This is a genomic window from Streptomyces sp. NPDC028298 (assembly GCF_055565895.1).
On the sequence record NZ_JBVHTL010000002.1, the window covers coordinates 760,750 to 988,938 of the forward strand.

Consider the following 228,189-nt stretch of genomic DNA (forward strand, 5'->3'; position numbering starts at 1 on the left):
TGCTGAGCGAGTTGCGGCGGCGGTTCTCGGCGGCGTGCTGGCAGGACCTCCAGCACGTGCCGGAGCAGGCCGCGGAGAACGTACGGCAGGCCGAGGCGAAGCTGAACGAGGCTCGGGCAGCGCGTGAGGCGCAGCGCTGGCCGGACGCGACCTCGCTGCTGGCGACGGTGCGCGCGCTGCTGAACGGCACCGACGAGGCGGTGTCGGCGGCGGGTGACCGGCTGCGGCGGCTGAACGCCGTGCAGAAGGATCCGCAGCAGGAGATCGACCGCACCCGGTTCGCGATCCGGGACGCGCAGCGGCTGGCGATGGCGGGCCGTTCGACGCCCGACCCCCGGCAGGCCCGCCCGCTCGACGACTCCGTCGCCCGGCTCGACCGTGCCGTGGCCACGCTGGAGGGCCGGCACCCCGACTACTGGCACTTCCTCACCGAGACGGAGGCGGTGCGGCAGACGGTGGCCCGTGTCGTCACGCAGATCCGCGAGGAGCGCGGCGGCGTCTGAGAGCGCGGCGGCGCCTGAGAAAGTACCGGGGATCCGAATCAGGGATCCGAACCGGGGATCCGAACCAGAGGTCCGCACCAGAGGTCCGCACCAGGGATCCCAACCGGCGAATCCCCCCGACCGGCTCGCCCCGAGGCCGCCGCCCGCCTGCTCACCCGCTCACCCGCCGAGGAGCCCCCAGGGCATCCCCGCGGGAGGAGCCTCCCCCCGGCTACCTCGCCGGGGAGAGGACCCTGGCCGCCGATCAGGTGCGGTACGCGTAGTACGCCGCGTTCGGGTACGCCGCGAGCAGGCTCGACAGCGAGCGGCGGTAGGTGTCGGTGTCGTGGTAGGTCAGGTACGGCACCCCGCCGCTGCTGCGGTACGACGTGATCATGGAGTGGTCCTTGGACCCGTCCTTGTCGAAGTCCATCTGCATCACGTCGCCGACGTCCATCTGGTAGACGTTCGCGAGGGGCGTGGAGCGGTGGGCGGTCTGGGTGAACCAGGACCACTCGTTGACGCCGACCCAGGTGTCGGTCTGGGTGGACGCCGTGTAGTTCCAGGTGCCGTACTCCTCGGCGGAGCTCGCGACCGTCGCCCAGCCGCCCGCCATCAGGGACTGGCTGAGGTAGTTCGTGCAGTCGCCGCCGACGGAGTTGAAGCTGCGGTAGGCGGGGTTGTAGTTCTTCCAGTACTTCTCGGCGTACGTCGCCATGCCCGCGTAGTCGTACGGGCCGCCGGTGAGGTTCTTGGGGTTGGCGGGCGCGGGGTACGTGGTCGCTGCCCGGGGGGCGTCGACAGCGGCCATCGTGGTTCTGGTGGGCTTCGTCGTGACGGGCTGGTTGATCTGCCGGGGGCCCTTGTCCGTCGAGCGTTCGCCGGTCAGTTTCCAGGTTCCGTCGGGCCGGGCGGCGAAGGTCAGGACGTGGTGGGCCCGGAAGCCGGTGGTGGCGGGCTCGTCCCCGCGGATCTTCCGGTAGGTGAGGGTGGTGGTCTCGGTGACCCAGGCGGTGGCGTGACGGCCGGTGAGCCGGGTCCGGTCCACGGTGACCTGGGTGTCGGCGGCGCTGTAGGCCTCGCCGAGGGCGGCGAGGCGGGACCGGGTGCCGTGCAGCGCGGTGACGGCGGTGGTCTCGGTCTGCGCGAGGGTGCCGGAGACCCGGATGCCGGACGTGGTCGCCTTCAGGGCCGTACGGGCCTTCGGGGCCGTGTCCAGCAGGGCGGCCGTGCGGTCGGTGAAGACGGCGTCGGCCACGCGGCCGAAGGCATCGGCCGTCGCCGCGGTCACGCGGGGGGCGGGGGCCGCCGCGTGGGCGGTGGACAGGGGCAGCAGGAGGGCGGAGAGGGTGAGCGCTCCCACGACGGAACAACTGCGGCTTAAGTTCTTCGGTGTCACTGAAGATTCTCCTTGATCCCCGGTAGGACTCCAGGGAAGGGAATCTTTACATGTCCCACTCAACTGTGGTGACTCCGGGGGGAGTTCGCGTCGACTACAACCAAGTCCCTTATGTCGGAGGTAAGTTGATCTCGACGTACGGGGCGGGGTCACCACACGGAAGCGGGGTCACCGTCCCGGCGGCGGGCCCTACTTCACCACGGTCGACCAGTCGGGCGACTGGGCGGGGTCCAGGCCGCGCAGGCGTTCCAGGGTCTCGGGCTTCTGCACGTCGAGCCAGTTGGACAGCTCCTGGAAGGACACGCATTTCACGCCCTTCTTCGTGCACACGTTCTTGATGACCTGGTCGATGGACTTCATGTAGATGCCGCCGTTCCAGTCCTCGAAGTGGTTGCCGATGAACAGCGGTGCCCGGCTGCCGTAGTAGACGCGGTTGAATCCGGCCATGTAGGAGTTGACCGTCTCCTGTTCCCACTGCGGGTACTGGGCCGGGTTCCCCTCGGTCTCACCGTCGGACTGGTTGTAGAGGAAGTTGAAGTCCATGGACAGGCCTTGGTACTTGCCGTTCTCGTAGGGGAGCATCTGGAGCGGGAAGTCCCACACGCCCTCCTTCTTCCTGGGCCATATCTGGAAGTCGCCCGCGGAGCTGGCGTCGTAGCGCCAGTTGTACTCCTTCGACGTGGCCTTCATGGCCTTGAGCAGGTTCTTCTGTCCTTCGAGACACGGCGCGCGCCCGCCGCTGATGGCCTTCGACGGGTCGAAGGGGAGCGACGGAAGGTCCGTGTAGCCGGTGTTGGTCCTCCACTTCTCCACGAAGTCGAAGAACTGGTTGATCTCGCTCTCCCACTCCTCGACGCTCCAGTCCCCGCCACCCTTGTCGCCGCAGAAGTGGCCGTTGAAGTGGGTGCCGATCTCGTTGCCGCCCTTCCACGCCTTGCCGAGCTCCTCCAGCGTGGTGCGTATGTGGTCGTCGGTGGCGTAGCTGATGGCCGCCGATCCGGGCGAGTGCATCGGCGGTTCGTAGAGCGTCTTCTTGTCCTTGGGCAGCAGGTAGATGCCGGTCAGGAAGAACGTCATGTGGGCGTTGTACTGCTCGGCCATCTGCCGGTAGTGCGAGAAGAGTTCGTCGTCGCCCTGGAGGGCGCCGTCCCAGGAGAAGACGACGAACTGGGGAGGCTTCTCACCGGGCTTGAGCGGTACGGCCTTCAACTCGCCTTTCTGCGGGCCGGTGTAGGACGTGGAGCCGTCGCCCAGCACATGGATCTTGCCGTCCCACGGCGGTTCCTTCTTCACCTTGGTGGCCGGGCCGTGCGCGCGGGCGGACGCGGCCGGGGTGGTGTGGTCGGTGTTGAGGGCCAGGTAGGTGGCCGCCGTGGAGGTGACGACGAGGAAGGCCGTCATGGCCGCGAAGCCCTGGCGGGCGGAGGCGGCTGCGGAAGCGGGATCGGACTCACGGCGCCGGCGCCGGCTGTGCTTCGAGTTCATACGGGGCACATTCTGCGAGGGGGACGGAAGGTGTGTGGCGCGGCCACCGGGTGGCCGTCGGCGGGGGCCGAGCCGGACGGTCGGCCGACGGGATCAGCGGAGCGGGCTCATGGCGCCGGACCAGATGCCGTACGGCACGTCGGCGACGGGTGCGCCGGCGATCCCCTTGAGCGGCAGCGGTTCGAGGCTCTTGGTCAGGTCGATGCGGTAGAGGACCACGGCCGTCGACACGGAGGCGTTCGAGCCCACGTACCAGGCGGACTTGTCGTCGAGCGTGGCGCCCCGCTTGCCGGCCACCCTCACCGAGAGGGGGGCCGCGCCCGGGTGGCCGAGGCGGAAGGAGTCCGCGAGCGCGTCGGTGACCTGGCGGGCCACCTCGGCGCGCATCGCGCGGTGGGGCGCGGGCATGTCCAGCCGGACGCGGGAGCCGTTGCGGGTGATGCGCTTGACCGAGTACGGCTCGTAGTGCGTTCCGTCGGCGGCGAAGGTGGCGTAGGCGCTGGCCATGCGGATCGCGCTGGGGGTGGCGGCGCCGAGGGACATGGCCGGCACCTGGGGTCCGATGCTGGAGGGCAGCAGACCCGAGGCCTCGGCGGTCTCGCGCACCTTGTCCAGGCCGGCGTCCATGCCGAGCTGCATGAACGGGGTGTTCACGTTCTGGGCGAGCGCCGAACGCAGGGAGATCCGGCCGTAGTTCTTGTTGCCCTCGTTGTGGGCGGCGACCTTCTTGCCGCCGCGGTCCCAGTAGGGGCCCTCGGGGGTGCTGACCGGGACGCCGTCGTTGCCGTCGTACAGGGTCTCGGGGGTGACCGGAGTGGCCGCGCCCTCGCGGGTCTTGTGGACGCCGTTCTCCAGCGCGGCGGCGTAGACGAAGGGCAGGAAGGCCGAACCGGCGGGGACCGTGGTCGCGTTGGACTCGTTGTAGCCCTGCTTGCGGTGGTCGGGGCCGCCGTAGACGGCGAGGATCCGGCCGTCGTCGCCGATCGAGGCGGCGCCGTAGTGGGCGGCCTTCGCGTTGTCCGGGTCGTCCTTCTTCGTCTGCTTGCGGGCCTTGGCCACGGCGTCGGTGAGCGCGGTCTCGCGCTTGCGGTCGAAGGTCGTGTAGATCTGGTAGCCGCCGAGGTCGAAGTCCCGGTCGGAGATGTGCCCGGCCTTCTTGGCGTACTGGGTCGCCAGCTCGACCAGGTAGTCGCTCTGCTTGCCGGTGTCGTAGCTCCCGCTCTGCTTGATCGGCTCGGGGAACTTCGTGTACGTGGCCCGCTCGGCGGCCGAGAGCTTGCCGGTCTTGACCATGCGGTCGAGGATCCAGGACCAGCGTTCGACGGCGCGCTCGTGGTTGGCCTTGCTCAGGGTGGGGTCGTAGAGGCCCGCGCCCTTGAGGAGCGAGGCGAGGAACGCTCCCTCGCTGGCGTTGAGGTGGCTCACGTCCTTGCCGTAGTAGGCCTGCGAGGCCCGCTGGAGGCCGTAGGTGCCGCGTCCGAACCAGCTCGTGTTGAGGTAACCCTCGAGGATCTTGTCCTTGCTCATCTTGTTGTCGAGCTTGAGGGCGATCATGGCCTCGGTGAACTTGCGGGTCACCGAACGGTTCTGGGTCAGGTAGACGTTCTTGACGTACTGCTGGGTGATGGTGGAGCCGCCCTGGGTGTCCCCCTGGCCGACCGTCTTGACCAGGGCGCGGGCCAGGCCCTTGGCGGAGATGCCGGGGTCGCTGTAGAAGCTCTCGTTCTCCGCCGCGAGGACGGCGGAGCGCACGTCCTTCGGTATGTCCTTCAGCGGCATGGCCTGGCGGCGCACCCAGCCGGTCCGGGCCATCGGCGTGCCGTCCGACCAGAAGTAGACATTGTCCTGCTGGGTGGCATATGTGTTCAGGTTCTGGGGTATGTCCGTTGCCGCGTAGGCGATGACGAGCAGCGAACCGCTCAGGCCCACGGACAGCGCGAAGGCGCAGAGCCACTGCCGCCAGGAGGGCAGCCAGCGGCGCAGTCCGGTGCGGCCCGGGCGCGGGTAGGCGGGTTTGAGGCGCCGCGTGTACGGCTTGAGGCGTGCGGCCAGCCGGGCCGCGGCGGAGGGCCCCGAGGGCTTGCGGCGGCTGCCGCGGCCGCGCTGCGGTACGGATGTGTCAGCCATGGCGCACCCCTGCGCCTCGGCGGCCCAAAGACAGGGGATTCGAGGCATCGTTGTGATGCCATGTCCTGGTCACGACTGCGTCTCCCTCCGCACTCCGGATCTGCGCGCGCGGGTAGTTGCAGCGGCCGCTTTCGCGGCTGCGAGCCCCCCTCCCCGACCTTGCGGCTCGTCGCGGCCCTATTAAATTATCAGCGACCAATCCAATCCCTTCGATCAGCAACGAGACAAAAAAGCTCAGAGCTCAACGAGTTCCCCTGGTTCACCCAGCGCGAGCAGTCGTAACTCCCGTCCCGGACGGCATGTTCCGCCACGCGCGACGAGCGCCGCCGAGCCCTCCGAACGACGCCCCCTTCCGGCTAACCTGTGGGCATGCCTCGCTACGAGTACCGCTGCCGGACCTGCGGCGACACCTTCGAACTGAGCCGTCCCATGGCCGAGTCGGCCGCCCCCACGGCCTGCCCCGCCGGGCACGACGACACCGTCAAACTGCTGTCGGCGGTCGCCGTCGCGCGGGGCGGCTCGGCGTCCGCGCCGGCGCCCCAGCCGCCTTCGGGCGGCGGCGGAGGCGGGTGCTGCGGCGGAGGCTGCTGCGGCTGAGCGCGGGGATTTCTTACCAACTCTTCAGCCTCGTCCCATTCGAACCCCCGGCGTGCCGCGACGGCATGGCGTCGGTCACACCAACGCGTCCGCGCCAGGGGCAAGTTCGACACATCCCCCAGGACGCCCCGAACCGGGCGTGTCGCGGACCGGAGCCCTACGGCCTCCCGACCCGGCGGAAAGAGCGCCGGAGTTGGGCAGTCCGGGCACTCCACCGCGAACACGGTTCGGAATGCCGGTCGAAACGACAGCGGTCCCGTGGGGAGGGTGCGCCGAGGACGATCACCCTCGGTACGCCCGTCCCCACGGGACCGCGACAGGAAACGGAATTACCTATTCCGAATTCCGGGAGTAGTTGAAATTCAGACGAGTCCCCGGCCGGCCTCGACACAGGCGCCCATGAACTCGCGCAGGATGCGCTCCCCCGCCACCACACCCCGCTCCGGCAGCGTGGCGATCGCCGGAGCCGTCCAGTCGGCCTCGGCAAGTTCGCCGTGGCCCGGACGCCAGCCGCGGTCGGCGGCGAGCAGCAGGTCGGCGTCGAGCAGCGAGTCGCCGGCGGCGAGGGTGAGCGGGGCTCCGGTGCGGCGGGCGACCTCGCGCACGGCCGCGCTCTTGGTGAGCGGCCCGGGGACGGCGTAGATCTTGCGTCCCTGCAACGAGACCGTCCAGCCGCGGCTCTCGGCCCACGCGGTGAGGTCCTTGACCCACTGCTCGGGCAGCAGTTCCCGCTCGACCACCAGGTAGACGAACAGGTCCTCGGCGACGCGGTGTTTGCGCACCCACTCCGGGTCCGCGGTCGCCTCCAGGTGCTCGCGGACCTCCTCCAGCGGCGCGCACTCGGAGGCGAGCCGCTCCTGCACGCTGCGGCGCCAGTCGGGGTCGGAGACACCGTCGACGAGCAGATGTCCGCCGTTGGCGCAGATCGCGTACTCGGGCTCCGGGCCCGGCAGGTTGATGCGCTGGTACTGCTTGCGGGTGCGGGTCGTGGTGGGCACGAAGTGCGCGATGTCGCCGAGTTCGGTGAGCAGCCCGGCGGCCGTCTCCGTCATGTAGGAGAGGGGCTTGCTCTCGTGCACCTCGACGCAGAGCAGCCGGGGCGCGCGGGCGTCCGGCATGGTGAGCGCGAGCGCGGCGGAGGAGTAGATGAGTGTGCGGTCGAGGTCGCTGGCGACGAGCACCTTGGGCGTGGACATCAGAGGGTCACCGCCTTGCCGTCGGCACCGGTCGCGCCGCGCGTGTACTTCGGGTGGATCAACCCCACACAGGTGTACGGGAGTTCGTCGACCTCCTCGACGGGCACCCCGCGCTGCTCGGCGAGCAGCCGGACGTGGTCGAGGTCGGCGCCCGCTCCGGCGCGCGCGAGGATCTTCCAGGGGACCCGGCGCAGCAGTACCCGGGTGGTCTCGCCGACGCCCGGCTTGACGAGGTTCACGTCGTGGATGCCGTACTCCTCACTGATCCGTTCGACCGCCGCCCAGCCCTCCCAGGTGGGTTCGCGGTCGGCGGCGAGGAGTTCCTTCGCCCGGTCGCGGGCGGATTCGGCGACGTCGGGGAAATGGGCGGCGACGGCGTCGAGGAACTCGACGGAGACGTCGGAGCCGGCGAGCTCGCGGTAGAACTTCGCGCCGTGGAAGTCGTGTTCGCCGACCAGGTCGGAGCGCAGGACGGTGCGCGAGATCAGCCCGGAGACGGTCGAGTTGAGGCACGCGGAGGGGATGAGGAAGTCCTCGCGGGTGCCGTACGTGCGCACGCAGGAGCCCGGGTCGGCGAGGACCGCTATCTCCGGGTCGAAGCCGGTGATGCCCTCGGCCTCCTCGAACTCCTCGATGGCGTCGGCGAGTTCGCGGGTGATGGCGCCCTTGCCGGTCCAGCCGTCGACGAAGACGACGTCGGCGGGGTCGTGGTGGGCGGCGAGCCAGCGCAGCGCGTTGGCGTCGATGCCGCGGCCGCGGACGATGGAGACGGCGTAGTGCGGCAGGTCGAGGCCGTGCTGGTGGTGGGCCCAGCGGCGCATCAGGACGCCGACGGGGGTGCCGGCGCGGGCCAGGGACACCAGGACGGGGCGCGGGGAGCGGTCGGCGAGCACGAGTTCGGTCACGGCGCCCACGGCCTCGGCGATCCGGGCGGCGGAGGCGTCGAGGGCGGCGTGGAAGAGCTCCTGGTACGCGGCGCTCGGCTGGTACTCGACCGGCAGCGACTCGGCGTAGTGGGCGCCGCCGCTCTGGATGGCCTCCTCGCGCTCCTCGGTCGGCGCCTCCAGCGTCACGTCCGACAGGTCCTGCAGCAGCCAGCCGACCTCGTCGGGGGCGTACGAGGAGAAGGCGGGGCCGCGGAGGGGCTCGGGCAGCATGGAGGGCCTTTCGGTGGACGGCCGTACGGGCGTGTACGAGGGCACGACGGCGAGCATGACGTGCGGGGTGTGCGCCGCCAACTGTGCCAACAGCCCGTCGGGTGCGTGCAGTTCGGGGGTGTCGGCGGTGGAGTCGACGACCGCGACGACGGCGTCGAAGCCGGCGCCCGCGACGTTGTAGGCGTAGCGCTCGCCGGGGCCGTCGTCCGGGTCGTCGTGGGCCGGGAAGGCGATGCGGCTGCGGATGGCGTAGCCGGGGTCGTCGAGGGCGAGCACCGGGGAGCGGGTCGTGGTGGAGAAGTACACCTCGGCGGGGGCGGAGCGCTCCAGTTCGTGGGCCAGGCGCAGCGGCGCGTACATCAGTTCCTCGAAGCCGAGGACCAGGACGCGGCCCGCGTCGGCGGGCAGGGCGTCGGCGAGCCGGGCCGCCATGGCGGGCAGGGCCGCTTCCATGCGTATTCGGTGTCCGGGGGTGAATCCGTGCCGTCCGCCGTCGGGGAGGCCGTGGGGCCAGCCGAGGTCGACGCGGACGGCCGGGCCGGCGTCCGGGGCGGCGGGGTGGGCGGGCGCCGCCGTCTCGTGGCGGGCGACCAGGGCGGTGCCCTTGGCCAGGACGTCCTCGGGCAGGCGCACCGTGCCGGAGGCGGCCGCGATCAGGTCCACGCGGGCGCCGATGTCGCCGGCGAACTTCTCGAAGCGCGCGTGGTCGGCGGCCGAGCGCATGTCGACGAGCGCGACGACGACGTACCGCTCGCGCGGGTAGCGCCGGTGCAGGTCGCGGATGGTGTTGAGGACGGTGTTGCCGGTGGAGAACTCGTCGTCGACGAGGACGAGCGGGCCGGAGCCGGCGAGCAGGCCCGGGTCCTCGGGCAGGAGGAGGTGCGAGGTGGCGTGCGAGTGGGACTCCTCGAAGCCGCCCGCCGGCCGGACTCCGCGGACCGGGCGGCGGGTGGAGTGGAGGTAGGGGGCGACGCCGATCCCGTCGGCGACGGAGTGGCCGAGCCCGGTGGCCGTCTCGGCGTATCCGAGGACGACGGCCGCGCGGGCGTCCTCGGGGCCCAGCAGCTCGCGCACGCGCCGGCCGAGCTCGACGCCGTACCCGTGGACCACGGCCGGTGACTGCGGCACGTGCTTGCCGAGGATGTTCGAGACGAGCAGGTGGGCGCGCTTGGGGTTGCGTCGCAGGGCGAGCCCCAGCAGGCCGCTCAGCCCCTCGTCGCCGACGAGCTCGACGCCGAGCCGCTCGGCGACCCAGGTCCCGGTCCACACCGCGTCGTCCGCGTCGTGCCCGGGGTCCGTGGCGTGCGCGGGGTCCGGGCCGCGCACGCCGTCCGGGCCGCTGCCGCCGTCGGGGTGGTTCGGGTCGTGCGCTGGGGTGTTCATCTGTTCCTTGCTGTCGGGGGTGCTCTTCGCTCGGCCGGACCGGCTCACGCCGGCAGTCCGGCGGTGAGCAGCTCGACGAAGCCGATGTCCTCGCGGGCGACGCCGAAGACCTCCGCGCGCAGCAGGGTGCGCTCGGCCCAGGCGCGATGCGGCTTCACCTCGTTCATTTTGTTCGTGTACGCCGATCTCAGTACACCGCCGCCGCCGCGCTCCGGCCTGAGGATGTCCTGGGCGTCACTGAATTCCTCGTGGCTGACCACGGACAGTGCGTGGACGGGCGGTACGTGCGAGGGGTGGATGCAGGTCTTGCCCATGAGGCCGTTGGCCTGGTCGAGGGCGATCTCGCGCAGCAGTCCGTCCATGGCGTGTTCGAGCAGCCGCTCGCGCAGTTCCTCCGCCTCTCCCTCCAGGAAGGGGCTGCGGCGGAGCTGCGGCTTGAACATGCGTTCCGGGACGCGGAAGTACTCCCAGACGGGCCCGGTGACGGTGAAGCCGCTGCCGTCGGCCCGGCCCAGCATGTTCACCACGTCGGCGATCACGGAGGCGACGACCTGGACGTCGTACGCGGTCATGTCGGGGGCGCGGCGCAGCCCGTAGGAGGAGCAGAAGTCGGTGACGCCGAGGCGCAGGGCGAGCACCCGGTCGCGGTACTTGTCGACGGCTCGGAAGATGCCTTCCAGCGTCTCGACGCGCGATTCGCGGTAGAGCAGTTCGGGCGACTCCAGGACGGGCATGGCGAAGAGCCGCCTGCCGCTCTCCGCCTCGGCGGCGGCGAGGGCCTCCAGGAAGGGGGTGCCGCGTTCCTCGGTGAATTTCGGCATCACGAAGCCGGAGAGCAGCGAGACGGCGGGGCCGAGGCGCCGTACGAGGTCGGGGATCTGCTCGGGGAAGCGGACACGGACGAAGAGCAGGGGCAGCTCTCCGGTGCCGGGGCGGGCGGCGAGGTCGGTGAACTGGCGGACCAGGTTCTGCTCGGCGCCCACGACCTCGGAGTCGTCGATCGAGTCCTCCAGGCACAGGACCATCGAGACGACGCCGCGTGCGGCCTGCTTGACGATGTCGTCGGCGAGGGTCGTCCGGGTCGCCGGGCTGTACAGCGTCGCGCCGAGGGCGGCGGCGAGCACTCTGGCCGGGGACTCGGACGTGAAGACGCCGGGTTCCTGGTGGAAGAGCCGCTGCCGCTCCTCCGGGGTGACGTGACCGAAATGACGCATGGGACTCCCCCGCGGCGGCTAGGTGGCCGAATGTGATGTGGCCGGTAATGGTACGTACGTTTCCATGTCAGAGATTCCCACCGGGCGTGAAGTTCAGGTAACTCCACCATGTCGAACACCGGCCGGTTCCGGAACGACCCCACATTGTCGTGACCAGGACCGACAGGGCAGGATGACCGCATGACGCACGCGATGCTGAAAGGGTCGAACGTCCCGCTGGACTCCACAGCGGTGCGCGCCGTCCTGCGCTGGACGCCCGGCCAGGGTGTCCCCGATGTCGATGCCTCCGCGCTGCTCCTCGGCCCCGACGGTCGTGTGCGATCCGACGAGGACTTCGTCTTCTACAACCAGCCCCGCCATCCGTCGGGCAAGGTCTGGCGGCTCGGCAAGAAGCGCGGCGCCGAGGGCCTCACCGACACGATCCAGACGGATCTGACGGGTGTCGAGCCCGGCGTCGGACAGATTCTCCTGGTCGCATCGGCGGACGACGTCACCTTCGACCACGTACGCGATCTGCGCATTCTGCTGTACGACGCGGGCGTCGCGGACGGTGAACCTCTGGCGTACTTCGACATCAAGCCGGAGACCGGGGCGGAGACCGCGCTGATCTGCGGCGAGCTGTACCGGCGCGGTGACGGGTGGAAGTTCCGGGCGCTCGGCGAGGGCTACTCCAACGGTCTGGTGGGGCTCGCGACGGATTTCGGGATCTCGGTGGACGAGTCGGAGGCCGCGGCCGGGTCCGCGCCGGAGACGGCCGCCTGGGCCGCGCCCGCGGCGGCTCCGGAGACCTCGCAGCCGCTGCCGCCCGAGCACGCGGCCCCGGTCCCGCAGCAGCCGGCCCCGGTGCCGCAGCAGCCCGCCTACGGCTATCCCGGGCCCGCGGCCGCTGCCTCGACCGGCCCCGCGTACGGCTACCCGCAGCCGGCGGGACGGCAGGAGGATCCTTCCGCCTACGGCTACCCGCAGCCGCAGAGCGCCCCGGCCACGCAGCCCGCGTACGGGTTCCCGCAGGCGGTGGGATCGGGCCCTGACCCCGACTTCCGGCTGCCGCCGCAGGGGCCCCAGTTCCTCTCCCGCTGAGTCCGGCGGGGGCGGATGCCGTCGGCCGGCCGTGCGCGAGCACCGCGGGCCGGCGGGAGACGCCCTAACGGTCGGCCTTCGACTTGTAGCCGCGGCCCCACTGGAGCCCCCAGCCGTAGAGGCGGTCGAGTTCGGCCTGGAAGCCGTACACGAACCGGACCTCGCGGCGCACGGTCACCTCGCCCTTGTTGCACTCGATCATGACGACGGCGCAGGAGCGGGCCTGCGGATGGCGCTCCTCCAGGCCGATCTCGATGCGCGGGCCGTTGCTCGGGTAGAGCGTGATGATGGCGTGCGTACGATCGAAGGCCGGGGTCTGGTCGTAGATGTAGACGAAGACCAGCAGGCGCTTGATGTCGTCGCGGTGGTCGAGGTTGACGTAGGCCGTCTCGCCCGAGCCGGAACCGAAACGGTCGTCGCCGCTGAGCTTCACGAACGGCGGGGCGTTGAGTTCGCCGAAGAAGCTGCCGAGCGGCTGGACGACGCCCTTGGTGCCGTCGGTCAGCTCGTACATGACGCCGAGGTCGAGGTCGACGTTGACCATGCTCTGGGTGTGGGCCTGCACCACTTCCGGCTTGAAGGTGCGGAAGGGGTGGCGCAGCAGACTTCCGCGCTGGGGCCCGCCGATGTCGGACGTGCGCATCCGCCAGGACAGGTTGATGCGGAGGTTGCCGCTGGCCGCGCCCTGTTTGGTGAGCGAGACCGTGTGGTTGCGCTTGGTCATCTCGATGGAGTTGGAGGCCGCGCTGCCGGAGTCGAAGTCCGCCGAGCGGCCGCGCCACAGGTCCTGCCAGATTCCCATTCGGCCCCCCACGTGTCTGGTGTGCGGCGGGGCGGCCGACGAGTCCTCGTCGACCGCCCCGCTCAGAGCGTTCCTCAGCCGGAGGGGTGTCACACCCCGGACGAGACCTCAGCCTTCTCGTCCGAGGTCGGGCCTTTTCCCTCGGCCTCGGCGAGCGCCTTGTTGCGGCGCACGGAGGACCAGAAGGACCAGCCGATCAGGACGACGCCGACGAGACCGGTGATGACCTCGTTGATCTCGTACTGGATGGTGACCAGGAGGATCGCGGCGAGGGCGCCGATGGCGTAGTGCGCGCCGTGCTCCAGGTAGACGTAGTCGTCGAGGGTGCCCTGGCGGACGAGGTAGACGGTGAGCGACCGGACGTACATGGCGCCGATGCCGAGGCCGAGCGCCATGAGCACGATGTCGTTGGTGATGGCGAAGGCGCCGATGACACCGTCGAAGGAGAAGGAGGCGTCCAGCACTTCCAGGTAGAGGAACATGAAGAACGCGGCCTGGCCGGCGAGGACGATGGCCGGCTTCTTCTTGCCGGTCCGTTCGGCCTCCTCCTCTTCCTCGTGTTCGCGCTCCTCCTCCTCTTCGAGCTTGTCCTCGAAGTAGCCGGAGAGACCGCCGACGATCATGTACGTGATCAGGCCGGCGATGCCGGAGATCAGTACCGTCTGTGCCTTGTCGACGTGGCCGCCGCCGTGCTGGTGGGCGTGGACCGCGAAGGTCATGGAGGTGATCAGCAGGACGATCAGGGCGATGCAGACCGACAGCATGTCGACCTTGCCGAGCTTGGCCAGCGGGCGCTCGATCCAGCGCAGCCACTGGATGTCCCGGTCCTCGAAGATGAAGTCGAGGAAGATCATGAGCAGGAACATGCCGCCGAAGGCCGCGATCGACGGGTGGGCGTCGGTGACGAGCTGCTGGTACTGGTCCTTGTCGTTCAGCGCGAGATCGACCGCGTCGATCGGGCCGATCTTGGCGCTGATCGCGACGATCACGACGGGGAAGACCAGGCGCATGCCGAAGACGGCGATCAGAACGCCGACCGTGAGGAAGATCTTCTGCCAGAAGGCATTCATCTTCTTCAGGATCCCGGCGTTGACCACCGCGTTGTCGAAGGACAGCGAGATCTCCAGGACGGCCAGGATCGCCACGATCCCGAAGGCGGTCCACCCCCCGTAGACGGCCGCCGCGGCCAGACCGAGCGCGGTGATCGCGAACGACCAGCCGAAGGTTTTCAGAAGCACTGGCTACCCAATCATCGTGTGGTGGGGGCACCCCCAAGCGGTGGCTCAGGGAGTGCGCAACCCCCGTGCCGTACTCGGCTTTACCTACTGTTGACCACGAAGTCTAAGGGGCCGCCTTCGGCTGATACAGGTGGGTCTAGGAAACATTGACCCCGAAGTCGAGTGCGATGCCCCGCAGCCCCGACGCGTACCCCTGACCGACGGCACGGAACTTCCATTCCGCGTTGTAGCGGTAGACCTCGCCGAAGATCATCGCCGTTTCGGTGGAGGCGTCCTCGGAGAGGTCGTAGCGGGCGAGCTCCTGGCCGTCCGCCTGGTTGACGACCCGGATGAACGCGTTGCTGACCTGGCCGAAGGTCTGGCCGCGGTTGTCCGCGTCATGGATGGACACCGGGAAGACGATCTTGTCGACCACGGCGGGGACCTTGGCGAGGTCGATCAGGATCGACTCGTCGTCGCCCTCGCCCTCACCCGTGAGGTTGTCGCCGGTGTGCTCGACGGAGCCGTCCGGGCTCTTGAGCTGGTTGTAGAAGATGAACCACTCGTCCCCGAGCACACGGCCGCCGCTGCACAGCAGCGCGCTCGCGTCGAGGTCGAAATCGGCTCCGGTGGTGGAGCGCGCGTCCCAGCCGAGCCCGATCATCACATGTGTGAGGTTCGGTGCGGCCTTCGAGAGGGAGACATTGCCCCCCTTGGCGAGCGTGACGCCCATGATGCTGGTCCTCCCGAGGTGCGATCTTCTGTTGGTACGGCCGGTCCGGTGCCGCACCGAGCGGTGCGGCACCGGACCGGGATGCCCGAGGGCCGGCGGACTCAGACGTTGACGCCGAAGTCCTGCGCGATGCCGCGCAGGCCCGAGGCGTAGCCCTGGCCGATGGCCCGGAACTTCCACTCGGCGCCGTTGCGGTAGAGCTCGCCGAAGACCATCGCGGTCTCCGTCGAGGCGTCCTCGGAGAGGTCGTAGCGCGCGATCTCCGCTTCGCCGGCCTGGTTCACGACGCGGATGAACGCGTTGCGGACCTGGCCGAAGGACTGCTGGCGGTTCTCGGCGTCGTAGATGGAGACCGGGAACACGATCTTCGTGACGTCGGCGGGAACGGCGGCGAGGTTGACCTTGATCTGCTCGTCGTCGCCCTCACCCTCACCGGTGATGTTGTCGCCGGTGTGCTCCACCGAGCCGTCCGGGCTCTTCAGGTTGTTGAAGAACACGAAGTTCTGGTCGGTGCTGACCTTGCCGTCCGCGTTCGTGAGGATGGCGCTGGCATCGAGGTCGAAGTCCACGCCGGTGGTGGTCCGGGCGTCCCATCCCAGACCGACGATGACCGCGGTCAGTCCCGGGGCCTCCTTCGACAGCGATACGTTGCCGCCCTTGCTGAGGCTGACTCCCACGAGTCCTCCCAATGGTGTTCAGGGGCGGGGAGCCCCGTAGGTGCGTTGGTATCGGATCAACGGTTCGATCCTAGTGAGGGGTTCCCGTGCCTTGCAGGGCTTGGAACCGAAGAATCACAGGGTGTCGAGCGCCTTGACGTACTCGTTCAGGTCACGCGCGTCCGGCAGCGCGTTGACGACGGTCCAGCGGACGACGCCCTCCTTGTCGATGATGAACGTGCCGCGCACGGCGCAGCCCTTGTCCTCGTCGAAGACGCCGTACGCGCGCGAAATGTTGCCGTGCGGCCAGAAGTCGGAGAGCAGCGGGTACTCCAGGCCCTCCTGCTCGGCGAAGACGCGCAGGGTGTGGATGGAGTCGTTCGAGACCGCGAGGAGCTGGGTGTCGCGGTCCGTGAACTGCGGCAGGTTGTCGCGCAGGGAGCACAGCTCGCCGGTGCACACACCGGTGAAGGCGAAGGGGTAGAAGAGCAGTACGACGTTCTTCTCGCCACGGAAGTCGGACAGCTTCACGGTGGCGCCGTGATTGTCCTTGAGCTCGAAGTCCGGGGCCTTGGTGCCGACCTCGACGGCCATAGTCACTCGCTTCCCTTCCAAGGGTCTGTTCGGGTGACGCCCAGCGTACGCAGTGATCGGCTCGCGGCGGCGGCGCGACCCCGGCCGGGTCCCCCGGGTGCCGGTTCCGGGCATGCGTGAGGCCCCCGCCGAGGTGGCTCGGCGGGGGCCTCACGGATGCTCTGCGTGCAGACGGGGCTGCAGCTCAGCGCTTCGACTTGGGAGTGGCCAGGCGGGTGCCCGACCATTCCTTGCCGACGGAGATGCTCTTCGTCTGGGAGAGGCCGGCTGTCTGTGCGGCATCGCTGATGTCGCTGGGCTCGACGTAACCGTCCCTGCCGGTCTTCGGGGTCAGCAGCCAGATGTTGCCGCCGTCCTCGAGGAAACTGATGACGTCCACCAGTGCGTCCGTGAGATCGCCGTCCTCGTCCCGGAACCACAACAGCACCACATCGGCGACGTCGTCGTAGTCCTCGTCGACCAGATCCTGGCCGATCAGCGATTCGATGCCTTCACGGAGCTCGTGGTCAACGTCGTCGTCGAAGCCGATCTCCTGGACCACCTGTCCGGGCTCGAACCCCAGCCTGGCGGCCGGGTTGGTCCGCTCCTCCGCGTGGTCCGCGGTCGCGCTCACGGCTTGCCTCCTGATCATGTTTCGGAATGGGGGTCTCCCTCTGCTCGTCCAGAGCGGGGGGATCTCAGCCACGCGCGTACGCGAAGCGTTGGCCGTAGTCCACACGGGCGGAGCGGATCGCGCAAGTACCCGGCCGCCGAGACCGCCGAAACGGTGACGATCCTGGCAGTGCCGACGCAACTCCCGACGGGCCTTCATGACGCCGCGTGACGGGCACCACACACTTCTGCCCCATTTATTCCCTTCGGAACCCTCGGGGCGTGCGAAAGCCGAACTGCTTTGCGGAACGCGTCACCCCCTGAGCGTATCGTTACGTTTTGGTCGAGACCGCCCCAACGGTCCGCACGAGCGACTCGGTTACCCCCTGGTAGAGATGACGTACGCGTTCGCGGGGTACACGATGGGGATCGGTGCAGATGCAGGGAAAACCCACGAAGACAGCCCTCTGACAGCGAAGGAACAGCGTGGCTTCCGGATCCGATCGCAACCCGATCATCATTGGCGGCCTTCCCAGCCAGGTCCCGGACTTCGACCCTGAGGAGACTCAGGAGTGGCTCGACTCCCTCGACGCCGCCGTCGACGAGCGCGGCCGCGAGCGGGCCCGCTATCTGATGCTGCGGCTGATCGAGCGAGCCCGCGAGAAGCGCGTGGCCGTGCCCGAGATGCGCAGCACGGACTACGTCAACACGATCGCGACCAAGGACGAGCCGTTCTTCCCGGGCAACGAGGAGATCGAGCGCAAGATCCTCAACGCGACCCGCTGGAACGCCGCCGTGATGGTCTCCAGGGCGCAGCGCCCCGGCATCGGCGTGGGCGGCCACATCGCGACCTTCGCCTCCTCCGCCTCGCTCTACGACGTCGGCTTCAACCACTTCTTCCGCGGCAAGGACGAGGGCGACGGCGGCGACCAGATCTTCTTCCAGGGGCACGCCTCCCCCGGCATCTACGCCCGCGCCTTCCTTCTCGACCGGCTCTCCGAGCAGCAGCTCGACGCGTTCCGCCAGGAGAAGTCGAAGGCGCCCTACGGACTGTCCTCGTACCCGCACCCGCGGCTGATGCCGGACTTCTGGGAGTTCCCGACCGTCTCGATGGGCCTCGGCCCGCTCGGCGCGATCTTCCAGGCGCGGATGAACCGCTACATGGAGGCGCGCGGCATCGCGGACACCTCCAGGTCCCATGTCTGGGCGTTCCTCGGCGACGGCGAGATGGACGAGCCCGAGTCGCTGGGCCAGCTCTCCATCGCCGCGCGCGAGGGCCTGGACAACCTGACCTTCGTCGTGAACTGCAACCTCCAGCGCCTCGACGGCCCGGTGCGCGGCAACGGCAAGATCATCCAGGAGCTGGAGTCGCAGTTCCGGGGCGCCGGCTGGAACGTCGTGAAGCTGGTCTGGGACCGCACCTGGGACCCGCTGCTCGCGCAGGACCGCGACGGGGTGCTCGTCAACCGGCTGAACACGACGCCGGACGGCCAGTTCCAGACGTACGCCACGGAGACGGGCGCGTACATCCGCGACCACTTCTTCGGTGACGACCACCGGCTGCGCGCGATGGTCGAGAACATGACCGACGACCAGATCCTGCACCTGGGGCGCGGCGGCCACGACCACAAGAAGATCTTCGCGGCGTTCTCGGCGGCCAAGGCGCACGCGGGCCAGCCGACGGTGATCCTGGCGCAGACGGTCAAGGGCTGGACGCTCGGCCCGAACTTCGAGGGCCGCAACGCCACGCACCAGATGAAGAAGCTGACGGTCTCCGACCTCAAGGGCTTCCGCGACCGGCTGCACCTGCCGATCTCCGACAAGGAGCTGGAGGACGGCGCCCCGCCGTACTACCACCCGGGCCGGGACTCGGAGGAGATCCAGTACATGCACGACCGCCGCAAGGGCCTCGGCGGTTACGTGCCCACGCGTGTCGTGCGGTCGAAGCCGCTGGTCCTGCCCGAGGACAAGACGTACGCGAGCGTGAAGAAGGGTTCGGGTCAGCAGTCCATCGCCACGACCATGGCGTTCGTCCGGCTGCTCAAGGACCTCATGCGGGACAAGGAGATCGGCAAGCGGTTCGTGCTGATCGCGCCCGACGAGTACCGCACGTTCGGCATGGACTCGTTCTTCCCGAGCGCGAAGATCTACAACCCGCTCGGCCAGCAGTACGAGTCGGTGGACCGCGAGCTGCTGCTCGCCTACAAGGAGTCGCCGACCGGCCAGATGCTGCACGACGGCATCTCGGAGGCGGGCTGCACGGCCTCGCTGATCGCCGCGGGTTCGGCGTACGCCACGCACGGCGAGCCGCTCATCCCGGTCTACGTCTTCTACTCGATGTTCGGTTTCCAGCGCACGGGCGACCAGTTCTGGCAGATGGCGGACCAGTTGGCGCGCGGTTTCGTCCTGGGCGCGACCGCCGGGCGGACGACGCTGACCGGTGAGGGGCTCCAGCACGCGGACGGCCACTCGCAGCTCCTCGCCTCGACGAACCCGGGCTGTGTCGCCTACGACCCGGCGTTCGGCTTCGAGATCGCGCACATCGTCCAGGACGGTCTGCGCCGCATGTACGGCTCGTCCGACGAGCACCCGCACGGCGAGGACGTCTTCTACTACCTCACCGTCTACAACGAGCCGCTCCAGCACCCGGCGGAGCCGGAGAACGTGGACGCCGAGGGCATCCTGAAGGGCCTGTACCGCTTCAGCGAGGGCACCTCGGGCACGATCCCCGCGCAGATCATGGCGTCCGGCATCGGCGTCACCTGGGCGATGGAGGCGCAGCGGATCCTCGCCGAGGAGTGGAACGTCAGGGCCGACGTGTGGTCGGCGACGTCCTGGAACGAGCTGCGGCGCGAGGCGGTCGACGTCGAGCGGCACAACCTGCTGCACCCCGAGGAGGAGCAGCGCGTCCCGTACGTGACGCGGAAGCTGTCCTCCGCGCAGGGTCCGTTCGTGGCCGTCTCCGACTGGATGCGATCGGTTCCCGACCAGATCGCGCGGTGGGTGCCGGGCACCTACCAGTCCCTCGGCGCGGACGGTTTCGGCTTCGCGGACACGCGCGGCGCGGCCCGGCGCTTCTTCCACATCGACGCGCAGTCGATCGTGGTCGCCGTGCTGACCGAGCTGGCCCGTGAGGGCAAGGTGGACCGGTCGGTGCTGAAGCAGGCCGTCGACCGCTATCAGCTTCTCGACGTGCGGGCGGCCGACCCGGGCGCGGCGGGCGGCGACGCGTAGGGCGTGAGCCCGGCAGGACCGACGAGGGGCGGCGGGCCGTGGGCCCGCCGCCCCTCACCCGTTTTCTTTCTACGATGCGGGCATGAATGCGGCCATGGATGCGGGCATGAACGAACAATCGGCGCAGGCCCGCTGGGAGCTGCGCACCCAGCGGCCCCTGCTCGTGCTCGCGGTGGCGTTCGCCCTCGCCTACGCCGTGCCGATCGTGGACAGCGACGCCGGCCGCTCCGTCACGTTCACCTGCACGGTCGTGGAGTGGGTGGTGTGGGGGGCCTTCGCGGCCGACTACCTCGTCCGGCTCGCCCTCGCCCCGCGACGGCGGGTCTTCGTCCGCGGTCACTGGATGGACCTGTGCGCCGTGATCCTGCCGATCCTGCAGCCGCTGCGGCTGCTGCGGCTCGTCTCCACGCTGACGCTGGTGGGGCGGCGCGCCCGGATGGCCTCGCAGATACGGCTGACGACGTACGTCGGGGGCGCGGTCGTCGGGCTGCTGATGTTCGGCTCGCTGGCGGTGCTGTCGGTGGAACGGGACTCGCCGAACGGGAACATCAAGACGCTGGGTGACGCGGTGTGGTGGTCGTTCACGACGATGACGACCGTCGGATACGGCGATCACGCCCCGACGACGGGGATGGGCCGTGTCCTCGCGGTCGGTCTGATGCTCTCCGGGATCGCGCTCCTCGGTGTGGTCACCGCGAACATCGCGGCCTGGTTCATCTCGCGGTTCGAGAAGGACGACGTGGAGGAGCGGCGGCAGACGGCGGCGATCGAGGCGCTCACGGCCGAGGTGCGCGCGCTGCGGGCCGAGGTCGCCGCCCTGACCGAGGGCCCGGGAATCCTGCCGCATCCCCTGGCGGCGGGGTCGGAGGAGCACTCACCCACGTAACGGACGGGATCGAAGGAGCGCTCGCCCACGTAACCGGCGGGGTCGGAGGAGCACTCGCCCACATAGCCGGCAGGGTCGGAGGAACACTCGCCCACGTAACCGGCGGGCCCGCGTGCCGCTCGAAGCGGTGCGCGGGCCCGTGTCCGGTCCGGTCCCCGGAGGCGTCAGAGCAGGCCGTTGCCCGGTCCGCCGCCCAGCCAGATGACCGCCAGGAGTGTGTCGATCGCTCCCAGCACCAGGGCGATCAGCGCCGGCACCGGCCCCGAGCCGGTCCAGCGGCGGCCCATCGCGAGCCAGCCGCAGACCATCGCGGCCGGTCCGAGGACGATCCCCAGCGTGAAGAAGCCCGCCACCGCGCACACGGTGCCGACGATCCCCAGGGTCGCGCTGTCCGGCCCGGTCCGTGATCCTGTACGGCCACGTGAACGGGGGTACCTGCGCGTACCGTTTCCGAAGCCCGCCATCATCAACTCCTGAACTCCCGTGACCTGTCGGTCGGTTCGGGTCGATGGACCGGGTACCCCCGTTTCACGCCGGCAGACCCGCCCGCGCCCGGGCGGGTCTGCCGGAGGCGGACGGGTCAGATGTGACCGACGCCCGCACCGGCTTCGGCGTTCTCGCCGCGCTTGGTGAACAGCGCGACGAAGACGGCCACGACGGCGACCACGGCGGCGACGAGGCAGGCGAGGCTCATGCCGGAGATGAACGTGTCGTGCGCGACCACCGAGATCTTCGCCGCGATGGCCTCCGGCATGCCCTTGGCCACCGGCGCCATGCCCTGCTGAACGGCCTGCGAGGCCAGGGCCTCCTGCGCGTCGGTGAGCTTGGGCAGCCCGGCCCCGACCCAGTTGCCCGCGAGGTCGTTGTCGACCTTCGACGCCATCACGGCACCGAGCACGGCCGTACCGAGGCTGCCGCCGATCTGCATGGCCGCCTGCTGGAGACCGCCGGCGACGCCGGAGAGCTCCATCGGGGCGTTGCCGACGATGACCTCGGTGGCGCCGACCATGACCGGCGCGAGACCGAAGCCGAGCAGGGCGAACCAGATGGACATCAGGCCGCTGGAGGTGTCCGCCTCCAGCGTCGACATGCCGTACATGGCGATCGCGGTCGCCGCCATGCCGCCGGCGAGCGGGATGCGCGGGCCGAGCTTGGTGATGGCCAGACCCGCGAGCGGGGAGCCGACGATCATCATGCCGGTGAGCGGCAGCAGGTGCAGGCCCGCGTCGACCGGGCTCATGCCGTGCACGTTCTGGAGGTAGAACGTCACGAAGAACAGGCCGCCCATGAACGCGATGGCCATGAGCACCATCAGCACCACACCCGCCGAGAGCGGGACGGAGCGGAAGAGGCCGAGCGGGATCAGCGGTTCCGCGACGCGCTTCTCCCACAGGGCGAAGCACACGAAGCCGAGGACCGAGGCACCGAGGAAGGACCAGGTCTTGACGTCGCCCCAGCCCCAGGCCGGGGCCTTGATGAGGGCCCAGACCAGGCAGAACATGGCGCCGGAGAGCAGCGCGATGCCGAGCAGGTCGAAGGAGCGCGGGGCGTTCTCGGCGCGGTGGTCCTTGAGGATCAGCACACCGAGGACGAGCGCGAGGGCGCCGACGGGCACGTTGATGAAGAACACCGACTGCCAGCTCACGTGCTGGACGAGCAGACCGCCGAGGATCGGACCGCCCGCGGTGGAGGCGCCGATGACCATGCCCCAGATGCCGATCGCCATGTTCAGCTTCTCGGCCGGGAAGGTCGCGCGGAGCAGGCCGAGCGCGGCGGGCATGAGCAGCGCGCCGAACAGACCCTGGAAGACGCGGAAGGTGACCACGAAGGCGATGCTGTGCGACAGGCCGATCGCGCCGGACGCGGCGGCGAAGCCGGTCACGCCGATCAGGAAGGTCTGCCGGTGGCCGAAGCGGTCGCCGAGCTTGCCCGCGGTGATGAGGGAGACCGCGAGGGCGAGGAAGTAGGCGTTGGTGATCCACTGGACGTCGGCGAAGGTCGCGCCGAGGTCCTGGGCGATCGCCGGGTTGGCGATGGCCACGATGGTGCCGTCGAGGGCCACCATCATGACCCCGACGGCCACGGTGATGAGGGTGAACCACGGATGGCCGCGCAGGCCCGTGGACGGGGCCTGGTCCAACGGCGGGACCGGAGTCTTGTCCTCCGGGCCCGTCTTGTCGATGGTGGTCTGACTAGTCATTTTTCGAGGCTAGTGACAGTCGCTGACAATTGACAAACCGATTCACAAGTCGGTAACTGTCACGTCACTCACAGATAGGCTGAACTGGGCGAACTGTTGGCGAAGGAGAGAGCGCGGCACCATGACGGACACGGTCCCCCCTGCGCAGGTGACGCGCCCCGGGCTGCGGGAGCGCAAGAAGCAGCGCACCCGGGACGCGCTGCTGCGGGCCGCCCTCGAACTGTTCACGACCCAGGGTTACGAGGAGACCACGGTCGACGAGATCGCCGAGGCCGTCGACGTCTCCCAGCGCACCTTCTTCCGCTACTTCGCGGGCAAGGAGGACGCGGCCCTGTTCCTGCAGCGGCTCTCGGAGTCGCATTTCATCGCCGCGGTGCGCGAACGGCCGCCCCACGAGGCACCGTTGGAGGCGCTGCGGCGCGCCGTGCTGGAGAGCTGGGACACCATCGGCGAGGCGATCGAGGCGGTGGTGCCCATCGAACTGCACATGCGCACCTACCAATTGATCGAATCGACCCCGGCGCTGCTCGCGGTGCACCTGCGCCGCTCGGAGGAGATCGAGGAGGAGATCGCGCGGCTCATCGCCGAACGCGAGGGCCTCGACGTGGACAGGGACCCGCGTCCGCGCATCGCGGTCGCGGTGTTCGGCGGGGTGATGCGCGTCACGGGCCGGCTGTGGGGGGCCGGCGAGGACACCAGCGTCGAGGCGATCCGTGAGCTGACCGCGGCCTATCTCGACCATGTGGGGCCCGCGTTGGCGGAGAAGTGGGGCCCCGCCCCGCGGTGACGCCGGGCCCTGCCCCGCGGTGACGCCCGCCCGCGCGATCCGGCACCTCTCACCCAGGCCGATCGACGCATGCCCGTGTACGGAACCTCACGTACGCCCGCGCTCGTTGTAGAGGTGACGTGCGCGCGAGATGTGCCGCGTAGGCCTCCGGGTCTTCACAACACCCCCGTACGGAGCGTCACATATCGCACACGCATAGCAGGAAAGCACGTACAGAGTGTCACCATTTAACTCAAACTGAACCCGGTTTGCCCCAATCACCCCATCAGAAACGTGATCCCAGTCACTCGTTTAACGGGAGGCTCTTCACTTCTCCTAGGGTGTCCTCTCAGTGACTTCCTTCGACACCACCCCCCAACTCAACGTCTGGCGCGCTCTGCTCGCGCTGGCCGTGGTGTTCGTGATGCTGGCCACCAGTGGCTGGACCGCGCTCCACAGCCACCGGGCAGCCTCACCGCTCCAGGCGTCCCGCTCCGCGTGGGAACGCGGCAGCATCGCCGGGCACAAGCTGCCCGACCCGGACTCCGCTCCGGGGCTGCTGACGCATTTCTTCACCACGCTCGACACGCAGGAGCGTGCGGAGCTCGCTCACCGCTACCCGCTCGCGGTCGGCAACATGAACGGGGCGCCGGTGACCCTGCGCTACGCGGCGAACCGTCTCGCGCTCAAGCACGAGCGCACGGTCGAGCGCGGGCGCATGCACGACAACCGGCTGTCCTCGGTCGGCCAGTACGACGCCGGCCGCCGCATGCACCGCTACGAGGCGCTCCTGCACAAGGGCCGCAAGATCCTCGCCTTCGACCCCAACGGCTCGGGCCGCGTCGCCGAGGTCTTCGGCGACCTCGACAGGGCCGACCGCGTCTCGGTCGTGGTGCCCGGCGTGGACACCGACCTGCTCACCTTCCAGCGCACGTACAAGCAGTACGCGGCGCCGGTCGGCATGGCGGGCTCGCTGTACGCGGCGGAGCGCGCGGCCGACCCCGGCACGCGTACGGCCGTGATCGCGTGGGCCGACTACACGACGCCCAGCGGACTGGGCATCGACTCGGCCACCGCCATGCGGGCCGAGGACGGCGCGGTGCGGCTGAACGCGCTGCTGCGGGCACTGCCGGGCAGCTCCGAGGTGGCGCTGTACTGCCACAGCTACGGCTCGGTGCTGTGCGGGGTGGCGGCCTCGAAGCTGCCCGCCAGGGTCTCCGACATAGCGGTGGCCGGCAGCCCCGGCATGCGGGCGGCGAAGGCGGCGAACCTGCGCACGACCGCGCGGGTCTGGGCGATGCGCGACACGGACGACTGGATCCAGGACGTGCCGCACATGGAGGTCGGCGGCCTCGGGCATGGCGCGGACCCGGTCTCCAAGGGGTTCGGGGCGCGGGTGCTGTCGGCCGAGGGGGCGAAGGGGCACGCCGGCTACTTCGAGCCGGGCACGGAGAGTCTCCGCAACTTCGCGGAGATCGGGATCGGTGCGTACCGCGCCGTCCGCTGTGCGCACGATGATGACGCCTGCCGGACGGGTTTGTCCGCCGGTGCGTCGGTCTGACGCGCGTAGAGGACGAAAAACTGCGGTCCGCCCAGAGAGGCGACGGAGGCTTGCGTGCCGCATACGATGGCCCGCATGGGTGACGTACTGGCCGGTTTTCATGCCGCCTGGGAGTTCGAGTCCGACTCCGTGCTCATCCGCTTCGAACGGGGGATCCGCACACCGAAGCTGTTCCAGGCGCTCGGCGAACGCCGTGTCCCCCTGGAGGCGATCGCTGCGGTGACGCTGACGCCCGGGAAGCGAGGCACGGTCGTTCTGCGTGCGGTGCCGAGGCCCGGCGCCGATCCGCTGATGGAAGCGGCCGCGGGACAGCTCAAGGAGGGGTGCGACCCCTATCGGCTGGTGCTGCCCGCCGACCGCGAGACGCTCGCCGAGTACTACGCGGACGAACTGCGCGGACAGCTCACCGGGGACGAGGAGCCGGCCGAGCGCTTCCTCGTGAAGCCGCCCGAGGGGCCGCTGACCTTCAAGGCCTACGACGGGAAGGCCACCTTCGACGGCAAGACGGTGTCCTTCCGGTGGTTCTGGACGGGCGCGTCCTCGGCGAAGTGGAAGGCCGGAGACCAGACGTTCCCGGTCTCCTCGCTGTGCGGGGTCGAATGGCGCTCGCCCGAGGTGTTCGAGGGGCATCTGCGGCTGCTGCGCCGGGACCCCGCCCCGGCACATCCCGCGCAGGCGGACCAGGACCCGGCGGCCGTCGTCTTCGGACTCGGGTACGGGCCCGTCCACGAGTCGCTGCCGTTCGCGGCGGCCGTGCTCGCCGCCGCGCGCTCCGCGAGTCCCGCTCCGGTGGACGCGGTCCCGGCGCCGCACCGCGACCCGGCCGACATCGCCGACCGGATCCGGCATCTCGGGGAGCTCCACGAGGCGGGGCTCGTCACGGACGAGGAGTTCTCCGTGAAGAAGGCGGAACTGCTCGCCCAGCTCTGAGGCACGGGTGCCCCGAAGGGGGCCCTCGCCTCAGGAGCGCTCGGCGGCGAGGGCCTGGCCCGCGTCGCCGTAGAAGCCGATCTTCCGGTCGAGCACGGCCAGGGTGTCCTGGAGCTCGGCGATCCGGGCCCGGACGTCCCGGCGGGTGGCTTCCAGGAGTTCGTAGCGCTCCCTGTACGTGTGGTCGCCGGCACGCACCATCTCCGCGTAGCGGACCATGTCGGCGACCGGCATCCCGGTGAGCCGGAGCTTGCCGACGAGGCCCAGCCAGTCCAGGTCGCGGTTGCTGTAGCGGCGCTGGCCGGTGTGCGAGCGGTCGATGTGCGGCATCAGCCCGATGCGCTCGTACCAGCGCAGGGTGTGCGCGCTGAGGCCGGTGAAGGCGACGACTTCGCTGATCGTGTAGTTGTCCCGGCCGTCCGGGCGCCGCGGCTCCTGCTCGGGGGGCTCGGCGCAGGTGTCGGTCCCGGTGGCCTCGGCTGTGGTCTCCATCACCGTCATGCCCCCACGCTAAAACCTTGGAGTGCACTCCAGGCAACCCGAACCGGCCGAAAACCCCAGGACATGGCCGGGAGACGCCGGTGACCGTGCTGATCGACCCCGGCGGGCAGCCCGCCCCCTCCATGCGGCCGGTCCTCCGGGGCACTTAGGGTCGGGGTATGTCCTTGCAGAGCCTGGCGCTGATCTCGAACTGGCCCGTTCCCACCGCCGCCGCAGCGGTCGTCCGGGCGGACGGCACCGTGGCCGGCACGCACGGTCCCGGCGGGCACCGGTTCGCGCTGGCGTCCGTGACCAAGCCGCTCGCCGCGTACGCCGCTCTCGTCGCGTACGAGGAGGGTGCCATCGAGCTCGACGAACCCGCGGGGCCCGCCGGTTCGACGGTCCGCCACCTGCTCGCGCACACCTCGGGTCTGGCCTTCGACGAGCACCGGGCGACCTTCACGCCCGGTGAGCGGCGGCTGTACTCCAACGCCGGCTTCGAGGTGCTCGGGGACCACATCGCCAAGGCGGCCGACATGCCCTTCGCGGAGTACGCGCGCCAGGCGGTCCTCGAACCGCTCGGCATGACCGCGACGACGCTGGACGGTTCGCCCGCCAAGGACGGCGTCTCGACGGTGGACGACCTCGTCCGCTTCGCCGCCGAGCTCCAGGCGCCCCGGCTGCTGGACCCGCGCACGGTCGCGGAGGCGATGACCGTCCAGTACCCCGGCACCAAGGGCGTCCTTCCGGGGTACGGCCACCAGAACCCCAACGACTGGGGGCTCGGCTTCGAGATCCGCGACTCCAAGTCGCCGCACTGGACGGGGAACGCGTCCTCGGCGCGCACCTTCGGCCACTTCGGGCAGGCCGGTACGTTCCTGTGGGTCGACCCGGCCGTGGGCGCCGCCTGCGTCGCGCTGACCGACCGGACCTTCGGCCCCTGGGCGGTCGAGGCGTGGACCCCGTTCACGGACGCGGTCTTGGCCGACCTCGCGGCCTCCTGACGCGGGCCGGCGTCAGCCGACCGTCATCTCCCACACCAGCAGCTCCGCCGGCGCGCCCGCGACCAGTTCCAGGTCCTTCGCGTCCGTGACCCGGGCCGCGTCCCCCTCCCCCAGTTCCACGCCGTCCAGCCGGACCTCACCGCGCACGACGTGGACGTACACGTAGGACCCGTCCGGGACCGCCGTGCGCTCGCCCGCCGTCAGCCGGCGGACATGGAGCATGGCGCCCGCCTCGGGGACGGCGTACGGGGTGGAGTCGGCGATGCCGCGGACGGTCTCGTAGGCGGGGTCGCCGCCCGGCTCCAGCGGGGCCAGCCACATCTGGACGAAGACCAGCGGCAGCTCGCCGTCGTTGCGCTCGACGTGACGGACTCCGCCCGCCGAGCTCAGCCGCTGGACGTCGCCGTGCCGCAGCACCGACACGTTCCCCGCCGAGTCGCGGTGGGTCAGTTCGCCCTCCACCACCCAGGTGACGATCTCGGTGTGGCTGTGCGGGTGCTCGTCGAAGCCCGCGCCGGGGGCGAGCCGCTCCTCGTTGCAGGCGATGACCGCGCCGAAGCGGAGGTTGTCGGGGTCGTAGTGCGGGCCGAAGGAAAAGGCGTGGAGCGAGGAGATCCCGGCCGCCGGGTCCCCTCCGCGGTAGCGCTCGTCGGCGCGGCGGACGTCCATCACCCCACCACGGTAGCCGTGGCCGGGCGGCGGCTCCTCGCTTACTTGCGACCCGCCGCCGCACGGCTCCGTCCGGATAAGGCAGTCTTGTCCCGTGCCCGAACCCGAAGCCAGCAACACCGAGCGCCCAGCGCACGACGTCGACTCGCACACCGCGACCCTCAAGCGGCTGGAGAAGTCGGCCGGCAGTCTCGCCGCCCAGGCCATCACGCGCATGGACGAGACGCTGCCGTGGTACCGGGCCATGCCACCGGAGAACCGGTCGTGGATCGGGCTGGTCGCCCAGGCCGGTATCGCGGCCTTCACGGAGTGGTTCCGGCACCCGGACGCCCCGCAGGCCATCTCCACGGACGTCTTCGGCACCGCGCCACGCGAGCTGACCAGGGCCATCACGCTGCGCCAGACGGTGGAGATGGTGCGGACGACAATCGAGGTCATGGAATCGGCCATCGACGAGGTGGCGGCGCCCGGCGACGAGTCCGTGCTGCGCGAGGCGCTCCTCGTGTACGCCCGCGAGATCGCCTTCGCCACCGCCCAGGTGTACGCGCAGGCCGCGGAGGCGCGCGGCGCCTGGGACGCCCGGCTCGAGTCGCTCGTGGTGAACGCGGTGCTCTCCGGCGAGGCCGACGAGGGCGCCGTCTCCCGGGCCGCCGCGCTCGGCTGGAACTCGCCCGAACATGTCTGCGTGGTGCTGGGCACGGCACCCGACGGTGACAGCGAGCTGACCGTCGAGGCGATCCGGCGGGCGGCACGGCACGCCAAGCTGCAGGTGCTGACGGGAGTGCTCGGGGACCGGCTGGTCGTCATCGCGGGCGGCAGCGACAACCCGCTGGCCGTCGCCAAGTCGCTGATCGGTCCGTACGCCGCCGGATCGGTGGTCGCGGGCCCGATCGTGCCCGATCTGCTGGCCGCGACCCGGTCCGCGCAGGCCGCGGCGGCCGGGCTCAAGGCGTGTTTCGCCTGGCAGGACGCCCCTCGCCCGGTGCTGGCGGACGATCTGCTGCCGGAGCGCGCGATCGCCGGAGACCCGTCGGCCCGCGAGCAGTTGGTGGAGGAGATCTACAGACCGCTGGAGGAGGCGGGCTCGGCGCTCCTGGAGACGCTCAGCGTCTATCTGGAACAGGCGAGCAGCCTCGAAGGCGCGGCCCGCATGCTGTTCGTCCATCCCAACACCGTGCGCTACCGGCTCCGACGTGTGACTGACGTCACCGGCTGGTCGCCCTCGGATGTTCGATCGGCGTTCACGCTGCGGATCGCGCTGATCCTGGGGCGTCTGGCCGATGGAGATCCACAAACCTAGGCTTTTGTCGGGCCCCTACAATTCCCCCTCGTGTTCTTCGTCCCTGTCCCCACGGGCGGCCGTGGCCGTCCACAAGAGAGAGTGTGAGAGTGCTCGTACTCGTCGCTCCCGGCCAGGGCGCTCAGACGCCCGGCTTCCTGACTCCTTGGCTCGACCTCCCCGGCGCCGCCGAACGCCTCGCCGCGTGGTCGGACGCCATCGGGCTGGACCTTGCCCACTACGGCACCCAGGCCGACGCGGACGCGATCCGTGACACGGCCGTCGCGCAGCCGCTCCTGGTCGCCGCCGGTCTCCTGTCCGCCGCCGCCCTCGGTGACGTCACCCCCGGTGCCGTCGCCGGCCACAGCGTCGGCGAGATCACCGCGGCCGCGTTCGCGGGAGTGCTCGACGACACCGCCGCGCTGGACCTCGTACGCAAGCGCGGCCTCGCGATGGCCGACGCCGCCGCCATCACGCAGACCGGTATGTCGGCGCTGCTCGGCGGTGACCCCGACACGACGGTCGCGCACCTGGAGAAGCTCGGGCTGACCCCGGCGAACGTGAACGGCGCCGGCCAGATCGTGGCCGCCGGCACGCTGGAGCAGCTCGCCGCCCTGGAGGCGGACAAGCCCGAGGGTGTCCGGCGGGTCGTGGCCCTGAAGGTGGCGGGCGCGTTCCACACCCACCACATGGCCCCCGCGGTCGACGCGCTGGCGAAGGCCGCCGAGGAGCTGACCCCGGGCGACCCGCGGGTCACGTACGTCTCGAACCGTGACGGCCAGGCGGTGGCCTCCGGTGCCGAGGTCCTCTCCCGCCTGGTCGGCCAGGTCGCCAACCCGGTCCGCTGGGACCTGTGCATGGAGACCTTCCGGGAGCTCGGCGCGACCGCGCTGATCGAGGTGTGCCCCGGCGGCACGCTGACCGGTCTGGCCAAGCGCGCGCTGCCCGGTGTCACGACGCTGGCCCTGAAGACCCCCGACGACCTGGACGCGGCTCGCGAACTCATCGCCGAGCACGGCGCAGCCTGAGGAGCCCGAGAGCATGACGAAGATCAAGGCACCCAAGGGCGCTCCGTTCGCGCGCATCCTCGGCGTCGGCGGCTACCGTCCCGTCCGGGTGGTGCCCAACGAGGTGATCCTGGAGACGATCGACTCGTCCGACGAGTGGATCCGTTCGCGCTCCGGCATCGAGACCCGGCACTGGGCCTCCGACGAGGAGACGGTGGCCGCGATGTCGGTCGAGGCGTCCGGCAAGGCCATCGCCGACGCCGGGATCGACGCCGACCAGATCGGCGCCGTGGTGGTCTCCACCGTGTCGCACTTCGCGCAGACCCCCGCCATCGCCACCGAGATCGCCGACAAGCTCGGCACGAACAAGGCCGCGGCCTTCGACATCTCGGCCGGCTGCGCGGGCTTCGGCTACGGCCTGACCCTCGCCAAGGGCATGATCGTCGAGGGTTCGGCGGAGTACGTCCTCGTCATCGGCGTGGAGCGGCTGTCCGACCTCACCGACCTGGAGGACCGCGCGACGGCCTTCCTGTTCGGCGACGGCGCGGGCGCGGTCGTCGTGGGTCCCTCGCAGGAGCCCCACATCGGCCCGACCGTCTGGGGCAGCGAGGGCGACAAGGCCGGCACGATCAAGCAGACCGTGCCGTGGGACCGTTTCCGGGTCGGCGACGTCTCCAATCTCCCGCTCGACTCCAAGGGCGAGATCAAGTTCCCTGCCATCACGCAGGAGGGCCAGGCGGTGTTCCGCTGGGCCGTGTTCGAGATGGCGAAGGTCGCGCAGCAGGCGCTGGACGCGGCCGGGATCAGCCCGGACGACCTGGATGTCTTCATTCCCCACCAGGCCAACGAGCGGATCATCGACTCGATGGTGAAGACGCTGAAACTGCCGGGACACGTCACGGTCGCGCGTGACGTGCGCACCACCGGCAACACCTCGGCCGCCTCGATCCCGCTCGCGATGGAGCGGCTTCTGGCGACCGGTGAGGCGAAGAGCGGCGACACCGCGCTCGTCATCGGCTTCGGGGCGGGTCTCGTGTACGCCGCGACGGTCGTTACCCTCCCCTAGGCACTCCGTACCGGATCATCCGGTCCGTACGGAATATCGCCACCCCTCTGGAAACACACCGAAGGAGCGCCTGACATGGCCGCCACTCAGGAAGAGATCGTCGAAGGTCTCGCCGAGATCGTCAACGAGATCGCCGGGATCCCCACCGAGGACGTCCAGCTGGACAAGTCCTTCACCGACGACCTGGACGTCGACTCGCTGTCCATGGTCGAGGTCGTCGTCGCCGCCGAAGAGCGCTTCGACGTCAAGATCCCGGACGACGACGTCAAGAACCTCAAGACGGTCGGCGACGCGACCGACTACATCCTCAAGCACCAGGCCTGATCTTCCGGTCACCTGGGCCGACCGTCCGGGGCCGCCGGGGCCGTGTGCCCTGGTTCCCCCGGGCTGATGCCCCGCCACCCGGCGGTGGCGCCGCTGAATCCTCGTATCCGTTGGAGAAAGAATTCCCGTGAGCCCGACCAATCGCACCGTGGTCGTCACCGGTATCGGCGCAACCACACCGCTGGGTGGCGACGCAGCCTCTACCTGGGAGGGCCTGATCGCCGGACGTTCCGGCGTCCGCCCTCTCGAGCAGGAGTGGGCCGCCGACCAGGCTGTCCGTATCGCGGCGCAGATCGCCGTGGAGCCGGGCGAGGTCATTCCCCGCCCGCAGGCCCGCCGTCTCGACCGCTCGGCGCAGTTCGCGCTGATCGCGGCCAAGGAGGCCTGGGCAGACGCCGGTTTCACCGACAAGGCGGGCGAGGACCAGAGCGTCGACCCCGACCGGCTGGGCGCGGTCATCGCCTCCGGCATCGGTGGTGTCACGACCCTGCTCGACCAGTACGACGTGCTGAAGGAGAAGGGCGTACGCCGCGTCTCCCCGCACACCGTTCCGATGCTGATGCCGAACGGCCCGTCCGCCAACGTGGGCCTCGCCGTGGGCGCCCGCGCCGGTGTGCACACCCCGGTCTCCGCCTGCGCCTCCGGCGCCGAGGCCATCGGCTACGCCATCGAGATGATCCGCACGGGCCGCGCCGACGTCGTCGTCGCCGGTGGCACCGAGGCGGCCATCCACCCGCTTCCCATCGCCGCGTTCGGCAACATGATGGCGATGTCCAAGAACAACGACGACCCCGAGGGTGCCTCGCGCCCGTACGACGTGGCCCGTGACGGCTTCGTCCTCGGCGAGGGCGCCGGTGTGCTCGTCCTGGAGTCCGCCGAGCACGCCGCCAAGCGTGGTGCCCGGGTGTACGCCGAGGCGGTCGGCCAGGGCATCTCGGCCGACGCGCACGACATCGTGCAGCCGGAGCCCGAGGGCCGCGGCATCTCGCACGCCCTGCAGAACCTGCTCGACAACACCGACCTGGACCCGGCCGAGATCGTGCACGTGAACGCGCACGCCACCTCGACGCCCGCCGGTGACGTGGCCGAGCTGAAGGCGCTGCGCAAGGTGTTCGGCGACGACGCCGACCACTTCGCGGTCTCGGCGACGAAGTCGATGACCGGTCACCTCCTCGGTGGCGCCGGTGGCATCGAGTCGGTCGCGGCCGTGCTCGCGCTGTACCACCGTCTCGCGCCGCCGACCATCAACGTGGAGAACCTCGACCCCGAGGCCGAGGCCGCCGCGGACATCGTGCGCGGCGAGGCCCGCAAGCTGCCCGTCGAGGGCCGTATCGCCGCGCTGAACGACTCGTTCGGCTTCGGCGGGCACAACGTGGTGCTGGCGTTCCGTTCGGTCTGACGCCGGTTTCCTCCTCCGTACGGCGTGTGGCCCGTACCCCTGGTCCCAGGGGTACGGGCCACACGCCGTTCGAAGTCCGGTGACGTCGGGGTCCCTGACGGAGCCTCACGCCTCCGTGCGTCACACCACCTGGTGCAGCCAGCGGACCGGGGCGCCCTCGCCCGCGTAGCGGAAGGGTTCCAGCTCGTCGTCCCAGGGCTTGCCGAGGAGTTTGGCGAGGTCGGCCTCCAGGTCGCTCTCGCCGCGCTGGGAGCGCAGGAGCGCGGCGCGCAGCCGGTCCTCGGGGATGAGGATGTCGCCGTGGATGCCGGTGACGGCGTGGAAGATGCCGAGTTCGGGGGTGCAGCTGTAGCGCTCGCCCTCGGCGGTGGGGCAGGGTTCGGCGGTGACCTCGAAGCGCAGCAGGTGCCAGCCGCGCAGCGCGGAGGCGAGCTTGGAGGCGGTGCCGGCCTCGCCCTTCCAGGAGAACTCGGATCTCCAGGTGCCCGGCGCGGCGGGCTGCCGGATCCAGTCGAGGTTGACGCGTGTGCCGAGCACCCCCGCGACCGCCCACTCGACATGCGGACACAACGCGCGGGGCGCGGAGTGCACGTAGAGAACTCCACGTGTCGTCACTGGGGCCTCCGGACAGAGCGAGACATCTTGTAACTTAGCGGAACGGCAGTGGCAGGGCGGCCACGTGGCGAGGCTACCCTGCGGCGGCGCAAGGAGTGTGACGTACCGTCGGTCCAAGCGCCGTGAACCTCCGAGGTTTCACCCGGCGGGACGTGTCCGGACTCCCCTGCCGGGACTCCGGGCCCGCCTTCCGGGCGGAGCCGGTCACACCGAGGAACCGTGGCGCGACCGACCGTGTACGACGTGGTGCGACCGACCGCGCGGAGCGGATGCCGACCAACCCTGTACAACGAACGAGGAGACCAGGGGATGCGGAATCGCAGCCACCGTTCGCGGGCCGTCCTCGCCGCCGCCGCCGCGGCGGCGCTCCTGGGCACCGCCGCCTGCGACTCCTCGGCGCCCGGCGGGACCGGGAGGATGCGGCCGTCGGCGAGGCCCACACCGGTGTGGGACCGCAGTCCGGACTCCATGGCCGCGGTCGGCGACTCGATCACCCGCGGTTTCGACGCGTGCAGCGTGCTCTCCGACTGCCCCGAGGTGTCGTGGGCGACGGGCAGCGATCCGCGGGTCGACTCGCTCGCCGTACGGCTGCTCGGCACGACGGGGGCGGCCGAGCGGAGCTGGAACTACGCGGTGACCGGAGCGCGGATGGCGGACCTTCCCGGCCAGATGGCCGAGGCGGTGACCCGCAGGCCGGAGCTGGTCACGGTGATGGCGGGCGCCAACGACGCGTGCCGGTCCTCCACCTCCGCGATGACGCCCGTGGCCGACTTCCGTACCGGGTTCCAGGACGCGCTGCGGACGCTGCGCCGGACCCTGCCCAGGACACAGGTGTACGTGTCGAGCGTGCCGGATCTGAAGCGGCTCTGGTCGGAGGGGCGGGGCAGCGCGCTGGGCAAGCAGGTGTGGAAGCTGGGCATCTGCCCCTCGATGCTCGGGGACGCCGACTCGCTGAACGCGGCGGCGACCCTGCGGCGTGGGCAGGTGCAGGACCGGGTGAAGGCGTACAACCAGGTGCTGCGCGAGGTGTGCGCCAAGGACCGGCGCTGCCGCTTCGACGGGAACGCCGTCTTCGACTTCCGCTTCGGCACGGATCAGTTGAGCCACTGGGACTGGTTCCATCCGAGCAGGGACGGTCAGGCGCGACTCGCGGAGATCGCCTACCGGACCGTCACGGCACGCGAGCCCGTGACCTAGGGTTTCCCTCATGAGTGAACTTTTCGGCACACTTTCCGACGGCACCCCGGTCCATCGCTGGACGCTGGAGCGCGCCGGGGTCCGGGTGCGTGTGCTCACGTACGGCGGGATCGTGCAGTCGGCCGAGGTGCCGGACCGGGACGGGCGGGCCGTGGACGTGACCCTGGGCTTCTCCGGCCTGGAGGGGTACACGGCCCATCCCGAGCCGTATCTCGGCGCGCTGGTCGGGCGGTACGCGAACCGGATCGGGGGCGCCCGTTTCACCCTGGAGGGGGTGACCCACCGCCTGGAGCCGAACAACGGGCCCAACTCCCTGCACGGCGGCGACGGCGGTTTCGACAAGCGCGTGTGGGACGCGGAGCCGGTCGAACACGGGGTCCGGCTCTCCCGGGTCAGCCCGGACGGCGAGGAGGGCTTCCCGGGGCGCCTGGAGGTCTCGGCGACGTACACGCTGGACGAGCGGGGGGCGCTGCGGATCGCCTACGAGGCGGTCACCGACGCGCCGACGGTGGTGAACCTGACGAACCACACGTACTGGAACCTCGCCGGCTCCGGCAGCGCGCTCGGGCACGAACTCCGGCTCGACGCGTCCCGGTTGACCAGGGTGGACGACACCCTCATCCCGACCGGGGAACTCGACCCGGTCGAGGGCACCCGCTTCGACTTCCGCGAGTCCCGCAAGACCGGCGCGGGATACGACCACAACTACGTGCTCGACAAGGGGCTCACGGCCGATCCGGTGGAGGTGGCCGAACTGTACGACCCGGCGTCCGGGCGGGTGCTCACGGTCGCGACCACCGAACCCGGGCTCCAGCTCTACACCGCGGACCACCTGGGCGAGCCCTTCGCCCCGAACGACGGCATCGCGCTGGAGACCCAGCACTTCCCCGACTCCCCCAACCGGCCGGACTTCCCGAGCACCGAGCTGCGGCCGGGCGCGGTGTACCGCTCGCAGACGGTGTACGGGTTCTCCGTACGGCCCTAGGGCCGCCCCGAGGACGTGGTCCCGGAGGGCGCCGGGGGAGAAAACGGCGGGCCCCGGTCCGGATGTCAGGTTCCGGGCCGGGGCCGGCCGAAGGGGGGCGCGACGTCTACGCCTCGACGATCGTGCTCAGACGGCGGTCCAGAAGGGAACGACCTGCCTGAACCTCGTACAAACCCTTCACGAACGCCCACGTGTCCGCCGCGGTGTCCCAGACCTCGAAGGCGCGGCGCGGGAGCTCCACGACGGCCTCGGCGCTCTCGCCGGGGGCGGCCTCGACTCCGGCGAATCCGGCGAGCGCCCGCGCGGGCCGGTCGGCGCCGGGTTCCACCGGGGCGAGGTAGACCTGCACGACCTCGCGCCCGGCCCGCCGGCCGGAGTTGCGGACCCGGACGGTGACGGTGGTGCCCTCGACCTCGATGGACTCGTACGTCCAGTCGGTGTAGCCGAGACCGTGCCCGAACGGGTACGAGGGGGTCCTGCCCTCCTTCTCCCAGGCGCGGTAGCCGATGAAGACGTCCTCGGTGTACGGGAGTTCGCCGCCGGCCGGGGTGACCCGGGTGACCGGGGCGTCGGCCAGGGCGCCCCAGGTGGTGGGGAGGCGGCCGCCCGGCTCGTGGGCGCCGGTGAGGACGTCGGCGAGGGCGGCGCCGCCCTCCTGGCCCGGGAACCAGCTCAGGAGCACGGCGGCGGCCTCCTCGCGCCACGGGAGTTCCACCGGGGAGCCGGAGTTCACGACGACGACGGTGTTGGGGTTGGCGGCGGCCACGGCGTGGACCAGTTCGTCCTGGCGGCCGGGGAGCCCGAGGTCCGCGCGGTCGAAGCCCTCGGACTCGACGCGGTCGGTGGTGGCGACCACGACGACGGCGGTGTCGGCGGCGCGGGCCGCCTCGACCGCCTCGGCGATCAGTTCGTCGGCGTCGCGCACGGGCTCCTGGTGGGCGAGGGAGAAGCCGACGACCTTCATCGGGACGCCCTCGGGGACCGTGACGACATGGGTGAGGGAGACCTCCACCGGCTCGCCCGCGGCGAGTTCGGCCCGGCCGCGCGGGACGGGGGCGCCGAAGAACGTCACGAACGGGTCGTCCTTCTCGGCGCCCTGGACGCCGTCGAAGTACGTCGTGCCGCCGACGGTGAGGGTGAACGCGCCGAGGCCCTTGATGCCGAACGTGTGCGGGCCGGAGTCGCGCGGGGTGAGGGTGCCGGTGAGTTCGACGCTGTGCAGGTTCGCGTGAGTGACCCCTTCGGGCAGGTCGTCGCCCATCCACTGGATCTGGCCGTTCGGGGCGGAGGCGGAGGCGATGATCACGCCGGCGGCGTCGCGGCACACAGCGCGCAGCTCGAACCCCTTGTCGGCGACGGGGAGTTCGACGGCGAGGTCGGCGCCGACGGCGTAGGTCACCGTGCCCTCGGGGAGCGCGGCGGTGAGGCCGTCGAGGGGCGAGACGATCCGGGCGGGGAAGACGGTGGCCGAGCCGCCGCCGAGGACGCGTGCGTCGCGGGCGGCGGCACCGACGAGGGCGACCCGGTGGCCCGCGGGGAGCGGCAGGGCGCCTTCGTTGCGGACGAGGACGAAGCCGCGGCGGGCCACCTCGCGGGCCAGCGCCGGCCCGTCCACGGCCGCGGGCGCCTCGGTCACGACGGGTTCGGCGCCCTCCAGGGCGCCGACGCGGGCGGCGAGCCGGAGCACGTTGCGCACGGCGGCGTCGAGCGTGGCCTCCGCCACGTCCCCGGCGCGCACGGCGGCGGCGAGCGGTTCCCCGTAGACGGTGAGGGGGCCGGGCATGGCGACGTCGAGGCCGCCCTCGATCGCGGCCCTGGTGTCGCGGGCGGCCATCCAGTCGGAGACGTTGAATCCGTCGAAGCCCCATTCGCCGCGCAGGACGTCGTTCACGAGACGGCGGTGCTCGCTCATGGTCGTGCCGTTGACCGAGTTGTAGGCGGTCATCACGCCCCACGGGCGGGCCTTCTCGACGATGGTCTCGAAGGGCGCCAGGTACAGCTCGCGCAGGGCGCGTTCGGAGACGAGGTTGTCCACGGTGAAGCGGTCGGTCTCGGCGTCGTTGGCGACGAAGTGCTTGACCGTGGTGGCGACCCCGCCGGACTGCACGCCGCGGACGTAGCCGGCGCCGATCGCGCCGGTCAGGAGCGGGTCCTCGCTGTAGGCCTCGAAGTGGCGGCCGCCGAGCGGCGAGCGGTGGAGGTTGACGGTGGGGGCGAGCAGGACGTGGACGCCCTTGCGGCGCGCCTCCTGGGCGAGCAGCGTGCCGGCGCGGCGGGCCAGCTCCGGGTCCCAGGAGGCGGCGAGCGCGGTGGGCGAGGGGAGCGCGACGGAGGGGTCGTCGGCGGTCCAGCGGACACCGCGGACGCCGATCGGGCCGTCGGACATGACGAGGGACCTGAGTCCGATCTCGGGGAGTCCGGGCAGCGTCCACATGTTCCGCCCGGACAGCAGCCGGGCCTTCGCGTCCAGGCCGAGCCGGGCGAGCGCCGCCTCGACGACGGCCTCACGGGCCGCGTCCGCCTCCGCGCCGTCCGCCCCCGCGCCGTTCGGGTCCTTCGCCGTCTCCACCGCAGCGTCCGCCATGCCGGCACCTCCTCGTCGAAAACCGTCGGTCCCCAACATCGCGCATTCGGCCCCGACGGGCGAGAGCCTGACGGCGGGACAGCAGGCCCGGGGGCCGGGCGGGTCCGGGCGGTCCGAGGGTCCGGGGGGCGACGGGAGGCGGTCTAGAGGGCGAGGGGGAGCGTCCCGGTCACGGGGTGGCGCTCTGCTCCTCGGAGGCGGTGTCGGCGTCCGGTTCGGCGTCGCCCTCCTGGATCTCCTCGCCGAGCAGGTCCCGGGCCATCAGGGTGGCGCCCGCGACCGCTCCCGGCATCAGGAACACCGCGACGAACGGGACGAGGAAGGCCAGGCCCAGCGGGGTGCCGAAGCCCCAGACCAGCGTCTTGCGGGAGCGGAGCAACGCGAGGCGCGCCCGCAGGTCGACGTCACGGCGCTGCAGGGCGACGGCGACGAGTTCCTCGGTGAGGAAGAAGCCGGTCACGAAGAAGCCGAGCACCGGGACGACGGTCTGGCCGATGAACGGGACGAAGCCGAGCGCGAAGAGCAGGGTCGCCCACACCAGGGCCCGCGCGAGGACACGAAGGCTGTCGCGCGCGGAGATCCACAGCTCGCGCCAGAGCGGCAGCCCGGACTCGGGGGCCGTGCCGTCCGGGGAGACGTCACGGTCGACCTTCTCCGAGAGGCTCTCGTAGAAGGGCTGGCCTATGAGCAGGGTGACCGCGGTGAAGGTGAGGACGGCGAGGAGGAGGGCCAGGGCGAACAGGACGGCGGTGAGGAAGCCGCGGAAGAGACCGTCCCAGGGGCTGCTCCAGTCGTCCGCGAACGGCGTCGCCCAGGTGACGAAGTCCTCCCCGTACACGCCGAGGGCGACCAGCGCCGCCGCGTAGAGGACGAGCGTGACGAGTCCGGGCAGCAGCCCGAACCCGAAACTCTTCCCGTGCCGGGCCACCCACCGCTGGCCGCGCAGCAGATAGCCGAAACCCACCCCAAGATCGCGCATGGGGAGACCCTATCGGGGCGCAGCGCCGGGCCACAGCCCGTGGTGGCGGCGGCCGTGGCCGCCCGGTCCGCCGCCCTCCCGGAAGCGGGTGCCACCCGGTCCGCCGCCCTCCCGGGGGCGGCGCCGCGCGGCGGTCCGCCGTCGCCCGCCGCCGCCCCGCCGGGTCAGAGCTTGACGATCATCTTTCCGATGTTGTCGCCGCGCAGGACGCCGAAGAACGCCTCCACGTTGTTCTCGATGCCCTCGACGACCGTCTCGGCGTACTTCAGCTCGCCGGAGCGGATCCAGGCGCCGACCTCGCGCACGAACTCCGGCTGGAGGTCGTACTGGTCGCCGACGAGGAAGCCCTGGATGCGGCCGCGGGTCTGGATCAGCCGAGCCAGGTTCCGCGGGCCCGGGGCGGGCTCGGTGCTGTTGTAGACGGAGATCATGCCGCAGATGGCGATGCGGCCGTCCCGGTTCAGGGAGCCGATGGCGGCCTCCAGGTGGTCGCCTCCCACGTTGTCGAAGTAGACGTCGACGCCGTCGGGCGCGGCCTCGCGGAGCTGCTGGGAGACCGGGCCGTTCTTGTAGTTGAAGGCCGCGTCGAAGCCGTACTCCTCGACGAGCAGCTTGACCTTCTCGTCGGAGCCGGCCGAGCCGATGACGCGCGAGGCGCCCTTGAGCTTGGCGATCTGGCCGACCTGGCTGCCTACGGCACCGGCCGCGCCCGACACGAAGACGGAGTCGCCCTCCTTGAAGGAGGCGGTGCGCAGGAGCCCGGCGTAGGCGGTGAGGCCGGTCATGCCGAGGACGCCGAGGTACGTCGACAGCGGCGCGGCCTCCGGGTCCACCTTGACGGCCTGCTTGGCGTCCACGACGGCGTACTCGCGCCAGCCGAGGAAGTGCAGCACGTGGTCGCCGACCTCGATGCCCTCGGCGTTCGAGGCGACGACCTCGCCGACCGCGCCGCCCTGCATGGTCTTGCCGAGCTCGAAGGGGGCGACGTAGGACTTGGCGGCGCTCATACGGCCGCGCATGTACGGGTCGACGGAGACGTAGGCGTTGCGGACCAGGACCTCGCCGGGACCCGGCTGCCGGACCTCGGCCTCGACCAGGGCGAAGTCGGCGGGCTCGGGCCAGCCGACCGGACGGCTGACCAGGTGCCATTCACGGCCGGTGGAGGGAAGCTGGGGGGTCTCGGACATGAGGGGTGCGCCTTTCGCGGTGACCGGCGGGGGGAATTACTTAAGTACCTCAAACAATGAGTACCTGAAACAACGATGCTCATGAATATTTCATGATGTCAAGTAACGCGGTACGATCGAGGGCATGGCCACCCCCAAGAGACCACGGATCGACCCCTTGACCCTGGAGGTCGTCGAACTGATCGGCACGGTGGTGGCCCGCTACCACGAGGAGTACGAGCACGCGGCCGCCGAACACGCCCTCACCGGCGCGCAGGCGCGGCTGCTGAGCCTGCTCTCGCTGGAGCCGCTGCCGATGCGCCGTCTGGCGCGGCAACTGCGGTGCGAGCCGTCCAACGTCACGGGCATCGTGGACCGGCTGGAGACGCGGGGGCTGGTGGAGCGCCGCCCCGACCCGGCGGACCGCCGGGTGAAGCTGGCGGCGGCGACGGCCGAGGGCCGCAGAATCGCCGGCGGGCTGCGCGACTCTCTCGACTTCGCCCGCGAACCCCTGGCGGAGCTCTCGGACCGGGAACGGCTGGCCCTGCGCGACCTGCTGCGCCGCATGCTGGGCGAGACCCCGGAGGGCGCGGGCGGCGGCGCCTGAGGGCGCGAGCGCCGAGAGGGGCACCTGGCCGGACGGAGGCAGGGCCAGGACACGGGAGGACCCGGAGACGGAACGGACGACCCCGAGACGGGACGGACGACCCCGAGACGCGACGGACGGCCCGGAGACGAGACGCCCCGTAAGCCGGAGAACCGGAGGAAGGTCAGCCCGTGCCGGGCGGCACCCTCACGTGCACCACCACAGGAAGCGGTTGCAGTCACCCGAGGACGAGGGCGCGGGCGTGGGCGCCGACGTGGTCGGTCCGGTCGTGGCCGGGGCCGACGTACCCGGGGCCGCGGGAGTGGCCGCCGGGGCCGACGTGGACCGGCCCGGGAGGGTGCCCGCGGTCGCGGACCCGCCGCTCCCGGCGCTCTTCTCGCTCGTCGCCGACGCGGAGGCGGAGGACGAGGCGGAGGCGGATCCGGAGGCCGACGGCGAGGAGGTGGACGTACGTCCGGCCGAGGGGGACTTGGAGGGCGAGCCCTTCTTGAGCACGGACGCGGCCGGCGAGGCCGAGCCGTCGGGCGACTCCGCCGCGGCGGGGCTGGGGCCGAGCCCGGGCGCGTCGACGCCGAGTTCGGCGAGGCTCAGACCGCCGGCCGCCAGGACGAAGCCGACGGCTATGTACAGGGTGCGGCGGCGCCGGCGGCGGTGCGCGGCGGCCTTGCGGTCGCGGCGGCTGGCACCGGCCGGACCCCTCGCCCCCCGCGGGTCGCCCTCACTCCCGGCCTCGGTGTCCACGACAGGGCCACGTCGGCGCGCGGCACGCCGGGAGCGCCACTCGACGTCACGGTCGCCACCGTCGTCGCCGTGGTGCGCGTCGGTGTCCGCGTCTGCCGGCGGGCGCGCGCCGGCGTCCTCGGCGTCCGCGCCGAGTTCGTCGACCGGGGTGCCGCACCCGGGACAGGCGAGGGCGCCGTTGAGGTGCCTGCGGCACACGTGGCAGTAGTCCATGACGCGGGAAGACTAGGGTCACCGCCGGTAACGTTCCTAGGCGCAGTTGTGAAGATGTTGTGCGGAATCGATTATTCCGGTCCGTCGGACCCGGGCACCCCCGAACATTCCCCGCCATCCTGCGCCCATCGCGTCGAAACCGATATGCGCGCGACCCATTGACACTCCCCGGGCAGCGTCCTTACTGTCACGCCAGCATTTCGAACGTGTGACGAAATTTCGAACAGAGCTGAAAGCACAGGGGGCAACTGCCGTGCGCATCACGGGAATCACCACACACGTGGTCGGGACACCCTGGCGGAACCTGACCTACGTCCAGGTGCACACCGACGAGGGCATCACCGGGGTCGGCGAGACCCGCATGCTGGGCCACACCGACGCGCTGATCGGCTATCTGCACGAGGCGCAGGCCAACCATATTCTCGGCTCCGACCCGTTCGCGGTCGAGGACCTGGTCCGCCGCATGAAGTACGGCGACTACGGGCGCGCCGGAGAGATCGCGATGTCCGGCATCGCCGTCATCGAGATGGCCTGCTGGGACATCAAGGGCAAGGCGCTCGGGGTGCCGGTCTGGCAGCTTCTCGGCGGCAAGGTCACCGACAGGGTCAAGGCCTACGCCAACGGCTGGTACACCACCGAACGCACCCCGGAGGCCTACCACAAGGCCGCCCAGGAGGTCGTGGCCCGGGGTTACAAGGCCCTCAAGATCGACCCCTTCGGCACCGGGCACTTCGAGCTGGACCACGAGGCCACGCTGTACTCGGTGTCGCTCATCGAGGCGGTGCGGGACGCGATCGGGCCCGAGACCGAGCTGATGCTGGAGATGCACGGCCGTTTCTCACCGTCCACCGCCGTCCGGCTGGCCCACGAGCTCGCCCCCTTCAAGCCCGCGTGGCTGGAGGAGCCGGTGCCGCCGGAGAACCTCAAGGCGCTGGAGAAGGTGGCCGCCAAGGTCGACATGCCCCTCGCCACGGGCGAGCGGATCCACGACCGCATCGAGTTCCGCGAGCTCTTCGAGAGCCAGGCGGTCGACATCATCCAGCCCGACGTCGGCCACATCGGCGGCATCTGGGAGACCCGGAAACTGGCCGCGACCGCCGAGACCCACTACATGCTGGTCGCGCCGCACAACGTCGGCGGGCCGGTCCTGACCGCCGCGTCCCTCCAGGTCGGCTTCACCTCGCCGAACTTCAAGATCCTGGAGCACTTCAACGACTTCGCCGACGCGGAGATCAAGAAGGTCGTCAAGGGCGCCCCGCAGGTCGTGGACGGCTACTTCGAGCTGTCCCACGAGCCGGGACTCGGCGTGGAGCTGGACGTCGACGCGGCGGCCGAGTTCCCCCAGCAGCAGGCCCGGTTCGACCTGTGGGCCGACGGCTGGGAGCAGCGCAAGCCCAAGGGGTCGAAGTGAGCACCGCGGTCCTCGTCGAGGGTCCCGGCGAGCACCGGCTGGTCCCGCACGAGCCGGTCCGGCCCGCGGCGGGCGAGGCACTCGTGCGGGTGCACGCGGTCGGCATCTGCGGCAGCGACCGCGAGGTCTACCAGGGCAACCGGCCCGAGGGCTACGTCCGCTATCCCCTGACGCCGGGTCACGAGTGGTCCGGGACCGTCGAGGAGGTCGGCGCCGGTGTCCCGGCGACGCTCGTCGGCCGCAAGGTCGTCGGCGAGGGCTTCCGCAACTGCCAGGTCTGCGACCGCTGCCACGCGGGCGAGACGACGTTGTGCACGGCCGGGTACGAGGAGACGGGCTTCACCGTTCCCGGGGCGATGGCGAGCACGCTGACACTGCCGGCCAGGCTGCTGCACGTCCTGCCCGACAACGCCGATCTGAGCGCCGCCGCCCTGCTGGAGCCGGCCGCCTGCATCGCGGCCGCCGCGCTCAAGGCGAACGCCCGGCCCGGCGAGCGGGTGGCCGTGGTCGGCACCGGAACGCTCGGGATGTTCGCCGTGCAGTTCCTGAAGGCGGGCTCCCCGGCCGAACTGCTCGTGGTGGGCACCCGCCCCGACCGGGCGGCGCTGTCGCGGGAGTTCGGCGCCACCGGGTTCCGCACCAGGGACCAGGAACTCCCCGACGACTTCGACGTCGTGATCGAAACCGCCGGGTCCGCGTCCGCCGCGCGCACCGCCGCCTCCCTGCTGCGGCGCGGCGGGCGCCTGGTCCTCACGGGGATCCCGGCGCCGGGTGCCGAGGGTCTCGACCCGACCGATCTCGTCGTACGGCAGTTGGAGGTGCACACCGTGTTCGGGGCTCCGCCGGAGGCCTGGGCGCACACGGTACGCGTCTTCGGCGCGGGTCTGCTGGACCCGTCCCCGCTGGTGACCCACGAGTTGCCGCTCGCCGCGTTCCCGGAGGCCATCGAACTGGTGGGTTCCGGTGACCCCAAGGTCGGCAAGGTCCTGCTGAAGCCGTGACCACCCGAGCCGTACGCCGGTACGGGGTTCCCTGACGGTCCCGTACCGGCGTACACCAGGCCTCGCGCGCCCGACGTCGCGAACCATGCCCGAAATATCGAACGATGAAGGACAGCTTGTGACCGACGCCTCTCCCACGGCGCCCCGTCGCCCCGGCGAGCCGGCCCTGGCCGCGCTCGGCCTGGCCGCGCCCGCCCTCGCCCCCGACGACGCCTCGCCGCACACCTTCCCCGGAGGCGGCCGCTGGCGCACCGAGGTCCCCTCCGTGGAGGGGCCCGAGGCGCTCGCCGTGGTCCTCAAGGAGGCCTCGCGGCTCGATGTGCCGATCCACCGGATCAGCCAGGGCAGCGGCATCTGGATGCTGACCGACGCCGAGATCACCGAGATGGTCGAGGCCACCGGTGAACGCGACATAGAGCTCTGCCTGTTCACCGGACCGCGCGGCATCTGGGACATCGGCGGCTCGACCCGCTCCGACTCGCGCGGCGGCGGGCTGCGCGCCCGCGGCCACGACGCGGTGGCCGGCTGTGTCGAGGACGCCGTCCGGGCGACGGAACTGGGCGTCAAGTGCCTGCTCGTCGCCGACGAGGGCGTGCTGTGGACGCTGCACCGGGCGCGCGTCGCCGGGATCCTGCCGGCCGACACGACGTTCAAGGTCTCGGCGCTGATCGGTCCGGTGAACCCGGCCTCGTACGCCGTGTACGAGAACCTCGGCGCCGACTCGCTGAACGTGCCGAGCGACCTGACCCTCGATCACCTCACCGAGATCCGGCGGGTCTCCGCCGCCCCCATGGACATGTACATCGAGGCCCCCGACGATCTCGGCGGGTACATCCGGATGTACGAGGTCGCCGAGCTGATCCGGCGCGGCGCACCGCTCTACCTGAAGTTCGGGCTGTCCAAGACCCCCGGGCTCTACCCGTACGGACACCATCTGCGGGACCTGACCCTGAGCACGGCCAAGGAGCGGGTGCGGCGCGGCCGCCTCGCCCTTGACCTGCTGGCACGGCACGGCGCGGGCGGCGACATGGCCCCGCTCGGCACCCGTCTGCCCGGGACTCTCTCGCGGTTCGACACTCCCTCATAACGTTCGCACAAACCCCCTTCACACAAGCAGACACAGTCGCGCACAATCCAACACACCTTCTCGGCCTCACCTGTAACACTCCCGGAACATCCCAGCTCCGTGAGACTCCGCCCGGTCCAAGACATCAAGGATGATGATCATGCGTAACCGCAGAGCCGCACTCGCCGCCATAGCCGGAGCCGCCTCCCTCGCCCTGACCCTCACCGCCTGTGGCCAGAGCGGCGAAGGCGGCAGCAAGGAGGACAAGGGCAGCAGCAAGGGCGGGACGATCGGCATCGCGATGCCGACCAAGTCGTCCGAGCGCTGGATCGCCGACGGCAACAACGTCGTCAAGAACCTCCAGGCCAAGGGCTACAAGACCAAGCTGGTCTACGGCGAGGACGACCCGGACCAGCAGGTCTCGCAGATCGAGAACCTGATCACGCAGGGTGTCAAGGCGCTGATCGTGGCCGCCATCGACAACAAGTCCCTGAACAACGTGCTCCAGCAGGCCGCCGACGCCCACATCCCGGTCATCGCCTACGACCGTCTGATCCTCGGCTCGAAGAACGTCGACTACTACGCGTCCTTCGACAACTCGAAGGTCGGCGAGCTCCAGGGCAACTACATCCTGCAGAAGCTCGGCCTCGCGGACGGCTCCAAGAAGGGCCCGTTCAACCTCGAGCTCTTCGCCGGCTCGAACGACGACAACAACACGAAGTACTTCTTCGGCGGCGCGATGAAGGTGCTGCAGCCCTACATCGACAAGAAGCAGCTCGTCGTCCAGTCCGGCCAGACCGCGCTCAACCAGGTCACCACCCTGCGCTGGGACGGCGCGACCGCCCAGAAGCGCATGGACGACATCCTCACCAAGTCGTACTCCAGCAAGAAGGTCGACGCGGTCCTCTCCCCGTACGACGGCATCTCCATCGGCATCCTGTCGGCGCTGAAGTCGGACGACTACGGCTCCAAGAGCAAGCCGCTGCCGATCCTCACGGGCCAGGACGCCGAGCTGGCGTCGGTGAAGTCGATCATCGCGGGCGAGCAGACGCAGACGGTCTACAAGGACACCCGCGAGCTCGCCAAGATCGCTTCGACGATGGTCGACTCGGCCCTCAACGGCAAGAAGCCGGAGACCAACGACACCAAGACGTACGACAACGGCGCCAAGGTCGTTCCCGCCTACCTGCTCCAGCCGGTGAGCGTCGACAAGTCCAACTACCAGTCGGTCCTGGTCGACGGCGGCTACTACACGGCGGACCAGCTCAAGTAAGCGTCGAACCTTACGGATTGGAAGGCACGACCATGGCGGGACCCGTCCTGGACATGCGCTCGATCGTCAAGACCTTTCCCGGCGTCAAGGCGCTCTCGGACGTCAATCTGACCGTCCGGCAGGGCGAGGTCCACGCCATCTGCGGTGAGAACGGCGCCGGCAAGTCCACCTTGATGAAGGTGCTCTCCGGCGTTCACCCTCACGGCAGTTACGAGGGCGAGATCCTCTTCGAGGGAGAGGTCTGCCGCTTCAAGGACATCCGGGCGAGCGAGCACCACGGCATCGTCATCATCCACCAGGAACTGGCGCTGTCGCCCTACCTCTCCCTCGCGGAGAACATCTTCCTCGGCAACGAGCACGCCAAGCGCGGTTTCATCGACTGGAGCCTGACGCTGCGTCACGCCACCGAGCTGCTGCGGCGGGTGGGTCTGAACGACCACCCCGAGACCCGCGTCGCCGACATCGGCGTGGGCAAGCAGCAGCTCGTGGAGATCGCCAAGGCCCTCTCGAAGAAGGTGAAGCTGCTGATCCTCGACGAGCCGACCGCGGCGCTCAACGACGAGGACAGCGAGAAGCTCCTGGACCTGATCCTGGAGCTGAAGAAGCAGGGCATCACCTCGATCATCATCTCCCACAAGCTCAACGAGATCCGCAGGGTCGCCGACTCGGTGACGATCCTGCGGGACGGCCGGACCATCGAGACGCTCGACGTGAAGGCGCCGGAGACGACCGAGGACCGGATCATCAGCGGCATGGTCGGCCGCGACCTGGAACACCGCTTCCCCGAGCGCACCCCGCACCACGCCGAGGTGGGGGCGGCTCCCGCGCTGGAGATCCGCGACTGGACCGTCCACCACCCGATCGACCAGCAGCGCAAGGTCGTCGACGACGTGTCGATCCAGGCGCGGCGCGGGGAGATCGTCGGCATCGCCGGCCTGATGGGCGCGGGCCGCACCGAGCTCGCGATGAGCGTCTTCGGGCGGACCTACGGCCGGCACGCGGGCGGCACGGTCCTCAAGGACGGCGAGGAGATCCGTACGAAGACGGTCGCGGAGGCCGTCGACCACGGCATCGCGTACGTCACCGAGGACCGCAAGCACTACGGCCTCAACCTCATCGACACGATCAACCGCAACATCTCGTTGTCCGCGCTCGGCAAGGTGTCCAGGCGCGGGATCGTCGACGAGCACGCGGAACGCCAGGTCGCCGAGGGCTACCGCACCTCGATGAACATCAAGGCGCCGACCGTCTTCGAGCCGGTGGGCAAGCTGTCCGGCGGCAACCAGCAGAAGGTCGTCCTCAGCAAGTGGATCTTCGCGGGTCCGGACGTGCTCATCCTGGACGAGCCGACCCGCGGCATCGACGTGGGCGCCAAGTTCGAGATCTACACGGTCATCGACAAACTGGCGGCCGAGGGCAAGGCGATCATCTTCATCTCCTCCGAGCTGCCCGAACTGCTCGGCATGTGCGACCGCATCTACACGATGGCCGCGGGGCGGCTGACCGGTGAGTTCTCGCGGGCCGAGGCCACTCAGGAAGTGCTGATGCGTCAGATGACGAAGGACAAAGAGGTAACGCGATGAGCACCGATGTGACCAACATCCCGGCCGAGGCGCCACCGGGCAAGGGCGGGAGCGGCGACGCCGGCGAGAACCTGCTGCGGGTGATGCTCGACGGCCTGCGCCAGAACATGCGCCAGTACGGCATGCTGCTCGCGCTCGGCCTGATCGTCGTCCTCTTCGCGGTCTGGACCGACGGCCAGCTCCTGCTGCCGCGCAACGTCTCCAACCTCGTCCTGCAGAACAGCTACATCCTGATCCTGGCGATCGGCATGATGCTGGTGATCATCGCGGGCCACATCGACCTGTCGGTCGGCTCGCTGACGGCGTTCGTCGGCGCGTTCGCGGCCGTGCTGATGGTGGAACACCGGATGGCGTGGCCACTCGCCCTGCTGCTGTGCCTGGTGGTGGGCGCCGTGGCGGGCTCGGTCCAGGGATTCCTGATCGCCTATCTCGGCATACCCTCCTTCATCGTCACCCTCGCCGGCATGCTGCTCTTCCGCGGTCTGACGGAGATCCTGCTCAAGGGGCAGACCCTCGGCCCGTTCCCGGACGGCCTGCAGAAGGTGGGCAACGGCTTCCTCCCCGAGGTAGGCCCGACCACGAACTACCACAACATCACCCTGCTGCTCGGCCTCGCGGTGATCGCCTTCGTGGTCGCCCAGGAGGTCCGCGACCGCAAGCGCCAGCAGGAGTTCACCCTGGACGTGCTGCCGGCCAAGCTGTTCCTGCTCAAGCTGGTGGCGCTGGTCGCCGCGGTGCTCACCGTCACGATGCTGCTCGCCAGCTACAAGGGCGCGCCGGTCGTGCTGCTGGTCCTCGGCGCGCTGGTCGTCGGCTACGGCTACGTCATGCGCAACGCCGTCTTCGGCCGGCACATCTACGCGATCGGCGGCAACCTCCCGGCGGCGAAGCTGTCGGGCGTGAAGGACAAGAAGGTCACCTTCTACGTCTTCCTGAACATGGGCATGCTCGCGGCCCTGGCGGGTCTGGTGGTAGCCGCCCGCCTGAACGCGGCCTCTCCGAAGGCCGGCCTGAACTTCGAGCTGGAAGCCATCGCCTCGTCGTTCATCGGCGGCGCGTCCATGAGCGGCGGTGTCGGTACCGTCCTCGGCGCGATCATCGGCGGTCTGGTCCTCGGCGTGCTGAACAACGGTATGAACCTCCTCAGTGTCGGCACCGACTGGCAACAGGTCATCAAGGGCCTGGCCCTGCTGGCCGCGGTCGGGTTCGACGTGTGGAACAAGCGCAAGGTCGGTTCGTAAGTCAGCCGGGGCCCCGCCAAGAGGCGGGGCCCCCTCCATTGGGCAGGAGCCGCGAAATGGAAACGAGCAGACGTACGGTCATCGCAGCGGCGGCAGCGGGCTTAACCGCGGCCGGCATCGGCACGGCGCACGCGGCGGGCGAGAAGAAGCCCGTGAGGGAACTGTTCGGCAGGCTCGCCGACGGGACGAAGGTCCACCGGTGGTCGCTGGAGAACGGCGGGACACGGCTCAAGGTCCTGTCCTACGGCGGAATCGTCCAGTCCCTGGAGATCCCCGACCGGCACGGCAGGTACCGCAACGTCGCACTGGGCTTCGGCGACCTCGACTCCTACGTCGCCTCCAGCCCGTACTTCGGCGCCCTGATCGGCCGGTACGGCAACCGCATCGGCAAGGGGCGGTTCACCCTCGACGGCACGACCTACCAGCTCTCCGTCAACGACGGCGTCAACAGCCTGCACGGCGGCGCCAAGGGCTTCGACAAGCGGGTCTGGGACGTGGAGGGCTTCGCCTCCGGCTCCGACGTCGGACTCGTCCTGCACTACACCGGCATCGACGGCGAGATGGGCTACCCCGGCACGCTCCGGGCGAAGGTCACCTACACCCTGACCCGGCACGGCGACTGGCGCATCGACTACGAGGCCACCACGGACAAGGCCACCGTCGTCAACCTCACCAGCCATGTGTACTGGAACCTCGCCGGTGAGGGCAGCGGCTCGATCTACGACCACGAGCTCGAGATCGCCGCCTCCCGCTACACCCCCGTCGACTCGGGCCTGATCCCCACCGGGGAACGCGCGAAGGTCGCCGGCACCCCCTTCGACTTCCGCCGGACCAAGACCGTCGGCCGGGACATCCGGGTGGCCCACCAGCAGCTCCTGTACGGCAAGGGCATCGACCACAACTGGGTCCTCGACAAGGGGATCACGGCGCGGCCCGAGCATGTCGCGACCCTCCGCGACCCGTCCTCCGGCCGCACCCTGACCATCGCGTCGAACGAGCCCGGCCTGCAGTTCTACTCGGGCAACTTCCTGGACGGCACCCTGGTCGGCACCGGCGGCCACATCTACCGCCAGGGCGACGCGCTGTGCCTGGAGACCCAGCACTTCCCGGACTCCCCGAACCAGCCGTCGTTCCCCTCGACGGTGCTGCGGCCCGGGCAGACCTACCGGACCAGCACGGTCCACTCGTTCGGGGTGTGACCGGATTTCTCAGCCGGTTCACAGGATCCGCACGACCTCACGACGATTGAACAGCGCCCCGTCCGTATCCGTATGAGAGGGCGGCCCGTGCTCCCCCGCGCGGGCCACCCAAAGAACGGGGGCCCGTCCTCCCCAACGGGCTCGCCCTATACGGAGGTTCCATGGCCGGCAATGTCACCTCGCTCTTTCGCGGCACCGCGGCGCACAGCCCGTCGATGGCCGCACTGACGCGGGAGGGCGACGGAGCCGGCCCGGTTGACTTCTGCATCCCCTGCAACCCGTACTTCCCCACCCCGGCGATGTTCGACGAACTCGCCGGCCGTCTGCGCGAGATCATCACCTACTACCCGAGCAGCGCCGACACGATCACCAGCGAGCTGTGCTCGCTGCTCCAGCTTCCGCCGCAGTGCGTCGCGATGGGCAACGGCTCGACCGAACTGATCACCTGGATCGATCACCTGCTGGTCCGTGAGTCCCTCGCGATCCCCGTCCCCACGTTCGGCCGCTGGACCGACCAGCCGATGGAGACCGGCAAGCGGGTCGACATGTTCCCGCTCCAGGAGTCCAACGGCTTCGCGCTCGACCTGGCCGCCTACGCCAAGTTCATCCGCTCGCGCGGCACCAAGGTCGCCGTCATCTGCAACCCGAACAACCCCGACGGCGGTTTCCTGCCGCGCCAGTCGGTCATCCAGTTCATGGACGCGATGGCCGACCTTGACCTGGTCGTCATCGACGAGTCCTTCCTGGAGTTCGCCGACGCCGAGTCGGAGCCCAGCGTGGTGGAGGACGCGGTCATGAGACCCAACGTCATCGTGCTGCGCAGCCTCGGCAAGAACTTCGGCCTGCACGGCATCCGCTTCGGCTACATGGTCGCCAACCCCTCGCTCGCCGGCAAGGTCCGCTCCATGCTGCCGAAGTGGAACCTCAACTCCTTCGCGGAGACCGTGGTGTTCATGCTCAAGAACCACGGCAAGGAGTACATGGAGAGCCTGCACATGGTCCGCCGCGACCGGCTCGACATGGCCCGCCAGCTCTCGGCGCTGCCCGGCCTGACGATCTATCCCTCGCAGGGCAACTTCCTGTTCGTCCGTCTTCCCGTCGGCGCCGAGGGCACCGTGGTGCGGGACCGGCTGCTCACCGAGCACCGCATCCTGGTCCGCGAGTGCGGCAACAAGGTCGGTTCCTCCAGCCGCTTCCTGAGACTCGTCGTACGTCCTCAGACGGATGTGCGCCGCCTGGTGGCCGGTCTGGAGCAGGTGCTCTACGGGGCCAGGAAGGAAGCCGCCGTACCCGAGCTGAGCAACGGGACCGGCTACGGCTCGGGTACGGCCATGGTCGACCGTCTCGTCGGCTCGACCAACGGGGCGGGCATGCAGGGGCTGGCCGCGCAGGCCAACGCGTGGCCCGGACAGCCCGCCCCGGCGCCCCAGCCGGTGGCCGCCGCGGCCCCGCAGCCCGTCCTGCCGGCCGCCCCGCAGCCGCGGCCCGCCGCCGCGTCGCCCTACCCGGCCCAGCAGCCCGCCGCCGCCCCCGTCTATCCGGCCCCGCAGCAGCCCGCGGCGGCCCAGTACCCCGCCCCGGGGCCGTCCAACTGGCCGGCCGCGGCCCAGGGCCCGGGCGCGATGCCGGCCCAGATGCCGCCCGCAGCCATGCAGGCCCCGTCGCCCGCCCTCCAGCCCGCCGGCCAGACCGGGATGCCCGGCATGGCGGGCGCCGCCTCCATGGGCGCTCAGGGCGGTCTGACGGCGGCCCAGGTCCGCGGCAGGACGCAGCCGGAACCACCCCCACCCCAGTCGCCGAGCAACGGCAGCGGCTGGGGCGCCGTGGGCGCCATGCTGTACAACCAGGCCGGTTAGGCCACTCGTACCGCCGCGCGCCTACCCCGCGCGGCCGGCCTCCCCACAGGCCGGGCGGGACCCCCGCGGAATCGGCCTCCCCACGGGCCGGCCGCGGGGATCCGCCCACGACCCGAAGCCCGATCTCCAGGCGCCCGGTGCCGGTGGCGCACCACGGCGGACCGGCAGCGTGTCCGACAAGGAGCTTGACGGGCGGTCACTTTGCGGAATGCACAGCCCTCCGACAGCATCCCTCCCTACGGTGCCGTGTCCATGACAGACACCCCCACGAACGACACGTCAGCGGCCCCCGTCGGGCGCCGCACCGTACTGATCGCCGCGGGCGCCTCGGCCGCGGCCCTCGCCGTGGCCGCCGCGGCACCCGTCGCCCCCACCGCCACCCCCGCCCCGGTCACGGACCCGGCGGACGCGGCCCCCGCGGCGGCGGCCGTCTGCACCCTCACCAAGGAGATGACCGAAGGCCCCTACTACCTCGACGGCCAGCTCGTCCGCTCCGACGTCACCGAAGGCAAGGCGGGCGCCCCCCTCAAGCTGGTCCTGACCGTCGTCGACGACTCCACCTGCGCGCCGATCGGCAACGCCCTCGTGGAGATCTGGCACTGCGACGCACTCGGCGAGTACTCCGGCTTCGTCGGCAACAACGGCCACAGCGAGCCGGACGACGGCACGTTCCTGCGCGGCGGCGTCCTGACGAACGCCTCCGGCGTCGCGAACATCACCAGCGTCTACCCCGGCTGGTACCGCGGCCGCTGCGTGCACATCCACGTCAAGGTGCACACCGGCGTCACCCTCACCTCCGACGGCTCCTTCACCGGCGGCAGGGAACTCCACACCGGTCAGCTCTTCTTCGACGAGAAGATCACCACGGCGATGGCCAAGGTGTCCCCGTACTCCACCAACAAGGTCACCCGCACCACCCTCGCCCAGGACTCCGTCTACGACGACGGGGGCGCCGCCTCCGGCCTCCTGACCCTGACGGCCCTCGGCAGCACCACCTCCGCCGGCTACACCGGCACGCTGACGCTCGGCGTCGAGACGAGCTGACCCGTACCCTCCCCCCACGGAGAGGCCGGGGGCGGTCCGCGAAACCGCGGGCCGCCCCCGGCCACGGCCATACCGGGTAATCCCCTCGCGCCGGGATCGTCATACGACCATCGAATGACCTGCTCCTGTGGACAATGGCCGCACCTCCCCGGCTCCCGGCCCCCCACCGGAGGGCGGGGAACCCCCGTCGCCGTCCCCCGGGAGTACCCGCATGGTGTTGAGCAGACGTACCTTCAGCGCACTCGCCGGCACCGCCGCCCTCGGCCTCTCACTGAGCGGCAGCGGGAGCGACGAGGCGTGCGCCGCCGGAAGGACGCCCCTCGCACCCACCGGACCCGCGCCCGCGCCGCCCTCGGCCGACGGCAGGAGACACACGGTCGGCTTCGACCGCTACTCGATGCTGATCGACGGCAGGCGCCTGGTCATCTGGTCGGGCGAGTTCCACCCCTTCCGGCTGCCCAGCCCGTCCCTGTGGCGGGACGTCCTGCAGAAGATGCGCGCCCACGGCTACAACGCGGTCAGCATCTACGTCGCGTGGAACTACCACTCCCCCGCGCCCGGGAAGCACGACTTCACCGGGGTCCGCGACCTCGACCTGTTCCTGCGCACCGCCGCCGAGACCGGGCTGTACGTCATCCTGCGCCCCGGCCCGTACATCAACGCCGAGGTCGACGCGGGCGGTTTCCCCGGCTGGCTGACGGCCACCCCCGGCGTCGCCCGCACCTCCGACCCCACCTATCTGGGGCACGTCGACGCCTGGCTGACCGCCGTCGACCGCATCGCCGCCCGCCACCTCCACACCGACGGCGGCGGCACGATCATCCTGTACCAGCTCGAGAACGAGTACGACAACCATGTGACCGAGCCCGCGGGCCGCGACTACATGGCCCACCTGTACGCCAAGGTGCGGGCCGACGGCATCGACGTCCCCCTCTTCCACAACGACAAGGGCAGGAACGGCCACTGGGCCCCCGGCACCTTCGGCACGGGCGGCGAACGCGGGCGTTACCTGTACGGCTTCGACGGCTACCCCTCCCCCTTCAAGACCCCGCCGGACTGGGGACACTTCGGCCCCGGCGGTACGACGGGCGGCTCCACCGCCAGCCCGGACACCCCCGGCTTCATCCCGGAGTTCGGCGGCGGCTGGTTCGACCCGTGGGGCGGCGCCGAGTTCGACGGCCGCGGATACGCCGAGTCCCGCCGCACCCGCGACGCGGCCTACGAACGGCGCTTCTACCTCACCAACCTCGCCAACGGCATCACGCTCCACAACGTCTACATGACCTTCGGCGGCACCTCCTGGGGCTGGCTGCCCGCGCCGATCGTCTACACGTCGTACGACTACGGGGCCGCCATCGACGAGGCGCGGCAGCCGACCGACAAGCTCGTCCCGATGCACCAGATCGGCCGGCTGCTGCAGTCGGTGCCCGATCTGGCGAAGCTCGACCGCGCCGACCCGCTCCCCGGCGACGACATGGGGGCGGGCCCCGGCATCAAGGCCTACCACCTGGTCAATCCCGACACGAAGGCACGCTTCCACGTGCTGCGGAACGACTCCTCCAGCGACGCCGTCGCCACCGTGGCGCTCCCCGGAGCGAGTGTCGAGGTGCCGGTGCCCGGCCTCGACGCCCGGCTGCTCGCCGCCGGGATCGCCCTGGGGCGGCGGAAGCTGAGCTGGTCCACCGCCCAGCCGATGCTGTGGCTGGCCGCGGGACGGCAGGACATCGCCGTGTTCACGGGCCGGGCGGGCGAGTCCACGCGCACCTGCCTGGAGGCCTCGGGCGAGCCGAAGGTCACCGTGCTGGACGGGGACGCCCGGTACCGCTACGAGGACGGGGTCCTGCGGATCGACGCCGTGCTCGACGGCCTCACCCGGGTCCGGGTGGAGGGCGGCGGGGTGAAGGCCCCGCTCCTGCTGCTGCTCGCCGACGACGAGAGCTCCCGCCTGCTGTGGCGCCACGACACCCCGTCGGGTCCGGTGCTGGTGCGCGGCCCGGCGCTGCTGCGCACGGCCGTCCTGCGCGGTACGGCCGCGCGACTCACCGGCGACACGACGAAGACGGCGGACCTGGAGGTGTGGGGGCCGCGCGGGGTGACCGAACTCGTCTGGAACGAGCGCCCGTTGAAGGCCCACGCCACCTCCTCCGGGAGCCTGCTGGCCGAGCGGGCGCTGGCCGGACCGGGCCGGGTGCGGCTGCCCGCGCTCACCGACTGGCGCCGGGCCGTGGAGAACCCCGAGGCGGCACCCGGTCACGACGACGCGGCGTGGCGGCGGGCGGACCGGACGGCCTCGTCCAGCGTCACGCCGGTACCCGCCGGGCAGCCCGTGCTGTTCGCCGACGACTACGGCTTCCACTACGGAGACGTCTGGTACCGGGGGCACTTCACGGACGCGGGCGACGCGGACTCCGTCTCCCTGTCGTATGTCGCCGGTACCCAGGGGCTGTTGATGGCCTGGCTGGACGGTGAACCGCTCGGCACGCACCGGATGCCGGTGCCGGACAAGAAGACCGTGCGCAAGGGGACCTGGGCGGCCACCGCCACCTTCCCCGTGCGGCCGAAGGAGCGGCGTTCCCATGTGCTGTCCGTCCTGGTCCGGCGAATGCAGCACGACGAGGACGGCCGGGCCGACGACACGCACAAGGCGGCCCGGGGCCTGACAGCCGTCACCTTCACCGGGGCCTCCCCCGCGGTCCGCTGGCGCATCCAGGGCGAGGCGGCCCCCGACCCGGTGCGCGGGCCGCTCAACACCGGCGGTCTGCACGGGGAACGGCACGGCTGGCATCTGCCGGGCTTCGCCGACGGCGGCTGGAAGGCCGCCGGCTTCCCGCGCGCCGAGCGGCGCCAGGGCGTCACCTGGTACCGCACCGGCTTCCGGCTCGGCGTGGACAGCGGGGTGGACGCGTCGATCGGGCTCACCCTCACGGACGATCCGGGCCGCGCCTATCGCGTCCAGATCTTCCTGAACGGCTGGAACATGGGCCAGTACATCAACGACGTGGGCCCGCAGCACACGTTCGTCCTCCCCAACGGGGTGCTGCGCACCCGGGGGCACAACACGCTGGCCCTCGCGGTGCTGTCCGACGGGACCACGCCCGCGGGACCCGGCCGGGTCGAACTGACCCTGCTGGGCAGCGCGGCCGGAGGAGTGCCGGTGACACCGGTCGCCTCCCCCGGCCCCGGGAGCGCGTGAGGAAACCCGGGAGTGCGGGGGAACGGAGCCTTAGGCGAGCCTGATCATGTTCCAGGACAGCGGCTCCAGGACGGCGCTGAGCGTGCCGCCTTGGAGCGTGGTCCCCTCGACCTGGTGGGGAGTGACCCGCTCCGGGTCGTGGAGGCTGTTGACGGCGTCCGGATCGGCGTCGGCGAGCGCGCTGTGCTCGACGACGGTGGTCAGCCCCGTCCGCGTCAGGGCGACCTCCAGCGGCAGCGGCTCGGTCCGGCCGCGGTTGACGGCGAAGACGGTGACCGAGCCGTCCTCGGCGCGTACCGCGGTGGCGTGCAGCAGGTCCACCTCGCCGTACTTGCGGGTCTCGTACGTCGGCGAGTCCACCCGGACGTCGAGGACCCGGCCGCGCCCGTGGGCCGAGGCCTGCGCGAAGGGGTGGAACGTCGTCTGCCGCCAGGCCGGGCCGCCCGGTTCGGTCATGATCGGCGCGATGACGTTGACGAGCTGGGCGAGGCAGGCGACCGCCACCCGGTCCGCGTGCCGCAGCAGCGCCACGAGCAGCGAGCCGAGGACGACCGCGTCGGTGACGGTGTAGACGTCCTCCAGCAGGCGCGGGGCCTCCTGCCAGTCCTCGGCCGGGTGTAGGTCGGTCCGGCTCTGGTACCAGACGTTCCACTCGTCGAAGGACAGGTTGATCTTCTTCTCGGACTTCAGCCGGGCGCCCACGTGGTCGCAGGTCGCGATCACGTTCTCGATGAACGACTCGGTGTCGACGGCGGAGGCGAGGAAGGAGTCCCGGTCGCCGTCGGTCTCCTCGTAGTAGGCGTGCAGGGAGATGTGGTCGACGAGGTCGTACGTCTCGGCGAGGACCGCCGCCTCCCACGCGGCGAAGGTGGGCATGCCCTGGCCGGACGAGCCGCAGGCGACGAGCTCGACGCCGGGATCGATCTGGCGCATCGCGCGGGCCGTCTCGGCGGCGAGCCGGCCGTATTCCTCCGCGGTCTTGTGGCCGGTCTGCCAGGGGCCGTCCATCTCGTTGCCGAGGCACCAGAGCCGGACGCCGAAGGGATCCTTGTCGCCGTGGGCGATCCGCAGGTCGGAACGGGCGGTCCCCGAGGGGTGGTTGGCGTACTCCTGGAGTGCCAGGGCCTCGGCGACCCCGCGGGTGCCGAGGTTGACGGCCATCATCGGCTCGGCCCGCGGGCCGATCTTGCGTACGAAGCCGATGAACTCGCTGAGCCCGAAGCGGTTGGTCTCGGTGGAGCGCCAGGCGAGGTCGAGCCGGCGGGGCCGCTCCTCGGCGGGGCCCACCGAGTCCTCCCACTCGTAGCCGGAGACGAAGTTGCCGCCGGGGTAGCGGACGGCCGTGACGCCGAGCTCGCGGACGAGTTCCAGCACGTCGGTGCGCAGGCCGTCGGCGTCGGCCGCCGGATGGTCCGGTTCGAAGACCCCGGTGTAGACGCAGCGGCCGAGGTGCTCGACGAAGGAACCGAAGAGACGGGGGTCGACCTCGCCGACGGTGAAGGCGGGGTCGAGGACGAAGCGGGCAGGGCGCATGGTGTCCTTTCGGGGCGCCTGTTCGACATGCCGGAGAACGATCGCGACTTCGGACAGGACCGTAGGAAGGAAGCGCTTACCCGTCAATGGTGCGCGCACGGAGCGCCGGCCGGGACGCGACGACGCGCGTCCTCGCCCGGTCGGCTGCCGACCGGGCGACTATCCGGCGAACTCCGGCTGCAAAAGGCCCTTGCCGGCGCCCGGGACGACGAGCAGGGAGCCGGACATCGGGTGCGGTGCGTCGAGGCCCGTACGCGCGGTGGTGATGTACAGGTCGGTGAGGTCGGCGCCGCCGAACGCGCAGGCGGTGGGGCGCCGGACGGGCAGTTCGAGCACCCGGTCCAGCGTGCCGTCCGGCGTGTAGCGGCGGACCGCGCCGCCGTCCCAGAGGGCCACCCAGACGCAGCCCTCGGCGTCCACCGTCAGACCGTCGGGGAAGCCGTCCTCCACGGTGACGAACGGACGCCTGCCGACGGGCAGTCCGTCGTCCCCGGTGTCGAACACGTCGACGCGGCGGGTCGGCGAGTCGACGTAGTAGACACGGCGGCCGTCGGGACTCCAGCCCGTGCCGTTGCTGACGCTCACGTCGTCGAGGATCGGGCGGACCGTGCCGTCGGGGGCGATCCGTGACAGCGTGCCCCCGCCGGGCGCCTCGTCGTAGCGCATGGTGCCGCACCACAGCGAGCCGTCGGGCGCGACCGCGGCGTCGTTGGCGCGCCGGCCGGGCACCGGCTCCCGGTGCAGCCAGCGGAACGAGTCGCCGTCGGGCCCGTAGAGGCCCACGCCGTCGCGGAGGTTGACGACCAGGCCGCCGCCCGCGCGGGGCTTGGCCGCGCCCACGTGCTGCTCGGTGGCCAGCACCGTGCGGCGGCCGGAGACGGGGTCGTAGGTGTGGATGCGGGAGCCGAGGATGTCGACCCAGACGAGCCGCCCCGCCCGGGCGTCCCAGGTCGGGCCCTCGCCGAGCGCCGCGTGCGCGCGGACCGCGACCTCGACGGCGGTCACCGCGCGTTCCGGTGGCCGAGCCGCTCGGACAGCTCCTCGGCACCCTTGACCGCGAGCTGCTCCAGCTCGGCGCGGCGCTCGTCGCTCCAGCGGATCATCGGTACGGAGATGGAGAGGGCGGCGACGACGTGTCCCGCCCGGTCACGCACGGGGGCGGCCACACAGCTCACGTCCGGGTTGGACTCACGGCTCTCGACGGCGATCCCGCGACGGCGGATCTCGGCGAGGGCCTCGCGCAGGGCGCCCGGCTCGGTGATGCTGTTCGGGGTCATCGCCACGAGGTCGGCGTCGTCCGGGACGCGTGAGGTGAGCTCCGGCTCGGAGAGGGAGGCCAGGAGCATCTTGCCGACGGAGGTGCAGTGCGCGGGAAGGCGGCGGCCGGCGGCCGAGACCATGCGCACGGCGTGCGTGGAGTCGACCTTCGCGATGTAGATGACGTCGGTGCCTTCGAGGATGGCGACGTGTACGGTCTCGTCGCAGGTCTCGGCGACGGAACGGGCGACCTGCTGCCCCTCGGCCGCGAGATCGAGCTGCTCGGCGTAGCGGCTGCCGAGCTGGTACGGGCGCACGCCGAGCCGGTAGCGTCCCGGCTGGCCGGGCACCTGCACGATGTACGACCGGGCGGCGAGCGTGGTCACGAGCTCGTGCACGGTGGTGCGCGGAAGCTGGAGCCTGCGCACGATGTCGGGGGCGGAGAGCGTCCCGTCCCCGTCGAGAAAGAGCTCCAGTATGTCCAGAGCCCGGGTCACGGCAGGTACGAGGCGTCCCACAGCGGGCCCCTCCCTTTTGTTCGAAATTTCAACAGACGATCGGGATGACGAACACAGGCTAGTCATTCGCCCGGGGGCGGGGCAATGGTTTGCGGGGGCCGGGTGCGCGACCATGGAGCCCATGCCGGCCAGACGCCCCGCCACGCCCTTCACCCCGCTCGACTTCCAGCTCGTCCTGCTGCGCCGCATGGCCGACCACAACCCCGGCCCGGTCGAGGACGCCCGTCACGAGCTGGGTGTGTCGGTCGCGGACATGCGCGAGGCCAACCGGCGCTGGCAGGCGATGCTGCGCACCCCGAGGGCCCGCTCCGCCGCCTCGCGCTACCGCTCGGTCCTCGGCACTCCCGAGTCCGCGTCCGAGCGCCGGATCGGCGATCTGACCTGCGAGGCCCTGCGGTGGCCGGTGCCGTTGTGGCCCGCTCTGCGCTTCGAGGTCCTGCTCGCCCCGGACGGCGTCGTCTGGAACGAATGGCTGGTACGGGCCCCGGGCGCCCCCGCTCCCGCACTGGAGACCCTGGCGGATCTGACCCCCTGGAGCTGCACGGTCGACGAGGTGGCCCGCGCCTTCGCCCCCGCCCGGCCGCTGGAGGGCACGGCCCCGACCCGCTGGGGTCTGGCGTTCACGGCGCCCGACGCGTCGGGCGTGCCGCACGCGTGCGCGGCGGAGTTCACCTGGGGGCTGCTGCAACGGGTGGGCGTCAAGGGACCCGTACCGGATCACCCCGGGGCTCCCGGTCGATAGGGGCCCCGGGAACCCTGCCGGTGGCACGGGGAGTCTCAGCGGGCGGCGGCCTCGACGATCCGGTCCACCACGACGGGCAGCGACCCGGGGTGCAGCCACAGGAAGAGGTTCGGCTCGACGAGTTCCAGCTCCATCAGCCGGGGCTCGCCGTCCGCGCCGTCGACGAGGTCGACACGGGCGTAGAGCACCCGGTCCGCTCCTCCCGGTATGGCGGCCAACGCCTGCTCGGCGACGGCCAGTTCGGCCGCGCTCGGCTCCCAGGCCTCCAGGCGCGGGTGGGGCGTCTTGTCCGCGTCGTAGGGCGTCCCCGGCTCCAGGACGGCTCCCTTGCGGCTCGCGTGCAGCAGCCGTCCGCCGAAGAACTGGAGGGCACGCTCGCCCCGGACGTCGATGCCGGTCAGGTAGGGCTGGACCATGGCGGTCAGCCCCTCGGCGTGCATCCGGGCGAGCTGCGCGAGGGCCGTCTCCCGCTCCTTCGGCGTGTACCGGGCGGCGTAGCGCGCCCCCGCCCCCGCCGTGGGCTTCACGACGAACTCGTGCTCGCCGGGCAGGTCGACGGGGTCACCGGGCGCGAGATAGCGGGTCGGCACGACCGGCACCCCCGCGTCCGCCAGGTCACCGAGGTACCGCTTGTCCGTGTTCCACCGCACGACCCGCGCCGGATTCATCAGCCGGGTGAGCCCCGCGCACCGCTCGGCCCACGCGACGAACTCGGCCACGCGCCGGCTGTAGTCCCAGGTCGACCGGATCAGCGCCAGGTCGAACCGCGCCCAGTCGACCGCGGGATCGTCCCAGTGCACGATCTCCGCCACCGCTCCGGCGTCCGCCAGCGCTCCCCTCAGCACGGGCAGGTCCCGGTCCGCGCCGGGCTCCTCGCCCGGGTCGTAGGTGACGAGCGCGATACGGGCCACGACGGACTCCATCCTCGTACGGCACCGGCACGGCACCGGCGCACGACCTCGGCCGCACCCCATCGGTACGCCGCCCCCGGACAACCCCGCCGCAGGGTAACAACCGCCCGCACCCCCCGGGCCGGGCCACACTTGACCTTCACCAAGGGGCAGGGCCCAGCATCGGTGACGGAACGAGGACGCGGACCGGATCCGGATCGGGTGCGGCTCGGGTACGGCGGGGAACGGGAGCGACGGGGTGGACGCGTGGAGATGCTGACGATCGGGGCCTTCGCGAAGGCCTCCCGGCTGTCGCCCAAGGCACTGCGGCTCTACGACGAACTGGAGCTGCTGCGCCCCGCCCGGGTGGACCCCGGGACCGGGTACCGCTACTACGCCGCCGACCAGCTCGGACAGGCCCGGCTGGTGGCGTGGCTGCGCCGGCTCGGCATGCCGCTCGCCGGGATCCGGCGGGTGTGCGCCCTGGAACCGGGGCCGGCCGCGCGGGAGATCCGCGCGTACTGGGCCGGGGTCGAGGCCGAGACGGCCGCCCGCCGGGACCTGGCCGCGTTCCTCGTGGACCAACTGTCACCGCCCCCAGGGAAGGACACCAGCATGCTGGAACTCCGTTGCTCCGCTCTCTCCGACACCGGTCTGGTCCGCGAGTCGAACCAGGACAGCGTCCACGCGGGTGCCCGCGTCCTCGCGGTCGCCGACGGCTGCGGGCCGGGCGGCGCCCCCGCGAGCACGGCGGCCGTACGGGCCCTGACGTTCCTGGACGACGAGCCGCTGTCGGCCGGTGGCGTGCTCAACCTGCTGGAGGACGCCGTGGAGGGCGCGGCACAGGCGGTGGCGGACCTGGTGCCGCGGCACGCCACGGCGGGGACCCCGGACGGCGTCGGCACCGGGAGCACGCTCACGGCCCTGGTGTGGACCGGCTCCCAGCTCGCGCTCGTCCACATCGGGGACTCCCGGGCCTATGTGCTCCGCGACGGCGGGCTGTTCCGGATCACCCACGACCACACCGTCGTCCAGTCGCTGATCGACGAGGGCCGTCTCACCCCGGAGGAGGCGGCCACGCATCCGCAGCGCGCGCTGCTGCTCAAGGCGCTGGGCAGCACCGCGTCCGTACCGGATCTGCGGCTTCAGGACGTCCGGCCGGGCGACCGCTATCTGCTGTGCTCGGACGGCCTGTCCACCGTCGTGCCCGACGAGGGGATCGAGCGGCTCCTCGCCGCGGCGCCCGATCCCGACGCCGCCGTCCGGGCCCTGGTCGGGGCGGCGAACGACGCGGGCGGGCCGGACAACGTCAGTTGTGTGGTCGCGGACGTGGTCGAGGCGGGCAGTCCGGCCGGACTCCGGCTCGGGTAGGACCGTCCGGCCGGACTCCCTTTCGGTCAGGGGCAGTCCGGCCGGGCCCGCGGGTCAGTCCTGGGGTCTGCGGTAGCCGAGGGAGGCCTCGATGGCGCGGCTCACCGGGTCGGCGGGGGCGCTGTCGCCGGGGCCGGTCACCCAGGAGCGGAAGACGCTCGCCAGTTGCAGGCCGAAGGCCTCGGCCCGCGCCTCGTCCGCCTGACGCGAACCGTCACGGGCGGCGACGGCACGCGCGACCTCCGGCCGGAACGGCACAGAACGCGGTCCGGGTTCGTGCCGGTGGGAGCGGTCCGAGAGGGCCGCCCGCGCCACGGCCGTCGCCCCGTCCACGTGGTGGTCGCGGTGGCCTTCCTTCATGTGCCACAACTCGTGCCCGAGGATGACCAGTTGCTGCACGGTCTCGGCGCGCTCCTCGACGACGACGAGGTCGAAGTCGCTGAACTCCATCCACAGACCGGTGACTTCGATCTCGTCGGGGAAGCGCTCGAAGCGGAGCTGGACCGGACGGCCGCCCCGGCGCCGGCTCATCTCCTCGCAGAGGGCCTGCGCCAGCTCCCGCATGTCGACCGGCGTATCGATCCTTCTCCGCAGCACCCGGCCGAGCTCCACCGCCAGCGCCCGCATCTCGGAGCGGGTCCCGCGCGGACGCAGCGCCGCCACGAACCTTCCGACGGAGCCGGCGGCCCTCGTCGTCATCGCTCCGCCTCCCCGCCGTCCGGCAGGACCTCGGGAAGGTGCGGCGGGGACTCACTCACCAAAGGTCTCCCGGCAGTTGACTCGTCAAGTTGTGACGCGAGCCCGACCCTACGTGTCCGGGTCCGTCCACGCCACGGTTCCCCGGCGATCGTCCCCCGTTTCGCGGCGATCCTTACGGAGCCTGCGCTCCCCCTCCACGTCCTCGGCGCGATCGGGCGGCCGAGAGCCCGGTCCGGGATTCCGATCGTGTAGGAAGAACGTGTCCCTCCCGGTGAAGTCCTCTCGGCAAGGAGTCCTCGTGTTCTCCCTCTTCCCGGCCCTGGTGGGCGGCTCGGTCGCGGACCGGTCCGCGCTGCGCTTCGGCGATCGGTCCCTCACGTACGCGGAACTGGCCGCCTCCGCGCAAGCGCTGGCCGCGCGGCTCGACGGCGCCGGGAGGGTCGCCGTCTGGGCCACGCCGGCCCTGGAGACGGCCGTGGGTGTCGTCGCCGCGCTGCTCGCGGGCGTGCCGGCCGTACCGCTGAACCCGAAGTCGGGAGAGACGGAACTCGGCCACATCCTGGGCGACAGCGCGCCGACGCTGGTGCTCGCGGCCCCGGGCGACGTGCTGCCCGCGCCGCTCGGGGCGCTGGAGCGCGTGGACGTGGTGGTGGACGCGGAGGCGGCGGAGGCGGCGGCGAATCGGACGGAGCCGGAGGCGGGCTCGGGGGCCGGGGGTCCCGGCGGCGCGGAGACCGTCGGCGCCGGCACGGTCACGGACCCCGCCGCCCCCGCCCTGATCGTCTACACCTCCGGCACCACCGGTCCGCCCAAGGGCGCGGTCATCCCGCGCCGCGCGATCGCCGCGACCCTGGACGCCCTGGCCGACGCCTGGCAGTGGACCGGCGACGACGTGCTGGTGCACGGCCTGCCGCTGTTCCATGTGCACGGGCTGATCATCGGCGTCCTCGGCCCGCTGCGGCGCGGCGGGTCCGTACGGCACCTGGGCCGGTTCAGCGTCGAGGGCGTGGCGCGGGAGCTGGGCGCCGGGGCGACCATGCTGTTCGGGGTGCCGACCATGTACCACCGCCTCGCCGAGGCGCTCGGGGAGGACCCCGGGCTCGCCAAGGCACTGGGCGGGGCGCGGCTGCTGGTGTCGGGCTCGGCGGCGCTGCCCCTGCACGACCACGAGCGGATCGGTGCCGCGACCGGGCGCGGGGTCGTCGAGCGGTACGGCATGACCGAGACCCTGATGAACACGAGCGTGCGGGCCGACGGGGAGGTGCGTCCCGGCACGGTCGGGGTGCCGTTGCCCGGCGTCGGGCTGCGGCTCGTCGAGGAGGACGGGACGGCGATCGCCTGGTACGAGGCCGACGGCACGCCGGCCGGGGCGTACGACGGCGAGAGCGTGGGCGAGATCCAGGTGCGGGGGCCGAACCTGTTCACCGAGTACCTGAACCGGCCCGACGCCACCGCCGCCGCGTACACCGCCGACGGCTGGTTCCGCACCGGCGACATGGCGGTCCTCGACCCCGACGGCTCGGTCCGCATCGTCGGCCGCAAGGCCACCGACCTGATCAAGAGCGGCGGTCACAAGATCGGCGCGGGTGAGATCGAGAACGCGCTCCTCGAACACCCCGGGGTCCGCGAGGCCGCCGTCGCCGGGGAGCCGGACGCCGACCTCGGTGAGCGCGTGGCGGCCTGGATCGTCCCGCTCGACCCCCAGGCGCCGCCGTCCGCCGACGAGTTGGCCGACCATGTGGCCCGGCGGCTCGCCCCGCACAAACGGCCGCGCACCGTACGCTTCGTGGAGGAGCTGCCCCGCAACGACATGGGCAAGATCCTGAAGCGGGAGCTGCCGCGTGACTGAACGGATCTCCGCCCGCGAGGCCATCGCCCTGGTCACCGACAGCTTCGCCGAACTCCCCTCCCCCGAAGGGGAGTTCCCGCCGGACGGCCCGCTCTCCTGGAACGGGTACGGGGACGCGCGGGCGCGCGCGGCGGCCCGTACCGGCGAGGAGGAGTCCGTCGTCTGCGGTACGGCCACCTTCGGGACGGCGAGTTTCGGCACCACGATCGACGGCAGGGCTCCGCTCGGTCCGGTCACCGCCGTCCTGGTCGCCTTCGAGTTCGGCTTCCTCGGCGGTTCGCTCGGCGAACGCACCGGGGACCGTCTGGAGGCGGCCTACGACTACGCCCGTACGCACCGGCTGCCGGTCGTCTCGCTCGTCGCCACGGGCGGCAGCCGGATGCAGGAGGGCATGCTCGCGCTGACCCAGCTCCAGCGGGTGGCACGGCAGTCGGCGCTGCTCAGGGAGGCGGGGCTCGCCCAGGTCGCGGTGCTGCGGGACCCGACGACGGGAGGGGGCTGGGCCACGCTCGGCGCGGGCGCCGACGTGACCCTGGCGCTGCCGGGCGCCCAGGTCGCCTTCGCGGGTTCCCGGGTCCGCCCGCCCGACGCGGACCCGGCCGCGTACACCGCCGAGGCGCAGGTCGCGGCGGGTGCGGTCGACGCCCTCGTACCGAAGGACGGGCTGCGGGAGACGCTCGCCCTGTGGCTGGACCTGCTCACCCGGCCCGCCGTCGGGGCGGCACCCGTCCCGGCCGCCCTGGGCGAGGCGGCCGACCCGCCCGCGACGGGCTGGGAGGCGGTGCGACGCGCCCGGTCCGCACAGCGCCCGCGCGCCGAGGCCTACCTGGACGCCTACTTCACCCGCCGGGCGGCGATCGGCGGCGACCGCTGCGGCGGCACCGACGACGGCGTGCTGTGCGGCTTCGGCCGCGCGCACGACGGACGGACCGTCGCGTACGCCGCCCAGCGCGGGACCCCGACCCGTCCCGCCGGATACCGCACGGCGGCCCGGCTGGTGCGGATGGCGGGGCGGCTCGGCATCCCGGTCCTGACGCTGGTGGACACCCCGGGCGCCGCGAACGACGCGCTCGCCGAGCGGCAGGGGGCCGGTTCGGCGATCGCGGACCTGTTCGCGGCGGTCGCCACCGCCCGCACGCCCGTCACCACGCTGGTGATCGGCGAGGGCGGCTCAGGCGGCGCGCTGGCCCTGGCCGCTCCCGGCAACACCTGGGCCACGCCGGACAGTTACTTCTCCGTCATCGCGCCGGAGTCGGCTGCCGCGATCCTCAAGCGGCCCGCCGAGGAGGTCCGGGCGACGGCGGCCCAGCTCCGGGTGCGGCCGCAGGACCTGCTGGACCTGGGAGTGATCCGGGGCATCTCGCCGCGCCGCCCCTGAGGCCGGCCGGACGGCGGCCGCCGGATCCTCACTCCCGGGAGGATCCGACGGCCGCCTGCTCACCCGGGCGCCACGACGGTGGCGGCCCGCGGTTCTCCGGGCCGCCTCGGTGGCGGCGCGCCGGAGGGATGGGACCGGGTGGCGGGCTCCCGCCCCGGGCGGCCCGCCACCCGGCGACCGGTCACCGGACACCCACCGCCCGGATGATCTCCTGGCTGACCGAACCGCCCTGGTCGTCGTGGGCGGACGCCCGCAGCGACACGAACGCCGCGCCGCGCGGGACGTTCAGCGTGGCCTTCCAGCGGGCCGTGCCGGCGCCGCTCAGCGGGACCGTCCTCCAGGTGGCGCCGTCGTCGTAGGACACCTCCAGCTTTCCGCCGCCGAGGGTGCCGGTGTCCGGCGCGCCCTTCACGTACTCGGCGTGGATGCTCACCGGCACCCGGCCGCCGCGCACGTCGCCCGCGAGGTCGGTGTCGATGTCGTAGCCGAGGTTGACGAGCGGGAGGAAGGTCCAGCGGTCGTCGGGGGTGGCCGCCGAGCGGACGGTGAACTCCGTGTGGCCCTTGGTGGAGAGCTTCCAGCGCTCGGGGTCGAGGGTCGTGTCCGTGACCACCTTGTAGGTGTGCTCGTCGGCGGGCGCGTCCCAGACGTATCCCGCGGAGCTCTGCCGCCGGCCGAGCAGGACACCGTCCTGGTACACCTCGGTGAACTGCGTCATCCCGGTGTCGTCGCTCCACACGTCGCCGAAGCCGGTGTGGTCGGGGCCGGAGTCGCCCCAGCCGGGCGTGTTGAACTGGATGACGTCGCCCGAGCGCTGCTGGCCCCAGCCGAGTCCGGTGCCGAGCCAGGGGTGCCAGACCGGCTTGAACCAGTTCAGGCCCTGGTGGGCGCCGCCCCGGTAGGCGACCAGGCCGCTGCGCTCCTCCAGCGCGCCCGTCCCGACGTTCACGGACTCCGACCAGGTCTGTCCGGTGCCGGTGGAGACGTAGTCGGTGCGCTCGGCCGGGTAGTCGATCCGCTCCTGGAAGCCGAGTCCGATGGGGAAGGGGTCGACGATGGAGTAGCGGTACTCGCTGCCCGAGACGGGCTTCACCGCGTAGAACCTGGTGTCCAGCACGGCCAGTTCACGGCGGCCGGGCTCGTAGGCGAGGCTCCGGTCCGGGACGGCCCCCGTGTAGCCGTGCGAAAGGTCGTACACGTACGGCGAGTTGCGGGTGCTGGTCATGTCGACGGTCCGCTTCGCGCGCAGCCGCGCCGCGTCCGCCGCGTCGACCGTCGCGACCTGCAGCGGCCGGTCCTCGTAGGCGTCCGTGCCGAACCAGGCGTTGAGACGGCCCGGCGCGTCGTCGGTGACGAACAGGGCCTTGGCGCCCGCGTCCTGGGCCGCCTGGGCGAGCGCGGCCGGCGAGACGCCGTCGGTGAGTCTCGCGAGCACGGCCTTGCCGCTCACGCCGGTGAACGGTCCGCTCCCGACGTCGACGAGCGGCAGCCTGGTGCGGCCCTCGGTCAGCGTGGTCCCCGGCTGGACGACCGTCTCCTCGACACCCGCGACCTCCAGGAGCGGCTTGCCCAGCCGCCACACGGTCCGGTAGTCGAAGGTGCCCTCGGTGACCTTCGGGGTCGGCGCGGCGAACACGCTGTCGTACTTGACGGGAAGCTGGACCGCGCCGAACAGGTCGGCGCCGCCGCCCGCACGGTCGTACTCCATGATCAGTTGCCGGGTCTCGGTGCGCCGGTCGACCTTGGCGCTGATCTCCCGCAACTTCCGCCCGTCCAGGGTGACTTCGCGGTCCTGGTCGAGAACGATCTGGGGTGCGGCGAGGAAACCGAGGCCGAGGGAGTCGGCGCCGTGGCTGCCGCGCACGTCGAGGAACGAGGTGAGGCTGTACGTGGCCGGGCGCAGCCGCAGCTTCAGCGTGCCGGAGTCGTCGACGGCCGCGGAATAGGCGTCGACGTCCTTCGCGAGCTGCTGGACGGCGAGGTAGGCCGCGGCCGGGCCGCCGTCCCGGTCCTTCACATGGACGGTGAGCGTGTACCGCTCCTCCTCCTTGACCAGCCCGAACGCGGTGTGCGCGACGGGGGTGCCGGCCACCGACGCCACGATCCGGCCCGACGTCTGACCCGCGGGCGCCTTCCGGCTGTCGCCGGTGAGCGTGGTGGAGGCGCTGCCGTGCGCGGGCACCGTGAGCGTGGTGTCGGCGAGGGTGGCGACACCCTCGCCGGCCCCCTCCGCGGCGAGCGTCAACTCCACCGCCGCGTCGGAGGAGTTGGAGTAGGTGACCGTCTTGGTGACGGGCTTGTCGTCGTCGTGGGGCCAGCCGTGGAAGCCGAGGTCGACACTGCCCGTGGCGGTGACCTTCGCGCCGACGGCGTCCGGGACGCTCACCCGGCCCGCGCCCAACTGGTAGACGGAGGCGCCGAGTTCCGCGGACGTGGACATCAGCGCGTCCTTGAGCCGGGCGCCGGTCCAGTCGGGGTGTTCCTGGGCGAGCAGCGCGGCCACACCGGCGACGTGCGGGGTCGCCATCGACGTGCCGCTCATGGAGGTGTAGTAGCCGCTGCCGCCCACGAGCTGGGAGCGGGCGGCGAGGATGTCGACGCCGGGTGCGGACAGGTCGGGCTTGAGCGCGTTGTCGCCGTAGCGGGGTCCGGCGCTGGTGAAGTAGGCGGCCTGGTCGGAGGAGTCGACCGCGCCGATGGTCAGGGCGGAGTCGGCGGCGCCGGGCGAGCCGATGGAGGAGGGGGCGCCGGTGTTGCCCGCGGCGATGACGAAGAGGGCGCCGGTCTCCTTCGAGAGGGTGTCGACGGCCGCGGCCATGGGGTCGGTGCCGTCGCTCGGCTCGGTCGAACCGAGGCTCATCGAGACGACCTTGGCGTGGACGTCACGCGCGGCCCACTCCATGCCGGCGATGATCTGCGACTCGCTGCCCGAGCCCTCGTCGCTGAGCACCTTGCCGACGGCGAGGGTGGCCTCGGGGGCGACGCCCTTCTCCTGGCCGTCGGAGGCGGCGCCGGTGCCGCCGACGGTGGAGGTGACGTGCGTGCCGTGCCCGTTGCGGTCGGCGACCTCCTCCCCGTCGATGAAGCTCCTGGTCTGCGCGACCCGGCCGGCGAGGTCGGGGTGGCTCGTGTCGACGCCGGTGTCCAGGACGGCGACGGTCACGCCCTTGCCGGTGAGCCCCGCCTCCCAGGCCTTCGGGGTGCCGATCTGCGCGTTGCTCTCGGCCATGTCGGCCTTGACGCGTCCGTCGAGCCAGACCTTGCCGATCCCGGCCTGCCGGGTCATCGCCTTCCAGAAGGTCCGGCCCTTGTCCGCGTCGACGGCCGCGCCCCGGATGCTCGGCAGCGACCGCGTCCGCTCGGCTCCGCCCGGGACGGTGGTGCGCGCCTTCGGGTCGTACGTCACGATCAGCGGCAGTTCACCGGTCTGCCCGTCGGTGAGCCCCTGCCGGATCAGCTCGCTCACGTCGAACAGCCGCCGGTCGAGGGTGCCGGCCTCCAGATACGGGAGCGCCTCGTCCGGTACGACGGTGACGGTCCCGTTCGCGACCTGGGTGCGCACGGCCCCGGTGGCCCCCCGGGGACGTACGACGGAGACGGTCCTCTTCCCGCCGCCGACGTCGGTGACGGTCACCTTGTCCCCGGTCACGAGGGTGACGGTGTGTGTGGTTCCGGCGGCTCTCGCCGCGGCCGGGGCGGCGGTGGTGTCCGCGGCGAGGGCGGCGGCCAGCGCGCCGGCCCGGCCCGTGGGCAGCAGCGCGAACACGAGCCCGGCCGACAGCAGCGCCGCCGGTCGTATCAGTGGTCCTCTGGTCATTCATGGCCTCTCTTCGTCGGCCGAGCGCGCACCTGGGCAGGGGGTGGCGCCCGGTGCTTGCGAAGAGTGTCGGGGGGCTTGTGTTGCGGTGACATTGACGGAACCTGGCGGGAAGGCGCCCTGGCGGCTTCCCGCCAGGACATGCCGGTAGGAGCCGCAGAAACCGGGACAGCGTCAAGTGGCGGGCACGGCAACGCCGTTGCTTCGGCGGACGGCCCGGCGCACCGGATGCCCGGCGATCGCGTTCAGCGGATGGACGCGCCGCGGCGGCGGGCGCCCGGCGGCGCCGCCGGGCCTGACGCCGTCGGACCACCCGTCCGGCGGCACCTCGCCCGGCGGCCCAAAAGGGGCGCCGTCCCCGCCGCGCGCGCACCATGCGAGTAAGGACCGCCGTCCGGCGGAGCCCCACGGTCTGCGCTCTCGGGAGGACCTGCCATGACCGCCAGTCTGGAGCAGCTTCGCCGCTGTCACTTCGCCGTCGACATGGGCGCGGCGCGGACCCGTGTGTGGGTGCGGGGCGCGGGCCTGGTCGTCGACCAGCCGAGCGTCGCGGCGATCAACACGAAGACGGGCGCCCTGATCGCGGTCGGGGAGTTCGCGGAGCGGATGACGGGCCGCACCCCCGAATACATCAGGGTGGTGCGCCCGGTGTCCGGCGGCACCGTCGTCGACATCGACATGGCCCAGCGGATGCTGCGTCAGCTCCTGGGCGACAAGGTCCGGCGCACCCTGCGCCGCAAGCCCCGGCTGCGGGCCGCGGCCTGCACCCCGCACGACGCGGGCCCGCTGGCCCAGCGCGCCACGATCGAGACGCTGGTCGGGCTCGGGGCGCGGCGGGTCGAGCTCGTCGACACGCTCATCGCGGCGGCGGTCGGCTGCGGACTGCCCGTCGAACGTCCCGAGGCCACCATGATCATGGTGTGCGGGGCCGCCGCGACCCAGCTCGCCGTGCTGTCGCTGGGGTCGATCGTCACCGCCGAGCGCATCCCGGTCGGCGGTGAGGCCGTCGACCACGCGATCGTGCAGCACCTGCGCCACCAGCACGAGCTGATGCTGCCGAGTCAGGCCGTACGGCCGCTGCAGCTCGCCCTCTCCGGGAACGGGCTGACCCCGCACGGGCCGGCCCTGACCGAGATCCACGGGCGGGACGTGGCGACCGGGCTGGCGCGTTCCGTGAAGGTCGACACCGCCGCCGTCCGCATGGCGATCGAGACCCCGCTGACCGCCGTACTGGACGGCATCGGCAAGGTGCTGCGGTCCTGCCCGCCCGATCTGGTGGCCGACGTCGCCGACCGCGGGATCATGATGGTCGGCGGCAGCGCGCTGCTCCCCGGGCTCGACCAGATGCTCCGGCAGGCGACCGGCGTGCCCGTCCACATCGCCGAGCGCCCCGAACTCTGTGCCGTCCAGGGCCTCGGCTACATGCTGGAGGGCAAGATCGAGCCGATGATCCTGAACCCGCTGGCCAACTGACGTACCGAAGGACCGGCGAACGGTGTCCGAAGGGCCTTCCACGACCGACCCCCTGCCCGGACTCCCACCCCTGCTGGAGGCGGTCCTCAGCGTCGGCACCGAACTCGGACTGCGCGCGACCCTCCAGCGGATCGTGGACGCCGCCGCCGAACTGACCGGGGCCCGGTACGCGGTGCTGGGGATGCGGGACCCGGCGCGGGACGGGCTCGTACGGATCCGCACCGCGGGACCGCACCGGACGGAGACGGGCCCTTCGCCGGAGGAACCCCGGCCGACCGGGAAGTCCCCGGCGTCCACCGAATCCCCGGCGCCCCGGGAGCGCCCGGCGTCCACCGAATCCCCGGCGTCGGCGTCGGCGTCCCGGGAACCCCCGGCCGACAAGGAGTCCGGGGCGTCCGAGGAGCCCCCCTCCCCCGAGCTCCGTGACGAGCGGGAAGCCGACATCTGTCTGGACGTTCCCATCCGGGTCGACGACGAGGTGTTCGGCAACCTCTGTCTCGCGGACAAGTCCACCGGACCCGTGACCCGCGAGGACGAGCAGGTGGTGCGCCTGCTCGCCGCGCAGGCCGGTATCGCGATCGCCAACGCCCGGCTCTACGAGACGGCCCGGCAGCGGGAGCGCTGGATCGAGGGCGCCGCCGCCGTCACCACCACCCTGCTCAGCGGCGGCACCGCGGCCGACGCGCTGACCACGGTCGCCGAACGCGCCAGGATGCTCGCGGACGCCTCGGCGGGGATCATCCTCAAGCCCACGGACGAGGGCGGCATGGAGATCGTGGTCGCCTCCACCCCCGGGGACCCGGCCGGCATCGTGGGCACCACCATCGCGCCCGGCAGCCCGGTCCTCGAACAACTCCTGGGCGGGGAGCCGGTGTTCATCGAGGACTCGGCGACCGACCCGCGGATGACGACCTCCGTACGGTCCCGGTTCGGGCCGAGCATGATGCTGCCCCTGCAGACCGAGGGCCGGCTCATCGGCACGCTGGCCCTGCCCCGCGGGCGGGGCGACCGCCCGTACACCGAGGTCGAACGCCTGCTGGCCACCCAGTTCGCCTCGCAGGTCGCGCTCGCCCTGGTCCTCGCCGACGCCCGGCACAGCCGTGAACTCCTCGCGGTGTACGAGGACCGCGACCGTATCGCCCGTGACCTGCACGATCTCGTCGTACAGCGCCTCTTCGCCACCGGCATGATGCTGGAGTCGACACAGCGCAGGAACGCCGCGCACGGAGGCGGCGACGGGCAGGCGGAGGAGGTGTCGGCGACCCTCGGCCGGGCGGTCGACGAACTGGAGGCCACGGTCCAGGAGGTGCGTACCGCCATCTTCGCGCTGCAGCAGCCGCCCGCCGACGCCCCCACCACGTTCCGCGGCAAGGTCCTGCGCGAGACGGCGGGCGCGGCGGCGGTCCTCGGCGTCCGGCCGTCCACCCGGTTCACCGGCCCGGTGGAGAACCGGATCACGGAGCCGGCGGCGGGCCGGCTGCTCGCCGTGCTGCGGCGCGCCCTGGCCGCCGCCTCGCGACGGTCCGGGGTGTCGCGGATCGAGGTCGCCGTCGATGTGACGGTGACCCTGCCCGACGGCCGGCCCGGCGTCCGTCTGACCGTCCACGCCGACGGCGTCCCGAACGACGCCTCGGGCGCCCCGGACGTCAACTGGCAGTCACCGCTGTGACGTCCGGGAGCGGTGAGGTGAGGCGGAGGACGACGGGACGGCGGTGAAGGGCGGGGCTCGATTTCCGTCCGGGGCGTACAACCCTCCCGCCGGGGGAGGCGTCTGACGTTCGGGAATCACCGTTCCCCTGTCGTTCGTCCGTACGTATCCGCCGATTCACTCGCGAGGATCCCCCCATGCTCCGGACCGCATTCGACCGCCGCCCGCCGCGCAGGACCACGGCCAAGGTCACCGCCGCCACGGTCACCGCCGCCGCGGTCGGCGTCGTCGGCCTGATGGCGCTGGCCACCGTCCCCGCCGCCGCCGAGGTCACCCCGACCGGTCTGGCCCTGGCCTGGCTCACGCCGATCGACGGATTGGATCCCGGCAGCAGCGTCGAGCTGCCCGGCACGTTCGCCAACAAGGGAGCCACGGATCTGGACAAGGTCTACCTGGCCTACACCGTCTCCCGCGGTCTGGCCCACCAGGAACTGCCGTCCAACTGCGTGCGCTACGAGATCGGCTCCTACGACGAGAACCCGAGCCACTCCACCGCGGTGTGCGAGTTCGACCAGACGGTGAAGGCCGGTTCGGTCTACGCGCCCGAGAAGCCGCTGAAGATGAACGTCCTCGACCACGCGCTGTACGAAAGCCTCCGCATGACGGTTTCCACGTACGACTCCGGCGACGAGGACGGCACCGAGGAGACCGTACGGGGCACCGGGCCCGCGGTGAAGCTGACCGAACTGCCCTCGAACACGCCGGTGCGTGCCGGCGACGTGGACCACCCGGACTGGGACGCGGAGAGCGTGCCGGTCACCGCGGACAACACGGCCGACCTCCAGGCGACGGGCGCCCGGCTGAAGGGCCGCGTCGGGGACACGGTCGCCCTGGACACCGGGTTCACCGACGCGGGTCCGGCCTGGGTGAGGTCGGACCTGGGCGACCCTGTCGCCAAGGTCCTGGTCAAGATGCCCGCCGGTACGACGGTGACCAAGCCGTCCAGTGCCTGCTCGAAGGTGGCCGCCGGGAGCTACCGCTGCGACCTCGCCAACTACTGGATCGAAGAGAAAGGCGCCGTCACCTACTCGTTCAGGCTGCGGATCGACAAGGCCGTGGCCGGGGCCAGGGGTTCGGTGACGCTCGACGCCGCCGAGCGCCCGTACGACAGGAACAAGAAGAACGACTCGGCCGCGATCCTGCTCGACGTCGACGGCGCCGGCGGCTCGACGGGCGGCTCGGGCGACGGCGGCTCGACGGGCGGTTCCGGTTCCACGTCCACCACGGGCGGTTCCGGCGGCACCTCGACCGGCGGTTCGGGCTCCACCGGCGGTTCGGGCTCCACGGGCGGCTCGGCGGCGACCGGGTCCTCCGGCTCCTCGGCCACCGGCGGCGACCTCGCGAGCACCGGTTCCGGTTCCGCCCTCCCCCTCGCGGGCGCGGCGGCCGCGGCCCTCGCCGCCGGCGCGGGCGCGATCCTCGTCGTACGCCGTCGCGCGGCCCGGGACTGACGACCGGACCTCACCGTCCGGACAGCACACGGCCCGCCGGGTATCCACCCGGCGGGCCGTGTGCTTCGCACCGGCGGACACGTCGGTGCGGCGAGTCGGGGCGCGTGTGCGTCAGTACGGCAGGAGACGGCCCGAGGGCGTCCTGCGGTCGATCGGCATCTCGCGCGGAGCGGCGGGCCGACGGTTGACGCGAATCCGGATCTGACGGTTCATGACCCCTCCTCATGACTGATGAGACCGGCGTCCTCGTCGACGCGCATAGACGCATGGTGCCCACGGATGCGCCCCTCCTACCCTCCGAGCAGCATGTTCCGTCGCGGCTCCGCCCCGGCGGCGCCGTCCAGTCCGGCCGGGTCCGACGCGAACGGCGTTTTCGGTTGTTCGCCGCCGTTTGTCCGTGTTCACCTGGGCGTATGAACAGCACACACAGCGCGCGCCTCACGCAGTGGTGGGAAGCTCTGGAGCCTTCGGCGCGGAAGGCACTCCTCGATCTCCACCTGGTCGAGGGCGACAGGCTGCCCGAGGGGTTCGTGCGGAGTCTCGCGGACCACGGCATCCATCCCGTCCAGTGGGACGAACCGGAGGCCGGGCACCTCGTGCCCGGGGAGGTGGTGGGGTTCCTCGCCGGGAAGCGTTCCGAGGACGGCTGACCGTCCCGTTCCCGGGGCAGCCGACCGTCCCGTTCCGGGGGCGCTTGACCGTCCCGTTCCGGGGCGGCCGACCGTCCGCTCCCTGGGCCGGCCCGGGTCCGCCCCGGCGACCGACGTCCTCGCTCGGGCCCGACCGGGCGCCGGTGTCGCCGCCCGTGTCCCACGCCCGTCCCAGAGGTACCGCGTTCCCGCAGGTCACGTAGGTGGGACTGTCCCGCCGTCCCTATCCGGATCGAGAGGATCCGCCGCGGGGCAGTCGCTGCCAGCCTGATCGGCGGCCGGAGGTTTCCCGGCCACTGATCAGAGGGGGAACACCAGATGGGAACAAGGACGCTACTGCGGGGCCTGACCCTCGCCGTGGCAGCGGTCCTGCCCCTGTGCGGACCCGCGGCGGTGCAGGCGGCGCCGACCGCCGCGGTCGCGGTCTGCGGGCACACGAGCGAACAGCCCACGCTCAAGCAGGGATCCACGGGGGACGCGACGGTCGAGGCGCAGTGCCAACTCGACCTGGCGACGAAGCCGAGCCGGTACACGCCGATCGCGGCGGACGGCTCGTTCGGAGCGGCGACCGAGACGCGGGTGAAGGAGTTCCAGCGGTGCGCCGGGCTGAGCGCGGACGGCGTGCTCGGACCGCAGACCTGGGCGGCGCTGAACTCCTGGGCCGCACAGCCGCACACCTGCTCGACCCAGGGCACGGCGGGGGCGGCGCAGGCGACCGTGTGCGGCCACACCGACGCGCGCCCGACCCTGAAGAAGGGCGCGAAGAGCGAGGAGGTCAAGGAGGTCCAGTGCCGGCTGAACCTGGCCATGGAGCCGTTCCACTATCCGCCGCTGACCGTCGACGGCGACTTCGGCGGCGGCACCGAGGACCGGGTCGTCGAGCTCCAGCACTGCGCCAACCTCAGTGCCGACGGCACCGTGGGCCCCAACACCTGGGCGAAGCTGGTCGACTGGTCCAGCCGTAACGCGTACTGCACGCCGCCCCACCCCGCCGGCCACCCGATCGACGGCCTGGACACGGCCAAGTACCAGCACCCCGGCGGCGCGCCGATCGACTGGAAGGCCGTACGGGCCTCGGGCGCCGAGTTCGCGACGGTCAAGGCCACCCGCGGCACGAACGTCACCGACGAATACCTCGCCACCGACCTCGAAGGGGCCAGGACGGCGGGGCTGGCCGTGGCGCCGTACCACTTCTACACGGGCACGGCGGCCGACACGGGTGCCGCGCAGGCCGACCGGTTCATCGCCGCCGTGCGGGCGACCGGCTACACCGGGAAGCGGGCGGGCGACCTTCCGCCGATCTTCGACCTGGAGCGCATGGACGACGGCAGCGGGCGCTGTCCCACCTACGGCACGGTCGCCGACGCCAAGGCCTGGCTCGACCGGGTGGAGAACGCCTTCGGCCGCGTTCCGATGATCTACACCCAGAAGTCCTTCCTGGACGACTGCATGGGCTCGACCACCGCCTTCGCCCGGTATCCGCTGCAACTCGCGGACTACCGCCAGTCGATCACCCAGCCTCCGGTGCCGAACGGCTCGGCGACCTGGACGATGTGGCAGTACACCGACGCCGCGATCTTCCCGGGTCTGCGGGCGCCGGCGACCGGCGACGTGTTCAACGGCACCCAGGCCGATCTCGACCGGCTGGCGAACCGGTGATCCCCGCCGCGACCGCCTCCGCCTCCGTACCGAGGAGCGTCCCCATGACCGCCCGGTTCGCCCGTGCCTCCCTCGTCGCCCTGCTCGTCACGCTGGGCTTCACCGTCCCGGCGCCTGCCTCGGCCGCCACCACCGCCACCACCGCCACCGCCGCCACGAGCTGTTACGGCGGAGCGGTCACCGTGCACTACGGGGAGGTCCGCGACTTCGGCCCGTACGTGACCACGAGCCGCTGCACGGACATCAACATGCGGATGACCGGCGGCGACGCCGAGTTCGGCTGGGCCTGCGTGCAGTTCGCGCGGGCCAGTGGCTGCAACTACTGGACCAAGATCGGCCGCAACTGGACGACCATCGCCACCGACGTCCTGAACGGAACCCGGTTCACCGTGCCCAACGGCGTCGACCTGGAAGGCAGTTCGGCCACCTTCCAGATCGCCTTCTGACCCTCTCCCCCACTTCACGAACGGAGACCATCATGAGCAGGACCAAGGCGCTCGCCTCGGCTCTCGTCACCGTGGCCGCGCTGCTGGGAGCGGGTGCCGCGCCCGCCGCCGCACAGTCCTCGGCCGCGGCGACCAGCTGCTACGGCGGAGCGAAGACCCTGAACTACCGCTACCAGGCGGGCCCCAGGGACTACGGCCCCTTCACCACGTCCTCGCGGTGCGGTGACATCAACATGCGGCTCACCACGGACGACCAGAGCTTCCTGTACGCGTGTGTGGTGTTCATCGACCACACCGACAAGTGCAACCACGACAACACGTACTCCCTGCACGGCACCCCGTGGGCGACCGTCGCCACGGACGTCAAGGACGGCACACGCTTCGTCCTGCGCGTCGGCCCGTACGACACCTTCGCCCAGAACGTGAACTTCCAGCTCGCCTACTGACCTCGCTCCGCCTCCTCTCGCACCACCGTTCCGAAAGGACGACGATGACCTTCCTCTTCCGTTCCGCCGGCGGCCGCTCCGTCGGCAGCCGCCCGCTCGACCGCCGCAGCATGCTGCGCGGCACGCTGGCCGTCGGCGCCGGACTGGCGTTGAGCCCGTTGCTGCTCTCCGGTACCGCGCAGGCCTACTCGTGGTCGCGCACGATGAAGCAGGGCGACAGCGGCGCCGACGTGCTGGAGCTGCAGATCCGGGTCTCCGGCTGGGCGGCCGACAGCGCGAGCCACACCCGGGTCGGCCTCGACGGCGACTTCGGCCCCGGCACGGCCGCGGCGGTCAAGCGGTTCCAGGCGGCGTACGGGCTCGACGACGACGGGGTCGCCGGTCCGAACACCCAGGCGAAGCTCAACGCGCTGGAGCAGTCGGACGGTTCCACGGCCCACTTCAACTGGAGTGAGTTCGTGGACCAGTCGAGCGGCACGTTCAACGGCGGCAAGGTGAGCGCGGCGGCCGCGAAGGAGAACGCCCGGCGCTGCATGTACAAGCTGGAGGCGCTGCGCAAGAAGCTCGGCGACAAGCCGATCACGGTCAACTCCGGCTTCCGCAGCATCGCGCACAACGCCGACATCGGCGGGGCCAGCGACAGCATGCACCTGTACGGCACCGCGGCCGACCTCGACGTCCCCGGCGTGGCCACCAAGACCGTCTACCAGAAGGCGGAGACCTGCGGGTTCTCCGGCCTGGAGCGGTACACCGTCGACCACCAGCACGTCGACAGCCGGGCCGACCTCGGCCGCGACTGGTGGTGGGAGAGCGGCACGGTCTGACGCTCCCGGTGATCCGGAGCCGGGGTCCCTGTGCCGGGGGTCCCGGTGCCGGTGACCCCCGAGCCGAAGTTCACGAGCCGAGGGTCCCGGTGATCGGGAGCACGGAGGTCCCGGCGCCACGGAGTTCCGGGTCCCGGTGATCCGGAACGCGGAGGTCCCGGGTATCGCGGGGCAGTACCCGGGACCTCCGTGCTCCACCGCTCCGGTGCGTGCCTTCCGGCGTCAGCTCTTCGCCGTGCCCTTCGCGCCCGCCGAGGCCTTCACGCCCTGGGAGCCCTTCGTGTCCTTCGTGTCCTTGGACTCCCTGGAGTCCTTCAGGGCGGCCTCGCAGGAGGGCCAGTCGTGGAAGTCGTGCCGGACGCTCCACAACCGGTGGGCCGCCCGGATGTTCCACTCCGGGTCGAACGCCCGCCGCGGGGTGCCGCCGAGCTCCCGCAGGCGGACGTCGGAGATCTGGAAGACACCCCAGTTGCGGCTGCCGTTGGTGTTGGGCAGCACCCACAACGGGTCGAGGAAGGAGGCGCAGCGGGCGATGGCCACGGCGGTGCCCGGGTCCTCGGCGAACACCTCGCGGATCCGCTTCGTCACGCGGTCCGGCGACCAGGTGGCCATGCTCACCTGCTGCGCGTAGAGCGCCTTCTTCGTCCCCTCGTCGACGACACTGCTGGCCGGCATGCCCGCCAGCACCTGGAACGCGGTCAGCCGGCGCAGGGTCTCGGGCCCGAAGTCGCCGTCGACGGCGAGCCTGCCCTTGGCCCGCACCAGGAGCGTCTGGACCTCGCGCACGCACTCGTCGTGCTGGCCCATGCTGACCGACTTGCACGCGGAGGAGTACAGCAGCCCCTCCTCGGACGTCGGCGGAGGATCGGCGGGCATCCATACGAAGCCGGCCACCAGCCCCGTCACGGCCACGACCGCGGCGGCCAGGACCGCGAACCGCGAGGACAGCTTCTCGGGCAGCCGTCCCCGTCGGGGCTCCCCGGCCCCGGCGGTATCGGTCTGCGGCGCGACGGCGTCACCCGGTCCGGGTGCCGTCCCGGCGGACCCGGCCGGAGCCTCCGCCGCCGAAGCGACCTGCGCCGAAGCCGCCTTCGGACCCGGTTCCCCTTCGCCCTCGCCGGTCGGGACGGCCGGGGCGGTCGTACCGGCCGCGGTGGCCACGGCCGGTACGTTCCGGTCGGTGTCCGCCAGCGCCCACAGCCGGTGGAGTTCGCGGAGCTCCTCCGGACTGGCCCCGCACACCTTTCCGAAGGAGTGCACGACCCGGTAGTCGCCCGGGACGCCGAGGCCGGAGCAGTAGCGATGCAGACTGGAGCCGCTGACGCCCGCTTCCTTGCCGAGGCGGTCGTAGCCCCGGCCGCTGCGGTCCTTCAGCATCCGAAGGAAGGCGGCGAACTTCTCGGTTTGCGAAGGGTCAGCCACGTATCCACCCTTGCTCAAGCCTCTACTGACGGGTAGAAGCTACACCGCGGAAACTGTGCGCGCCCTTTGAGTGCCGGAATGCGATCGTCAACGACCGCTGAAATGACGCTATTTGAAAGTCCGTCACCAGTCGTCACCGGCGAACCGCCAAGGAGAGGCGCCGCCGGCGCGGCCGGAGCCCGCACGGCGCCGCGGTGCCCGCCGAGTGCGGCGGTCGCGGTCAGGTGCGCGGGGTCGGTGACATTCCACAGGGTGACGGTCACGCTCTCGCGTCCCGCGGCCGGCGACCGCCCGTCGGGGCCGAACGCGCCGCCGCGCAGACCGCGCCGCGATGTCGGACGAGGCGCGTAGCCGGGCCGCGAGGAGGGGGTGGGGACGGTCGTCCCGCTGACGCCATGGTGCTGTCTCGCGTGCCCGGGAATCCCGGGGAAGGAGCCGGACGGACTCCGTGGGTCTCCGGCAGCCGTCGACGCCTGCCGCGGACCTGACGGCCTGTCCTCGCGTAGCCAGTGGTGGGGCGGGTGGGACTCGAACCCACGGCCGACGGATTATGAGTCCGCTGCTCTAACCGGCTGAGCTACCGCCCCGTTACGGCGCGCCGCGCACATTTGTGCGCGCCGTCTGCCGCAGCATAGCCGCTCATACGATCTCCTGCTCCGGCTGGTCTGCTTCGCGTGACCATGACGCCTTCGGCATGCCCTGGGCGGTCCCTGCGGACATGAAAAAGGACCCCGAAGGGCCCTCTTTCGTTGCTCTCCCGACTGGACTCGAACCAGTAACCTGCCGGTTAACAGCCGGCTGCTCTGCCAATTGAGCTACAGGAGATCGAGCTCCCCCGACTGGACTCGAACCAGTAACCTGCCGGTTAACAGCCGGCTGCTCTGCCAATTGAGCTACGGAGGATTGATCTTTGCATCGAACGCACCTACCTGGGTATTCGCCAGGGGGCGTGCGCTCGCTGCGACACATACATTAGCGCAAGCAGGGGGGTGCTCCGCCAATCGGTTCCCTCCACACCGATGCCGACGCAAGGGAAGGGTGGCCGTCATGCGCTACCGGCTCACGTTCGTCGCCGGACTGGCCCTGGGTTACGTGCTCGGCACGCGGGCCGGGCGCGAGCGCTACGAACAGCTGAAGAAGTCCATGCGCCAGGTCGCGCAGAACCCCGCGGTGCGCAACACCGCGGAGACCGCGGCCCAGCAGAGCCGCGAGATCGCGGGCAAGGCGCTGCACACCGTGAGCGAGAAGGTCGGCGACCGTGTCCCCGACTCGGTCACGGACCGGGTGCGTTCCCTGCGCGAGCGGAACGGGACCGGCGCCGGCGAGGACGACTGGGGCACCAGCAACACCTAGGGGCCGAGGAGGCGGCGCCGGGCCGGGTCACGGCACCGGCGCCGCCGCCTCCCCCCTGCGCGGCGGTCCTGCGGAGGCCCGTGTACCGGCCCGGCGCCACGGACTCGCGCCGTACGGCAGAATTTCCGCCATGGGGATAGTCGCCGGGCTGGACAGTGCGCCCGATTTCACTCGCATCGTCGTCTGCGACACGGACACGGGTGCCGTGCTCAGGCAGGGGTATGCGCCACATCCGGTCGACAGCGGCGAGGGTGGCGGCCGTCCTTCCGACGTGGATCCGCAGGCCTGGCTGCTGTCCCTGGGCGAGGCGGCGGGCGGCGGGCTCCTCGAAGGCGTCCAGGCGATCGGCGTGTCGGCCCAGCAGAACGGGCTGGTCCCGCTCGACCCGCAGGGCAACACCGTGCGCCCCGCGATGGTCGGCGGGGACAAGCGGGCGCAGGTCGCCGCGGCCGATCTGATCGACGCGCTCGGCGGGCGCGAGGCCTGGGCCCAGGCGGTGGGCAGCGTCCCGCAGGCCGCGCAGCCGGTCACCAAGCTGCGCTGGCTGAGCAAGACCGAGCCCGAGGCCGCGCGGCGCACCAGCATGCTGCTGCAGGCCCACGACTGGCTGGTGTGGCAGCTCCTCGGCCGCCCCGTGCGCAGGACCACGGACCGCGGCGGGGCCTCGGGCACCGGGTACTGGTCGGCGGCGACGGGCGCGTACCGGCAGGACCTCGTCGAACTGGCGCTCGGCCATCAGGCGGGGCTCCCGGACGTGCTCGGCCCCTCCGAGGCCGCGGGGACCACGCCCGAGGGGCTCCTGATATCCGCCGGGACCGGCGAGACGATGGCGGCGGCGTTCGGGCTCGGCATCGGGCTCGGCGACGCGGTGGTGTCGCTGGGCGCCTCCGGCTCCGTGATGGCCGTCCACCCCGAGGCGCTGGCGGACTCCACCGGCATGATCACCTCACTGGCCGACGCGACCGGCATGCATCTTCCGGTCGTCACCACGCTCAACGCCGTACGGGCCCTGCGCGGCACCGCGGAGCTGCTCGGCGTGCCGGACCTGGAGGGTCTGTCCGAGCTGGCGATGAAGTCGACGCCGGGCTCGCACGGGCTCGTCCTGCTGCCGTACCTGGAGGGCGAGCGGACCCCGAGCCTGCCGCACACGGCGGGGACGCTGGCCGGGCTGCGCCGGGAGTCGATGAAGCCCGAGCACCTGGCGCGGGCCTCCTTCGAGGGCATGCTCTGCGGGCTCGCGGACGCGCTGGACGTGCTGCGCGGCCGGGGTGTGGACGTGCGCCGGATCTTCCTGCTCGGCCAGGCCGCCGAGCTGCCCGCCGTCCAGGCCGTGGCGCCCGCGCTGTTCGGCGCGCAGGTCGTCGTACCGCAGCCCGCGGACTACGCGGCGCTCGGCGCGGCCCGTCAGGCGGCCTGGGCCCTCGGCGTCTCGCGGGGCACGCTCGACCCGCGGACCCCGCCGATGTGGCAGGGTCCGGTCGCCCAGGTGCTGGAGCCCGGCGACGAACTCGCCGTGGGACAGGCCGTACGGCAGCAGTACGTCTCCGTACGCGAACAGACGCATCCCGGGGCGTTCCGGGCGTAACGCCTTGACGGACGTACGTCCGAAGACGGAGGCGGCGTCCATTTTTGGACCGCACTTGGGTTAATCGGTTGAGGTAACGCGGGGGGAGTGTCCGACGATAGGGGGTGGTGCGTGCATCATGCACAACCCGTCGGTCACCCCCGCCGTCCACGATTCCGAGAGACCCCGCGTGCTCATACGACTCCTGCGGACCCACCTCAGTCCGTACAAGAAACCCATCGCCCTGCTGGTGCTGCTGCAGTTCCTGCAGACCTGCGCCACGCTCTACCTGCCCACCCTCAACGCGCACATCATCGACAACGGTGTCGTGAAGGGTGACACGGGTTACATCCTGTCCTTCGGCGCCCTGATGATCGGCATCTCGCTGGCCCAGGTCGTCTGCAACATCGGAGCCGTCTACTACGGCGCCCGTACGGCGTCCGCGGTGGGCCGGGACATCCGCGCGGCCGTCTTCGACCGCGTCCAGTCCTTCTCGGCACGTGAGATGGGCCACTTCGGGGCACCGTCGCTGATCACCCGCACGACCAATGACGTCCAGCAGGTGCAGATGCTCGCCCTGATGACGTTCACCCTGCTGGTGTCCGCGCCGATCATGTGTGTGGGCGGGATCATCCTGGCCCTCGGCCTGGACGTGCCGCTGTCCGCGGTGCTCGTCGCCGTGGTGCCGACCCTCGGCATCTGCGTGACGCTCATCGTGCGCCGGCTGCGCCCGCTGTTCCGCACCATGCAGGTCCGCCTGGACACCGTGAACCGGGTGCTGCGCGAGCAGATCACCGGCAACCGCGTGATCCGCGCGTTCGTGCGCGACGGCTACGAGAAGGACCGCTTCAGGGGCGCCAACACCGAGCTCACGGAGACGTCGCTGGCCACCGGCCGGATGCTGGCCCTGATGTTCCCGATCGTCATGACGGTGGTGAACCTGTCGTCCATCGCGGTGGTCTGGTTCGGCGCCCACCGCATCGACAGCGGCGGCATGCAGATCGGCGATCTGACCGCGTTCCTCGCCTACCTGATGCAGATCGTGATGTCCGTGATGATGGCCACCTTCATGTTCATGATGGTGCCGCGCGCGGAGGTCTGCGCCGAGCGCATCCAGGAGGTCCTGGGCACCGAGAGCAGTGTGGTCCCGCCCGCCGCCCCGGTCCTGGAACTGCGCCGGCACGGCCACCTGGAGATCCGCGCGGCCGGATTCCGCTACCCGGGCGCCGAGGAGCCGGTCCTGAAGGCCGTCGACCTGGTCGCCCGCCCCGGTGAAGTCACCGCGGTCATCGGCTCGACCGGCAGCGGCAAGTCGACGCTGCTCGGCATGATCCCGCGCCTGTTCGACGCCACCGACGGCCAGGTGCTCGTCGACGGCGTGGACGTCGCGACGATCGATCCGAAGCTGCTGGCGAGGACGGTCGGACTGGTCCCGCAGAAGCCCTACCTGTTCGCGGGGACGGTCGCCACGAACCTGCGGTACGGCAACCCCGAGGCGACCGACGAGGAGCTGTGGCACGCGCTGGAGGTGGCGCAGGCCAAGGGCTTCGTGGAAGCGCTGGAGAACGGGCTCGACTCACCGATCGCGCAGGGCGGGACGAACGTGTCCGGCGGCCAGCGCCAGCGCCTGGCGATCGCCCGCACGCTCGTGCAGCGCCCCGAGATCTACCTGTTCGACGACTCCTTCTCGGCCCTCGACTACGCGACCGACGCGGCGCTGCGCGCGGCGCTCACCGAGGAGACCGCGGAGGCGACCGTGGTGATCGTGGCCCAGCGGGTGTCGACCATCAGGGAGGCCGACCGGATCGTGGTCCTCGACGAGGGCAGGGTCGTCGGCACCGGACGGCATCACGAACTGATGGCGGACAACGAGACCTACCGGGAGATCGTGCTCTCCCAGCTCACGGAAGCGGAGGCCGCCTGATGGCAGGGCCCATGGGACGCATGATGGCCGGGGGCGGCCCCGACCAGCGCTCGATGGATTTCAAGGTGTCGGGCCGGCGGCTCCTCACCCACTTCAAGCCCGAGCGCGCCACGCTGTACGTGATGCTCGCCGCCGTCGTGCTGAGCGTGGGGCTCTCGGTGGTCGGCCCGAAGATCCTCGGCCGGGCCACCGACCTGGTCTTCGCGGGGATCGTCGGACGCCAGATGCCGGCCGGGGCCACCAAGGAGCAGGCCCTCGACTCGCTGCGCGCGAGCGGCAAGGGCGGCGTCGCCGACATGCTCTCGGGGACGGACTTCACCCCCGGCCAGGGCATCGACTTCACCGCCGTCGGGCACGTGCTGCTGCTCGCGCTCGGTACGTTCCTGCTGGCCGGCCTGCTGATGGCGGTGGCGACGCGGCTCGTGAACCGGGCCGTCAACAAGACCGTCTACCGCATGCGCGAGGACCTGCAGGCGAAACTGTCGCGGCTGCCGCTGTCGTACTTCGACAAGCGTCAGCGCGGTGAGGTGCTCAGCCGCGCGACGAACGACATGGACAACATCCAGCAGACGCTCCAGCAGTCGATGGGCCAGCTCGTCAACTCGCTGCTGACCATCGTGGGCGTGCTCGCGATGATGTTCTGGGTGTCGCCGCTGCTCGCGCTCGTCGCGCTGGTCACGGTGCCGCTGTCCTTCGTCGTGGCCACCCGGGTCGGCAAGCGCTCGCAGCCGCACTTCGTGCAGCAGTGGCGCACCACCGGCAAGCTCAACGCCCACATCGAGGAGATGTACACCGGCCACAACCTGGTGAAGGTGTTCGGGCGGGCGGACGAGTCGGCGGCGCAGTTCGCCGAGCAGAACGACAAGCTGTACGAGGCCGGCTTCCGGGCGCAGTTCAACAGCGGCGTCATGCAGCCGCTGATGATGTTCGTGTCGAACCTGAACTACGTGCTGGTGGCGGTGGTCGGCGGGCTGCGGGTGGCCTCGGGCTCGCTGTCGATCGGTGACGTGCAGGCCTTCATCCAGTACTCCCGCCAGTTCTCCATGCCGCTGACGCAGGTCGCCTCGATGGCGAACCTGGTGCAGTCGGGTGTCGCGTCGGCGGAGCGGGTCTTCGAGGTCCTGGACGCCGACGAGCAGGAGGCGGACCCGACGGTGTCGGCCCGTCCCGAGGAACTGCGCGGGCGGGTGGCGCTGGAGCACGTCTCCTTCCGGTACGACCCGGAGAAGCCGCTCATCGAGGATCTCTCGCTGAAGGTGGAGCCGGGCCACACGGTGGCCATCGTCGGCCCGACCGGCGCCGGCAAGACGACCCTGGTGAACCTGCTCATGCGGTTCTACGACGTCACGGGCGGCCGGATCACCCTCGACGGGGTCGACGTGACCTCCATGTCCCGTGACGAGCTGCGGTCGGGGATAGGCATGGTGCTCCAGGACACCTGGCTGTTCGGGGGCTCGATCGCCGACAACATCGCGTACGGGGCCTCGCGGGACGTCACACGCGGGGAGATCGAGGAGGCGGCGCGCGCCGCGCACGCCGACCGGTTCATCCGCACCCTGCCCGACGGCTACGACACGGTGATCGACGACGAGGGGACGGGGGTCAGCGCGGGCGAGAAGCAGCTCATCACGATCGCCCGGGCCTTCCTGTCGGACCCGGTGATCCTGGTGCTCGACGAGGCGACCAGCTCCGTCGACACCCGGACCGAGGTGCTGATCCAGAAGGCGATGGCGAAGCTGGCGCACGGGCGGACGTCGTTCGTGATCGCCCACCGCCTGTCGACCATCCGGGACGCGGACACCATCCTCGTGATGGAGAACGGGTCCATCGTGGAACAGGGCGCCCACGCGGACCTGCTGGAGTCGGGCGGCGCCTACGCCCGCCTCTACCAGGCCCAGTTCGCCCAGGCGGTGGCCGAGGTCGACTAGGGCCCGCGCTTCCGGGCCCCCGCTGAAGACGCCGGAGAATTCAGCCCCTCCGGCGTTTGAGGAGCGGGGGTCCGGGGGCAGCGCCCCCGCTACGGGACGGGAAGGGGCGGAGGGGGCGAAGAAAGCCGTTGCCCGGCGAGCCCCCTCAGTCCAGATAACCCCGGAGCTGGTCGGCGAAGGCATGGTCCCGCAGCTTGTTGAGCGTCTTGGACTCGATCTGCCGGATGCGCTCGCGCGTGACACCGAAGATGCGCCCGATCTCCTCCAGCGTCCGCGGACGCCCGTCCGCGAGCCCGTACCGAAGCTGGACCACCTTCCGCTCCCGCTCCCCGAGCGTGGACAGCACCGCCTCCAGATGCTGCCGGAGCAGCAGGAACGCGGCGGACTCCACCGGAGACGTCGCGTCGCCGTCCTCGATGAGGTCACCGAGGGCCACGTCGTCCTCCTCGCCCACGGGGGCGTGCAGGGACACCGGCTCCTGGGCCAGCCGCAGGACCTCACTCACCCGCTCGCCGGACAGGTCGAGCTGCGCCGCGACCTCCTCGGGCGTGGGCTCGTAGCCGCGCTCCTGGAGCATCCGCCGCTGGACGCGGACCACCCGGTTGATCAGCTCGACCACGTGCACGGGGACGCGGATGGTGCGCGCCTGGTCGGCCAGCGCGCGCGACATGGCCTGCCGGATCCACCAGGTGGCGTACGTGGAGAACTTGTAGCCGCGGGCGTAGTCGAACTTCTCGACGGCCCTGATCAGGCCGAGGTTGCCCTCCTGGACGAGGTCGAGCATGGTCAGACCGCGCCCCACGTACCGCTTGGCCACGGAGACGACGAGCCGCAGGTTCGCCTCGATGAGCCGGCGCTTCGCCATCCGGCCCATGACGACGATCTTGTCCAGGTCCAGGGCGAGCTGGCTGTCGAGGTCGGGCGTGAGCCGGAGCTTCTCCTCGGCGAACAGCCCGGCCTCGACGCGGCGGGCGAGTTCGACCTCCTCGGCCGCCGTGAGCAGGGGGATCCGCCCGATCTCGCGCAGATACTGGCGGAACAGGTCGGAGGAGGGGCCACCGGTGTCGGCGGCGCGGCTCCGGGCGGGCTCCACCGGTTCGGGGGCCTCGGTCTCCACCTCCACCTCGACCTCCGCCCCGGGTGCCTCTTCGAGGGCCTCGGGAGGGCCGTCCGGCCCGCCCTCGGGGTGGTGCGCGGCACGCCGCTGCGCGGGGACCGCCCCGACGACGCCGGGATCCGCGTCCGTGTCGGTGGTGTTGTCGGTCTGGGCGAGGGTCTGGGTCTGCACGGGGGCGACCTCCAGGAATGTCGCTGCTGAGGCGTGCGGCAGCGGTGTGTCGGGGATGGGGTCGACGGTCTCGCCGCTGTCCATCCCACAGTCGTTTGGCGGAACCGCGGGGATGGGGAACCCGTCGCGTGCGGGTCGGCCGCGCTCCGAGGACTCAGGCACCGGAACCCAGTGTGGAGTACGACACATCGCCGCCACGAGGGGCGTGCGGTGACTTTTTGCGTCCGGTCCGTGACCGCTTGGTTACTGCCCCGGACGAGTGCGCAGCTCAGCCGGGACGAAACCTGCGGAAGCGACTACGGGATTGGCATGTGCCGGGCCGCCTCGGCCGCCCGTCCGGCCCCGGCGGCCCCGCGGGGCCGCTCCCGGAACAGCTCCGGAGGGGCGCGCGCCGCGCCTCAGAGGGCTTCGGCGCCCCGCTCGCGCAGGGCCTGGCCGTACTGCTGGAGCACCCACAGCTCGTTCTGCACGGCGGCGAGCTGGGCCGGGTCGCCGCCCGCGCTGAGGCGGGACAGGGAGCCCTGGACGTCCCGGATACGGCGGTCGACGGCGCGGCGGCGGACCATGACGAGCTGGTCGCCCGCGTACGTCTCGTCGACGGTCTTGCGCAGGATCGCCTCGACGGCCAGCTCGGTGACCATGGCGCGCACGGTGTCGTCCGGGGCGGCGTCGCGGACCCGGATCAGGAACTCCTGGGGGTCCTGGACGCCGAACTCGGCGCCGCCCGCGTCCATCACGGCCTGGCGCACGGCGGCGTAGGGCGGGGCGGTGAACTCGTCCATGCCGTAGGCGTCGAACGCCGGGGAGACCAACTCGGGACGCTGGAGGGCGAGTTTGAGCAGCTCGCGCTCGGTGGCGAAGACGGGGTTGCGCAGGGTGAGGGCGGGTCCGCCGGTGGCTGCCTGGGGGGCGGCCGCGTACGTCTGCTGGGGGCGTCCGCCGGCGGGCGCGGGGCCCATGCCGCCGCGGTCGCGGGCCCAACGGGCGAGCTGGGCGACCCTCTTGACGACGAACTGGGTGTCGAGGATGCCGAGCATGCCGGCGAGCTGCACGGCCACCTCGTGCTGGGCACCGCTGTTCTTGATGCGGGCGACGACCGGGGCGGCCTCGTCGAGCGCGGCCGCGCGGCCCGCCGGGGTCTCCAGGTCGTAGCGCAGGACGATCTGGCGCAGCGCGAACTCGAAGAGCGGGGTGCGGGGTTCGACCAGGTCGGCGACGGCCTCGTCGCCCTTGGCCAGACGCAGTTCGCAGGGGTCCATGCCGTCGGGCGCGATGGCGATGTAGGTCTCGGCGGCGAACTTCTGGTCGTCCTCGAAGGCGCGCAGGGCGGCCTTCTGGCCGGCCGCGTCGCCGTCGAAGGTGAAGATCACCCGGGCCGAGCCGTTGTCCATCAGGAGCCGGCGGAGGATCTTGATGTGGTCGCCGCCGAACGCGGTGCCGCAGGTCGCGATGGCCGTGGTGATCCCGGCCAGGTGGCAGGCCATGACGTCGGTGTAGCCCTCGACGACGACCGCCCGGCTGCTCTTGGCGATGTCCTTCTTGGCGAGGTCGATGCCGTACAGGACCTGGGACTTCTTGTAGATCGCGGTGTCGGGCGTGTTCAGGTACTTCGGGCCGTTGTCGGACTCGTAGAGCTTGCGGGCGCCGAAGCCGACGACCTCGCCGCCGATGTCGCGGATCGGCCACATGAGGCGGCCGCGGAAGCGGTCGATGGGGCCGCGGCGGCCTTCCTGGGCGAGGCCGGAGAGGACCAGTTCCTTGTCGGTGAAGCCCTTGCCGCGCAGATGGCGGGTGAGGTGGTCCCAGCCCTGGGGGCTGTAGCCGACACCGAAGTGGGCGGCGGCGGCCTGGTCGAAGCCGCGCTCGGCGAGGAACGTGCGGCCCGTGTCGGCCTCGGGGCTGGTGCCGAGCTGCTCGATGTAGTACTGGGCGGCCGCCTTGTGCGCCTCGACCAGGCGGATGCGCTCGCCGCGCTGGTGGGCGGGGTTGTACCCGCCCTCCTCGTAACGCAGGGTGATGCCGGCCTGGGCGGCGAGGCGCTCGACCGACTCGGAGAAGGTGAGGTGGTCGACCTTCATCACGAACGTGATGGTGTCGCCGCCCTCCTGGCAGCCGAAGCAGTGGAAGAGGCCCTTGCTGGGGCTGACCTGGAAGGAGGGGGACTTCTCGTCGTGGAAGGGGCAGAGGCCCTTGAGGTTTCCGCCGCCCGCGTTGCGTAGCTGGAGGTACTCGGACACCACGGCGTCGATCGGGACCGCGTCCCGAACCGCCTTCACGTCCTCGTCATTGATCCTGCCTGCCACGAGGTGATTCTACGGGGCCGCACCGACACTCCCGGGGCAGGTGGACCGCCACGGTGCCGGGCCCGGGGGCACACCTCGGACATCCCCGGCACGGCGGACGGCGCCGGACCCGGCCGACCGGCGGACGCGCGGCCCGTCGGACGGCGGGCCGAAGCCGCCCTCGTGCGGCCCGGGCGACCGGACGAACCGGTCGGCGGGCCGCCGTCGGGCGGCCTCACGGGCCCGTCACGGGGCCAGGCCCTCCAGCGGGACGTGCGGGTCGGCGAGCGCTTCGATGTCCACCTGGGCCCGGGAGCGGATCAGCCGCTGGATGGGGTCCGTGACGTCCCACACGTTCACGTTCATCCCGGCCAGCAGCCTGCCGTCCTTGACCCAGAAGGCGATGAACTCCCGCTTGGCGGCGTCGCCGCGGATCACCACCTGGTCGTACGTCCCCGGGGGCGCCCAGCCCGAGTACTCCAGGCCCAGGTCGTACTGGTCGGAGAAGAAGTAGGGCACCCGGTCGTACGCCGCCCCCCGGCCCAGCATCGAGCGGGCGGCGGCCGGTCCGCCGTTGAGGGCGTTGGCCCAGTGCTCGACGCGCAGCCGGGTGCCGAAGAGGCCGTGGTGGAAGGAGGCGACGTCTCCGGCGGCGTACACGTCGGGGTCGGAGGTGCGGAGCTGCTCGTCGACCGCGATGCCCCCGCCGTCCGCGCGGTCGGCCATCGTGAGGCCGGCGGCCTCGGCGAGGCCGGTGCGCGGGGCGGCGCCGATGGCGGCGAGGACGTCGTGGGCGGGGTGCTCCTCGCCGTCGTCGGTGCGGGCGGCCAGCACCATGCCGTCCTGGCCGACGATCTCGGTGAGCTGGGCACCGAAGTGGAAGCGCACCCCGTGCTCGCGGTGCAGTTCGGTGAAGAGCTCGCCCAGCTCGGGGCCGAGCACGTTGTGCAGCGGGGTCGGCGCGGGTTCGACGACGGTGACCTCCGCGCCGTACTCGCGGGCCGCCGCGGCCACCTCCAGGCCGATCCAGCCGGCTCCGGCGATGACGAGGTGGCCGTTGTCCCGGCCCAGCGCGGAGAGGACGCCCTTGAGGCGCTCGGCGTGGGCGAGGCGGCGCAGGTGGTGCACGCCGGCGAGGTCGGTGCCCGGGATGTCGAGGCGGCGCGGCTCGGCGCCGGTCACGATGAGCAGTTTGTCGTAGTGGACGAGGGTGCCGTCGTCACCGAAGCGGACGGTCTTGGCCGCGCGGTCGATCCTGTCCACGGTCTGGCCGAGGTGCAGCTCGATGTCGTTCTGCGCGTACCACGCGGGTTCGTGCACGAAGACGCTGTCGCGCCCCTCCTTGCCGAGGAGGTAGCCCTTGGACAGCGGCGGCCGTTCGTAGGGGTGGTCGCGCTCGTCGCAGATCAGTATCACGCGGCCGGTGAAGCCCTCCGCTCGGAGCGTCTCGGCCGCCTTGGCGCCTGCCAGGCCTCCTCCGACGATGACGAATGTCTGATCCGCGTCGACCACTTGATGCCTCCTCGTAAGGATGTCGCCATATGCGAGCCTCCCGCACGGAGCGTGATGCGGGAAGGGGTAGTGGCCCGATCAGGCCACGCAGGGTCACACTTCTCCGCTCCCATGGGAACGCGTGGTGAGTCTGAGGTGCAGGGAACGCGCCGAGGCGTCGGTGAGAGATGCGATCTGGTCCACGATCACGCGCTTGCGGGCACGGTCGTCGGCCGCCTGGTCGAACAGCGCCCGGAACTGCGGATCCAGGATCTCGGGGGCGCGGGCGGTGAGCGCCTCGGCCAGTTCGGCGACGACGATCCGCTGGTCGGCGCGGAGCAGTTCCTGTTCGGCGCGCTGCATCACGTACCGGTCGGCGACGGCCTTGAGCACGGCGCACTCCAGCCGGGCGGCGCGCGGCACGACCAGTTCCGCCGCGTACCGGGTGAGGCGTCCGCCGCCGTACCGCGCGCGGGTGGCGCCCTCGGCAGCCAGGCAGAAACGGCCGATGAGCTGGCTGGTGGCGTCCTTCAGGCGGGCCTGCGCGACGGCCGATCCGTCGTACCCGTGCGGCCACCACTCCTGGCCGAGGAGCCGGTCCAGGGCCTCGGCCAGCTCGGCCGGATCGGTGTCCTCGGGCACGTACCGCCCGACGGCCACGGCGAAGATCTCGCGGCGTTCCGGCCCGGCGTACAGGCTGGCCGGGTCGATGTGGCCCGCGTGCAGGCCGTCCTCGACGTCGTGCACCGAATACGCCACGTCGTCGGCCCAGTCCATCACCTGGGCCTCGAAGCACGTGCGCGTGCCGGGGGCGCCCTCGCGAATCCAGTCGAACACCGGCCGGTCGTCCTCGTAGACCCCGAATTTCGGCGACTTCGGATCGGTGGGACGGGCGCCTCTCGGCCACGGGTACTTGGTCGCGGCGTCGAGGGCGGCGCGGGTGAGGTTGAGGCCGACGCTGACGAGGTCGTCGCCCGCGGCGGCGGAGGCCGGGGTCACCATGTCACTGCGCACGAAGCGCTTCGGTTCGATCCGGGTGAGCAGGCGCAGCGACTGGGCGTTGCCCTCGAACCCGCCGCAGTCCTCGGCGAATTCGTTGAGCGCCTGCTCGCCGTTGTGCCCGAAGGGCGGGTGGCCCAGGTCGTGCGAGAGGCAGGCCGCCTCGACCAGGTCCGGGTCGCAGCCGAGGGCGGCGCCCAGCTCGCGGCCCACCTGGGCGCACTCCAGGGAGTGGGTCAGCCGGGTGCGCGGACTGGCGTCCCACACCTGGATGGGCGCCCCGCCGGACCCGGCCGCGCCGAGCACCTGGGGAAGCGTGCCGGGGGTGACGACCTGGGTCTTGCCGGCGAGGCGGCGCAGGGCCGCGGAGTGCAGCACGCGTGCGCGGTCGCGCTGGAAGGCGGTGCGGCCCGGCCGCTTGTCGGGCTCGGCGGCCCAGCGCTCGACGGCGGACGGGTCGTACACGTCGTGGGCCGCGTGGTTCTCGTACGCCGCGTGGTGTTCGGACGTCGCGTGGTGTTCGGACGTCGTGCGGTGCTCGTGGGCCGGGTTGTTCTTGTGTGCCGGGTGGTTCTCGTGTGCTTGCGGTGCGGTGTCTTCGGTCCTCGGTGCCATGCCTTCCATGCACCGACAGTAGACGCAGGCGGTGACAATCGGGGCGGGGCGGCGCCGGGCCGGGCGCGGGGCGAGGCGCCGGGATCAGGCCGGGATCAGCGTGCGCTCCGGGGCGGGCCCGGGAGCGGCCATGGTCCGGTCGTAGCGGTGCAGGACGAGACGGGCCATCGCCGGGTGGTCGCCGAGTGGTTCGGCGCAGATCCAGGGGGCCTCCTCGGCGACCTGCGTGGCGAAGCGGCCGGGGGCGGTGAAGTACGAGGCGACGGCGATCCGGTGGCGGCCGCGGGCGGCCAGCGAGCGCACGGCGGCGGTGACGGTGGGCGCGGCGGCGGAGGCGTACGCCGGGACGACCGGGACGCCGAGGCGTTCGGCGAGCATCTGGGCGGTGCGGCGGGTGTCCGCGGCCGATTCCGGGGCGCGTGACCCGGCGGAGGCCAGGACGACGGCGCTCGCGCGGCGGGCCGCGTCGCTCGTCCGGGTGCGCCAACCGGCCTCGACGAGGCGGGCGTAGAGGGTCTCCACGAGCAGCGGGTGCGGGCCGAGCGGGTCGGCGAGCCGGGCGCGCAGGCCGGGGACGGCGGCGGCGGTCTCGGGGATGTCGCGCCGGACGTGGTGGCCGCGGCCGAGCAGCAGCGGCACGAGGACGGTGTCCTGCCGGCCCGCGAGGGAGGCGAGCGTGTCGGCGAGGAGGGGTTCGTTCAGCTCGATGTGGCCGAGGTGCACGTCCAGGTGCGGGCGCAGCTCGCGGACGCGTTCGATCAGGGTGCGTACGGTGGCGAGCGCGCGCGGGTCCCGGCTGCCGTGGGCGACCAGGACGAGGGCGGGCGGCGCGGGACGACGGGTGCCGTCGGGCGCGACGAGGGCGAGCCGGCTGCCGAGCTGGCCGGCGATGCTGTTCATGAGCTGCGCCGCGGTGCCGAGGCCCTCGGCGGGGCCGTCGATGTGGCCTTCGACGTGGGCGCCGCGGGGCGGCGGACCGCCGAAGCGGTGGGGGAACGCGTCGCGAGCGGGGTTCGAGGCCGTCATGCGTCGATCCTGGCGGCGGCAGGTTGCCGGGCCGTTGCATGGGCGTGTCCGGCGTCTTCCAGTGCTCCGCGGATCGGCGGAGGCACGGTGTGAGGGGTCCTCACCTGCGGCTCTTTCCCCACGGACGGGCCGGGGCCGGCGTGTCCGGGTGAACCGGACGGCCCTACGATGCGTCTTCGTCCGTGTGACGATCTCTGGGGGACACCGACCATGCCGCGCCTGAAGCGTCCGAGCCTGCGCAGACCGCGAGCGCTCCGTCTGCCGTCGCTGCCCCGCACCCGCCGCGCCCAGAGGCGGGCCGTGCAGACGCTGATGGGCCTCTGCGTGCTGGCGCTGCTCCCGGCGACCTGGCTGCACGTGTCGACGGGCGACCGGCTGCGGACGACGGCGGACGCCCCGCGCACCGAGGTCGCGATCGTCTTCGGCGCCGGGCTGTGGGACGGCGAGCCGTCCCCGTACCTCGCCCACCGCCTGGACGCCGCGGCGAAGCTGTACCGGGCCGGCCGGATCGAGGTCGTCCTGGTCACCGGCGACAACAGCCGCGAGGACTACGACGAGCCGGACGCGATGCGTTCCTACCTCACCGCGCACGGAGTGCCCGACCGGCGGATCGTGAGCGACTACGCCGGCTTCGACACCTGGGACTCCTGCGTCCGCGCCCGGAAGATCTTCGGTGTCCACGAGGCCGTCCTGATCAGCCAGGACTTCCACATCCGGCGCGCTCTCGCCCTGTGCCGGACGGCGGGCGTGCGCTCGTACGGCATCGGCGTGGCCGCCAAGCACGACGTCACCTGGTACTACGGCAACACCCGGGAGATCTTCGCGGCGGGCAAGGCCGCCCTGGACGCCGTGTTCGAACCCGATCCGCGTTTCCTCGGCCCGAAGGAGCACGGGGTGACCCGGGCCCTGGCGGCGGCCCGATAGCGAGGGACGTCCGCACCGGGGGTGGACACGGCGCCCTCCCCGCCGGGACCGACGTGCACCCGTGCGGGTGGCCGTTCCGTGCGCCCCCGGAGCCGGGGTCGTTCAGGCCCCTAGGGTGCGGCCATGGCCGACCGCGACTTGACCCGACGCCGTGTCCTCGCGCTCAGCGGGGCGGCCGTCGGTGCCGCCCTGGGCATCGGAGTCAGCTCCTGCTCGACGCGGGCCCCCGAGCCGGGCGCGCACCCCGGCTCCCCGTCGACGGACGCGTCCGAACCCGCCGGTCGGTCCGGGTCCGAGTCCGGCTCCGGGTCCGAGTCCGGCTCCGGCTCCGGCTCCGGCTCCGGCTCCGGGGCGACGAAAGCTCCCTGACCGCCGGGCCGTCCGGGGCGGGGTCAGGACGCCCGCCGACCGCGCCAGTCGCCGTCCTCGATCCGTTCGCCGCCGGAGCGCAGGCGCGCCGCCACCGCGGGCGCGGCGACGTACACCCAGGTCCGTACGACCGTGACGCCGTCGGCGCGTACGGCGTCCCGCGCGACCCGCTCGTACAGGCAGGCCGCATCGCCCGGCACGTACTCCTCCAACTCGTCCAGTTCCGCGAGCAGTTCCTCGTACGCCTCGGGCCGCGCGGTCACGATCTCGCCGTACACCGCGCCACCGGGCTCGTCGACGGCGTACGGGTATCCGGGCCCGGCGTAGAGAGCGAGCCCGCGCATCCGCCCCGGTTCCTCGGAGCGGGTACGGCCGCGCAGGAACAGGTCGTGATTGTGTTCGCCGGGACGCAGGGTGCCGTAGACGAAGAAGGGGAGTTCCCCTTCACCGGGCGACTCCCCTCCGCCCGAGGGGCCGACGGGGCTCAAGGGGCCGACAGGGCTCAAGGGGTCGACGGGGCTCAAGGGGCCGTTTCCTCCTCCAGCCAGCGCAGATAGTCCGGGCTTCCCGCCACGACCGGGGTGGCGATGATCTCGGGCGTGTCGTAGTCGTGGGCGTCCAGGAGGAATTCCTCCAGCGCCGGGTAGCGCGCGGCGGTCGTCTTGAACTGGACCCTCCACTCGGAGGCCGTCTCCACGGCGCCCTGCCAGCGGTAGACGGACGTGACCGGCCCCGAGATCTGGGCACAGGCCGCGACCCGCGCCGCCACCGCGCCCCGGGCCAGCGCCTCCGCCTTCTCCGCCGCGTCCGTCGTGGTCAGGACGGCCAGGCAGACCGGCTGTTCCATGATCGCCTCCATTCGTGAGGGTACGGAAACGATTCTCGCCGCATCCCGCACGCACTCGGTCGCCTCTATGGACATGACATGTCATGCACCTTTAAATCGGAGCGGCTTTCCGTGCCTCCCCACAGGCCCTCTCCCCCCACGCCCCTCCCCCACGCGCCTCCCCGAGGCACCTCCCCAAGGAGACCGATGAGTCGAATACGGCACATCCGCGGTTCCTCTCTCGCCACCGCCGGCGCCGCCGTGACGACGGCCACCCTGCTGGCCGCCGCGCTCGCCCCGGCCGCGAACGCCGACAGCGCGCCGACCCGGGCGACCGCGATCGAGAACGCGGCCTCGGTGCTCACGGCCCACGCCGCGAACCTGGGTCTCACCTCGGCCCAGGGCACCACCGTCCGGGACGTCGTCGTCGACAAGGACGGCACCCAGCACGTGCGCTACGACCGGACCTACCGCGAACTCCCCGTGCTCGGCGGCGACTTCGTGGTCCACCTGACGCGGGACGGCTCCTACCGCGGCGCCGACCGGGCGACACGGAAGGCGATCTCGCTCACCAGCGTCACCCCGCGGCTCTCCGGCGCGAAGGCGGCCGGCCTCGCGGTGAACGCGCTGCGCGCCGCCAACCCCGGCGAGGCGCTGAAGAAGGTCACGGCCAAGCCGCGGCTGGTCGTCGACGCCCTGCACGGCACTCCGCGGCTCGCCTGGCGCACCGACGCGGTGGGCCAGGACGGGCTCGGCAACCCGGTCGCGCGCACGGTCCTGACCGACGCCCGCACCGGCGCGCGGATCGACGCGTGGGACAGCGTCGAGACCGCGACGGGCGACGGCAACTCCCTCTACGGCGGCACGGTTCCGCTGGAGACGACCGCGTCCGGATCGGCGTACCAGCTCAAGGACCCGACGCGCGGGAACACGTACACGGGCGACGCGGCGAACAAGACGGACCTGTGCATCTTCGGGATCTGCATCAGCCGGGCGCCCGCGACGCTCTTCACCGACGCCGACAACCACTGGGGCTCGGGCACGACCTCGGACCGCTCCTCCGCGGCGGTGGACGCGCAGTACGGCACCGACGCGACCTGGGACTACTACAAGAACGTCCACGGCCGCAACGGCATCGCGGGCGACGGCAAGGGCTCGTACAACCGCGTCCACTACGGCAAGAACTACAACAACGCCTTCTGGGACGACAGTTGCTTCTGCATGACGTACGGCGACGGTGACGGCTCGACGTTCGGGCCGCTGGTCGCGCTGGACGTCGCCGGGCACGAGATGTCGCACGGGGTGACCTCGAAGACGGCCGCGCTGACGTACTCGGGCGAGTCCGGCGGCCTCAACGAGGCGACGTCGGACATCTTCGGGACCATGGTGGAGTGGTACGCGGGCAACGCCTCGGACCTGGGTGACTACCTGATCGGCGAGAAGATCGTCCGGCCCGGCTTCGGCAAACCCGCCCTGCGCTTCATGGACAAGCCCTCCAAGGACGGCAACTCGGCCGACTGCTGGAGCAGTTCGGTCGGCAACCTCGACGTCCACTACTCCTCCGGCGTCGCCAACCACTTCGCCTATCTGCTCTCGGAGGGCAGCGGTCCGAAGACCGTGGGCGGGGTCTCGTACGACTCCCCCACCTGCAACGGCGCCACCGTCACCGGCATCGGCCACGACAAGGTCGGCAAGATCTGGTACCGCGCGCTGACGGTCTACATGACGTCCTCCACGAACTACGCGGGTGCGCGCACCGCCACGCTGAACGCGGCCAAGGACCTCTACGGGGCGGGCAGCACCGAGTACGCCGCCGTGGCCGCGGCCTGGTCGGCGGTCTCCGTGGGCTGACCCGCGCCGGACACCCTCCGGCCGCCGCGGAGCCCTTCCGGCGCTCCGGCCGCGAGGGGGTCCCGGTCGCCGTGGGCAGGCGCCGTCAGGTTCGCCTGCCCACGGCTCGCCATGAGCATGTCCGGCCTCGGCGGGTCCTAGTCCTCCCGCACCGGCCGGTACACGCTCACGTCTGCGCCCGTCTTCGCGGTGACGGTGGAAACGTGTTCGAGCGGGCGTTTCATCCCGTCCTCGGGGAAGATCGTCTTACCGCCGCCGAGGATCACCGGCATCCGGATGAGCTGGAGCTCGTCGACCAGGCCCTCCGCCAGGAGCGTGCGGACGAGGGTGGGGCTGCCCATCATCGCGAGGTCGCCGCCGTCGGCCGCGCGCAGCTCACGGATCCGGGCGACGGCCTCGCCGGCCGGGATGAGCGCGGTGTTGTCCCAGGCCGCCAGCTCGGCCTCGCCGAGGGTGCCGGAGACCACGTACTTGGGCAGGGAGTTCATGCGGTCGGCGAACGGGTCGCCCGCCCGCTCGGGCCACGCGCCGGCCATCGCCTGCCAGGTGCGGCGCCCGAACAGCAGCGCCTCGGCGGTGGAGAGCCCCGCCGCGAACGCGCCGCCCACGACCTCCGGGTCGAAGTACGCGTGGGTCCAGCCGCCGTGCGCGAACCCTCCGTCGGTGTCCTCCTCGGGACCGCCCGGCGCCTGCACGACGCCGTCCAGGCTGATGAACTCACTGATCACGATGCGCATGGGACTCACTCCTCGTCGCTGTCTCGACCACGTCACGCGCTCTCGGCCGCGTCGCACGCGTCCGGGCCACACCGATGAAGACCGGCGGCCCGCCCGGGAATCATCGCGCCTCCCGGCCGCCACGGTGTGACGCGCCGCACATTCAGGCACACCTCCGGGTCGACGGCCACCCTCGGTCGCGCACCTTCCGACCGAGCACCCCACCGATGAACCCGGTCACCCATTCACACCCGCGGCGCGGGCCCTTCCGATCTCCGTGCGCGGTACACCGGGCACAGACCGGTGACCTGCCCGAATGCCGGGCCCCCTCCCCCTTCCGGCCTCCCGCCTGACACCCGTTCACATCATTTCTGACGCTCCATCAGAGAGCGGCCTCGGTCATGTGCCACTTACCTCGGAAGGGCAGGGGTGCGACCGACGCTGCGGCACTTGGGGGTGCCGCGGGCCGTGCCCCCTCGGAGGAGCTGGCACGATGCGACGTACGGCCCGTCTGCTGACCGGTACCGCGCTCGCCGTCGCCGTCGCGGGGCTCGCCGCCGCGCCCGTGTACGGCGGGGACACCGGGAGTCTGGAGGTGTTCCCCTCCAGCGTCGTCCCGGGCGCCGACGTCACCGTCAACACGGCCGCGTGCGGCTCGGACGGCACCGCGAGCGGGGACGCCGACGCGGTGGGCGGCGGTACCTTCACGCTCGCCGCCAGCGCGCACGAGCACGACGCGATCGGCCAGTTCCAGGTTCCGCCGAGCGCGCAGCCGGGCACGTACGAGATCGTCGCGACGTGCTCCCACGGCCGGCGCGTCACCGGCGACCTCCTGGTCACGCTGGAGGCCACGCGCGAGCAGGTCCAGCCGCGCGGGCATGTGGACACGGGTGTCGGCGGCGCGCTGGGCCCCGACCCCGTACAGACCGCGGCGGGAGTGGCGGCGCTGGCCGTCGCCGCCGCGGGCGGTACCTGGCTCCTGCATCGCCGGGCGAGAGGCGACGGGATCTGACGGACACCCTCCGCTGTCCGTCCGCCGGTACCGCCGTCCCTCCCCCTCCGTGGCCCGACGCCCCTCGCGGCCCGGAGGGGGACGGGACCGGCACTGTCAGCACACCCCCGGCCGCGTCGCGGGCGCCGGCCGGTCCCGCTTTCGGAAGGGAACCCCGTGAGGAGGCTCGCGTGCGCCGGGTCAGCAATGCCGTCATAGCGTCGGTCACGGTCGTCGCCCTCTGCTCGGGCGCCTGGCTGCTGGGCCACGGCGCCGAGGCGCACCCGCCTCCCCAGCCGTCCTCGGCTCAGGCCACGGGCCCCGGCAACCGGGCGCGGTCCGCCGCCCCCGCGATGACGCACTCCCCGCCGGACCGCATCCGCATCCCCGCGATCGGCGTGGACGCCCCGCTGATCGGCCTCGGCCTCACCCCGCAGGGCAGCCTGGACGTGCCGCCCGCCGAGAAGAAGAACCTGGCCGGCTGGTACGAGGCGGGGACCAGCCCCGGTGAACGCGGCACCGCGATCGTGGCCGGGCACGTCGACAACGCGGAGGGCCCCGCCGTCTTCTACGACCTGGGCTCGCTCCGCAAGGGCAGCACGGTCGAGGTGGACCGGCTCGACGGCAGGACGGCCGTCTTCACCGTCGACTCCGTCGCCGTGTACGACGCCCGCTCGTTCCCCGACGCGAAGGTGTACGGCGCCGCGAACCGGCCCGAGCTGCGGGTCATCACCTGCGGCGGCGGCTACTCGCAGACGACGGGCTACCAGGGGAACGTGGTCGTCTTCGCACATCTCACGGGCAGCAGCCACTAGGGCGGGTCCGAAGCCCGTCCGCGAGGCCTTTCCGGAGCCACCGGGGCCTGTCCGGCCGTTCCCGTCCGGCAGGCCCTGGGCGCCTATTCCGGGTGCCGCGGGTTCAGGCCAGCCACTGCTGGTACGCCAGGTTCGCCACCAGCGCGAACACCACCGTCAGCAGGACCGCCCGGACGAAGCCGCTGCCCTGCTTGAGCGCGGTCCGCGCCCCGACCATGCCGCCCGCCAGATTGAACACGGCCATCAGGGCGGCCAGTTCCCAGAACACCGTGCCCTTCCACGCGAAGGTCGCGAGGGCGCCCGCGTTGGTGCAGCAGTTGACGATCTTGGCAGTGGCGGAGGCGGTCACCAGGTCGAGGTGGAGCAGCGCGGTGAGCGCGAGCACGAGGAACGTGCCCGTGCCGGGGCCGATGAGACCGTCGTAGAAGCCGATGCCGAGGCCCGCCAGGCCGATCGCGGCCAGGACGCGGCGGGCGCTGACCGGGGTCGTCGGCGGCGCCGTTCCGAAGGCGGGCCGCAGGATGACGAACGTGCCGACGGCGAGCAGCACGACCATGACGACCGGCTTGAGCACGTCGGTGCTCAGCCCGGCCGCGACGAACGCGCCGGCCGTCGAGCCGGCGAGGGCCGCGAGGCCGATCCGTACCGCCAGGCGCACGTCCACGGGTGTCTTGCGCGCGTAGGTGACGGCGGCGCCCGTGGTGCCGACGATCGCGACCGCCTTGTTCGTGCCGAGCGCGTACGCGGCCGCCGTGCCGGCGGGCAGCCCGAGCAGCATGGCGGGCAGCAGGAGCAGCCCGCCGCCGCCGACCACGGCGTCGATCCAGCCGGCCGCCAGGGCGGCGGCACAGAGCACAAGAATCATGGTCAGCGATATGTCGGGCATGATCGCGACCCTAAGGGACGGATGCGTGCGCGCTGCACGGACCCCGGAAGGCTTGAGCGATTCCAGAGGTTCGCCCGGGCTGGTTCCGCCGCGTCGGTCCCGCCGGGCCGGTTCCGCCGGTCGGTTCCGCAGGTCGGTCCCCTCAGGCCCGTCCCCTCAGGCCCGCCCCCTCAGGCCGGTCCGGGTCAGTTCACCGAGTCCAGATAGCGGAGGACCGCGAGGACCCGGCGGTGGCCGGTGTCCGAGGGGGGCAGGTCGAGTTTCAGGAAGATGTTGGCGATGTGCTTCTCGACGGCGCGCTCCGAGACGGTCAGCGCGGCGGCGATCGCGTGGTTGGTCCGGCCCTCGGCCATCAGGGCGAGGACCTCGCGCTCGCGCGGTGTGAGGGCGTCGAGGGCCCGGGCCCGGCGGCTCGCGCCGAACAACTGGGAGACGACCTCGGGGTCGAGGGCCGTACCGCCCGAGGCGACCCGCTCCATGGCGTCCACGAACTCGCCGATGTCGACGACGCGTTCCTTGAGGAGGTACCCGAAGCCGGCCGGGTTGCCGAGCAGTTGGGCGGCGTACGTCGTCTCCACGTACTGCGAGAAGACCAGCACCCCCGTGCCGGGGTGCTCCGCGCGCAGCCGCACGGCCGCCCGGATGCCCTCGTCGGTCTGCGTCGGCGGCAGCCGGATGTCGACGACGGCCACGTCCGGCCGGTGCTCGGCGACCCGGGCCAGCAGGGACTCCGCGTCACCCACGGCCGCCGCGACCTCGACACCGCGCAACTGGAGGAGCTGGGCCAGGCCGTCCCGCAGCAGGGCCGAGTCCTCGGCGATGACGACGCGCATGGGGCTCCTGTCCACCGAGGTCAGCAGGGCAGTTCGACGGTGACCACCGTAGGCCCTCCGGGCGGGCTGTCGCAGACCAGCGTGCCGTCGACGGTCCGCACCCGGGCCAGCAGACCGGTCAGGCCCGAGCCCGCGCCGATCACCGCTCCCCCGCGGCCGTCGTCGCGCACGCTCAAGCGCAGGAACCCGCCGCGGGCCGTCACCGTGACGCTCGCCCGCGTGGCCCCGCTGTGCTTGGCGGCGTTGGCCAGGAGTTCGGCGGCACAGAAGTAGGCGATCGACTCCAGCGCCGGGATCGGCCGGGTCTCGATGGCGGCGCTCACCTCGACGGGCAGCGCGCTGTCCGCGGCGAGGGTGGCCAGCGCCGTGTCCAGACCCTGGTCCAGTACGGGCGGATGGATGCCCTTGACGAGGTGGCGCAGGTCGGCGATGGCCTGCCGGGCGTTGCCCTGCGCGGTGTCGACGACGGCGAGCAGCCGGTCGGCGGGGGCCCCGGCCCCGATCAGCTCCCTGATCATGGTGAGGTGCATCGCCAGGCCCACGAGCCGGGCCTGGGTGCCGTCGTGCAGGTCGCGTTCGATGCGGCGCAGGGTCGCCGCGGCGTCGTCGACGGCCTGCGCGCGGGTCTCCTCAAGGGTGCGGATCCGCCGGTCGGCGGGGTCGGGGCCGAGCAGCGTGGCGATCCAGGACCGGTGCGGGGCGAGCGCCTGGCGCAGCAGCCAGGCGGCGCTCGCGAGGAGCAGGAGGCCGAGGGCCACCGGGACGAGCCAGCGCGGCCAGGTGTCGACCTGGAACCCGAAGAACTCCAGCGACACCCGGCGCTCCGTGCCGTCGGCCGCCCGCCGCGTGTCGTAGTTCCAGTGTTCGAGCACGGGGTGGAGGGTGAGCAGGACGCCCCAGACGTAGCCGATGACCACGGCGACGTAGCCGAAGACGGCGGTGAAGGGTGTGGCCAGCGCGCAGGCGACGGCGCGCCAGCCGCTCCGGTCGGCCAGCAGGGACCGCCGCCAGCCGAGCGGCCCGGTGCCGGGGCGGCGCCCGGGTTCCTCGATGTCCATCCCCAACAGCGCCCGTGCCAAGGCGCGTTGGAGCCTGCCGAGGGCGAGTGCCCCGCGTACGGTGACGGCGATCAGCCACAGCCCGAGGGTGGTCACGGACAGCGCGCCGCCGACCAGCAGACCCACGAGGGTGAGGACGAAGCCGATCAGCGCGAGCGGGAAGGCGATCAGCGCGTAGAGGAGGGCCGCCAGGGCTCGCCGCCCGAAGGGGGAGCCCAGTACGGCGCGGAGGCGTCCCGGTGCGGCGGGGAGGCGTCCCGGTGCGGCGCGGAGACGGTTCACGGGGTCCAACCTAGGTTCATCCTCACCGGACTAGGAGAGGAGCGCCGCGGCGAGGCGGAGCTGGACGGCGGCCATGGCGCGGCCGGCCCACGGCATGATCAGCAGGAAGCCGACGCCGCCGACGAGGGCGTGGAAGGCCCAGGCTCCGGCGAACGTGGGGCCGCCCCAGGAGTTCGCGTAGTCGGAGCCGGCGCGCAGGGGCCAGCCGAGGTTCATCGGCACGCCGAGCCAGCCGTAGCCGGTGATCACCAGGACGAACAGGTTGAGGGGCGTCGCGAGGAGTCCGTGGGCGAGGCCCTTCAAGGGCGCCCGGGAACCGGTGCCTGCGGGAAGGCCGAGGAAGCGGTGGGCGAGCGCCCGCTGCCATCGGCCGGTGGGCGCCCCCAGCAGCGACAGGGGGACGCAGGCCAGCCCCACGGGCGGGGCCAGCAGCGCGTACGCGACCCGTCGCCAGGTGCCGGCCCTGAACGGCTCACGGACGAACCGCGGTACGCGTTGCTCGGACTGGGGTGTGCGAATCATCGCCATGGTGGGGTCCCTGGTCGTGGGCGGGTGGGGTGAGTACGGCGTTCACCGGACGGGGTCCGGGGGTTCCCGGGTCCGGGGGTTCCCGGGTCCGGGGGTTCCCGGGTCCGGGGGTTCCCGGGTCCGGGGGTTCCCGGGTCCGGGGGTTCCCGGGTCCGGTGTTCACCGGACGGGGGCCGGGGGTTGGGCTTCCCGAGTCCGGCGTTCACCGGACGGGGGCTGGGCTTCCCGAGTCCGGCGTTCACCGGACGGGTCCGAGGGTTCCGGGCCCGGCGTTTACCGGACGGGGGCCGGGGGCTGGGTTCCCGGGTCCGGCGTTCACCGGCCGGGTCCTGGGGTTCCCAGGTCCGGCGTTCCCGGGTGAGGTCCGAGGGTCGGGATTCCGGGGTGCGGACTGGCGTTCCCGGACGTGCTCCGGCCCGTAAAAGGATTCCGTCCGGCGGCGCCCCGATCGATCGTGCCCGCACGTGGACCGGGGGTTCGGTCAGCCCCACCCCCGGCCCTCCACCCGACCCTCCCCGCAGCCCCTCCGGGCCTCACCACAGCCTCCTCGCGGCCCCCCTCCGGTCCCCCTCCGCAGCCCTCCTCGGGCCCTCCCCTGCCCCTCCCCTGACCCTCACACCACCGCCCCGCCCTCGCTGAGGGCAGCGTTCCTCCCGGGAAACAGAGGTGATGCCACCGGGTAACACCGGCACCGCACGGTGTGGTCATGACCTCGAATACGCGTGTGGTGGTGACCGGCTCCGGCCTCGCGGGTGTCCGGCCCGCCCGGGTCGCCGGCATCGGCCGCAGCGCGCGGACCGTGCGCCGCGCGGACGGTCCGGAGATCGCATACGACACGCGGGTCCCGGCCGCCGGCTCCGACCCGGTGCCGCCACCGCCGCGCGGAACGCTCGGTCGCGACCACGAACTGCCCGAGGGCGCCCACGCGTTCCGCGCGATGCACGACTGCCGGGGCCTGTCGAAGGCGCCGCGTCCGGCGGTACGGGCGGTCGCCGCCGACGGGGTTCCCGCCGGCGAACCCGGCACCGTCGGCGAACCCGGCACCGTCGGCGCGCTCGCCCGCGCCGGGGAGGGCGCCGAGCCGCTCCCCGCGGACGGCGCTCCCCCGCTCCACCCGCTCACCAACGACGGAGGCTCCTGATGACTGCCGCCCCGGGGGCCAACCCCACGATCGTGCTCGTCGGCCACGGGATGGTCGGCCAGCGCTTCCTCGAAGCGCTCGCCGAACGCGGCCTGACCGCCACGCACCGCGTGGTCGTGCTGTGCGAGGAGCCGCGCCCCGCCTACGACCGCGTCGCCCTCACCTCGTACTTCTCGGGGAAGACCGCCGAGGAACTCTCCCTGACCGACATGGAGTTCATCCGCGAGCACGGCATCGAGCTGCACGTCGGCGACCCGGCCGAGTCGGTCGACCGGGCCGCGCGCACCGTGACGGCCCGGTCCGGTCTGACGGTCGGCTACGACACCCTCGTACTGGCCACCGGCTCCTTCCCCTTCGTCCCGCCGGTCCCCGGCAAGGACGCGGAGGGCTGTTTCGTCTACCGCACGATCGACGACCTGCTCGCCATCGAGGCCTACGCGAGGTCACGGGCGACGACCGGGGCCGTCGTCGGCGGCGGTCTGCTGGGCCTGGAGGCCGCGGGCGCGCTCAAGGGCCTCGGACTCACCAGCCACATCGTGGAGTTCGCGCCCCGGCTGATGCCGGTGCAGGTCGACCAGGGCGGCGGGGCCGCGCTGCTGCGCACGATCGAGGAGATGGGCCTGTCCGTCCACACGGGTGTGGGCACACAGGAGATCGTGGTCGGCGAGGACGGCGCGGTCACCGGCATGAAGCTCTCCGACGGCTCCGAACTCGCCACCGATCTGGTGGTGTTCTCCGCCGGTGTCCGCCCCCGCGACCAACTGGCCCGCGCCTGCGGTCTGACGGTCGGCGAGCGCGGCGGCATCAGCGTCGACGAGCAGTGCCGCACGGTCGCCGACCCGCGGGTGTTCGCGATCGGCGAGTGCGCGCTGGCGGCGGACGGCCGCGTGTACGGGCTGGTGGCGCCGGGCTACGAGCAGGCGGAGACGGCGGCGGCGACCATCGCCGAGGACGAGAGGGCGTTCACGGGCGCGGACCTGTCCACCAAGCTCAAACTGCTGGGTGTCGACGTGGCGTCCTTCGGCGACGCGCACGGCACCACCGAGGACTGCCTGGACGTCGTCTACTCCGACTCCCGCGCGGGCCTGTACAAGAAGCTGGTCATCGGCCGGGACGGCACGCTGCTCGGCGGCATCCTGGTCGGCGACGCGGAGGCGTACGGAACGCTGCGCGCCTTCACCGGCTCGGTCCCGCCGGTCTCCCCCGAGTCCCTGGTCCTGCCGGCCGGCGCGGGCGGCCCGGTGCAGCTCGGCCCGTCCGCGCTGCCGGACGAGGCGGTGATCTGCTCCTGCCACAACGTCACCAAGGGCACGATCCGCGGCGCGGTGACCGAGCACTCCTGCACGACCGTCCCCGAGGTCAAGAAGTGCACCAAGGCCGGTACCGGCTGCGGCAGTTGCGTCAAGGTGCTCGGGCAGCTCGTCACCGCCGAGCTGGAGGCGAGCGGCGTCGAGGTCGACAAGGGGCTGTGCGGCTGCTTCGGACAGACCCGCGAGGAGCTGTACGAGATCGTCCTGGCGCTCAGGGTCACCTCGTACCGCACCCTGCTGGACCGGTACGGCCGTGAGGACGCCCGCGGCGGTGACGGCTGCGAGGTCTGCAAGCCCGCCGTCGGCTCGATCATCGCCTCCCTCGCGCCCACGATCGGCGCCGACGGCTACGTCCTGGAGGGCGAACAGGCCGCGCTCCAGGACACCAACGACCACTTCCTCGCCAACCTCCAGAAGAACGGCTCGTACTCGATCGTGCCGCGCATCCCCGGCGGCGAGATCACTCCCGAGAAGCTCATCGTGATCGGTGAGGTGGCGCGGGACTTCGGGCTCTACACGAAGATCACCGGCGGTCAGCGGATCGACCTGTTCGGTGCGCGGGTGGAGCAACTCCCGCTGATCTGGGCCCGGCTGGTGGACGCCGGCTTCGAGTCCGGGCACGCGTACGGGAAGTCGCTGCGGACGGTGAAGTCCTGCGTCGGGCAGACCTGGTGCCGGTACGGGGTGCAGGACTCGGTCCGGATGGCGATCGACCTGGAGCTGCGCTACCGGGGTCTGCGGTCCCCGCACAAGCTGAAGTCGGCGGTGTCGGGCTGTGCCCGCGAGTGCGCGGAGGCCCAGTCGAAGGACTTCGGCGTCATCGCCACCTCCAGCGGCTGGAACCTGTACGTCGGCGGCAACGGCGGCGCGACCCCGCGCCACGCGGACCTGCTGGCGCAGGACCTGTCGGACGCCGAACTGGTCCGTCTCATCGACCGGTTCCTGATGTTCTACATCCGCACCGCGGACCGTCTGGAGCGCACCTCGACCTGGCTGGAGCGGATTCCCGGCGGCCTCGGCCACGTCCGCGAGGTGGTCGTGGAGGACTCGCTCGGCATCTGCGAGGAGCTGGAGTCGCTGATGACCGCGCATGTCGCGAACTACCGGGACGAGTGGGCCGAGACCATCAACGACCCCGAGAAGCTGGGCCGGTTCGTGTCCTTCGTGAACGCTCCCGACACCCCGGACCCGGTCGTCGGCTTCGTCCCCGAGCGCGACCAGATCAAGCCCGACCTGCCCCTGCTGACCATCGGCACCCGACCCTTGGAAGGAAGTGCCCAGCGATGACCCTGGCGCCCGAGACGACCCGGCCGGCGACGGCCCTCACGCTCCAACTCCTGCTGGAGGAAGGCTGGTTCACGGTCTGCGAGCTGTCCCTGCTGACTCCGGGCCGGGGCGTCGCCGCCCTCCTCCCGGACGGCCGCCAGGTCGCGCTGTTCACGGACCGCGCGGGACGCTCGTACGCGATCGACAACCGTGATCCGTTCACCGGGGCCGCGGTGCTCTCCCGGGGTCTGACCGGTACCCACCGGGGCCGCCCGTTCGTGGCCTCCCCGCTGCTCAAGCAGCGCTTCGACCTGGAGTCCGGGCAGTGCCTGGACGACGAGGACGTACGGGTGGCGGCGTACGAGGTGCGGGCCGCCTGACCGGGCCCGTCCGACCGGGCCGCGACGGACCCTCACCCCGGGGTTCCGGCCCCGGGGTGCGCGGCCCTCAGCCCTTGAGACCCTCGTAGACGACGCCCGTGAGCCGCTCCGAGGCGGCCCAGAGCAGCTCCGCGCGGGTGTCGTCGCGGGTCCGGCGGGCCCGCCAGGAGGTCGAGGGCGAGCCGCGCCACATCGCGAAGGACGGTCCGACGAAGGTATCGGGCCGTACGCCGGGCGCGGTGGCCGCGTACAGCGTCGGCAGCGCCCCGGCCTCGGCGCTCTGCCCGAGGACGCGGTTGCCGATCTCCATCAGCCGCTCGGCGCCCTTGCGCCCCTCGAGCCGGGGCCCGGCGGTCTGGAGGTTCGTGGAGGCGTACCCGGGGTGCGCCGCGGCCGCGACGACCTCGGACCCGGTGACGGCCAGCCGCCGCGCGAGCTCGTGCGTGAAGAGGAGGTTGGCGCTCTTGGACCGGCCGTAGGCGACCCACTTGCGGTAGGTCCCCTTCTCGCTGTTGAGGTCGTCGGGGTCGAGGTCGGCCAAGGCGTGCATGAGGCTCGACACGGTGACGATCCGCGCGCCGGGGGTCGCCGCGATCGCCGGGAACAGCAGCCCGGTGAGCGCGAAGTGGCCCAGGTGATTGACCCCGAACTGCGTCTCGAAGCCGTCCACCGTCGTCGCGTACGGCAGTGCCATCACGCCCGCGTTGTTCACCAGCAGGTCGAGGCGGTCGTACGGGAAGGAGTCCGCGAACTCCCTCACGGACGCGAGGTCCCCGAGGTCGAGCCGGCCGGACTCCACCTCGGCGCCGGGAACTTCGGCGGCGATCAGCTCGGCCGCCGCCCTGCCCCGCGCCTCGCTGCGACAGGCGAGCACCACCCGGGCCCCGTGCCGCGCCAGCTCGCGCGCGGTGACGAGCCCGAGCCCGCTGTTGGCCCCGGTGACAACGGCAACCCTCCCCCGCTGCCCGGGTATGTCCCGCGCACCCCAACCACCCATGCCCGCTCCTCCCTCTGCCTCGCCCCACCCTACGAGTACCGGTCCATCCCGGATCTCTCGCGTGCCGTGACCGTGGCGCAGGTGCAGAAGCGCGCGACTTCCCCTTCGGCTCTCATTCTCCAAGTATTTTCGCAGCGAGACGCAGCTGCATATCGATCTTCCTCTTCACCGGCTGGAGCTTCTCACGATTGTCGGCGATCATCTTTTCTTGATACGACATGTCGACGGCATACCAAGTACCTACGACATTGAGCCGCTTCTTACACTCGGTATCGGCGACCGCAACCTTCTTTTCGGTGGCGGTGGCGGGTTCGCCTCCTTTCCAGCGGGGGTCGTTGTTCGCTTCCATGGGATCTGCGTACTCGTATCCGCGAAGCTTCATGCACTGGGACCATTGCTGAAAGACTTTTCGAACCCTGGCGTCCTGAAATGAACTCTGCCAGCTTGCGGCATTTATGCTGTTGGAGATCTCGGCATCTCCGCCGCCGCCATCCTTCTCCGTATCCCGGAGAGCCCTTCTCGCCTCACCCACACACCCGCCTTCCGGGAGCTCTGTTCCCTTCGAGCGGTCAACCCTGTCGCTACCGCCGTTGAGCGCGAGCGCATACCCCTTGGGCTTAGGCTTTGCCGGCGCAGGCTTGCCCGGGGCGGCATCGCTACCTTTGGGCTTGTATCCGTAAGAAGCCGCATCCGAGGAGCTTGTGATGCCATACCGAAGCTCGGTCAATGATTCAGGCCGAAAAGAGTGCGATTGCTCCGGCATGTCGTAGACGAATCCGAAGCGGCGCATACAGAGCCCAATGGACTTCGATTTCGCCTCGACGACTTGATCCCGCTGCCCGTCACTGAACATGTACGACTCGATCGGCAGCCTCATCCGAGTCGCCGAAGTCATCTTCGGAGCCTTGGCAGGCACGGGTGCAGTTGCTTGCGTACCGCTCGCTGCGCATCCGGTGCATGCGGCCAGCAGAACCGCAACGAAGCCCGCCCACACCTTCCGGCATGCGAGATCACTATTCTCCATGGCCACCTTCCATCACCCAACCATCACTGCACAGAAAAAGCCCTCGGAGGGAATCCCCCCAGGGCTTTTTCGATTACTCGACCGTCAGAGGTGCCGACCGGAAGCGTTGTTGTTCTTCAGCTGACTGTTCAGGTTGGCCCAGCTGTTGCCACCGATGGTCTGGTAGACACCCGCGTAGTTGCTGTTGTAGTACACGCGGTATCCGCCGGCGTCATTCCGAGAATCGATGGACGCGGCATTGTTCTTCACATACTGCAGGTATCCGGCACCCGTGCCGTCGCTGTAGTAGAACTTCCAGGTGCCATAGTTGTCGATATCGTCGCCATTGTCGTTGGCGTACGATCCACCCAGGTCAGAATTGTAGTGGAGGCAGGCCGCCCCTTCGGTGCAGACGTCAGCGGAAGCCGTACCGATGGAGCCGACGGTCAAGGCAATTCCACCCACGAGGCCGGCGACAAGGAGGCGCTTCATCTTCAAGGAAATCTCCGAACGAGAAGTGAGAAAAAACCAGACCCGAAGGGCAAACAATTCAATTACCCCCCGGCGGAAGATGATCATAGTCCGCACGAACGAAGTGGTCAAAGTTTAATTTTCACGACCTAAATCAACCGAATTATCCACCCTTTTGATGTGTTTGATGTTTTTGGCCTTGCTGATTCAGAAAGAGCTGTCGACGAAGTCGAATGCCTTTTAGCCTTGGTGGCTGAAATTCAACGATCTGGATGGCCGAAAGGGCGACACCCCCGCACAAAGGTGCAGGACCGGGCCCCTCCGGACCCTCGGACGACGTGTCAGTTCCCGCCGCGGGACCGTCGGAAGAGCGCTACGGCGACACCACCGGCCAGCAGCAGCGCGCCAGCCGCCCAGGTCGTCCAGCCGCCGCCGAGTCCGGTGCCGGCCGGCGGCCAGGACCCTGACGCAGGGCCGTCCGAGACGGAGCCGTCCTGCGTCAGCCGCAGGGTCAGCGGCGCGCTGTCGTTGGAGGCGTCGGGGTCGAACCCCTCGAAGAACTCCTGCGTCTGGATCTGGCCCGTGGAGACGGCCGGGGTACGGGGGCCGATGGCGAAGGTGAACGACAGGAGGTGTCTGTCTCCCGGGGCGGGGTCGCCGAAGTAGCACTCGTAGGTGGTCCAGCCCAGTCGGGGGCCGTGGTACGACCCGTCCGTGCCCGGCGGGTAGCAGTCGCGCGGGATCTTCGTGGCCTTCGCGCCCGGCGGCAGCTTGACGAGGACCGTGAGGCCGGTCTCGTCGTCCAGGAGGTCCTCCACCAGCGCCGGCCCCCGGTCGACCACGGTGACGTGCAGCGTGGCGTGACCGCCGCGCCGCCCGGTGGCGGTGTCCCCGGTGACGGCGAAGTCGGCGTGGTTGACGCTGTCGACGTAGGTGGTGAAGGACGGCTCGTGGTTCCCGTCGGACGGCGTCGCGCCGTCGGGGACCAGGGTCAGCGGGGTCCCGGGGCCGTTCGCCGGGGCGGCGTCGGAGAGCGGGGTGACGACGTAGTAGATCTTGTCGTGCAGGGCCTCGTCGCCGACCTTGACCCGCAGCGGCGACGACAACGCGTACTGCCGGCCGGGCTCCACCGGGGTGGGGAAGTCGCACAGGGTCTCGTGCACGATGTGCCCCCCGCGGCTGCTCGCGGACACGTCGCGGCAGTTGCCCCAGGAGCCCTGGAGGTGCAACCCGGCCGTGGTGTCGATCCGCAGCTCCACCCCCTGGGCAGCCGGGAGTTGGCCGGTGTTCCACACGTCGAGCGGAAAGGTCAGCATGTCGCCCGGCACCTGGTCCATCTGCTCGGCGGACTCGCTCACCTTCAGCTGCGTCTTGCCGTTGGTGAGGGTGACCTGGTCGCCGGTGACGGTGGCGTCCGACGCCGTGCCGGAGACGGTCAGGGTGCCGCTGCTGCCGATGGCCGCACCGGGCTTCGGGACCAGCGTGATGGCGTGGTAGTCCGAGGTGGCGGACGCCAGGTCCAGCGTGCAGAGGTCGCCCTCGCAGTGCTCCGACGGTGCCGGCTCGGCGAAGTCGGCGACTCCGGACAGGTCGACGGTCAGGTGGACGTGGTGTGCCGCGCCCTCGCCCGCCACCTTCCACCGGTAGGCCACGAACACGTTCGCCGGCTCCGTCCCGATGAAGAGCTCGTGCTCGACGAACCGGACCGTCATCCCCCGTGCGCCGTCCGCCGCGTCGGCGCGGGCCGGACCCGTGCCGAACAGCCCCGCCATCAGCGCCAGCGCACCCACCGCCGTCGCGACCGCGCGCACCCATGATCTTCGTGCCATCCGACCGAACCCTTCCCCATGCGCCGGGAGGGTCCCGGGCCGCCGTGCTGCACAGCGGTGACCCGCGAGGTACGAAAAGGGTTGCGGCCGGCCGGGCTCAGGTGTCCGCGCCTGGTCAGCGGCGTACCTTGGCAAACTCCGCACACCATGCCCGAAAGGGCGACACCCCCGCACAGGGTGTCGCCCTCTCTCGTGGGCCGGGGCCGCCGCCCATCGGTCTTGAGGGTCGGGGACAGGCGGCGGACCCGGGGTCCGGTGCTCGGGGTCAGCGGTGGTCGCTGCCCTGCGAGCTGGAGGCCGCCCGGCCCGCTTCGAGGCGGGCGACCGGGATGCGGAACGGGGAGCAGGAGACGTAGTCGAGTCCCACCTCGTGGAAGAAGTGGACCGACTCCGGGTCGCCGCCGTGCTCGCCGCAGACGCCGAGTTTCAGGTCGGGGCGGGTCGCGCGGCCGGCCTGCACCGCGGACTTCACCAGGGAGCCGACGCCGTCCTTGTCGATCGTCTCGAACGGGCTGACGCCGAAGATGCCCTTCTCCAGGTACGCCGTGAAGAAGGAGGCCTCCACGTCGTCGCGGCTGAAGCCCCACACCGTCTGGGTGAGGTCGTTCGTGCCGAAGGAGAAGAACTCCGCGGCCTCGGCGATCTGGCCGGCCGTCAGCGCGGCGCGCGGCAGCTCGATCATCGTGCCGATGGCGAGCTTGAGCTGTACGCCGGTGGCCGCCTCGACCTCCGCGATGACCTGGTCGGCCTCCTCGCGGACGATCTCCAGCTCCTGGACGGTGCCGACGAGCGGGATCATGATCTCCGCGCGCGGGTCGCCCTTGGCGTTCTTGCGCTCGGCGGCCGCCTCCGCGATGGCCCGTACCTGCATGGTGAACAGACCGGGGATGACGAGGCCGAGGCGCACACCGCGCAGGCCCAGCATCGGGTTCGCCTCGTGCAGGCGGTGCACCGCCTGGAGCAGGCGCAGGTCGTTCTCGTTGGCGTCCTTGCGGGACTCGGCGAGCGCGACACGCACCGACAGCTCGGTGATGTCGGGCAGGAACTCGTGCAGCGGCGGGTCCAGGAGACGGACCGTGACCGGGAGGCCGTCCATCGCCGAGAACAGCTCGACGAAGTCCTTCTTCTGGAGCGGCAGGAGCGCCTTCAGCGACTCCTCGCGCTCGGCGTCGGTGTCCGCGAGGATCAGCCGCTCGACCAGCTCGCGGCGGTCGCCGAGGAACATGTGCTCGGTGCGGCACAGGCCGATGCCCTGGGCGCCGAAGCGGCGGGCGCGCAGCGCGTCCTCGGCGTTGTCGGCGTTGGCGCGTACGCGCAGGCTGCGCTTGCGGTCGGCGAAGGCCATGATCCGGTGGACGGCCTCGACCAGCTCGTCGGCGTCGTCGGCGCCGGCGTGCATCCGGCCCTCGAAGTACTCGACGACCGGGGACGGCACGACGGGGACCTCGCCGAGGTACACCTTGCCGCTGGAGCCGTCGATCGAGATGAGGTCGCCCTCCTCGACGACGTGCCCGCCGGGCACGGTCATCCGGCGGCGCTTGGTGTCGACCTCCAGCTCCTCGGCGCCGCAGACACAGGTCTTGCCCATGCCGCGGGCGACGACGGCCGCGTGGGAGGTCTTGCCGCCGCGCGAGGTGAGGATGCCCTCGGCCGCGATCATGCCGTCGAGGTCGTCGGGGTTGGTCTCGCGGCGGACGAGGATGACCTTCTCGCCGGAGCGCGACCACTTCACCGCGGTGTACGAGTCGAAGACCGCCTTGCCGACCGCGGCGCCCGGCGACGCGGCGATGCCCCGGCCGACCTGCTGGACCTTCGCGTCCTCGTCGAAGCGCGGGAACATGAGCTGGGCGAGCTGGGCGCCCGTCACCCGCTGGAGCGCCTCGGCCTCGTCGATCAGGCCCTGGTCCACGAGCTGCGTGGCGATGCGGAAGGCCGCGCCCGCCGTGCGCTTGCCGACCCGCGTCTGAAGCATCCAGAGCTGGCCGCGCTCGATGGTGAACTCGATGTCGCAGAGATCCTTGTAGTGGTTCTCCAGGGTCTCCATGATCTGCATGAGCTGGTCGTACGACTTCTTGTCGATCGACTCCAGCTCGGCGAGCGGGACCGTGTTGCGGATGCCCGCGACGACGTCCTCGCCCTGGGCGTTCTGGAGGTAGTCGCCGTAGACGCCCTGGTGGCCGGAGGCGGGGTCGCGGGTGAAGGCGACGCCGGTGCCGGAGTCGGGGCCGAGGTTGCCGAAGACCATCGAGCAGACGTTGACGGCGGTGCCGAGGTCGTGCGGGATGCGCTCCTGGCGGCGGTAGAGCTTGGCGCGCTCGGTGTTCCAGGAGTCGAAGACCGCGTGGATGGCGAGGTCCATCTGCTCGCGCGGGTCCTGCGGGAAGTCCCGGCCGGCCTCGGTCTTGACGATCTTCTTGAACTTGGTGACGAGCTTCTTGAGGTCCGCCGCCTCCAGGTCCGTGTCGACGGTGACCTGCTTGAGCTCCTTCGCCGCATCCAGCGCCTCTTCGAAGAGCTCGCCGTCGACGCCGAGGACCGTCTTGCCGAACATCTGGATCAGGCGGCGGTACGAGTCCCACGCGAAGCGGTCGTCGCCGGCCTGCTTGGCGAGGCCCTGCACGGACTTGTCGGAGAGCCCGATGTTCAGGACGGTGTCCATCATGCCGGGCATGGAGAACTTCGCACCGGAACGGACGGAGACGAGCAGCGGGTCGTCGGCCTGGCCGAGCTTCTTGCCCATCGTGGCTTCGAGGGCCTCGAGGTGCGCACTCACCTCGTCACGCAGTGCCGCCGGCTCGTCGCCACTGTCGAGGTAGGTCTTGCACGCCTCGGTGGTGATCGTGAAGCCGGGCGGGACGGGGAGACCCAGGTTGGTCATTTCGGCGAGGTTGGCACCCTTGCCCCCGAGCAGGTCCTTGAGGTCCCTGTTGCCCTCGGTGAAGTCATAAACGAACTTCGCTCCGCCAACGCCGTTTCCGGTTACGTGGGGATCTTTGTTTTCCGACACGAGCCTGACTCCTCGACGTCGCGGTGGCTGCCCTGACGACGGGGAACATACCCAGATCGAAGGCGTCTGGGTACGTCCACTTGCGCGTCATGCGCCTGTAACCACTCGTCCGCCACCAGATCCAAAGTCAAGGGTTGGCAAGTCATCGGGCGCCGATGTTTTCACTTCTTGAACGGATGAGGCCCCACAAGTGGCCTTTGGCGCTCACGTGAGCGTCGTTCAGCACGTCTGAGTTTAATCGATGAACGATCAGAGGGTGGCACTGAGTGCCACCCCTTAGGGAAGTGCAGCCGCCCAAGATCCGCTCATCTGAGCGTGACCCCTATCAAGGGTGGCGAGAATCACGCCACCAGGAGGAGCCAGATTTCATCATGCGGACCACGATCCGGACACGACACACGGAGGCACCGGGAGATACGGACACGACACACGGATGGCTCACCCGGCCGCCCCACACGAATGGTCCACCCGGCCGCCCGGTCATACGCCGAGCGCCGCCAGCCGTTCCTCGGCCCGCTCCGGCGCGTACAGGTGCTCCACGACCAGCGCGCCCGCGCCCACGAGCCCGGCCCGCTCGCCGAGACGCGAGGTCACCACGTCCAGATGAGCGGTGGAACGCGGCAGCGCCCGCTGGTACAGCAGCTCCCGGACGCCCGTGAGGAAGGGCGTGCCGGCCAGATCCCCGGCGATCATCAGCACACCCGGGTTGAGCAGGGTCACCACGGTGGCCAGGACGTCCCCGACCTGCCGGCCCGCCTCCCGCGCGAGCGCCGTCGCCTCGGGGTGCCCGGCCGCCAGCAGCTCGCGCACGTCCGAGCCCGACGCGGCCGGGACCCCGGACTCCGCGAGCCGGCGCGCCACCGCGCCACCACTGGCCACGGCGGCCAGACAGCCGTACGAACCGCACCGGCACAGCGCGTCGGCGCCCACCCGGATGTGCCCGATGTCGCCGGCGCCGCCGTCGATGCCCCGGTAGACGGTGCCGCCGACGACCATGCCCGCGCCGATACCGGTGGAGACCTTGACCAGCGCGAACGCCGAGCAGTCCGGATAGCCGGTGCGCTGCTCCCCGTACGCCATGAGGTTGGCGTCGTTGTCGACGAGCACGGGGACCCGCGCGGCGCCGGTGCCCGCGTGCTCGGCGAAGGCGCGGCCCAGCCGTCCCCGTATGTCGTAGCCGTCCCAGCCGGGCATGATCGGCGGCTGGACCACACGGCCGGTCTCGCTGTCGACGGGGCCCGGCACCGCGAGTCCGATGCCGCACACGGCGTCGGCGCTCCGGCCGGACTTCCCGACCAGCTCGGCGAGCCGGCGTCCGAGTTCGCCGAGCACCGCCTCGGGTCCGTCGTCGACGACCAGGGGGCCCGCGTGCTCGGCGAGGATCTCGCCCGTCAGGGTGAGGACGGCGGTCCGGCCGTGCCGGGTGTCCAGGTCGGCGGCGAGGACGACGGCGTGCTCGTCGTCGAACTCCAGGGTGATGGAGGGGCGTCCGCCCAGCGGCGAGTCGACGGGGCCGCCCGCGCCCTCACGGAGCCAGCCCGCGCGGAACAGCCGGTCCAGGCGCTGGCCGACCGTGGCCCGCGACAGACCGGTGGCCCGCTGGAGCGCCCCGCGCGTGGTGGCGCGGCCGCTGCGCACCAGTTCGAGAAGTTCTCCGGCGCTCGCCTGGTTCCCGGTCTTCACGGTCACTCCCCGCCTTTCCGTCATGCGCACCCTCTTGCGTTCCCCAACTCTGCATTACATATTGAGTTTTGCGTGTTAAATAGACGTAACCCTACGGCAGATGCTGCCGAACCGGCCGGCCGGACGTCTTCGGGGAGACCTGAGTGGACAGCACGACCCAGCTCACCGCCCTGCACAGGGGACCCGTCACCCCCGTGCGTACCACGGGCACTCCGGCGCACGCCTCCGGCCCGCCCTCCCCGCCCCGCGCGGACGGCGTCGTCCGGAGCGGACCGCCCGTATACGATCCCGGCGGTCCGTCAGGATCGCTGCACCTCAAGGCGTCCCGGGTACTGGACGGCAACTGGACCGGAACGTCCACGGTGCCCTCGCGCGGCCTGTACCCGCACCAGTGGTCCTGGGACTCCGCGTTCATCGCGATCGGCCTGCGCCATCTGTCACCCCTGCGGGCGCAGACGGAGCTGGAGACGCTGCTCGGCGCGCAGTGGGCCGACGGGCGTGTGCCGCACATCGTGTTCAACCCCTCCGTCCCGCTCGACGCGTACTTCCCGAGCCCCGACTTCTGGCGCTCCTCCACCGCCGGGCGCGCCGCGGGCGCCCCGCGCACGGTACAGACGTCGGGCATCGTGCAGCCACCGGTGCACGCGCTGGCGGTGTGGCTGGTGCACCGGGCGGACCCGGGACTGTCCAGGGCCCGCTCGTTCCTCTCCCGGATGTATCCCCGCCTGGCGGCCTGGCACCGCTATCTCCTGCACCGCCGGGACCTGGGCGGCGGGGGCCTGGCCAGCGTGGTCCATCCCTGGGAGCAGGGCATGGACAACAGTCCCTGCTGGGACGCCCCGCTCAGCCGCGTCACCCCGGCGCCGGCGCGCTCCTTCCGGCGCGCCGACCTCGACCACGGGGCTCCCGAGGACCGGCCGACGGATCTCGACTACGGGCGGTACGTACGGCTGGCCGCGGACTACCGGGACCGTGGATACGCCGACGGCGGCGGCGAGTTCGCGGTCGAGGACCCGATGTTCAACGCCCTGCTGATCGCGTCGGAGCACGCGCTGGCCGAGATCGCGCGGGAACTGGGCGCGACGGGGACGGCCCGGCACGCGCGCGCGGAACGGCTGACGGCGGCGCTGGTGGAGCGGCTGTGGGACCCGGCGGAGGGCATGTTCTTCTGCCGCGACGAGCGAAGCGGCGGTGGGCGCGGTGGTGCGCTGATCCCCGAGAGCAGTGTCTCCGGGCTGCTGCCGCTCATCCTGCCCGCGCTGCCGCGCGACATCGCCGCCACGCTCGTACGGACCGCGTACGGGCCGCGCTTCGGCCTCGGCGGGGCGGCGCGGCTCGTGCCGAGCTACGACCTGACCGGCGAGGCGTTCGACCCGCACCGCTACTGGCGGGGGCCCGCCTGGTTCAACACCAACTGGCTGCTGGAGCGGGGGCTGCGGCTGCACGGGGAGCACGGACGGGCGGACGCGCTGCGGGCCGCCCTGCTGGACACGGCCGGCGAGTCCGGGTTCGCGGAGTACGTGGACCCGTTCACCGGCGAGGCCTGCGGAGCACTCGGTTTCAGCTGGACGGCGGCGCTGACGCTCGATCTGCTGCACGAGCCCTCCGGGGCGGCACCGGTCGTGTCCCCGCAGGGGCGCGACGCGTTGACCGACACGGCACCGGACACCGGCGCCGGTGGCGCGGGACGACGCGCATTCGATTTCGAGGCGGACACCAAGGGAGGGGACCGGGGATGACGGACCGGCATCATCTGCTCGTGCACGGTGGGACGTTCGCCGCCGTGGGCGACGGCGGGGACATCAGCGGAGTGCGGGGCGGGAGCTCTCCGGACGGGCTGTTCGTACGGGACGCCCGGCATCTCAGCCGCTGGCAGCTCACGGTGGACGGCGCGGTGCCCGAGGCGCTCACGCCGGTCGCGGACGGCGACACGGCACGCTGCGTCCTGGTGCCGCGGGGCGGCCGCAACGAACCGCCCGCCTACACGCTCTTCCGTGAACAGGCCGTCGCCGAGGGCTCGTTCGTGGAGGCACTACGCGTCACCAGCAACCGTCCGACGGCCACGACGGTCCGGATCGCGGTCACCGCCGACGCCGACTTCACGGATCAGTTCGAACTGCGGTCCGACCACCGCACCTACGCCAAGACGGGCGTCGTACGCCAGCGGCAGGTCCTGGACGACGGGGTCGAGTTCAGCTACCGGCGCGGGGAGTGGAGGTCCCGTACGACGGTCACCTCCGAGCCCGCTCCGGACGGCGTGGAGGAGACGGGCACGGGCGCGCGGCGGCTCGTCTGGACGCTCGACCTCGAACCGCACGGTTCGGCGGAGCTGGCGCTGCGCGTCGCGGCGCGTCCGCACGGCGCCGCGCACGAGCCGCGCGTTCCCGCCTCGCCCGCCGCGGCGGGCGAGCGGCTCCTGGCCCTGGAGGGCGAGTTCGCGCAGGGGGTGCCGTTCCCGACCGGCTGGCCGGAGCTGGCCGCGGCCTGTGCGCGCGGCCTGTCGGACCTGGCCGTCCTCCAGGTGCCGGCGACGGGCCCGGACGGCGAGGAGCTGCGGGTCCCCGCGGCCGGGGTGCCCTGGTTCCTGACCCTGCTGGGCCGCGACGCCCTGCTCACCTCGCTCTTCGCGCTGCCCTACCGGCCGCAGCTCGCCGCCGCCACGCTGCCCGCGCTGGCCGCGACCCAGGCGGTCGAGGTGGGGGCGGGCGCGGTCGCCCAGCCCGGCAAGATCGTGCACGAGGTGCGGCACGGCGAGCTGGCGCACTTCGGGCAGGTGCCGTACGGGCGTTACTACGGCTCGGTGGACGCGACGCCGCTGTTCCTGGTGCTGCTCGGCGCCTACACCGAGCAGACCGGTGACACGACCCTGGCCCGGCGCCTTGAGCCCAACGCCCGTGCGGCGATCGGCTGGATGCTGGACCACGGCGGGCTGACCTCGCGCGGCTATCTCGTCTACCGCGCGGACGGCGGCGGTCTCGCGAACCAGAACTGGAAGGACTCCCCCGGCGCCATCTGTTCGGCCGACGGCAGCCGCCCCAGCGGGCCGGTGATGGCGGCGGGCGCGCAGGGATACGCGTACGACGCGCTGCGCCGCACCGCCCAACTGGCCCGCACGGTCTGGGACGACGAGGTCTACGCGGCGCTGCTGGAACAGGCCGCCGCCGATCTGCGCGACCGTTTCCAGCGGGACTTCTGGATGAGCGAACACGCCTTCCCCGCCCTGGCGCTGGACGGCGACGGCCGGCACGTCGACGCGCTCGCCTCGGACGCGGGGCATCTGCTGTGGTCCGGTCTGCTGGACAAGGAGTACGGCGAACTGGTCGGCCGGCGGCTCCTGGAACCGGACTTCTTCTCCGGCTGGGGTGTGCGCACGCTCGCGGCGGGCCAGCCCGCGTACCACCCGCTGTCGTACCACCGCGGTTCCGTCTGGCCGCACGACAACGCCCTGATCACCCTGGGGCTGGCGCGGTACGGACTGCACGACGAGGCCCGGACGGTGGCGCACGGGCTCGTGGACGCGGCCACCGCCGCGGGACACCGTCTGCCGGAGGTCATCGCGGGCTACGGCCGTGACACCCACGCCCAGCCGGTGCCCTACCCGCACGCCTGCGTACGGGAGTCCCGTTCGGCGGCGGCGCCGCTGGCCCTGCTCGCGGCGGTGGGCGGGGCGTAGGACCACACCGGGAACCGGGCGGCGCGGGGGCGGCGTCCGGGTGCCGTCCGGTGCGCGCGCGGGCGGCGCGCGCACCGGACGGCCGGTGGATCAGCCGCCGGAGGTGTCCAGTTCGGCGTCCTCGGGGATGCCCGCGCAGTCGTAGGGGTCCTTCAGCCAGCCGTCCGGCAGGACGACCCGGTTGTTGCCGGAGGTGCGGCCGCGCGGTCCGTCGGCGCCCGCCGGCCACGGCTGGTCCTGGTCCAGCTCGGCCAGCCCGTCGGAGAGTTCGGCGAGCGAGGAGGTGATCGCGAGACGCTTGCGCATCTCCGAGCCGACCGAGAAGCCCTTGAGGTACCAGGCGACGTGCTTGCGGAAGTCGATGACACCGCGCGCCTCGTCGCCGATCCACTCGCCGAGGAGCGTGGCGTGGCGGACCATGACGGCCGCGACCTCGCGGAGCGTCGGCCGCGCGTAGGCGTCGGGGCGGCCCTCGAAGGCGGCCACCAGGTCGCCGAACAGCCAGGGCCGGCCGAGGCAGCCGCGCCCGACGACGACGCCGTCGCAGCCGGTCTCGCGCACCATCCGCAGCGCGTCGTCCGCCGACCAGATGTCGCCGTTGCCGAGGACGGGGATCTCCGGCACGTGCTCCTTCAGCCGGGCGATCGCGTCCCAGTCGGCGGTGCCGCCGTAGTGCTGGGCGGCGGTGCGGCCGTGCAGCGCGATGGCCGTCACGCCCTCCTCGACCGCGATCCGGCCCGCGTCCAGGAAGGTGATGTGGTCGTCGTCGATGCCCTTGCGCATCTTCATGGTGACGGGCAGGTCCCCGGCGCCGCTGACGGCCTCACGCAGGATCGCGCGCAGCAGGTTGCGCTTGTACGGGAGGGCGGAGCCGCCGCCCTTGCGGGTGACCTTGGGGACCGGGCAGCCGAAGTTGAGGTCGATGTGGTCGGCGAGGTCCTCTTCCGCGATCATGCGGACGGCCTTGCCGACGGTGGCCGGGTCGACACCGTAGAGCTGGATCGAGCGCGGCGTCTCGGTCGCGTCGAAGTGGATGAGCTGCATGGTCTTCTCGTTGCGCTCGACCAGCGCCCGCGTGGTGATCATCTCGCTGACGAACAGTCCCTTGCCGCCGCTGAACTCGCGGCACAGCGTGCGGAACGGCGCGTTCGTGATCCCGGCCATGGGGGCCAGGACGACCGGCGGCCGCGCCGTGTGCGGGCCGATCGAGAGCGAGGTGTTCAGCGTGGGGTCCACCGTGGACGTGGGCGTGGGCATTCCCCCATTGTGGCGTACCGGGCCGGGTGCTCGCGCGGAAGATCATGTAGTGGTCATTAGTTAGACACACTATCGACAACGCCGTACGCTGAGCACATGCCTGAGCTCAGCCACCGCCGCCGGATGCTGGTGCTCGCGATCTGCTGCATGAGTCTGCTGATCGTGAGCCTCGACGTCACGATCCTGAACGTCGCGCTGCCCTCGATGCAGCAGGAGCTGCACGCGAGCGTCGCGGGGATGCAGTGGACCATCGACGCGTACACCCTGGTGCTGGCCTCGCTGCTGATGCTCGCGGGCTCCACCGCCGACCGCATCGGCCGGCGCAAGGTGTTCATGACGGGCCTGGTCCTGTTCACCATCGGCTCGGTGCTGTGCTCCCTCGCCCCGAACCTCGACACCCTCATCGTCTTCCGGATGGTCCAGGCCGTCGGCGGCTCGATGCTCAACCCGGTGGCGATGTCGATCATCACCAACACCTTCACGGACCCCCGTGAGCGGGCCCGCGCGATCGGCGTCTGGGGGGCCGTGGTCGGTATCTCCATGGCCGCGGGACCGCTGGTGGGCGGACTGCTCGTCGACACCGTGGGCTGGCGGTCCATCTTCTGGATCAACCTTCCCGTCGGCCTCGCCGCGCTCCTGCTGACGCTGCGCTTCGTGCCCGAGTCCCGCGCCCCGAAGGCCCGCCGTCCGGACCCGGTCGGCCAGCTCCTCGTCATCGCGCTGCTCGGCTCCCTGACGTACGCGATCATCGAGGCGCCCACCTCGGGAATCGTCCACACCCTGTCCTTCGGCGTGATCGCCCTCGCCGCGCTGCTCGGGCTCCTGTGGTACGAGCCGCGGCGCGACGAACCCCTCATCGACCTGCGCTTCTTCCGCTCGGTGCCGTTCAGCGGGGCCACCGTCATCGCGGTGAGCGCGTTCGCCGCCCTCAGCGGCTTCCTGTTCCTGTCGACGCTGTACCTGCAGAACGTGCGCGGTCTGAACGCCCTGCACGCGGGTCTGTGGATGCTGCCGATGGCGTTCCTGTGCTTCGTCTGCGCTCCTGTGTCGGGGCGCCTGGTCGGCAACCGCGGGCCCCGGCCGTCCCTGCTGATCGCCGGGGTCGCGATGACCGTGAGCGGTGTGCTGTTCGCGGCGTTCGAGGCGGAGACGTCGAACCTCACGCTCGTGATCGGTTACGTCTTCTTCGGCATCGGCTTCGGCTTCGTGAACGCGCCCATCACCAACACCGCCGTGTCCGGCATGCCGCGCTCGCAGGCGGGGGTCGCCGCCGCCGTCGCCTCGACCAGCCGGCAGATCGGCGGCACCCTCGGGGTCGCCGTCATCGGCGCGGCCCTCGCCTCCGGCATCCAGGCCTCCGCCTACCGGGAGAGCTTCGCCGCGGCCTCGCTCCCCGGCTGGTGGATCATCACCGGCTGCGGTGTCGCCGTCCTCGTCCTCGGCTGGCTCAGCAGCGGCCGCCGGGCCCGCGCGTCGGCCGAGCGCACCGCGCGTCTGCTGGAGTCCCCGGAGATCCGGGAGGCGGCGGGGGTACGGAAGCAGGACGCGTCCGCGGCCTGAGGGGGCGGACGGCTCGGGGCCGGGCGCAAGCCGGACCCGAGCGAGGCCGAGCCTGGCCGGCGGCCGATCCCGGCGAGGGCCCGCCCGCGCCTGAGCGGCATCGAACTCCAGCGGGGGGCGAGCCCGAGCGGGGTCGGACCCTGGCCGAGCCGGGCCCGGCGGAAGCCGGTCTCGGGCCCCGGCGAAGTCGGCCCCGGCGGAAGCCGGGCACCAGCGGAGTCAGCCCCGGTGGAAGCCGGTCTAGGGCCCCCGTCAGGCCGCTCCCGCCGTCTCGTCCTGGGCCCGGGCTCCGTCCTGGGCCCAGGCTCCTTCCTGGTCGTGGGCGCCGGTGGGGGTGTCCGCCTCGGCCTCCAGGGCGATCGCGTGCAGCTTCTCCAGGCGTTCGCGGCTCTCCTCGTCCCGGGGCGGGTACGTCACCATGCGGGCGCCCAGGTCGGGGGCGAGCCACAGGTCCGTGTGATCGACGGTGACCAGGCCGACGTACGGGTTGAGGAACTTCTTCGTCTTGCCGCGGGTGACGGCCACCTCGTACCGGTCCCAGTTCTCGCGGAACTCGGCCGACTCCGCCCGCAGCCGCTTCAGCAGGGTCTTCCAGGCCGGCTCCCCCAGGTGCCCGGCCATCGACGCGCGCAGCTTCGCGGCCATCAGCCGCGTGGTCTCGTCGAGCAGGACGATCGACGAGCGCCACTCCGCGTTGGTGTAGGCGAGCAGGACGCAGTTGCGGTCGGCGGGCGGGACCGTGCCGAGGTCGCGCATCATCAGCCGGGCGTACGTGCGGTTGTACGCCAGGATGTCGTACCGGCTGTTCTGGATGCAGGCCGGTACGGGCTCCAGCGTCGTCAGGATCTGCCGCAGCGCCGGGGTGATCACCGGGCACTGCGCGGCGGGCGTGGGGTCGACCGCTCCGGCGAGCTGGAAGAGGTGGGCCCGCTCGCCGGCGTCCAGCAGCAGGGTGCGGGCCAGCGCGTCGAGGACCTGTTCGGAGACCTGGATGTCGCGTCCCTGCTCGATCCACGTGTACCAGGTGACCCCGACCGCGGAGAGCTGGGCGACCTCCTCGCGGCGCAGGCCCGGCGTGCGCCGCCGACGGCCGCGGGGGAGCTGGACCTGCTCGGGGGTGATGCGTTCGCGGCGGCTGCGCAGGAAGGTGGCCAGTTCGTGGCGCCGGATCTCACCGGCGCGGGACCCGGCCTCTTCCGGGCCGGGCGCACCCGGTCGCGGCGGGGCCTGGACGGGGGGCGTCTCCCGGGTCATCGTCGTCATGCCTCCAGCCTGCCGCTCTGCCCAGCCTGTTGCCAGGTAGTGCTTGTACCAGGATAAGGAGACTCTGGTACCCGTCTGAGGACAGGAGAAGTCTGGAGGGCGTGACCGAAACCGGAACTCTCACGACCACCGTCCGCGCCCCCGCCGCGCCACCCGCCCTCGGCGGCCTCGGACTCTTCACGGTGCTGCTCGGCGCGGCGCTGCCCCTGATCGACTTCTTCATCGTCAACGTGGCCCTTCCGACCATCGGGCAGGACCTGCACGCGAGCGAGGCGATCCTCGAACTCGTCGTCGCCGGCTACGGGGTCGCGTACGCCGTCCTGCTCGTCCTCGGTGGTCGCCTCGGCGACCTGTTCGGGCGCCGTCGGCTCTTCCTCGGCGGTATGGCGGCCTTCGGCCTGACCTCGCTCGCCTGCGGGCTCGCGCCCACCGCGTGGACCCTGGTGGCGGCGCGGGTCGCCCAGGGCGCGGCCTCCGCGGCGATGCTGCCGCAGGTCCTCGCCACCATCCAGTCGGCGACCTCCGGGCCCCGCCGCGCCAAGGCGATGGGTCTGTACGGCGCCACGGCCGGGCTGTCCATGGTCGCCGGGCAGATCCTCGGCGGACTGCTGGTCGCGGCCGACATCGCGGGCACCGGCTGGCGCTCGGTGTTCCTCGTGAACGTGCCCGTCGTCGTGCTCGGTCTCGTCCTGGCCCGCCGTGCCGTCCCCGAGACCCGCTCGCAGCGCCCGGAGCCGATCGACGCCCCCGGCACGGTCCTGCTGGCGGTCGCGCTGCTGGCGCTGCTCGCGCCGCTCACCGAGGGCCGGGCCGCGGGCTGGCCGCTGTGGACCTGGGTGTCCCTGGCCCTGTTCCCGCCGGCCGTCGCCGCCTTCTACCTCGTCGAACGCCGCGCGGACCGGCAGGGCCGGACCCCTCTGGTGCCGCCGAGCCTGTTCGAGCTGACCTCGCTGCGCCGGGGCCTGATCATGATCGTGCCGTTCTCCATCGGCTTCAGCGGGTTCATGTTCGTGATCGCGGTGGCGTTGCAGCGGGGCGAGGGGCTCGGTCCGGTCCCGGCGGGGCTGGCCCTCGCGCCCATGGCGGTCGTCTTCTTCGTCACCTCGCTGTGCGGGCCCCGGCTGATCGCCCGCTTCGGGACGCGGGTCGTGACCGCGGGCGGGCTGATCCAGGCGGTGGGCCTGGGGCTCATCACGCTGGCCGCCTGGCGCTCGTGGCCGGACCTCGGGGTGGTGGAACTGCTGCCCGGAGCGGCCGTCGCCGGAGCCGGCCAGGCGCTCCAGCTCCCCGTCCTGATCCGGATCATCCTCTCCGAGGTGCCGCCCGAGCGGGCCGGCGTGGGCAGTGGCGTGATGGCCACCACCCAGCAGGCGGCACTCGCCGTCGGGGTGGCCACCCTCGGCACGCTGTTCCTGTCCCTGGTCCCGTCCCACGGCATGCGGGACGCGCTGGTGACGACCCTCCTGGCCCAGTTGGCGGGCGTGGCCCTGACCACGGCCCTGAGCCTGCGGCTGCCCCGCCGGATCCACTGAGGCGGCGGGCCGGGGCCTTCGCCCCCACGCGCCGACGGACCGGCCGTACCCGCCGGGGCACCGGTGCCCGACCCCGTACCGGTGCCCGGCCCCGCCGCCGCGGGGGACTCCCACCCGGCCCCCGGCCCAGCCCCCGGGGCCCTTCGCCCGGCCACCGGCATATGCACTGGCCCTGAGGGTGCCGGCTTCCCCTCAGGGGCTGTTGACACCAGTGGTGCGTCATGTCGTACTGAGTCGCACCGAAGTCGAACGGAGCGTGCCCGGCGATGGCCGGTGGTCTCCGTCCGGCCTACCCGCGATCCACGATCCACGATCCGAGGAGACTCCGTGGCCGAGATCAAGATGCGCGCGCCGGACGGGAGAAAGACCCGGGACGACAGCACATCCGGACACTGAGCTATCCCACGCCCGCCGACGTCACCCGCACCGCCGAGGCACTGACCGCCCAGCATCCCGGCCTGTGCCGGCTGAGCACCATCGGCCACTCCCGGCACGGACTCCCGCTGCGGATGCTGAGCGTCGGAAACGGGCCACGGCACGCCCTCGTGGTCGCGGGCGCACACCCCAACGAGTACGTCGGCGGGGGCACCCTCCTGGCGCTGGCCCACCGGGCACTGGGCGGCGAACGGCCGGGCACCGTGTGGCACTTGGTGCTGTGTCTCGACCCGGACGGAGCGCGCCTCAACGAAGGCGGGCACCGGGCCGACACCCTGTTCGGCCACTACCGGTCCTTCTTCCGCCCGACGGCCGACGAACAGCCCGAGTGGGCCCCCGCGCTGCCCCGCCCGCGGTTCCTGCCGGAGAGCCGCGCCCTGCTCGACGTCATCCGCAGACTGCGGCCCTACATCCAGATCTCCCTGCACAGCACGGACATCGGCGGCACCTTCGCCCAGCTCACCCGGGACGTCCCGGGTCTCGACCGGACCCTCGCCACGTCCGCGGAACGGCTCGGCATCCCCGTCGAGAGGGCCCCGCTGGACGCCCTGCACTGGCCCACGAGCGCGCCCGGCGTCTTCGTCCTGCCGCCGCCCGGAGCGCCCGAACGCCCCACCGCCTTCCCGGAGAACGCCCACCGCTCCACCTGGCTCGCCCCGCACGCCCACGGCGGTGTCACCGCGGTCCTGGAGGTACCAGTCTGGGCCGCCGCCGGTTTCGCCGACCTCGCGCCCCATCCCGCCCCGGAACAACGGCTGCGGCACTGGGCGGACCGGCTGCGGGACTACGCCCACACCGTCCGCGGCCACTACGAACGGGCCCGCCCCCATCTCCCGGCCCCCGGCCCCGGTCCGGCCTTCAGCATGCGCCGGGCCGTGGCCGAAACGCTGCGCGTGTGCGGCCCGTTGGCCGACAGCTGGGACCCCGCGCACCCGTCGTTCACCCCGCTCCCCGGCCTCACCCGGGCCCGCACGGCCAGCATCGAGGGCTTCGCCCGGCGAACCCCGCTCCGGGCCGCCGCCATGCTGCTGCGCCTCCTCGAGGAGTACGCGCCCGCGCCGGGGACCGCGGCCCAACGCACCGAGCTGGAAGCCCTCGTGGCGCGCTGGTGCGCCGCCTACTCGGCGAGCTTCACGGCGACGTGGGTTCCGGTGGACCGGCAGATAGAACACCAGGTCAACGTCACCACGGCCGCCGTCGAGGCCGCCGAGGGGCACCTCGCCGCCTCGTGACCGCGGGCACGACCGCGCCCGGCCCCACCGAAGTCACCGCCGAAGAACCCCCGTTGATCTTCACCATGCTGCACACTCCTTGCTGCGCAGACGAAGCGGGAGAACCAGGAGGTGTCATGCTTCAGATCAACACGAGCAAAGTGAGCCGCTGGGACCAGCACGGCCGCGAGCACACCGTCCACGTGCAACGGGCGGGCGTCCAGCGCACCATCCGGTGCGAGACGTGCGGATGGCGCAAAAACACCCAGTTCCTCCCCTGGCTGAAGGCCGAGGAACACCTGGCCGAGGAGCACCAGGCGACGGTCGACCCGAAAGAGGCCTGAACCGCGGTATCGGGAGCGACCCTTCGGCCACTTTGGTCCAGACCTATTGACGAAAGGTCTGGACCGCGCGACTGTCATGCCTACGACACCTCACCGCACCCCCACCGGGAGGGCCTCGCATGATGCGCCGGAGACTGCGTCTGCTCGTCGTGGCACTGGCCGCGGCCGTTCTCGTCCCGCTGTCCGGCGCGGGTGCCCCCGGCGCCTTCGCCGCGGACACCTGCGCCGTGAAGTCCCGTCCCGCCGGAAAGGTCCTCCAGGGGTACTGGGAGAACTGGGACGGCGCGGCCAACGGCGTGCACCCGCCCTTCGGGTGGACGCCGATCACCGACTCCCGTATCGCCGCGCACGGCTACAACGTGATCGACGCGGCGTTCCCCGTCATCCGCTCGGACGGCACCGCGCTGTGGGAGGACGGCATGGACACGGGCGTGAAGGTCGCCACGCCCGCCGAGATGTGCGCGGCCAAGGCGTCGGGGCAGACCATCCTGCTGTCCATCGGCGGGGCGGCCGCCGGCATCGACCTGAGCTCGTCCGCGGTCGCCGACCGTTTCGTCGCGACGATCGTGCCCATCCTGCGGAAGTACAACTTCGACGGCATCGACATCGACATCGAGACCGGGCTCGTCGGCAGCGGCAGCATCGGTCAACTCTCCGCGTCACAGGCCAACCTGATCCGGATCATCGACGGGGTGCTGTCCCGGATGCCGTCGAACTTCGGGCTGACGATGGCTCCGGAGACCGCCTACGTCACCGGCGGCAGCATCACGTACGGCTCGATCTGGGGCGCGTACCTGCCCATCGTGAAGAAGTACGCGGACAACGGGCGGCTGTGGTGGCTGAACATGCAGTACTACAACGGCAGCATGTACGGCTGCTCCGGTGACTCCTACTCCGCGGGGACCGTCCAGGGCTTCACCGCCCAGACGGACTGCCTCGACAAGGGGCTCGTGGTGCAGGGGACCACCATCAGGGTTCCCTACGACAAGCAGGTCCCCGGGCTGCCGGCCCAGGCCGGCGCGGGCGGCGGCTACATGGCGCCGAGCCTCGTCTCCCAGGCCTGGCGCCACTACGGCACCTCCCTCAAGGGCCTGATGACGTGGTCGGTCAACTGGGACGGCTCGAAGAACTGGACCTTCGGCGACAACGTGAAGGCGCTCCAGGGCCGCTGAGGACGCCGGGGCGAAGGACGGCCGCCCCGGTCAGAGAACGCCCGGACACCCCATGGTCCGGGACACCGCGAAGCCCCCGCCTCCCTGCCGGGAAACGGGGGCTTCGCGCACGGCGTGCGGTGCCTGGATCAGCAGCCGACGAGACGCGCGGCCAGGTAGCCCTCGATCTGGTCGAGCGAGACACGCTCCTGCTTCATCGAGTCGCGCTCGCGCACCGTGACGGCGTTGTCGTCGAGGGTGTCGAAGTCGACGGTGACGCAGAACGGCGTGCCGATCTCGTCCTGACGGCGGTAGCGGCGGCCGATGGCGCCGGCGTCGTCGAACTCGATGTTCCAGTGCTGGCGCAGCGCCGCGGCGAGACCCTTGGCCTTCGGGGACAGGTCCGCGTTGCGGGACAGCGGCAGGACCGCGGCCTTCACCGGGGCGAGGCGGTGGTCGAGGCGCAGCACCGTGCGCTTCTCCATCTTGCCCTTGGCGTTCGGGGCCTCGTCCTCGACGTAGGCGTCGAGCAGGAAGGCGAGCATGGCGCGGCCGACACCGGCGGCGGGCTCGATGACGTAGGGGGTCCAGCGCTCCTGGGCCTCCTGGTCGTAGTACGCGAGGTCCTGGCCGGAGGCCTTGGAGTGCGCGCCGAGGTCGTAGTCGGTGCGGTTCGCGACGCCCTCCAGCTCACCCCACTCGTTGCCGCCGAACTGGAAGCGGTACTCGATGTCGGCGGTGCGCTTGGAGTAGTGGGAGAGCTTCTCCTTCGGGTGCTCGTACCACCGCATGTTCTCCTCGCGCAGGCCGAGACCGGTGTACCAGTTCCAGCGCTGCTCCATCCAGTACTCCTGCCACTGCTCGTCCTCGCCCGGCTTGACGAAGAACTCCATCTCCATCTGCTCGAACTCGCGTGTGCGGAAGATGAAGTTGCCGGGCGTGATCTCGTTGCGGAAGGACTTGCCCATCTGGGCGATACCGAACGGCGGCTTCTTGCGCGAGGCGGTCTGCACGCTGGCGAAGTTGGTGAAGATGCCCTGGGCGGTCTCGGGGCGCAGGTAGGCGACGGAGCCGCTGTCCTGGGTCGGGCCGAGGTGGGTGGAGAGCAGGCCCGAGAACTGCTTGGGCTCGGTGAAGGTGCCCTTGTTTCCGCAGTTGGGGCAGTTGAGGTCGGCGAGGCCGTTCTCCGGGAGGCGGCCGTGCTTGGCCTCGTAGTGCTCCTCCAGGTGGTCGGCGCGGAACCGCTTGTGGCACGAGGTGCACTCGGTCAGCGGGTCCGTGAAGGTGGCGACGTGACCGGAGGCGACCCACACCTCGGGGGCCAGGATCACGGACGAGTCGAGACCGACCACGTCCTCGCGCGACGTGACCATGTAGCGCCACCACTGGCGCTTCAGGTTCTCCTTGAGTTCGACGCCGAGCGGGCCGTAGTCCCAAGCGGCACGCTGTCCGCCGTAGATCTCACTACAGGGGAAAACGAAGCCACGGCGCTTGCTCAGGCTGACGATTGAATCGATCTTGTCGGCGGCCACGGTGCTCTCTTCATTACGAACGGACGGCAGCGAATGCTTCAGGTTACCGGCGTCGCCCACCCCCGCATCAAATCGGTTCCCGCGGTAGGCCGCTTCCTGCCGGTTGGATCCAGTTGATACCCGTTGCCGGAGCCCGCGCCGGCCCCGTCACGAGGGCTTGTTGACAATCGTTTCCAGATTTGTTGAAAATGACTGTCATGAACGTACGACGACGCCTCATATCGGGGTCCGCCGCCGTGGCGGCCACCGCCCTCGGCCTCGGCACCCTCTCGGCCTGCTCGGGTTCCGCGGCGGCCGACGCCCGGAACGACGGCCGACTCGACGTGGTCGCGTCGTTCTACCCGCTCCAGTACCTCGCCGAGGAGATCGGCGGCTCGCACGTGAGCGTCACGAACCTGACCCGGCCCGGCCAGGAACCGCACGACCTGGAGATCAGCGCCCGCGAGACCGCGCGGCTCCAGGAGGCCGACGCGGTGTTCTACCTCAAGAACCTCCAGCCGGCCGTCGACGACGCGGTCGCCCAGTCCGGCGTGAGGATCAAGGTCGACGCCGCCTCGCTGACCACGCTGGAGAAGCACGGCAACGAGGTCGGCGGGCACGCCGCCGCGCACGACCACAGCGAGGGCGAGGACTCCGGAGCCGCCGACCCGCACGTCTGGCTCGACCCCGTGCGCTTCGGCCAGGTGGCCGAGGGCGTGTCGGCCGCGCTGAAGAAGGCCGACCCGAAGCACGCCGCGGACTACGACAAGAACATGGCCGCGCTGCGGAAGAAGTTCACCGCGCTGGACGAGGACTTCCGCGACGGACTCGCGAACACGAGGACCAAGACCTTCATCACCACCCACGCCGCGTTCGGCTACCTCGCCGAGCGCTACGGGCTCACCGAGGAGGCCGTCAACGGCCTCGACCCCGAGTCGGAGCCCAGCGCGAACCGGGTGAAGGCCCTGGAGAACCTGGCGAAGGCCGACGGCGTCACGACGGTGTTCTACGAGACGCTCGTCAGCGACCGGACCGCCGGCACGATCGCCCGGGACGTGGGGCTGCGGACGGACGTCCTCGACCCCCTCGAAGGCATCACCGACAAGTCCAAGGGCAGCGACTACATGCAGGTCATGCGGTCGAACCTGAAGGCCCTCCAGACGGCTCTGGGAACGAAGTGATCACTGTGGAGGACGCCGTGAACGAGTCCGTCGTATCCCTGCGCGGTGTCCGGGCGGAGCTGGGTTCGCGCCCGGTCCTGCGCGGCATGGACCTGACCGTGCGCCGCGGAGAGGTCGTCGCCCTGCTCGGCGCGAACGGCTCCGGCAAGTCGACCGCCGTGCGCAGCGTCATCGGCCAGGTCGCCGTCAGCGCCGGTGAGATCGAGATCTTCGGCGTTCCGCGCCGCCGCTTCCGCGACTGGCACCGGGTGGGCTACGTCCCGCAGCGGACCACGGCCGCGGGCGGCGTGCCGGCGACGGTCACCGAGATCGTCGTCTCGGGCCGGCTTTCGCGCGCCCGCCTCGGCATCCTGCGCAAGGCCGACCACGCGGCCGTACGACGGGCCCTGGAGCTCGTCGGGATGGCCGACCGCGCCAAGGACTCCGTGAACGCCCTGTCGGGCGGACAGCACCAGCGGGTCCTCATCGCCCGCGCGCTGGCCTCCGAACCCGAACTGCTGATCATGGACGAGCCGATGGCGGGCGTGGACCTCGCCAGCCAGGAGGTGCTGGCCGCCACCCTGCGCGACCAGGTCGCCCAGGGCACGTCCGTGCTGCTCGTCCTGCACGAGCTGGGCCCGCTGGAGCCGCTGATCGACCGCGCGGTCGTGCTGCGGGACGGCTGCGTCCTGCACGACGGCCCGCCGCCGAGAGCGGTCGGCCAGCACGCCCTGCCCGGCCACGACCACGTACACCCGCACGCGGCCCACGACGCCGAACCCCTCCGGACGGGACTGCTCAGCTGATGGACATCCTCGACTACGCCTTCATGCAGCGGGCGCTGCTCGCCGCCGTCCTGGTGGGCGTCATCGCGCCCGCCGTCGGCATCTACCTCGTCCAGCGCCGTCAGGCCCTGATGGGCGACGGCATCGGCCATGTGGCGATGACGGGCGTCGGCCTCGGCTTCCTGCTCAACACGTCACCGGTGTGGATGGCGACGGCCGTGTCCGTGCTGGGCGCCGTGCTCATGGAGCTGATCCGCTGGTACGGAAAGACGCGCGGGGACATCGCGCTGGCCATGCTCTTCTACGGGGGCATGGCGGGCGGCGTGATGTTCACCAGCCTCGCGGGCGGCTCGACCGCCAACCTGACCTCGTACCTCTTCGGCTCGCTGTCGACGGTGAGCGCCTCCGACGTGACGGCGATCTTCCTGCTGGCCGCCTTCGTCCTGGTGGTCACGCTCGGGCTGCGGCGGCAGTTGTTCGCGGTCAGCCAGGACGAGGAGTTCGCGCGGGTGACCGGTCTGCCGGTGCGGGCCCTGAACCTGCTGACGGCCGTCACGGCGGCGGTCACGGTGACCGTCGCGATGCGCGTGGTCGGCCTGCTGCTGGTGAGCGCGCTGATGGTGGTGCCGGTCGCGGCGGCCCAGCAGCTCACCCGCAGCTTCGCGGCGACCTTCGCCGTCGCCGTGGCGATCGGGGTGAGCGTGACGATCGGCGGCACGGTGACGTCGTTCTACCAGGACGTGCCGCCCGGCTCGACCATCGTGCTGCTGACCATCGGCGCGTTCATCGCGCTGACGGCGCTGGCGTCACCGCTGGCGCGGCGCCGGGCCCGGGCCGCGGCCGCGGCGCAGGCCGCCGGGGATCCCGCGGAGTGCGCGATTCCGGCCACCCGCGGACCGGAGAGCGCCGTCGGCGTCTGACCGGGCCCTGCCCGGGCTGGCACAATGGCCGGGCAAGCGCAGACCGCGAGGAGGCAACGGTGACAACCGCTGGATCGCCCGTCCGGGGCCGCTCCACCCGGCAGCGTGCCGCCGTGGCGGCGGCACTCGACGAGGTGACCGAGTTCCGCAGCGCGCAGGAGCTCCACGACATGCTCAAGCACAAGGGCGACTCGGTCGGGCTCACCACCGTCTACCGCACGCTCCAGTCCCTCGCCGACGCCGGCGAGGTCGACGTGCTGCGCACCTCGGAGGGCGAGTCCGTCTACCGGCGCTGCTCCACCGGCGAGCACCACCACCACCTCGTCTGCCGCGTCTGCGGCAAGGCCGTGGAGGTGGAGGGCCCCGCGGTGGAGAAGTGGGCGGAGGCCATCGCCGCGGAGCACGGCTACGTGAACGTGGCGCACACCGTGGAGATCTTCGGTACGTGCGCGGAGTGCGCGTCGGCGAACACCTGAGCCCCTCGCGGGGCGCGGGGGCTCAGGCCCGGGTCAGGTGACGGTCGAGGACCGCTCGCAGCCGGTCCACGTCCCCGGGGGCGCGCACGGCCCGCTTGGGCAGCACGGTGAAGCAGCTCGCGTTCTTGTCGGGGCTCATCATGAGGAAGACGTCCGCCGTCTCCCGGTAGCGGGGCTGCGCGACCCAGTTGAGGTCCGTGGTGGCGTTGTCCGTGGCGACCGTCACCCCGGTGTCCGTGACGGTCACGCGGAAGGTGCCCTGGCGCTGGGCGAGGCGCTGGAACTGGCGGGCCATGAGCCGGGGCATGAAGGCGACCAGAACCGCGCAGAGCAGCAGCCAGATCAGCGCGAAGTCCGGCGCTTCCCCGCTGATCAGCGTGGCCACGATCCCCATGACGGCGAAGAAGCCCACGAGAGCGAACATCCCGCGCTGGATCCGGGCCGACCTGGCGACCTTGGCGCGTGCCCGCAGCGCCGACCTGAAGTCCGCGACGACCGGTGTGTACTCCAGCTCGACGACGTCCGCCCCGGCGCCCTGCGGCCGCTCCGGCGACTCCTGCTGCCGCGCGGCGCCCTGATCCTCGACCACGGCCCCTCCCCAGTTCGGTGGTGATGAGCCGTGATCGTAACGCCGGATCCGAACGCGCCCGCGGGCGGCGGGTGTCAGGACCCGTCGCCCCGCATGGCCTGCTCCATCGCGAGCAGTTGCTCGTTCGGGACGGCGCCGCCGAAGCGGCGGTCGCGCTGGGCGTACTCGACGCAGGCCCGCCACAGGTCACGCCGGTCGAAGTCGGGCCACAGCACGTCCTGGAAGACCATCTCGGCGTAGGCGCTCTGCCACAGCAGGTAGTTGGAGGTGCGCTGCTCGCCGCTCGGGCGCAGGAACAGGTCCACGTCCGGCATGTCCGGGTAGTACATGTACTTCTGGAGGGTCTTCTCGGTGACCTTGGACGGGTCGAGGCGGCCGGCCTTCACGTCCTCGGCCAGCGCCTGCGCCGCGTCCGCGATCTCGGCGCGACCGCCGTAGTTCATGCAGAAGTACAGCGTGAGCGCGTCGTTGTCCTTGGTCTGCTCCTGGGCGATCTGGAGCTCCTTGGCGACGGACTTCCACAGCTTGGGCATCCGGCCCACCCAGCGCACCCGGATGCCGAGGCCGTCGAGGGTGTCGCGGGTCTTGCGGATGAAGTCGCGGTTGAAGTTCATCAGGAAGCGCACCTCGTCGGGCGAGCGCTTCCAGTTCTCCGTGGAGAAGGCGTAGAGGGAGATGCTGCCGACGCCGACCTCGACCGCGCCCTGGAGGACGTCGAGGACGCGCTCGGCTCCGACCTTGTGCCCCTCGGTGCGCGGCAGCCCGCGCTCCTTGGCCCAGCGGCCGTTCCCGTCCATGACGATCGCCACGTGGTTCGGGACGAGCTCCCCGGGGAGTTTGGGCGCGCGGGCACCGGAGGGGTGCGGTTCCGGTGCCTTGTACTCGCGGCGCCGACCGCCCAGGATCCCGCGTACGACCATGTGCTTCTCGTCTCCCTCTTGCTCGCGTGCGCAGGGCGCCCGTCTCGTTGTGCGTGTTGTTCTCTGCCGCGCTCGCGCGCCTTCGCCGCCCCGGAACCCCCCGGGCGCGGCGCCTACTTCTCCACGTACCGCAAGGAACGCAGTCCGCGCTCCAGATGCCAGTGCAGATAGGCCGACACCAGCCCGCTGCCCTCCCGGACGTGCCGCGGCTCGCACGCGTCCGCGGTCGCCCAGTCTCCCGTGAGCAGAGCGCCGAGGAGTTCGAGGGCCTGAGGCGAGGGTACGACGCTGCCGGGCACCCGGCAGTCGACGCAGACGGTTCCTCCCGCCGCGACCGAGAAGAACCGGTTCGGTCCCGGCATGCCGCATTTGGCACAGTCGCTGAAGCTGGGCGCGTAGCCGTTGACCGCGAGGGAGCGCAGCAGGAAGGCGTCGAGGACGAGGTGCGGTTCGTGCTCGCCCCGGGCGAGGGTGCGGAGCCCGCCGACGAGCAGCAGATACTGCTGCACCGCGGGCTCGCCCTCGTGGTCGGTGAACCGCTCGGCGGTCTCCAGCATCGCGGTGCCCGCGGTGTAGCGCGGGTAGTCGGTGACGATCCCGCCACCGTACGGAGCGATCGTCTCGCTCTGGGTGCACAGGGGCAGCCCGCGGCCGATCAGTTCGCTGCCCCGGGCGAAGAACTGCACGTCCACGTGGGAGAAGGGTTCGAGGCGCGCCCCGAACTTCGACTTGGTCCGCCGGACACCGCGCGCCACCGCCCGTACCCGGCCGTGACCGCGCGTGAGCAGCGTGATGATCCGGTCCGCCTCACCCAGCTTCTGGGTGCGCAGCACGATGCCGTCGTCGCGGAACAGACTCATGCGGCCCATTCTCGCCTACGGCACGCGCCACCCGGCCCGGTCGGACCGCATTGTTCCTGGGACCCTCGTCACGGCACCTCGCCGCGGCTGCGGGCGTTGGCGTACGCGGTCGCCGCGCTGATCCGTTCCGTCGGGGTCGCCTGCCGGACGGCCTCCGGCCTGCAGTCCCACTCCCTGCCGCCGCCGAGCGGTCTGAGCTGTACGTACGGCCCCTCGTGCCCCATGACCACGCCGAACCTGCCCGTGCGGGTGTCGACGGCGCAGGAGCCGGTCGGGGGCGGCGCCGCCTTCATCGCAGGGCCGCCGCGAGCCGTGTCGCCGTCCGTAAGTGCTGCACAGTCTCCTCCGCCTCTTCGACGCGGTGCGCCGAGTCCCGCCGCCCCGTCGGCCGGCGTGTGTACGTGGGTCTGTCCGTGCGTGCTTCCGTGCTTGCGTCCGTGCTGTCGTCCGTGCGTAGGCGCTCGTGCTCATGCCGTTCAGAACAGGAACGACGCAGGGACGACACAGGTTTCACGCAAGTGGAAGTGGAAGCTCGGGTTTTCGTCTCCGGTGGCCGTCCGGCGGGTCCGAACGGACACCGCACGGCCGCTGACCGGCGGGTCGCCGTCCCGCGTGCGGACGGCGCCGAACTCCCGCCGCCGGACGCCTCGTTCGACTCCGTCGTCGGCTCCAGGTGCCCGCGCCGCTCACGAGGACGGCGTCTTCGCGGAGGCCGCGCGTATCAGTTCCGCGCGCCGAAGCGGCGTACGTACGCGCGCTGCCACGGCGTCTCCACCGCGTGCCGGTCGTAGTGCCGGCGTACGTACGCCACCGCTTCCCGGGGCGGTACGCCGTCGAGGACGGCCAGGCATGCCAGGGCCGTGCCGGTGCGGCCCCGGCCGCCGAAGCAGGCGATCTCGACGCGCTCGCCGGCCGCCCGCCGCCAGGCCTCCGTGAGCACCGCGCGGGCCTCCGCCCGGTCGGCGGGCAGCCGGAAGTCGGGCCAGCGCAGCCAGTGGGCCTCCCAGGGAACCGGGGGCGGCGGTCCGCCGAGCAGGTACACGGCGTACGCCGGCACGGGACCGCCGTCGTCAGGAAGCGGCCGGCGCAGCCCCCGGCCCCGGATCAGCCGGCCGGAGGGCAGGGACAGCACCCCCGCGCCTTCCGGGTCCCAGAGACCAGCGTCGGCTGGGGAGCCCGGCGAGGAGTCGGGGTCGATGTCGGCCATGGGTGCAGCGTAGGACGCGCCGGGGGCGGAGAACCGAGGCGGGTGGCCCGGGAGCAGGAGGTCCGGGAGCAGCGGGGCCGCGCGCGGGGAGCCGGGGAGGCGGGTTCGTTTCAGCTCACGCCGCGGGAGCCCTGGGCGGCGCGGGCCTCGATGCCGCGGAAGTGGTCGGCCATCGCGCGCTGGGCGCCCTCGACGTCCCGTACCCGCAGGGCGGTGAGGATGTCGCGGTGGCGGCGGGCCGTGACCTCCGGGGTGATGTCGTCGGCCCAGCCGCGCACCACGGCGACCCGCCGGAAGACGGTCCAGAACGCGCCGAGCAACTGGGGGACGAGCGGGTTGCCGAGCGATGCGTACAGCAACTCGTGGAACCTGCTGTCGAGTTCGGGGAAGGAGCGGCCGTCGTCCCCCGCCGTCTCCATCTCGGCGACGACGGCTTCGAGCCGGTCCAGCTCCTCCTCGGTCAGCACCTGGGCCACCCGGCTTATCAGCCCCTCCTCCAGCACTTCACGGACCTGGAGGATCTCGGCCAGCGCCGCGGTCGGATCGTCCGGACGGGCGAGCGTGCGGAAGGTCAGTCCGTCGACGAACGGCGTCATGGACGCCTCACCCACATAGGTGCCGTAGCCGTGCCGGATCTCGACTATGTCGAGCGCCTGAAGGGCCTTGAGCGCCTCGCGGACCGAGTTGCGGCTCACGCCGAGATCGTTCATCAGCTCGGTCTCGGTGGGCAGCGGCGCACCGGCCGGAAGCCCCTGGTCGAGGATCAGTTGCATGACCTCGCGCTGGATCTGGCTGCTCACCCGGCGCTCGGGCCTGCGCCGGTTCCCGGTCTCCTCAGGCATGCGCCGCATCGTACGCTCGCTGGACATCGGACGTCCCACCTCCGGGCTGATTAAACGCCAAGTTCGGCCAACTGCCCCTGTTTCATACCGCCATTGGTCGCACCTGTGGAAGATACGCCATTCGTGTGCGGCCCCTTGACCCCCTCCGCGCCCCCTCCTATGGTCGCGCTGCCCCCCATGACGTAGGACGTCGTATCTCCTGCGTCCCGGGCCGGCGAACCGACCGCTCCACCGCCTCACCGGACCGCTCAACTGGACCACTCCTTGCTGGAGGAACCGTGCGCGACGTGAACCCCACTCCGGCGCCGCACCGCCGGTCGTTCCTGAAGTACACCGGGGCCCTGGGCGCGGCCGCCGCCCTCTCCTCGACGCTCGGCGCCTGCTCGTCCGGGCCCGAGTCGACGAACGACACCGGCGGTTCGGGCAGCGGACAGAACGCCACGCTGACGGCCGTGATCGGCTACGGGAACGACGGAAGCTGGGACCCGACGCAGACCGCGTCCGCCTTCTGCATGGCCGCCAACAACCATGTCTACGAAGGCCTGCTCGACACCGACCCGATCTCCCGCGAGCCCTACGCCGCGCTCGCCACCCAGGTGCCCGCCGACCTCACCGGCACCTCCTGGAAGTTCACGCTGCGCGCCGGTGCCACGTTCCACGACGGGAAGCCGGTGACCGCCGACGACGTGGTCTTCGTGTTCGACCGGATCCTCGACCCGAAGACCCAGACCCTCGCCAAGGGCTTCTTCGCGAACTGGCTGAAGGAGGTCCGCAAGATCGACGCGCAGAACGTCGAACTGGTCCTCAAGTTCCCCTTCCCCGAAGGGATCTCCCGGCTCACCCTGGCGAAGATCATGCCCAAGCACGTCTTCTCCCGGCCGGGCGCCTGGGACGACGCGATCAAGGGCAAGGCGGTCGGTTCGGGCCCCTACCGGCAGACCGCGCACCACCCGAAGTCCAACACGACGTTCGAGGCGTTCGCCGCCTACAACGGACCGCGCAGGGCCGCCTTCAAGAAGATGAACTGGCTGACCATAGTGGACGCCGCGCCCCGCGTCGCGAAGATCTCCGGGGCGAGCGCCGGGGCCCAGATCGCCGACAACATCCCGTACGCCAACATCGCGCAGCTCCGCAAGGGCGGCATGACCGTCCAGGGCGGCGCCGGCATGAACAACCTGTTCCTGATGTTCAACACCCGGCACAAGCCGTTCGACGACGTCCGCGTCCGTCAGGCCCTGCACTACGCCATCGACACCGACAAGATGGTCGAGGTCGCGCTCAAGGGGCACGGGAAGCCGTCGAGTTCCTTCCTCAACGAGGCCAACCCCTCCTACCGGCCCGCGAAGACCGTCTACTCGTACGACCCGGAGAAGGCGAAGAAGCTCCTGAAGGAGGCCGGGGTCAAGGGGCTGAAGATCGAGATCCTGTCGGTGAACGTGAGCTGGATCGTCGACTGCCTGCCGACCGTCAAGGCGTCCTGGGACGCGATCGGCGTGGAGACGACGCTGTCCCCGCAGGAGACCACGGCCGTGTTCACCAAGATGGACCAGAAGCAGGACTACCAGGTCGTCGCGGCCGCCTCGAACCCCAACCAGTTCGGCCTCGACGCCGACCTGATCATGCACTACAACTACGGCCCCCAGAACCTCTGGATGGGCTACGCCCGCTGGGCCGGCGACCCCGTCGCGAAGCAGCTCTTCAAGGACATGGACCGGGCGACCCAGGAACCGGACGCCGACAAGAAGAGGACGATGATCCAGGACTACATCGACGTCGTCGCCGAACAGGCCGTGCTCTACCCGGTCGTGCACAACGAGCTGATGACGGCGTGGAATCCGCGCCGGCTCGCGGGGATAAGGCCCCAGCCCTATCCGGGCATCAACCTGCTGCAAGCCAAGTGGGTCTAGGCGACAGGGGAGTCCGTACGTGGTCGCCATCGTCAGGATCCTGCTGCGCCGCGTCGCGCTGCTCGTGCCGCTGATGCTCGGGATCGTCCTGTTCGTGTTCCTGGTGATGCGGTTCTCGGACGTCGATCCGGCGTCCGCGTTCTTCCAGGGCGCCAATCCGACCCCGCAGCAACTGCACGACTTCAGAGAGCGGAACGGGCTGCTCGATCCGCTGCCCGTGCGCTACTTCCACTTCGTGGGAGACCTGCTGCACGGAGACATGGGCACCAGCGCCCTGACCAGGGCACCGGTCGTCGAACAGGTCACCACCGCGCTGCCGCTCACCCTCCAGCTCACCTTCCTGGGGCTCGGCATCGCGGTGGTGCTGGCGCTGCTCGGCGGCGTCACGGCCGCGATCCACCGCGACCGGCTGCCCGACCAGATCATCCGGGTGGTGTCCCTGACCGGGGTCGCCGCACCGGGGTTCTGGCTGGCCCTGCTGATGATCCAGTACCTCGCCGTCGACCAGGGCTGGTTCCCGACCGGCGGCTACATCAACCCGGCCGACTCGCTTACCGGCTGGCTGAAGACCATGGCGCTCCCGGCGCTCGCGCTCTCCCTGCCGGTCGCGGCCCAGCTCACCCGGATCGTCCGGACGTCCGTGGTCGAGGAGCTCGACAAGGACTACGTGCGCACCGCGATCGGCAGCGGGCTGCCGCCCCGGGTGGTCGTCGGCCGCAACGTCCTGCGCAACGCCCTGATGAACCCGCTCACCGTGCTGGGGCTGCGGGTCGGCTATCTGCTGGGCGGGGCGGTCGTCATCGAGACGATCTTCTCGCTGCCCGGCATGGGCAAGCTGATGATCGACGCCGTGCAGAACGGCGACCCGGCCGTCGTGCAGGGCGTCGTCCTGACCACCGCGTTCGGCTTCGTGATCGTGAACCTCGTCATCGACATCCTGTATCTGCTGGTCAACCCACGACTGAGGGAGGCGACCCGGTGATCACGCGGAAGGAACTCGCGGGGGCCCTCGCCCGGCCCGGCGTCCGGCTGCGCGGCTGGCGCAGACTGCCGCCGCTGTCGAGGATCGCGGTCTGCTTCCTGGCCGTGGTCCTCCTGGTGGCGGTGTTCGCCCCGCTGCTCGCCCCGCACGACCCGCTCGACCAGCAGCCGCAGACGGACGGCACCGGCCATCCGTCGGCGGACCACTGGATGGGGCAGGACAGCCTCGGCCGGGACATCCTCAGCCGGCTGATGTACGGGGCCCGCTGGTCCCTGGCCATCGGCCTCGGCGCCACCGCGCTCGCCCTGGTCGTGGGCGCGCTGCTCGGCGCGCTCGCCGCGACCTCGCGCAAGGCGGTCGACGAGACGCTGATGCGCTGCCTGGACGTGGTCATGGCGTTCCCCGGCATCGCGCTCGCCGCCGTGCTCGTCGCCGTCTTCGGCGGCGGCATCACCGTGCTGATCTGCGCGATCGCGTTCCTGTTCACCCCGCCCGTGGCCCGGGTCGTCCGGGCGAACGTGCTCGACCAGTACGGCGAGGACTACGTCACCGCCGAGCAGGTGATCGGCGCCCGCACCCCGCACATCGTGCTCCGGCACGTGGCCGTCAACTGCGCCGCCCCGGTCCTGGTGTTCTGCACCGTGCAGGTCGCCGAGGCGATCGTGTTCGAGGCCTCGCTGTCCTTCATCGGCGCGGGCGTGCGGCCCCCGGACCCGTCCTGGGGCAGTGTCATCGCCGACGGCAAGAACATGGTGCTGACCGGCGGCTGGTGGGCCACCGTCTTCCCCGGCATGCTGATGCTGGTCACCGTGCTGTCGCTGAACATCCTCTCCGAGGGCGTCTCCGACGCGTGGGCCGCGCCGGCCGCCCGCGAGGTGTCGGTACCGCCCGCCGAGGACCGGCTGGAAGCCCCGGAGCCGGGCAGCGGCACGGTCGTCGAACTGCCCGGCCTGGCGCGGGCCGCGGCCCGGCTGCGCGCGCGGGCCCGGCCGCCCGTCACGGACGGGCAGCCCGTTCTCGCCGTCGAACGGCTGGCCATCGGCTTCGACGACCGGCACGGCGGTGTGGACATCGTCGACGGCATCAGCTTCGAGGTCCACCCCGGTGAAGTCCTGGGCCTGGTGGGCGAGTCGGGCTGCGGGAAGTCGCTCACGGCCCTGACCGTGATGGGCCTGGAGCCCAAGGGTGCCCGGGTGCGCGGCCAGGTGCGTTTCCGGCAGCGGCAGTTGGTCGGCGAGCCGATGCGGGTACGGCGCCGGCTGCTGGGCCACGAGATGGCGATGGTCTACCAGGACGCGCTGTCGTCCCTGAACCCGGCGATGACGATCAGGGCGCAGCTCAAGCAGGTGATACGGCGGGGCGGCAGGCGCACGGCGGCCGAACTCCTCGCCCTGGTCGGTCTCGACCCCGAACGGACCCTGCGCAGCTACCCCCACGAACTCTCCGGGGGGCAGCGCCAGCGGGTGCTGATCGCGATGGCGCTGTCCCGTGAACCCGCGCTGATCGTCGCGGACGAGCCGACGACGGCCCTGGACGTGACCGTGCAGGCGCAGGTCATGGAGCTGCTGCTGCGGCTGCGGGCGGAACTGGACTTCGCCCTGGTCCTCGTCTCGCACGACCTGGCGCTGATCTCGGCGGTCACCGACCGGGTGGTCGTGATGTACGGCGGCCAGATCGTCGAGACGGGGGTGACGGCGGACCTGGTGGAGTCCCCCGCCCACCACTACACGCGGGGGCTGCTGGGCAGTGTCCTGTCCCTGGAGTCGGCGGCCGAGCGCATGACGCAGATCAGGGGGGTCGTCCCCTCCCCCGCCGACTTCCCGGCCGGCTGCCGGTTCGCCGACCGGTGCCCGATGGCCGACGAGGTGTGCCGGGCGACGGCGCCGGACCTCCTCGGCACGCCCACGCACACGGCGGCCTGCCACCACCCGGCCGTCGACCTGGTGACGACGGAGAGCGAGGCCGTGACATGAGTTCATCCCCGGTGGACCCGCTCGTCCGGCTCACCGACACGCATGTCGTCCACAAGGCGCGCAGCGGCGGTGTGTTCACCCGCGACCGGGTGTACGCGCTGACGGGCGCCGATCTGACCGTCGCGCCCGGCGAGACGATCGGCGTCGTCGGCGAGTCGGGCTGCGGCAAGTCGACGCTCGCGAAGGTGCTGGTGGGGGTGCAGCGGCCGACGTCCGGGACGGTGACGTTCGGCGGCCGTGACCTGTGGTCCCTGAAGCCGGACGAGCGGCGCACGGCCGTCGGGGCCGGCACGGGCATGATCTTCCAGGACCCGTCGACGGCGCTGAACCGGCGGCTGCCCGTGCGCCGGATCCTGCGCGACCCGCTGGACGTGCACCGGCGCGGCAGGGCGGCCGATCGGGACGCGCGGGTGCGGGAGCTGATGTCCCTGGTCGGTCTGCCCCGGGCGCTCGCGGACGCGCTGCCGGGCCAGCTCTCGGGCGGCCAGCGCCAGCGGGTGGCGATCGCCCGCGCCCTGGCCCTGGACCCCGGTCTGGTGGTGGCCGACGAGCCGACGAGCGCGCTGGACGTGTCGGTGCGCGCGCAGATCCTCAATCTCCTGCTGGACCTGAAGGAACGCCTCGGCCTGGCGCTGGTGTTCGTGTCCCACGACATCCAGACGGTGCGCCGGATGAGCGACCGGGTGATCACGATGTACCTCGGCCGGATCGTCGAGGAGTCCCCGGCGGGCGAGGTCACCGACGGCTCCCGTCACCCGTACACCCGGGCGCTGTTCTCGGCGACCCCGGGCCTGCTGGAACCCATCGAGCCGATCCCGCTGACCGGACCCGTCCCCTCGGCGACGCGCCCGCCGAGCGGCTGCCCCTTCCGCACCCGCTGCTGGAAGGCGGACACGGAATGCGCGACCCGGATGCCGGACTTCACGGCCGCGTCGGCACCCGGCCACCGCTTCCGGTGCCACCATCCTGTGGAGGAGGGCCGGTCGACGCGCACCCTCGTCGCGCAGGCCGAGTCCGCCGCCCTGGCCGACGTTCCGTTCCAGCAGCACATCCGGGAGCCTTCATGACCTTCCCCGCCCCGCTGACCGGTGTCGTACCGCCCGTCTGCACGCCCCTGACACCGGACCGCGAGGTGGACGTCCCGTCGCTCACCCGGCTGATCGACCACCTCGTGAACGCCGGGGTGCACGGCCTGTTCGTCCTCGGCTCGACGTCCGAGGTCGCCTATCTGACGGACGCGCAGCGCGCACGGGTGGTGGAGACGACGGTGGCGCACGTCGCCGGTCAGCTCCCCGTCCTGGCCGGCGCCATCGACATGACGACGCCCCGCGTCCTGGACCACGCGCGCGCCGCCCGTGCCGCGGGCGCGGACGCGATCGTCGTCACGGCCCCCTTCTACACCCGCACCCATCCCGCGGAGATCGCCCGGCACTTCCGTGTCGTCGCCGCCCGCGCCTCGCTCCCCCTGTTCGCGTACGACCTGCCCGCCTCCGTCCACACCAAGCTGAGCCCCGAACTGGTCCTCGAACTCGCCGCCGACGGCGTCCTGGCGGGCCTGAAGGACTCCAGCGGCGACCTCGGCGCCTTCCGCACGGTCGTCACCGGCGCCCGCAGCCGCCCCGGCGCCGGCGGCTTCACCGCGCTCACCGGCTCCGAGGTGGTCGTCGACTCGGCGCTGGCCCTCGGCGCGGACGGCGTAGTCCCCGGTCTGGCCAACGTGGACCCGGTGGGCTACGTACGGCTGTACGAGCTGTGCGCGGCGGGCGACTGGCAGCGGGCGCGGGCGGAGCAGGAACGGCTCTGCGAGCTGTTCGGGCTGGTGGACGTCGGCGACCCGGCCCGGATGGGCGGCAGTTCCTCGGCGCTCGGCGCCTTCAAGGCCGCGCTGTCCCTGCGGGGCGTCATCGACTGCGCCGCGACAGCGGAACCCCAGGTGCCGCTGTCTCCGGGCGAGGTCGAACGCGTGGGGAAGTACCTGGCTTCGGCGGGACTGCTCTGAGCCGGAGTCCGTCCTTACCCGAGCAGCCCGTTCAGCGGCAGCCGCCGGAACTCGATGCTCTCGTACGGTCCCGCGTCGCCGGTCTCGTAGAGGATGCCGACCCGGGAGTGGCCGAGCTGGACGAGGTCCGAGTAGGCGGCCCGCCGCGTGGACAGCGTGACCGCCTTGTCGAAGTCCGCGCCGGCGGTCGTGCTGCGCCAGACGGCCATGGAACTGCGGACCGTGGGGACGGAGGGGCCCGAGAAGAGGAGCGGGGCGAAACGGCCGGTGAGCTGGAGGACGCTGCCCTGGACGACGGGGACGTCGTTCAGGTCGGGCTGGACGGCGAAGGGGCGGTCCAGGGTCTCGGCGCCGTCGCTGGAGTAGGAGTCGAGGCGGTTGCCGGTGCTCGTGCCGTTCTGGTCGCGCGAGGTGAAGTAGAGCCTGCCGTCGGGCAGTTCGGCCACCGAGCTCTCGTTGGCGTTGTCGATGCCGTCGTACGAGTCGTCGACGAAGCCCAGCCGCCAGGTGCGCCCGCCGTCGTCGCTGTAGAGCGCGTGCGCCCCGTAGTACCTGGCCTCCTGGCCGGTGTCCGTGGACCCGGCGGGCGGGGCGGCGGAGTGGTTGGCGGGCACGACCAGGCGTCCCGCGTGCGGTCCGTGGCGCAGTGCGATCGCGTGGCCGGGCCCGGTGGCGTACCAGCGCCAGCCCGGCAGCTTCGTCTGGTCCGTGATGTCCCGCGGGGCGGTGAAGTGCCGCCCGTCGTCACGGCTCGTCTGGACGAAGACGCGCCGGCTCTGCTGCGCCGTGACCTCGCCGCGCATGATCTGCGCCTCGGTCACCGCACCGCTGTTGTACGAGGTGAGCAGGACGATCCGGCCGGTCCTGGGGTCCACCACCGGCGCCGGGTTGCCGCGGGTGTCGCCGTTCCCGGAGGCGACGACCCGCATCGGGCTCCAGGTGCAGCCGCCGTCGAAGGAGCGCCTGAGGACGACGTCGATGTTGCCGGTGTCGCCCGCGCCGCTGTGGCGCCCCTCGGCGAAGGCGAGCAGGGTGCCGGCTCTGGTCGTGACGGTGGCCGGGATGCGGTAGGTGTCGTAGCCGTCCTGGCCCGCGGTGTACGGGACGGAGGAGGCGCAGTCCCCGGCTCCACGGGGCGCGGCCGAGGCGGGGTGGCCGGTGGCGGCGAGGGCGGTGAGGAGTCCGGCGGTGGCGGCGAACGCGACCATGCGGCTCATGCTGGTCATGACACTCCCTGGACTACGTCGACTGCATCGGGCATGGAACGACGTGGGACGTGGGATGTCCCGGTGAACCTAATGTGCCCAGGGGGCCTCGGCAATACCCGTGCTTTCACGGCATGCTGATGGGACGTCAGTTCGCTCCGGCCGGGCCTTCGGCTGCCGCGGGGCCGGGCGGTCCGGGCTTTCGGCCGCCTCCCGGGTCGGCGCGAGGCGGGCTTTCGGCCGCCTTCGGGGCAGGCGCGAGGCGGGCCCTCCACCGCTGCTTTCGGGCGCCGCCGGGTCAGGCGCGGCCCATGTCTCCGGGGGTCACCAGGCCCGACTCGTACGCCACGATGACGAGCTGGGTCCGGTCGCGGGCGCCCAGCTTGCCCATGATGCGGCTGACGTGGGTCTTGGCGGTGAGCGGGCTGAGTCCCAAGGCCGCCGCGATCTCCGTGTTGTTGAGGCCGCGCGCGACGAGGGTGAGCACCTCGCGCTCGCGATCGGAGAGCCCTTCGGGACCGCCCGCCGCGAGCGCGGGGACGGAGGGGGCGCGCAGGAAGCGGGCGACCAGGCGGGCGGTGGGACCCGGCGAGAGCAGCGCGTCCCCGGCGGCCACGGTGCGGATCGCGTCGAGGAGGTCGGCGGGCCGGGTGTCCTTCACCAGGAAGCCGGAGGCGCCCGCGCGCAGCGCCTCCACGATGTGCTCGTCGGTGTCGTACGTGGTGAGCACGAGCACCCTGACCCCGGCGAGGTCCTCGTCGGCCGCGATGAGCCGGGTGGCCTCGATGCCGTCCAAGTCGGGCATGCGGATGTCCATCACGACCAGGTCGGCGCGCGTGGCGCGGGCCAGCTCGACGGCCTCCCGGCCGGTGGCCGCCTGCCCGACGACCTCCATGTCCCGGGCCGACTCGACGAGCATGGCGAACGCGGCCCGTACGAGGTTCTGGTCGTCGGCGAGAACCACGCGGATGGTCATCGGAGCCCGCCCTCTCCCGGCTCGGTCACGCGTCCGGGACCGGCCCCGGGCGCGTGACGGTCGTCCCGTACGGCCCCTGCGCCACGTACGGACGAAGGCTCCGGTCCCCGGTCGGGCACCGCTCGACGTCCGGAGTCGGGTCGCTGGTCCGGGACCGCCGGGCGGCCGGGGACGGAATCGGGTCGCCGGCCGGGCACCGCTCGACCGTCGAGGTCGGGTCGCTGGTCCGGCACCGCCGGGCGGCCGAGGTCGGGTCGTTGGTCCGATACCGCCGGGCGGCCGGAATCGGGTTGCTGGTCCGGTACCGCTGCGTGCCCGGGGTCAGGTCGCTGGTCCGGTACCGCCGGGCGCAGGGGCAGGACGGCCAGTACCGCGAATCCGCCCTCCTGTCGTGTCCCGGTCTCCACGGTGCCGCCCACGCTGCGGGCCCGCTCCCGCATCCCCACCAGACCGAAGCCGGGCGGACCGCCCGCGTCCCCGATGCCGTCGTCGGTGACCCGCACGCGCAGCGCCCAGCCGTCCGTGTCCAGCTCCACGCGGACGCTCGCCTCCGGGCCCGCGTGCCGTACCGCGTTGGTGAGGGCCTCCTGGACGATGCGATAGGCGGCGGCGCCGACGGCGGTGGGAACGCCCTCGGCCCCCACCACGGACGACGCCTCCACCCGTGTGCCCGCCGAACGGGCCGCCGCCACCAGATCGGGCACGGCGTCGAGGCCGGGCAGCGGGCCCCGGCCGTCGCCGCCGCCGTGCTCGGTGTCGCGCAGCACCTCCAGCGTGCTCCGCAGCTCGCCGCGCGCGGTCCGGCAGGTCTCGGAGATGTCGTCGAGGGCCTTGGCGACGGCCGTACGGTCCAGACGGTCGGGGTCGGCGGCCAGGACGTGCGCGGCGACGGAGGTCTGCACGCCGATCAGGGTGATGCTGTGGGCGAGCAGGTCGTGCAGGTCCCGGGCGATGCGCAGCCGTTCCTCGGCGACCCGTCGGCGGGCCTCCTCCTCGCGGGTGCGCTCGGCGCGCTCCGCGCGTTCGACGACCGAGGCGAAGTACTGCCCGTGCACCCGGACGTACACGCCGAGCACGATGAACGCGACGATCCAGCCGGTGATGCGCAGCGCCTGGGTGCCCTCGGCGGCACCCTGCCCGAACTTGACCGTGAGCATGATGCCGATGACCCCGCTGCCGACGACCAGGGAGCGCAGCGGGCTCCCGGTGACGGCGACGGTGAACAGCGCGGTCATCGAGACGAGCAGCGGCGCGCTGTGGTCGAAGTCGAGCGCGTGGTACGGGGCCACGCAGGCGACGAGCCCGAGGAACGCGGCGAGCGGGGCACGCCGCCGGAAGACCATCGGGAGGTGGGCGGCGACCAGCAGGCTCCAGCCGAGCGCGTCCGGCCGCCGGCCGTCCGCGTGCAGGAGGAGCGCCACGGTGACGTCGAGGAGCAGCAGCGCGCCCGCGAGCAGCGCGTCCTGGCGCACGACCCGCGCCGGGTCGGTGGCGCTCGGGTGTCCGAAGCCGGTGAGGTGCAGCATGCCTTTGACGTCCACCGCTTCATCTTCCGTGAGGGGGCGCCCCCGCGGGAGGCGGGGGCGCCCGTTGTCCGTCGTCCGGTGGGTGCGGGTCAGCCGACGGGGACGGGGTCCTGTCGTCCGGCCTTCTCGGGGTCGGGCTCGCGGGAGAGGGCGCCCGGCCACCACACCTTGCGTCCCAGGGCCACGCTCGCGCTGGTGACCAGGTACGTGCGGACGAGGAAGGTGTCGAGCAGCACCCCGACGGAGATGACGAAGCCGAGCTCGACGAGCTGGAGGAGCCCCATGTTCGTGAGCACCGCGAAGGTGGCCGCGAGGACGAGGCCGGCCGAGGCGATCACGCCCCCCGTGGTGCGCAGCGCGGTGAGCGCGGCGGCCGCCGGTTCGGCGCCGGAGAGGGACTCCTCCCGCATGCGGTGCATGAGGAAGATGCCGTAGTCGACGCCGAGGGCGACCAGGAAAACGAAGGACAGCAGGCCGAGGCCGGGATCGGTGCCCTCGAACCCGAACAGCGGGCCGAAGACGAGGCCGCCGATGCCGAGGGCCGCGCCCCACACCGCGATGACGGCGGCGACGAGCAGCAGCGGCGCGACGAGGGAGCGCAGCAGCAGGATCAGGATCAGCAGCACCGAGACGAGCACGATCGGGACGACGACGAGCCGGTCGCGGGCGTTCGTGTCCTGGAGGTCGAGCTGCTGGGCGCTCGGGCCGCCGACGTACGATCCGCCGAGGTCGGCCCGCAGGGCCTTGATGGTGGCGGTCTCGGCCGCCGACTGCGGGGCGCCGCGGGCGATGACGGAGATCTCGGTCCAGCCTCCGCCGCTGCGTCCGCGTTCGGCGCTCGCGACGCCGCTGTGCCCGCGTGCGGCGGACAGTGTGGCGTCCGCCCGTCCGGTGGGGGTGATCACGGTGATCGGCTGGGTGCCCCGCCCGGGGTAGGCGCGGGCGAGTGTCTCCATCGCGGTGACCGAGTCGGGCCGGTGGACGAAGGAGTCCTCCTGCTTGAGCGCGCCGGGCAGGTTCAGGGTGCCGAGGGCGAGGGCCCCGAGCAGGGCGGCTCCGCTCGCCAGGACGACGAGTGGCCGGCGGCCGGCCGAGGAGCCCATCGCGGCGAACAGGCTCCGCCGTCGCCGGGGCTCGCTGCCGTAGGCGGGGACGAGCGGCCAGAACACCCGGCGGCCGAGCAGGACGAGCACGGCGGGCAGCAGGGTCAGCATGGCGAGGAGGGCGCACAGCACCCCGACGGTGCCGGTCGGGCCCATGCCCCGGCTGCTGTTGAGGTCGGCGGCGAGCAGGCAGAACAGTCCGGCCGCGACGGTCCCGGAGGAGGCGAGCACGGCGGGCCCGCAGCCGCGCAGGGCCTCCTTCATGGCGTCGTAGGGCCGCTCGACGCGCCGCAGTTCCTCCCGGTAGCGGGAGATGATCAGCAGGGCGTAGTCGGTTCCGGCGCCGAAGACGAGAATCGTCATCACGCCCGAGCTCTGTCCGGAGACGACCGTGCCGAACGCCTGGTTCAGGCCGTAGGCGACGCCCATCGACAGATAGTCCGCGACGCCGGCGACGGCGAGCGGGACGAGCCACAGCAGCGGGCTGCGGTAGATGAGGATGAGCAGGACGGCGACGACGGCGACGGTGGTGTAGAGCAGCGGCCCGCCGAGCGAGTTGTAGACCTCGCCCGCGTCGGTGGCCAGGGCGCCGGGTCCGCCGACGACGACGCTCATGCCGTCCGTGTCGCGGGCCACGTCGCGGACGTCGTTCACGAACGCGTCGCGCTTCTTCTCGTCGGTGCCGGGGGCGTTGCTCGCGAGCGGGTACATCAGGGTGCTGCCGTCGGAGGACGGCATGGCCCTGGGGGTGCCGGTGAGCGGGTTCGCCCGGGTGATCGCGGCGACCTGGCGGGCCGCGGTGTCCCGGTCGGCCGGCCGGAGTCCCCCGTCGCGGTGGTAGACGAGCACCAGCTCGGTGGTCTCGCCGCCGGGCAGCCGGTCCTCGATCTTCGCGGCCCGTGTGGAGTCGGCGCTCGACGGCAGATAGTCGACGGCGCGGTCGTGCTGCACGTCCGACAGCTTGGCCGCGAACGGGCCGACGACGGCCAGCAGCCCGATCCACAGCGCGAGCACCGCCCACGGCACGGCCCTCCGCCGCGACGGCGTACTTGTCTCTCCGGCCCCCATGGACAGGGCCTCCCTCCGGTCCGGATGTCTGGTTGTCGTGTTCCAGACTTCCGGCCCGTGGACCGCCTTTCGTCGCCCCGGGGACCGACCCGGCCCCTACTGCGCCGGGTGTGCCGGGGCTCTCGTTACTCCCTGGGGAGTAGTGCGGCGGAGGGCTTCGGGGGCGCTACGACGGAGTGCGGGCCGTGGCCAGGAGGCGGGTCACGTCGTCGGAGCAGATCGTCAGGGCCGCGCCGACGGTGGCGAGGGCGTCGCGTTCGGCGGGGGTGTAGGGGCCGTCGGCGAGGGCGATGCGGGCGCCCTGGAGGAGGATCGCCTCGCGGCCCGTCGCGGCGAGGTGCGGGGCCAGCGGGTCCAGGGCCTCGTGGAGCTCTATGGCCAGGCTCGCTCCGCACGGCTCGCCGAAGAAGCGGCCCGTGTCGGCGGCGAGGGCCTCGACGAGGGCGCTGAGCTGGTCCTCGGTGCAGTCGTCGAAGCCGGCCGAGCGGACGGTCGCGGCGGCGGTCTCCAGGGAGGAGCGGGCGCAGCCGCCGCCCGCCGCGAGGACCGCGAGGGCGACGGTGTGGACGGCGTCGCGGAGCATCGCGGAGAAGCGGGTGGTGGTGGGGTGGTCGAGGACGTCGGCGCCGTAGTGGTGGCCGCAGGCCGCGCATTCGACGACGGGTCCCGTCTCGCCGCGCGGGAGCACGGGAACACCCAGAAGGGTGAAGCGGCGTCGCCCGGTGAGCCGCTGGTAGTTGCGGTCGCCGCCGCAGCCGGGGCAGAAGAACTCCCCGTCGCCGACGGTGCTCCACGCCGTACGGGTGCCCAGGATGCGGGGAACCTGAACTGCACGACCGTTTCGTCCCCATCCTGGCAGCACGTCGCACACCTCCGTAACGCCACGGCAACATCGCCGCGCTGGCGTGATGTTAGCCACATTGTTGAGGTGTAGTCAGTACCTGGGACGAGACCTGCTCGTGACCTGCACACGAATTGGCCGGGACACGACCCGGCCCCGCCCGCCTCGAAAGGCGGACGGGGCCGGAAAGAACCAGGTGAACGAGGTCAGCGGGCCGCTCGGTTGACGGCGGAGACGACGGCCTTCAGCGAAGCGCGTGTCGTGTTCGCATCGATGCCGATTCCCCACAGGACCTTGTCGCCGATGGCGCACTCGATGTACGACGCGGCCTGCGCGGAGGCGCCCTCGCTCATCGTGTGCTCCTGGTAGTCCAGCAGGCGCACGTCGACGCCGATGGACTGCAGGGCGTCGAAGAAGGCGGAGATCGGGCCGTTGCCGGTGCCGCTCAGGACGGTGTCGGTGCCGTCGACCGTGGCCTCGACGGTCAGGGTGTCGACGCCGTCCTTGTCCGTGGTGGACTGGCCGGTCCTGACCTGGATACGGCCCCACGCGTTGTCGGGGTTGGGCAGGTACTCGTCCTGGAAGGTCGCCCAGATGTCCTTCGGCGTGACCTCGCCGCCCTCGGCGTCGGTCTTCGCCTGGATGATCTTCGAGAACTCGATCTGCATCCGGCGCGGCAGGTCCAGCTTGTGGTCGTTCTTCAGGACGTACGCGATACCGCCCTTGCCCGACTGCGAGTTGACCCGGATGACGGCCTCGTAGGAGCGGCCGACGTCCTTGGGGTCGATGGGCAGGTACGGGACGGCCCACTCGATGTCGTCGACGGTGACGCCCTTCGCGGCCGCCTCGGCCTCCATGGCGTCGAAGCCCTTCTTGATGGCGTCCTGGTGGGAGCCGGAGAAGGACGTGTAGACCAGGTCGCCCACGTACGGGTGGCGCGCGTGGACCTCCATCTGGTTGCAGTACTCCCACGTACGACGGATCTCGTCGATGTCGGAGAAGTCGATCTGCGGGTCGACGCCCTGGGAGAACAGGTTCATGCCCAGGGTGACCAGGTCGACGTTGCCGGTGCGCTCGCCCTGCCCGAACAGGCAGCCCTCGACGCGGTCGGCGCCGGCCATCAGCGCCAGTTCGGCGGCGGCGACGGCGGTGCCGCGGTCGTTGTGCGGGTGGATCGACAGGCACACGTACTCACGGCGGGACAGGTGACGGCCCATCCACTCGAAGCGGTCCGCGTGCGTGGAGGGGGTCGAACGCTCCACCGTGGCGGGCAGGTTGAGGATGATCTCGCGGCCCGGGCCGGGCTGCCAGACGTCCATGACCGCCTCGCAGACCTCCAGCGCGAAGTCCAGCTCGGTGTCGGTGAAGATCTCGGGGCTGTACTGGTAGCCGAACTCGGTCTCGGGGCCCAGCAGTTTCTCCGCGTACTCGACGACCAGACGCGTGCCGTCGACGGCGATCTGCTTGATGTCGTCCTTGGAGCCGCGGAAGACGACGCGGCGGAAGACCGGCGCGGTGGCGTTGTACAGGTGCACGTTGGCGCGCTTGGCGCCCTTCAGCGACTCGACGGTCCGCTCGATCAGGTCCTCGCGGGCCTGGGTCAGTACGGAGATCGTCACGTCGTCCGGGATCGCGGTCTCGTCCTCGATGATCGAGCGGACGAAGTCGAAGTCCGTCTGGCCCGACGCCGGGAAGCCGACCTCGATCTCCTTGTAGCCCATCTTGACCAGCAGGTCGAACATCTCACGCTTGCGCGCGGGCGACATGGGGTCGATCAGGGCCTGGTTGCCGTCACGCAGGTCCGTGGAGAGCCAGCGGGGGGCGACGGTGATCCGGTTGTTCGGCCAGTCGCGGTCCGGGATGTCGACCTGGTCGTACTGGCCGTACTTGTGGACCGGCATCGACGTGGGACGCTGGCGGTTGGCGCGGGTCTGCTCGCTGCTGTGGCTGTTCGCCATGATGCGTGGGCTCCTCAGGATGTCCGAAAGGACGGCCGACGGCGCAACGCCAGACTCCGCGGGGAGGGGGTCGGCCTCGACTACAGGCCCTCGCCGCGGCAGCTAAGAAGAAGCAGCCCGAAACGCATGATGCTCCGCAGCCTAGCGGAGCCCCGCTCCGTGCGGAGGGCTGTATCAGTATGCGGGATCGGGCGCGGCAAACGGGACAAAAAGTGCGCCATACCACTTCACGCCGGAATCCCCGGCTCCTTATCCGCGCATTTCACCAATCATGGTTGCACGTAGTGACATATAGGTCACTCAATGCAAGGGTGCCGGGCATGACGACCAACGGGGGCCACGAGCCCGTCCACTGCACCATCGTTCCGCCCCACGTCCTCGACAAGCTCGCCCAGCACGAGGACCCCGCGCTCTCCGGTCCCGCGCGCCAGACCCTGGAGCGCGACGCGTACGAGCGCACCCACCGCCGGCTGACCACCGTGATCGGCGCGCCCGCCGTCGCCGCCCCCGCGGGGGCGGACGACCGCGCGCCGCACCGCACGATCTACGACGCCCGCCACCGCCAGGACCTCCCCGGCAAGAGGGTCCGCGGCGAGGGCGACAAGCCCGGCAGGGACGCCACCGTCAACCGCGCGTACGCCGGCCTCGGCGCCACCTTCGACCTGTACCTGAACGCCTTCGAGCGCACCTCGATCAACGGCGAGGGCCTGCCGCTCGACGCCACCGTGCACTTCGACAAGGACTACAACAACGCCTTCTGGAACGGCGAGCAGATGGTGTTCGGCGACGGCGACGGCGAGATCTTCCTCGACTTCACCCTCCCGGTCGACGTCATCGGCCACGAGCTGACCCACGGCGTCACCCAGTACACGGCGAACCTCGCCTACTTCGGCCAGTCGGGCGCCCTGAACGAGTCCATGTCGGACGTCTTCGGCTCGCTGATCAAGCAGTACACGCTCGGCCAGACCGCCGGCGAGGCCGACTGGCTGATCGGCGCCGGGCTGCTCGCCCCGCGGGTCACCGGCACCGCCCTGCGCTCCATGAAGGCACCGGGCACCGCGTACGACGACGACGTGCTCGGCAAGGACCCGCAGCCCGGGACGATGGACGGCTACGTCCACACCAGCCGGGACAACGGCGGCGTCCACATCAACTCGGGCATCCCCAACCACGCCTTCTACCTCGTCGCCCAGGCCCTCGGCGGCCACGCGTGGGAGCGGGCCGGACAGATCTGGTACGACGTGCTGACCGGCGGGGAGCTGTCGCAGCAGGCCGACTTCTCCGACTTCGCGCGGCTCACGCTCGCCGCGGCCCGGACCCGGTACGAAGAGGGCGAGGAACTGCAGGCCGTGTCGAAGGCCTGGGAGCAGGTCGGGGTTCCCTCCGCCTAGCGGGATCCGCCGCCGGATCCCGGGTATCCGACCCGTAGCCCGGAGGCACCCGCCTCCGGTGCACGACTCGTACCGGACAGGACCCCATGCGTATCGAAGTGCGGCGTACGGGCGGGTTCGCGGGCATCGAGCGCCGTGCCGAGGTGGACACCTCGGCACGGCCCGACGCCCCCGAGTGGCGCGCCCTCGCCGAACGGGTGCTCGCCGCCGGACAGGACACGCCGCCGGCCGGCATCCCGGACGGATTCCACTACGAGATCACCGTGGACGGCAGGACCGTCCACGCCGCCGACCCGAAGCTCACGGAGGACCAGCGCGAACTGATCTCCCGGGTTTTGAAGGAGGGAGCCTGAAGCAGGCGCCCGGGGTCGGGGAGCCTGAAGCGGGTGCCCGGGATCGGGGAGCCCGAAGGAGCGCCCGAGGCAGGACGCCGGGAGGAGCGGGCCCGACGGGGCAGGCCCGGCCGCGGGTTGGCGCCGACCCGTTGACTTCCGTTACCGCGGGTACAGATGATCGCGCATGGCGACCAACCCCCTCCCTCAGTTCCCGTCCGGCTTCCTCTGGGGCGTGTCCACCTCGGCCCATCAGATCGAGGGGGCCGTGGACGAGCGCGCCCCCTCGGTGTGGGACGCCTTCACCGCCGGGCCCGGTCACATCAAGGACGGCTCCACGGCGGCGGTGGCCTGCGACCACGTCCACCGCTACCCCGAGGACGTGGCGCTGCTGGCCGGCCTCGGCGTGGACGCGTACCGCTTCTCCGTCTCCTGGCCCCGGGTGAACTCCCCCGGCGGCCTCGACTTCTACGACCGCCTGGTCGACGCCCTGTGCGCGGCCGGCGTACGGCCCGTACCGACCCTCTTCCACTGGGACCTGCCGGCGGAGCTGGACTGGGCGGACCGGGACACCGCCGAGCGGTTCGCCGCGTACGCCTCGGCCGTCGCGGAGCGCCTCGGCGACCGCGTCAAGAAGTGGATCACCCTCAACGAGCCCGCCGAGCACACCCTGCTGGGGCACGCCCTGGGCGCGCACGCCCCCGGCAAGCGGCTCATGTTCGACGCGCTACCGGTGGCCCACCACCAGCTCCTCGCCCACGGTCTGGCCGTACGGGCGCTGCGCGCGGCCGGAGCCGGCGACATCGGGATCGCCAACTCGCACGGCCCGACCTGGGCGGCCTCGGACCGTACCGAGGACGTGGAGGCGGCCGACTTCTACGACCTCCTGCTCAACCGGCTCTTCGCCGACCCCGTCCTGCTGGGCCGCTACCCCGACGGCATCGGCGCGTTGATGCCCGGTGACGTCGAGTCGGACCTGAAGATCATCGGAGAGCCGGTCGACTGGTACGGGATCAACTACTACCAGCCGACCAAGGTGGGCGCCCCCGAGGGCGCGGAGATCGAGTTCGGCGGACTCACCCTGCCCGCCGAACTGCCGTTCACCGTCAAGGAACTGGAGGGGTACCCGGTCACCGACTTCGGCTGGCCGGTGGTGCCCGGGGCGCTCACCGAGCTGCTCACCGGCTTCCGCGAGCGCTACGGCGACCGGCTCCCGCCCGTCGTCATCACGGAGAACGGCTGCAGTTACGAGGGCATCGACGACCAGGAGCGGATCACCTTCCTGGACGGCCATATACGGGCGCTGCACGGGGCGTTGGAGCAGGGCGTCGACGTACGCGGCTATTTCGTCTGGTCGTTGATGGACAACTTCGAGTGGGCGGAGGGGTACGAGCGCCGCTTCGGACTCGTGCACGTCGACTACGACACCCTGGAACGGACCCCGAAGGCCTCGTACGCCTGGCTGCGGGACGCCCTGCGGGCACAGAGATGACCGCGGCCGACCGGGTCGCTCCCCTGTCCGCCCTCGCCGAGCCCGTCGAACGGGTCGGCCGGGGCTGGACGTCCGCGCTCTCGCTCGCCAACGGGGCGATCTGGGTGGGCTGGTACGGCCCGCTCCAGATCCTCCTCGCCTCCCAGGCGGAGGACTTCGCGCCCGGCACCGGCATGTCCAAGGAGACGATGCTGGCCTGGGTGACGGGTGCGGGCGCGGTGGTCTCGCTGATCGCCAACCCGCTCTTCGGCGCGCTGTCCGACCGGACGACCGCGCGGTGGGGCCGCCGGACGCCGTGGATCGTGGCGGGGGCGGCCGGCGGCGCGCTGTCCCTGCTGCTCCTCGCGGGCGCGGGCGGCGTCTGGACGATGGCGGCGGGCTGGTGTCTGGTCCAGCTCACCCTGAACGCCGCGTTCGCGGCGGTCACGGCGGCCGTCCCGGACCGGGTGCCGCGGCTCCAGCGCGGCAGCGTGGGCGGCTGGCTGGGCGCGGCGCAGATCCTCGGCGTGGTCGGCGGCACCGGGCTCGCGACGGTGGCGGGGGGCACCGGCGGCGGATACGCGGCGTGCGCGGTGTTCACGCTGGTGGGCGTCCTGCCGTACGTCCTGCGCCACAAGGACCTGCGGCTGCCCGAGTCGGCCCGGCCGCCCTGGTCGGGGCGGGAGTTCCTCGCGTCCTTCCGGCTGAGTCCACGCGAGCACCCCGACCTGGCGTGGGCCTGGCTGACCCGCTTCCTGATCAACCTCAGCAACGCCCTCGTGCTGCTGTACCTGCTCTACTACCTGCGCGACCGGCTGCGCCTGGACGACCCCGAGCAGGGCGTCCTCGTCCTCACCGCCGTGAACGGGATCACGCTGCTGGCCACGGTCGTGGTGGGCGGGGTGTGGTCGGACCGGCTGGGACGCCGCAAACCGTTCGTGATCTGGTCCGGCGTGCTGATGGCGGTGGCCACGGCGGCCCTGGCAGGCTGGCAGACCTGGCCCGGCGCGATCGCCGCCGCGGCCGTCCTCGGCGTCGGGTTCGGCGTCTTCACCTCGGTCGACTTCGCCCTGATGACCGATGTGCTGCCCAAGGCCCTCGACCGCGGCAAGGACCTCGGCGTCATCAACATCGCCAACGCCCTTCCCCAGGTCGCGGCCCCGGTCCTGGCCGCCCCGATCGTGACCTATCTGGGCGGCTACCGGGTCCTGTACCTGGTCGCGGCGGTGATCGGCCTCGCGGGGGCGGTGCTGGTGGTGCGGATCAAGGGGGTGGACTGAACCGACGGCCCTCCCTCCGGCGGACCGAACGGCCCTCCCCCCTGCGGGCGTCGACGGCCCTCCCCCGGCGGGCGCCGACGGCCCTCGCCGGGCGGGTGCCGGGAACGGGCCGCCGGGCGGATCACAGGGCGCCGGCGTCGCGGGCCGTCCACAGGGACGGGTACACCGGGCGGTATCCCAGGTCGTGGCGGATGCGGTCGGTGGACACGATGCCGTTCCAGGGGTCGGGGTCGGTGCGCTCGTACAGGGCGGGCGGCACCTCGACGCCGTTGATCCGGTGCAGGTCGACGGTGGTGACGGGGGCGTCGTCGGCGATGTTGTAGATCGGGGTGGCGCCCACGGCGGGGGCGTGGAGCAGCCGGAGCAGGCCCTGGGCGACGTCCGCGTGGTGGACCATCTGCAGCCGCTGCGTGGCGGCCCACTGCCCGGCCCACCGCAACGAGGCGGCCAGGTGCGGGTCGCCCTCCCCGTACACGAAGGGGAGGCGGCCGATCCGTACCTCCATGTCCGTGTCCAGGGCGAGCAGCCCGCGCTCGGCCTCGGCCTTGGAGGCCGGGTAGGCACCCCACATCTCGCCGCCGGGCACGCTCGGGTCGTCCTCGGTGAGCGGGCGGCCCCGGCCGGTCCCGTAGACCAGGTTGGTGCTGACCTGCACGAACCTGCGCACCCCCGCGGAGGCGGCGGCGCGGCCCAGCTCCAGCGCGGCGTCGCGGTTGACCGCCCAGGCCTCGTCGTCCGGAACGCCGCGGAAGGAGGCCGCGATGTTCACCACCGCGTCCACGCCCACCAGGGCCTTGTCCAGCGTCGCCGGGTCGCGCAGGTCCCCGACGGCGATCTCCGGCCCGAGGCCGGTCGGGCCGGTGAGCCCGGCGAGGGCCGTCGCCCGGGACTCGTCGCGCACCAGGATCCTCACCCGGTCCCCGGCGGGTGCCGCTCGCAGCAGACGGGGGACGAAACGGCGTCCGACCTCGCCGGTGGTTCCGGTCACCAGTGTCAGCATGATGTGTTCCTCTCGTCGGCCTCCACCGTCCCCCCGAGCCGGGCGGGGCGGGAGAGACCTCCTGATCCGGGGACCGGCGGTCCCTGGATAAGACCGGGGGCCTGCGTCACCCTGGAGAGGTGGACCGATCCGAGACAGCCGACTTCCTGCGCCGCGGCCGGGCCCGTCTGGAGCCCTCCGACGTGGGGCTCCCGGCCGGCTCCCGGCGTCGCATCCCCGGCCTCCGCCGCGAGGAGGTGGCGGCGCTCGCGGGCATGTCCGTGGACTACTACACCCGGCTCGAACAGGCCCGGGGGCCGCGCCCCTCCCGCCAGATGCTGGGCGCGCTGGCACGGGCGCTGCGGCTGACCGGCGACGAGCGGGACCACCTCTTCCACCTGGCCGGTGAGGAACCGCCCCGCGCCATGGGCGCCTCCTCGCACGTGCGCCCCGGGCTGCTGCTGATCCTCGACCGGCTGCACGACGCCCCCGCCCAGGTCGTGACCGACTACGGCGAGCTGCTCGCGCAGAACGCGATGTCGGCGGCACTGACGGGTCGGAGCGAACCCGGGCGCAATCTCATACGCGGGTTCTTCACCGACCCGGCCTCCCGGTCCCTCTTCCCGCCCGAGGACCGCCCCGAGCACGCCCGCTCCCACGTCGCGAACCTGCGCGCGGTCACCGCGGCCCGCCCCACGGACCCGGCGCCGGCCGCCCTGGTGGCCGAACTGCGCGCCACGAGCGAGGAGTTCGCGGAGCTCTGGGAGTCCCACGAGGTCGCCGTACGGCGCTCCGCGACGAAGCGGTTCCTGAATCCCACGGTCGGACTGCTGGAACTCGACTGCGAGATCCTGCTCAGCTCCGACGACAACCAGCTCCTCGTCGTCCACACGGCACGCCCCGGCACCGAGTCCCACGAACGTCTGCGGCTGCTGCGCGTGGTGGGCCTGCAGGACCTCACGCCCGCCACCGGCCGGCGGTGACCTCCCGGACCGGGTGGCCGTCCAGCCGTCGGCCCGCGCGCCCGGGTCCAACTTCGGCCACTTTTCATGACCGTTGAAGGAACCCGCTCGCTTCCCTTGTCATCGCAAGGTGCCTGCGCCTCAATGGAACCGCACATTCCGACGGACCGTCGCACACGCCCCCGCACGGCGTCCCGCACCCCCACCCGCGGACGGTCCGCGTACACGTCTCCCCGCACCCTCACCGGGCACAGAGGTGAGGAGCCCGTGTGCCCGGACCAGGGCGGACGGCTCCGTCCCGACCATCCCCACATGGCAATTCCCCACAAGGGAAGGGATTTCGATGAGAGGCAAGCGACTCGCAACGGTCTCGGCGTTAGCCGCCGGCACCCTGGCCGCGACCGGTCTGGCCTTCGCGCCGACCGCCGCGGCCGTCACTCCCCAGACGGCCACGATCAACGCGACCTGCACCATCGGTGGCGGCGGCGCGGCCACCCTCACGGCCACCCAGGACGGCACGGCCGCGACCGTCACCCTCAGCTCCACCGCCATCACGGCCCCGATCCCGATCGCCGCGAACTCGGTCACCTCGACGCTCTCCCTGGTGAACGCGAGCGGCGGGACCACCGCCTTCAGCGGCAAGAAGAACCCCGCGATGGCGACCGGCAGCGGAGTGTCGGTGGGCCCCCTCGACGGCACCGTCGCCTCCGGCGACAGCCTGGAGTTCTACGGCGGCTCGCTGAAGATGACGATCTTCGGCATCACGATCACCTGCACGGCGGACGCACCGCAGTCCCCGGGGCCGTTCGTCTTCGACTGAGCCACTGAGTCACGAGTCACCGATCCGCTGATCCACTGATCCACTGATCCACCGCGCCACGACGTGAAGAGGGCCGGTGCCGCCCGCGCGCAGCGACACCGGCCCGGCCCGGCCCGGCCCGGCCCCCGAGGCCAGCCACCCGGAAGGACAACTCCGCCACCAACAAGCCGAGTTGGTGACCATGACAGAACCTGATGGCCCATCAGTCACTGCGCCGGGTCTCCATTGACTTCTCACACGACCGGCACATCAATGTCCCCCTGTCGGCGCAGACGAGCCGCTGCGCCCGCATCCCTCAGGAGGGGGGCAACACCCATGTCAACCACGGGTCCGACCAGCCGAAGACGCCGTGTCGCGGCACTGCTCGGGGCGACCGTGCTCGCACTCACCGTGGGAGGCGCGCTGGCCGCTCCGGCCGGAGCCGCACCCACGAACGTGGACTTCGCCACGCACTGCATCCCGCCCGCGATCGCGGGCATCCCGCCGATCGACGGCACCACCACCGCGAAGATCGCGGTGGACAACGCCAGTCCCAAGGTCGGCGACACGGTCACCGTGACCTACACGGTGGTCAGTCCCGCCGCCAGCAACCCCGTCGACCTCGCGCTGCCGGCCGACATCATGACCCCCACCGGCAAGGTGACGCTGGGCGGGGCACAGACCGGAAGCGTCACCGTCGCCGGCCCCAAGAAGAACGACCCGGTGCCCGCCAAGGGCGCCTTCCCGTCGTTCAGCATGACCGGCACGTTCACCGTGACCGCGCCCGGCGCGATCACCCTGTCCCCCGGTGACTACAACATCCACACCAGCTACATCATGGAGCTGGACACCCCGTGCACGGTCACCAACCCGCCCGCCCCGGTGTCGGAGACGGTCACCGCGACGGGTGGACAGACCAACACCCGGGCCATCCAGCTCGGTTCGGCCTCCGGCAACCCCGGTGACAGCGTGACCGTCACCGGCAGCGGCTTCACCCCGGGTGCCGCCGTCACCCTCGCCGGACGGTCCGGGGCCACCCAGACCGCCGACACGGCGACCGTGACCGCGAACGCCCAGGGCTCCGTCAGCGGTTCGCTCGTCGTCAACGACAAGACGACGACCGGCGTGGTCGCGTACGAGGGAGCGAGCTGGGACCCGGACCACGGAGCGGGCCCCGCCGCGTACGTCGTCATCGACAACACACCCGTCCCGGACGGCAGTCAGAAGCTCACCACCACGGTGAAGGCGGGAACGCTGTCGATGACCCAGGCCGGGGACGCCGTCGCGCTGTCCGCGGTCGACTACGGCAAGGGCGGCGCATCCACCGGCGCCCTGCAGACGGTGACGGTCAAGGACTTCCGCGGCGGACCCGCGGGCTGGTCCCTGACCGGCAAGGTCACCGACTTCACCGGCCCCGGCGCGAAGATCGCCGCCGGCGCCCTGAGCTGGACACCGGCCTGCACCACCAAGGCCGGCAGCCCGAGCACCTGCCAGGCCGGTTCGTCCGGCACAGTCGGCACCTCGGGAGCGACCCTGGCGTCCACCCCCAACGGGACCCTCACCGGTGGTGAGTTCACCGTCGACGCCGGACTGTCGCTGAACGTGCCGGAGTTCACGCCGCCAGGCTCCTACTCCGGTGTGCTCACGCTGACGCTGAGCTGACCGGTCCGCCCTTCGACCGGTCGTCCGCACCCCCGTGGCCGGGCGCGCACCCGCCCGTCCACACAGGGGAGTTCACGCACGACGAGAGCCGCCAGTCCGCCGATGCCGTCCGCGGGGGTCCGCACCCATGCGCAAGCCGTACGCCCTCCTCCTGAGCGTGTTCCTGGTCCTGCCCGCCCTCGTGGCCCTCACGGCCGCGCCCTCGTACGCGGCCGACAACGGGAGCTGGTCGGTCTACCCGGTCTCCTCGCGCATCGCCGAGCGGCCCTACTTCTATCTGTCCGCCGACCCCGGCCAGACCCTGGGCGACAAGGTCACCGTCGCCAACAAGACCGGCTCCCCGCTGACGTTCCGGCTCTACGCGGCCGACGCCTACAACACCGCCCGCGACGGCGGTTTCGCCGTCCGCACCCTGTCGGAGAAGCAGCGCGGGGTGGGGGCCTGGGCCGAGCCCGCCCGCTCCCGGGTCACCGTGCCCGCGCACGGCCGCGTCACCGTGCCGTTCACGCTCCACGTCCCCGAGGGGGCCGAACCCGGCGACCATCCGGGCGCGCTGGTGGCGCTCGACGAACGGATCGAGACGGGCTCGGGCTCCCTCTCGGTCGGGGTGCGGCGAGCCGTCGCCGCCCGGGTCTACCTCCGCGTCGGCGGGCCCACCGTCCCCGCCCTCGCCGTGGAGAAGGTGCGCCTCACCCACCACCAGCCGCTGATCCCCGGCATCGGATCCGGCTCGGCCACCGTCTCGTACACCCTCCACAACACGGGCAACGTGACGCTGAACCCCAAGGTGCGGCTGAGGGCCGAGGGTCTCTTCGGGCGGACCCTGCTGTCCCGCGAACTCGCGGGCATCCCCTCGGAGCTGCTCCCCGGCCAGCGGGTCCGGCTCACCGCGCCCTGGCACGGGGCGCCCCAGCTCGACTGGGGCGACGTGACGCTGACGGCCAGCGCGCCGGGCACCCGGGAGTCGGCGAGCGTGTCGTTCCTCGCCCTGCCGTGGCTGGTGGCCGTGCTCGCGGTCCTCGCGCTCGCCGCGGCCGTGGTGACGCTCAGAGCGCGTCGGGCCCGCGTTCGCCCGTCCGTACCCGTACGACCGTCTCCACGGGTACGGACCACACCTTTCCGTCTCCGATCTTTCCGGTCTGCGCGGCCTTCACCACCGCGTCGATGACCGCGTCGGCCACCGCGTCCTCGACGACGACCTCGATCCGTACCTTGGGGACCAGGTCGACCTGGTACTCGGCGCCGCGGTACACCTCGGTGTGCCCGCGCTGACGCCCGTACCCGCTGGCCTCGGTGACGGTCATCCCGTGCACGCCGAGCTCCTGCAGGGCGGCCTTGACCTCGTCGAGACGGAAGGGCTTGACGATCGCGGTGATGAGCTTCATGCCTGGGGCTTGACCTTCTGCGCGGTGGGAAGGGACGACGACACCGGGGCGCCGTGGCCCAGGACCCCGTGATCGTAGGCGCTCTCGGCGTGCACCGTAAGGTCCAGGCCGGTCCGCTCGTGCTCCTCCTCGGCCCGCAGCCCCATGAGCCGGTCGATGGCCCGGCCGATGCCGTACGTGGCGGCGAACGCGTACGTCCCGACGGCCAGCACACCGACGAGCTGCCGGCCGAGCTGCCCGAGGCCTCCGCCGTACAGCAGCCCCTCGGGGCCGCCGGTCATCCCGTGGACGGCGAAGACGCCGATGAGCAGCGTGCCGATGACACCGCCGACCAGGTGCACGCCGACGACGTCCAGCGAGTCGTCGTAGTTCAGCTTGAACTTCCAGCCCACGGCGTACGAGCAGACGGCGCCGGCGGCGAGCCCGACCGCGAGCGCGCCCAGCAGGGACACCACTCCGCACGAGGGGGTGATGGCCACCAGGCCGGCGACCGCGCCCGAGGCCGCGCCCAGGGTGGTCGGGTGGCCGTCGCGGCGCTGCTCGACGAGGAGCCAGCCGAGCAGACCCGTGCAGCCGGCGGCGAGGGTGTTGAGGAAGGCCGCGGCGGCCAGACCGTTGGCACCGAGGGCGGATCCGGCGTTGAAGCCGAACCAGCCGAACCACAGCAGACCGGCGCCGAGCATGACCATCGGGAGGTTGTGCGGGCGCATGGCGTCCTTCTTGAACCCGAGCCGCGGTCCGAGCACCAGGCACAGCGCCAGTCCCGAGGCGCCCGAGGCGATCTCGACCGGCATGCCACCCGCGAAGTCGAGGGCGCCGAGACCGTCCCGGATCCAGCCGCCCGGGCCCCACACCCAATGCGCGACGGGAACGTATACGAGCAGCGCCCAGACGGGCACGAACACGAGCCAGGCCCCGAACTTCGCCCGGTCGGCGACCGCCCCGCTGATGAGCGCGGCGGTGATGATCGCGAAGGTGAGCTGGAACGTGGCGAAGAGCAGGGTGGGGACGGAGCCCTGGACGCTGTCCGGCCCGATCCCGGCCATCCCGGCGTGCTCCAGACCGCCGACGAGCCCGCCGAACGCGTCCTCGCCGAAGGCCAGGGAGTAGCCGGCGGTCAGCCACACCACCGTGACCAGGGCGATCGACACGAAGCTCATCATCAGCATGTTGAGCACGCTCTTCGCGCGGACCATGCCGCCGTAGAAGAGGGCGAGCCCCGGGGTCATCAGGAGCACGAGCGCGGTGGCGGCGAGCAGCCAGGCTGTGTCGCCGGTGTCGATCCGGGAAGCGGCCAGGGTCACGGTCTCTCCAGCGGAGTGGGGGGCACGGGCGGGGCGTCGTCAGAGCGTCGTGGGCCCGCGTTTCCGGTTGCGCACACCCGCGTTTCCGTGGTGTTTCATTGCGCCGTGATTACCGAATCCTCACCGCGGAGGTGATCGGCGCCCTGCCGGCGATCACCCCGCGCGCGGGAACCGGAACGGCGGCTTCAGGGGCCTGGGACGGCTTGGTACGGCGGGCACCCGACGATCAGGGACAATGGGCGCCATGAGCGTTCGCAACCAGTCATCCGAGCCGTCGAAGGACAAGGGCAGCTCCGGCGCCCTCGACCCGGTGGAGAGCCACCGAGCCGGCTTCGCCTGTTTCGTGGGCCGCCCCAACGCGGGCAAGTCCACCCTCACGAACGCTCTGGTCGGCCAGAAGGTCGCGATCACCGCGAACCAGCCGCAGACGACCCGGCACACCGTGCGCGGCATCGTGCACCGGCCGGACGCGCAGCTGATCCTCGTGGACACCCCGGGCCTGCACAAACCGCGCACGCTGCTGGGCGAGCGGCTCAACGACATCGTCCGCACCACGTGGGCCGAGGTCGACGTGATCGGCTTCTGCCTGCCCGCTAACGAGAAGCTCGGTCCCGGTGACCGTTTCATCGCGAAGGAACTGGCGTCGATCAAGAAGACGCCGAAGATCGCGATCATCACGAAGACCGACCTCGTCGACAGCAAGACGCTGGCCGAGCAGCTCATCGCGATCGACCAGCTCGGCCGCGAGCTCGGCTTCGAGTGGGCCGAGATCGTCCCGGTGTCGGCGGTCGGGGACAAGCAGGTGGGTCTGCTGGCCGACCTGATCGTCCCGCTGCTGCCGGAGGGGCCCGCCCTCTACCCCGAGGGCGATCTGACGGACGAGCCGGAGCAGGTCATGATCGCGGAGCTCATCCGCGAGGCCGCGCTGGAGGGCGTCCGTGACGAGCTGCCGCACTCCATCGCCGTCGTGGTCGAGGAGATGCTGCCGCGCGAGGACCGCCCGGCCGACAAGCCGCTCCTCGACATCCACGCCTTCGTCTACATCGAGCGCCCCAGCCAGAAGGGCATCATCATCGGCCCCAAGGGCAAGCGCCTGAAGGACGTCGGCATCAAGTCGCGCAAGCAGATCGAGGCCCTGCTGGGCACGCCGGTCTTCCTGGACCTGCACGTGAAGGTCGCCAAGGACTGGCAGCGCGACCCCCGGCAGCTCCGCAAGCTCGGCTTCTGAGGCGACCCGGAAACGTACGGCACCGCCCCGGGGGAGATCACTTCCCCCGGGGCGGTGCCATGCTCAGCCCGCGGTCACCGTCGTGTGCACGGCGCCGTCGGGGCCGGCCAGCAGCACCGGTGTGGCGGGCCCGCCGAGATCCCGTACGGCCGCCCGGTCCGCGTCGGTGACGGCGGCGGCCTCGGACACCACGGCCGCCGACTCCAGGGACTTCGCGCCGGACGCCACGGCCATCGCCACGGCCGTCCGCAGGGCGCTCAGCCGCAGGGACTCCAGCTCCACGGTCCCGGCGACGTAGGTACGTCCCGTCTCGTCGCGTACGGCCGCGCCCTCGGGCACGCCGTTGCGGGCCCGCGCGGAACGGGCCAGGGTGACGATCTTGCGGTCCTCGGGGTCGAGCGCGCTGCTGTCGGTCATGACCAGAGCATACGAAGTGCCGGCACCGTCCCGCGCCGACGGGTCAGCCGGCCACCGGGTACATCGAGCCGCGGCGTCCCTCCGGCGAGGCGAGCCACTCCAGCTTCGCGGCCGTGTTCGCCTCCGGCAGCGGGGTGTGCAGCACGATCGTGAGGTCGGGCCGGACCGGCACCTTCATCGCGGTGGACTCGACGGCGAGCAGCCCCACGAGCGGATGGTCGAGCTCCTTGCGGATCTGCCCCGCGTCCTCGATGTCCCGCCGCTCCCACAACTCCGCGAACTCGGGGCTGGCCTCGGTCAGCCCGGTCAGCAGCTCGCGGAACCCCTCGTCGTCCGGCGCGGCCGCGCACGACGCGCGGAACTGGGCCACGACGGTACGGGCGTTGTGCTCCCAGGTGCGGGAACGGCCGCGGTAGAGCGGGTCGGTGAAGAAGTCGACGACGCAGTTCTGGGTGATCTCCGGACGCATGCCGAGGACCACCGCGGCGGCGTCGTTGTACAGGACGCAGTTGTAGTACGGGTCCATGATGTGCGCCGGATACGGCATCCACGTGTCGATCAGGCGCCGCAGTCCGTCGCACATGTCCCGGTCCCCGGGGGCGACTTCGGGAGCGGGCGGGTTCAGTCCGGCCAGCGTGTACAGATGACGCCGCTCGGTGTTGCTGAGCCGCAGCACGCGGGCGACGGAGTCCAGGACCTGCGGCGACACGGAGATGTCCCGCCCCTGTTCGAGCCATTGGTACCAGGAGACGCCCACGCCCGCGAGGACGGCGACCTCCTCGCGGCGCAGCCCCGGTGTGCGGCGACGGGCTCCGCCGCCCGGGAGCCCGGCCTCGGCCGGTGACACCCGTGCCCGGCGGCTCATCAGGAACTCGCGGAGTTCCGGGCGTCGTCGGGTCTTCGGCGCGTCCTCCGCCACGTGTCTCCCCCTCCGGTGACTGGTGGTGCGGCCACCAGCATAAGTTCCGGCTCCCCACGGATATTCCGGCCGCCGCACGCTCTTCCCATGACCACCGACACGACCACCGAGTCAACCGCCCGCACCCCCGGCACCGGCACGCCGGGCGTCGATCCGGGCACCACGAACGGCCCCCGGGCCGACACCTCCACCGCGTCACCGGCCCGCGGGAGGGCCGGCCGGCCGCCGCGCCCGGACCGGCTGTCGGGCCGCGCGGCGCTCGTGCTCTTCGTGCTGTGCGCCGCCCAGTTCATGGTCGCGCTGGACTTCTCCGTCCTGAACGTGGCGCTGCCCGTGCTCGGCCACGACCTCGGCATGAGCCCGTCCGCGCTCCAGTGGGCCGTCACCGCCTTCGCGCTGCCGTCCGGCGGCTTCCTGCTCCTCTTCGGCCGGATCGGCGACCTGTTCGGCCGCCGGGGGCTCTTCCTCGCCGGGCTGACCCTGTTCGGGGCGGCCTCGCTGCTCGCGACCCTCGCCTGGGACCCGGCGTCGTTCCTGGCCGGACGGGCCCTGCAAGGTCTCGCGGCGGCGGCGATCGTGCCGACCGGCATGTCGCTGCTGACCACGACCTTCCCGGAGGGCCCCGCCCGGGACCGCGCGCTCGGCATCTCCGGCACGCTCCTGTCGCTGGGCTTCACGGTCGGCATGGTGGCGGGCGGCGTCCTGACCGACGTGCTGGGCTGGCGTTCGACGATGGGGCTGCTGTCGCTGTTCGCGCTCGTCGTGCTGCCGCTCGCCGGCGGACTGCTGCCCGCGTCCGGCCCCCGGGACACGGGCGCCGGAGACCGCCCCCGCCTGGACATCCCCGGCGCGGTCACCGTCACCGGCGGTCTGCTGGCCCTGATCTACGCGCTGTCGACGGCGGCGGACCGCGGCTTCGGCCGGACGGACGTCGTGGTGACACTCGTCGCGGGTGTGCTGCTGCTCGTCGCCTTCGTGCGGATCGAGTCCCGCGCCGACGCCCCGCTCGTCAGCCTGAGGATGCTGCGCCGCCCCACGGTGGCGTGGGGCAATCTGGGCGGCCTGGTCACCTTCTCGATGATGTCGACGGTCGTCTTCGTGCTGACCCTGTACCTCCAGGAGACGCTCGGCCTCTCGGCCTTCGAGACCGGTCTGGTCTTCGGCGCGCAGGGGCTGCTGTCGGCCGTCGCCGGGATGTACGCGCCGAAGGTCATCGGCCGCTTCGGCGCCCGGCGCACCCTGGCCGCCTCGCTGGCCGGACAGGGCCTGTTCGTGGCGGGGATGCTGCTGCTGAACGCGCACACCTGGTCGGTGTGGATCGCCGTCGCCGGGGTGTCGCTGGCCAGCATGTGCCACCTGGGCGCGATCATCTCGTACGGCCTGACCGTCACCTCGGGCGTCCCCGACGAGGAGCAGGGCCTGGCCACCGGTCTGGTGACCTCCACCCAGCAGGTGGGCATCACCGTCGGCATCCCGCTGCTCGGCGTCCTCGCGACCACCTCCGGCGACCTGCTCGGCGGAGTGCACACGGTCCTCGCCCTGGACGCGGCGATCGTGCTCGGGGCGGCGGCCCTGGTCGCGGTCGGACTCGGGCGGCGGGACGCGTCGCGCGCCCGCTGAGGGCGGCGCCGGACCGTCCCGGGCCGGGGACGACAGGTCCCGGGTCAGGGACGGTCGAGGCGCAGCCGCTCGGCGCGCGGCAGACCGGCCACGACGAGATCGTACGAATCCTCGACGAGCTCCCGGACCAGAGAGTCCGGGAGCTCGCCGTCGACGGTCACCGTGTTCCAGTGCCGCTTGTTCATGTGATAGCCGGGGACGACCAGTCCCGGGTGCTGCTCGCGCAGCCGGAGCGCGTCGTCCGGGTCGCACTTCAGGTTGACCGTGAGCGGGCGTCCGTCCAGGTTCGTCAGCGCGAAGAGCTTGCCCAGCACCTTGAAGACCGAGGTCTCGGGGTTGAACGGGAAGTCCTCGACGGTGGCGTTGAAGGACAGGCAGAACGCGCGCAGTTCCTGCGGGGTCACTCCGGCTTCTCCTCCCGAGGGGGCCCGGCCGGGCCGACGGGCTCGACGAGCACGGTCACGATCTTGTTCCGGCGGCCGGCGGCGGCCTCGGCGGTGAGCCGCAGCTCGCGCCCGTCGGGCAGTTCGACCACCGAGGAGGCCCCGGCGATGGGCACCCGTCCCAGGGCCTTGGCGAGCAGCCCGCCGACGGTCTCCACGTCCTCGTCGTCGTAGGCCTCGAAGCCGTACAGCTCGCCGAGGTCGCCGATGTCGAGGCGGGCGGTCACCCGGAAGCGGTCGTCGCCGAGCTCCTGGACGGGCGGCAGCTCGCGGTCGTACTCGTCGGTGATCTCGCCGACGATCTCCTCGAGGATGTCCTCGATGGTGACGATGCCGGCCGTGCCGCCGTACTCGTCGATGACGACGGCGACGTGGTTGCGCTCCTGCTGCATCTCGCGCAGCAGATCTCCGGCGTTCTTGGTGTCGGGCACGAACGTGGCGGGCCGCATGGCCGTGGCCACCAGCTCGGACTCGGCGTCCCGGCTGATGTGCGTCTTGCGGGCCAGGTCCTTGAGATAGACGATCCCGACGATGTCGTCCTCGTTCTCGCCCGTGACGGGTATGCGGGAGAAACCGGAGCGCAGCGCCAGGGTGAGGGCCTGCCGGATGGTCTTGTAGCGCTCGATGACGACGAGGTCCGTGCGGGGCACCATGACCTCGCGCACGAGGGTGTCGCCGAGTTCGAAGACGGAGTGCACCATGCGGCGCTCCTCGTCCTCGATGAGCGACTCCTTCTCGGCGAGGTCGACCATCGCCCGCAGCTCAGCCTCGGAGGCGAACGGGCCGCGCCTGAAGCCCTTGCCGGGGGTGAGCGCGTTGCCGATGAGGATCAGCAGCGGCGGGATCGGCCCCATGATCCGGGCGAGCGGCAGCAGGACGTACGCGGCCGCGGTCGCGGTGTTCAGCGGGTGCTGACGGCCGATGGTGCGCGGCGAGACACCCACCGCGACGTACGACACGAGGACCATGACGGCGATGGCGACGGCCAGCGCCTGCCAGGTCCGGTCGAACTCCTTGAGGCAGGCGAAGACGACGAGCGCGGCCGCCGCCATCTCGCAGACCACGCGGACCAGCAGCGCCACGTTCAGATAGCGCGTCGGGTCCGCGGTGACCTGCGCGAGCTTGGCGCTGCCGCGCCGGCCGCTGCGGACCGCCTCCTCGGCGCGGAAGCTGGAGACCCGCGCGAGGCCCGCCTCCGCGCAGGCGGCGAGCCAGGCGACGACGACCAGGACGATGGCACCGACGACAAGCTGTGGGCTCATGACACGGTCGGGGCCGGAGACGGACCCGTGATGCCCTTCTCCGCGCGCCAGCCGTCCACGATGGCGGCCTGCAGGCCGAACATCTCGGCCTTCTCGTCGGCTTCCTCGTGGTCGTAGCCGAGGAGGTGCAGCACCCCGTGGACGGTGAGGAGCTGGAGCTCCTCGTCCATGGAGTGCTGCGTCGGGGCGTCCTTGCCCTGCCGCTCGGCGACCTCGGGGCAGAGCACGATGTCGCCGAGCAGCCCCTGCGGCGGCTCGTCGTCGTCCTTCGACGGCGGGCGCAGCTCGTCCATCGGGAAGGACATGACGTCCGTCGGTCCCGGCAGGTCCATCCACTGGATGTGGAGCTGCTCCATGGCGTCGGTGTCCACGACGATCACCGAGAGCTCGGAGAGCGGGTGGATGCGCATCCGTGCGAGCGCGTAGCGGGCGATGTCGAGGATCGCCTGCTCGTCGACCTCGGTTCCGGACTCGTTGTTGACGTCGATCGACATGGCGGTGCTGGTCTACTTCCCCTTGTGGCCCCGGCTCTTGTGGGAGCCGTTCTCGGTGCCGTTCTCGCTGTCGTACTTCTCGTACGCGTCGACGATACGGCCGACCAGCTTGTGCCGGACGACATCCTGGGACGTGAGCCGCGAGAAGTGCACGTCGTCGACACCCTCCAGGATGTCCTGGACCTGCCGCAGACCCGACTTCGTCCCGCTCGGGAGGTCGACCTGGGTCACGTCACCCGTGATCACGATCTTCGAGTCGAAGCCGAGGCGGGTGAGGAACATCTTCATCTGTTCGGGGCTCGTGTTCTGGGCCTCGTCCAGGATGATGAAGGCGTCGTTCAGGGTCCGGCCGCGCATGTACGCCAGCGGCGCGACCTCGATCGTGCCCGCCGCCATCAGGCGCGGGATCGAGTCCGGGTCGAGCATGTCGTGCAGCGCGTCGTACAGCGGGCGCAGATAGGGGTCGATCTTCTCGTAGAGCGTGCCGGGCAGGAAGCCGAGCCGCTCGCCGGCCTCGACCGCCGGGCGGGTCAGGATGATGCGGTTGACCTGCTTGGACTGGAGCGCCTGGACGGCCTTCGCCATGGCGAGGTAGGTCTTGCCCGTACCGGCGGGGCCGATGCCGAACACGATGGTGTGCTTGTCGATGGCGTCGACGTAGCGCTTCTGGTTGAGCGTCTTGGGGCGGATGGTGCGGCCTCGCGAGGACAGGATGTTCTGCGTGAGCACCTCGGCCGGAGTCTCCTGGCCGTCGCCCTCCCCGTTCTCGCTCGCCCTGAGCATGGCGATCGAGCGTTCCACTGCGTCCTCCGTCATGGGCTGCCCCGTGCGGAGCACCAGCATCATCTCGTCGAACAGGCGCTGGACGAGCGCGACTTCACCGGCGTCGCCCACCGCACTGATCTCGTTTCCCCGGACGTGGATGTCGGCCGCCGGGAAGGCCTTCTCGATCACGCGCAGCAGGGCGTCTCCGGAACCCAGAACGGTCACCATGGGGTGCTTGGCCGGGACGGTGAAGTGCGCGCGCGCCTGCCCCTGTGCGGGGCCGTGAGCTGTGGGTGTCTGAGTCATGGGCCGGCTCTGTAGGCCTGCGTATCCTCCTCGGTCGGCACGCTTGCCACACGGGCAGCCTTGCGGTTCCCAGCGTACGTCGCGGCGCACACGGACCCGTAGGGCTTTTCCCGCGGTGACGAGGTCGTGACCTGAGGGCGCCGCTCAGGCCGAGCGGCCGAAGCCGATCGTGGGTACCGCCCGGCGCAGCGGCCAGGGGCGGGTGACCTCGGGGAGCCGGCCCTCCAGGAAGGCGTACCGGGTCAGGGCCGCCGGGTCCTGGTCGTCGACCGACTGCACCCGGCGCCACCAGGCGGCGATCTCCGACCAGCCGGGCGCCGACAGCGATCCGCCGAACTCCTGGACCGAGAGCGCGGCGGTCAGCCCGGCGAAGGCGAGGCGGTCGGCGAGCGGCCAGCCGGCGAGGGTCCCGGTGACGAATCCGGCGACGAAGACGTCCCCGGCGCCGGTGGGGTCCAGCGCCTCGACGGCGATCGCGGGAACCTCGGCGCTCTCCCCGGTACGCCCGTCCACGGCGTAGGCGCCGTCGGCGCCGAGGGTGACGACCGCGAGCGGCACGTGGTCGGCCAGCGCGTGCGCCGCCGCGCGGGGGCAGTCGGCGCCGGTGTAGCGCATGGCCTCCTCGGCGTTCGGCAGGAACGCCTCGCAGTGCGCCAGGTCGGCGAGGCCCGCCAGGTCCCAGCGGCCGGTGTCGTCCCAGCCGACGTCCGCGAAGATCCGGGTGCCCCGACTCGCGGCCTGCTGGATCCAGGGCGCGCTGACGCCGGGGGTCAGCGAGGCGACGGCGGCCCGCGCGTGCGGCGGGAGGTCCGGCGCGGGCTCCTCCAGGGGTGCCTCGTGGCCGTGGCTGACCATGGTCCGCTCACCCTCGTACGCCATCGACACGGTGACCGGCGAGTGCCAGCCCGGCACGGTCCGCGACGGCGTGAGGTCGATGTGCTCGCCCTGCTCCAGGGCGTCCCAGCAGTACTCGCCGTAGTGGTCGTCGCCGAAGGCGGCGGCGAGGGAGGTGCGCAGGCCGAGGCGGGCGAGGGCGGTCGCCATGTTCGCGACGCCGCCGGGGCTCGACCCCATGCCCCGCGCCCAGGACTCGGTGCCGCGGACGGGGGCGGAATCGAGCCCGGTGAAGATGATGTCCAGGAAGACCGTGCCCGTCAGGTAGACGTCCCAGGGCGGGTCGTCGGCCCTGCGCAGCGCGGCCAGCGGGTCGACATGGGCCTGACGGAACGGTCCCTCGCCGTTGATCACGGTCGCTCCCCGGGGTGGTACGGATCTGGCCAGTGTGCACCACGCCGCCGCCCCGGGCCCGTGGTCGGCGCCGGGACACCAACACTCGACGCGCCACACCCCACCCGGCCTCGGCCCACCCCGTCCACCCGGCCTCGGCCCGCCCCGTCCACCCGGCTTCGGCCCGCCGCCTCCACCCGGCTTCGGGCCGCCCCGGCCACCCGGGCCTCGGCCCGCCCTGCCCACCCAGGTTTGGCCCGCCCCGGCCACCGGGCTTCGGCCCTCCGCCTCCACCCGGCTTCGGCCCGCCCCGGCCACCGGGCTTTGCCCCGCCCCCTCCACCCGGCCTCGGCCCGCCCCGGCCACCCGGCTTTGGCCCGTCCCCTCCACCCGGCTTCGGGCCGCCCGGCCACCTGGCCGATCCGCCCGGTGGCGGGGCGCGGGCGCGACGCTGGCGCGGGGACGGCGGTCGGCTTCGCCCGCCCCTCGGCGGTCGCGAGGACGCGTCAGTACCCCGGGTGTGCCGCCGCAAACAAAGAGTGCCTCAGATCACACCGTCACGCCTTCTTCGCGGACCCCCCACCTTGATACAAATTGCCCGCGCGTTCCTGTCCTTCGACGGCCGCCCCTCCCCCCTCTCTTCTTGAGCCGCTCTCGCCTGCCCTGGGAACGCCCGTGTCCGCCCGCACCCCCACGCCCTGGCCCCTCGTCGCCCTTTTCACGGCCGGGTACCTCGCCGCGTATCTCCTCCCCACCACCGTCGGCCGCCTCGACGCGGGGCTCCCGCTGTCGGCCACCCAGGCCGGAGCCGTCGGCAGCGTCCTGCTGCTGAGCTCGGCCTCGGCCGGCTTCCTGCTCGCCTCCCGCGTCGACCGCTTCGGCCCGCGCGCGCTGGCCCGCGCCGGGCTGCTCCTCGCCGCCGCCGGCTTCGGCACCGCCGCGCTCTCGACGGCCGTCCCCCTCGTGGTCGCCGGCGCGGTCGTCGGCGGCTTCGGCTCCGGTACGGCCACCACGGTCGCCGCGACCGGGATCGCCGGCCGGCCCGATCCCCACCGGATCACCACCCTGGGCCTGTTCGGCGTCTCCGGCCTCGCGGGCGCGCTGTATCTGACGATCCCCCACCTCGGCCCGGGGCACGGCTACCCGCTCGCCGCGATCGCCTGCACCGCGCTGCTCGCGCTGTCCCTGACGGGCCGCCTTCCCGACCGCACACCGCCCGACCGCGCCCGGCGCGCCACCGGCCCGCTCCCGCACCGCCGTTCCGGGCTGCTGCTCGCCGGCACGATGCTCTTCTGGTCGCTCGCGCAGAACTCACTGTGGGGCGTCAGCGGCCGGATAGGCCTGACGCAGGCGGGGCTCACCGAGGTGAAGGTGGGCGCGGTCTTCGCGGTGGCGCTCGGCGCCGGGCTGCTCGGCACGATCGGCGCGGGCGCCCTCGGCCCGCGGCTCGGCCGGGCCCTGCCGATCGGCCTGGGCACGGCGCTGATCGCCGGCTGCATCGCGCTGAGCGCGGCGGCCACCGATCTGACGTCCTTCGCGACGGGCGAGATCGCCTGGAACGCGCTCTACCCGGTCGTGCTGTCGTACGTGCTCGGCCTCGCCGCGTCCATGGACCCGCGCGGCCGGTGGGCGGTCCTCGTCGGTTCCGCCTCCTCGCTCGGCACGGCGTGCGGTCCGCTCACCGGCAGCCTGCTGTCCGAGCGGGCGGGCTACCCGGCCATGGGAGCGGTCCTGGCCGCCGGCCTGCTGGTCGTCGGCGTCCCGATGACGCTCGTGGCGCTGCGCCCGCGCCGCACCGGCCAGATCGTCGAGATCCCCGTCGTCGACATCCCCGTGCCGGAACTCCCCGTCGTGGAGATCCCCGTGGCCGACTTCCCCGTGGCCGAGATCCCCGTCGTCGAGATCCCCGTCGTCGAGATCCCCGTCGTCGAGATCTCGCTGGACGGCGTGCCCGCCCAGCGGGGCGCGTACGGCACGGCGGGGCCCCTGCACACGGCCGCCGCGCCCGCTCCCGGGTCCGTGGGCGCCTGACTCCCGCGAGTGCCCGCCCGCCCCCAGGAGGGGAGGGTGGGCGGGTGCTCGACGGGCCCGGGGAACCCGGCTACGGGAACTCGTACGCCTCGACCTCGGCGATGTACCGCGCCCGCCGCTCCTCGTCGTGCTCCAGGAAGGACGCCTCGAACGAGTTGCGCGCCAGCTCCCGCAGCCGCTCCTCGCCGAGGCCGAGGGCCTCGCGCACCGCGCCGAAGTTGTCGCCGACGTAACCGCCGAAGTAGGCCGGGTCGTCGGAGTTGACCGTGCACAGCAGCCCGGCGTCCATCATGGCGGGCAGCGGGTGCTCCGCCAGGACGTCCACGGCGCGCAGCCGTACGTTCGACAGCGGGCACAGCGTCAGCGGCACCCGCTCGCGGACCAGCCGCGCGACGAGCTCGGGGTCCTCCATGCAGCGCAGCCCGTGGTCGACGCGCTCGACGCCGAGGAGGTCGAGGGCCTCGGTGATGTACGCGGGCGGCCCCTCCTCGCCGGCGTGCGCGACGCGCCGCAGACCGAGCGCGGCGGCGGCCTCGTACACCTCCCGGAACTTGACCGGCGGGTGGCCGACCTCCGCCGAGTCGAGGCCCACGCCGGTGATCCGGTCGAGGTGGGGCTTCGCGGCCTCCAGGGTGTCCATGGCGGACTCCGCGGACTGATCGCGCAGGAAGCACATGATGAGCTGGGTGGAGATCCCGTGGGTCTCCTCGCTGCGCCCGAGCGCCCGCCACAGCCCCTCGACGACCGTCCCCATCGGCACGCCCCGGGCGATGTGCGCCTGCGGGTCGAAGAAGATCTCGGCGTGCCGCACGCCCTGGGCGGCGGCGCGCGCGAGATAGGCGTCGGCCAGGTCGGCGAAGTCCGCCTCCGTCCGCAGGACGGCCATGAGCTCGTAGTACAGGTTCAGGAAGGTCTGGAGGTCGTCGAAGGCGTACGCCTCGCGCAGTTCCTCGGTGTTCGCGTACGGCAGGGTGACGCCGTTGCGCTCGGCGAGCGCGAAGGCCAGCTCGGGTTCGAGGGTGCCTTCGATGTGCAGGTGCAGTTCAGCCTTGGGGAGGGACATCGAAGCATCGTACGGTTCCTCCCCCGACGTACCGAAAACGGCGCCTTCCGGCACCGGGCGCCCGCGCACCGGGCGCCCCCGCACCGGACGCGACCGGTTACCGGAGGTCACCGGCACCGGGCGTCCCGGCCCCCGTCCGCCGGGTCCTCAGTGCCGCTTGGGCACCGGCACCCGCACCAGGTCGTGCGCCACCGTCAGCTCCCCGTCGAACCCCGCCGCGCGGGCCTCCAGCTCGAACGCGCCGGGGTCGGGGTAGCGCTGGCTGAAGTGGGTGAGCACGAGGTGCCGCACCCCGGCCTCCTTGGCCACCCGGCCCGCTTGCCCCGCCGTCAGATGCCCGTGGTCGGACGCCAGCCGGTGATCGCCGTCGAGGAAGGTCGACTCGATGACCAGGAGGTCGCAGCCCTCGGCGAGCGCGTCGACCCCCTCGCACAGCCGGGTGTCCATGACGAACGCGAACCGCTGCCCCCGCCGGACCTCGCTGACGTCGTCCAGCGTGACGCCCCGCAACGCGCCCTCGCGTTGCAGCACGCCGACGTCGGGGCCCGTGATCCCGTGCTCCCTGAGCCGCTCGGGCAGCATCCGCCGCCCGTCCGGCTCGACCAGCCGGTACCCGAAGGACTCGACGGGGTGGGAGAGCCTGCGCGCCTCCAGGGTGTACGCGGGCGTCGTCGCCAGGACGCCGTCGTCCGCGACCGGCGCCTCGGTCAGCGGGACCGTCTCGCGGTAGGCGGTGGCGTACCGCAGCCGCTCGAAGAAGTGCTGCCCGGAGAGCGGGTAGTGCGCCGTCACCTCGTGCGGGACGCGGTCGAGGTTGATGCGCTGGATCACCCCGCCGAGGCCGAGCGCGTGGTCGCCGTGGAAATGGGTGACGCAGATGCGGTGCAGGTCGTGCGCGGCCACCCCGGCCCGCAGCATCTGGCGCTGGGTGCCCTCGCCGGGGTCGAAGAGCAGGCCCTCACCGTCCCAGCGCAGCAGATAGCCGTTGTGGTTGCGGTGCCGGGTCGGGACCTGGCTGGCGGTGCCGAGGACCACCAGTTCGCGTGCGGACAAGGCCGGCTATCCCGGAGGCCACTGCATGCCGCGGCCGCCCAGGAGGTGGGCGTGCGCGTGGAAGACGGTCTGGCCGGCGCCGCTGCCCGTGTTGAACACGATGCGGTAGCTCTCCAGCTTCTCCTCGCCCGCGACCTCGCCGGCCTCGCGCAGGACGTCCGCCGCGATCGCGGGCTCGGCGGCGGCCAGGGACGCGGCGTCGGGGTAGTGCACCTTGGGGATGACCAGGACGTGGGTCGGGGCCTGCGGGTTGATGTCGCGGAACGCCACGGTCGTGTCGCTCTCGCGCACCAGCGTCGCCGGGATCTGCCCCGCCACGATCTTGCAGAACAGGCAGTCGTCCTGCGGTTGCCCGCCCGCGTCCCGCCTCGGCTCCTGCGCCATGCGTGTGCCTCCTCACGCCAGCCGATCATTACCCGGGCATGCTAGCGGCCCGGCGGGGCGGACGGCTCGCGTGTGGCTCGCGCCGCCGCCCGCACCGCCGGGCGACGGTCACAGCGGCGGCAGTACGGGCGCGGTCTTCGCCGGGTTCTCCTCCAGGGCGGCCAGCGCGATCCGGACCGCCTCGTCGAGCTGGGTGTCACGGCCGGCCGCGTGGTCCTGCGGCGCCTGCACGACCTCGACGTCGGGATCGACCCCGTGGTTCTCCACGTTCCACTCGTACCCCTCCATCCAGAAGGCGTACTTGGGCTGGGTCACGCTGGTGCCGTCGACGAGGCGGTAGCGGCTGTCGATGCCGATGACACCGCCCCAGGTGCGGGTGCCGACCACGGGCCCGATGCCGAGCGCCTTGATCGCCGCGTTGACGATGTCCCCGTCGGAGCCGGAGAACTCGTTGGCGACGGCGACGACGGGACCGCGGGGCGCGTCCTCGGGGTAGCTGTAGGGGCGCAGCCCGCGGGGCAGGTCCCAGCCGACGATCCGCCGGGCCAGCTTCTCCACGACGAGCTGGGAGGTGTGGCCGCCGCGGTTCTCGCGGACGTCCACGACCAGGCCCTCGCGGGCCACCTCGACCCGCAGATCGCGGTGGAGCTGCGCCCATCCGGCGCCGACCATGTCCGGCACGTGCAGATAGCCGAGGCGTCCGCCGGACCGCTCGTGGACGTAGGCGCGCCGGTCGGCCACCCACGCGTGGTAGCGCAGCGGCTCCTCGTCGGCGAGGGGGACGACGACCGCGTGGCGCGGATCGCCGCCGCCGGAGGGCGAGACGGTCAGCTCGACGGGCTTGCCCGCGGTGCCGACGAGCAGCGGCGCGGGCCCGGCCACGGGGTCCACCGGTCTGCCGCCGACCGCGACGATCGCGTCCCCGGCGCGCACCGCGACGCCGGGCGCGGCGAGCGGGGCCCGCGCCTCGGGGTCGGAGGTCTCCGAGGGGAGGATCCGGTCGATGCGCCAACTGCCGTCCTCGTGGCGGGAGATGTCCGCGCCGAGGAGTCCTTGCGCCCGGTCTCCGCCGCTCCAGCCGCCGCGCGGGGTGACGTACGCGTGCGAGGTGCCGAGTTCGCCCTGGACCTCCCACAGCAGGTCGACGAGGTCGTCGTGGGTGGCGACCCGTTCCAGGACCGGCCGGTACCGGTCGAGGACGCCGTCCCAGTCGACACCGCCGAGGTCCGGGCGCCAGAAGTTGTCCCGCATGAGGCGGCCGGTCTCGTCGTACATCTGGCGCCACTCGGCGGCCGGGTCGACGTATTGGCGCACCCGCGAGAGGTCGACGGTGATGTTCGTGTCGCTCTCGTCGTCGTTCGAGGCGCGCCGGTCGCTGGGGACGACCTTGAGCTTTCCGTCGGTCCACAGCAGGACCCGCTTGCCGTCGCCGGTGACGGTGAAGTGGTCCGCGTCGGCGGCGAGATGCTCGATGCGCTGCTGGACGAGGTCGTACCGTTCCAGCTCGGTCTTGGGGTCCGGGTCGTCCGGGGTGGCGCGGGAGGCGCCGAGCACACCGCGCACGGGGTGGCGCAGCCACAGCAGTCCGTCCTTGGCGGCGCGCAGCGTGGAGTAGCGGGCGGCCTCGACGGGGAACGGCACGATCCGGTCGGCGAGTCCGTCCAGGTCGATGCGGGTGCTGGGGGCGCCCTCGCTGTCGGGCGTCTCGTCCTTGTCGGGCGCCTCGAAGGGCCTGCCGTGCCGCTGGGGTCCGAAGGGCGACGGGGTCGTCGCGGCCAGGGTGATCAGATAGGGCCGGGAGCCGCCGACGAAGGCCAGGTCGAAGACGTGCTCGTCGTAGACGGGGTCGAAGGCGCGGGCCGACAGGAAGGCGAGGTGTCGGCCGTCGAGGGTGAACGCCGGCGCGTAGTCCCGGAAGCGCAGCGGGGTCGCCTCGGTGACCGACAGGTCGGTGGTGTTGGCGAGCTTGAGCTGACGCAGCGGGCGGGGGCCGGGGTGGGACCAGGCGAGCCAGGTGGAGTCGGGTGAGAAGACGAGGCCGGTGACCTCGCCGTCCTCGCTGCGGTCGACCTCGCGGACCTCGCCGCTCTCGCGCTCGACGAGCAGGACGCGCCCGTCGTGCGAGGCGACGGCGGCCCGGCTCCCGTCGGGCGCCATGGCGAGGCCGAGGACCCGGCCGAGCGCGCCGGCGGCGAGCCGTCGCGGGGTGGCGCCGGGGGCGACTCCCGTGGCGGGGGCGAATTCGAGGGCGTCGTCGCCCTCGGCGTCGGTCACCCACACCACGTGCTCCTCGCCCTCGGCGCGGAAGGCGCGGGGCAGCCGGGCGCGTACGCCGGGTTCGGCGGCGAGCGCGCGGGCCGGTCCCGAGCGGTGGGTGACCCAGTGGACGGCGCCGCGCACCGAGACCGCGCTGCCGCGTCCGGTGTGGTCGGGCGCGGCGGCGGAGAACCAGCGCGAGGCGCTCACGGGGTGCGGCTGCTGGTCGACGCGCTGGCCGCCGAGCCGGATGTCGAGTCGGCGCGGTTCGGCGCCGTCGAGGTCGTCGAGAAGCCACAGCTCGCCGCCGGACGCGTACACCACACGGGTGCCGTCGGTGGCGGCGTGGCGGGCGTAGAAGGAGTCGAGGGCGGTGTGGCGGCTCAGGCCGGATCCGTCGGCGAGGGAGGAGTACAGGGCGCCGACGCCCTCGTGGTCGGAGAGGAACGCGATCCGCTCGCCGGCCCAGAGGGGGTATTCGATGTTGCCGTCGATGTCCTCGTGCAGCCGGACGAACTCTCCGTCGCCGTCCCGGTCGATCCACAGCTTGCCCGCCGTGCCGCCCCGGTACCGCTTCCACCAGGCGGCCTCGCGTCCCATCGGCGCGGAGAGCAGGACGACACCGTGGTCACTGTGGGCGACGTCGCCGACGGGCCCGTACGGGAGGGTCGTGGCGGGGCCGCCGTCGAGCGGGACGGACCGGGCCCAGGTGCGGCGCAGGCTGGCCTGGCCCTGGGTGCTGAGGGCGAGGACCTGTCCGTCGGGGGTCCAGCCGCGCACCTGGGTCTTCACGCTGCCCCAGTAGGTCAGCCGTTTCGCGGGACCGCCGTCGAGGGAGGCCGCGTGGACCTCGGGGGCTCCGTCGCGCGTCGACGTCCAGGCGACGGTCCTGCCGTCCGGGGAGACGCGTGGATGGCTGACCGGGACGTTGTCGGCGCTGACCCGCCAGGCGCGGCCCCCGCCGTCGACCGGGGCGGCCCAGATGTCGTCCTCGGCCGTGAAGACGACCAACTCGCCGTGCAGATGCGGAAACCGGATGTACGCGGAGGCTGCGGAAGCGGTCACCCGGTCACCCTATGCAGCCGCGCGTGGCCCGGGTAGAGGTTCGAATCACTTGATCCGCGTACGGTCCGGCAGGTCACTTGCCCTGCGAGGGCCAGCAGGTGGGGTCGCCCTTGCACCACATCGTCCTCGTCACGGTGACGGTGACGGTGGGGTTGGGCTGCCCGGGGTGGTAGGTGACCGGCGGGGTGGGTCCGGCACCGCAGTCGCCGAGGCCCTTGACGTGGAAGACCTGCTTTCCGCCGACGGTGGCGCGCAGATCGCCGCGTACGCAGGCGCCGTTGACGGCGCGGGTGACCTTGCCCTTGACGGTGATGGCCCGGCCGTCGCCGGTCTGGCCCTGGCAGTCGACGCTCGCCACGGTGTTCTCGCTCGGCGAGGGCGACTTCCCCGGTGTGTAGGCCTTGGCCGCGTTGCCGAGGCTAGCGGTGCAGGTGAGCCACCTCACGTCCACGTGCCGGTGCTTCAGCTCGCTGGTGGCCGTCTGGTCGGTGGTGTAGGCGACGGTCGCGGTGCTGAGTCCGTCCACGGGCTGGCACCCGGTCACGGCGAACACTCCGGCCGCTCCCAGCCCGACGGCCGTCACGACCCGCCCGCGCCTCGTCCGGTGTCCGGAATACCTCGAAGCCCCCATGGACGGCAGCGTGCCACCGCGTGGCGGCGCGCGGTAGACCGCATGCGGCCATCGGGGGCACAACCACCCGAAGGTGTTGCCCGGCGGGGCGGGGAGGCCGTAGGGTTCCCGCTTCCCCCGCCCCCGGGCGCGCTGCTGACCGGCCGTCAGCCGAGCATCAGCAGCCACTCCTGGAGCTCCACGAGGTTGCCCTCGGGGTCCTTGAGGTGGGCGACGCGCATGCGGTCCGTCATGGGGGCCGGGCCGTGCAGGAGGTCCGCGCCGCGCGAGACGACCTGCTCGCAGTAGGTGTCGAGGTCGTCGACCCGCAGTACCACCAGGGACCGGTGTCCGGTCACCGCGTCGCCGAGTTCACCCAGTATCCCGGCCATCATGGACCGGTCCTGGAGGGCGATGCCCGCGGACCCGGTGACCGGACTGAACTTCTCGTACGGTCCCTCGGCCGCGCCCGACTGGGGCTTGAGGCCGAGGACTTCGGAGTAGAAGCGGTAGCAGCCGGCGAAGTCGGAGACGAGCAGTCGTACCTGGGCGAGTTCCATGGGCTCCCGATTCGATGCGCGGAGGTGAGGGTCGTACCGGCGGCAGGTGGGTCAGGACCAGCGTCCGCTGCGGGCCAGCAGCAGCGCGGTCGCCACGGTCCCGGCCGTCGAGGTGCGCAGCACCGTGCGCCCCAGGTGGAAGGTCTTCGCGCCGGCCTCGGTGAACAGGGCGACCTCGTCCGCGGAGATCCCGCCCTCGGGGCCGACCACCAGGACGATCTCACCGGAGGCGGGCAGCGCGGCGGTCGCGAAGGGCTCGGTGCCCAGGGCGGTGTCCTCGTGGAGCACGGCGGCGAGATCGGCTTTGGCGAGAAGTGCGGCAACCTGCCGGGTCGTCATCGCGTCCGCGACCTCCGGGAAGCGGGCCCGGCGGGACTGCTTGCCGGCCTCCCGCGCGGTGGCACGCCACTTGCCGAGCGCCTTGAGGCCCCGCTCGCCCTTCCACTGCGTGATGCAGCGGGAGGCGGCCCAGGGGACGATCGCGTCGACGCCGGTCTCGGTCATGGTCTCGACGGCCAGTTCGCCCCGGTCGCCCTTGGGCAGGGCCTGGACGACCGTGATGCGCGGCTCCTCGGGCGCCTCCTCGGTGACCGCGCCCATCCGCACGATCAGCCGGTCCTTGCCCTCGGTGCCCAGCACCACGCACTCCGCCCGGCGCCCGGCCCCGTCGGTGAGCACGACGTCCTCACCGCTGTGGAGCCGTTTCACGGAGACGGCGTGCCGCCCCTCGGGTCCGTCGAGGACATGGCGTCCCTCGCCGTCCGTGTCGAAGTGCTCGACCAGGAACACCGGTGCCGTCATCGGGGCGCACCCTCTTCCGGGATCTCGGCGGCGGCCGACAACGCTGTCTCGGCGGCCGCGATTTCTGCGTTCAGTACCTCCACGAGCTGCCCGGCGGGCAGGTCGCGGGCCATGCGGTGGCCCTGTCCCGCCCACAGGGCCATGCCCTGCGCGTCGCCCGCCTTGGCCGCCGCCTTGCGCAGCGGCAGGGTGAGGTGGTGGACCTCGGGGTAGGCGGCGGGGGCGTACGGGCCGTGCTCGCGCATGAAGCGGTTGGCCAGGGCCCGCGCCGGGCGCCCGGAGAAGGCGCGCGTGAGCTCCGTCCGTACGTAGAGGGGGTCGGTCAGCGCCTGTTTGTGCACGGCGCTCGCGCCGGACTCGGGGGTGGCGAGGAAGGCGGTGCCGAGCTGGGCGGCGTCCGCGCCCGCGGCGAGGACGCCGGCGATCTGGCTGCCGCGCATGAGGCCGCCGGCCGCGACGACCGGGATCGCCACCCTCTCGCGGACCTGTGCGACCAGCGTGAGCAGGCCGACGCCGGTGCCGTCCGTCTCCGGATTGTCGCGGTGGGTGCCCTGGTGTCCGCCGGCCTCGATGCCCTGCACGACGACCGCGTCGGCGCCGGCCCGCTCCACGGCGAGTGCTTCCTCGGCCGTGGTGGCGGTGACCAGGGTGAGGGTGCCCGCGCGCCGCAGCGACTGGAGCACCTCCGGCTTCGGGACGCCGAAGTGGAAGGAGACCGCCGCCACCGGCTTGTCCAGGAGGACGGCGAGTTTGGCGTCGTAGCCGTCGTCGCGGCCGCTGTCCGGGTCCCCGAGCTCGGTCTCGTACCAGGCGGCCTCGCCCGCGAGCTGGTGCGCGTACACCTCGACCGCGGCGGCGTCCGCGTGCTCGGGCTGCGGGAGGAACAGGTTGACGCCGAAGGGACGGCCGGTCAGCCCGCGCAGTTGCTTGATCTCCTGGTACATGCCGTCGGCGGTCTTGTACCCCGCCGCGAGGAAGCCGAGCCCGCCGGCCTCGGACACGGCGGCCGCGAGCTGCGGGACGGAGACTCCGCCCGCCATGGGGGCCTGCACGATCGGGTGAGGGAAGAGATCGGTCAGCGCGGAGGACATGACGGCATGTTGTCACGTCCCCCGGACAAGTCCGAATCCGGTCGGTCAGCCGGATACGGCCTCCGATGTGGAGGGCACGGGGCGCTCCTGGCCCCGTGCCCCGCCTGGATCAGCGGCCGTTGAAGGCGTCCTTCAGCCGGGAGAAGAGCCCCTGCTGACCGGGCTGGAACTGACCGGTGGGCCGCTCCTCGCCGCGCATCTGCGCCAGCTCGCGCAGCACCCGCTCCTGCTCCGGGTCGAGCTTGGTCGGCGTCATGACCTCGACGTGCACGACGAGGTCGCCTCGGCCGCCGCCGCGCAGGTGGGTGACGCCCCGGCCGTGCAGCGGGATCGACTGACCGGACTGCGTGCCCGGACGGATGTCGACCTCCTCCATGCCGTCGAGCGTCTCCAGCGGCACCTTGGTGCCGAGGGCCGCCGCGGTCATCGGGATGGTGACCGTGCAGTGCAGGTCGTCGCCGCGCCGCTGGAAGGTCGAGTGCGGCAGTTCGTGGATCTCGACGTACAGGTCGCCGGCGGGGCCGCCGCCGGGGCCGACCTCGCCCTCGCCCGCGAGCTGGATGCGGGTGCCGTTGTCCACACCGGCCGGGATCTTGACCGTGAGGGTGCGGCGGGAGCGGACCCGGCCGTCGCCCGCGCACTCGTGGCACGGGGTCGGGACGACGGTGCCGAAGCCCTGGCACTGCGGACACGGCCGCGAGGTCATGACCTGGCCCAGGAAGGACCGCGTCACCTGGGACACCTCGCCGCGGCCGCGGCACATGTCACAGGTCTGCGCCGCGGTGCCGGGGGCCGCGCCCTCGCCGTTGCAGGTGCCGCAGACGACGGCCGTGTCGACCTGGATGTCCTTCGTGGTGCCGAAGGCCGCCTCGTCGAGCTCGATCTCCAGACGGATCATGGCGTCCTGGCCCCGGCGGGTGCGCGAGCGCGGTCCGCGCTGCGACGCCGTGCCGAAGAACGCGTCCATGATGTCCGAGAAGTTCCCGAAGCCGCCCTGGCCGAAGCCGCCGGCGCCACCGCCGCCCTGCTGGGACAGCGGGTCGCCGCCGAGGTCGTAGACCTGCTTCTTCTGCGGGTCCGACAACACCTCGTAGGCGGCGTTGATCTCCTTGAAGCGCTCCTGCGTCTTCGGATCGGGATTGACGTCCGGGTGCAGCTCGCGAGCGAGCCTCCGGAACGCCTTCTTGATCTCGTCCTGGGACGCGTCGCGGCGCACGCCGAGTACGGCGTAGTAGTCCGTGGCCACTTACGACTCCGCCAGGATCTGTCCGACGTACCGTGCCACCGCTCGTACCGCTCCCATCGTTCCCGGGTAATCCATGCGGGTCGGGCCGACCACGCCGAGTTTGGCTACTGCCTCGCCGCCCGAACCGTAGCCGACGGAGACCACGGACGTGGAGTTGAGTCCCTCATACGCGTTCTCGTGCCCGATTCGCACGGTCATGCTCGAATCCCCGGCCTCTCCAAGCAACTTGAGGAGCACGACCTGCTCCTCGAGGGCTTCGAGCACCGGCCGGATGGTGAGAGGGAAGTCATGTCCGAATCGCGTGAGATTGGCGGTACCGCCGATCATCAGGCGCTCCTCGGTCTCCTCGACCAGTGTCTCCAGCAGGGTGGAGAGCACTGTCGAGACCGTACCCCGGTCCTCCGCCTCGAAGGCTTCCGGGAGGTCCTGGACGAGCTGCGGGACGTCCGCGAAGGGGCGCCCCGCGACCCGGCTGTTGAGCCGGGCCCGCAGGTCCGCCAGCGACGTCTCACCGAACGGCGCCGGGCAGTTGATCATGCGCTGCTCGACCCGGCCGGTGTCCGTGATCAGCACGAGCATCACCCGCGCGGGGGCCATGGAGAGCAGCTCCACATGGCGCACGGTCGAGCGGGTCAGCGAGGGGTACTGCACGACGGCGACCTGCCGGGTGAGCTGCGCGAGCAGCCGCACGGTCCGGCCGACGACGTCGTCCAGGTCGACGGCTCCGTCCAGGAAGTTCTGGATGGCGCGGCGCTCGGGCGCGGTCATCGGCTTGACGCCGGCGAGCTTGTCGACGAAGAGGCGGTACCCCTTGTCCGTGGGGATGCGCCCGGCACTGGTGTGCGGCTGCGCGATGTACCCCTCGTCCTCCAGGACCGCCATGTCGTTGCGGACGGTCGCCGGCGAGACGCCGAGACGGTGCCGCTCGGTGAGCGCCTTCGAACCGACCGGCTCCTCGGTGCCCACGTAGTCCTGGACGATGGCGCGCAGCACCTCGAGCCTGCGTTCGCTGAGCATCGCGCACCTCCAGAAGTCGACTCGGTGGTCTTCGTGGCATTCGCCTGGCACTCAGCGCACGCGAGTGCCAACGTTCCCCGGCCCAGTGTACGGCGGTCGGGCACGCCCCGGGCAAGGGCGGGCCTGCGATGTCGTGCACGGCACCCGGTCACCGTTAGCGTCGCCGCATGAGGCTGACTTGGGAAGAGCTCGGGTGGGAAAGGGTGGCGCCCCGGGTGGGGCGACGGCGGCTTCCGGACTGGGACTGCACGGCCGGGCTCGTCGTCGGCGAGGGGGCGGCACTCATGATCGACGCCGGGTCGAGCCTCGCGGAGGGCGCCGCCCTGCGCGCCGATGCGCGGGTCCTGACCGGCGGACGTGTGACCCATATCGCGCTCACCCACCCGCATTTCGACCATGTTTTCGGCGCGGCCGCGTTCGCCGGCGCGCAGGTCCTCGCCGCGGACGGTTCGTCCGAGGTGTACCGGAACGGCCGCGGGGAGCTGTGCGCGGACGCGGTGCGCAACGGTCTCGACCCGAGGGCGGCGGAGGAGGCGGCGGACACCCTCGTACGGCCCCACCGCCTCGTCGGGAGCACCTGGGACGTGCATCTCGGCGGCGGCGTCGGGGTCCGGCTGGTGCGGACGGGCGAGGGCCACACCGCCCACGACCTGGTGGCCGTCGTGCCGGGCGACCCGGTGGTGGTGTTCTGCGGCGACCTGGTCGAGGAGTCGGGCGAGCCGCAGGCGGGCCCCGACGCCGTGCCGTCGCGCTGGCCCGCGGCGCTCGACCGGCTGCTCGGCCTGGGCGGCGAGGAGGCGCTGTACGTACCCGGCCACGGGGCGGTCGTGGACGCCGCGTTCGTACGGTCCCAACGGGACGCCCTGGCCGAGCGTTTCGGCGTGTCGCGGTGAGCGCCGCCGGGCTTCTCCTATCGTCATCCGAATGCGCCAGTACTCTCCGGACCTGACCCCGCCGTGGAAGAAGCCCCAGCCCGTGCCCGAGGTCCCGGCGGACCCGGGTCTGGTCGTCGAGGAGCCCGGAACCGGCTTCTGCGGCGCGGTGATCCGCTGCGAGGCGGGCACGGTGACCCTGGAGGACCGCTTCGGCAAGCACCGGGTGTTCCCGCTGGAACCGCGCGGCTTCCTGCTGGAGGGCAAGGTGGTGACGCTGGTCCGCCCGGCGCCCTCCGCGCCGGTGCGCCCCAGCCGTACGGCCTCCGGCTCGGTGGCGGTCCCCGGCGCCCGCGCCCGGGTCGCGCGCGCCGGGCGCATCTACGTCGAGGGCCGGCACGACGCCGAGCTGGTCGAGCGCGTCTGGGGCGACGACCTGCGCGTCGAGGGCGTGGTCGTGGAGTACCTGGAGGGCGTGGACGACCTCCCGGCGGTGGTCGAGGCGTTCTCCCCGGGCCCGGACGCCCGGCTCGGCGTGCTCGTGGACCACCTGGTGCCGGGTTCGAAGGAGTCGCGGATCGCGGAGGCGGTCACGAGCGAGCACGCCCTGGTGCTCGGCCACCCGTACATCGACGTGTGGGAGGCCGTGAAGCCGTCCTCCGTCGGCATCCCGTCCTGGCCCCGGGTCCCGCACGGCCAGGACTGGAAGACGGGCGTGTGCCGGGCCCTGGGCTGGCCGGAGAACACCGGCGCGGCCTGGCAGCACATCCTGTCCCGGGTCCGCTCCTACAAGGACCTCGAACCGGCCCTGCTGGGCCGGGTGGAGGAACTGATCGACTTCGTCACGGCCCCGGAGTGAGAGGTCGGCGCGGCCGCCTGCTCAGTCCACCAGATCCCGGACCACGGCGTCCGCGAGGAGGCGGCCGCGCAGGGTGAGGACGGCCCGGCCGGCGTCGTAGGGGCCGGCTTCGAGGAGTCCCTCGGACAGGGCGCGGCGGGAGGCCGCGAGACCGTCGGGGCGGAGCAGGGAGAGCGGGCAGCCCTCGCGCAGCCGCAGTTCCAGGAGGATCCGCTCGACCCGGCGGTCCTCCTCGGAGAGGAGTTCACGGCCGGCCCCCGGGGAGCGGCCCTCGGCCAGCGCCGCCGCGTACGCCCCCGGATGCTTCACGTTCCACCAGCGAACGCCGCCGACGTGGCTGTGCGCGCCGGGACCCGCGCCCCACCAGTCGGCTCCCCGCCAGTAGAGCTCGTTGTGCAGACAGCGGCTGCCCGACGAGCCGGCGGTGGCCCAGTTCGACACCTCGTACCACTCGAAGCCCGCCGCCGACATCACCTCGTCCGCGATGAGATAGCGGTCCGCGTGCACGTCGTCGTCGGTCACGGGGACCTCGCCGCGGCGGATCCGGCGCGCGAGCTGCGTGCCCTCCTCGACGATCAGCGCGTACGCGGAGATGTGGTCGGGTCCCGCGCCGAGGGCCGCCTCGAGCGAGGCCCGCCAGTCGTCGTCCGACTCCCCCGGCGTGCCGTAGATCAGATCCAGGTTCACATGTGCGAAGCCGGCCGCGCGGGCCTCGGCGACACAGGCCTCGGGGCGGCCCGGGGTGTGGGTGCGGTCGAGCACCTTCAGGACGTGCTGCCGGGCGCTCTGCATGCCGAAGGAGATCCGGTTGAAGCCTCCGGCGCGCAGGGTCGCGAGGTACTCCGGGTCGACGGACTCGGGGTTCGCCTCCGTGGTGACCTCGGCGTCGTCCGCGAGGCCGAACTCGTCCCTGATCGCGCCCAGCATCCGTACGAGGTCGTCGGCGGCCAGCAGCGTGGGCGTACCGCCTCCGACGAAGACGGTGCGGACCGGGCGGGGGTCGTCGCCGAGGACCTTGCGGGCGAGCCGGATCTCGTCGGTCAGGGTGTCCGCGTAGTTGTCGCGGGAGGCGAGCACGCCGCCGCTGCCCCGCAGCTCGGTCGCCGTGTAGGTGTTGAAGTCGCAGTAGCCGCAGCGGGTCGCGCAGTACGGAACGTGGAGGTAGAACCCGAGGGGCCGCTCGGCGGCCCCGGCCAGGGCGTGCGCGGGCAGCGCCCCGTCGTCGGGGACGGGCTCACCGTCGGGAAGTGCGGAAGGCATGCGTTCCATTGTCCAGCACGCCCGGGGTGGACGTGCCCGGCCGGGCGGCGGGCCTCGTCACTCGGCCCGCTTCACGGGCGGAGCCCCGTCGCTCGGCCCGCGTCACAACCGGAGGCCGTCACCCGGCCCGCATCACGGGCGGAGGCCGTCACCCGGCCCGCGTCACGGGCGGAGGCCTGTCACGCGGCCTGCCTCACGGGCGGAGCCCGTCATTCGGCCTGTAACACCAGCAGGGCCATGTCGTCCTCGGGCGGGCGGGGGCCGAAGGCGTGGACCAGCGCGCGGATCCGTTCCGCGATCATCTCGGCGTTCAGACCGGCGCAGCCCGCGAGGGCGTGCGCGAGGCCGTCCTCGTCGTCGAACTGACGGGACCCGTCGCGCCGCTCCGTCACCCCGTCGGTGACGCACAGGAGCGTGTCCCCCGGGTACAGCTCGAAGGACTCCGAGGTGTACTCGGGGTCCTCGAAGACGCCGAGCAGGGTCTGCGGCCGGGCCACCTCCCTTACGCCGCCGTCGGGACCCAGCAGCAGCGGCAGCGGATGCCCCGCCGAGGCCAGGGTGCAGCGCACTCCGCCCTCGAAGGGGACCAGCTCGCCGTAGAGCATCGACAGGAAGCGCGTCTGCGGGCCGAGGTCGGTGCCGAGCCCGGGTCCGCCCGCGGCCACGAGCGCGCGGGCGGCCGCGTCCGCCGCCTCCGTAGCGTCGTCGAGGAGGAGCTGGTTGAGACGGTCGAGGACGTCCGCGACGTCGTAGCCCTCGCGGGCCAGGAGCCGCAGCCAGGGCCGGGCCAGGCCGATCACGACGGCGGCCTCGGGCCCCTTGCCCTGGACGTCGCCGACCGCGAAGCACCAGCGCCCGTCGCCCGCCGGGAACACGTCGTAGAAGTCACCGCTCGGCCCGCCCTTGTCGAGCGGTTCGTAGACGAGGGCGCTGCGCACCCCGGGGATCTCGGCGACCGCGCCCGGCAGCAGCCCTCGCTGCAGGACCCGGCTGATGGTGGCCTGGCGCGCGTACTGACGGGCCGCGCCGATGGCCAGGGCGATCCGGCGGCTGAGGTCCTCGACGAGCCCGGTGACCTCGTCGGGGAAGTCGGGCGGTCCGGCCCGCCCGATGACGAGCGTGCCCAGCGGCCGCCCGCCCGCGATCAGCCGGTACGCGAGTGCCGCCCCGCGGGCGCCCAGCGCCCCGCCGGGCCACGGCACCGGGACGGCGCGCGAGCGCACCGCGTCGGGCAGCCGCGGCGGGTCCTTCTCCAGAGCCTGGCGCAGGCCCTCGATCAGGTTCTCGCGGCCGTGCCAGACCCGGGCGAGGCGGGGGCCGAGGGCCAGTCCGAGCCCGCCCGCCCGGTCGGTGGCCTCGTCCTCCAGCCATACGGCGCACCAGTCGGCGAGGCGCGGGACGAGGAGCTGTCCGGCCAGCGCGGCGACCAGGTCCTCGTCGAGCTGTCCCGCGAGCAGGTCGGAGGCCTCGGCGAGGAAGGAGAGGGCGCCCCGGTCGAGCCAGTCGGGGCCCCGCGGGGTGCTCCGGTCCGCCCCGGACGCGGACACGGCCCGATACGGCTCACCGCCGGCACCCGGTCCGTAGCCCGGGACCAGCCCGTCGCCGCCGGTTCCGTACTCCGGGATCAACCCGTCGGCACCCGGCCCGTACTCCGGGACCAGCACCTCGGCGTACCCGGTGGCCCCGGCCCCGGCCGGCTCCGAACCGGCCGCCGCACCGGTGGGGCCGTCGGCCCCGGCGAACCCGCCCGGTCCGGGGAAAGCCTCGGGGAGCGCACGTGCGAGCCCGCCCGCGAGCCCGTCGGCGTCGGTGAATCCGCCCGGTCCCACGAGCTCACCGGGAAGCCCGTCGGGGAGTCCGTCGGCGTCGCTGAAGGCGCCCGGCCCCGGGAGAGCGCCCACGTCGTCGAAACGGAGCGGCCGGCGCGGGTCGTCGGCCTCCGTGAAGGCGCCCGCCCCCGGCAGGGCCGCGGCGGCCCCGTCGGTCAGCAGCCTGGACCACACCGTCTTGACGCCCGGACGGTACGTGATCCCCCAGGCCTCGGAGAGCGCGGAGACGAGGCGCAGACCCCGCCCGTACTCCGGTGTCCCGTAGGGCGGTTCGGCCCTGTCCTCCTCCCGTATGGCGCGCGAGGGATGCCGGTCGGAGACCTCGACGACCAGCGGGCCGGGCGGGCCGTCGGCCGGGCACTCGAGACGGCACAGCAGCTCGACGTCGGTGCCCGCGTGCACGACGGCGTTGGTGACGAGCTCGCTGACCACGACGGACGCGTCCTCCATGAGCCGGTCGTCGATGATCTCGACGCCGGGCAGGGCCCGTTCGGCCCAGCTCAGGAGCGTGTCACGGAGGAACCGGCGCGCGGCCGCGGGAGCGAGCGGAGTGCCCGGCAACGATGTGCGCGACACGACGTCCCGGCCGGTGGGGTGGTGCGCGAGCGCGTCCGGTGCGCACGCCGTGGACTCCCGTTGCGTCGGAATGGCCCCCACTGTGCGGCTCCCTGGGCAGTTCGGACGAAGACACCTCGGACGATGCGGCCAGGGTGACAGACTGGCGGCGCTCATAAGCGCCGAGTCACCGAAGTGGGCCGTCATGAGTGAGAACAGTGGTATGGATGTGCCCGAAGACGGACAGAATCGAGCATCCGACCCGCGTGCGCCGCTCGCCGCGACGACGGCGCGGAAGGGCGGCTTCGGCGGGGGGCCCGAGGCGGGTCGTGGACCGGCCGCGGGGCATGGACCGGCCGCCGGACCCGCGAGGCACCGAGAAGACCACGGACCGAGTGAGGCACCGCCATCATGAGCGCCGAGACGACGACCGACGAGGGCGCGAGCATCCTCCTCGTCGACGACATGGAGGACAACCTGGTCGCCCTCGAGGCCGTCCTGCGTTCCCTCAACGAGCCGCTGGTACGGGCGCGTTCGGGTGAGGAGGCGGTGGAGGCGCTGACCCGGCAGCGGTTCGCGGTCGTCCTGCTCGACATCCACATGCCGGGCATGGACGGATTCGAGACGGCCGCGAACATCAAGCGGCTCGACCGGACCAAGGACGTGCCCATCATCTTCCTGACGGGCACCGACACCGACGCGGGCTATGCCTTCCGCGGCTACGCGACGGGCGCCGCGGACTACCTGACGAAGCCGTTCGACCCGTGGGTCCTGCGCGCCAAGGTCAGCGTCTTCCTCGACCTGCACCGCAAGAACCGCCAACTGGAGTGCCTGCTCGCCCGGGAGCAGGACCAGTTCGACGAACTCGCCGCCCGCCTGGGGAGGATGGACACGGACCTGGCGGCGGGCGGCGCCCCCGACGTGCCCGCACTCCGTGACCAGATACGGCGGATGGACGAACTGCTGGGCAGGATGCGGCGGAGACGGGACGGATAGGCCGGACAGGACGGACGGGACGGATAGGCCGGACGGGACGGACGCGACGGGCAGGCCGGACGCGACGGACGGGAGAGCGTGAGCACCCCGGCTTCCGGCCCGTACGGAACGGACCGGAAGCCGGGGTGCCGGAGCGCCGAGGGGCGCCGGGGCCGGCTACGCCTCGCGGCTGCCCGCGTACATGTCGTCGATCAGGTGCTTGTACGCCTTCTCGACGACCGGGCGCTTCAGCTTGAGGCTCGGGGTGATCTCGCCGTGCTCGACGTCCAGGTCACGGGGCAGCAGACGGAACTTCTTGATGGTCTGCCAGCGCTGGAGGCCCGCGTTGAGCTCCTTCACGTAGCCCTCGACGAGGGCGACGGTGGCGGGCGCCGCGACGACCTCGGCGTACGACTTGCCCTCCAGGCCGTTGTCCTTGGCCCAGTCGAGGATCGACGGCTCGTCGAGGGCGATGAGCGCGGTGCAGAAGTTCCGGTCGGCGCCGTGCACGAGGATGTTGGAGACGTACGGGCAGACGGCCTTGAACTGTCCCTCGACCTCGGCGGGCGCGATGTACTTGCCGCCCGAGGTCTTGATGAGGTCCTTCTTGCGGTCGGTGATCCGCAGATAGCCGTCCGCGGACAGCTCGCCGATGTCGCCGGTGTGGAACCAGCCGTCGGCCTCCAGGACCTCGGCGGTCTTCTCGGGCAGCCCGTGGTAGCCCTCCATGATGCCGGGGCCGCGCAGCAGGATCTCGCCGTCGTCCGCGATGCGCACCTCGGTGCCGGGCAGCGGCTTGCCGACCGTGCCGGTGCGGTAGGCCTCGCCCGGGTTCACGAAGGAGGCGGCGGAGGACTCGGTGAGTCCATAGCCTTCGAGGATGTGGATGCCGGCGCCGGCGAAGAAGTAGCCGATCTCCGGCGCGAGCGCGGCGGAGCCGGAGATGCAGGCCCGCAGGTTGCCGCCGAAGGCCTCGCGGATCTTGGCGAAGACGAGCGCGTCGGCGACCTTGTGCTTGGCGCCGAGCGCGAACGGCACCGAGGCCGAACCCGTACGGCGGAAGTTGTCCTGGCTCGCCTTCGCGTACTCGCGGGCGACCTCGGCGGCCCACTGGAAGATCTTGTACTTGGCGCCGCCGCCGGCCCGCGCCTTGGCCGCGACCCCGTTGTAGACCTTCTCGAAGATGCGCGGGACGGCCGCCATGTACGTCGGCTGCACGATCGGCAGGTTCTCGATGATCTTGTCGACGCGGCCGTCGACGGCGGTCACGTGTCCGACCTCGATCTGGCCGGAGGTCAGGACCTTGCCGAAGACGTGCGCGAGCGGCAGCCACAGGTACTGCACGTCGGCCTGGCTGACCAGGCCGGTCGCGGAGATGGCCTTCGCCATGTACGACCAGTTGTCCTGCGGCAGGCGGACGCCCTTGGGGCGGCCCGTGGTGCCGGAGGTGTAGATGAGGGTCGCGAGCTGGTCGGCGGTGATCGCGCCGACGCGCTCCTTGATCAGCTCGGGGTGCTTCTCCAGGTAGGCGGAGCCGCGCGCCTCCAGCTCGGCGAGCGTCAGGACCCAGTCCTCGCTCTCCACGCCCTCCGCGTCGACGACCACGACGTGCGTGAGCTCGGGGAGCTCCGCGCGCTTCTCCCGGGCCTTGGCGAGCTGGGCGGCGTCCTCGGCGATGAGGACCCGGCTCGCGGAGTCGGACAGGATGAACGCCGACTCCTCGGCGTTGGTCTGCGGATACACGGTCGTGGTGGCCGCGCCCGCGCACAGGATGCCGAGGTCGGCCAGGATCCATTCGACCCGGGTCGAGGAGGCGAGCGCGACGCGCTGCTCCGGCTGGACGCCGAGTTCGATGAGACCGGCCGCGATGGCGTAGACCCGCTCGGCGGACTGCGCCCAGGTCAGCGACTTCCACTCGTCCGGCCCGTCGCCCGGGGCCGGTACCGGGTAGCGGTATGCCTCGGCGTCGGGTGTGGCCGCCACGCGCTCCAGGAAGAGGGCGGCGACGGACGGCGGACGGTTCTCGATCAGGGTCTGTGTGTCGCTCACGACATCCTCCGGGGCCCGCGGCAGTGCGGCTGGCTCAATTGCGGCTGTTGTTTAACTCGCGAGTAACTACCGAGCAGAGATCAGACTAGAGCGCGTCCGGCCGGTGCGTAAGAGGCGGCGGCCGGTCACTTCCCGGCCACTTCCCGCAGGACACACCCCTGAGACAAGCACAGGGCCCGCCGCGCCGGAGCGCGACGGGCCCTGAAATCCCGGGATTCGGCGTGGCTACTTCTTGCCCTTGGCCGAACCGGCGCTGTCGTCGCTGGAGAGCACGGCGATGAAGGCCTCTTGCGGAACTTCCACAGAGCCCACCATCTTCATCCGCTTCTTGCCCTCCTTCTGCTTCTCCAGCAGCTTCCGCTTACGGGAGATGTCACCGCCGTAGCACTTGGCGAGGACGTCCTTGCGGATGGCGCGGATCGTCTCGCGGGCGATGACCCGGGAGCCGATGGCCGCCTGGATGGGCACCTCGAAGGCCTGCCGCGGGATCAGCTCGCGCAGCTTGGCGACCAGCCGGACGCCGTACGCGTACGCGGCGTCCTTGTGGGTGACCGCCGAGAAGGCGTCGACCTTGTCGCCGTGCAGCAGGATGTCGACCTTGACCAGGCTGGAGGCCTGCTCGCCGGTGGGCTCGTAGTCCAGCGAGGCGTAGCCGCGGGTCTTGGACTTGAGCTGGTCGAAGAAGTCGAAGACGATCTCCGCGAGCGGCAGGGTGTAGCGGATCTCGACCCGGTCCTCGGAGAGGTAGTCCATGCCGAGCAGGGTGCCGCGCCGGGTCTGGCACAGCTCCATGATCGCGCCGATGAACTCCGAGGGGGCGAGGATCGTGGCCCGCACGACCGGCTCGTACACCTTGTCGATCTTGCCTTCGGGGAACTCGCTCGGGTTGGTGACCGTGTGCTCGCTGCGGTCCTCCATCTCGACGCGGTAGACCACGTTCGGGGCGGTCGCGATCAGGTCGAGCCCGAACTCGCGCTCCAGCCGCTCACGGATCACGTCGAGGTGCAGCAGTCCGAGGAAGCCGACACGGAAGCCGAAGCCCAGCGCCGCGGAGGTCTCCGGCTCGTACACCAGCGCCGCGTCGTTGAGCTGGAGCTTGTCCAGGGCGTCGCGCAGCTCGGGGTAGTCGGAGCCGTCCAGCGGGTACAGGCCCGAGAAGACCATGGGCCGGGGGTCCTTGTACCCGCCGAGCGCCTCGGTGGCGCCCTTGTGCAGGGTGGTGATCGTGTCACCGACCTTGGACTGGCGGACGTCCTTCACGCCGGTGATGAGGTAGCCCACCTCGCCGACACCGAGCCCGTCGGCCGCCTTCATCTCGGGGGCCGAGACGCCGATCTCCAGCAGCTCGTGCGTGGCGCCGGTGGACATCATCCTGATGCGCTCACGCTTGTTGAGCTGCCCGTCGATGACACGGACGTACGTCACGACACCGCGGTACGAGTCGTAGACCGAGTCGAAGATCATCGCGCGCGCGGGGGCGTCCTGGACGCCGACCGGGGCGGGGATCTCGGCGACGACCTTGTCGAGCAGCGCCTCGACGCCCAGGCCCGTCTTCGCGGAGACCTTGAGGACGTCCGCGGGGTCGCAGCCGATGAGGTTGGCGAGCTCCTCGGAGAACTTCTCCGGCTGGGCGGCCGGCAGGTCGATCTTGTTCAGTACGGGGATGATCTTGAGGTCGTTCTCCATCGCCAGGTAGAGGTTGGCGAGGGTCTGCGCCTCGATCCCCTGGGCGGCGTCGACGAGCAGGACCGTGCCCTCACAGGCCGCCAGGGACCGCGACACCTCGTACGTGAAGTCGACGTGCCCGGGGGTGTCGATCATGTTGAGGATGTGGGTGCTGCCCGGATCCTGGGACGGGGCCCAGGGCAGCCGGACCGCCTGGGACTTGATCGTGATGCCGCGCTCGCGCTCGATGTCCATCCGGTCGAGGTACTGAGCACGCATCTGCCGCTGCTCGACCACCCCCGTGAGCTGGAGCATGCGGTCGGCGAGCGTGGACTTGCCGTGGTCGATGTGCGCGATGATGCAGAAATTGCGGATCAGAGCCGGGTCGGTACGGCTCGGCTCGGGCACATTGTTAGGGGTCGCGGGCACGCAGGGTCCTGTCTCTTGAGGCGCCTGTCGCCTCGGGTCGGATCGATACGTAGATTCCATGGTCCCACGCGCGGCGGGCTGCGACCGGTGTGGGCCGCGCGAGAGGGACGGCTGCGCCCGCCCCGAAGGCCCTGACCAGGACATCGGCGACCGCTCCCGGCGCGGGAGCACACGGCCGGTTTGGGCCGGTCGTGCGGGGGCTGGTAGCCTGGGTGGCTGTGTCTCATGCCCTCTCTGCAGGGGACGCACCCAAGAAAATCAAACGGCGGGTGAGACGTGCCGTCTCACGCGCCTGAACCTGTAAAGGCTCATCAGTGGCGAACATCAAGTCCCAGATCAAGCGGATCAAGACCAACGAGAAGGCCCGGCTGCGCAACAAGGCCGTCAAGTCCTCTCTGAAGACCGCGATCCGCAAGGCCCGCGAGGCTGCTGCCGCGGGTGACGTCGAGAAGGCCACCGTCGCGGCGCGCGAGGCTTCGCGCAAGCTCGACAAGGCCGTCTCGAAGGGCGTCATCCACAAGAACCAGGCCGCCAACAAGAAGTCGGCGCTTGCTTCTAAGGTCGCCTCCCTCCAGGGCTGAGTCGGCCGGGCTCTCCGGAGCCCGATCCTGACTTACTTGACGTGACCGTCGGCCGGACCCGAGCGGGCCCTCTCTCTCCGCTCCCGACCCGACACCCCCGGATTCGCGCACGATCTGCGTTCGCCACGCGGGCGTGAATCCACAGGCTCGAACCGAAGGCCCCGCTCCTCCCTTCCCCGGGAGAACGAGCGGGGCCTTCGGTGTTCCGCGGTGTCTTCGGTGCACCACCGGGTCGTCGGGGGCGCGGCGTGCCTGGTGGGGCTAGCGACGGCCGGATCGGGCCGCGCGGGCGACGGCCACGACGGCCTTCTCCAGGGCGTACTCCGGGTCGTCCCCGCCGCCCTTCACCCCGGCGTCCGCCTCCGCGACCGCCGTCAGCGCCATGGCGACCCCGTCCGGCGTCCAGCCCCGCATCTGCTGGCGCACGCGGTCGATCTTCCATGGCGGCATCCCGAGCTCACGGGCCAGATCGGCGGGCCTGCCGCCCCGCGCGGAGGACAGCTTGCCGATCGCCCGCACTCCCTGCGCGAGCGCGCTGGTGATCAGGACGGGGGCCACGCCGGTCGACAGCGACCAGCGCAGCGCCTCCAGCGCCTCGGCGGCCCGCCCCTCCACGGCCCGGTCGGCCACGGTGAAGCTGGAGGCCTCGGCCCGGCCGGTGTAGTACCTCCCGACCACGGCCTCGTCGATCGTCCCCTCGACGTCCGCGGTGAGCTGCGACACGGCGGACGCCAGCTCCCGCAGATCGCTCCCGATGGAGTCCACCAGCGCCTGGCAGGCCTCCGGGGTGGCCGCCCGGCCCAGCGACCGGAACTCGCTCCGCACGAACGCCAGCCGGTCCGCCGGCTTCGTCATCTTGGGGCACGCGACCTCCCGCGCGCCCGCCTTGCGCGCGGCGTCGAGCAGCGCCTTGCCCTTGGCCCCGCCCGCGTGCAGGAGCACCAGGGTGATCTCCTCGGCGGGAGCCCCCAGATACGCCTTGACGTCCTTGATCGTGTCGGCCGACAGGTCCTGGGCGTTGCGGACGACCACGACCTTGCGCTCGGCGAAGAGCGACGGGCTCGTCAGCTCGGCGAGCGTGCCCGGCTGCAACTGGTCCGGGGTGAGGTCCCGGACGTCCGTGTCGGCGTCGGCGGCCCTGGCTGCGGCCACCACCTCCTGCACGGCACGGTCGAGCAGGAGATCCTCCTGGCCCACTGCCAGCGTGAGAGGGGCGAGAGGGTCGTCTTGTGCGGTCTTCTTGGCCATCACGGAAAGCATCCCACGCGCCACTGACAACAGACGTCGCCCACCGCGGCCCACGGAGATCCGGCCTCCCCCGACCGACGGAGCCCGGCGAGGACCGGGCGCGGGGGGACCGGGCGGGCGGGCACCGGGCGCGTCAGGCGCGAGCGGGCCGAGCCCGGGTCGCGCCGGCCCCGGGTCGGGCCGGCCCCGGGTCGCGCCGGCCCCGGGTCGGGCCGGCCCCGGGTCGGGCCGGCCCCGGCTCGTGGGACCTCGGCGCCCGAGCGGAACGCCCTAGCCCCGGGGAGCCGAGCCCGGCGCGAGGGACCGGGCGTGAGGGTCGGCCGAGCCCGCCCGGAGCGGCTCGGTCAGGGCTCCTCGTGCCAGCCGTCCCATTCGGCCGCGAACTCGTCCAGTTCCTTCGGGTCGAGCCGTGACTCGGGGTCCGCCAGCACCACCAGCCACTGCGCGTCCTCGGCGTCGTCCTCGCCCGCGAGTGCGTCCCGCACGAGCTGCGGCTCCTCCGCCAGCCCGAACCGGTCACCGACGGCCTCCGCCGCCTCCTCCGCGGCGTCACGGTCGGGCAGCACCAGTACATGTCTCACATCGCTCACCCGGACATTTTCCGGTACGCCCGACGCGCCGGACGCCGGGATCCCCGTCCGGAGCGTGTGATCTGCGCGGCTTCCCGGCGCGGTCACCCGAACTCCTTGACCACCGGCACCCGGTCCAGCTCGATCCCGAAGCGTTCCCGGTAGGTGGCCAGCACCTCCTCGTCGGTCGCGAGTTCCGTCACCTCCTTGGTCCCGTCGGCCGTCGACACGGTGAACTTGCGGCCGCTGAGCGTGATCCGGCCCCCGTCCTCGGTCACCCGTGAGCACACCAGCGACCGGGTGAAGTGCGACTGCGGCGAGGTGGCGTGCCACCAGGCTCCGACACGGAAGTCCCCGAGGACACGCGGCCGCACCTCCAGCCGGTACTGGGGCTTGTCGCCCAGGAGGACGTCGAGGTCCTCAAGTTCCCGGGAACCGCCCGCCCCCCGCACCCCCGCCGCGTCCGGCCCCGACTCCACGACCCGGAACATCCCACCGGGATCCCGCTGTTCGCCCCGCTCCGTGAACAGCAGCGGATAGTGGCTGTGCGCCCCGAACCCGACGTCGGTCAGCCAGTCGCCGCCGTCCACCGTCCGCACCCGCAGCGCGAGATGGTCGTAAGGGATCCCGGGCTTCCCGTCGTCCCCGTACACCCGCGCCGCGAGCAGGGTCACGTCGTAGCCCAGCGCCGCCAGCAACGCCGCGAACGCGCCGTTCAGTTCGTAGCAGAAGCCCCCTCTGCGAGCGCCCACCACCTTGTCCAGCAGCCTCTTCTCCTCCAGCACGATCTCCTCGCCGAGATGGATCGACAGATTCTCGAACGGCACCGTCCGCAGATGGCAGAGCTGCAGCTCGCGGAGCACATCGGACGTGGGCCATGCCGGGTGCTGGGCCCCGATGCGGCGAAGGTAGGCGTCGGCCTGTGCGGAGTTCATGCCTTCAGTGTCGCGCCACACCCATCCCTTCGCCCGCACCGGTGACCGCGAGATCACCGTCCTCGTCGGTCCGCAGCACCACCGCGCCCCCGGCCCGCAGCGCCGCGACCGTGCTCGGGGCGGGGTGACCGTAAGGGTTGTCGCCACCGACCGAGATGAGCGCGAGCCGCGGAGCCGCCCTGCGTATGAGCTCCGGATCCTGATACGCCGATCCGTGATGGGCCACCTTGAGCACGTCCACACCGTCCAGCCCCTCGGCGGCCGGCGATCTCACCAGGGCCTGCTGGGCGGGCGGCTCCAGGTCGCCCAGCAGCAACAGCCGCAGCCCCGCGGACCGCACGAGCAGGGTGACGCTGGCGTCGTTCGGGCCGTCCGGCGGCGGCATCTGATCGGGCGGCGGCCACAGCACCCGCCAGTCCAGAGGTCCCACGCTCCTCCTCTCCCCCGCCACGGCCCGCGTCAGCGGGATGTGCCGTGCGCTCGCCTCCCGCCGTACGAACTCGGCCTGATCCGGCGGTTCTTCGAAGCCCGTTGTCTCGATCGCGCCCACCGAACGCCCCCGGAGCACCCCGGGCAGGCCCCCGACATGGTCGGCGTGGAAGTGCGTCAGGACGACGAGCGGGATCCTGGTGACCCCGAGCGTGCTCAGACACCGGTCGGCCAGCACCGGGTCGGGCCCCGCGTCCACCACCACCGCGCTGCCGTCACCCACCGCGAGCACGCTCGCGTCGCCCTGCCCGACGTCACACATCGCGAACCTCCAGCCGGGCGGCGGCCATCCCGTGATCACCCGCGTCAGCGGCGGCGGCTGGACCACGAACAGCAGGAGCAGCACCGCGCCCACGGCACTCGGCAACGGATGTCTCAGCAGCCGGCGCCCGACAACCACGCCGGCCACGGTGACGAGAGCCAGCAGCAGGGCCCCTGTCCAACTGTCCGGCCAGTCCACTCCCCCACCGGGTTGCGCCGCCCCTGTGCGCGCGATGCCCGCGATCCACCGGGCGGGCCAACTCGCCCACCACGCCAGGACCTTGGCCACGGGCATCGCCCAGGGGGCGGTCGCCAGGGTCGCGAAGCCCAGCACCGTGGCGGGTGTGACCGCGAACTCCGCGAGGAGATTGCACGGCACCGCCACCAGACTCACCCGGGCCGACAGCACGGCCACCACCGGCGCGCACAGCGCCTGCGCGGCGGCCGCCGCGGCCAGCGCCTCCGCCAAACGCGGCGGCACCCGGCGCCGCTGCAGGGCCGCGCTCCAGCGCGGGGCGAGCGTGAGCAGGGCTCCGGTCGCGAGGACGGAGAGCAGGAAGCCGTAACTGCGGGCGAGCCAGGGGTCGTACAGCACCAGGACCAGAACTGCGGCGGCCAGCGCTGGGACCAGCGATCTGCGGCGCCCGGTCGCGATGGCGAGCAGCGAGATCCCTCCGCAGGCCGCCGCCCGCAGCACGCTCGGGTCCGGCCGGCACACGACGACGAAGGCGAGCGTGAGCGTCCCGCCGAGCAGGGCCGTCGCCCGCAGCGGAACCCCGAGCCGGGAGGCCAGGCCCCGGCGCTCCACCCGCTGGGCGAGGCCGGGTGGTCCGGTGAACAGGGCGAGGACGATGACGAGATTGCCCCCGCTGACGGCGAGGAGGTGCGTGAGGTCGGTGGCCTTGAAGGCGTCGTCCAGCTCCGGCGTGACACGTGAGGTGTCCCCCACCACCAGCCCTGGCAGCAGGGCCCGCGCGTCCGCGTCCAGGCCGTCGGTCGCCTCGCGCAGCCCTTCGCGGAGCCGGTCAGCGAACCGCTGCGGACCGGACGGCGCCGCGACCACCCGCGGCGGCGCGCTCCCCCGTACCCGCAGCACCGCGGCGATGTCCTCCCCGTCCGACAGTGCGGGCACGACCCGCGCCGCCACCCTCAGCCGGGTCGACGGCAGCAGCGACAGCCAGGGCGAGCGGTCGCCGCCCTCCCGGGGCGCGCCTCGTCGCGAGCGGGCGTCGACGATCACCAGCACCGGTGTCCGGGTGGCCAGGACCGTGCCGTCCGGCTGCATGACCCGTGTGACGTCGGCGTCGAACATCAGGGCCGTCGGGGCGATGTGGTCGCCGTTGATCCGGGGCCGGGTGAGGCGGGGATCGGAGGTGATCTCCACCTCCGCCGTCACGTCGGCGAAGCTCTCCGCGAGCGCGGGGACGGGGCCGCGTCTCAGGTCCGCCGCGTGCAGCCCCGCGGAGGCCGCGGCGGCGCCTGCGCAGAGGAGCACGGCCGCGACGGACACCCACAACCCGGGCCGCACCGCTCCGGGACCGGGCCGCCGCGCCCACCGACGCGACGCGACCGGTTCCGGCTCCGCGACAGGTGCCGGCTCCACGACCGGTGCCGGCTCCGCGACCGGGCCGCCCGCTCGCACCCGCCCCGCAGCGGAACCTGCCCTCCCTGCAACGGAACCTCCCCTCCCGGCGCCCGAATCTGCGTCTGCTCCCGCGCAGGCGCCCGCACCGCCACCCGCACCGGCACCCGCACCGGCACCCGAATGTTCTTGCCGAACGTCACCAGTGGCTCCCCGCCGGACGCCCGGATCTCCCTGCCCGGCCCGAGCGCCCCTCCGCCCCATCGCCAGCAGCGCACCCGCCGCGGCCAGGGACGCGGCCACGACGACCGTGACCCAGCCCGGCGACGCTCCGACGCCCACCGCCGCCGTGAGCCAGGCGGCCGCCGCGGGGGCCACGAGCCGGAGGTCGGTCGGCCCCTCCGTCCTCGGGTGCGAGTCCCCCAGCCGTCTCCCCGAGGCCGCGTGCACGGGCCTGCGGCCGGTGCCGCCGGGGAACCCCTCAGGGCGCCCCGAGGACGCCTGCGAATCCCCGGGCTCCGTCACCGACCCGTCGGCCACCGGGCCCGCCCTCCGGGTCCTCACCCCGGAGCCGCTCACGGCCGCACCAGGTCCCGGAGATCGGCGAAGCGGCGGTCTCCGATCCCGTTCACCTCGCGGAGCTCGTCGACCGAGCGGAAACCGCCGTGCGCCGCGCGGTAGTCGACGATGTGCCGGGCCAGGACGGGTCCGACCCCGGGCAGGCTGTCGAACTGGTCCACGGTGGCCGTGTTGAGGGGAATCGGCGCGGACGGCACCCCTCCCGCCGCGTATCCCCCGGCGCCGAACGGCCCACCACCGGCACCACCCGATCCGGCTCCCGTCGGGGGCGCGGTCACGCCGACCATGATCTGTTCGCCGTCCACGAGGAAGCGGGCGCGGTTGAGGCCGTCGGAGTCCGTGCCGGGCCGTAGTCCCCCGGCGGCGCGCAGAGCGTCCTCGACGCGGGACCCGGCCGGCAACCGCTGGAGTCCCGGGCTGCGCACCTTTCCGCCCACGTCCACGACGACCACGCCCCCACCGGCGCCGGGCCCGCTCGGAGCTCCGGCCGGGACAGCGGATTCCCCGCCCTGCCGGTCACCCGGCGCGTGCTTCCCGGCGTACGGCGCGGCGGCGCTCATCACCTCCGGGGCCCGGACGGGCCGCGTCCGGCCGGTCCAGAAGTGCTGCACGGCGAAGACGGCGGCCACGGCCAGCAGCACGGTCAGCGCGGCCACGCTCCTGCGCTCCAGACCGCACCGCGACTGCAGCCACAGCGGCAGCCGCTCCCGCACGGCGAGTCCGGCCCGGTCCCGCCAGGCGCCCGCCTCCCCGTCCGCACCGGACGAGACCGGTTCATCGACGGTGGGTTCGCTCCCGGCCGGCTCACCCACGTTCAGTTCGGCCGGGGGCGACCAACTCGCGGGCAGCCTTCCCGCGTCCCCGTCGTCGCGGTCCGGCTCCGGTGGGCCGTTCCCCGACTCGCGCCGTCCCTGGGCGTGTTCGGTGAAGAGGGCGTCGGCGCGCAGCCGGAGGGCCGCGGCCGAGGCCTCGTGGCGGCGGGTCCGGGTCCGCCGGTCGTGGCGGCGATGACGGCTGCGGCTGTCGGAGAGCGGGCCACGGCCCGGGCCACTGGTCGGAGTCGCGGTGCGTGAGCTCGATCGAAGTTCCATGCGGCGAGGATGCGGCAACCCGCCACCCTCGCGATGATCATGCTCAATTCCGGTGGACAGCGGCCCAGTTGTGGACAACTCCATCACCCGCACGAGCGACGCACGCAGGTGACGCGAACGACACGGGCGCCCGCCCCCTCATCGGGGCGAGACCACCGCCGCCAGCAGCCCGGGCCCGGTGTGGGCCCCGATCACCGCGCCCACCTCGCTCACGTGCAGTTCGGCCAGTCCCGGTACCCGTGCCCGCAGCCGGTCCGCGAGGGCCGAGGCCCGCTCGGGGGCCGCCAGATGGTGGACGGCGATGTCGACCTGGGCGCCGCCCGCCCGGTCGACGACGATCTCTTCCAGCCGCGCGATCGCCTTGGACGACGTCCGGACCTTCTCCAGGAGTTCGATGCGGCCGTCGCGGAGCTGCAGCAGCGGCTTCACCGCGAGCGCGGAACCCAGCAGGGCCTGCGCGGCCCCGATCCGGCCGCCCCGGCGGAGGTAGTCGAGGGTGTCGACGTAGAAGTGCGCGGACATGCCGGCGGCCCGCTTCTCGGCGGCCGTGACCGCGTCGTCGACGGTTCCGCCGGCCTCGGCGGACTCGGCGGCGGCCAGCGCGCAGAACCCGAGGGCCATGGCGACCATCCCGGTGTCGACGACGCGCACCGGCACCGGGGCCTCGCGCGCCGCGAGCACCGCGGCGTCGTAGGTGCCCGAGAACTCGGAGGAGAGGTGCAGCGAGACGATGCCGGTGGCGCCGGACTCGGCGACCTCGCGGTAGGTCGCGGCGAAGGTCTCGGGGCTGGGCCGGGAGGTCGTGACGGGTCGCCGCTTCTGGAGCGCCTGGGCCAGGGAGCGGGCCGAGATCTCGGTGCCCTCTTCGAGTGCCTGGTCTCCGAGGACCACGGTCAGGGGAACCGATGTGATGCCGTGGCGCTCCATCGTCCGCGGCGGCAGGTAGGCCGTTGAATCGGTGACGATCGCGACATGGCGGGACATGAGCTGGAGGTTACCTGGCGGGACCGGTGCGCGGCAGCCCGGCCCCTTCCACCTGCGGTCGGAACGGCTGGATCATGTCGTGCTCTCGGGCCGGGGCTTCTTCTGCCAAGGGTAGGTGGGCCGTTGGCCGGGCGGCGTGATGGCCGAACGGCCGGCCCCGTCGTCGGGACGGGACTGCCGGGGCCCGGGCGCGCTCTGTCCGCCGGAGGTCTCCGTGTCCGCGGCCGGAGCGTCGGGCCAGGACCTGGGCGGTCCCGGCTCCTTCGTCCAGTGGCGCAGGGCGCCGGCCTCCATGTCGATCTGGGCGCTCAGTGTGTCCAGGTCGTCGCCGGCGAACCGGTGGGCCCGGTCGCGGGCGGCCCAGCGCAGCGAGTCCGCCGACTCCGTGATCCGCCGGGTGCGCTCGCGCAGGCCCGGGAGCCGGGTGGCGAGCGTGTTGCGGTCGGGCTCGGTCTCCAGGCGCTTCAGTTCGCCGTCCAGCTCGTGCCCGTGGGTGCTGAGCCGCTCGAAGAGGCTCAGGGACTCCTTGAGGGACTCGTCCTCCGCGGCGCCCGCCTGCAGCGCTTCCTGGGTGGCGCGCATCGAGGTGCGCAGCGACAGCCTGAGCTGGGCGAGCTCGCCCTGGGGGCCGGGCTGGGCGAAGGTCTTCGCCCGCAGCGTGGTGTCCTCGACCGTGCGGCGGGCCTGCGAGATCGTGCGGTCCACACCGCGTTTGGCGGCGCCGATCACCTTCACCGTCGCATACGCGCCGAACACCACGAACAGCAGGAAGAGCAAGGCGATTACGGTGATCACGGTACCCATCACACTCCTCCTCCGACCGGCCGCGGCAGCTTGCGCCGCGCTCTCAACGGTAAACGCTGCGGGCAGGTCCGGGGTTCCGGAAGAACCCCGAACCTGCCCGTAGGGGACTACCCCGAGCCGTCGCGCGGCCCGGACCTGCGGGACTACGACGTGACGATGTTGACCAGCTTCGGCGCGCGCACGATCACCTTGCGGATCCCCGCACCGTCCAGCGCCGCGACGACCTTCTCGTCGGCCAGCGCCACCTTCTCCAGCTCCGCGTCGGTGATCGACGGGGAGACCTCCAGGCGGGCCTTGACCTTGCCCTTGATCTGCACGACGCAGGTCACGGCCTCGTCGACGACGTACGCCGGGTCGGCGACGGGGAAGTCCTGGTGGACGACCGAGTCGGCGTGGCCCAGCTTGCGCCACAGTTCCTCGGCGATGTGCGGGGCCAGCGGCGCGACCATCAGCACCAAGGCCTCGGCGACCGGACGCGCGACGGGGCCGCCCGTCTTGGTCAGATGGTTGTTCAGCTCGGTGACCTTGGCGATGGCGGTGTTGAACCGCATGCCCTCCAGGTCCTGGCGCACACCGTCGATCGCCTTGTGCAGGGCACGCAGGGTGTCCTCGTCCGGCTCGGAGCCGACGACCGTGACGTCGCCGGTCGTCTCGTCGACGACGTTGCGCCACAGTCGCTGCAGCAGGCGGTACTGGCCCACCACCGCGCGCGTGTCCCACGGGCGGGACACGTCCAGGGGGCCCATCGCCATCTCGTACAGGCGCAGGGTGTCCGCTCCGTACTCGGCGCAGATCTCGTCCGGGGTGACCGCGTTCTTCAGGGACTTGCCCATCTTGCCCAGCAGCCGGGAGACCTTCTCGCCCTGGTAGTAGTAGGCGCCGTCGCGCTCCTCCACCTCGGCGGCCGGTACGGCGATACCGCGGCTGTCGCGGTACACGTAGGCCTGGATCATGCCCTGGTTGAACAGCTTGTGGAACGGCTCGGCCGACGAGACGTGGCCCAGGTCGAACAGGACCTTCGACCAGAAGCGCGCGTACAGCAGGTGCAGGACGGCGTGCTCCGCGCCGCCGACGTACAGGTCGACACCGCCGGTGGGCTGGCCCTCGCGCGGGCCCATCCAGTACTGCTCGATGGCCGGGTCGACCAGCTTCTGGTCGTTGTGCGGGTCCAGGTAGCGCAGCTCGTACCAGCAGGAACCGGCCCAGTTGGGCATGGTGTTGGTCTCGCGGCGGTACTTGCGCGGGCCGCGGCCGTCCTCCAGGTCCAGGGTGACGTCGACCCAGTCCTCGTTGCGGGACAGCGGGGTCTCCGGGGACGTGTTCGCGTCGTCCGGGTCGAAGGTGCGCGGCGAGTAGTCCTCGACCTCGGGCAGCTCCAGCGGCAGCATCGACTCGGGCAGCGAGTGGGCGACGCCGTCCTCGTCGTAGACGATCGGGAAGGGCTCGCCCCAGTACCGCTGGCGGCTGAACAGCCAGTCGCGCAGCCGGAAGTTGACGGTGCCCTCGCCGATGCCGCGGCGCTCCAGCCACTCGGTGATGCGCGCCTTGGCGTCGACGACGCCCAGGCCGTCCAGGGAGACGTCGTCACCGGCGGAGTTGACGATCTTCGCGTCGTACGAGGCGAAGGCGTCGTCCCAGGTGGAGGCGTCGGTACCGCGGTCGTCCGAGGGCTCGACCACACAGCGCATGGGCAGCTCGAAGGCGCGCGCGAACGCGAAGTCGCGGGTGTCGTGCGCCGGGACGGCCATGATCGCGCCGGTGCCGTAACCCATCAGCACGTAGTCGGCGATGAAGACCGGGACCTTCTCGCCGTTGACGGGGTTGGTCGCGAACGCGCCGGTGAACACACCGGTCTTGTCCTTGGCCTCGGCCTGGCGCTCGACGTCGGACTTCGAGGCGGCCTGCGCGCGGTAGGCGGCGACGGCCTCGGAGGGCGTCGCGTGACCGCCGGTCCACACGTCGTGGGTGCCCTCGGGCCAGGCGGCCGGGGTGAACTTCTCGACCAGCGGGTGTTCCGGGGCCAGCACCATGTAGGTGGCGCCGAACAGGGTGTCCTGGCGGGTGGTGAAGACCGTGATCGCTTCGCCGTCGATGGGGAAGTCGACGCGGGCGCCCTCGGAGCGGCCGATCCAGTTGCGCTGCTGCAGCTTGATGGCCTCGGGCCAGTCCAGCGCGTCCAGGTCGTCCAGCAGGCGGTCCGCGTAGGCGGTGATGCGCATGTTCCACTGGCGCAGCTTGGACTTGAAGACGGGGAAGTTGCCGCGCTCGGAACGGCCGTCGGCGGTGACCTCCTCGTTGGCCAGGACGGTGCCCAGGCCGGGGCACCAGTTGACCGGCGCGTCGGAGGCGTACGCCAGGCGGTAGCCGCTCAGGACGTCGGCGCGCTCGGCGGCGCTCAGTTCGTTCCACGCGCGCGAGGTGCCGCCGTCGGCGGGGACGGCGCGCTCACCGCTCTCGAACTGGGCGATCAGCGCGGAGATGGGGCGGGCCTTCGCGGCCTCGTCGTCGTACCAGGAGTTGAAGATCTGCAGGAAGATCCACTGGGTCCACTTGTAGTACTCCGGGTCGATCGTGGCGAACGACCGGCGCTTGTCGTGGCCCAGGCCCAGCGCGCGGAGCTGGACCTTCATGTTCTCCATGTTGGCCTCGGTGGACACGCGCGGGTGCGTGCCGGTCTGCACCGCGTACTGCTCGGCGGGCAGGCCGAAGGCGTCGAAGCCCAGGGTGTGCAGGACGTTGTGGCCCGTCATCCGCTGGAACCGGGCGTATACATCGGTGGCGATGTAGCCCAGGGGGTGGCCCACGTGCAGACCCGCACCCGAGGGGTACGGGAACATGTCCATGATGAACTTCTTGGGCCGCGCGGCCAGCTCCGGGTCCCCGGCCAGGTCGCCGGTGGGGTTCGGGGCCTCGTACGTGCCCTCGGCGTCCCAGAAGTCCTGCCAGCGTGCCTCGATGTCGGCGGCCAGGGCGGCCGTGTAGCGGTGCGGCGCGGCCGACTCGGCGGTGGCGGCAGCGGTGTTCGTCTCGCTCATGTCCTCAAAGCTCCATCGATCGTCTCTGCCAGCAGAAATGAAAAAACCCCTCGCACAGGAGGGGACGCCGCACTGATGCCGACCACTATGTGTCAGCGGTCGGGGCTGATCAGCGCGGCTCGCTAAGCAGAAGGCGTACGGCACGCATGGCGTCAGGGTACCGCAGCGTCCGCACGGGCCGCGACGGGCTTCCCTGCCCGCCGGCACCCCGCGCCACCCCGACGGGCGGCAAAAATTCGTTGACCGAAGTTCAAATTTTACTTCGCTTAACGGACGCTTGCGGACAACACAAAGACCTCATTGCCCTTTGGTAACAACGCAATAACTCAAACGTGGAGCTCGGCGCGTTTTCTCGACCTAGAGTGCGCCTTCGGGACCGCTTCCCCGAACCGTAGGGAGTACCCCTCATGAACCCTCGTCGCAACAACAGCTCGCTTCCCCGGGCGGGCCGTTCGGCCTACGGGGCGGCCACGGCTGTCGTCCTGGTCCTCATACCCGTGATCGTGCTGGTGGGAGGAAACGCAGTCCAGGACTTCCTCAACTTCGGCGCCGGCGTCCTGTCGCTGGTCTCCCTGTCCTGCTCGGTGATCTGGGGGCTGGTCGCGACCGACCGGATCTTCCTGAACACCCGCCAGCGGCTGGTGGCCCAGGCCGTGCACCGGACGACCGCCGTGTCCTCGGTCGCCTTCCTGCTGCTCCACATCACGGTGAAGATCGCGCTCGACCACACGAGCCTGCTCTCCGCCCTCGTCCCCTTCAGCCTCGGCCTCACGGGCATCGGCGGGCTCATCGGCCTCGGCTCCCTGGCCGGCCTGCTCATGATCTTCACGGCCGTCACCGGCGCCCTGCGCAGCGCCTTCGCCTCGCCCGCGCCGGTCGCGGCCCGCTGGCGCGCGATGCACATGCTGGCCTACCCGGCCTGGTGCGCCGCGCTCGTCCACGGGCTCTACGCGGGTCGCGCGGCGAAGCCGATCTTCACGATCCTCTACAGCCTGTGCCTGCTCGCGGTCATGGGCGCCCTGGCGCTGCGGACCTCCCCCGCCCCCTTCAAGCACAAGGTCGCCGCGAAGGTCCTGGCGCTCATCGGCGGCGGCAACGCCCGCGGGTTCCGCGAGGACCTGGAGGCGTCCCGCGCGGCCGCGATGGAGTCCCCGCAGGGTGCGGGAGGCCGCGCCGACCGCCGTTCCGCGGGCGACGACGGCGTCCCCTCCCCGCGCAAGGAGCGCAAGGAGTCCTCGTCCACGCTGTTCGGCGGCGCGCAGGGAACGGCGGACACGGCCGGCTTCGCGGCCGCCTACCGGACCGCGTCGCCCGGCGACGCACCCGCCACGCAGCAGTTCCAGATGCCCGTGAACGCGCAGCCCACAGAGACGTTTCCCCGCGTCGGCAACGGTGGCGCGCAGGCCTGGCCCGTCCCCCAGTCGGCCCCCGTGGGCGAGGCCCCGGCATCGGCGTACGACCCGCTCAACGACACCGGATACACCACCCCGGTCTACGGCGGTCAGCCCGCCGGCGGCTACGGCACGAGTGATGTGTACAACACCGGTGAGACGAACGCGTCCTACCGCACGTACAACACCAACGACACGTACGACAGCGGTCCCACGACTGACGTACTGCCGGGCGCCTTCGACGCTCCTGGCTCCGGTGAATCATGGAATGCCCCTTCCGGAGGCTTTAAGTGAACGAGGCCCTGCCCGACGTCCCGGAGGTCCGCGTCGTCGGACTTCCGCAGCTCACGTCGGGTTTCGACCTGGTTGAACGTCTTGATCTGCCCATGCACCTGAAGGTGCACGGTCCGCTCGAACCGCTGGGCGGAGAAGAGCTCGCAAGCCTCGCCGAGGACATCAATCTGAAAGGTCGCGGCGGGGCGGGCTTCCCGTTCGGCAAGAAACTGCGCTCGGTGGCCGAGTCGGCCATCAAGAAGGGCATCCGCCCGGTCGTGGTCGTCAACGGAAGCGAGGACGAACCGGCCTGCCGCAAGGACACGGTGCTCATCAACCGTGCCCCGCACCTCATCCTGGACGGCGCTCTCCTGGTCGCCGAGGCCATGGGCGCCCGCCAGCTCGTGATCGGCGTGACCCGCGAGTCGACCCAGCGCTCCATGGAGGCGGCGCTGGCCGAGCGGGGGCTGAGCAACCGGAGGGGTTCGCCCCTTCGCGCGCGCGTGCAGCGCAACCCGATCCGGATGGTGACCGGCGCGGCCGCGTCGCTGATCCGCTCGATCGACGGCGGCCCCGCGGTGCCGCCCGGCCGCAAGGTCAGCGCCTCCCAGGCGGGCGTCGGCGGCGCGCCCACCCTGCTGTCGAACGCCGAGACGTTCGCGCAGCTCGCCATCGCCGCCCGCATCGGCCCCGACCGCTACCGCAACACGGGCCTGTACGACGAGCCCGGCACCGTCATGCTCACCGTCTCGGGCGCGGTCGCGCGCCCCATGGTGATCGAGGTCCCCACCGGCGTACCGCTGCGCTACGTGCTGCAGCTCGCCGGCGCCCCGGCGATGCCCCAGGGCGTGCTGACCGGCGGCTACCACGGCAAGTGGCTGGACGCGGCGACGGTCAACGAGGCGATCGTCTCGCGGGACTCCCTGGCCGCGGTGGGCGGTGCGCTCGGTGCGGGCGCGATCCTGCCCATCACCCAGGAGACCTGCCCTCTGGGCGAGTCGCTGCGCGTGGCGCAGTGGCTGGCCGACGAGAGCGCGGGCCAGTGCGGCCCCTGCTACCTCGGTCTGCCCGCCGCCGCGCGCGGCCTGGCGGACATCCTCAACGGTGGCGGTCCGGCCGCGCTGGAGGCGGTGAAGCAGGTCGCCAAGTCCGTGAAGCGGCGCGGTGCCTGCTCCCACCCGGACGGCTCGGCGATGTTCATCGAGTCGACCCTGAAGGCGTTCACGGACGACCTGGCCGCCCACGTCCTCGGAAACGGCTGCGGAAGGCCCGTGGAGGGCGTTCTGCCGCTCTTCGAGGACGGTCAGGTGCCCATGGGCATCCTGAGCGGCCCGGGCGAGCAGGAGACGGGCCCCAGCCGCCAGAAGATCTTCGTCGACTGGACGCTGTGCCGCGGGCACGGCCTGTGCGCCGACCTCCTTCCCGAGGTCTTCGAACTGGGCGCCGACGGCTTCCCGACCGTCGCACAGGCTCCGGTGCCTCGGTTCGCCGAGGCGAAGGCCCTGCGCGCGGTGCGCCGCTGCCCGGCGCTGGCCCTGCGCATCGAGGAGGACACCCGGGGCGCGGCGCCGTCGCGCAACCTGCCGGTCCTCTCGCAGGGGCGTGGGCGCCGCGCGCTCGGCAGCGGCCGCTGACACGAAGGAGCGGGCCACCGGGAACAGGTGGCCCGCCTTCGGCATGTCCGTACGGGGTACGCGGCCTTCGGCACGTTCCGCGCGAGGCACCGCGACGCCGTGGGAGTACGCGACGTACCGGGAGTACTGGGAGTACTGGGAGAACGAAGAAGCGGACCACCCTGATCGGGTGGCCCGCTCTCAACGTCTGTGGAGCTAAGGAGAATTGAACTCCTGACCTCCTGCATGCCATGCAGGCGCTCTACCAACTGAGCTATAGCCCCTTGTGGCCACGCGGCGAGACCGCGTTTTCACCGTGTCGCCCGGTTTCCCCGGCGGCGACGCCAACATTACACGGTCCCCCTGGTGAACCACCAAATCGTTTCCCGTGTGTACCGATTCGGGCTTCATGTCGCATTCGTACGAGCTGGAGCCGCCGGCCGGCGACGGCCCAGGGCCGCCTGCCGCACCGCCACGGCCGGGGGCGCGACAAGGTGGATGCCCGAAGGCCTCCGGACGCGGCTCCTGGCGGGCTTCACGGGCCTCGTGACGGCCGCGCGGGCCTCCGGGGCGCGAAAGGTGCGCCGAAGACCCGCCGAGGGCGCGTGGAGACCGCTCCGGGGCGGCCGCGGTGTCCCCGCTCACACGGAGGCGCGTGTCCCCGCTCGCGCGGACGCGCGGTGGCGGGGTGTCAGGCCGTGACGAACGAATAGAAGCGCTTGAGGGTGCAGAGTTCGTCGAGGAGCCGTGCGTAGATCGGCTCGCCCTCCAGCTCGCGGTACGTCTCGATCGGGTCGCCTTTTATGATCAGCGCCCGCGCGCATTCCTCGCACCAGTACTGGTAGTCGTGGTTGACCGGCTCCATGTCGCGGACGATCGGCGTACCACTGCCGCACCAATCGCATTTCCGCCTGTGCGCACCCATCAGTCAGCTCCAGCAGTGGCCGCAGGCCGTGCACACGTAAGAGATTCCACCGTTGTCACCGAGAACCTGGGCAACGTGGACCGATCCGCAGGAAGGGCAGTCAAGGAGGTTGGCTTTCATGCTGTTCGGTGCCGCTCCGAGGAGATCGTGGACCTCCTCGAGGATGCTGGCAGGCATCGCTACTCCCTCCCGTCGGGCCGCGCCCCCTTCCGGCCGTTTGATTCTGCCACGGCCGGAGCAATACGGTCAGCGACGCCTTCGTACCAGTCCGGACACGGGCCCCCGGTGCGGCTCCGGCGACCGGCGCATACGAGCACGCCAGGAGCGCGTCCGCAAAGGTATACGCCCCAGGGACCCCAAGTGACTCAAGCGGGTTCGAGATGAGTGTGCCCAAGACCACGGCACCCGCCGGCCCGGGAGCGGGGCGACGGGGCACGCGGCCCGACCGTGTCACCACCGCCGCCCGAGCGACGCCTCCGGCGGGTCCACGAGGCGGCTTTCGGCATCGATCCGCCCAACTGCGCCCGCTTCGGCACATTCTTCGGAGAAGCGGCCCCAACTCGGCGATGAACAACGAAAAATCCCGCCCCCATACGGGAGCGGGATCTTTCATCACGCTGTCCGACAACTCGAGAGAGTCGGTCTGTGGAGCTAAGGAGAATTGAACTCCTGACCTCCTGCATGCCATGCAGGCGCTCTACCAACTGAGCTATAGCCCCTTGCGTTCTTCCCGCCCTGCGGGCCGAACAAGAAGAACTTTAGCCTGCGACCTGCCGGAAAGTGAAATCCGGTCCCTCCGGGCCCCCGCGGCCGGACGGAGAGCCGCCCGGCGCGCCTCAGTCGTCGTCGCCGAGGACCGGCTCAGGCAGCGTGCCGGCGTTGTGCTCCAGGAGCCGCCAGCCGCGCACGCCCTCGCCGACGACGGACCAGCAGCAGTTGGACAGACCGCCGAGGCTCTCCCAGTGCCGGGACTCCAGCCCGAGCAGCCGGCCGATGGTCGTGCGGATCGTGCCTCCGTGGCTGACGACGACGAGCGTGCCGTCGTCCGGGAGCTTGTCGGCGTGCCGCAGCACCACGGGGGCCGCGCGGTCGGCGACCTCGGTCTCCAGCTCGCCCCCGCCGCGCCGCACCGGCTCACCGCGCTTCCACGCGGCGTACTGCTCGCCGTGGCGGGCGATGATCTCCTCGTGGGTCAGCCCCTGCCAGACGCCCGCGTAGGTCTCGCGCAGGCCCTCGTCGTGGGTGACTTCGAGGCCGGTGAGGACGGCCAGCTCGGCGGCCGTGGCCGCGGCGCGCTTGAGGTCCGAGGCGACGATGGCGTCGGGCTTCAGGGAGGCGAGCAGCCGGGCGGCGCGTCGGGCCTGCCCGATGCCCGTCTCGGTCAGCTCGACGTCCGTGGAGCCCTGGAAGCGGCGGTCCACGTTCCAGGAGGTCTGGCCGTGCCGCCACAGGATGACGCGACGGCCCCTTCCCGGCTTCGCCTCGGTCGCGCCGGCCGCCCCGCGGGCCTCGGCGGTCACCGCAGCTCCTCCATGCCGGCGGAGTCCTCCTCGGCCTGGAACTTGGCGTGCTCGGCCGCCTTGCCGCGGGTCGCCTTGGCCTCTTCGGGCAGGTCGAGCTCCGGGCAGTCCTTCCACAGCCGCTCCAGGGCGTAGAAGACGCGCTCCTCGCTGTGCTGGACGTGCACGACGATGTCGACGTAGTCGAGGAGCACCCAGCGCGCCTCGCGGTCGCCCTCGCGGCGTACCGGCTTGGCGCCGAGCTCCTTGTTCAGGCGCTCCTCGATCTCGTCGACGATCGACTTGACCTGACGGTCGTTGGGCGCGGACGCCAGCAGGAAGGCGTCGGTGATGGAGAGCACATCGCTGACGTCGTAGGCGATGATGTCGTGCGCGAGCTTGTCTGCGGCCGCCTGTGCGGCGGTGTTGATGAGCTCGATGGAGCGGTCCGTGGCGGTCACTACGCGGCTTTCCGTCGGCGGTCGGTTACGACTCAAGGGTCTCACGGACCGCCGAGGACACCCCACGCGTTTCTCCGGCCACGCCCCGGGAGCGACCCCCGGGGCGTGATGCCGGTCACCCGCGGGTCACCCGGTCGGGCTGCTGGTGATCTTGTAGTCCTGGCCGAGGACGACGGACACGTCCGCGTTGCCGTTGGTCTTGCCCTTCTTCACCGTGCTGGTGGGCAGTCCCAGGGTCTTGGCGACCTCGACCGCGTCCTCCTTCTTGGCCGCGTCACCGTAGGTGACCGAGGACACGCCGCGGGCGGCGGAGGTGCCGGAGTCCAGGAACGTGTAGCCGCCGTTGACCAGGGCGATCCGGGCCTGGCCGGTGGCCGCCTTGCGGCCGGTGGCGTTCTCGATGCCGACGCGGACCGCGGAGCCCGCCTCGGGGCTCTTCGCCGTACCGCCCAGGACGTCCTTGACCACGCTGTCGGAGGTGCTCGCGGTCAGTGTGCCGTCCTGCTGGACGGGCAGCAGCGCGGTCTTGTAGTCGCCGCCCTTGGCGAGGTCGGCGAGCTTGGCGAGGAAGGCGCCGAGGTCCTGGTCGGTCAGGGACGGGTCGAGGATCTGGGCGAGGGTCTGCACGGTGGTGGTCGCGGCCTGCTTGTCCGAGGACAGCTTGCGCATCACGCCCTGCATGACCTGGCCGAACCGCTGGAGCTGGGCGTTCTGGGCCTCGCCCGGGGCCAGGTAGGTGGCGTAGGCGACGGCCGTCTTGCCGGTGAGGGTCTGGTCCGTGCCCTTCTTGACGAGCGGGGCCTCGCCCTTCTTCTTGGCGTCCGGGTCCGGCACGTCGACGTCGGTGGTGACCTCGATGTTGCCGACGAGTTCGACGAGGTTGTTCAGGTAGGGGGTGTCGAGCCGCCAGGTGCCCTGGATGCTGGTGCCGAGCACGGTGTCGAGGGCGTCGCGCGTCCCGGAGGAGCCGTCCGAGTCGACGGACTTGGCGAGCGTGGTCGTCGAGCCGTCGTCGTCGGTCAGGGCGAGGGAGTTGGGCAGCAGGACGGTGGTGCCCTGCCTGGTGGTGGTGTTGTCGACGAGCAGGGCCGTGGAGGTGCCGCCGCCCTTGGTGTTGTGCAGGTGGACGACGATCACGTCGCGCTTCTGCGCGGCGACGGGCGTCGTGACCCCGGGCTTGGCGTCCGAGGCGGTGCCGGGCAGCTTGCCCGCGTACCAGAGGTAGCCCGCGCCACCGGCCACGGCCAGCGCCACGACGACGACCAGGGCGACGATCCTGCTGCGGGCGCGGCGCTTGGCCTCCTCGCGGCGCTCGGTGCGGTTCTCGGTGAACTTCAGCCAGTCGATGACGTCCTCGGACTCGGTCTCCTGGTCCTCGACGAAGGCGAACTGCTCGGTGCGGTAGTCCCGGTCGGTCCCGGGGGCGTCGTCGTTCGCGGGCCCGGCCTGCTGCGGGATGCGGGCGGTCTGCTCGGCGACCCGGGGCTGCCGGCCGGTGCTCGCGGCGCCGGCCGTGTCGGCGCTCCGGCCGTAGCCGTCGTACGGCGCCTGGGTGGTACCGCTCCCGCCGGTCCGGGGCGTCTGGGTGCCGAACGGGTCGAAGGAGTCGTACGAGGCGGCGGCCGGCTGCTGACCGGTGTCGTAGGGCGACACGGGCTCCTGCCTGCCGGTGTCGTAGGGCGACACCGTTTGCTGCTGGCCCGTGTCGTAGGGCGACACAGGCTGCTGATGGCCCGTGTCGTAGGGCTGGACGGGTTCCTGACGGCCCGTCGCGTAGGGGTCGTAGCCGTAGCCCTGCTGCTGCCGGGCGTCGTAGCCGTCGTACCCCTGGGCGGGCTGCTGCGGGACCTGCCGGTACACAGGCTGCCCGTACTCGTCGTAGCCGACGAGCTCGTACGGCTGGTCGCCGCCCGCGTATCCGTCGTATCGGTCGTTCACCGGGTGCCCCTCTCGGCTCACTGGCCGCGGTACAGCTCACGCTTGTCGATGTAGCGCACCACACCGTCCGGCACCAGGTACCAGACGGGGTCGCCCTTGGCGACTCTCGCACGGCAGTCTGTGGACGAGATGGCGAGCGCGGGAACCTCGACCAGCGAGACACCGCCCTCCGGGAGTCCCGGGTCGGTCAGGGTGTGACCGGGCCGGGTGACCCCGATGAAGTGCGCGAGGGAGAACAGTTCTTCCGTGTAGCGCCAGGTGAGGATCTGGCCGAGCGCGTCCGCCCCGGTGATGAAGAAGAGATCGGCGTCGGGGTTGAGCGCGCGCAGGTCGCGCAGGGTGTCCGTCGTGTAGGTCGGACCGCCGCGGTCGATGTCGATCCGGCTGACCGAGAACTGGGGGTTCTCGGCGGTCGCGATGACCGTCATCAGATAGCGGTCCTCGGCCGGGGTGACCGCGCGGTCGGTCTTCTGCCACGGCTGCCCGGTCGGGACGAACACCACCTCGTCGAGGTGGAACTGCGCGGCGACCTCACTGGCGGCGACCAGGTGTCCGTGGTGGATCGGGTCGAAGGTGCCGCCCATGACGCCGAGCCGGCGCTTGCCCGGGTTGGAGGGGCCGTTGCGGGGGCCGGTCACGGGACTCTTCGCCGCACCGCCGGCCGCCGCGCCCGCGCCGCCCGAGGCGTCGCCGACGGCGCCGCTCTCCGTGTCACTCGCCGGACCGGTAGGCATGTCCTGCTCTCCCATGCGTGCAGACCCTACCGGCCCGGTCGACGGGCTCCGGCCGACAGGGGCCCCGAGCGGGCCCTCGGGGCTCAGCGGTCGCGGTTGAAGCGCGTGGTGATCCACAGCAGCAGAAGCAGGATGAACAGGGCCCCGCCGCCGGTCAGGTACGGGCTGAGGCTCTCGTGGTTGCCCCCGTTCTCGCCCTCGGCGACGACGGTGACCATCTGTGCGGCGGTGTGCTGGAAGCTCATCTCGGCAGGACCTATCCAGTGTGTGCGGGATAAAGATGTCGGCCCATCGTATGCGGGCGCCCACGGAGCGAACACGCCGACTCCGCCGTTGGGGACGGCGCTCCGGCCGTCGGACGCGAACCGGTCGTCAGTCGTCGCGCTTGTAGCCGCGCAGCAGGAACCAGGCCGTGAAGACCACGCCGATGACCATGACGACCAGCACGACGCGGAGCAGATTGCCCGGACCCTGCTTGTCTGCCGCCGCGGCGGCTTCCGTGAGCCACGTGGCTGCGGGGATGTGCTCCATGTCGTACGACTCCTTCTCTGTACTGCCCGTCAACGGTATCTCCGCCTAGGCTGGGCTCTGCCTTGGGGGCACAGAGGGCACTCAGACGCACATGGGGGAACACATGTCCGACGGCGACCACGAGCGGAACGGGCACGAGAACGTGCCGAGCAGGCAGCGCAGGCGCTTCGAGGGGATCTCGTCCCGGGCCTACGAGCACCCGGCGGACCGCTCGGCCCTGGTGGCCCTGCGCAAGCTCAGCGGTTTCGACACGGTCTTCAAGGCACTGAGCGGTCTGCTGCCCGAGCGCAGCCTGCGACTGCTCTTCCTGTCCGACTCGGTGCGCGTCTCGGACGCCCAGTTCGCGCACCTCAACGACATGCTGCGGGACGCCTGTTACATCCTGGACCTGGAGAAGGTCCCGCCGATGTACGTGAACCAGGACCCGCAGCCGAACGCGATGTGCATCGGTCTGGACGATCCGATCATCGTGGTGACGACCGGGCTGGTCGAGCTCCTCGACGAGGAGGAGATGCGGTCGGTCATCGGCCACGAGGTCGGCCACGCGTTGTCCGGTCACGCCGTGTACCGCACGATCCTGCTCTTCCTGACCAACCTCGCGGTCCGGGTCGCCTGGATCCCGCTGGGGAACCTCGCGATCATGGCGATCGTGACCGCGCTGCGCGAGTGGTTCCGCAAGTCGGAGCTGTCCGCGGACCGGGCCGGGCTGCTGGTCGGCCAGGACCTGCGGGCCTCGATGCGCGGCCTGATGAAGATCGCGGGCGGCAACCACCTGCACGAGATGAACGTGGACGCGTTCCTGGAGCAGGCCGAGGAGTACGAGTCGGCGGGCGACCTGCGCGACTCCGTGCTCAAGATCCTGAACGTGCTGCCCCGCACGCACCCCTTCACCGCGGTCCGCGCGGCCGAGCTGAAGAAGTGGGCGGAGTCCCGCGACCACCAGCGGATCATGGACGGCCACTACCCGCGGCGCGACGCGGACAAGGACACCTCGGTGTCGGACTCCTTCCGTCAGTCCGCGGCCAGCTACGCCAGCGACGTGAAGAACTCCAAGGACCCGCTGATGAAGCTCGTCAGCGACATCGCGGGCGGCGCGGGCGACCTCGGGGGCCGGGTGCGGCGCGGCTTCGGGGGCTTCGCGGGCGGCACGCCCAAGGACGGCACGGCCGACGGGGACGCCGGGGCCACCGGGGACACCGGGGCCGGACAGGCGCCGCGTGAGGACCGCCCCGAGGGCGAGGACACCGACAACCGGGACTGACCGCCCACCGGGTCACACCGACCGCTTCCGGACAGCCGGGCTCTCCACACGAGTGCCCGGCTGTCCGGCTGTCCGGCTGTCCGGCTGTCCGGCTGTCCGGCTGTCCGGCTGTCCGGCTGTCCGGCTGTCCGGCCAGGGTCCCGCTACAGCCTCGGCTGCGCGCTCCTGGCCAGCGAACCGCAGACGGCGGTGGCGCTGCCGGTGGCGTACGGGTCGGTGCCGGCCGGGCCGCCCGCCTTGGCCGTCTCCCCCGCGAGCAGCGGCCGCAGCCGGCTCACCGAGTCGTCGGAGCAGGACAGCGGGCCGGCCTGGACGTAGGACACCGTCAGTTCGGCCTGGTGCATCCGCAGGTCGTCCCGGTCGAAGCGGAAGGTCAGCTCGCGCCGGACGGTGAACAGGGAGGCCTGGGCCCGGGCGCTCGCGCCGGCCGGCTTCAGCGCGTAGACGAAGGTGTGGTCGGCGAGGACCTCGAGGGTGTTCGCGTCGGTCTCGGCCGCCTGGAGGGTGCCCTGGACCCGGATCCCCTTGTCGGCGAGCTGCGTCCGGGTCGCGTCGAAGCGGATCAGCCAGCCGGTCGGGGCGTGCCGGCCGTCGGCGGCCGGGTGCTCGAAGCTCTGGTCGAACTGGTCGAGCTGCCGCGGGTCGAGCAGGATCCGTACGGGCCGGGTGGCGCCCCCGGTCAGGACGCTCGGGTCGAGGGACGACTCGACGAGGTAGTCCTTGGCGGTGGTCAGGGCGGTGACGACCTGGCTGTCGGAGAAGTGAGCGGTGCGCCGGACGGCGGGCATGGTGATCCCGTCGGCTCCGGTACGGAACTGGGCCGCGGGGCTGCCGCCGTACAGCGCGTCGGTGCTGGCCGAGCCGGGGACCGCGGTCCCCGGGGCGAGCGGGACCACCGTCATGCGCAGGGGTTCGGCCGACCGGGTGGCGGGGGTCGTCGGGTACGGGTGGCGTACGCCCATGTAGATCGCGGTGCCGAAGGCCATGGCTATGAGCAGGACGAGGATCAGTGCCTGCCGGGACAGCCCGCGCTGCAGGGGCGGGCGGCGGCGTACGGCCGGGCTGTGGTCGGCCATGCGTTCCTGGGCGGAGAACTCCTGGAGGCGGGCAGCGCGGACGAACGACTCGTCGAAGACGACGGATCGGTACTCGTCCTCGCCACCGGCGGGAGCACCCTCGGGTGTCCCCTCAGGTGGGTCTCCAGGCCCGCCCATACCTTCAGAGTAGGTCTCCCGGGGCTCCGGTAAACGCTGTGGTGCGCGACAAGTTCTGACAGGTTCCCACCAGGCCGATCACGTTGTGTGACGGAGGTCGGCGCTTCGGCGGGCGGACCCGTGTCAGGGGGTCCGCGGCACCGCGGACACCGCCGGCCGGGGCGGGCCGACGGAGGTGGCGGGGCCCGGTCCCGTGACCTTCTCCCGGCTCTGTTCGAGGCCGGAGGAGGCGGGTGAGGGGACCTGGTCCCGGCTGCCGGAGGAAGCGCCTCGGTAGACGGCCGTGAAGGCGAGGGCGACCATGCCGATGCCCATGACGAGGGCGAGGAGCCAGGCCACCGGGCGGTGCCAGCGGGTCTGCTTGCCGTAGGACCGGCCGTACAGCCCGGGGAAGCCGTGGCGGCCCTCCAGGACCTCGGAGTCGTCCGGGTCGTCCAGGTCGGGATCGTGCGCGAAGTCGCCGTGGTCGTCGGGGCCGAAGCCGTCGTCGTAGCGCTCGTCGTCGCCTCGTGCGCCGCGGGTGCGCGCCCGGCGCGCCTCGGCCTCGGAGGCCTCGGCACGGGCCTGGGCGGCCGCGAGCAGCCGCTCCACGGCGGTCGGTTCGTGGAACGCCGCCGCCCGTACGAAGTCCTCGTCGAAGACCACGGAGGCGAACTCTTCGTCCGCACCCCCGCGGTCGTGGTCGTCGTCGGGCTCCCAGCCGTCAGGGAACGGCGTGCCCCCCACGTCCTCCGGCACGGATCCAGAGTAGACCTGAGGGGTCAATTTGGGCAGACGGTACGGAAATTCGTCCGCCGGAGGGACAGCGCCTCAGTGGACCGCGGGCCGTGAACCGTCCGGCGCGCGCCCCGCCGCCCGGCGCCACGCCGCCCGCGCGCCCCCTTCGTTCGTCTCAGCGGCGGATGTGGCCGTCGCCCGTGACGATGTACTTGGTGCTCGTCAGCTCCGGCAGTCCCATCGGCCCGCGCGCGTGGAGCTTCTGCGTGGAGATGCCGATCTCGGCACCGAAGCCGAACTGGCCGCCGTCGGTGAAGCGGGTCGAGGCGTTCACGGCGACCGTCGTGGAGTCGACGAGCTGGGTGAAGCGGCGGGCGGCCTGCTGCGAGGTGGTGACGATGGCCTCGGTGTGGCCGGAACTCCACAGCCGGATGTGCGACACGGCCTTGTCGAGCGAGTCGACGACGGCCGCCGCGATGTCGTAGGAGAGGTACTCGGTGTCCCAGTCCTCCGCCGTGGCCTCCACGACGGTGGCCTTGGAGTCCTCGGCGAAGGCGAGGACGCGCTCGTCGGCGTGCACGGTGACCCCGGCGTCCGCGAGGGCGTCCAGGGCGCGCGGCAGGAAGTCGGCGGCGATGTCCTGGTGGACCAGGAGGGTCTCGGCGGCGTTGCAGACGCTGGGCCGCTGGGCCTTGGAGTTGATCAGGATGTCGACGGCCATGTCGAGGTCGGCCTGCGCGTCCACGTAGACGTGGCAGTTCCCGGTGCCGGTCTCGATGACCGGGACGGTGGACTCCTGGACGACCGTACGGATCAGGGAGGCGCCGCCGCGCGGGATGAGGACGTCGACCAGGCCGCGGGCGCGCATCAGCTCGCGGACCGACTCGCGGCCCTCTCCGGGGACGAGCTGGATCGCGTCGGCGGGCAGTCCGGCGCCGCCCACGGCGTCGCGCAGGACCCGTACGAGGGCCGTGTTCGACTCGTAGGCGGAGGACGAGCCGCGCAGCAGGACCGCGTTGCCGGACTTCAGGCACAGGGCGGCCGCGTCGACGGTCACGTTCGGGCGGGCCTCGTAGATGATGCCGACCACACCGAGGGGGACGCGGACCTGGCGCAGGTCGATGCCGTTCGGGAGGGTCGAGCCGCGGACGACCTCGCCCACCGGGTCGGGCAGCGCCACGACGTCGCGGACGTCGGAGGCGATCGCGCGCACCCGCTCGGGGGTCAGCGTGAGCCGGTCGATGATGCTCTCGCTGGTCCCGGCCTCGCGGGCCTTGGCGATGTCCTTGGCGTTGGCGGCGACGATCTCGCTCGTACGGACTTCCAGCGCGTCCGCGATCGCGAGCAGCGCGTCGTCCTTCTCGGCCCGCGGCAGCGGCGCCAGGTCGGCGGCGGCGGACTTCGCGCGATAGGCGGCCTGGGCCACCGGGGACATGGAGTCGTACGGCGAGAGCGTGGTCATGGAGGAAGGGTAGTGCGCCCGGTGGGCCGGTCCGGCGGTCGTCCCACTCGGCGAGACGGCCTCAAAAGGGATGAACCCCGACAGGGGTCGCGGGCAGCGGTCCGTATCCCTCGGCGATCCGCTGGTGGTAGGTCTCGCGGTCGATGACCTCCAGGCCGACGATCTCCCAGGGCGGGAGTTTGGCGGTCTGGCGGTGCTCGCCCCACAGGCGCAGCGCGACGGCCGCCGCGTCGTGCAGGTCGCGGGCCTCCTCCCAGTAGCGGATCTCCGCGTGGTCGCCCGCGTACCGGCTGGTCAGGAGGAAGGGGTGGTCGTGGGCGAGCTGTTCCAGACCGCGCCGCACCTCGCCCAGCGGGGCCTCGCCGCCCGACACGCTCAGCGTGACGTGCCAGAGCCGGGGCTGGTCGGCGGGCTGCTCGCCGCCGTAGGTGTCGCCGGCGGCGACGCTGGTCAGGGCCCGCTCCTCGCCCACCGCGCGGGAGGCGGGACCACCGCGGGACGCCGCCACCCCAGGGCGCACTCGTCTCACGAACGGCCTCCTTCACCCGATGGTCGTACCGAATCCCGGACTCTCCCTGCCACAAAGTTGAGCAGGTGAGAAGCCGCCGTGTGGCGGTTTTACGGAACGTCCACCGCTGGGGGCGGGGGATTCGGCCATTTACGGATGTAGTGGACAGGCGTTCCGGCGGGGGCGCCTGGGACACCGGTACGGATGCCGGGCGGACGGGGCCGCCGTTGCATCCGCCGGCCGGGACGCGCGTCTCACGAGCGCCCGGTCTGGGCCTACGGGTTCAGCAGGACGAGGTCGTCGCGGTGCACGACCTCGCGCTCGTAGGCGGGGCCAAGCTCGCGCGCCAGCTCCCGGGTGGAGCGGCCGATGAGCTGGGGGATCTCCTTGGCGTCGAAGTTCACCAGCCCCCGGGCGACGGCCCGGCCCGTGCCGTCGCGCAGTTCGACCGGGTCGCCCGCGGTGAACTCGCCCTCGACGCCCGCGATGCCCGCGGGCAGCAGCGAGGTGCGCCGCTCGACGACCGCGCGGACGGCGCCGTCGTCCAGGACGAGCGCGCCCTGCGGCGTGGAGGCGTGCTGGAGCCACAGCAGCCGGTCGGCCGACCGCTTGCCGGTGGCGTGGAAGAAGGTGCCGGTGTCCCGGCCCGCGAAGGCGTCGGCCGCGTGGACGGCGCTGGTGAGCACCACCGGGATGCCGGCCGCGGCGGCGATCCTGGCGGCCTCGACCTTGGTGACCATGCCGCCGGTGCCGACGCCCGCCTTGCCGGCGCTGCCGATCTCGACGTGGGCGAGGTCCCCGGGCTCGCGCACCTGGGCGATCCGCGAGGTGCCGGGCTTGCCGGGGTCCCCGTCGTAGACGCCGTCCACGTCGGAGAGCAGGATCAGGAGGTCGGCGCGTACGAGGTGGGCGACGAGGGCGGCGAGACGGTCGTTGTCGCCGAAGCGGATCTCGTCCGTGGCCACCGTGTCGTTCTCGTTGACAACCGGAAGGGCACCCATCGCGAGGAGCTTGTCCAGGGTGCGCGAGGCGTTGCGGTGGTGGGCGCGCCTGCTGGTGTCGTCGGAGGTGAGGAGCACCTGTCCGACGCGGATGCCGTAGCGGGCGAAGGAC

Annotated in this window: 188 protein-coding genes, 5 tRNA genes and 2 pseudogenes (2 of these 195 cut by a window edge); 85 read left to right on the forward strand and 110 right to left on the reverse strand. The window is 71.9% G+C overall.

Translation table 11 applies throughout. The features are described from left to right. Nucleotides 1-503 carry the final stretch of a hypothetical protein gene (locus ACZ4TO_RS11920; protein WP_468024091.1) on the forward strand. It extends 883 nt beyond the left edge of the window, so the window shows 503 of its 1,386 coding nt (coding positions 884-1,386); its start codon lies off the left edge, out of view; its stop codon occupies nt 501-503. Between the two features lie 244 nt (nt 504-747). Here ACZ4TO_RS11920 and ACZ4TO_RS11925 read toward each other — a convergent pair whose 3' ends face one another. From ACZ4TO_RS11925 to ACZ4TO_RS11935, 3 genes are all read right to left on the reverse strand, one after another. Beyond that, a complete protein-coding gene (locus ACZ4TO_RS11925; protein ID WP_468024092.1) occupies nt 748-1,845 on the reverse strand; it encodes an amidase domain-containing protein in 1,098 nt (365 codons plus the stop codon). Nucleotides 1,846-2,070: 225 nt separating this feature from the next. Further along, nucleotides 2,071-3,366 carry a polysaccharide deacetylase family protein gene (locus ACZ4TO_RS11930; RefSeq protein WP_382781940.1) on the reverse strand — a complete coding sequence of 432 codons (1,296 nt, stop codon included), beginning with the start codon at nt 3,364-3,366 and terminating at the stop codon, nt 2,071-2,073. Nucleotides 3,367-3,459: 93 nt separating this feature from the next. Then, entirely contained in the window at nt 3,460-5,493 is a 2,034-nt protein-coding gene (locus tag ACZ4TO_RS11935; RefSeq protein WP_382781943.1) for a transglycosylase domain-containing protein, read from the reverse strand. Nucleotides 5,494-5,862: 369 nt separating this feature from the next. Here ACZ4TO_RS11935 and ACZ4TO_RS11940 point away from each other — a divergent pair, with 369 nt between their 5' ends. After that, a complete protein-coding gene (locus ACZ4TO_RS11940; RefSeq protein ID WP_468024093.1) occupies nt 5,863-6,090 on the forward strand; it encodes an FmdB family zinc ribbon protein in 228 nt (75 codons plus the stop codon). Nucleotides 6,091-6,452: 362 nt separating this feature from the next. Here ACZ4TO_RS11940 and ACZ4TO_RS11945 read toward each other — a convergent pair whose 3' ends face one another. Genes ACZ4TO_RS11945 through ACZ4TO_RS11955 form a run of 3 tightly spaced genes read right to left on the reverse strand, consistent with a single transcriptional unit; the run spans nt 6,453 to nt 11,040 of the window. After that, nucleotides 6,453-7,286, reverse strand: a complete 834-nt coding sequence (locus ACZ4TO_RS11945) for an HAD family hydrolase (RefSeq protein WP_468024094.1) — start codon at nt 7,284-7,286, stop codon at nt 6,453-6,455. Next, entirely contained in the window at nt 7,286-9,826 is a 2,541-nt protein-coding gene (locus ACZ4TO_RS11950) for a phosphoribosyltransferase (protein WP_468024095.1), read from the reverse strand. The genes ACZ4TO_RS11945 and ACZ4TO_RS11950 overlap by 1 nt, the downstream gene beginning before the upstream one ends. 44 nt (nt 9,827-9,870) lie before the next feature. Then, nucleotides 9,871-11,040 (reverse strand): HpcH/HpaI aldolase/citrate lyase family protein, encoded by a 1,170-nt coding sequence (locus ACZ4TO_RS11955; protein ID WP_382781953.1) that lies wholly within the window; start codon nt 11,038-11,040, stop codon nt 9,871-9,873. Nucleotides 11,041-11,220: 180 nt separating this feature from the next. Here ACZ4TO_RS11955 and ACZ4TO_RS11960 point away from each other — a divergent pair, with 180 nt between their 5' ends. Next, complete coding sequence (locus tag ACZ4TO_RS11960) at nt 11,221-12,120, forward strand: TerD family protein (RefSeq protein WP_382781955.1); 900 nt, start codon at nt 11,221-11,223, stop codon at nt 12,118-12,120. A gap of 64 nt (nt 12,121-12,184) precedes the next feature. Here ACZ4TO_RS11960 and ACZ4TO_RS11965 read toward each other — a convergent pair whose 3' ends face one another. The 6 genes from ACZ4TO_RS11965 to ACZ4TO_RS11990 form a co-directional block, all read right to left on the reverse strand. Beyond that, entirely contained in the window at nt 12,185-12,922 is a 738-nt protein-coding gene (locus tag ACZ4TO_RS11965; protein WP_382781957.1) for a TerD family protein, read from the reverse strand. Nucleotides 12,923-13,011: 89 nt separating this feature from the next. Next, nucleotides 13,012-14,160, reverse strand: a complete 1,149-nt coding sequence (locus ACZ4TO_RS11970) for a DUF475 domain-containing protein (RefSeq protein WP_382781960.1) — start codon at nt 14,158-14,160, stop codon at nt 13,012-13,014. 136 nt (nt 14,161-14,296) lie between these two features. Further along, entirely contained in the window at nt 14,297-14,872 is a 576-nt protein-coding gene (locus ACZ4TO_RS11975; protein ID WP_361677826.1) for a TerD family protein, read from the reverse strand. Nucleotides 14,873-14,973: 101 nt separating this feature from the next. After that, nucleotides 14,974-15,549 (reverse strand): TerD family protein, encoded by a 576-nt coding sequence (locus ACZ4TO_RS11980; protein WP_266758290.1) that lies wholly within the window; start codon nt 15,547-15,549, stop codon nt 14,974-14,976. 114 nt (nt 15,550-15,663) lie between these two features. Beyond that, a complete protein-coding gene (locus ACZ4TO_RS11985) occupies nt 15,664-16,122 on the reverse strand; it encodes a peroxiredoxin (protein ID WP_365483906.1) in 459 nt (152 codons plus the stop codon). 184 nt (nt 16,123-16,306) lie between these two features. Then, a complete protein-coding gene (locus ACZ4TO_RS11990; protein ID WP_382781964.1) occupies nt 16,307-16,735 on the reverse strand; it encodes a DUF3052 domain-containing protein in 429 nt (142 codons plus the stop codon). Nucleotides 16,736-17,199: 464 nt separating this feature from the next. Between ACZ4TO_RS11990 and aceE the strand changes: the two genes are divergently transcribed. Further along, on the forward strand, nt 17,200-19,947 hold the full coding sequence (gene aceE, locus ACZ4TO_RS11995; RefSeq protein ID WP_468024096.1) for a pyruvate dehydrogenase (acetyl-transferring), homodimeric type: 2,748 nt from the start codon (nt 17,200-17,202) through the stop codon (nt 19,945-19,947). A 106-nt stretch (nt 19,948-20,053) separates the two neighbouring features. Continuing rightward, on the forward strand, nt 20,054-20,833 hold the full coding sequence (locus ACZ4TO_RS12000; RefSeq protein WP_382781970.1) for a potassium channel family protein: 780 nt from the start codon (nt 20,054-20,056) through the stop codon (nt 20,831-20,833). A 164-nt stretch (nt 20,834-20,997) separates the two neighbouring features. On the opposite strand, the gene ACZ4TO_RS12005 is transcribed toward ACZ4TO_RS12000, so the two are convergent. Together ACZ4TO_RS12005 and ACZ4TO_RS12010 are read right to left on the reverse strand one after the other, a co-directional pair. Further along, entirely contained in the window at nt 20,998-21,300 is a 303-nt protein-coding gene (locus ACZ4TO_RS12005) for a small hydrophobic protein (protein ID WP_369482870.1), read from the reverse strand. Between the two features lie 113 nt (nt 21,301-21,413). Then, nucleotides 21,414-23,033: an MFS transporter gene (locus tag ACZ4TO_RS12010; RefSeq protein ID WP_468024097.1), complete on the reverse strand. Its 1,620-nt coding sequence runs from the start codon at nt 23,031-23,033 to the stop codon at nt 21,414-21,416. A 121-nt stretch (nt 23,034-23,154) separates the two neighbouring features. On the opposite strand from ACZ4TO_RS12010, the gene ACZ4TO_RS12015 reads away from it, so the two are divergent. The 3 genes from ACZ4TO_RS12015 to ACZ4TO_RS12025 all read left to right on the forward strand — a co-directional run bounded on the left by ACZ4TO_RS12015 (nt 23,155) and on the right by ACZ4TO_RS12025 (nt 26,290). Further along, the gene (locus ACZ4TO_RS12015; RefSeq protein ID WP_382781975.1) at nt 23,155-23,820 is read left to right on the forward strand and encodes a TetR family transcriptional regulator; all 666 of its coding nucleotides are present in this window, start codon (nt 23,155-23,157) and stop codon (nt 23,818-23,820) included. Between the two features lie 331 nt (nt 23,821-24,151). Beyond that, nucleotides 24,152-25,360: an alpha/beta hydrolase gene (locus ACZ4TO_RS12020; RefSeq protein ID WP_382781979.1), complete on the forward strand. Its 1,209-nt coding sequence runs from the start codon at nt 24,152-24,154 to the stop codon at nt 25,358-25,360. Nucleotides 25,361-25,435: 75 nt separating this feature from the next. Further along, nucleotides 25,436-26,290 carry a DUF4429 domain-containing protein gene (locus ACZ4TO_RS12025; RefSeq protein ID WP_382781982.1) on the forward strand — a complete coding sequence of 285 codons (855 nt, stop codon included), beginning with the start codon at nt 25,436-25,438 and terminating at the stop codon, nt 26,288-26,290. A gap of 30 nt (nt 26,291-26,320) precedes the next feature. Here ACZ4TO_RS12025 and ACZ4TO_RS12030 read toward each other — a convergent pair whose 3' ends face one another. Next, a complete protein-coding gene (locus tag ACZ4TO_RS12030; RefSeq protein WP_382781985.1) occupies nt 26,321-26,791 on the reverse strand; it encodes a MerR family transcriptional regulator in 471 nt (156 codons plus the stop codon). A 158-nt stretch (nt 26,792-26,949) separates the two neighbouring features. Here ACZ4TO_RS12030 and ACZ4TO_RS12035 point away from each other — a divergent pair, with 158 nt between their 5' ends. After that, complete coding sequence (locus ACZ4TO_RS12035) at nt 26,950-27,774, forward strand: serine hydrolase domain-containing protein (RefSeq protein ID WP_382781988.1); 825 nt, start codon at nt 26,950-26,952, stop codon at nt 27,772-27,774. A gap of 12 nt (nt 27,775-27,786) precedes the next feature. On the opposite strand, the gene ACZ4TO_RS12040 is transcribed toward ACZ4TO_RS12035, so the two are convergent. After that, a complete protein-coding gene (locus tag ACZ4TO_RS12040; RefSeq protein ID WP_382782752.1) occupies nt 27,787-28,443 on the reverse strand; it encodes a pirin family protein in 657 nt (218 codons plus the stop codon). Between the two features lie 94 nt (nt 28,444-28,537). Between ACZ4TO_RS12040 and ACZ4TO_RS12045 the strand changes: the two genes are divergently transcribed. From ACZ4TO_RS12045 to fabF, 5 genes are all read left to right on the forward strand, one after another. Then, the gene (locus ACZ4TO_RS12045; RefSeq protein WP_382781991.1) at nt 28,538-29,743 is read left to right on the forward strand and encodes a PucR family transcriptional regulator; all 1,206 of its coding nucleotides are present in this window, start codon (nt 28,538-28,540) and stop codon (nt 29,741-29,743) included. A gap of 89 nt (nt 29,744-29,832) precedes the next feature. After that, nucleotides 29,833-30,750 carry an ACP S-malonyltransferase gene (locus tag ACZ4TO_RS12050; protein WP_385042198.1) on the forward strand — a complete coding sequence of 306 codons (918 nt, stop codon included), beginning with the start codon at nt 29,833-29,835 and terminating at the stop codon, nt 30,748-30,750. 13 nt (nt 30,751-30,763) lie between these two features. Continuing rightward, on the forward strand, nt 30,764-31,795 hold the full coding sequence (locus ACZ4TO_RS12055) for a ketoacyl-ACP synthase III (protein ID WP_382781997.1): 1,032 nt from the start codon (nt 30,764-30,766) through the stop codon (nt 31,793-31,795). A 75-nt stretch (nt 31,796-31,870) separates the two neighbouring features. Next, on the forward strand, nt 31,871-32,119 hold the full coding sequence (locus ACZ4TO_RS12060; protein ID WP_028800941.1) for an acyl carrier protein: 249 nt from the start codon (nt 31,871-31,873) through the stop codon (nt 32,117-32,119). Nucleotides 32,120-32,246: 127 nt separating this feature from the next. After that, nucleotides 32,247-33,518, forward strand: coding sequence for a beta-ketoacyl-ACP synthase II (fabF, locus tag ACZ4TO_RS12065; protein WP_382782000.1), 1,272 nt, complete (start codon nt 32,247-32,249; stop codon nt 33,516-33,518). 120 nt (nt 33,519-33,638) lie between these two features. On the opposite strand, the gene ACZ4TO_RS12070 is transcribed toward fabF, so the two are convergent. Beyond that, nucleotides 33,639-34,133 carry a DUF3145 domain-containing protein gene (locus ACZ4TO_RS12070; protein ID WP_037623426.1) on the reverse strand — a complete coding sequence of 165 codons (495 nt, stop codon included), beginning with the start codon at nt 34,131-34,133 and terminating at the stop codon, nt 33,639-33,641. Nucleotides 34,134-34,442: 309 nt separating this feature from the next. Here ACZ4TO_RS12070 and ACZ4TO_RS12075 point away from each other — a divergent pair, with 309 nt between their 5' ends. Both ACZ4TO_RS12075 and ACZ4TO_RS12080 read left to right on the forward strand, forming a co-directional pair. Then, on the forward strand, nt 34,443-35,330 hold the full coding sequence (locus ACZ4TO_RS12075) for an SGNH/GDSL hydrolase family protein (protein WP_382782002.1): 888 nt from the start codon (nt 34,443-34,445) through the stop codon (nt 35,328-35,330). A gap of 10 nt (nt 35,331-35,340) precedes the next feature. After that, on the forward strand, nt 35,341-36,315 hold the full coding sequence (locus ACZ4TO_RS12080) for an aldose epimerase family protein (protein WP_468024098.1): 975 nt from the start codon (nt 35,341-35,343) through the stop codon (nt 36,313-36,315). Nucleotides 36,316-36,421: 106 nt separating this feature from the next. Here the strand turns inward: ACZ4TO_RS12080 and ACZ4TO_RS12085 are convergent, their stop codons facing one another. The 3 genes from ACZ4TO_RS12085 to ACZ4TO_RS12095 form a co-directional block, all read right to left on the reverse strand. Continuing rightward, nucleotides 36,422-38,899: a beta-glucosidase gene (locus ACZ4TO_RS12085; RefSeq protein ID WP_468024099.1), complete on the reverse strand. Its 2,478-nt coding sequence runs from the start codon at nt 38,897-38,899 to the stop codon at nt 36,422-36,424. Nucleotides 38,900-39,068: 169 nt separating this feature from the next. Further along, nucleotides 39,069-39,878 carry an EI24 domain-containing protein gene (locus ACZ4TO_RS12090; protein WP_385042201.1) on the reverse strand — a complete coding sequence of 270 codons (810 nt, stop codon included), beginning with the start codon at nt 39,876-39,878 and terminating at the stop codon, nt 39,069-39,071. Nucleotides 39,879-40,042: 164 nt separating this feature from the next. Beyond that, on the reverse strand, nt 40,043-41,065 hold the full coding sequence (locus tag ACZ4TO_RS12095; RefSeq protein ID WP_382782013.1) for an NADP-dependent oxidoreductase: 1,023 nt from the start codon (nt 41,063-41,065) through the stop codon (nt 40,043-40,045). 124 nt (nt 41,066-41,189) lie between these two features. Between ACZ4TO_RS12095 and ACZ4TO_RS12100 the strand changes: the two genes are divergently transcribed. Further along, entirely contained in the window at nt 41,190-41,651 is a 462-nt protein-coding gene (locus tag ACZ4TO_RS12100; protein ID WP_382782015.1) for a MarR family winged helix-turn-helix transcriptional regulator, read from the forward strand. A 186-nt stretch (nt 41,652-41,837) separates the two neighbouring features. Here ACZ4TO_RS12100 and ACZ4TO_RS12105 read toward each other — a convergent pair whose 3' ends face one another. Continuing rightward, the gene (locus ACZ4TO_RS12105; RefSeq protein ID WP_382782018.1) at nt 41,838-42,605 is read right to left on the reverse strand and encodes an SCO2400 family protein; all 768 of its coding nucleotides are present in this window, start codon (nt 42,603-42,605) and stop codon (nt 41,838-41,840) included. A 253-nt stretch (nt 42,606-42,858) separates the two neighbouring features. Here ACZ4TO_RS12105 and ACZ4TO_RS12110 point away from each other — a divergent pair, with 253 nt between their 5' ends. The 10 genes from ACZ4TO_RS12110 to ACZ4TO_RS12155 all read left to right on the forward strand — a co-directional run bounded on the left by ACZ4TO_RS12110 (nt 42,859) and on the right by ACZ4TO_RS12155 (nt 57,472). After that, on the forward strand, nt 42,859-44,016 hold the full coding sequence (locus ACZ4TO_RS12110; RefSeq protein WP_468024100.1) for a mandelate racemase/muconate lactonizing enzyme family protein: 1,158 nt from the start codon (nt 42,859-42,861) through the stop codon (nt 44,014-44,016). After that, entirely contained in the window at nt 44,013-45,017 is a 1,005-nt protein-coding gene (locus tag ACZ4TO_RS12115; protein ID WP_468024101.1) for a zinc-dependent alcohol dehydrogenase, read from the forward strand. Before ACZ4TO_RS12110 ends, ACZ4TO_RS12115 begins: the two co-directional genes overlap by 4 nt. Before the next feature lie 85 nt (nt 45,018-45,102). Next, complete coding sequence (locus ACZ4TO_RS12120; protein ID WP_382782025.1) at nt 45,103-46,104, forward strand: hypothetical protein; 1,002 nt, start codon at nt 45,103-45,105, stop codon at nt 46,102-46,104. A 139-nt stretch (nt 46,105-46,243) separates the two neighbouring features. Then, nucleotides 46,244-47,356 carry a multiple monosaccharide ABC transporter substrate-binding protein gene (gene chvE, locus ACZ4TO_RS12125; RefSeq protein WP_382782028.1) on the forward strand — a complete coding sequence of 371 codons (1,113 nt, stop codon included), beginning with the start codon at nt 46,244-46,246 and terminating at the stop codon, nt 47,354-47,356. A 32-nt stretch (nt 47,357-47,388) separates the two neighbouring features. Then, nucleotides 47,389-48,939 carry a multiple monosaccharide ABC transporter ATP-binding protein gene (gene mmsA, locus ACZ4TO_RS12130; protein WP_385042299.1) on the forward strand — a complete coding sequence of 517 codons (1,551 nt, stop codon included), beginning with the start codon at nt 47,389-47,391 and terminating at the stop codon, nt 48,937-48,939. Then, the gene (mmsB, locus tag ACZ4TO_RS12135; protein WP_468024102.1) at nt 48,936-50,180 is read left to right on the forward strand and encodes a multiple monosaccharide ABC transporter permease; all 1,245 of its coding nucleotides are present in this window, start codon (nt 48,936-48,938) and stop codon (nt 50,178-50,180) included. Before mmsA ends, mmsB begins: the two co-directional genes overlap by 4 nt. A gap of 56 nt (nt 50,181-50,236) precedes the next feature. Further along, nucleotides 50,237-51,379 carry an aldose epimerase family protein gene (locus tag ACZ4TO_RS12140; protein WP_468024103.1) on the forward strand — a complete coding sequence of 381 codons (1,143 nt, stop codon included), beginning with the start codon at nt 50,237-50,239 and terminating at the stop codon, nt 51,377-51,379. Between the two features lie 161 nt (nt 51,380-51,540). Then, nucleotides 51,541-53,235, forward strand: a complete 1,695-nt coding sequence (locus ACZ4TO_RS12145; RefSeq protein WP_382782039.1) for a pyridoxal phosphate-dependent aminotransferase — start codon at nt 51,541-51,543, stop codon at nt 53,233-53,235. Between the two features lie 252 nt (nt 53,236-53,487). After that, on the forward strand, nt 53,488-54,279 hold the full coding sequence (locus ACZ4TO_RS12150) for an intradiol ring-cleavage dioxygenase (RefSeq protein ID WP_468024104.1): 792 nt from the start codon (nt 53,488-53,490) through the stop codon (nt 54,277-54,279). Nucleotides 54,280-54,490: 211 nt separating this feature from the next. Continuing rightward, nucleotides 54,491-57,472, forward strand: coding sequence for a beta-galactosidase (locus tag ACZ4TO_RS12155; RefSeq protein ID WP_468024105.1), 2,982 nt, complete (start codon nt 54,491-54,493; stop codon nt 57,470-57,472). 30 nt (nt 57,473-57,502) lie between these two features. Here ACZ4TO_RS12155 and arfA read toward each other — a convergent pair whose 3' ends face one another. The 3 genes from arfA to ACZ4TO_RS12170 form a co-directional block, all read right to left on the reverse strand. Next, nucleotides 57,503-59,005 carry an arabinosylfuranosidase ArfA gene (gene arfA / locus ACZ4TO_RS12160; protein WP_468024106.1) on the reverse strand — a complete coding sequence of 501 codons (1,503 nt, stop codon included), beginning with the start codon at nt 59,003-59,005 and terminating at the stop codon, nt 57,503-57,505. Nucleotides 59,006-59,164: 159 nt separating this feature from the next. Then, nucleotides 59,165-60,010 carry an SMP-30/gluconolactonase/LRE family protein gene (locus ACZ4TO_RS12165; protein WP_468024107.1) on the reverse strand — a complete coding sequence of 282 codons (846 nt, stop codon included), beginning with the start codon at nt 60,008-60,010 and terminating at the stop codon, nt 59,165-59,167. Further along, entirely contained in the window at nt 60,007-60,780 is a 774-nt protein-coding gene (locus ACZ4TO_RS12170) for an IclR family transcriptional regulator (protein WP_355775284.1), read from the reverse strand. The genes ACZ4TO_RS12165 and ACZ4TO_RS12170 overlap by 4 nt, the downstream gene beginning before the upstream one ends. A 112-nt stretch (nt 60,781-60,892) precedes the next feature. On the opposite strand from ACZ4TO_RS12170, the gene ACZ4TO_RS12175 reads away from it, so the two are divergent. Further along, nucleotides 60,893-61,522: a hypothetical protein gene (locus tag ACZ4TO_RS12175; RefSeq protein ID WP_468024108.1), complete on the forward strand. Its 630-nt coding sequence runs from the start codon at nt 60,893-60,895 to the stop codon at nt 61,520-61,522. Between the two features lie 35 nt (nt 61,523-61,557). Here ACZ4TO_RS12175 and ACZ4TO_RS12180 read toward each other — a convergent pair whose 3' ends face one another. Next, nucleotides 61,558-62,433 carry an ATP-grasp domain-containing protein gene (locus tag ACZ4TO_RS12180; protein WP_468024367.1) on the reverse strand — a complete coding sequence of 292 codons (876 nt, stop codon included), beginning with the start codon at nt 62,431-62,433 and terminating at the stop codon, nt 61,558-61,560. 252 nt (nt 62,434-62,685) lie between these two features. On the opposite strand from ACZ4TO_RS12180, the gene ACZ4TO_RS12185 reads away from it, so the two are divergent. Beyond that, entirely contained in the window at nt 62,686-63,783 is a 1,098-nt protein-coding gene (locus ACZ4TO_RS12185) for a MerR family transcriptional regulator (RefSeq protein WP_382782755.1), read from the forward strand. Between the two features lie 54 nt (nt 63,784-63,837). Here ACZ4TO_RS12185 and ACZ4TO_RS12190 read toward each other — a convergent pair whose 3' ends face one another. Beyond that, nucleotides 63,838-64,482, reverse strand: a complete 645-nt coding sequence (locus ACZ4TO_RS12190) for a toxin-antitoxin system, toxin component (RefSeq protein WP_382782059.1) — start codon at nt 64,480-64,482, stop codon at nt 63,838-63,840. A gap of 298 nt (nt 64,483-64,780) precedes the next feature. On the opposite strand from ACZ4TO_RS12190, the gene ACZ4TO_RS12195 reads away from it, so the two are divergent. Both ACZ4TO_RS12195 and ACZ4TO_RS12200 read left to right on the forward strand, forming a co-directional pair. Further along, nucleotides 64,781-66,331: an acyl-CoA synthetase gene (locus ACZ4TO_RS12195; protein WP_468024109.1), complete on the forward strand. Its 1,551-nt coding sequence runs from the start codon at nt 64,781-64,783 to the stop codon at nt 66,329-66,331. Continuing rightward, nucleotides 66,324-67,709: a carboxyl transferase domain-containing protein gene (locus ACZ4TO_RS12200; RefSeq protein WP_382782065.1), complete on the forward strand. Its 1,386-nt coding sequence runs from the start codon at nt 66,324-66,326 to the stop codon at nt 67,707-67,709. Before ACZ4TO_RS12195 ends, ACZ4TO_RS12200 begins: the two co-directional genes overlap by 8 nt. Before the next feature lie 181 nt (nt 67,710-67,890). Here ACZ4TO_RS12200 and ACZ4TO_RS12205 read toward each other — a convergent pair whose 3' ends face one another. Continuing rightward, on the reverse strand, nt 67,891-71,526 hold the full coding sequence (locus tag ACZ4TO_RS12205) for a S8 family serine peptidase (RefSeq protein WP_468024110.1): 3,636 nt from the start codon (nt 71,524-71,526) through the stop codon (nt 67,891-67,893). Nucleotides 71,527-71,961: 435 nt separating this feature from the next. On the opposite strand from ACZ4TO_RS12205, the gene ACZ4TO_RS12210 reads away from it, so the two are divergent. The 8 genes from ACZ4TO_RS12210 to ACZ4TO_RS12245 all read left to right on the forward strand — a co-directional run bounded on the left by ACZ4TO_RS12210 (nt 71,962) and on the right by ACZ4TO_RS12245 (nt 80,183). Further along, nucleotides 71,962-72,999 carry a rod shape-determining protein gene (locus ACZ4TO_RS12210; protein ID WP_382782070.1) on the forward strand — a complete coding sequence of 346 codons (1,038 nt, stop codon included), beginning with the start codon at nt 71,962-71,964 and terminating at the stop codon, nt 72,997-72,999. A 22-nt stretch (nt 73,000-73,021) separates the two neighbouring features. Continuing rightward, nucleotides 73,022-74,668: a GAF domain-containing protein gene (locus tag ACZ4TO_RS12215; protein WP_468024111.1), complete on the forward strand. Its 1,647-nt coding sequence runs from the start codon at nt 73,022-73,024 to the stop codon at nt 74,666-74,668. A 176-nt stretch (nt 74,669-74,844) separates the two neighbouring features. Next, nucleotides 74,845-76,158 (forward strand): hypothetical protein, encoded by a 1,314-nt coding sequence (locus ACZ4TO_RS12220; RefSeq protein ID WP_468024112.1) that lies wholly within the window; start codon nt 74,845-74,847, stop codon nt 76,156-76,158. A 413-nt stretch (nt 76,159-76,571) separates the two neighbouring features. Further along, the gene (locus ACZ4TO_RS12225; RefSeq protein ID WP_468024113.1) at nt 76,572-76,808 is read left to right on the forward strand and encodes a hypothetical protein; all 237 of its coding nucleotides are present in this window, start codon (nt 76,572-76,574) and stop codon (nt 76,806-76,808) included. Nucleotides 76,809-77,126: 318 nt separating this feature from the next. Further along, complete coding sequence (locus ACZ4TO_RS12230) at nt 77,127-78,467, forward strand: GH25 family lysozyme (RefSeq protein WP_468024114.1); 1,341 nt, start codon at nt 77,127-77,129, stop codon at nt 78,465-78,467. 44 nt (nt 78,468-78,511) lie between these two features. Further along, nucleotides 78,512-78,913 (forward strand): hypothetical protein, encoded by a 402-nt coding sequence (locus ACZ4TO_RS12235; protein ID WP_468024115.1) that lies wholly within the window; start codon nt 78,512-78,514, stop codon nt 78,911-78,913. A 32-nt stretch (nt 78,914-78,945) separates the two neighbouring features. Then, nucleotides 78,946-79,359, forward strand: coding sequence for a hypothetical protein (locus tag ACZ4TO_RS12240; protein ID WP_359025992.1), 414 nt, complete (start codon nt 78,946-78,948; stop codon nt 79,357-79,359). 44 nt (nt 79,360-79,403) lie between these two features. After that, nucleotides 79,404-80,183 carry a D-Ala-D-Ala carboxypeptidase family metallohydrolase gene (locus ACZ4TO_RS12245; RefSeq protein ID WP_385042217.1) on the forward strand — a complete coding sequence of 260 codons (780 nt, stop codon included), beginning with the start codon at nt 79,404-79,406 and terminating at the stop codon, nt 80,181-80,183. Between the two features lie 222 nt (nt 80,184-80,405). Here ACZ4TO_RS12245 and ACZ4TO_RS12250 read toward each other — a convergent pair whose 3' ends face one another. The 4 genes from ACZ4TO_RS12250 to ACZ4TO_RS12265 form a co-directional block, all read right to left on the reverse strand. Continuing rightward, nucleotides 80,406-81,605 carry a helix-turn-helix domain-containing protein gene (locus tag ACZ4TO_RS12250; protein ID WP_468024116.1) on the reverse strand — a complete coding sequence of 400 codons (1,200 nt, stop codon included), beginning with the start codon at nt 81,603-81,605 and terminating at the stop codon, nt 80,406-80,408. A 510-nt stretch (nt 81,606-82,115) separates the two neighbouring features. After that, a tRNA-Ile gene (locus tag ACZ4TO_RS12255) sits at nt 82,116-82,192 on the reverse strand. Nucleotides 82,193-82,357: 165 nt separating this feature from the next. Then, nucleotides 82,358-82,430 (reverse strand) — tRNA-Asn (locus tag ACZ4TO_RS12260). Between the two features lie 5 nt (nt 82,431-82,435). Then, nucleotides 82,436-82,508 (reverse strand) — tRNA-Asn (locus ACZ4TO_RS12265). A 144-nt stretch (nt 82,509-82,652) separates the two neighbouring features. Here ACZ4TO_RS12265 and ACZ4TO_RS12270 point away from each other — a divergent pair. The 4 genes from ACZ4TO_RS12270 to ACZ4TO_RS12285 all read left to right on the forward strand — a co-directional run bounded on the left by ACZ4TO_RS12270 (nt 82,653) and on the right by ACZ4TO_RS12285 (nt 88,374). Next, nucleotides 82,653-82,958 carry a YtxH domain-containing protein gene (locus ACZ4TO_RS12270; protein ID WP_355765017.1) on the forward strand — a complete coding sequence of 102 codons (306 nt, stop codon included), beginning with the start codon at nt 82,653-82,655 and terminating at the stop codon, nt 82,956-82,958. Nucleotides 82,959-83,088: 130 nt separating this feature from the next. Next, entirely contained in the window at nt 83,089-84,543 is a 1,455-nt protein-coding gene (locus ACZ4TO_RS12275) for an FGGY family carbohydrate kinase (RefSeq protein ID WP_382782092.1), read from the forward strand. 169 nt (nt 84,544-84,712) lie between these two features. Continuing rightward, nucleotides 84,713-86,446 carry an ABC transporter ATP-binding protein gene (locus tag ACZ4TO_RS12280; protein ID WP_382782095.1) on the forward strand — a complete coding sequence of 578 codons (1,734 nt, stop codon included), beginning with the start codon at nt 84,713-84,715 and terminating at the stop codon, nt 86,444-86,446. Then, entirely contained in the window at nt 86,446-88,374 is a 1,929-nt protein-coding gene (locus ACZ4TO_RS12285) for an ABC transporter ATP-binding protein (protein ID WP_385042219.1), read from the forward strand. The genes ACZ4TO_RS12280 and ACZ4TO_RS12285 overlap by 1 nt, the downstream gene beginning before the upstream one ends. Nucleotides 88,375-88,519: 145 nt before the next feature. On the opposite strand, the gene ACZ4TO_RS12290 is transcribed toward ACZ4TO_RS12285, so the two are convergent. The 5 genes from ACZ4TO_RS12290 to ACZ4TO_RS12310 all read right to left on the reverse strand — a co-directional run bounded on the left by ACZ4TO_RS12290 (nt 88,520) and on the right by ACZ4TO_RS12310 (nt 95,949). Next, nucleotides 88,520-89,824, reverse strand: a complete 1,305-nt coding sequence (locus ACZ4TO_RS12290) for an RNA polymerase sigma factor (protein WP_382782103.1) — start codon at nt 89,822-89,824, stop codon at nt 88,520-88,522. A gap of 236 nt (nt 89,825-90,060) precedes the next feature. Continuing rightward, nucleotides 90,061-91,965, reverse strand: coding sequence for a DNA primase (gene dnaG, locus ACZ4TO_RS12295; RefSeq protein ID WP_468024117.1), 1,905 nt, complete (start codon nt 91,963-91,965; stop codon nt 90,061-90,063). Nucleotides 91,966-92,190: 225 nt separating this feature from the next. Beyond that, nucleotides 92,191-93,456: an NAD(P)/FAD-dependent oxidoreductase gene (locus tag ACZ4TO_RS12300; protein ID WP_382782108.1), complete on the reverse strand. Its 1,266-nt coding sequence runs from the start codon at nt 93,454-93,456 to the stop codon at nt 92,191-92,193. Between the two features lie 93 nt (nt 93,457-93,549). Continuing rightward, nucleotides 93,550-95,058: a deoxyguanosinetriphosphate triphosphohydrolase gene (locus tag ACZ4TO_RS12305; RefSeq protein ID WP_468024118.1), complete on the reverse strand. Its 1,509-nt coding sequence runs from the start codon at nt 95,056-95,058 to the stop codon at nt 93,550-93,552. A 75-nt stretch (nt 95,059-95,133) separates the two neighbouring features. Continuing rightward, nucleotides 95,134-95,949 carry a sirohydrochlorin chelatase gene (locus ACZ4TO_RS12310; protein ID WP_468024368.1) on the reverse strand — a complete coding sequence of 272 codons (816 nt, stop codon included), beginning with the start codon at nt 95,947-95,949 and terminating at the stop codon, nt 95,134-95,136. 336 nt (nt 95,950-96,285) lie between these two features. Between ACZ4TO_RS12310 and ACZ4TO_RS12315 the strand changes: the two genes are divergently transcribed. Both ACZ4TO_RS12315 and ACZ4TO_RS12320 read left to right on the forward strand, forming a co-directional pair. Further along, nucleotides 96,286-96,999 (forward strand): SanA/YdcF family protein, encoded by a 714-nt coding sequence (locus tag ACZ4TO_RS12315; RefSeq protein WP_382782114.1) that lies wholly within the window; start codon nt 96,286-96,288, stop codon nt 96,997-96,999. 123 nt (nt 97,000-97,122) lie between these two features. Continuing rightward, entirely contained in the window at nt 97,123-97,368 is a 246-nt protein-coding gene (locus tag ACZ4TO_RS12320) for a twin-arginine translocation signal domain-containing protein (protein WP_468024119.1), read from the forward strand. Between the two features lie 23 nt (nt 97,369-97,391). Here the strand turns inward: ACZ4TO_RS12320 and ACZ4TO_RS12325 are convergent, their stop codons facing one another. Together ACZ4TO_RS12325 and cutA are read right to left on the reverse strand one after the other, a co-directional pair. After that, nucleotides 97,392-97,856: a gamma-glutamylcyclotransferase gene (locus ACZ4TO_RS12325; protein WP_382782120.1), complete on the reverse strand. Its 465-nt coding sequence runs from the start codon at nt 97,854-97,856 to the stop codon at nt 97,392-97,394. A 32-nt stretch (nt 97,857-97,888) separates the two neighbouring features. Next, complete coding sequence (gene cutA, locus ACZ4TO_RS12330; RefSeq protein ID WP_385042222.1) at nt 97,889-98,215, reverse strand: divalent-cation tolerance protein CutA; 327 nt, start codon at nt 98,213-98,215, stop codon at nt 97,889-97,891. A 186-nt stretch (nt 98,216-98,401) separates the two neighbouring features. Between cutA and ACZ4TO_RS12335 the strand changes: the two genes are divergently transcribed. Beyond that, the gene (locus tag ACZ4TO_RS12335) at nt 98,402-100,045 is read left to right on the forward strand and encodes a M4 family metallopeptidase (protein WP_468024120.1); all 1,644 of its coding nucleotides are present in this window, start codon (nt 98,402-98,404) and stop codon (nt 100,043-100,045) included. A gap of 137 nt (nt 100,046-100,182) precedes the next feature. Here the strand turns inward: ACZ4TO_RS12335 and ACZ4TO_RS12340 are convergent, their stop codons facing one another. Beyond that, nucleotides 100,183-100,782 carry a dihydrofolate reductase family protein gene (locus ACZ4TO_RS12340; RefSeq protein ID WP_468024121.1) on the reverse strand — a complete coding sequence of 200 codons (600 nt, stop codon included), beginning with the start codon at nt 100,780-100,782 and terminating at the stop codon, nt 100,183-100,185. Between the two features lie 472 nt (nt 100,783-101,254). On the opposite strand from ACZ4TO_RS12340, the gene ACZ4TO_RS12345 reads away from it, so the two are divergent. After that, nucleotides 101,255-101,773 (forward strand): hypothetical protein, encoded by a 519-nt coding sequence (locus ACZ4TO_RS12345; RefSeq protein ID WP_382782133.1) that lies wholly within the window; start codon nt 101,255-101,257, stop codon nt 101,771-101,773. A gap of 170 nt (nt 101,774-101,943) precedes the next feature. After that, nucleotides 101,944-102,567, forward strand: a complete 624-nt coding sequence (locus ACZ4TO_RS12350; protein ID WP_382782136.1) for a class F sortase — start codon at nt 101,944-101,946, stop codon at nt 102,565-102,567. A 103-nt stretch (nt 102,568-102,670) separates the two neighbouring features. Here ACZ4TO_RS12350 and ACZ4TO_RS12355 read toward each other — a convergent pair whose 3' ends face one another. The 4 genes from ACZ4TO_RS12355 to ACZ4TO_RS12370 form a co-directional block, all read right to left on the reverse strand. Beyond that, complete coding sequence (locus tag ACZ4TO_RS12355; RefSeq protein WP_468024122.1) at nt 102,671-103,453, reverse strand: sulfite exporter TauE/SafE family protein; 783 nt, start codon at nt 103,451-103,453, stop codon at nt 102,671-102,673. Nucleotides 103,454-103,638: 185 nt separating this feature from the next. After that, entirely contained in the window at nt 103,639-104,286 is a 648-nt protein-coding gene (locus ACZ4TO_RS12360) for a response regulator transcription factor (protein WP_385042225.1), read from the reverse strand. A 20-nt stretch (nt 104,287-104,306) separates the two neighbouring features. Next, entirely contained in the window at nt 104,307-105,626 is a 1,320-nt protein-coding gene (locus ACZ4TO_RS12365) for a sensor histidine kinase (protein ID WP_468024123.1), read from the reverse strand. A gap of 30 nt (nt 105,627-105,656) precedes the next feature. Then, entirely contained in the window at nt 105,657-106,154 is a 498-nt protein-coding gene (locus ACZ4TO_RS12370) for a hypothetical protein (protein ID WP_468024124.1), read from the reverse strand. 706 nt (nt 106,155-106,860) lie between these two features. On the opposite strand from ACZ4TO_RS12370, the gene ACZ4TO_RS12375 reads away from it, so the two are divergent. The 3 genes from ACZ4TO_RS12375 to nirD are packed head-to-tail and all read left to right on the forward strand — an operon-like array spanning nt 106,861 to nt 110,251. Continuing rightward, nucleotides 106,861-107,295, forward strand: a complete 435-nt coding sequence (locus ACZ4TO_RS12375; protein ID WP_468024125.1) for a hypothetical protein — start codon at nt 106,861-106,863, stop codon at nt 107,293-107,295. Continuing rightward, a complete protein-coding gene (gene nirB, locus ACZ4TO_RS12380; RefSeq protein WP_385042229.1) occupies nt 107,295-109,892 on the forward strand; it encodes a nitrite reductase large subunit NirB in 2,598 nt (865 codons plus the stop codon). Before ACZ4TO_RS12375 ends, nirB begins: the two co-directional genes overlap by 1 nt. Further along, nucleotides 109,889-110,251, forward strand: a complete 363-nt coding sequence (gene nirD / locus ACZ4TO_RS12385; protein ID WP_468024126.1) for a nitrite reductase small subunit NirD — start codon at nt 109,889-109,891, stop codon at nt 110,249-110,251. The genes nirB and nirD overlap by 4 nt, the downstream gene beginning before the upstream one ends. A gap of 67 nt (nt 110,252-110,318) precedes the next feature. Here nirD and ACZ4TO_RS12390 read toward each other — a convergent pair whose 3' ends face one another. From ACZ4TO_RS12390 to ACZ4TO_RS12415, 6 genes are all read right to left on the reverse strand, one after another. Beyond that, nucleotides 110,319-111,248: an oxidoreductase gene (locus ACZ4TO_RS12390; RefSeq protein ID WP_382782160.1), complete on the reverse strand. Its 930-nt coding sequence runs from the start codon at nt 111,246-111,248 to the stop codon at nt 110,319-110,321. A gap of 112 nt (nt 111,249-111,360) precedes the next feature. Further along, complete coding sequence (locus ACZ4TO_RS12395) at nt 111,361-112,143, reverse strand: hypothetical protein (RefSeq protein WP_468024127.1); 783 nt, start codon at nt 112,141-112,143, stop codon at nt 111,361-111,363. Nucleotides 112,144-112,356: 213 nt separating this feature from the next. Continuing rightward, a complete protein-coding gene (locus ACZ4TO_RS12400; protein ID WP_468024128.1) occupies nt 112,357-112,830 on the reverse strand; it encodes a hypothetical protein in 474 nt (157 codons plus the stop codon). A gap of 233 nt (nt 112,831-113,063) precedes the next feature. After that, on the reverse strand, nt 113,064-114,551 hold the full coding sequence (locus ACZ4TO_RS12405; RefSeq protein WP_468024129.1) for a hypothetical protein: 1,488 nt from the start codon (nt 114,549-114,551) through the stop codon (nt 113,064-113,066). Between the two features lie 265 nt (nt 114,552-114,816). Continuing rightward, nucleotides 114,817-117,558, reverse strand: a complete 2,742-nt coding sequence (gene ppdK, locus ACZ4TO_RS12410; RefSeq protein WP_382782226.1) for a pyruvate, phosphate dikinase — start codon at nt 117,556-117,558, stop codon at nt 114,817-114,819. A gap of 480 nt (nt 117,559-118,038) precedes the next feature. After that, nucleotides 118,039-119,265: an ROK family transcriptional regulator gene (locus ACZ4TO_RS12415; protein WP_382782229.1), complete on the reverse strand. Its 1,227-nt coding sequence runs from the start codon at nt 119,263-119,265 to the stop codon at nt 118,039-118,041. 119 nt (nt 119,266-119,384) lie between these two features. On the opposite strand from ACZ4TO_RS12415, the gene ACZ4TO_RS12420 reads away from it, so the two are divergent. Together ACZ4TO_RS12420 and ACZ4TO_RS12425 are read left to right on the forward strand one after the other, a co-directional pair. Beyond that, nucleotides 119,385-120,980 (forward strand): MGH1-like glycoside hydrolase domain-containing protein, encoded by a 1,596-nt coding sequence (locus tag ACZ4TO_RS12420; protein ID WP_385042236.1) that lies wholly within the window; start codon nt 119,385-119,387, stop codon nt 120,978-120,980. Further along, nucleotides 120,977-122,914, forward strand: coding sequence for an amylo-alpha-1,6-glucosidase (locus ACZ4TO_RS12425; RefSeq protein ID WP_385042237.1), 1,938 nt, complete (start codon nt 120,977-120,979; stop codon nt 122,912-122,914). The genes ACZ4TO_RS12420 and ACZ4TO_RS12425 overlap by 4 nt, the downstream gene beginning before the upstream one ends. A 90-nt stretch (nt 122,915-123,004) precedes the next feature. On the opposite strand, the gene dusB is transcribed toward ACZ4TO_RS12425, so the two are convergent. Beyond that, entirely contained in the window at nt 123,005-124,171 is a 1,167-nt protein-coding gene (dusB, locus tag ACZ4TO_RS12430; protein ID WP_468024130.1) for a tRNA dihydrouridine synthase DusB, read from the reverse strand. Between the two features lie 96 nt (nt 124,172-124,267). On the opposite strand from dusB, the gene ACZ4TO_RS12435 reads away from it, so the two are divergent. Then, complete coding sequence (locus ACZ4TO_RS12435) at nt 124,268-125,731, forward strand: MFS transporter (RefSeq protein WP_468024131.1); 1,464 nt, start codon at nt 124,268-124,270, stop codon at nt 125,729-125,731. 252 nt (nt 125,732-125,983) lie between these two features. Here ACZ4TO_RS12435 and ACZ4TO_RS12440 read toward each other — a convergent pair whose 3' ends face one another. Then, nucleotides 125,984-126,994 carry a helix-turn-helix transcriptional regulator gene (locus ACZ4TO_RS12440; RefSeq protein ID WP_385042238.1) on the reverse strand — a complete coding sequence of 337 codons (1,011 nt, stop codon included), beginning with the start codon at nt 126,992-126,994 and terminating at the stop codon, nt 125,984-125,986. 101 nt (nt 126,995-127,095) lie between these two features. On the opposite strand from ACZ4TO_RS12440, the gene ACZ4TO_RS12445 reads away from it, so the two are divergent. From ACZ4TO_RS12445 to ACZ4TO_RS12460, 4 genes are all read left to right on the forward strand, one after another. Further along, nucleotides 127,096-128,526 carry an MFS transporter gene (locus tag ACZ4TO_RS12445; protein ID WP_468024132.1) on the forward strand — a complete coding sequence of 477 codons (1,431 nt, stop codon included), beginning with the start codon at nt 127,096-127,098 and terminating at the stop codon, nt 128,524-128,526. 266 nt (nt 128,527-128,792) lie between these two features. Next, nucleotides 128,793-130,193 (forward strand): M14 family zinc carboxypeptidase, encoded by a 1,401-nt coding sequence (locus tag ACZ4TO_RS12450; protein WP_382782249.1) that lies wholly within the window; start codon nt 128,793-128,795, stop codon nt 130,191-130,193. Nucleotides 130,194-130,309: 116 nt separating this feature from the next. After that, a complete protein-coding gene (locus tag ACZ4TO_RS12455) occupies nt 130,310-130,516 on the forward strand; it encodes a hypothetical protein (RefSeq protein WP_037618679.1) in 207 nt (68 codons plus the stop codon). Nucleotides 130,517-130,635: 119 nt separating this feature from the next. Then, nucleotides 130,636-131,688, forward strand: a complete 1,053-nt coding sequence (locus ACZ4TO_RS12460; protein WP_468024133.1) for a chitinase — start codon at nt 130,636-130,638, stop codon at nt 131,686-131,688. A 128-nt stretch (nt 131,689-131,816) separates the two neighbouring features. Here ACZ4TO_RS12460 and ACZ4TO_RS12465 read toward each other — a convergent pair whose 3' ends face one another. After that, on the reverse strand, nt 131,817-133,199 hold the full coding sequence (locus tag ACZ4TO_RS12465; RefSeq protein WP_382782255.1) for a glycine--tRNA ligase: 1,383 nt from the start codon (nt 133,197-133,199) through the stop codon (nt 131,817-131,819). Nucleotides 133,200-133,396: 197 nt separating this feature from the next. Between ACZ4TO_RS12465 and ACZ4TO_RS12470 the strand changes: the two genes are divergently transcribed. The 4 genes from ACZ4TO_RS12470 to ACZ4TO_RS12485 are packed head-to-tail and all read left to right on the forward strand — an operon-like array spanning nt 133,397 to nt 136,519. Then, the gene (locus ACZ4TO_RS12470) at nt 133,397-134,359 is read left to right on the forward strand and encodes a metal ABC transporter substrate-binding protein (protein WP_468024134.1); all 963 of its coding nucleotides are present in this window, start codon (nt 133,397-133,399) and stop codon (nt 134,357-134,359) included. Beyond that, nucleotides 134,359-135,144, forward strand: coding sequence for a metal ABC transporter ATP-binding protein (locus ACZ4TO_RS12475; RefSeq protein ID WP_382782761.1), 786 nt, complete (start codon nt 134,359-134,361; stop codon nt 135,142-135,144). The genes ACZ4TO_RS12470 and ACZ4TO_RS12475 overlap by 1 nt, the downstream gene beginning before the upstream one ends. Continuing rightward, nucleotides 135,144-136,043: a metal ABC transporter permease gene (locus ACZ4TO_RS12480; protein ID WP_382782261.1), complete on the forward strand. Its 900-nt coding sequence runs from the start codon at nt 135,144-135,146 to the stop codon at nt 136,041-136,043. Before ACZ4TO_RS12475 ends, ACZ4TO_RS12480 begins: the two co-directional genes overlap by 1 nt. 59 nt (nt 136,044-136,102) lie before the next feature. After that, complete coding sequence (locus ACZ4TO_RS12485) at nt 136,103-136,519, forward strand: Fur family transcriptional regulator (RefSeq protein WP_382782264.1); 417 nt, start codon at nt 136,103-136,105, stop codon at nt 136,517-136,519. A gap of 22 nt (nt 136,520-136,541) precedes the next feature. Here ACZ4TO_RS12485 and ACZ4TO_RS12490 read toward each other — a convergent pair whose 3' ends face one another. From ACZ4TO_RS12490 to ACZ4TO_RS12515, 6 genes are all read right to left on the reverse strand, one after another. Further along, nucleotides 136,542-137,108 carry a hypothetical protein gene (locus ACZ4TO_RS12490; protein ID WP_382782267.1) on the reverse strand — a complete coding sequence of 189 codons (567 nt, stop codon included), beginning with the start codon at nt 137,106-137,108 and terminating at the stop codon, nt 136,542-136,544. Between the two features lie 74 nt (nt 137,109-137,182). Then, nucleotides 137,183-138,028, reverse strand: a complete 846-nt coding sequence (locus tag ACZ4TO_RS12495) for an isoprenyl transferase (RefSeq protein WP_382782270.1) — start codon at nt 138,026-138,028, stop codon at nt 137,183-137,185. A gap of 113 nt (nt 138,029-138,141) precedes the next feature. Further along, complete coding sequence (gene recO / locus ACZ4TO_RS12500; RefSeq protein ID WP_382782272.1) at nt 138,142-138,888, reverse strand: DNA repair protein RecO; 747 nt, start codon at nt 138,886-138,888, stop codon at nt 138,142-138,144. A 68-nt stretch (nt 138,889-138,956) separates the two neighbouring features. After that, nucleotides 138,957-139,181: a hypothetical protein gene (locus ACZ4TO_RS12505; RefSeq protein ID WP_382782276.1), complete on the reverse strand. Its 225-nt coding sequence runs from the start codon at nt 139,179-139,181 to the stop codon at nt 138,957-138,959. A gap of 428 nt (nt 139,182-139,609) precedes the next feature. After that, nucleotides 139,610-140,095: a protein-tyrosine phosphatase family protein gene (locus ACZ4TO_RS12510; RefSeq protein ID WP_468024135.1), complete on the reverse strand. Its 486-nt coding sequence runs from the start codon at nt 140,093-140,095 to the stop codon at nt 139,610-139,612. A 110-nt stretch (nt 140,096-140,205) separates the two neighbouring features. After that, nucleotides 140,206-140,946, reverse strand: a complete 741-nt coding sequence (locus ACZ4TO_RS12515; protein ID WP_382782764.1) for a FadR/GntR family transcriptional regulator — start codon at nt 140,944-140,946, stop codon at nt 140,206-140,208. Between the two features lie 269 nt (nt 140,947-141,215). Between ACZ4TO_RS12515 and ACZ4TO_RS12520 the strand changes: the two genes are divergently transcribed. From ACZ4TO_RS12520 to ACZ4TO_RS12540, 5 genes are read left to right on the forward strand one after another with little or no spacing between them, the layout of a single operon-like run. Next, on the forward strand, nt 141,216-142,844 hold the full coding sequence (locus ACZ4TO_RS12520; protein ID WP_468024136.1) for an ABC transporter substrate-binding protein: 1,629 nt from the start codon (nt 141,216-141,218) through the stop codon (nt 142,842-142,844). A gap of 19 nt (nt 142,845-142,863) precedes the next feature. Next, complete coding sequence (locus ACZ4TO_RS12525; RefSeq protein ID WP_382782283.1) at nt 142,864-143,826, forward strand: ABC transporter permease; 963 nt, start codon at nt 142,864-142,866, stop codon at nt 143,824-143,826. Further along, on the forward strand, nt 143,823-145,799 hold the full coding sequence (locus tag ACZ4TO_RS12530) for a dipeptide/oligopeptide/nickel ABC transporter permease/ATP-binding protein (protein WP_468024137.1): 1,977 nt from the start codon (nt 143,823-143,825) through the stop codon (nt 145,797-145,799). The genes ACZ4TO_RS12525 and ACZ4TO_RS12530 overlap by 4 nt, the downstream gene beginning before the upstream one ends. After that, nucleotides 145,796-146,866, forward strand: a complete 1,071-nt coding sequence (locus ACZ4TO_RS12535; RefSeq protein WP_382782288.1) for an oligopeptide/dipeptide ABC transporter ATP-binding protein — start codon at nt 145,796-145,798, stop codon at nt 146,864-146,866. Before ACZ4TO_RS12530 ends, ACZ4TO_RS12535 begins: the two co-directional genes overlap by 4 nt. Then, nucleotides 146,863-147,798: a dihydrodipicolinate synthase family protein gene (locus ACZ4TO_RS12540; RefSeq protein WP_382782291.1), complete on the forward strand. Its 936-nt coding sequence runs from the start codon at nt 146,863-146,865 to the stop codon at nt 147,796-147,798. Before ACZ4TO_RS12535 ends, ACZ4TO_RS12540 begins: the two co-directional genes overlap by 4 nt. Before the next feature lie 14 nt (nt 147,799-147,812). Here ACZ4TO_RS12540 and ACZ4TO_RS12545 read toward each other — a convergent pair whose 3' ends face one another. From ACZ4TO_RS12545 to leuA, 6 genes and pseudogenes are all read right to left on the reverse strand, one after another. After that, entirely contained in the window at nt 147,813-149,024 is a 1,212-nt protein-coding gene (locus ACZ4TO_RS12545; RefSeq protein WP_468024138.1) for a sialidase family protein, read from the reverse strand. Nucleotides 149,025-149,301: 277 nt separating this feature from the next. Next, on the reverse strand, nt 149,302-149,979 hold the full coding sequence (locus ACZ4TO_RS12550) for a response regulator (protein WP_468024139.1): 678 nt from the start codon (nt 149,977-149,979) through the stop codon (nt 149,302-149,304). Between the two features lie 350 nt (nt 149,980-150,329). Further along, a pseudogene (locus ACZ4TO_RS12555) lies at nt 150,330-151,505 on the reverse strand (sensor histidine kinase); the annotation flags it as partial. Between the two features lie 89 nt (nt 151,506-151,594). Beyond that, complete coding sequence (locus tag ACZ4TO_RS12560) at nt 151,595-153,676, reverse strand: MMPL family transporter (RefSeq protein ID WP_468024140.1); 2,082 nt, start codon at nt 153,674-153,676, stop codon at nt 151,595-151,597. Nucleotides 153,677-153,842: 166 nt separating this feature from the next. After that, nucleotides 153,843-154,538, reverse strand: a complete 696-nt coding sequence (locus tag ACZ4TO_RS12565) for a tellurite resistance TerB family protein (protein ID WP_382782303.1) — start codon at nt 154,536-154,538, stop codon at nt 153,843-153,845. Nucleotides 154,539-154,723: 185 nt separating this feature from the next. Next, nucleotides 154,724-156,475 (reverse strand): 2-isopropylmalate synthase, encoded by a 1,752-nt coding sequence (leuA, locus tag ACZ4TO_RS12570; RefSeq protein WP_382782306.1) that lies wholly within the window; start codon nt 156,473-156,475, stop codon nt 154,724-154,726. A gap of 320 nt (nt 156,476-156,795) precedes the next feature. On the opposite strand from leuA, the gene ACZ4TO_RS12575 reads away from it, so the two are divergent. From ACZ4TO_RS12575 to ACZ4TO_RS12590, 4 genes are all read left to right on the forward strand, one after another. Next, on the forward strand, nt 156,796-157,866 hold the full coding sequence (locus ACZ4TO_RS12575) for a M4 family metallopeptidase (protein ID WP_468024141.1): 1,071 nt from the start codon (nt 156,796-156,798) through the stop codon (nt 157,864-157,866). A gap of 86 nt (nt 157,867-157,952) precedes the next feature. Further along, the gene (locus tag ACZ4TO_RS12580) at nt 157,953-158,219 is read left to right on the forward strand and encodes a protealysin inhibitor emfourin (protein ID WP_382782311.1); all 267 of its coding nucleotides are present in this window, start codon (nt 157,953-157,955) and stop codon (nt 158,217-158,219) included. 166 nt (nt 158,220-158,385) lie between these two features. Then, nucleotides 158,386-159,690 (forward strand): GH1 family beta-glucosidase, encoded by a 1,305-nt coding sequence (locus ACZ4TO_RS12585; protein WP_468024142.1) that lies wholly within the window; start codon nt 158,386-158,388, stop codon nt 159,688-159,690. Beyond that, on the forward strand, nt 159,687-160,949 hold the full coding sequence (locus ACZ4TO_RS12590; protein WP_468024143.1) for an MFS transporter: 1,263 nt from the start codon (nt 159,687-159,689) through the stop codon (nt 160,947-160,949). The genes ACZ4TO_RS12585 and ACZ4TO_RS12590 overlap by 4 nt, the downstream gene beginning before the upstream one ends. 121 nt (nt 160,950-161,070) lie before the next feature. Here the strand turns inward: ACZ4TO_RS12590 and ACZ4TO_RS12595 are convergent, their stop codons facing one another. Continuing rightward, nucleotides 161,071-161,949 carry an NAD-dependent epimerase/dehydratase family protein gene (locus ACZ4TO_RS12595; protein ID WP_385042252.1) on the reverse strand — a complete coding sequence of 293 codons (879 nt, stop codon included), beginning with the start codon at nt 161,947-161,949 and terminating at the stop codon, nt 161,071-161,073. A gap of 119 nt (nt 161,950-162,068) precedes the next feature. Between ACZ4TO_RS12595 and ACZ4TO_RS12600 the strand changes: the two genes are divergently transcribed. The 4 genes and pseudogenes from ACZ4TO_RS12600 to ACZ4TO_RS12615 form a co-directional block, all read left to right on the forward strand. Beyond that, nucleotides 162,069-162,911 (forward strand): helix-turn-helix transcriptional regulator, encoded by an 843-nt coding sequence (locus ACZ4TO_RS12600; RefSeq protein WP_468024144.1) that lies wholly within the window; start codon nt 162,069-162,071, stop codon nt 162,909-162,911. A 322-nt stretch (nt 162,912-163,233) separates the two neighbouring features. Next, on the forward strand, nt 163,234-163,710 hold the full coding sequence (locus ACZ4TO_RS12605) for a hypothetical protein (RefSeq protein ID WP_468024145.1): 477 nt from the start codon (nt 163,234-163,236) through the stop codon (nt 163,708-163,710). Nucleotides 163,711-164,025: 315 nt separating this feature from the next. Beyond that, nucleotides 164,026-165,351 (forward strand): beta-xylosidase, encoded by a 1,326-nt coding sequence (locus ACZ4TO_RS12610; protein WP_382782328.1) that lies wholly within the window; start codon nt 164,026-164,028, stop codon nt 165,349-165,351. A gap of 127 nt (nt 165,352-165,478) precedes the next feature. Next, nucleotides 165,479-166,501 (forward strand): annotated as a pseudogene (locus ACZ4TO_RS12615) (DUF916 domain-containing protein); the annotation flags it as partial. Here ACZ4TO_RS12615 and ACZ4TO_RS12620 read toward each other — a convergent pair. Together ACZ4TO_RS12620 and ACZ4TO_RS12625 are read right to left on the reverse strand one after the other, a co-directional pair. Then, a complete protein-coding gene (locus tag ACZ4TO_RS12620) occupies nt 166,398-166,736 on the reverse strand; it encodes a P-II family nitrogen regulator (protein ID WP_382782331.1) in 339 nt (112 codons plus the stop codon). The pseudogene ACZ4TO_RS12615 and the gene ACZ4TO_RS12620 sit on opposite strands and share 104 nt — an antisense overlap. Then, the gene (locus ACZ4TO_RS12625; protein ID WP_468024146.1) at nt 166,733-168,040 is read right to left on the reverse strand and encodes an ammonium transporter; all 1,308 of its coding nucleotides are present in this window, start codon (nt 168,038-168,040) and stop codon (nt 166,733-166,735) included. The genes ACZ4TO_RS12620 and ACZ4TO_RS12625 overlap by 4 nt, the downstream gene beginning before the upstream one ends. A 235-nt stretch (nt 168,041-168,275) precedes the next feature. Between ACZ4TO_RS12625 and era the strand changes: the two genes are divergently transcribed. After that, nucleotides 168,276-169,268: a GTPase Era gene (era, locus tag ACZ4TO_RS12630; RefSeq protein WP_382782336.1), complete on the forward strand. Its 993-nt coding sequence runs from the start codon at nt 168,276-168,278 to the stop codon at nt 169,266-169,268. 63 nt (nt 169,269-169,331) lie between these two features. On the opposite strand, the gene ACZ4TO_RS12635 is transcribed toward era, so the two are convergent. Together ACZ4TO_RS12635 and ACZ4TO_RS12640 are read right to left on the reverse strand one after the other, a co-directional pair. Continuing rightward, entirely contained in the window at nt 169,332-169,685 is a 354-nt protein-coding gene (locus ACZ4TO_RS12635; protein WP_382782339.1) for a cytidine deaminase, read from the reverse strand. Between the two features lie 43 nt (nt 169,686-169,728). Then, on the reverse strand, nt 169,729-170,550 hold the full coding sequence (locus ACZ4TO_RS12640) for a helix-turn-helix transcriptional regulator (RefSeq protein WP_382782767.1): 822 nt from the start codon (nt 170,548-170,550) through the stop codon (nt 169,729-169,731). 141 nt (nt 170,551-170,691) lie between these two features. Between ACZ4TO_RS12640 and ACZ4TO_RS12645 the strand changes: the two genes are divergently transcribed. Beyond that, on the forward strand, nt 170,692-172,224 hold the full coding sequence (locus tag ACZ4TO_RS12645) for an MFS transporter (protein WP_468024147.1): 1,533 nt from the start codon (nt 170,692-170,694) through the stop codon (nt 172,222-172,224). 44 nt (nt 172,225-172,268) lie between these two features. Here the strand turns inward: ACZ4TO_RS12645 and ACZ4TO_RS12650 are convergent, their stop codons facing one another. From ACZ4TO_RS12650 to ACZ4TO_RS12670, 5 genes are all read right to left on the reverse strand, one after another. Continuing rightward, nucleotides 172,269-172,628 (reverse strand): MmcQ/YjbR family DNA-binding protein, encoded by a 360-nt coding sequence (locus ACZ4TO_RS12650; RefSeq protein ID WP_382782345.1) that lies wholly within the window; start codon nt 172,626-172,628, stop codon nt 172,269-172,271. Next, nucleotides 172,625-173,929, reverse strand: a complete 1,305-nt coding sequence (locus ACZ4TO_RS12655; RefSeq protein WP_385042255.1) for a hemolysin family protein — start codon at nt 173,927-173,929, stop codon at nt 172,625-172,627. Before ACZ4TO_RS12655 ends, ACZ4TO_RS12650 begins: the two co-directional genes overlap by 4 nt. Continuing rightward, nucleotides 173,926-174,423 carry an rRNA maturation RNase YbeY gene (gene ybeY / locus ACZ4TO_RS12660; RefSeq protein ID WP_361687049.1) on the reverse strand — a complete coding sequence of 166 codons (498 nt, stop codon included), beginning with the start codon at nt 174,421-174,423 and terminating at the stop codon, nt 173,926-173,928. The genes ACZ4TO_RS12655 and ybeY overlap by 4 nt, the downstream gene beginning before the upstream one ends. A 12-nt stretch (nt 174,424-174,435) precedes the next feature. Then, entirely contained in the window at nt 174,436-175,494 is a 1,059-nt protein-coding gene (locus tag ACZ4TO_RS12665; RefSeq protein ID WP_382782352.1) for a PhoH family protein, read from the reverse strand. 144 nt (nt 175,495-175,638) lie between these two features. After that, complete coding sequence (locus ACZ4TO_RS12670) at nt 175,639-176,742, reverse strand: carbohydrate kinase family protein (protein ID WP_382782355.1); 1,104 nt, start codon at nt 176,740-176,742, stop codon at nt 175,639-175,641. A 654-nt stretch (nt 176,743-177,396) separates the two neighbouring features. Here ACZ4TO_RS12670 and ACZ4TO_RS12675 point away from each other — a divergent pair. Further along, nucleotides 177,397-178,752: an MFS transporter gene (locus tag ACZ4TO_RS12675; protein WP_468024148.1), complete on the forward strand. Its 1,356-nt coding sequence runs from the start codon at nt 177,397-177,399 to the stop codon at nt 178,750-178,752. A gap of 70 nt (nt 178,753-178,822) precedes the next feature. Here ACZ4TO_RS12675 and ACZ4TO_RS12680 read toward each other — a convergent pair whose 3' ends face one another. The 10 genes from ACZ4TO_RS12680 to hrcA form a co-directional block, all read right to left on the reverse strand. Beyond that, complete coding sequence (locus ACZ4TO_RS12680) at nt 178,823-179,815, reverse strand: adenosine deaminase (protein ID WP_468024149.1); 993 nt, start codon at nt 179,813-179,815, stop codon at nt 178,823-178,825. Nucleotides 179,816-179,962: 147 nt separating this feature from the next. Then, nucleotides 179,963-180,868, reverse strand: a complete 906-nt coding sequence (locus ACZ4TO_RS12685) for a ribonuclease Z (RefSeq protein ID WP_382782363.1) — start codon at nt 180,866-180,868, stop codon at nt 179,963-179,965. Between the two features lie 6 nt (nt 180,869-180,874). After that, entirely contained in the window at nt 180,875-181,252 is a 378-nt protein-coding gene (locus ACZ4TO_RS12690) for a histidine triad nucleotide-binding protein (RefSeq protein ID WP_382782366.1), read from the reverse strand. A gap of 108 nt (nt 181,253-181,360) precedes the next feature. Continuing rightward, complete coding sequence (locus ACZ4TO_RS12695) at nt 181,361-184,573, reverse strand: S41 family peptidase (RefSeq protein ID WP_468024150.1); 3,213 nt, start codon at nt 184,571-184,573, stop codon at nt 181,361-181,363. Between the two features lie 73 nt (nt 184,574-184,646). Beyond that, on the reverse strand, nt 184,647-185,204 hold the full coding sequence (locus ACZ4TO_RS12700) for a hypothetical protein (RefSeq protein ID WP_382782372.1): 558 nt from the start codon (nt 185,202-185,204) through the stop codon (nt 184,647-184,649). A 146-nt stretch (nt 185,205-185,350) separates the two neighbouring features. Beyond that, nucleotides 185,351-185,743: a VOC family protein gene (locus ACZ4TO_RS12705; protein WP_468024151.1), complete on the reverse strand. Its 393-nt coding sequence runs from the start codon at nt 185,741-185,743 to the stop codon at nt 185,351-185,353. Nucleotides 185,744-185,794: 51 nt separating this feature from the next. After that, nucleotides 185,795-186,544, reverse strand: coding sequence for a 16S rRNA (uracil(1498)-N(3))-methyltransferase (locus tag ACZ4TO_RS12710; protein ID WP_382782378.1), 750 nt, complete (start codon nt 186,542-186,544; stop codon nt 185,795-185,797). Then, complete coding sequence (locus ACZ4TO_RS12715) at nt 186,541-187,635, reverse strand: nitronate monooxygenase (protein ID WP_382782381.1); 1,095 nt, start codon at nt 187,633-187,635, stop codon at nt 186,541-186,543. The genes ACZ4TO_RS12710 and ACZ4TO_RS12715 overlap by 4 nt, the downstream gene beginning before the upstream one ends. Nucleotides 187,636-187,744: 109 nt before the next feature. After that, entirely contained in the window at nt 187,745-188,881 is a 1,137-nt protein-coding gene (gene dnaJ / locus ACZ4TO_RS12720; protein ID WP_382782383.1) for a molecular chaperone DnaJ, read from the reverse strand. Next, on the reverse strand, nt 188,882-189,898 hold the full coding sequence (hrcA, locus tag ACZ4TO_RS12725; protein ID WP_355764533.1) for a heat-inducible transcriptional repressor HrcA: 1,017 nt from the start codon (nt 189,896-189,898) through the stop codon (nt 188,882-188,884). A gap of 167 nt (nt 189,899-190,065) precedes the next feature. On the opposite strand from hrcA, the gene ACZ4TO_RS12730 reads away from it, so the two are divergent. After that, complete coding sequence (locus ACZ4TO_RS12730) at nt 190,066-190,791, forward strand: MBL fold metallo-hydrolase (RefSeq protein WP_468024152.1); 726 nt, start codon at nt 190,066-190,068, stop codon at nt 190,789-190,791. Nucleotides 190,792-190,822: 31 nt separating this feature from the next. Then, the gene (locus ACZ4TO_RS12735) at nt 190,823-191,629 is read left to right on the forward strand and encodes a DUF3097 domain-containing protein (RefSeq protein ID WP_385042260.1); all 807 of its coding nucleotides are present in this window, start codon (nt 190,823-190,825) and stop codon (nt 191,627-191,629) included. A gap of 21 nt (nt 191,630-191,650) precedes the next feature. Here ACZ4TO_RS12735 and hemW read toward each other — a convergent pair whose 3' ends face one another. Then, a complete protein-coding gene (hemW, locus tag ACZ4TO_RS12740) occupies nt 191,651-192,889 on the reverse strand; it encodes a radical SAM family heme chaperone HemW (RefSeq protein ID WP_468024153.1) in 1,239 nt (412 codons plus the stop codon). Between the two features lie 209 nt (nt 192,890-193,098). Next, nucleotides 193,099-195,375: a SpoIIE family protein phosphatase gene (locus ACZ4TO_RS12745; RefSeq protein ID WP_468024154.1), complete on the reverse strand. Its 2,277-nt coding sequence runs from the start codon at nt 195,373-195,375 to the stop codon at nt 193,099-193,101. Nucleotides 195,376-195,684: 309 nt separating this feature from the next. Between ACZ4TO_RS12745 and ACZ4TO_RS12750 the strand changes: the two genes are divergently transcribed. After that, a complete protein-coding gene (locus ACZ4TO_RS12750; protein WP_382782399.1) occupies nt 195,685-196,269 on the forward strand; it encodes a response regulator in 585 nt (194 codons plus the stop codon). Nucleotides 196,270-196,425: 156 nt separating this feature from the next. Here the strand turns inward: ACZ4TO_RS12750 and ACZ4TO_RS12755 are convergent, their stop codons facing one another. Then, on the reverse strand, nt 196,426-198,297 hold the full coding sequence (locus ACZ4TO_RS12755) for an AMP-dependent synthetase/ligase (RefSeq protein ID WP_468024155.1): 1,872 nt from the start codon (nt 198,295-198,297) through the stop codon (nt 196,426-196,428). Nucleotides 198,298-198,522: 225 nt separating this feature from the next. Continuing rightward, nucleotides 198,523-200,391, reverse strand: a complete 1,869-nt coding sequence (gene lepA, locus ACZ4TO_RS12760) for a translation elongation factor 4 (protein ID WP_382782407.1) — start codon at nt 200,389-200,391, stop codon at nt 198,523-198,525. A 314-nt stretch (nt 200,392-200,705) separates the two neighbouring features. On the opposite strand from lepA, the gene rpsT reads away from it, so the two are divergent. Further along, nucleotides 200,706-200,972 carry a 30S ribosomal protein S20 gene (gene rpsT / locus ACZ4TO_RS12765; protein ID WP_103553320.1) on the forward strand — a complete coding sequence of 89 codons (267 nt, stop codon included), beginning with the start codon at nt 200,706-200,708 and terminating at the stop codon, nt 200,970-200,972. A 261-nt stretch (nt 200,973-201,233) separates the two neighbouring features. On the opposite strand, the gene holA is transcribed toward rpsT, so the two are convergent. From holA to leuS, 8 genes are all read right to left on the reverse strand, one after another. After that, a complete protein-coding gene (gene holA, locus ACZ4TO_RS12770; RefSeq protein WP_382782411.1) occupies nt 201,234-202,220 on the reverse strand; it encodes a DNA polymerase III subunit delta in 987 nt (328 codons plus the stop codon). A 344-nt stretch (nt 202,221-202,564) separates the two neighbouring features. Beyond that, a complete protein-coding gene (locus ACZ4TO_RS12775) occupies nt 202,565-202,810 on the reverse strand; it encodes a hypothetical protein (RefSeq protein ID WP_382782414.1) in 246 nt (81 codons plus the stop codon). Nucleotides 202,811-202,893: 83 nt separating this feature from the next. After that, complete coding sequence (locus ACZ4TO_RS12780) at nt 202,894-203,724, reverse strand: arylamine N-acetyltransferase family protein (protein WP_385042263.1); 831 nt, start codon at nt 203,722-203,724, stop codon at nt 202,894-202,896. Between the two features lie 4 nt (nt 203,725-203,728). Continuing rightward, nucleotides 203,729-206,506 carry a ComEC/Rec2 family competence protein gene (locus ACZ4TO_RS12785; RefSeq protein ID WP_468024369.1) on the reverse strand — a complete coding sequence of 926 codons (2,778 nt, stop codon included), beginning with the start codon at nt 206,504-206,506 and terminating at the stop codon, nt 203,729-203,731. A 125-nt stretch (nt 206,507-206,631) separates the two neighbouring features. After that, on the reverse strand, nt 206,632-207,726 hold the full coding sequence (locus ACZ4TO_RS12790) for a ComEA family DNA-binding protein (RefSeq protein ID WP_468024156.1): 1,095 nt from the start codon (nt 207,724-207,726) through the stop codon (nt 206,632-206,634). Nucleotides 207,727-207,864: 138 nt separating this feature from the next. Next, nucleotides 207,865-208,710 (reverse strand): DegV family protein, encoded by an 846-nt coding sequence (locus ACZ4TO_RS12795; RefSeq protein WP_382782422.1) that lies wholly within the window; start codon nt 208,708-208,710, stop codon nt 207,865-207,867. A gap of 72 nt (nt 208,711-208,782) precedes the next feature. Continuing rightward, nucleotides 208,783-209,514, reverse strand: a complete 732-nt coding sequence (locus tag ACZ4TO_RS12800) for a hypothetical protein (RefSeq protein WP_382782424.1) — start codon at nt 209,512-209,514, stop codon at nt 208,783-208,785. Between the two features lie 143 nt (nt 209,515-209,657). Further along, the gene (gene leuS, locus ACZ4TO_RS12805) at nt 209,658-212,549 is read right to left on the reverse strand and encodes a leucine--tRNA ligase (protein WP_382782427.1); all 2,892 of its coding nucleotides are present in this window, start codon (nt 212,547-212,549) and stop codon (nt 209,658-209,660) included. Nucleotides 212,550-212,956: 407 nt separating this feature from the next. On the opposite strand from leuS, the gene ACZ4TO_RS12810 reads away from it, so the two are divergent. Continuing rightward, the gene (locus tag ACZ4TO_RS12810) at nt 212,957-214,234 is read left to right on the forward strand and encodes a cytochrome b/b6 domain-containing protein (protein WP_468024157.1); all 1,278 of its coding nucleotides are present in this window, start codon (nt 212,957-212,959) and stop codon (nt 214,232-214,234) included. Then, nucleotides 214,231-215,847: an NADH-ubiquinone oxidoreductase-F iron-sulfur binding region domain-containing protein gene (locus ACZ4TO_RS12815; RefSeq protein ID WP_382782434.1), complete on the forward strand. Its 1,617-nt coding sequence runs from the start codon at nt 214,231-214,233 to the stop codon at nt 215,845-215,847. The genes ACZ4TO_RS12810 and ACZ4TO_RS12815 overlap by 4 nt, the downstream gene beginning before the upstream one ends. A gap of 190 nt (nt 215,848-216,037) precedes the next feature. Here the strand turns inward: ACZ4TO_RS12815 and ACZ4TO_RS12820 are convergent. The 9 genes from ACZ4TO_RS12820 to ACZ4TO_RS12860 form a co-directional block, all read right to left on the reverse strand. After that, a tRNA-Ala gene (locus ACZ4TO_RS12820) sits at nt 216,038-216,110 on the reverse strand. Between the two features lie 407 nt (nt 216,111-216,517). Then, nucleotides 216,518-216,751: a hypothetical protein gene (locus ACZ4TO_RS12825; protein WP_355774604.1), complete on the reverse strand. Its 234-nt coding sequence runs from the start codon at nt 216,749-216,751 to the stop codon at nt 216,518-216,520. Between the two features lie 646 nt (nt 216,752-217,397). Continuing rightward, nucleotides 217,398-217,470, reverse strand: a tRNA-Ala gene (locus tag ACZ4TO_RS12830). Nucleotides 217,471-217,587: 117 nt separating this feature from the next. Further along, nucleotides 217,588-218,271: a histidine phosphatase family protein gene (locus tag ACZ4TO_RS12835; RefSeq protein WP_382782437.1), complete on the reverse strand. Its 684-nt coding sequence runs from the start codon at nt 218,269-218,271 to the stop codon at nt 217,588-217,590. Continuing rightward, the gene (rsfS, locus tag ACZ4TO_RS12840) at nt 218,268-218,711 is read right to left on the reverse strand and encodes a ribosome silencing factor (protein WP_382782441.1); all 444 of its coding nucleotides are present in this window, start codon (nt 218,709-218,711) and stop codon (nt 218,268-218,270) included. The genes ACZ4TO_RS12835 and rsfS overlap by 4 nt, the downstream gene beginning before the upstream one ends. 126 nt (nt 218,712-218,837) lie before the next feature. Then, nucleotides 218,838-220,649, reverse strand: coding sequence for an LCP family protein (locus ACZ4TO_RS12845; protein WP_468024158.1), 1,812 nt, complete (start codon nt 220,647-220,649; stop codon nt 218,838-218,840). Between the two features lie 17 nt (nt 220,650-220,666). Then, nucleotides 220,667-221,233 carry a nicotinate-nucleotide adenylyltransferase gene (nadD, locus tag ACZ4TO_RS12850; RefSeq protein ID WP_382782773.1) on the reverse strand — a complete coding sequence of 189 codons (567 nt, stop codon included), beginning with the start codon at nt 221,231-221,233 and terminating at the stop codon, nt 220,667-220,669. A gap of 233 nt (nt 221,234-221,466) precedes the next feature. Further along, nucleotides 221,467-221,628, reverse strand: coding sequence for a hypothetical protein (locus tag ACZ4TO_RS12855; protein ID WP_355774590.1), 162 nt, complete (start codon nt 221,626-221,628; stop codon nt 221,467-221,469). Between the two features lie 127 nt (nt 221,629-221,755). Next, a complete protein-coding gene (locus ACZ4TO_RS12860) occupies nt 221,756-221,947 on the reverse strand; it encodes a hypothetical protein (RefSeq protein WP_382782791.1) in 192 nt (63 codons plus the stop codon). A 70-nt stretch (nt 221,948-222,017) separates the two neighbouring features. On the opposite strand from ACZ4TO_RS12860, the gene ACZ4TO_RS12865 reads away from it, so the two are divergent. Beyond that, nucleotides 222,018-223,175, forward strand: coding sequence for a M48 family metallopeptidase (locus ACZ4TO_RS12865; protein ID WP_468024159.1), 1,158 nt, complete (start codon nt 222,018-222,020; stop codon nt 223,173-223,175). A gap of 143 nt (nt 223,176-223,318) precedes the next feature. Here ACZ4TO_RS12865 and ACZ4TO_RS12870 read toward each other — a convergent pair whose 3' ends face one another. The 5 genes from ACZ4TO_RS12870 to proB all read right to left on the reverse strand — a co-directional run. Beyond that, nucleotides 223,319-224,389 (reverse strand): SCO2583 family membrane protein, encoded by a 1,071-nt coding sequence (locus tag ACZ4TO_RS12870; RefSeq protein ID WP_468024160.1) that lies wholly within the window; start codon nt 224,387-224,389, stop codon nt 223,319-223,321. Between the two features lie 123 nt (nt 224,390-224,512). Continuing rightward, nucleotides 224,513-225,127 carry an SCO2584 family spore wall biosynthesis protein gene (locus ACZ4TO_RS12875; RefSeq protein WP_382782453.1) on the reverse strand — a complete coding sequence of 205 codons (615 nt, stop codon included), beginning with the start codon at nt 225,125-225,127 and terminating at the stop codon, nt 224,513-224,515. Between the two features lie 154 nt (nt 225,128-225,281). Then, nucleotides 225,282-226,568 carry a glutamate-5-semialdehyde dehydrogenase gene (locus ACZ4TO_RS12880; RefSeq protein WP_382782456.1) on the reverse strand — a complete coding sequence of 429 codons (1,287 nt, stop codon included), beginning with the start codon at nt 226,566-226,568 and terminating at the stop codon, nt 225,282-225,284. 61 nt (nt 226,569-226,629) lie between these two features. Next, the gene (locus ACZ4TO_RS12885; RefSeq protein ID WP_382782776.1) at nt 226,630-227,088 is read right to left on the reverse strand and encodes a hypothetical protein; all 459 of its coding nucleotides are present in this window, start codon (nt 227,086-227,088) and stop codon (nt 226,630-226,632) included. Nucleotides 227,089-227,351: 263 nt separating this feature from the next. Further along, a protein-coding gene (gene proB / locus ACZ4TO_RS12890; RefSeq protein WP_382782459.1) for a glutamate 5-kinase crosses the window boundary here: on the reverse strand, nt 227,352-228,189 show its 3' portion. The gene runs 269 nt beyond the window's last position; the window shows 838 of its 1,107 coding nt (coding positions 270-1,107); its start codon lies off the right edge, out of view — the gene reads right to left on this strand; it ends in the stop codon at nt 227,352-227,354.

What these genes read in the sequence shown, in the direction of transcription:
- ACZ4TO_RS12225 (WP_468024113.1), top strand. Translation starts at nt 76,572, where the DNA reads ATGAACAGCACACACAGCGCGCGCCTCACGCAGTGGTGGGAAGCTCTG.
- ACZ4TO_RS12690 (WP_382782366.1), bottom strand. Translation starts at nt 181,252, where the DNA reads ATGGCGCAGGAGCCGAGGCGGGACGCGGGCGGGCAACCGCAGGACGAC.
- ACZ4TO_RS12460 (WP_468024133.1), top strand. Translation starts at nt 130,636, where the DNA reads ATGATGCGCCGGAGACTGCGTCTGCTCGTCGTGGCACTGGCCGCGGCC.
- ACZ4TO_RS12150 (WP_468024104.1), top strand. Translation starts at nt 53,488, where the DNA reads ATGACAGACACCCCCACGAACGACACGTCAGCGGCCCCCGTCGGGCGC.
- ACZ4TO_RS11975 (WP_361677826.1), bottom strand. Translation starts at nt 14,872, where the DNA reads ATGGGCGTCACGCTCGCCAAGGGGGGCAATGTCTCCCTCTCGAAGGCC.
- ACZ4TO_RS12540 (WP_382782291.1), top strand. Translation starts at nt 146,863, where the DNA reads ATGACCTTCCCCGCCCCGCTGACCGGTGTCGTACCGCCCGTCTGCACG.
- ACZ4TO_RS12235 (WP_468024115.1), top strand. Translation starts at nt 78,512, where the DNA reads ATGACCGCCCGGTTCGCCCGTGCCTCCCTCGTCGCCCTGCTCGTCACG.
- ACZ4TO_RS12095 (WP_382782013.1), bottom strand. Translation starts at nt 41,065, where the DNA reads ATGTCCGAGACCCCCCAGCTTCCCTCCACCGGCCGTGAATGGCACCTG.
- ACZ4TO_RS11960 (WP_382781955.1), top strand. Translation starts at nt 11,221, where the DNA reads ATGACGCACGCGATGCTGAAAGGGTCGAACGTCCCGCTGGACTCCACA.
- ACZ4TO_RS12700 (WP_382782372.1), bottom strand. Translation starts at nt 185,204, where the DNA reads ATGGGGGCTTCGAGGTATTCCGGACACCGGACGAGGCGCGGGCGGGTC.
- ACZ4TO_RS12390 (WP_382782160.1), bottom strand. Translation starts at nt 111,248, where the DNA reads ATGGGTGGTTGGGGTGCGCGGGACATACCCGGGCAGCGGGGGAGGGTT.
- ACZ4TO_RS12435 (WP_468024131.1), top strand. Translation starts at nt 124,268, where the DNA reads ATGCCTGAGCTCAGCCACCGCCGCCGGATGCTGGTGCTCGCGATCTGC.
- ACZ4TO_RS12320 (WP_468024119.1), top strand. Translation starts at nt 97,123, where the DNA reads ATGGCCGACCGCGACTTGACCCGACGCCGTGTCCTCGCGCTCAGCGGG.
- ACZ4TO_RS12400 (WP_468024128.1), bottom strand. Translation starts at nt 112,830, where the DNA reads ATGATCATCTTCCGCCGGGGGGTAATTGAATTGTTTGCCCTTCGGGTC.
- ybeY (WP_361687049.1), bottom strand. Translation starts at nt 174,423, where the DNA reads ATGTCGATCGACGTCAACAACGAGTCCGGAACCGAGGTCGACGAGCAG.
- ACZ4TO_RS12185 (WP_382782755.1), top strand. Translation starts at nt 62,686, where the DNA reads ATGCTGACGATCGGGGCCTTCGCGAAGGCCTCCCGGCTGTCGCCCAAG.
- hemW (WP_468024153.1), bottom strand. Translation starts at nt 192,889, where the DNA reads ATGCCTTCCGCACTTCCCGACGGTGAGCCCGTCCCCGACGACGGGGCG.
- ACZ4TO_RS11955 (WP_382781953.1), bottom strand. Translation starts at nt 11,040, where the DNA reads ATGCGTCATTTCGGTCACGTCACCCCGGAGGAGCGGCAGCGGCTCTTC.
- ACZ4TO_RS12210 (WP_382782070.1), top strand. Translation starts at nt 71,962, where the DNA reads ATGACCGCCAGTCTGGAGCAGCTTCGCCGCTGTCACTTCGCCGTCGAC.
- ACZ4TO_RS11930 (WP_382781940.1), bottom strand. Translation starts at nt 3,366, where the DNA reads ATGAACTCGAAGCACAGCCGGCGCCGGCGCCGTGAGTCCGATCCCGCT.
- ACZ4TO_RS12155 (WP_468024105.1), top strand. Translation starts at nt 54,491, where the DNA reads ATGGTGTTGAGCAGACGTACCTTCAGCGCACTCGCCGGCACCGCCGCC.
- ACZ4TO_RS12120 (WP_382782025.1), top strand. Translation starts at nt 45,103, where the DNA reads ATGCCCGAAATATCGAACGATGAAGGACAGCTTGTGACCGACGCCTCT.
- ACZ4TO_RS12230 (WP_468024114.1), top strand. Translation starts at nt 77,127, where the DNA reads ATGGGAACAAGGACGCTACTGCGGGGCCTGACCCTCGCCGTGGCAGCG.
- ACZ4TO_RS12480 (WP_382782261.1), top strand. Translation starts at nt 135,144, where the DNA reads ATGGACATCCTCGACTACGCCTTCATGCAGCGGGCGCTGCTCGCCGCC.
- ACZ4TO_RS12590 (WP_468024143.1), top strand. Translation starts at nt 159,687, where the DNA reads ATGACCGCGGCCGACCGGGTCGCTCCCCTGTCCGCCCTCGCCGAGCCC.
- ACZ4TO_RS12370 (WP_468024124.1), bottom strand. Translation starts at nt 106,154, where the DNA reads ATGGCGATGATTCGCACACCCCAGTCCGAGCAACGCGTACCGCGGTTC.
- ACZ4TO_RS12605 (WP_468024145.1), top strand. Translation starts at nt 163,234, where the DNA reads ATGAGAGGCAAGCGACTCGCAACGGTCTCGGCGTTAGCCGCCGGCACC.
- ACZ4TO_RS12825 (WP_355774604.1), bottom strand. Translation starts at nt 216,751, where the DNA reads ATGGGTGCGCACAGGCGGAAATGCGATTGGTGCGGCAGTGGTACGCCG.
- dusB (WP_468024130.1), bottom strand. Translation starts at nt 124,171, where the DNA reads ATGCCCACGCCCACGTCCACGGTGGACCCCACGCTGAACACCTCGCTC.
- ACZ4TO_RS11940 (WP_468024093.1), top strand. Translation starts at nt 5,863, where the DNA reads ATGCCTCGCTACGAGTACCGCTGCCGGACCTGCGGCGACACCTTCGAA.
- ACZ4TO_RS12550 (WP_468024139.1), bottom strand. Translation starts at nt 149,979, where the DNA reads ATGACCATCCGCGTGGTTCTCGCCGACGACCAGAACCTCGTACGGGCC.
- ACZ4TO_RS12355 (WP_468024122.1), bottom strand. Translation starts at nt 103,453, where the DNA reads ATGCCCGACATATCGCTGACCATGATTCTTGTGCTCTGTGCCGCCGCC.
- ACZ4TO_RS11935 (WP_382781943.1), bottom strand. Translation starts at nt 5,493, where the DNA reads ATGGCTGACACATCCGTACCGCAGCGCGGCCGCGGCAGCCGCCGCAAG.
- ACZ4TO_RS12865 (WP_468024159.1), top strand. Translation starts at nt 222,018, where the DNA reads ATGTCCGACGGCGACCACGAGCGGAACGGGCACGAGAACGTGCCGAGC.
- ACZ4TO_RS12080 (WP_468024098.1), top strand. Translation starts at nt 35,341, where the DNA reads ATGAGTGAACTTTTCGGCACACTTTCCGACGGCACCCCGGTCCATCGC.
- ACZ4TO_RS11950 (WP_468024095.1), bottom strand. Translation starts at nt 9,826, where the DNA reads ATGAACACCCCAGCGCACGACCCGAACCACCCCGACGGCGGCAGCGGC.
- nirD (WP_468024126.1), top strand. Translation starts at nt 109,889, where the DNA reads ATGACCCTGGCGCCCGAGACGACCCGGCCGGCGACGGCCCTCACGCTC.
- ACZ4TO_RS12635 (WP_382782339.1), bottom strand. Translation starts at nt 169,685, where the DNA reads ATGACCGACAGCAGCGCGCTCGACCCCGAGGACCGCAAGATCGTCACC.
- ACZ4TO_RS12735 (WP_385042260.1), top strand. Translation starts at nt 190,823, where the DNA reads ATGCGCCAGTACTCTCCGGACCTGACCCCGCCGTGGAAGAAGCCCCAG.
- ACZ4TO_RS12620 (WP_382782331.1), bottom strand. Translation starts at nt 166,736, where the DNA reads ATGAAGCTCATCACCGCGATCGTCAAGCCCTTCCGTCTCGACGAGGTC.
- ACZ4TO_RS12100 (WP_382782015.1), top strand. Translation starts at nt 41,190, where the DNA reads ATGGCCACCCCCAAGAGACCACGGATCGACCCCTTGACCCTGGAGGTC.
- ACZ4TO_RS12015 (WP_382781975.1), top strand. Translation starts at nt 23,155, where the DNA reads ATGACGGACACGGTCCCCCCTGCGCAGGTGACGCGCCCCGGGCTGCGG.
- ACZ4TO_RS11945 (WP_468024094.1), bottom strand. Translation starts at nt 7,286, where the DNA reads ATGTCCACGCCCAAGGTGCTCGTCGCCAGCGACCTCGACCGCACACTC.
- ACZ4TO_RS12455 (WP_037618679.1), top strand. Translation starts at nt 130,310, where the DNA reads ATGCTTCAGATCAACACGAGCAAAGTGAGCCGCTGGGACCAGCACGGC.
- ACZ4TO_RS12810 (WP_468024157.1), top strand. Translation starts at nt 212,957, where the DNA reads ATGAACCCTCGTCGCAACAACAGCTCGCTTCCCCGGGCGGGCCGTTCG.
- recO (WP_382782272.1), bottom strand. Translation starts at nt 138,888, where the DNA reads ATGAGTCTGTTCCGCGACGACGGCATCGTGCTGCGCACCCAGAAGCTG.
- ACZ4TO_RS12705 (WP_468024151.1), bottom strand. Translation starts at nt 185,743, where the DNA reads ATGGAACTCGCCCAGGTACGACTGCTCGTCTCCGACTTCGCCGGCTGC.
- ACZ4TO_RS12440 (WP_385042238.1), bottom strand. Translation starts at nt 126,994, where the DNA reads ATGACGACGATGACCCGGGAGACGCCCCCCGTCCAGGCCCCGCCGCGA.
- ACZ4TO_RS12285 (WP_385042219.1), top strand. Translation starts at nt 86,446, where the DNA reads ATGGCAGGGCCCATGGGACGCATGATGGCCGGGGGCGGCCCCGACCAG.
- ACZ4TO_RS12025 (WP_382781982.1), top strand. Translation starts at nt 25,436, where the DNA reads ATGGGTGACGTACTGGCCGGTTTTCATGCCGCCTGGGAGTTCGAGTCC.
- ACZ4TO_RS12680 (WP_468024149.1), bottom strand. Translation starts at nt 179,815, where the DNA reads ATGTCCCTCCCCAAGGCTGAACTGCACCTGCACATCGAAGGCACCCTC.
- ACZ4TO_RS12495 (WP_382782270.1), bottom strand. Translation starts at nt 138,028, where the DNA reads ATGGTCGTACGCGGGATCCTGGGCGGTCGGCGCCGCGAGTACAAGGCA.
- ACZ4TO_RS12870 (WP_468024160.1), bottom strand. Translation starts at nt 224,389, where the DNA reads ATGGGCGGGCCTGGAGACCCACCTGAGGGGACACCCGAGGGTGCTCCC.
- ACZ4TO_RS12075 (WP_382782002.1), top strand. Translation starts at nt 34,443, where the DNA reads ATGCGGAATCGCAGCCACCGTTCGCGGGCCGTCCTCGCCGCCGCCGCC.
- ACZ4TO_RS12035 (WP_382781988.1), top strand. Translation starts at nt 26,950, where the DNA reads ATGTCCTTGCAGAGCCTGGCGCTGATCTCGAACTGGCCCGTTCCCACC.
- ACZ4TO_RS12545 (WP_468024138.1), bottom strand. Translation starts at nt 149,024, where the DNA reads ATGACCAGCATGAGCCGCATGGTCGCGTTCGCCGCCACCGCCGGACTC.
- ACZ4TO_RS12270 (WP_355765017.1), top strand. Translation starts at nt 82,653, where the DNA reads ATGCGCTACCGGCTCACGTTCGTCGCCGGACTGGCCCTGGGTTACGTG.
- ACZ4TO_RS12795 (WP_382782422.1), bottom strand. Translation starts at nt 208,710, where the DNA reads ATGTCCCGCCATGTCGCGATCGTCACCGATTCAACGGCCTACCTGCCG.
- ACZ4TO_RS12595 (WP_385042252.1), bottom strand. Translation starts at nt 161,949, where the DNA reads ATGCTGACACTGGTGACCGGAACCACCGGCGAGGTCGGACGCCGTTTC.
- ACZ4TO_RS12060 (WP_028800941.1), top strand. Translation starts at nt 31,871, where the DNA reads ATGGCCGCCACTCAGGAAGAGATCGTCGAAGGTCTCGCCGAGATCGTC.
- ACZ4TO_RS12730 (WP_468024152.1), top strand. Translation starts at nt 190,066, where the DNA reads ATGAGGCTGACTTGGGAAGAGCTCGGGTGGGAAAGGGTGGCGCCCCGG.
- ACZ4TO_RS12710 (WP_382782378.1), bottom strand. Translation starts at nt 186,544, where the DNA reads ATGACGGCACCGGTGTTCCTGGTCGAGCACTTCGACACGGACGGCGAG.
- arfA (WP_468024106.1), bottom strand. Translation starts at nt 59,005, where the DNA reads ATGCGCCCTGCCCGCTTCGTCCTCGACCCCGCCTTCACCGTCGGCGAG.
- ACZ4TO_RS12715 (WP_382782381.1), bottom strand. Translation starts at nt 187,635, where the DNA reads ATGTCCTCCGCGCTGACCGATCTCTTCCCTCACCCGATCGTGCAGGCC.
- ACZ4TO_RS12000 (WP_382781970.1), top strand. Translation starts at nt 20,054, where the DNA reads ATGAACGAACAATCGGCGCAGGCCCGCTGGGAGCTGCGCACCCAGCGG.
- cutA (WP_385042222.1), bottom strand. Translation starts at nt 98,215, where the DNA reads ATGGAACAGCCGGTCTGCCTGGCCGTCCTGACCACGACGGACGCGGCG.
- ACZ4TO_RS12145 (WP_382782039.1), top strand. Translation starts at nt 51,541, where the DNA reads ATGGCCGGCAATGTCACCTCGCTCTTTCGCGGCACCGCGGCGCACAGC.
- chvE (WP_382782028.1), top strand. Translation starts at nt 46,244, where the DNA reads ATGCGTAACCGCAGAGCCGCACTCGCCGCCATAGCCGGAGCCGCCTCC.
- ACZ4TO_RS12220 (WP_468024112.1), top strand. Translation starts at nt 74,845, where the DNA reads ATGCTCCGGACCGCATTCGACCGCCGCCCGCCGCGCAGGACCACGGCC.
- ACZ4TO_RS12030 (WP_382781985.1), bottom strand. Translation starts at nt 26,791, where the DNA reads ATGACGGTGATGGAGACCACAGCCGAGGCCACCGGGACCGACACCTGC.
- ACZ4TO_RS12855 (WP_355774590.1), bottom strand. Translation starts at nt 221,628, where the DNA reads ATGAGCTTCCAGCACACCGCCGCACAGATGGTCACCGTCGTCGCCGAG.
- ACZ4TO_RS12310 (WP_468024368.1), bottom strand. Translation starts at nt 95,949, where the DNA reads ATGAACAGCATCGCCGGCCAGCTCGGCAGCCGGCTCGCCCTCGTCGCG.
- leuA (WP_382782306.1), bottom strand. Translation starts at nt 156,475, where the DNA reads ATGGCGAACAGCCACAGCAGCGAGCAGACCCGCGCCAACCGCCAGCGT.
- nadD (WP_382782773.1), bottom strand. Translation starts at nt 221,233, where the DNA reads ATGGGCGGCACCTTCGACCCGATCCACCACGGACACCTGGTCGCCGCC.
- nirB (WP_385042229.1), top strand. Translation starts at nt 107,295, where the DNA reads ATGACTGCCGCCCCGGGGGCCAACCCCACGATCGTGCTCGTCGGCCAC.
- ACZ4TO_RS12790 (WP_468024156.1), bottom strand. Translation starts at nt 207,726, where the DNA reads ATGGAACTTCGATCGAGCTCACGCACCGCGACTCCGACCAGTGGCCCG.
- ACZ4TO_RS12560 (WP_468024140.1), bottom strand. Translation starts at nt 153,676, where the DNA reads ATGGGGGCCGGAGAGACAAGTACGCCGTCGCGGCGGAGGGCCGTGCCG.
- ACZ4TO_RS12505 (WP_382782276.1), bottom strand. Translation starts at nt 139,181, where the DNA reads ATGAAGGCGGCGCCGCCCCCGACCGGCTCCTGCGCCGTCGACACCCGC.
- mmsB (WP_468024102.1), top strand. Translation starts at nt 48,936, where the DNA reads ATGAGCACCGATGTGACCAACATCCCGGCCGAGGCGCCACCGGGCAAG.
- ACZ4TO_RS12515 (WP_382782764.1), bottom strand. Translation starts at nt 140,946, where the DNA reads ATGCGGCGCATGCCTGAGGAGACCGGGAACCGGCGCAGGCCCGAGCGC.
- ACZ4TO_RS12665 (WP_382782352.1), bottom strand. Translation starts at nt 175,494, where the DNA reads ATGACTCAGACACCCACAGCTCACGGCCCCGCACAGGGGCAGGCGCGC.
- ACZ4TO_RS12205 (WP_468024110.1), bottom strand. Translation starts at nt 71,526, where the DNA reads ATGACCAGAGGACCACTGATACGACCGGCGGCGCTGCTGTCGGCCGGG.
- ACZ4TO_RS12005 (WP_369482870.1), bottom strand. Translation starts at nt 21,300, where the DNA reads ATGATGGCGGGCTTCGGAAACGGTACGCGCAGGTACCCCCGTTCACGT.
- ACZ4TO_RS12750 (WP_382782399.1), top strand. Translation starts at nt 195,685, where the DNA reads ATGAGCGCCGAGACGACGACCGACGAGGGCGCGAGCATCCTCCTCGTC.
- ACZ4TO_RS12800 (WP_382782424.1), bottom strand. Translation starts at nt 209,514, where the DNA reads ATGGGTACCGTGATCACCGTAATCGCCTTGCTCTTCCTGCTGTTCGTG.
- ACZ4TO_RS12275 (WP_382782092.1), top strand. Translation starts at nt 83,089, where the DNA reads ATGGGGATAGTCGCCGGGCTGGACAGTGCGCCCGATTTCACTCGCATC.
- ACZ4TO_RS12090 (WP_385042201.1), bottom strand. Translation starts at nt 39,878, where the DNA reads ATGCGCGATCTTGGGGTGGGTTTCGGCTATCTGCTGCGCGGCCAGCGG.
- ACZ4TO_RS12345 (WP_382782133.1), top strand. Translation starts at nt 101,255, where the DNA reads ATGCGACGTACGGCCCGTCTGCTGACCGGTACCGCGCTCGCCGTCGCC.
- ACZ4TO_RS12425 (WP_385042237.1), top strand. Translation starts at nt 120,977, where the DNA reads ATGACGGACCGGCATCATCTGCTCGTGCACGGTGGGACGTTCGCCGCC.
- ACZ4TO_RS12360 (WP_385042225.1), bottom strand. Translation starts at nt 104,286, where the DNA reads ATGCGCGTCGTCATCGCCGAGGACTCGGCCCTGCTGCGGGACGGCCTG.
- ACZ4TO_RS12085 (WP_468024099.1), bottom strand. Translation starts at nt 38,899, where the DNA reads ATGGCGGACGCTGCGGTGGAGACGGCGAAGGACCCGAACGGCGCGGGG.
- ACZ4TO_RS12415 (WP_382782229.1), bottom strand. Translation starts at nt 119,265, where the DNA reads ATGACGGAAAGGCGGGGAGTGACCGTGAAGACCGGGAACCAGGCGAGC.
- ACZ4TO_RS12140 (WP_468024103.1), top strand. Translation starts at nt 50,237, where the DNA reads ATGGAAACGAGCAGACGTACGGTCATCGCAGCGGCGGCAGCGGGCTTA.
- ACZ4TO_RS12245 (WP_385042217.1), top strand. Translation starts at nt 79,404, where the DNA reads ATGACCTTCCTCTTCCGTTCCGCCGGCGGCCGCTCCGTCGGCAGCCGC.
- ACZ4TO_RS12240 (WP_359025992.1), top strand. Translation starts at nt 78,946, where the DNA reads ATGAGCAGGACCAAGGCGCTCGCCTCGGCTCTCGTCACCGTGGCCGCG.
- ACZ4TO_RS12175 (WP_468024108.1), top strand. Translation starts at nt 60,893, where the DNA reads ATGGAGCCCATGCCGGCCAGACGCCCCGCCACGCCCTTCACCCCGCTC.
- ACZ4TO_RS12575 (WP_468024141.1), top strand. Translation starts at nt 156,796, where the DNA reads ATGACGACCAACGGGGGCCACGAGCCCGTCCACTGCACCATCGTTCCG.
- ACZ4TO_RS12585 (WP_468024142.1), top strand. Translation starts at nt 158,386, where the DNA reads ATGGCGACCAACCCCCTCCCTCAGTTCCCGTCCGGCTTCCTCTGGGGC.
- mmsA (WP_385042299.1), top strand. Translation starts at nt 47,389, where the DNA reads ATGGCGGGACCCGTCCTGGACATGCGCTCGATCGTCAAGACCTTTCCC.
- ACZ4TO_RS12405 (WP_468024129.1), bottom strand. Translation starts at nt 114,551, where the DNA reads ATGGCACGAAGATCATGGGTGCGCGCGGTCGCGACGGCGGTGGGTGCG.
- ACZ4TO_RS12105 (WP_382782018.1), bottom strand. Translation starts at nt 42,605, where the DNA reads ATGGACTACTGCCACGTGTGCCGCAGGCACCTCAACGGCGCCCTCGCC.
- ACZ4TO_RS12395 (WP_468024127.1), bottom strand. Translation starts at nt 112,143, where the DNA reads ATGACTTCGGCGACTCGGATGAGGCTGCCGATCGAGTCGTACATGTTC.
- ACZ4TO_RS12315 (WP_382782114.1), top strand. Translation starts at nt 96,286, where the DNA reads ATGCCGCGCCTGAAGCGTCCGAGCCTGCGCAGACCGCGAGCGCTCCGT.
- ACZ4TO_RS12335 (WP_468024120.1), top strand. Translation starts at nt 98,402, where the DNA reads ATGAGTCGAATACGGCACATCCGCGGTTCCTCTCTCGCCACCGCCGGC.
- ACZ4TO_RS12010 (WP_468024097.1), bottom strand. Translation starts at nt 23,033, where the DNA reads ATGACTAGTCAGACCACCATCGACAAGACGGGCCCGGAGGACAAGACT.
- ACZ4TO_RS11965 (WP_382781957.1), bottom strand. Translation starts at nt 12,922, where the DNA reads ATGGGAATCTGGCAGGACCTGTGGCGCGGCCGCTCGGCGGACTTCGAC.
- ACZ4TO_RS12450 (WP_382782249.1), top strand. Translation starts at nt 128,793, where the DNA reads ATGGCCGGTGGTCTCCGTCCGGCCTACCCGCGATCCACGATCCACGAT.
- ACZ4TO_RS12880 (WP_382782456.1), bottom strand. Translation starts at nt 226,568, where the DNA reads ATGACCACGCTCTCGCCGTACGACTCCATGTCCCCGGTGGCCCAGGCC.
- ACZ4TO_RS12535 (WP_382782288.1), top strand. Translation starts at nt 145,796, where the DNA reads ATGAGTTCATCCCCGGTGGACCCGCTCGTCCGGCTCACCGACACGCAT.
- ACZ4TO_RS12645 (WP_468024147.1), top strand. Translation starts at nt 170,692, where the DNA reads ATGACCACCGACACGACCACCGAGTCAACCGCCCGCACCCCCGGCACC.
- ACZ4TO_RS11985 (WP_365483906.1), bottom strand. Translation starts at nt 16,122, where the DNA reads ATGGCCGTCGAGGTCGGCACCAAGGCCCCGGACTTCGAGCTCAAGGAC.
- hrcA (WP_355764533.1), bottom strand. Translation starts at nt 189,898, where the DNA reads ATGCTCAGCGAACGCAGGCTCGAGGTGCTGCGCGCCATCGTCCAGGAC.
- ACZ4TO_RS12305 (WP_468024118.1), bottom strand. Translation starts at nt 95,058, where the DNA reads ATGGAAGGCATGGCACCGAGGACCGAAGACACCGCACCGCAAGCACAC.
- ACZ4TO_RS12190 (WP_382782059.1), bottom strand. Translation starts at nt 64,482, where the DNA reads ATGACGACGAGGGCCGCCGGCTCCGTCGGAAGGTTCGTGGCGGCGCTG.
- ACZ4TO_RS12375 (WP_468024125.1), top strand. Translation starts at nt 106,861, where the DNA reads ATGACCTCGAATACGCGTGTGGTGGTGACCGGCTCCGGCCTCGCGGGT.
- ACZ4TO_RS12040 (WP_382782752.1), bottom strand. Translation starts at nt 28,443, where the DNA reads ATGGACGTCCGCCGCGCCGACGAGCGCTACCGCGGAGGGGACCCGGCG.
- era (WP_382782336.1), top strand. Translation starts at nt 168,276, where the DNA reads ATGGGCGCCATGAGCGTTCGCAACCAGTCATCCGAGCCGTCGAAGGAC.
- ACZ4TO_RS12055 (WP_382781997.1), top strand. Translation starts at nt 30,764, where the DNA reads ATGACGAAGATCAAGGCACCCAAGGGCGCTCCGTTCGCGCGCATCCTC.
- ACZ4TO_RS12470 (WP_468024134.1), top strand. Translation starts at nt 133,397, where the DNA reads ATGAACGTACGACGACGCCTCATATCGGGGTCCGCCGCCGTGGCGGCC.
- leuS (WP_382782427.1), bottom strand. Translation starts at nt 212,549, where the DNA reads ATGAGCGAGACGAACACCGCTGCCGCCACCGCCGAGTCGGCCGCGCCG.
- ACZ4TO_RS12580 (WP_382782311.1), top strand. Translation starts at nt 157,953, where the DNA reads ATGCGTATCGAAGTGCGGCGTACGGGCGGGTTCGCGGGCATCGAGCGC.
- ACZ4TO_RS12655 (WP_385042255.1), bottom strand. Translation starts at nt 173,929, where the DNA reads ATGAGCCCACAGCTTGTCGTCGGTGCCATCGTCCTGGTCGTCGTCGCC.
- ACZ4TO_RS12510 (WP_468024135.1), bottom strand. Translation starts at nt 140,095, where the DNA reads ATGGCCGACATCGACCCCGACTCCTCGCCGGGCTCCCCAGCCGACGCT.
- ACZ4TO_RS12640 (WP_382782767.1), bottom strand. Translation starts at nt 170,550, where the DNA reads ATGAGCCGCCGGGCACGGGTGTCACCGGCCGAGGCCGGGCTCCCGGGC.
- ACZ4TO_RS12610 (WP_382782328.1), top strand. Translation starts at nt 164,026, where the DNA reads ATGTCAACCACGGGTCCGACCAGCCGAAGACGCCGTGTCGCGGCACTG.
- holA (WP_382782411.1), bottom strand. Translation starts at nt 202,220, where the DNA reads ATGGCCAAGAAGACCGCACAAGACGACCCTCTCGCCCCTCTCACGCTG.
- ACZ4TO_RS12340 (WP_468024121.1), bottom strand. Translation starts at nt 100,782, where the DNA reads ATGCGCATCGTGATCAGTGAGTTCATCAGCCTGGACGGCGTCGTGCAG.
- ACZ4TO_RS12780 (WP_385042263.1), bottom strand. Translation starts at nt 203,724, where the DNA reads ATGAACTCCGCACAGGCCGACGCCTACCTTCGCCGCATCGGGGCCCAG.